The organism is Candidatus Poribacteria bacterium (assembly GCA_026702755.1).
Classification (GTDB): domain Bacteria; phylum Poribacteria; class WGA-4E; order WGA-4E; family WGA-3G; genus WGA-3G.
The window spans coordinates 57,672-227,965 of record JAPPBX010000090.1 but is presented as its reverse complement, the minus strand read 5'-3'; the positions used below and the strand labels follow the sequence as shown (position 1 = coordinate 227,965).

Here is a 170,294-nt window from a genome sequence, read left to right as displayed (position 1 = left end):
ATACCTGTCATCTCTTGATGATTACTGCCTCCTTGATAACTCTGATAAATATCAGACTAATAGTTTCTTCCTTGACTTAAGAACGCCTATCTGATATATTGTGTTGCAGTTATCAAATATATGATACCATAACTTTTATTTCTAAACTAATTAAATTTCGATGCCAACGCACGCATTCGATTTTCATAAAGAGGATACATAATGGCGAGGAAGAAACGCACCACCCGACAAAAAGAAGTCCAAGACTACCGACACGACACCGCTACCCGAAAAAACAATCCACCCGCCGGCATCGCTGCACAAGGACAAATCAAAGAAACACCGAAACAGGAATACGCATATAATCCGCATCTACCGCCCAATCTCCGATCCGACCCAAACGGAGACGCAGACAAACTCCCGGAACTCCTACAAATAGCACAGCAACGAGCACTCTCTGCGGAAGAAGCCAAAACCCTCGCCGACGCACTCCGACACCACAATCCATGGCTGGAATGGGCAGGCAAACAAGAGACCAAATCCTTCACCGTCGATCCGGTTGCACTGCATATCCACGAACGCGTGAGTGCCAAAGCCATCTTGAAGGTTGCAGAACGCCAAAACGTCCAACGTGAACTCTTCGCCGATCCACAACAGGATTACAGCAAGGCGGTTGATTTTTACCAGCACGATGTGGATTGGGCGAACCGTCTCATCCTCGGCGATAGCCTCACCGTGATGAGTTCCCTCGCGCACCGAGAAGACCTCGCTGGTAAAGTACAAATGATCTATATCGATCCACCCTACGGCATCAAGTTCGCCTCCAACTTCCAACCCACCGTCTTTCAGCGCGATGTAAAGGACAGAGAGCAAGATCTGACCCGCGAACGAGAACAGATTAGAGCCTATCGCGATACATGGACGCTCGGTGTCCATTCCTACCTCGCCTATCTACGCGACCGACTGATTGTTGCCAAAGATCTATTGACAGATAGCGGAAGCATCTTTGTGCAGATTAGTGATGAAAATATCCACCGCGTGCGATGCATTATGGATGAAGTTTTTGGATGTGAAAATTTCTTTAGTCTTATCACTTTTAAGAAAACGTTACCACTTGGGAGTTCTGGAATGGCTGGTATTTCTGATTATTTAATTTGGTATGCCAAAGACAAGGAAAACATTAAATATAAAGAGCTGTTTGAGGAAAAACCAATTGGAGAAAATACGGGGTACACTTGGATAGAGTTTCCAGACGGTAGTCGCCGAAAAATGTCATCCGACGAACGAAGAGATTCTCGCTTGCTACCTTTGGAGGGCCGCGTTTTCTTTACAAGTGCACTTGCATCGTCTGGCTATACTGCAACTTGCATGTACGACTTTGAGTTTGAAAATCGTCTTTTTAAGTGTGGCAAAAAAAGTTGGCGAACACATGAAGAAGGGATGCAACGTGTAATTGCTGGAAACCGCATAATGGCAAGTGGAGCGTTGCCTAATTTCATTCAGTATCATGATGATTTTCCAGTTCAACGGCTGCACAATTTGTGGAATGATACTCACGGGGCAGCAGATATGAAGTACACTGTGCAAACTTCTACCAAGGTTATCCAACGGTGCCTCCTCATGACTACTGACCCTGGTGATCTTGTTCTTGATCCCACTTGTGGAAGTGGCACGACCGCGTATGTCGCCGAGAGTTGGGGTAGACGTTGGATAACTATTGATACGAGTCGTGTTGCGATCGCTTTAGCGAGGCAACGTCTCTTGACAACGAGTTTTGAATATTACAAGCTCAAGAACGATCAGAAAGGCATTGCGGGCGGTTTCATCAACAAAACCGTGTCCCATATCATGCTAAAGAGCATTGCCCAAAACACCGCGCTTAATCCCATTTTCGCGAAACATGAACCGATTCTCAAAAAGAAGTTGAATTTGCTAAATCATGCTTTAGCAGCAGTTACACCACCAATCCGCTCAAAATTACTCGCCAAACTCGTGGATAAGGAAAATCGCGAAGGAAAAAGATCTATCATAGAGGCAGATAAACGACGTTGGCAACTTCCTGAAACGGCTTGGCAGGAGTGGGAAGTTCCGTATGATACCGACCCCGATTGGCCCGAAGCACTGCAGGAGGCACTCACCGATTACCGTAAAGCATGGCGTGCAAAGATGGACGAAGTGAACGCCTGCATCGCTGCATCCTCCGAAGGCGAGGAGTTAGTCGATCAGTCGGAGGTGGATAGAAAACGGACACGCGTCAGCGGTCCCTTCACCGTTGAGGCAGTGCAACCCCCAGAAGAACCTCTTGATGTAGAGTCACCCATCGGTGGCGAACCCGAAGAGGTTTCAGACACGTTTGATGCAGAGACAGATGGAAACAACACCGTTAACGCCGAGGCATACCTCGACCAAATGATTCGTCTACTCCAAAATGACGGCGTACAGTTCCCTAACAACCAAACACTAAAATTCGCCACACTCGACCCAATTGAAGGGGACATCCTCCACGCTGAAGGAGATTGGGAAGAGGCTGTAGGAGCAACCTCTGATCACGATACGCCCGCTGTTGCTGTCGTATTCGGTCCACAACACGGTCCCGTAACGGCGATGCAAGTTGAAGATTGCCTGCCGATTGCGTCACGCCGCGGGTACACTGAATTAGTCTTTGCAGGTTTCAGTTTTGATGGTGCCGCGCAAGCCATCATCCAAGAAGATCCGAACCCACGAGTCCGTATTCATATTGCGCATATCAACCCCGATGTCGCAATGGGAGACCTACTCAAAGAAACGCCTTCTACACAACTGTTCACCGTGTTTGGCATGCCACGCACAACCCTTGAGGAAGTAGCCAATGGAGAATATATCGTCAAGATGGAGGGGGTGGACATCTATAATCCGGTAGACAATACAGTGAGTTCTGCAGGCGCGGATAAGGTCGCAGCGTGGTTCGTCGATTCCGATTATGACGGTCGTACCTTCTGCATCACGCAAGCCTTCTTTCCCGACAAATCTGCATGGAGCAAAATCGCCCGCGCCCTCAAAGGTGTCATTGACGAAGATCGGTTTGAACAATTCAGCGGCACAGCGTCCTTCCCGTTCCCTGCTGGAGAACACGCCTGCGTCGCCGTCAAAGTCATAGACCCACGCGGCAACGAAGTCATGCGCGTGCATAATTTGGGAGCGCAGCGGTATTAAAGGTAGTAGGCACGCGCCGCGTGTTGTCGGCTAATGAGTAAGAACGTGCGATAAATCGCACTATTACGAACAGGACTGTGATCTTCGCGACGGGGTGATATGTGTTAGTTGTCTGAATCGCGGATTGACGCGGATGACCCGGATGAACGCGGATTGTAAGAGGCGTTCGTTATCATCAAGATTTTAGCTCCATCGGGGCGACATTTGTATCGCTCTTTTGCTAAAAATCGTCTAAAGTTCAGTATTGTTCAAGAACAGACAAAAAATGAAAAGAAATATAGCCTGCCTCTTATTGGCGGCAGTATCCATAATCATACTTCCTCTGTTGTTTGCACAACAAGATCAAAATTCACAAGGGCCGGACCCAGAAATTGCGGCACTCAAAAAGCGAATCTTGGAACTTGAAAATAAACTCCAGACCGTAGAAAATATTGAGAAGATGGAACTCGCAGCAAAACTCGCTGATGCGCAGGCGAGACTCGCTAATGCTGAGTTTGGTAAACTTGAAAGGGATTTGAGGGATTCTAATCATAAATGGTTAACAGGATGGATATTATTCTTTTTAGCCATTATAGCTGCTGTTGGAAGAGCTTTATGGCTGCAGTTTAAATCCAAGTCCGATCAATTGATAGCAGATGAGGTAGAAAAGAACCTTGACGGATTTAAGGGGGCCATGGCTCAGGTAAACACACTCCAAAATCAACTCACGGAGGCTTCGGCTCAGGTAAACACACTCCAAAATCAAATAAGGGTATTAGAAAGGGAACATGCAGCCTCTGTGTTAGAGAATTTTATGAATACTACCTTCGATGGTTTCGCTCCTCAATCAATTGAGGCACTTGGAGAAGAAATTCTCTTACAAGTGTTTGGCGATGAAAAATATCGTTTGCCAATTAGAGCGAAGGCAGTGGAAGTTTTGGCTGCTAGGAAATCTCCACGATTAGTTTCTCCTGTGTTGGAGTTCTTGAATTCAATCGTTGACTCAGATTTTGATTGGCAAACATCCATTGATGGAGAACGTTTGCCGTTTCGTTTTTTGAATTCCGTTGGACAAATCCACACGAACGAGGCTCATCAAGGGCTCAAAAAATTCCTCAACCGTTTACTAACGGAAAATCCAAAACATAAGGATTTGTTCCTAACTTGGACCGCCTATTATCTTATTTATATTGATGTTAAATTGGGAATGGATGACTCGGTTTCTATCATTAAAAAAGTTATACTTAATTTGGATAACTCACAACAATTGCCTCATGTTGTGGGCGGATTGGTTGAGTATTTCAATACATTCAACGAACCAGAAGGTATAAAAGAAATCTTGACGAACGATTTAACAGATGGAATGCCTGACGTAGAAACCCAATGCTTAGAATTATTACAAAACCACGACCCCGATTTTGTAAAAGAATGGCAGGTGCGAAAGACAGCTGCTGACTCAGAAAACGAGGCATCTTCATGAACCAAAACCGACCCGACATCCCAATCCAACCCGTAGAGCAACCCATCCTGTGCAGTCCCTACGAAAAACCGAACGCCCACTGGATTTACGACACCCAAACAGGCGAAGCAGTCAAACAATCCGGACGACGCGACGCTGGCTACTGGTACAAAATCCAACGCACAGGCAGCCAGCAGCTTCAATTCTTCCGAGAAGAAGAATGGGACGATCTCCCGTTAGTCAATGCACTACGTGCAGATGTCGAACGCTGGCGCGAGACGAATTACCGAAACGCCACACCCGTAACCCGTGAACTCCTCCGACATTGGGCACGCGATGATCTTTTGCGAAGACTCTTTTTTTGCCAACGCGAAGCAGTCGAGACAATCATCTATCTTGCCGAAATTCGTCAAGGTGGAAAGCGGATCGGATTCACCCCACAATTCACTGATGAAAACCTCACTGAGTTGGTGGATACACCTAACGAACCCGATATTCCAGATTTAATTCGTTACGGTTGCAAAATGGCGACCGGTAGCGGCAAAACCGTCGTTATGGCAATGCTTATTGCTTGGGCGTTTTGCAATCGTGGTAGAGTCCCCTCCGACGAACGTTTTCCGCACGCATCACTCGTCGTCTGTCCGAACCTCACCATCAAAAAACGGCTGCAGGTGCTGCGTCCCGAAGATACGGATAACTACTACGACGAATTTGAACTCATCCCGACAAAACTCCGTCCGTTGCTCAATAGTGGAAAGGTACTGGTCACGAACTGGCATCAATTCTCACCGGAATCCCCGCATAGCGAAGGCGGTCAGACCTACACCATTGTTGATAAGGGAGAGGAAACACCTGATGCTTTCGCCAAACGCGTCTTAGGTGAACTCTATGACCGCGCCCCGATTATGGTCCTCAACGATGAAGGACATCACGCCTATCGTCCCGCACCTGTTGAGGAAAAACTCTCTGCCGATGAAAAGAAGGAGCGCGAAGAAGCCACCGTCTGGGTCAGCGGCTTAGACACATTCAACCAAGCATGCGGTGTGAAATTCTGTGTAGATCTTTCCGCCACGCCGTTCTACATTCAAGGCAGTGGACACTTAGAAGGCAAACCTTTCCCGTGGCTCGTCAGCGATTTCGGTTTGGTGGACGCAATTGAGAGCGGTATCACCAAGATTCCTCGACTACCTGTCAGCGATACCACCGGCAGACCCGAACCGAAGTTTTTCCGATTATGGAAGACGATTAATGACGATCTTTCTGCTGCGGACACATCACCCAGTAGGCGACGCAGAACACCGAATCCTGAAGCCATCTATCGCGAGGCGGAGCCTGCTCTTATCACGCTCGCCAGCCAGTGGAAGGAACGCTTTGAATACATCCAAGAGGCATCGGATGCACAGGAGAAGACACCACCTGTTTTAATCATTGTTTGTCCCGATACCAATATTGCAGAGTATTTTTACCGAAAAATTTCCGGTGAAAGTGAGGCGGAAGTCGTTAATGATGAGAATACCAGTGGACGGCGAAAGAAAAAGCAAACAAAGACAGTCTACGAACAGGGCGCGATCTTTCCTGAACTGCTCTCAAACAGCGAAAGCGTTACACGAACGCTACGCATTGATAGCAAAATGTTGGCGGAAGCAGAGAGCGAAGATCCGAATAAAAACCGAAGCGAAGCTGCCGAAGACTTAAGACAAATCGTCGCGACAATCGGCAAACGCGGACAGTCGGGTGAACAGATCCGATGCGTCGTCTCTGTCGCCATGCTCAACGAAGGGTGGGACGCAAACAACGTCACGCATATCCTCGGACTTCGCGCCTTTAGCAGCCAACTACTCTGTGAACAAGTTGTCGGGCGCGGGTTGCGTCGTATGAACTACACACCCGATCCAGAAACCGGTCTACTCACCGAGGAATACGTTGATGTCTACGGCATCCCGTTTTCGGTTATCCCCTTCAGAGGCAGAGCCACGAATGCCCGCACACCTGACGACAAACCGAAAAATCACGTTCGAGCCTTACCAGAACGCGAACATCTTGAAATCAGGTTTCCTGTTGTTGAAGGATATGCCTTTGCCCTTCAAAAGAACGAGATTAAGGCTGACATTGCGTCCACGGAGCCGCTCAGCATCCAACCTGAAATTAACCCTACCGCTTTATATGTCAAAGCTGCTGTCGGCTATGAAACCGGTACCCCTTCCGCATCAGGTCCCGGAGGTGCGACGCTACAAGACCGAGAAGGATATTATCAAACAACACATCTGCAAGCCATTGAATTTGAGATTGCACATCGAATCGTCCACAAGTTAGTAGGCGATAGCCAAACTGCACCGGATCCGAACAGCAACCCGAAACTCCGATTGCTTTCTCGACACCGTCTCTTTCCGCAAGTCTTCGGGGTTGTTGATGCTTATGTCAAAACGAAGGTAGATTTCCGTGGGTGTAATCCGTGCGAACTCGGGCAGGAAAAATATGTTACGCGCATCGTAGAGCGACTCATGACAGCGATCCAACCTGATGAGACAAAAGGCGAAATCCCGCTCCTACCAATCCTAAACCGCTACGCACCCATCGGCACGTCTGCGGATGTTGATTTCCTCACGCCGCGTCCCTGCACCGAAACACAAAAGAGTCATGTGAATCAGGTCGTACTGGATACCGGCACATGGGAACGTGCAGCCAAGTTTCGATTGGAGCAATCCGAAGTTGTAGCGTGTTATGTACGCAACGACCACCTCGGACTTGGAATTCCCTACGAACACGACGGCATATCTCACCTTTACGAACCGGACTTTATTGTCAGACTCACAAACGGTGTCCACGTCGTTTTGGAGATTAAAGGTTTTGAGCCGGATCAGGTTCACGCCAAACACGCTGCTGCCAAACGGTGGGTCTCCGCAGTCAATAACTGGGGTAAATTGAAGAAATGGGATTTCCTTGTTTGTAGAGATCCACAACTATTGGGGCAGGAATTGACTAAAATGCTTTGACATAAACCGCTGAATGTGCTACGGTACTTAAAATTGTCCTTTCGTCGAAAAAACAGTTACCCAAATTAGAATTTAAGGAAAACTATATGGCACGTTCAAAACAGTCCGACCTGTCATTAATGGAGCTTTATAAACACGTAAAAAAACAGCATGAAGATGCTATACTACTGTGCCGCGTCGGCGATTTCTATGAAGCCTTTTTTGAGGACGCAGAACTAATTGCACGCCTGCTTGAGATCGCCTTGACAGCGAGAAGCCATAAAAACCAAAAGTCCCCGCCGCCACCAATGGCAGGTATCCCACACCACGCACTTGATTCCTATCTCTACAAACTGGTCAAAGCCGGACATAAAGTCGCCATTTTAGAGCAGACCGAGGACGCACAACTCGCACGAGACGAGAATCGACTCGTTAAACGCGATGTCGTCCGAATCGTTACACCCGGTACTGTGACCGATCCGAAGGTGCTTGAGCATAAGGTGAACAACTACATCATCTCAATTTATCTTGACAAAGGCACCTACGGTGTTGCTGTTGCCGATCTCTCTACAGGCGAATTTCAGGTGACCGAACTCACGGATCCCTCACGCCTCTGGGCAGAGATCCATCGATTTTCTCCGAAAGAGTGCCTCTTTGCTGAGACCTTTGAAGATGAAGATATGTTTGACCGCCTCAAAACTGAGCTCAAAGCGACGCTTAATGACTTACCCGACTGGCGATTTGAATTGGATACCGCTCGAACGGAACTCCTCCAACATTTCCAAACGATTTCATTGGACGGATTCGGATGTGAACATCTGCCCACTGCTATCGCTGCGGCGGGTGCACTCATCTATTACCTCAACGAGACACAGAAACAGGAAGTCGAACACATCGTCTCGCTTCACACCTACACGCTCTCGGATTTTATGGTGCTGGATGCCGATACACAACGTAACCTTGAATTGACAGCCTCTATCCGCGACGGCTCTACAAAAGGCACACTCCTTGAAGTATTGGATCAGACGGTAACTGCGATGGGAGGCAGGAAGATGCGTCAGTGCCTCTTGCAACCCTTACTTGATGAAAAAGAGATTGAGGAACGCCTCGGTGCGGTTGACGAACTCAAGACGCAAATCAACCTGCAGGAGGAATTGCGGGAGGCACTTGGGCAGATGTACGATGTTGAGCGACTCATTTCGCGTATCAGTCTCGGCTCTGTGAACGGACGTGACTTACACTCACTCAAGGACTCGCTCCACCTGATTCCCGGGGTCAAGGTACAACTGCAAAACTGCAGTAGCACGATGTTGGTATCTCTCAATGACACTTTGAACCCGCTTCCAGAGTTAGTCGAGTTGATTGAACGTGGGATTCATCCGAACCCACCCGCAACGATTCGCGAAGGTGGTGTTATCTGTGATGGTTACAGCGAAGAACTTGATGAGCTTCGGCAGATTGTGGGTGAAGGAAAGGATTGGATCGCGGCTATGGAAGCAGAGGAGCGTAAACGCAGCGGTATTCAATCCTTGAAGATCGGATTCAATCAGGTCTTCGGCTATTACATTGATGTGACGAAACCGAATCTGAGTATGGTGCCTGACGATTATATCCGTAAACAGACGTTGCGGAATTCTGAACGATTCATCACGCCTGAACTCAAGGAACAGGAGGCAAAAGTCCTCAACGCCGAGGATCGGATAGAGACTTTGGAATATGAACTTTTCTGTCAGATTCGGGATGAGGTATCGAAATGGACGGAAGCGATCCAGAAAATCGCAGCGGCACTCGCTATGGTTGATGTCCTCGCCAATTTTGCATACATTGCATCGAAATACAACTATGTGAAGCCTACTGTGGCAGCGGTGGACGAGATCGTTATTCGTGATGGCAGACACCCGGTTGTCGAGCAGCTGTTCACGCAAGAGGGTTTTGTTCCGAACGATACGCTTCTGAATTGCGATGACGAACAATTGCATATCATCACGGGACCGAATATGAGCGGTAAAAGCACCTATTTGCGGCAAACGGCACTCATCGTCTTGATGGCACAGGTTGGCTGTTTCGTGCCTGCCGCCGCCGCGAAAATCGGCTTGGTGGATCGCATTTTCACACGCGTCGGTGCCTCAGACAACCTCGTGATGGGACAGAGTACTTTCCTCGTTGAGATGAACGAAACGGCGAATATCCTTAACAATGCAACACGCAACAGCCTCGTTATCTTTGATGAAGTCGGGCGCGGGACCAGCACGTTTGATGGACTTAGCATCGCGTGGGCGGTTTCGGAGTATCTCCTTGATGAAAAACGGATGGGTGCGAAGACGCTCTTCGCAACACACTATCACGAGTTGGTGGAACTCGCCAGCAAATACAAACGCGCAAAGAACTACAATGTCGCTGTCCATGAAGATGGGCAGAAGGTGACGTTTCTCCGAAAAGTTGTCCCCGGTGGCGCAGACCAAAGTTACGGTATCCATGTTGCTCGCCTTGCGGGGCTACCCCAAACCGTGATTGCACGCGCGCAGCAAATACTCGAAGTGCTTGAACAACACAACCTCAGTGTTGAAGCGGACGGGGCAACCGGACAACAGCCGAAAGCGCATCCAACAATGCCGAAACCGCGCCGTCGCGTCTCACGGAAAACGATGCAGAGTGATTCACTTCAGATGGCACTCTTTACACCGAAGACGCACCCGCTTGTTGAAGAGATCCGACGCTTGGAACTCACGCAGGTTACACCCTTAGATGCTGTGAATATTCTCTATGATCTGAAGGCGAAGGCGGAAGAATCTTGAGGGTTAGGCGGCAGCGATACAGTCACCTTCTAACGCACCGAGTGTAACGCGCTGGATCTGATTGATCGCACTTTCTGGTGCATCTATGAGGACGCGGAGGTAATTGTCTGTAAAACCGGCGAGGTGGTTGTTTTCGCCTTCCCTGCTTGCTTCGATGAGCACATCTTTCTGTTTTCCAAGCATCCGTTGTCGAAACGCGGTATTGAGACGTGCGCCGAGCGCAATCATCGCTTGGCTGCGTGCCGCGGAGACGTGCGGGGACACCTGATCTGGATAGGTCGCTGCAGGTGTGCCTTTTCGAGGGGAATAACGGAATACATGCAATTGACTGAATCCAATATCTTCAACGAATTGACATGATTCCTCAAAGTGTTCGTCCGTTTCACCGGGGAACCCGACCATAATGTCAGTCGTAATTCCGACATCATCGCTAAAGACACGTCGTAGGTTCTCAACGAGGTGCGCGAATTGTGTTGTGGTATAACGCCGCCGCATTTGTTGCAATACATCATCGGAACCGGCTTGGAGCGGTAGATGGAAGTGGGGCATGCATTTCGGGAGTGCTGCCATCCGCTCACCGAGGGTATCTGGGAAATACATCGGTTCGATTGAACTGAAACGGATGCGTTCGATGCCTTCGATGTCGTGGATGTGTTCTAAAATATCTGCGATGTCCTTTTCTCTACCGGTATCCTGTCCGTAGGCACCCAGATGTACACCGGTGATGACGACCTCTTTGATACCGCTGTCAGCGATACGGTGTGCTTCATCGGCGATGTCGTTAAGCGGACGGCTTGTCATCCTGCCTCGCACATAAGGGATAATGCAGTAGGTACAGAATGCACTGCATCCGTCTTGCACCTTAATGAGCGCGCGCGTACGTTTACCAGCCTCGCTTACCCCTTTGCTAAAGCGTGCGTGTTCACGGATAGCGTCGTGTTGGACCGGTTCTATGTCGAGGAGCGAATTTGGCGTGTGCGTCATCTCTTCTGTCGGAGATGATGTTTCGGCGTTTACTATGTCTAAGTAGTCCTGAAAGTCAACCTTCTCTCGGTTACCGAAAACGACTGTCACGCCCGGTATTTTTTCAATTGCCTCGCGGTCGCTTTCAGCATAGCAGCCTGTGACGAGCACTTTTGCGTTCGGATGCTGACGAATTGCTCTCCGAATCACTTGCCGTGCCTTCTGATCGGCGGTGTTTGTTACGGTGCATGTATTGATGAGGTAAAGATCAGTCTGTTGCTGCTGAGTCTCATCATCAAGGACGGTATATCCATTACGTCGAAGGGTCTCGCGCATAGATTGCGTATCGTATTGATTGACCTTACAGCCCATCGTGATCAGTTTTGCATTTTTCATATTTTTAATTATGGGTATTTCTGCTCATCTTTTTGACGATGTGAAAAAATGTGCTCTCGCTGGCGAGGTTTGATGAAGATTAAATAAATATTTCGGTAATTGTTACAGATCGCGAGCACAGCTCGCTCCTACCAAGAGACTGTTGATGCATTACCGAATTAAATTCTTAAACTTCATTAACCTCGCCTATTTCAAATATTATACTCAGTTTTCACCTGAATTGCAAAGGAATCTCTTTTTGTAGGAGCGAGCTGTGCTCGCGACTTCCATTAGCGTATGAAAAAGGAGATTGGGAGAATAGGCGGGCACAAAGACCCGCCTCATGGAGAGGTCTACGATAACTCAACGGCTTTGCCGGTACGTGCACATTCGTAGATAGCCATGTTGAGCGCGACAGAGCGTCTGCCCTCATAGCCATCGACTGCTGGTGATGCGCCATCGTTGATGACACGGAGCGCGTCCTCAATCACACTGCCCGGATAAGGCGGGAGTTCAATGTCGGGTTCATCATCATCGACGAACTGCCACATCTCCGGTCCGAGACCGACGATGCCTTTTTCGCCGTGGATGTGGATCATTGAGACGCTACTACCGGGGAATGTTGTCGTCGTCAGAACGTGTCCCAGCGCACCGTTTTCAAATTCGAGGATCGCCGAGGTCATGTCCTCAGTCTCGCAATTTTCGTGATCGTAGACATCGAAATGGGCACCGATGACGCGTTTGACGGGACCCATGAACCATAGCATCAGATCGATGTAATGTACGCCTTGGTTCATGATAGAACCGCCGCCGTCAAGTTCCCATGTGCCGTGCCAACCGACGTAGTAACTATCTGGACGTTTCCATTTCATACGGAGTTCACACAGCAATGGTCTACCGAGACCACCTGTTTCCAGTACGTGCTGGATTCGGCGATTGTGTGTGCCGTAGCGTTCTCCGAAATCAACAAGCAATTTGACATTGTTGTCTTCGCATGTTTTAATAAGGGAGTTGCAATTTTCAACGCTGACATCCATCGGTTTTGTGGTGATAACATGTTTGCCGCGGCGTGCCGCTTCTTCTCCAAATTTTCCGTGGAGACCGCTTGGGGTCATAATCATTCCCACGTCGATGTCGTCGCGATCGAACATCTCAAGCGCATCCTCGTGGCTTTCGCAGCCGAAACGTTCTTCAGCTGTTTTGCGTCGTTCTTCGACGAGATCCGCCACAGCGACGAGTTCAGCACCGTCCGTTTCGTGAATCACGTTGGAGCGGTTCATGCCCATACCTAAACCGACAACGCCAAAACGTAGAGTATTAGCCATTAGAAATTCTCCTTTTTTATAAGTTGTCAGAGGAATAGCCTTCAGCCCTCAGCAGTCAGCCATCAGCAAGAGGGTGTAACTTTATCAGAAAACCTCTTAACTGAAAGCCGATGGCTGACTGCCGATAGCCAATATGCTGATGACCATTATAGCATATACATAGACGATGCGTTACAAAAAATTGACACTACCCACAATTAGTTTTACTATTTTCCTATTTGTCCTACACGCCGTGTCGCAACCTGGGGATCCACAAAAAACTAAGCTCCGTTTCACCGATATAACAACGGAACTCGGTATTGAATTTCGGCATACCAATGGCGAGCGTGGCGAAAAATACTTTATTGAACCGATCGGAAGTGGTGTCGCACTCTTCGATTTTGACAATGACGGGGATTTGGATCTCTACTGCGTCAACGGCAGCACCTTGCCAAAGATTGACACGCCAATGCCCCCAACAAACGTCTTGTATCGCAATGATGGGGGTGTTTTCACCGATGTAACGAGTGAAGTGTCTGTCGGTGATACGGGTTACGGTCTGGGGTGCTGCGTTGGGGATTACAACAACGACGGTTTCACCGATCTCTATGTAACGAACTACGGCGCAAATGTGCTTTATCGAAACAATGGGGATGGCACTTTTACGGATGTTGCTGACATTGCCGGGATTGCTGGCGATCAATTCAGTAGCGGTTGCGCTTTTGTAGACACTGATGCTGATGGCTATTTGGATCTCTATGTCGTCAACTACGTCCAGTTCGATCCGGCTACAAATCCGGAGTGCACTCGACTGGGAGTTCGGACGTATTGCACACCAGAGGCGTTACTGGGGGCGGCGGATGTGCTCTACCGTAACAATGGCGATGGCACTTTTACAGACATCTCAGAGAAAACAGGAATAGGTGCGACGAGTGGAAAAGGTTTAGGGGTTGTTTGCGGTGATATAGATAACGATGGCGATGTGGACATCTTTGTTGCGAACGATACGACCCCAAATTTTCTCTACCGCAACGAACGCGACAACCTTAAAATGACGGAGGACGCGCTTTTCGCTGGCGTTGCGCTCAGTGAGGAAGGACGTGCCTATAGCGGGATGGGTGCGAATCTTGGTGATTTTGACAACGACGGCTATCTCGATATCGTGATTACAAATTTTCAGGATCAGACGAATAGCCTCTATCACAATGCACAGAGCGGGTTTTTTAACGAGGTGAGTTTCGCCAAAGGAATCGGTGAGAGGAGTCTTCCGTATTTGGCGTGGGGTGTTGATTTCATCGATTTTAACAATGACGGTTGGTTAGATCTGTTTGTTGCCAATGGGCACTTGGATGACAATATCGCAGAGATGGATCCGATTGGGACATACCCACAGCCGAACCAACTTTTTCTCAATAACCGAGGCATCAATTTTTCGGAGATGCCTGACGCGACGATAGCACAGCGAAAGGTAAGTCGAGGCACCGCATTTGGTGATATAGATAACGATGGCGATGTGGATGTTGTTGTCTCCAATCTCAAAGATTCGCCGACCGTTCTGCGAAACGACGGTGGTAATACCTCTTGGTGGTTGAGCGTCAAACTCATCGGTACGCATTGCAATCGAGATGCGATTGGCGCACGAGTAACGGTCGTATCTGGAGACTTGACCCAGATTCGTGAGGTCAAAAGCGGCTCAGGTTACATCAGTCAGAACGATCTCCGTTTGCATTTCGGGTTAGCGGACGCAGCGCGAGTTGATACGCTAACAGTGCGATGGCTCTGTGGCAAAGTCCAAACCTTACGCGACGTTGAAACGAATCAGACACTTGTTATTTCGGAAAAATAGTGTGTTCCTATGGTGTCGCGTAATCGTCTGGATTATCCTTCCGCCAATTCGGGAGATACCCTTCCGTATGCCCGAAACCGTAAGATGGACCAATTTGGTTCACGCTTGACCAGGGCCACGCTTGCCCACCGATGAGACGGAATTCATCACCTTTGCCACATAGCCAATAGAGCATGTGTGCCACGTACCGCGCGACGCCGTGCCCGCCATACTCCGCCATCTGGAAATCAAAATCTGGTTCTTGCTTCCAATCCCGTGTTGGTGGCACTGTTCGCCAGTAGCTATATTTCAGCATGTGACGTAGCCCTTCTGCAGTGGATTCACCGCGCCGATGGAGGATGCTCTGCGAATGAATAACGAAAGAACCGGCGGGTCCTTCGCTGGAGACACCTTTCTCAGCTATGTCTCGACTTGTAGAACGGATGTGTGAACCCGGTAGGATGTCCGTCGGACCCATTTCCAAGGGTGTATCCTGTGGGAAGTAGAAGACCTCAACAAAGTTCGTTTCGGGTCCAAAGACATGATCGGCATCGTGGTGCCATCCCTGCGCGGGCATTGGGCATTCAACACGATGATTACTCACCAGCACAGGCAACCCGACGTTCTTACCGAGTAATGAGCGCAATGCACCAGCGAGTTCCCGATTCAGCAGCACATGCTCGATATACCAATCCTCTAACATAATGGAACTCGGTTCATGTGTATCCCGCATGCGTTCTAAATCGGCGTGTGTTATACCCTGCGGAATAAAGCACGGATTTATCGGTAAGTCGCCGTTGAGATAATCACACGTGCGCTGGTTAATCTCATCAGGTACAACGCCTTGGAGCTGCAGGTAGCCGTCTCGGCAATACTGCAGCACTTGTGTGTCGGTGAGTGTCGGTTCACAGTCAAAGGTGCGATTTACTTCATCGTATTTCATTGTTGGTTCCTTAGGTTCCCTGAGTTAGCGTTAGAAACTCCAGTTTTCTCTTTACATGAATCCTTGCTCAAGGTGCTCAGCGATATTCGGTTCTTCGGGAGGTTTTGGGAAAAAGAAAATAGCGATGGGACGCTTGTACTTGTCTGCTAATTTTTCGAGTTGAATATAAGTTGGAGCGCGTTCCCCTGATTCCCAATCGTTGATGATTGAGGCATCTTTTTTCAAAGCCGTGGCAATCGATTCCACGGTGTAACCGGAACGCTCGCGCGCCCATTTGAGGATGTCGGAGTTAATCCCATTAATATGTTCAGCCATAACAGTAATCTCAATAGTTAAACAGTTTCCTTGAATTGAATAGCACTACCTGTTAACGAAACCATGTTTATATATGATAACATTAATGAAGTATCTGGGTCAAATGAACAGTATGTGTCATTTTTCCATTCTAAAAACGCCGATTCTGAAGCCGTAACGCTTGTAAAACGCGACGGCATCCTCGTTGTGGGCGAGTACATCTAATCTGACTTTCTTATCTGTCCATACGTTCTCGTACAGCCAATCAAGCAACTGCGTCGCGATACCTTTTCGTCGATGTGCTCTGTCTACATACAACTGACGCATATAGTAGTGTCCACCCTCATCTCTGTATAGACAATACGCGATAATATGTCCGTTTTCTCTCACTATATAGCAGATATAGTCAGTTGCCAACCACGCTTTCATCCGTTCGGTAAGTTCATCTATGTTCATCGGGTTGGGGTGCTGCTCGTCCTCAATGAGGTGCTGATTCAGTTCGGCAAGTCTTTCAGCATCGGTGAGTTCGGCTCTAACGATTTTCATTGCAATTGACCTGATTACGTCAACGTCACATTCTCCTGTTTTACGAGATCCTTTATTTCCCATTCTGCCCCGTAAGCCGCCAACGCTTTCGTCTCTGGGGAAAGTCTTTCCATCACTTCTGGTGGGAAGGATTCTCGGATACCCCGCTCGTCCTGAAAAAACTGTGTCTTATACCGTAAGATTAGGAATCTTCGATCGCGATCTGTCGGTTTCCACACCAGCACACCGTGTGTCAACATTTCGGTGATAATCACAACATCTCCGGTTTTCGGTGTCACATTGACGATAGCCGGATGGAGCGGAGCGTCTGGATTGTCAGGTTCAGGGAAAAACAGGTTTTCCGGACGCTTAAAATTGCGTTTATGGGACCCCGGCAAAACGATCAAACCGCCGTCCCCCGGATAGACATCCGTGAAATAGAAGAAAGCAACAATATCGTTGGTGAAGATTTGACCATTTTTGATGTCATACCGCCGGGTCCAACGAAAACCTTCACCCGCACAATGCAGCGGTGTCATCTCCTGCCGTTCGTGCGTATTCACAACAAGCGACCCACGATTGAAACGCGGTTTGTTGAAAGTCAATTCTTTGATGATGGGCCAGGTAACAGGGTGTAGTGTCAACGCTTCAAGCGATTTATCCGCTGAAAACCCATTTGAAAAACCTTCACCGCCTCGACTAATTCCAGGGGGCAATTCATCTGGTGATGATTGGACAAGCCGTTCTATTGCTGCTTGTGTATTGCTGAGTTCTTTCGGTGTCAGGACGTTCTCTAAATGCAAATAGCCGCGTAGGTCAAAAAGGTATTTCTGTTTTGGGGTCATGTCCTTTCCTCAAGGGAGATAAGGTTGATTTTCTCTTCCCAAACATGATATAAAGATTTGTTTTAAATATCAAGATAATTTATAATATTAGAAACTATCCGAAGGTTTCTTGCTGGTGGTGAAAAGTCAAGCGGATAAACGACAAGGACGGTTCTTTTAAACCTGTTATAAAATACCTTAACGGAGGGGTTTAAGTTGGGAAACCAAACTATTCTTAACAAAGAGTTTATCAAGCAGACCCTTGTGGACAATCGAAAAGCACTACGGAAATATGGGGTCAAACGGATCGGTTTGTTCGGATCTTACGTGCGAGGAACAGCAACCGCCGCAAGCGACATCGATTTTCTCGTTGAACTCGAAAGGCTTACTTTTCGGGATTACATGGGGTTGGCTCTTTTTCTTGAGGATCTGTTTGAGAAAGACGTTGACCTCCTTACACCTACCTCCATCAAACCAGGTTACAAACCTTATATTGAAAAAGAGATAGAGTATGTCACGGAACTATGACTTATACCTCCAAGACATAGTGACAGCAGCCGATCGTATTACCTCCTACGTTGAAGATGTTACTCGCGGTCAATTTGAAATGGATCAGATTTATATGGTTCATTCCCAAGGTTTCAGGATAATCTTTGAGCTTTCGTGAGAGGCGGAGGTTTCAAATGCCTGCTGTATCTCACTCATCGGATAGATGTTGCTGATGAGTAGATCGAGGAGGGTTGAACCTTCAATGACCTTCATCAACCCAGGGAATTGGTTGAGGTTATAGTGCCATGCCCCAGCGAGGCGTAATCCCTTGCCGATGAGATCCGGGCTAACATGGATAACGGTGTCATTTCTGCCGCTTTGACCGACGAACGCGATCGTGCCGCGCCGACGTGTCGCATCGATGCAAAGTCGATGTGCCTGGACGTTTCCAGAACAATCAAGCGCGAAATCGACACCGCGACCATCTGTCGTGAGATCACGGATCTGGTCTACTGCATCTTCATCTGTTGGATTGATAACCGCTTCAACGCCCATCTGTTTTGCGCGTTCAACGCGCCACGGGATCAGTTCCGCTGCAATGACTTTCGCACCGCGAAACCGAGCGTTAGTAATCGCGCCAAAACCCACGGGACCGATGCCGGTGATAAGCACAGTATGCGTCGCATTAACGCCCATCTCGTCGAAAGCACGGTACGAGGGTCCCAATGCACAACATGCAAGCGAGGCATGTTCGTAGGAGACGTTGTCTGGTATTTTCGGGAGCAACCAAGATGGTTTCAGTATATACTGTGCCATTGTCGCACTCCCATAACCGGATCCGACGAATTCCTCAAAGTTGTAATTGTTTTCGCAGTGAATGTAGTCGCCGTCGGTGCAAAGCACGCATTTTCCACATGGATATTGCGGCATCACGACGACGCGATCGCCGATTTCCACTTTTCCGGGTTGTGCGATGTCAACGACTTCGCCTGCTGCCTCGTGCCCCATCCGATCCGTTTTACTTCCGTGCTCAAAGGCGTGATATTCGGTACACATCGGTGAGGCATGGATTTTCACGACGACCCAGTCCTCTTTCGGAGTCGGATCTGGTACTTCGACGAGTCCGGCTTGATGCTCACCTAAAATTGCTGCGACCTTCATAGCTGCTCCTTATGTTTTTTGCTAAAGATGTAGGGGTATTCTGATTAAACCTTCGCGTATTTTAGCATAGGTTGCTCTATAAAGCAAATTGTGGAGTTTTGCTATCCAGAGCCGTTCAGTTCCCTTGTGGTTTTGGTTTTCGCTCAAGACTTCTTCGCTGTAGGATTCTCACTGTGAAGCATTCCCAGTCGCGACACCATGTCAGTGGTTCGACGACAGAAACCTGTTTCTTTGCTAAACGCTCTTTGCTGATTGCTGACTGCTGATTGCTGATAGTTCAAAAGTTGCTTGACAAAATTGGTGAAAATCTGTTTAATAATAGAGGTGGATACGAGCAATTACAGTAAGTATTGACTCGAAAGTTACGCCAAAAATGCTGTGTTTGCGGCATATTAGAATCTAATCTATTTTGTAAAAGGATAATCAAATGAAGATAGAACAAAGACTTGAAGAATTAGGTGTGGAACTACCAGAACCCGCGATTCCGGTAGCGAATTACGTCACGACCGTACAGACTGGGAATCTTGTATTTACGTCAGGACACGGACCCGGAACAGGTGAGGGGGCAATCTATAAAAGCCAACTCGGTACGGATGCGACGATTGAAGAAGGTTATGCCTCGGCGCGTCAGGTGGCGATTTGTTTATTGAGTACCCTCAAACACGCGCTTGGTGATTTGGATAGAATCAAGCGTGTCGTTAAGGTAATTGGGTTCGTCAATTCGGCACCCGACTTTACTGACCAACCCGCGGTGGTCAACGGTGCGTCCGACTTTTTGGTAGAGGTATTCGGTGATAAGGGGAGACATGCCCGCTCTGCGGTCGGTATGGTCCAGTTACCGGGTGGTATCCCTGTTGAAGTCGAAATGGTTGTTGAGATTGACGATTAACCACTTGAGAAAAGAAGGATACAATGGCAGTTCAAATTGTTAAACCTCGGATACGCGGGTTCATCTGTACGAATGCCCATCCTGTTGGGTGTCAGGCAAATATCCTGAGCCAGATTGATGAGATTAAGGAGGGCATTCCTTACAAAGAAACAGGTATGAATGCCCTTGTTATCGGAGCATCGACGGGTTACGGACTCGCCTCTCGCATCGCTTTAACTTATGCTTACGGTGCCAAGACGCTTGGGCTTCTCTACGAGCGACCCCCTGATGACAGACGTACCGCATCAGCAGGGTACTATAACACCGCTGCTTTCCATCAACAGGCGACAGCTGACGGATTTTTCGCAGACAGCCTCAATGGAGATGCATTTTCAAATGAGATGAAAGTGGAAACCATTAACCGACTCAAAGCGAACTTCGGCAAAATAGATATCCTCGTCTATAGTATTGCCGCACCCCGTCGAATACACCCAAACACCGGGGTCTCACATCAATCCGAACTCAAACCCATCGGCGCGCCCTATACGGGAAAAACTGTTGATTTGAGTCAGGAGGTAATCACTCCTGTTACGATTGATCCCGCAAGTGAACAGGAGATTGATGACACAATCGCCGTGATGGGTGGTGAAGACTTGGAGATGTGGATTGAGGCATTGGCGGACGCTGAGCTGCTCGCGCCAGAGGTCACAGTTGTTGCCTATACCTATATCGGGAGCTCCTTGACTTGGCCCATCTACCGAGACGGGACTATCGGTAGAGCAAAGGACGATCTCAAGGCGCGAGTAGACGCGCTTGACGAGCAACTCGCGGATCAATTCGGTGGCAACGCCTATATCTCTGTTAACAAAGCCGTTGTTACGCAAGCCTCCGCGGCGATCCCCGTCGTGCCACTCTATATCAGTATCCTCTATGATATTATGAACGCCAAGGGCATCAATGAGGCACCGATTGGACAGATGCGACGACTTTTCTCAGAGCATCTCGGACCCGGTTTACAGCCACAACTCGACAGTGAACGCTACATTCGTCTTGATGACCGCGAGTTGCAGCCTGAGGTGACTAATGCAGTGACTGAGCGTTGGGGGCAAATTAACACCGACAATTTCCATGAACTCTCCGACTACGCAGGCTACAGACGACGCTTCCGAAACCTCTTCGGATTTGAAGTTGAAGGTGTAGATTACGATGAAGCGGTGGAAACGGAATTAACATTTTAGGAATAACAGGAAATAGAGAGCAAATAAACCTGAATGCGGGATGTACAACCGAGAGAATTGCAATTCTACCGCACATCAAACGGTCATGAACCTTTTGCTGAGTGGTTTAACACAATCCGAGACACGCAGACGCGAACCAGAATTCAAAGGAGACTTGTGAGGCTTGAAGCTGGCAATTTTGGTGACTGTCATGTTGTTGGGAATGGAGTTTTTGAACTGCGGCTTCACTTTGGTGCAGGCTATCGCATCTATTTCAGTAATCCCGATAACATACGCGTCCTTGTGCTCTGCGGCGGAGACAAGTCAACACAGGCACGGGATATTGAACGTGCAAAAAACTATTGGCTTGAATACAAGGAGACAGGATCATGAGAAAATTGAGAACCCTGCACGAGTTTCTAATGGAGCGATTTGCTGCTGACAGAGAGGAAGCAATTGGATATCTTGACGTGGCACTTGAGGAATACCAAGAGGATGGCGACACTCTATTTTTTCTGTTAGGGCTCCAGCATGTTATTGAAGCACGGGGCGGGGTTTCGGAGGTTGCTAAAAGAATCGGTATTGCGCCGCAAGTCCTCTCGGACGTGCTCTCAAGCGAAAAGGCACCGCGTCTGGATACGCTCAATACTATTCTTCAGGGGCTTGGGTGTCGCCTGTCAATTCAACCGCTAAAGGATGCGAATTCCAGTGCAGACAAGAATTACTCGGTCGCACCAAGAGAAAGTGCAGATCCGCACCCTGAAGCCATTACCGAGCGCGGTGATTTGCGCTAACTGTTTATACCTATTACCGATTGATACGATGATTTGATGAACTAAAACCCGAAATCGGTTTTTGAAACCTGATTTTGTAAATTTTTAACAAACAAGGGTGTTCAGTTATCAGTTAAGAGTCTCCTTTTGAAAACCTTCCCTGGCTTGGCGTACTCCAGGAAAAGGTGAATTGTTAAATAGAGACCTCTTAACTGACAACCGACGACTGAAAACTGATAACTATTCTAAGGAGAAACGTATGGCACAACCAATTCAGGTTACGGTCTGGAATGAATTTAGGCACGAGAAGACAAACGAGACCATTCGCGGCATCTATCCGAAAGGCATCCACGCCGCAATTGCTGATGGGCTGGACAAATCCGGCGGCTTTAAAATCCGGAGCGCAACTTTAGATGAACCCGAACACGGCTTGACTGACGATGTTCTCTCAAGCACAGATGTTTTAATCTGGTGGGGACACGCTGCACACGGTGCAGTTGAAGATGCTATTGCTGACAAAGTTCGCGCACGTGTGTTAGATGGCATGGGACTTATTGTCCTGCACTCCGCACACTACTCTAAACCCTTTACCCGTTTGATGGGCACGTCGTGTAGTCTCAAGTGGCGTGAAGCAGGCGAAAAGGAACGCCTCTGGGTCATTGAGCACGGGCACCCGATTGTTGAGGGTTTAGGTGAATACTTTGAAATTGAGCACGCCGAAATGTATGGCGAGCCGTTTGATATTCCTGAACCGGACACACTTGTTTTCGTCAGTTGGTTCCCCGGCGGTGAAGTCTTCCGAAGTGGCTGCTGTTATTATCGCGGGAGAGGAAAAATCTTCTATTTCCGTCCGGGTCATGAGACATATCCGATCTATTACGATGAGAACGTTCGGCATGTGATCGCGAATGCTTCACGGTGGGCAGCACCGGGCAATGCACCGACCCCTGTCTTCGGGAATGCACAACCCTTAGAACCATTAGAATAAAGCATATTACGTAGCGGTGAGCGGGCTTTTTGAAGCCCGCTCCTTGTTATTAGGAAATCTTTTATGCAAACAGAAGAGACACAAACGACTGAACCTGTTGATATTCCACCCGTCACCGGCCCTTATGCTGAACCGTGGTCGCTGAAAAAAATCATCGCTCTGGCATCGGTGTTTGGACCCGCGGCGATTGTTGCGTCGGTGAGTATCGGGGCAGGTGAAACGATTGTCGTCGTCCGAGCAGGATCGTGGGCAGGGTATAACTTGCTCTGGCTTGTGCTCCTCAGCTGCGTCGTCAAAGGCGTTTTTGTTACCTATCTACTCGGACGCTATACAGCAGTCAGCGGTGAATACATCGGAAATCGGCTCGCGAAGCTGCCTGGACCGCGGGGCTGGCTCCTCATTGCGATTGTCATCTTTGAGATGGTAGGCGCGCCTTTAGCATGGGTACCGATCGCTAAACCGTGTGGTGCCCTGCTCCATTTTCTGTTCAAAGATACGCTATCTTCAGGTATCGCACAACCTGTTTGGGAAAATCTAATCACGTCCTGTTTCATCACGCTTGCACTCCTTTTCGGTTTACGTATCTCCTTTGAAAGACTGGAAAAGCAGCAACTCATTATCTGCCTGATTCTTGTTGTTGGGACGATTATTGGCACATTGATCGTGCGTCCAGACTTTGGTAAGGCACTCGTAGGGAGTCTCCGTTTTGGATATTTGCCTGAATTTCCTGAATGGGCACCGGAGGATGCTGTTGAGAATCCTTTATTGACAATGGCGACAGCGTTCGGTTATGTCGGCGGGTCTGTGATGGGATACGTCGTTTACGCAAATTGGGTGAGCATGCATCGCTGGGGCATGACATCGCATCAGAACATAGGTGCTATCCGCCAACGCGCTGCAACTCGTGATAAAATTGACTATCTCCCTGAGCAATCTGAACGGGTGAGCCAACTGCGAAAAATCCTCGCCCCGCTGCGATGGGATGTCGGTATGGGGGCGATCGTGCTGTTCATCGTGACGGGTGCTTTCATGATTTCGGGTGCCGCTGTTCTATATGGGATGCAAAGCACTTTTGAAGGATGGAGCCTCCTTACCGATCAAGCGAGCGTCTGGAAAAATATTCATGCGTCTCTCGTGTGGGTATACTATATCTGTATCATCGTCGCGCTGTGGGGAACGCTACAGGCACTTCCAGAGATTTATGCACGGGTGATGCAAGAGTTCTTCCAAGCAATCTGGCCCCAACGCGAATGGAGTTACGATACACTTCGCAGATGGGTCTGTCTCTATATTTTCCTTACGACGATGGTGCTCATCTGGTTGAACATTCCGTTCGACATCCTGACACAGATCGCTGGTTTTATTTTGGCGAATTTTTCAATCGCATTGATGATGCTTGCAGCACTGTATCTGAACGCGAAGTTACCGGCTGCTTATCGGACACGGCCGTTCATGTTCGTCGGTGCCCTGATTTCTGCAGCTGTGCTTATTACCTTTGCGGGAATTAGCGGCTGGGGATTATTCGTCAAAATCGCTAAACTTTTCGTCTAATGATTCTGATTAAGATTGACACCTTACCCTTGAAACTATAGAATACCGTCAACGACTCTAATCTTTAAAAGGAGATGAAACCATGGCAGATATGAAGGATAAACTTGCACAACTGCAGCAGGACGGTTTCGTTTTAATAAACGGTGCCTTGTCACCAGAAGAGACGGAGCATATCCGTCAGCGCATTAACTACGCACGGGAACAGGGTTGGGAGGAAGGTTTAAACGCTGTCGGAAATATGTGGTTTGACACCTTGCTCGACCGTGAGCCGGATACATACGAATCGCTTGTCGGGCATTCGAGTGTCCGTCCTTACCTTGAAGGATTGATGGGTAAACAGTGTCAACTGCGGAGCCTACGGGCGCACATCAACCCCGGTCCCTATCTCCAAGAGTGGCACATGGATTTCTACGGCTATTGGCAGGAGCAGCGGTATGTTGAGGAACATCCGTTTGCGATGGCACCTGTTGGGATTAACACAACGTACTATTTTCAGGATAACGCCCCCGGTGAAGGGCATCTTAAGTTTATCAAAGGTGGACATTTGTCAGAACCACCGCATCTCTATCCGTTGGATCGCCCTAAATTTGAGGAGTGGTGTGATGCACAAGAACACGTGATCCTGTATCCGAAGGCGGGTGATTGTGTCGTGTTCATCAACCATATCCCACATCAAGGGGCAAAAGAGCGGGACGATATGGAACGGAGCAATGTCGTGTGTCATTATCAGGTGACCCCGATGTATGAAGGCGTTTGGCACGTCTCTCGACCGCGAGGGTATCAAGGGACGTTCCCTTTTGCTTAGAGATATTATAGGCGTTTCAAGGGCGGGTGTTCTTCACATCCGCCCGTATTGCTTAATGAACTGGACCCTATACGAATTGGAGGACACTCATGCGTAAATTTGTAATTTGCCTGTGTGCTGTGTATCTGGTAGGGAGTTTCCAAAGTGTTAGCACAGCCGAAGAATTGGAAGGTTTAGTCGTCTATTTTGCTTTTGAGGAGGGGGCGGGTAAGACTGTCAAAGATCTCTCTGGTAACAAACAGGATGGGAAATTAGAGGGCGATACGTCGTGGACGGATGGTAAATTCGGGAAAGCGGTTAATTTCGGCGGCAAGGATGGGATTGTTCGGGTAGAACATTCTGACGCGTTTGAATTTACCGATGGGATTACGATTGCCGCTTGGATTAAGCCGACTTTGAAAGCGGGGCCCGGTACATGGCAACTTATTGCGGCGAAGGGACCTGATGTGCAAGAATTTTTCGAGGTGCTGCTCCATCCGGACGGTTTTATATGGATGGGATGGAAGTTGACAGGTGGACGTAATGTCCCCGCACAGAGTCCTCGTGATGTTGTTAAAGATAAATGGCAGCATGTTGCCGTTTCCTTTCAGAGCGGGAAATGGTGGACGATCTATCTTGATGGTGAAGTATTGATAGATTACCCTAAGACCGGTGATAAACTGGTGCCGATTGATGCCCCGCTTATGCTTGGCACTGAGGAACCCCCGGCTCTCAATCGCTACTATAACGGTATTATTGATGAATTCGCTCTCTTTAATCGTGGTCTTTCACAAGATGAGATTAAAGAGATTCAGGGTAATATCCAAGAGATTTTGGCTGTTGAACCGGATGCAAAATTGCCAACGACGTGGGGGCTTCTCAAGCAGAGATATGAGGGACGTAATAAGTCAAATTGACAGGTAAAATCTTGCCTCTTTCATGACTATGCCAATTTGGCAGACATTCAGTGGGAATTTCCACTATTTCAAGCGATTACTATTGGCACAGATATTGCATACTGTTGAGTAAACCGAGAGATATTGCCGGGCTGTTTTCTGAGGCGTAGATGTACTGACGGCGATGCACTCAAAGAATCTCTTTATAGTAAAGCCCGAAAGTACATGGACGCTTGAGAAAACAAAATGCCTCTCCTTCGCTGGCGAGGTTTGTAAATTCGCCCTTTCACAATGTCCAAATAATTATAGGCTTATAATCAATAGGCGCATTGTTACCGCGATGTGCCTACCTTAAACTATTCATACAGAGGAGAAATTGGAAATGAGTAAAGTCATTGGAATTGATTTAGGTACAACAAATTCATGCGTAGCCGTTTTAGAGAGCGGCGATGCCAAAGTAATTGAGAACGCCGAGGGAAACCGGACAACCCCTTCGATTGTTGGTTTTACCAGCGACGGTGAACGTCCCGTTGGACAAGTTGCCAAAAGACAAGCTATCACGAATCCACAAAATACAATCTTTTCGATTAAAAGGTTCATGGGACGAAAATATAACGAGATTGGTGACGATGCCTCGCGCGTCCCTTATGAATTAAAAGCCGATAAAGATGGCGATGTCGCTGTAAATATTGATGGCAAGGATTATTCACCGCCCGAAATCTCCGCTATGGTTTTACGGAAAATGAAGGAGACTGCCGAGGGGTATCTCGGAGAGGAAGTCACGAAGGCGGTTGTCACCGTGCCTGCCTACTTTAACGATGCTCAACGTCAGGCGACAGCAGATGCAGGCAAAATCGCTGGGTTAGAGGTTGAACGGATTATCAACGAACCTACGGCTGCATCCCTTGCTTATGGGCTACAGAGTGAAGGCGACAAGAAGATTGCTGTCTATGATCTTGGCGGTGGTACGTTTGATATTTCTATTCTCGAAATCGGGGATGGGGTCTTTGAAGTGAAAAGTACCAACGGCGATACGCATCTCGGCGGGGACGATTTCGACCAAGCTGTTATTGACTGGATGGCACAGGAATTCCTCAGTAGCCAAGGCATTGATCTGCGCAACGATCAGATGGCGTTGCAACGCTTAAAAGAAGCAGCAGAAACCGCAAAATGTGAACTTTCCAGTACGCTACAAGCAGAAATCAACCTGCCGTTCATCACTGTTGATGCCGCTGGTCCGAAACACCTTAACTTGACGCTCACCCGCGCGAAACTGGAGCAGATTACGGACGACCTCGTCCAACGTTCGCTGGACCCGTGCCGACAGGCACTTGCCGATGCAGAAATGCAACCTTCTGACATTGATGAAGTCATCCTTGTAGGTGGACAGACACGTATGCCGAAAGTCCAAGAAGCCGTGCAGCAGCTCTTCGGCAAAGAGCCACACAAAGGGGTCAATCCGGATGAAGTTGTCGCCATCGGTGCCGCAATTCAAGGGGGTGTCCTTGCAGGCGATGAGGAAGTCAAAGATATTCTTTTATTAGATGTCACGCCTCTCTCACTTGGGATTGAAACGCTCGGTGGGATGTTCACGCGGTTGATTGACAGGAACACAACGATTCCGACCAAAAAATCGAATACCTTCACGACGCCGGAGAACAATCAGACCTCGGTGGATGTGCATGTCCTTCAAGGCGAACGGGAACAGGCGGTTTACAACAAAACGATCGGACGTTTCCGCTTGAGCGAATTGCCACCCGCACCGAGAGGTGTACCGCAAATCGAAGTAGCGTTTGATATTGACGCAAACGGTATCCTCAATGTGGCTGCCAAAGATACCGCGACCGGCAAGGAGCAGAAGATTACCATTACTGCATCCTCTGGGCTCTCCGATGCCGAGATCGATCAGATGGTGAAAGATGCGGAAGCGCATGCCGAGGAGGATAAGCAGAAACGTGAAGAAGTTGAGGCTCGCAACCGTGCCGATTCGATGGTTTACGAAACAGAGAAAAACCTGGGCGAGTTCGGCGACAAGGTAGATGATGCCTCCAAGGAGAAAGTGAACGCTGCTGTTGCGCGTGTCAAGCAGGCGTTAGAGGCGGACAACCATGCAGAAATTCAATCCTCAACGGAGGAGTTGACGCAGGTCTGGCATGAGGTCTCTGCACAGATGTATCAGCAAACAGCGGACGCAGATCCCGGTGCTGCTACAGAAGATCCATCCGCTGCTGATGCGACAACTGACACTCCTGAAAGTGATGTCGTTGACGCTGAATATGAAGTCGTTGATGAGGATGAAAAGAAAGAAAGAAGTTAGATGGTATTGCTAAATTGTAATCCTGTTGGTACCACATAGGAGATTTTATCAATGGCTTACAGTGAGTTCACCTTAGAGTCGGTGCTGCCAGCGTTCCAACTCGAAAAGGTTGACACCGCGGGACTTTTTTCCGAAGTAGAAATAGTCGAACCGAGTGACCATCTCACAACCGCGTTGGCAAGGAAAGCACCTTTAGCCACAACTATAGGAACAGAGAAAGCAAAATCAGAAATGATTGTCGCCGATGTCCTTGTGGAGCTCCGGGAGCACTTTGAGCAGCGCATTAGTCTTTTTTCTGGCATTGACTTCAATGTTGATGCTGAAAATGGTTTGACTGGCGTATGCGATTTCTTAGTCAGTCTATCACCAGGGCAATCTTTCTTGGAGGCACCTGTCATTATTCTTGTTGAAGCAAAGAAGGACGACCTACTGATTGGTTTGGGACAGTGTGTCTCTGAAATGGTTGCTGCCCAACGCTTTAATGCCGAAAAGGAGAACGACATCCGCTGTATCTATGGGGCAACTACCTCCGGAACAGATTGGAAATTCCTTAAATTAGAGGCGAAGCAACTTTACATTGATATGACAATTTACACAATTGAGCGGTGCGACAGAATCCTTGGCATCCTTTCCAGTATGGTGGCACAGAAAGCGTAAGGTTAAGACAGCGAGATGTAATTTATCTGAGGGTGATGCATAACTCAAATCGCGTTATGCATCACCCTCGCTTCGTTCCGTTCTCTTTTGATTGTGGATTGTGCTTTTTGGGTAATCTTGCTTGTTTGTGGGTTGGGTTGAACGAGACGTGAAACCCAACGTTCCACTGCTTAGTATCCCAACAACGCAATCCCTTCCCGATACGTTTGTGCCGAGTGCTGTAAGGACCCGAGTTCGTCGTCCGTTAATTCGATTTCGAGAATCTCTTCTACACCGTTTCCACCCAGTTTAATCGGAACCCCGATATAGAGGTCGTCGATACCGTATTGTCCGGTGAGGTGTGCAGAGCAGGGGAGCAGTCGTTTCTTATCCAGAATGATCGCCTCTGCCATCTGTGCCAATGAGGAACCGGCGGCATAGTATCCACTCGTTTTTAGGAGGTTGACGATTTCAGCACCACCATCGCGTGTCCGTTGTGCCATCGCTTCAATACGATCTTCCGGAATGAGCTGCGGAATAGGAATGCCATTGACGGTGGTGTAGCGCGGGAGCGGAACCATCGTGTCGCCGTGTCCACCGAGGACGAGCGCATGGATGTCTTCTACAGATACACCAAGTTCAAGTGAGATAAAATAACGGAACCGTGCCGAATCCAACACACCTGCCTGACCGACAACACGGTGTGATGGGAACCCTGAAACCTTCCATGCGTGGTAGGTCATGATGTCCAACGGGTTCGTAAGCATCATGATGATACAGTCTGGCGACTCTTTCACAACGTTTTCTGTGACGCTTCCGACGATATTGGCGTTCGTTTGCAACAGATCTTCGCGTGTCATCCCCGGTTTACGTGGGGAGCCTGATGTAATAATTACTAAGTCCGAGCCTGCGGTTGCAGCGTAATCCAGATCTCCGTCAACTGCGGCATCAAACAGTTCCACGGGACCCATTTGTGCCATGTCTAATGCTTTGCCTTGTGGGACTCCGTCAACGATGTCTATCATGACGACATCCCCAAGTTGTTTTTGTGCGATCAGGAACGCCGCTGTTGCGCCAACATTCCCTGCACCGATAACACTGATTTTTTTTCTTGCCACTTCTTCCTCCAATTCATTCTACCATTTTTAAGAATATGTATTAGGACTTACACAGATGGGGTTGAGATGTGTAAGTCAACAATAATAATTATACCCAGAAATCCCAAAATAATCAAGTCTACAATAATTTTCAGCGTCGTCAGTTATCAGTAGGCGAGGAACCCGGGAACTTCATCAAACAGAGTCGCATTAGGGAAAATACGCTGAAAAGTCTGACTACCTACCAAGAATTGGGGATGACGACTTAGGTTTGCACAAAAATTGGGTTAAAATAAAAAAATTGTTGTGTTTTATTTTTATTTTTGCTATAATATTTCTCGGCATCCGTAAAATCCTTTAGAGGTGGTTGGGCGAGAGATCCAGTCTCCCCAACCGCGGCACTGCCAATGTGAGGTTGTCAGTGCGGGTTTAAGTATACCATATATCGCTTGATATGTCTGGTATTTTAACCAGCATCGTAATGATTACTTGATTTTTGCTTGATTTTTTCGGCAAAATCTCGTATAGTTGCGAGTGGACGTTGGAGACGGATTGCCGGGGTAGATCCCTCTACCTCCCGTCTCCACCCAACTGGCAATTGGGTATACGTCTGAAAATACGACGTCCAAATTCCACGATTTTTTTGATTGGCTGATGGTTGTGCCTTCAAATATCGTACTCGCGCGCTGCGCGCGGGTTCTGTTGGCGATGCGCTTGACATCGGCACGTGAAAGGATTTTTTATTTTTGATGCTTATCGATGAATTTGATCTCCATGAACGCATGCCTGAGCTTTTGCTATTTCGATTTAACTTGAACATCCCAGCCTTCGTCCAGACAGCCGTGCGCGAGGAGATGACTCGTGATGAGATTTTAGCCGGACTGCATATCATCACCAATACACCCTGCGCAACTGAGAAGATGTGGCGGATAGCAATCATCGCACAAAACACGGAACTCACCCGCAATGAGCTCCTCGTCTGGCTCCATATCTCTTATGGCGGATTAACGGACCCAAAGCACCTCAACCGGAAGTTACGCATCCCTCCACACATCGCGGAAGAGGCACTCGCTACGCTGGCAGAGAAAGGGATTATTCGGGAAGGGAGAATGGTTTGATGGATTCATGTGGCAGAGCCATTCAGTTTCCCGTTTTGCCTGGCTTCCTCGCTGCGCTGACGCGGTTGCAAACCCCACCTACTGACAACAATCAAAGACCTTAAAAGCCCGAGGTTTAACACACCTCGGGCTTTTTGTGGTTAATCGGGTACTGCCTTTATTTCTGGAGATTCTAAGAAGGTTTTCCTTAGCAAATATATGCAGTTAAGGCGGGGACGACATTTACCGGAAAGTTGCATATACGGCTATGATCGACATACTCATTTTTTCCATCATGCACGTTTTCTCCGTAAAAAAAGGTCTCTTTAAGAAATAGGTAGGTGATGGTTTAGATTTAACTGTTGATGTATTTTTTTCGGATAACAGTGCTATTGTCGTTGCCAAAGCCATTCAGTCCATCTTCCAGCCTTCCATCCGTCTCCGCATCTTTAGAAGGTAAAGAAATCCCTTTCTTCCATAATCTTTTATTTTTCTGAACCTTTTAGCGATAACGCATCCTCTATGCCCGAATCCAAACCGGTTATCGCTTAATGGACAACGATATAGTAACGACTGAAAGCTTAATTCGGAGGCTCCAAGCAGAGGATGATGAACCCCTGAGTGAGTTAATGAGACGCTACAATCCGCGTATATGGCCGTTGATTTTGGCGGAATCTCGGAACTACCAAGATGCTCAAGATATACTCAACAGTACTTGGGTTTCAGTCTGGGAGAATGTCAACAGACTGCGGGATGTGAACAGTTTCGGCGGATGGGTGCGTCAGATCGCTTACAATCAATGTAGGCGGTATTACAACAACGCGTACCATTCGCAAGGCGAGCGTCCTTACGAAAATGGGACGTTGGCATGGCACATCAATAGGAGTGCTGAGATTCTCTGTCGTGAAGAAGAATTGAAGGCAGAGGCTATTGAAACCGTGCGAAACCTGCCGAGCAAGCCTGAATATATCCGCGAGGTTGCTATACTGTTTTATCTGCACGACATGCCCCTAAAGGCTATTGCGGAGGAACTTGAGCTGCCGCTCGGCACGGTCAAGCGCAAACTTCATGAGGCACGTGGGCTTCTCCGAAGGGAATTCGGCGTGGAATAAGTGAAAGTGGTAATTGGTTGGATTGTGTTTTGGCTTATTTTTTCTGATGCCTGACTTGTTCATTGGGCACAACTTTCCAATCAAGGAGAAAGAGAATGTATAAACATTTACGATTGACGGCACTGATTATGCTGATCGCACTGATGCTTACACCGACTTCGATTTTGGCGGATCAGGTATCATCTCCTTTTCGGTGTTCTGAGTGTGGAGGGGAACCGCACATAGATCCGGCAGCTTGTATCAAATACGTACACGCCTCAGATTGTCCGTGTGCAGATTGTGTAGAAAAGCGTGAATCTAGTAGTTCTGGAGGATCGGCTTTGTGGGAAGGAACGAAGCACTTATTAAGTAAGATTCCAGTGGTAAATGATCTTGTCCCTGCACTAACGCTTCTCTTTAATCCAGATGTTAATAGAGAACAGGGAGAAATCATTCGAGAGTCAGGCGGTTATATGGGTAATACCTATAACGGTATGGCAGAACAATCTCAATGAGTGTAATTATCTTCCTGCGGGAGGCATTGCCTCCCGCTCTCATAACTTATCTCATAAATTTAATCAGCATGCAGATGTAGACGAAATCAACAAAGCCAAATAGTTTATAGGATGATCCTTCTACTGCCTTATCAAATGTTGTGAGTTTTCTATCTAACTGAAGAATTCACCGGAAACATGGCTTGTATCGGCACAAGCAGGACCTATCTTGCATCATGCCTTGAGGACGATTCTTTTGTCTGGTGCCACTGTTTGAACCTCCTATTCCAGCACCGTTATATCCACTGTGTGAAAAAGAAAATAGTATCTATTAGAAGTTTTCTTCGCTCTTGTCCTATCTCTACGGTGTGTGGATAGAAATTAAGCATTATCAGGGCTTGAGTTTTTTATTCTTTTATGCCATAAGAAACGCTATCAAGCACACAGCAATGAAGATCAGAAATAATGCCCCTATATTGCTCCAAACGGTGTTCCGGAAGTTTGCCCATTGAAAAGACCACGAAATCCCACACCAAGCCAAGAAAAGGGCACCAAAACATCGTAAGTCCTTGGCAGGACCTCCCTTTCTCAAAATTATCCCAATGAATAGTAATAGCAGACCGGCATCAAACACTCGTTCTAATAAGCGTTTATTCTCACTCCAAATCCGAAATTTCACTTTATCCTCCAAAAATAACTGATACGGTGTCCTGGCTCTGAACACACTTGGTAGATGACTTGTATGACTGTTTGGAACTAATTCCAACAAACAATGCTCTAACTTTCCAGTTTATAAACCGGAAGTCGATTGGTCTGGTTTACCTCTTATAGTAAAATCCAAAAATATGTTTACAGTTCGCCAGAGAACAACACCCCACCGTCGCTGGCGAGGATTGTATCCTCGCCCTTGTGTTGGTGTATAAGTAATTACGGATTTTACTATAATAAAGCAGTGAGGATAAAATTTTACAAAAAGGTTCAGAAAAATGTAACCTTCTCACATCGGATAAGCTGAATCTTCTACCACCCCTTCTTGCGTTCTGCTGGAATTGAGAGGGTGGAGGGTGTACACTAATCTACTAACTTGATTTCGCCCCAACGCGAAGCCAATTTGCCACGTGCCTCTACGGGATAAGGCAGACTTTCCGATTTTACGAAGACATCGTCAACAGCGATCTCAACCTCTTGGTCGGCTGTCAGATAGATGCTCCACCACGGGAATTCGCCTAAGTCAGCATTAGAGGGGATGTCCTCTTTTTTCCATTCTGTCTTTTCACCCGGATCGACGGTGACTGCCATCTCATGTTTCGCATCATTCCACTCCAAACGGAACGTTCTGAGCATATTGGTATTTTCGGGGATGTCTTCGTAGGCAAACGCTTTCCAACCGCCACCTCCGAGCAGTCCAACAGAACCCGAACCGAACACACCCTTGGGGCCCCAACCGTGTTGGTGGCTCGGTGACATCCCGAAAACCCAGTTTGGATTCTTCCAGTTCGGTTCTTCGTTAGTGCACAGCACCCCGAACCATCCACCGGCTTCAGAGAGCTCAGCAACCTTCACAGTGAACTGGATACCGAGGATGTCGCGCGGATCCCATCCGAAAACGAGTTTGAATCCTGGATCGCGTCCACCGGGACTTTTGACTTTCATCCGAAATACGCCATCTTCAATGCCCATTTCTAAACGTTTTTCTGGGACAAAACGCACCCATTTCGTACCAAGGTCCGGTATCTGTCCGGGTGTTTCATCAATGGCATCTAAATCGCCCTCAAAATCGTCGTAAGGTTTCCACTCAGGTGCGGCAAAGGCACTCGATAGGGTAAGTACTGCCAGCAGGCAAATAAACAATATAGTTTTCATGGGGATGCTCCTAAATGTGCGCCGGGGCGCGCATAGCAAAGACCAAGATTATGTCCTGCCCGTAAAGCTGTTAAACTTTGAAGCGATTCAAAATTTGTGTTAATCCCTCTGGTATCTCACCGCGCTTCATTCTTATTTCAAGGTGCGCGCTCGCGAGATACTCCCCTTTTTCCCGTGTGTCGGCACCAACGATTGGCTTCGCTACGATTTGCATATCTTCAGAGAGCTCTAACGTAAAATTCAGGACGACAAAATCTGACAACCACGCTGTGAGAATCTGGCGGACTTCTTGAGCGATAGGCGATGTTTCGGATTCCAGATCGGTGTCTTCTTTAAGGATGAACCGGATTGCTGCAATCGTCCAATCTTGTATGAGGGTACGAGCGGTTTCGGTTTGTAGGGTCACCCCAAAATCGTCCACAGCGCGGGGTTTTGCTGCGTCGCAAGCTATCAGTCCAGTTTTGAGCCGTTTGAGCAACGCAACGATTTGCATGTCCGTGCCTGCCTTTTTCGCGCGACCTATTACAAATTCGAGGTGTTCGGCTGTGACCCTAAATTCGAGGTATTGCGGTGGCGGGGCGTACTTCTTACCTTTCCGTTTTTCTTCTGCTTCGATCTCTTTTAGGTGTTCAAAGAGTTCCTGTACATCCTTGAATTGCGCACTATATTCTTCCTTGATGCGGTAGCATTCTTCAAGAATAGGATCGGGTTTCATAAGTTTACCTCAATTAGTTCTGCAGGTGTGCAAATAATCGCGGGTCGAAAATCGTTGTCATCACAGACCTGTTCGATATGTCGCCGCTGATGCACATTGATAATGTGTTTATAGTTCCATGTAGCAAGGTATTCAATATTATGAACCGCTGCAATCGCTATATGCGTCGCATCTGTTTCAGCGTTTCGTGGGACTGCTCCGGTATCCAGTAGATTTTGCGTAAGGTTTGAAATTGCGTCTGACATTGGCAATCTGGTTATATCTGATATAAGGTTAAGTCGATGTTGAACGGCTTCTGCATCGCCGCGCCTAATTTCGGAAATAACTGTGGGTGAAATTACCAATTCAAATCTGTCAGCATGTTCATGCCAAAACTGTCGAGTCGTTTGTTGCCGAGCAGCTATCGTGGCATTTCGGCTGAGGCGCGCGGCTAAATAACTAACGACTGTGGTTTCAATATAGACCTTCGGTTTCCTGTCCGTGAATAGCATCTTAAAGTTGGTTTTCTGTTAATCTCCGTTAAATAAAAGATATAGATATGTTACCCTAACTATGGGAGGAATGTCAAATTTTACTAAAAAATTGTATAGTGAGGAAGGCAAAAGGTGTGATGTTAAGGCACGAAATTTGCCTTGTTGATTGAGAAGATATGGTTGGGCGAGGCATGTTACCTCGCCCTAAAAGATTATAGATTAGGCGTGCCGGGGTCCCATTGCATAAGCAGGATTTTCACCGAGATTCTCAATGAGCCAACCGCGCAGAGGCACGTCGTCTTCGGAGGGGACGTAGCGTCCGTTGTTTCTGGTGGCTGCCCCCAGCAGCTGCCGACGAATCGCATCACAGCGTTCATAAAGCGGTTCGACTGTCATCTCGTCTTTGGGACGGATCCAGCGGTAGCCGTAGCCGTAGAAGAGTGCCTTCCGTGTAATTTCGGAGCGATTTGGACTGCGTGAGTGCCAGAGTCGTCTATCGAACAGCACAGCGGTTCCGGGTTCTACACAGACCGGCATCGCATCGTCGGGGACATCGTCTGCGGTCGCTTCGCGCGGGTCGCGGCTGATCTCATATTCCGGAACGGCCATATCTGATTTTAGATGGCTGCCCGGACGAATGTAAAAGTTGCCACGTCCCGGTTCAGAAACGTCTGTGAGGAAATATGCCACTTTCATGGACAAACGTGGACGTGGATGCGTTTCGAGCTCAATGTTGACACGTCCGCTGTCTTGATGCCATTCCAGCCATCCTTCACCCTCTTCGGCATCCGGCGATGCTGGCGGTTTGACGTGCATGTGGGCATGGTAGAGGTAGATATTCCATCCTAAGATGCCCCAAATTTTGGGCAACGTCGTCGGTAGATCGACGAGGTTTAAGAGTGCGTCATCGGTGCCTAAGAAATCCGACCAACCCCACTGCGAGCCGGGCGTTGCTCTGCCGTTTGCGAGTGCTTTGGTGTACAAGGTGTCTACAGCGTATATCAACTGTTCACGCATCTCCGCGGAGAGGGCGTTCGGAATGTAGAGGTAACCTTGTTCTTCAAAATGGGTTCGTTCTTCTTCTGTGATGAGGTGGGCAAGGTACTTCTCAGGTGCGGCTTCCATGCCCTTATGAAGAAGTTCTTTCATAGTAATTCTCCTTAGTTGCGCTGTTGCCTTTTTTGGATAGCCAGACGTGAAAACCCCTCCCACAAGGGTTAACGGACGAACTCATCAAGGAATTCACGTGAACGGCGCAGACCGTCCGATTCCGCTTCCCATGTTCGCCAATAACGGTAATCTTCAAGTTCCACGCTGACGATACCATCGAAACCTTCGTCTTCTAAGCGTTGGACGACTCTCAGCCAGTCCACGATGCCGTCGCCGGGAATGGTATAACGCCACCAATCCTCACCGAAACCTTTTGCACTTTGGAAACTCGGTCCCAAATTACCGTGCAGGTAGAGTGCCTCTTCGTCGAAAGCGGTGTCTTTGCCGTGGACGTGTTTGACATACGGTGCGAATTCGTTCAGCGCACGTAGGTAGTCAATTCCTATTCTGACGAGGTGCGATGGATCGTAGTTAAGTCCCAAACCTGGAGAGTCGCATTCAGCGAACATAGCGCGCCACATCTCCGGTGTACAGCCGAGGGCGGGATAAGCAGGACCCGGACCTGGCCATCCCTCTACCGCGATCGTCACGCCTTTAGAGGCGGCGAATTCGGCTATGGGTGGGATGGTATCCTTCCAAATATCAAAGTTTTTTGCTCTACCGAGGCTCGCATCTTCTGGCACAAAGACACAGAACATGATGTGAACGTCGTTGTCAGCAGCCGCTTGGATAGCGGCTTTTGCTGCGGTAGCACCGGCTCTCTGTTTAGATTTTTTGGCACTGAGTAGATCGCCAGTACCGGGGAGATCCGCAGAGCCAATCGCAAGTCCCGCGTCTCTCGCGGTTTGGACGATTTCAGGGGTGACTTCTCCAATGTCAACGGCATCAAACCCGTTGTCTGCACACCACTTGCAAAAGTCTGCGAAGGGCAATTGACGGGCTGTGCCGGGAATACGTAAACCAATCTTCATAGTGTTCCTTCAATATGTTATCGGGAAAAGATTTCTGAAAAAAGCATTTCTGCTGATGTACACCAAGTACGGGTAAATTGTTACTGAACTCTCTTAACTGAAAACTGACAACTGACAACCGACAGCCATTAAAATCCCATCAAACCGCAGCACCGTCGGCAAACCGGCATCGGTCCATCATTACTTACGGACTGTCGGAATTTCATCGCCTTCTGATTATTCCACATATCGACAACCTTGTCCGTTTTAATATTGCCGATGATGTAATCGTGGTAATCGCGGCAGAGGCTAACATCGCCGTTACTATCAATTTCCATCGTCATGTAAATGCTGACACACTGGTTGTATCCGAAGGTTTGGTTGTGATCTGTGTAATAGCGTTGGATTTCGCCTTTTGTATTAAGTCTCGGCATCATGACAGGGGGGCAGCGTTGCTGCTCATTAGAGAGGTTTTCCATTTCCTCAAAGCGATCTAAGATGACACCGTGATCAAAGTCTTTCCAAGTACCTATCCAACCATAGTGGGTTTGCGGTTTGAATCCGAAACGTTTTTCAAAGTCTTCTGTGTGTTCCTGCGCGGATTGAGAATCTATCCACCATGTCAGGTAGAAGATTTGCGCGTCTGCGTATTGGCTGGTGAACTTATAGAGATCTACGACCTCATTTATGTTATACATTGTGACGCAGCTAAGCGGGATAATGTAAGGGAATGCAAGGTTCCGCTTCTCTTTTTCTGCACTTAGTGTTTCCAGAGCGGCTTTGACATCCTTAAAGTTGTCGTAGTTTTCAGATACGCCGGGGCGTTGTGTGTTGTGAATTTCCTCGTTCGGACCATCAACACTCAGGTAGATGATTTTGCAGGTTTCTAAGATGTCGTCTGCGCGTCTTGCGATGTTGGTTGCGTTGCTAACGAGCGATATCGGCATCCCCCGCTCTTTGATGTAGTGCATCAATTCGATAATCCCAGGGTAAAGCATCGGTTCACCACCCCAGATATACCAAACCGGGGACCACCCTTCGTCAACAATCTGGTCGACGAGGTTCTTATAGATTTCGACAGGGACTTCTCGTTGTTTGAGGTCTTTGAGGGATTCCCCGAGAAGGTAGCCGTTATCACCCCATTGTCCGCAGGAGTGGCAACGGAGATTACACATGTCGGTAATGCGGAGGCTTACCAATTGAATCGCGTCGCCTTTGCCGTGCTTCGCACCGAGTGGGTGTCGCCAGTTGAAGCTCTCCTTGGCAAGTTGATAACGCATGAACTTGCGCGAAGTCCCCCAATCCTCCGATATAGCGGTAGCAAGTTCGTTAACAAGAAATCTTGATGAGATTCGACTTCGTAGTGCCATCAATTCTCCTTTTATGAGTTGTCAGTTGTCAGTTCGGTTTTTCTGCAAAAACCTTTCAGTTATCAGTTAAAGAGATATGCTCGATAAGGCACTATCCACAAGAGATTAACTGAAAACTGACCGCTGACTACCGATAACTGACTTAGGATTCGTCTTCTGGTTGGACCAATGTTAGTGCCGCAGAATTCATGCAGTAACGCTTGCCTGTTGGCGGTGGTCCATCATCGAAAACGTGTCCGAGGTGCGCGTCACATCGACTACAGACGACTTCGGTACGCGGCATGAAAAAAATGCTGCGATCCGATTTCATCTCAATGGATTCGGAAGATACAGCGTCCCAAAAACTGGGCCACCCTGTTCCTGAGTCGTACTTGGTTTCGGAACTAAAGAGCGGGCTTCCACAACAGATACAGTGATAAGTGCCTTGCTCTTTGGAATCGTGGTATTGCCCTGTAAAAGCGCGTTCTGTCCCTTTCTTCCGAGTTACTTTAAATTCTTCCGGGGTTAGTTGTTCTTGCCATTCTTTGTCCGATTTCGTAACTTTTTCTTTTTCCATTTTCGCTCCTTTCATGACCGTCGTGGATTTCCCTATGAATACTATACCACATTGTGGAAAAAAAGCAAATTGGTATTTCCTTAATCACTGTTTTTCTCTTTCGGCTTTACTGCTCCTAAAACTCGACATTTTGTCGCGGACAGGATTTCGTAACGCACACCACCCCATGTAATTTTGCGTTGGAATACGGCATATACCGCATTGAGACCCGCGAGGAATATACCGACTGAAGCGACGTAGGAGGAGATACTAATTGCCTGCCGTACTTTTGGCATGTTTTGGAGCCAGCGCGGTAAGTTTTTGGAATAGAGCCGATAGCTGATTGCTTCGAGAAAAATGATAAAAATAATCGGTAGTAATTCTCTTCTATGGAATAGCAGCGGAATTGATCCGAACATGAAGAGACCTTTTGGCAGACACACAACGAGACTTGCGAGCCATTGCTTCCAAAGCCCCATGTGAAGCGTCATAATCATCTGACGGTTTGTGAATTCGACGATTTGGTGCCATGTACGATTGGCGGTGCGTGTGATGGCTATACAGTCCGGGACAAAGTGCACCTTGTGCTTAACATCTCTCATCGCAAGCGTGGTATTGAGGTCTTCTATTGTTGCCTCTTCCCAACGTTGAAGGATGTGTGCCTTCTCAAGCATCTCGCGTCGGAACGCATTAGAGCCGCCCCATACCATTGAGAACGGATGATCGCCTTGAAAACTCATCTGAAAATTGACCCAGATGGATTCCACAAGGGATGCGATGTTCCATGTCTGTGGGAAATAGAACCGTCCACCGACGGTTGTCCCGATCTCTTGTTCTTGGAGTGGGTTAACAAGAAGTGTTAACCAATCCTCTCGAACAGCGACATCCGCATCTACAAAGGCAATGACTTCAATATCGTCTGGAAGTGTTTCTATGGCGGTGAGGAGGTTCTGTACCTTTTGTGAACGTGGAAGATTGTTTTCAACGATGTTGGGTGCGAGCAACACATGCGCGTGTGGATCTGCCTCAGCAATTTCACACAGATGGGGGTAAGAGACATCATGTCCTACATCTACTTTTTGGTGTGTGACGAAGAAGATTTCATACTCACCCGCATAATCTTGATGCAAAAGTCCTCTCGCGTGTTCCGCTGTGTCGGCATCCCATCCGTAGTGAGGCGCGATGATTGCGACTTTTGGTGTATAAGCAGGGCGCTCAGCACGACGTTCGCGCCGCGCGTACCGAAAAGACCGACTGATAATGAGCAGTTCAATAATAAAGAAAAAGTAAGCGGTTGCGATAATATACGTCTGCATAACGTTCAACCGTTGCTTCGCATGCTGCTTGCTACGGAGATCCCTGTTCCGACGTACGAAGCAGCGCGAGCGTTGTTTTTAGTTTTGGAACGAGTTCTGCATTGAGCAGAAAAATTAAGTTCGGTTCATGTTGGAGCCGCGCGTAAAAACGTCCGGACGCGTCTGACCTACCGACTTGCAAAGTATACACTTTCTGGTTTCTTAATTCAATAGTAAGTTGGACCTGCAGGGAATTGAAGCCTGTAGTGGTATCAGTAAGTGTAGATTCACTCCCTACATAAGCGTCTGCCCTCAAATCGTCGAGTTCGTAGATGATGGCGTTAACTTCTGCATTGTTCGCATTTTCTTTCACTGGTGCGGTGAGTCGCCAGTTTGTGCCAAGACGTTGACAGGTCAGCGATTCTTCCGCGTGCAACAACGTGAGTCGGATTGCATCGTCAATGTGGAAGTTGAGCACCTGTTTATCCCGCAGCCACGCTGCCCCTAATGCGATCTTATCAATTAGGAAACGTTTGACACGAGCAACTTGGGCAGTGTGTTCGGCTTTAACGTAGACGGTGCCGTCCTCCGCATGGTCTCCGATGAGCAGCACTGCAGGCTTTTCCTCACCACGTTGTGTGAATGCAACTTTAATTGATGGTGCTGCTAACCCGTAGGATGTGAGGCTTTTAACTGGCTCGTCAACGAATGCAGAAGCCTCAAGGGAGTCTACACCGAAAAGCAGATCGTCTACCGCCTTCGCGTCTGTCTTTATTTTGCCTGTCGGAGTTTCTAATTCCCATATATTGTCATAGTTTTTTATGCCGACAGTTTTTTCATCGTCCTGTTGGTTTCTTTTGGAAATTACAAAGCCGATTGTATCCGTCCGTTGAAAATCAATAACCCGTTTATCTCGCAGATCAAAAGCAGATTTGTTGAGAAGTGTATAGATGTCGTCGCTAACGGTGTAGATAGCATCTTGGTGAACGGATTTGACATAAACGCGTTCCTGTGTTCCGTCCTCTGATAGGACTACTGAACCGACGTGAAGCGCGTAGGTTTTATCTCCATCTGTAAGTTCTATCTGGAGGCGCGGCGTATCCAAACCGGAGTTCTCTAACCGGGCAGGAACGTTAGCCTCTACTGTGTCTGCTTCAAAGGTTGACACTTGCAATGCACGCAATTCTGAAAGCACGGTCTCAATTTCTTCGACATCCGCCTTTGCTTCAATCGGGTGCGTGACGAACCACGTGTTCCCTCGCTTCTCGCAATTAACGGTGCTGGGTTGAGAGGTCAATCCTTTGGCTCTGCGTTCAATTTGAATGTTAGACACCGTTTCCGTGCTGAACTTAATAACTGAACGGCTGCGAAGGTCAGTGGGAGATTTCGTCAGGTCGTCAAGCGCACTGGATTCGATCAGAAAAATGTGTGCTTCGGACTTTTCTTTGACATAGACAGAAAAGTTAATCGCTTTCTTACCGATAAGAAATGTTGCCGCGGGTGATGTTCCTGCTGTCCAAAGCGAAAGCGTTATGCTCGGTGTATCCAACCCATACTGTGTGAGTCCTGTTACCTCAAGTTTCTGCTTGACGCGTTTGTTGAGGATATCATCTAACATTTGGTTCACTTTTTCGCCGTCTGCATCCGCATAAAACGGGTTTTCTAACTGCCAATCGTCCGTTGCGTCTTTTACCAATTTCAGGTCTTGGTATGCTGCATCCGCAAACGAGATTTCCACCTGCTGAACATTTTCTCTTGCTATGCCGTAGACCTGATGGATCCGCTGTTTTTCATTCGGCGTTTCATCTGCCGATTCCTGAAAAAACAGGAAGTACGCACCGCCAATGCCTGCAAGGAGAACAATGATGATGAGGGTCGTGCGGAAGTTCACGCGTTCTCTCCTTTGCGGCGCTGCCACCAGACAATTAGCCCGGCAATAAAGACAATTGAAGGCATTAGGAAGACTGAAGTTATTTGCACCAAACGTCCGTCTTGCACGTGCATCTGCCGCAGCGTTTGTCCTTGTAAGTCGATAGGACGGATCCCAATGAGATCCTCCTCCAGTGTGAGCCAATTAATTATAGATAGAAATAGGTCTCTGGCTGGTGCTCGGAAAAGAGCGTTTGCTGCGAAATCTGAATCCCCAAAAACGACAATGCGGGTGGGACCACCTGTAGTTTTGTCCGAGTTGTTTTCGTCGGCTTTCTGCTCAATAGCGACAGAAATGGACACAGGAGGCGGTGTGTCTACACCGGTTGTATAGGTGGAGTCTTCGCCGAATGTGCCGTCACTGATACGTTGTGTTTCTCCCCAACTGTCTTGTGTGCCACCGACGGTCTTCATAAGGGATTTAACACTGAGACTCGCGGGTCTGTCTTCTATGGGTGTCACAGAACGCGTATACGGAAACACTACGGGTTCTCGCATGGGACGTGTGATCTCGTGCAATTCGGGACCTGGAACCGGTGCCTTCGGTCCGAACAATGGAAAAAATTGGGTCTTGTCGATGACGAGGTCGTTTCCGATCGTGATACCCCATCGTCTCATAAGTCGGACGAGTCCTCTATTGACATCTTCCGCTGAGATTACCGATGGGTCGAGCATCAGGAACAGTTTCCCGTTGCGCCGCAAATATTTCGACACTATGTTGATTTCATGAGAGGACAAAGCGGTTTTTGGACCCGCAATGACAAGTGCCTCACAATCCGCCGGGATATCTGGTTCTATCAAGAGCGAGAGCGGGACGGCATCGTAATTCTGATTCTCTAACTCTGTCCGCACGGTACTGTATCCGTTATCAAATAAATCATCAAGTCCGTGTTCTTCATGACCGACAAGGAAGTAAATCTTCTTGGTTTCGTCGCGGATGAGTTTGAGAATTGCACTCGTGAATTTCTGTTCCTCAACGCTGGTTACCTTCTCCAGCCGCTCACCACTCTCAAAAATTGTTGTGCCGTCCCACAGGATATTATACTTGTTGCTGAGTTGGATGTCAATTTCAGGATCTTTGAATGAGACCGTGAGATATTCGGTTTCGCGCTGATACAATTCCAGCATATCTTTGACGCGGGCTGCTTGTGAGTTACTGTCTTTAAAGAACGCTATTACATGGATTTCTTTCTCAAGGTTTTTGAGAACGGTCTGCGTCTGCTCCGAGAGCGTGTAAAGTTGGAACTTCGTTAAGTCTACCTTTTTATCGAACCGATTTATAACAATGGCGTTGACAAAAACCGCTATGCCGATAACCCCAACGATACTCAAGGCAACGTTCGCACCGTAACGCGCTTGGCGACTGACAAAGAAATTCATGAAGTCGGCAAATTGCAAGCGAGCAAAAACAGCCAATGAGACAAGTGCAAGAAGCAGGCAAATCCAGAAAATGGGGAATGCTTGGAAAATCCAACTGGCGATGGTGATGAAACTGAAAATTAATGTGAGAAAACCGAAGAGCGGACCCGTGATCCCTTTGTTAGTTTCCATGTTCTACCTCCATTTTGATGATTCGATGGACTTGAACGTCGCAAACAGGCAGACACCTGTGAAACTGAGGTAGTAGACAACATCTTTCAAAAGGATGACACCACGGGCAAAGTCGTGGTAGTGTTCGGATAGCGATAGGTAGCTCAGGAATTGGACTATGGATCCACCGCGGGCTGAGAGCGCGCCGACCACCCATAACGTTATGAGGATGCCGAAACTCGTCAATGCTGCGACGAGTTGGTTCTTGCACATTGATGACATCAGCATCCCTAATGCCAGAAGCGAAGAACTAATTAGAAAAATACCAAGATAGCCGCTTAGCAGGAGACCCTTGTCGAGATAACCGAAACGTTGCGTCAGTAGTGGGAACAGGAATGTCAGACTGAGCATGATAAGCACCAGTGTACAACTCGCGAAAAATTTGCCGAGAACGACTTGTCCATCTGTAATTGGGGAGGTGAGGAGGAGTTCAATTGTTCCGGATTTCCGTTCTTCTGCAAAGAGTCTCATCGTCAACACTGGCGTAAAAAAGATCAAGATGATAGCCATATTGCCGAAAAGTGTCCCCATCACGAATCCGCCTGTACCGCCACTGTTGCTTGCAGTAATGAGCATGATGGAAAAAAGGAACCCTGAAATCGCTGTGAAGACAAAGCAGACGAAATAGGCGATCGGTGAGACGAAATATGTATAAAGTTCTTTTGTGCAAACGGCAAGCACATTTCTCATTTTTTTACTTTTCCTTGCAGTATGGTACAAATCTCTTTCTGTCACGCTTAGTGTTTAATTGAAAATTGCGTCCGAACTTTCCCCACAAAGAACGGACCGAGCGATTCAATGTATTTGGTCGTCTGCTCCGTTTGCCGCATATCCTGTATCAAACGCGATAGCGGGTATAATTCAGGACCGACTAAACCGATAACAAATTCATTGTCGTTTGTATCTAATCCGAAACAAGCGAGACGGATATCGCTGGCATATCCTCCCGCGGCATAACTGCGACCGAGCATAGCATGTTCACCTAAAATTCTTCCGCGCTCACGGTGTTCAAGGCGATAGAATTCGGGTTTTCGGCGCAACGGATACCAAATTGCCCATGGAAAGTCAGGGTTGAGAACATTTTGGCGCGGTTTATTGAGAAGCCATTCTTCCAAATTAGGCTCTCTGCCGCTTGAATAGGTTCGACCCGTCATGGTCATCTCTGAACGATACAAAAGGTCAGGAACCTCTTGTGCTTTTAGGAGTAAGGTTCGCGACGCTGGCATTAGCATCGCTGGGTCTTCGGCAATAAAAAGCACACCGCTCCCTGTTGGATGGTTCAGATCATCGTATACGACTGCGTCTAAACTTCCTTTTTCAAGTGTCTCGGTGATGAATCTGGGGTCTAAGCATCCTTCAAAAACGTGGAGTTGGAAGAACAAACGTTGGTCGCTAATCTGTGGTTCTCCGTCAATAGGCGCACCGATTTCTCGTAGGTCTACCGGTTCTGGTCGTGGTTGTCTTTTTCGTTCGGTGTTCATAATTTTTTATAATGGCTTTCGGATTTATGGTTTTAACCATCAACGCGTCTACAGATAATTTTGATACGGCACGCGTTGATGGTTAAGGTTATTTCTCCCGACGGCTGATTGCTATTCTCCACCTTTTGTGGTATAGGAGTCCCGTATCCACTCTTCAAGTACCTGATCTGGGTTTTCCAGAACCGACTTTGGAAAGGTGAATGTAGATTGCCCCGTGTTCTGTTTGATGAGGTTCAACCCGTGCTGGTAGCTTTCTAACAGCTGATCGCAGACCTGTTGGACTGTTTGTCCGTCTGCAATCGCGCGTTCACAGATGAGTGCCGTTGCTTCGTCATCGAACTGGATGTGCAATTGGTGTTCGGCGTAGAACTGTGCCTCATATCGGCGAATTTGCTCGCACATCACGGAATTACGGTTGTAATCGGTATCTTCGATTATCCGTTTGAGTTCAACATCGGGATCATCGACAACCTCGGCGGTAACGACGAATTCCGTGACCCCGGTAGAGGGAAGCTCAAATTTATAATTGCGCAGTACCTTTTCGCAAACCGTCATCAAGGCGCGCGCCCCGGTCTTTTGTTCAATCGCTTTTTCGGCGATTCGCTGTAAACCGCTGTCCGAAAACAGTGCCGTGATGCCATAAGCGCGGAAGGCGTTCTCATATTGGCGGATGATGGAGCCTTCGGAGTGCTTCAGAATGTAGAATAGGTCATCTACTCTAAGTTCCGTACAGACGACATGCACGGGGAGTCGTCCGATGAACTCAGGTTCAAAACCGAAGTCGATGAAGTCTTTCGGTGTGACATCCTCAAAATACTGTGCCGTCTCATCAGTTTGGCTGGTAATCTCGGCATTGAAGCCGATTTTACTTTGATGCATACGTTTCTTGATAATATCTGCCATACCGGTGAACGCGCCGCTGATAATAAAGAGGATGTGCCGCGTATTGATGACCTCTTTATCGACCTTACCACTTTTCTGGAATTCCATGGCGGCACGCATCTGCGAGGCGACATCGTTTCCTGCGCGCAGGTCAACTTCGGTCTCCTCCATCAATTTGAGAAGCCCGATCTGCACACCGCGACCGCTTACATCACGTCCGATGATATTTGGGGGTGTCGCGATTTTGTCCGCTTCGTCAAGGTAGATGATGCCGTACTGTGCCAATTCGAGGTTGTCTTCGGCTTGCGTTACCAATTCTCGGATTAAGTCGTCTACATTCGCACCGACGTAACCCGTCTCGCTGAATCGGGTCGCATCCGCTTTGACGAACGGCACGCCGATGAGTTTGGCAATGTGTCGGATGAGATACGTCTTGCCGACACCGGTTGGTCCGAGCATAACAATGTTCTGCTTGGAGTAGTCTGCATCCGCAGCGGTTGGGTCTTCGTGGCACTCCCGGACGTGGTTATAGTGGTCACAGACGGCGATCGCGAGTGCCTTCTTTGCATCGTCCTGTTTAATCACGTATCGGTCGAGGTATTGCTTAATCTCTTTCGGTTTGAGATCAAACTTCAGATCGAAGGTCTTTTTCGGCTCCGGTCCTTCGTCCTCTTCTTGTGTTTCGGGTGTGGCTTCACTGGCGGTCGCGTTAATCAAGCGGACGCTACCACCATACTTCTGTTGTACGAATTCTTGGAATTCCTTTTCGATTTCTTCAGGTGTAGGTATTTTCCTGTTTGTGCTCATAACTTTTTAATGTTCCTCGCGGTAGTTTTTATCTTCACGCCTTGTGCCCAATTAGGAGGATGCTCCTGTGAGTTCATGACGAACAATCTCAGTACCGGCTACCATCGTTTTAAGTTTGGCGGCGGCTGCCCATCGCGCTGTCTGGCTGAAACCGCAATCCGGTGTAATCGCAAGTTTTTCGGGACGCACATGCTTGAGTGCTTCGCGCAGCAACGCTGCAACGTCCTCTGGTGTCTCCACGTAGTAATTTTTGACATCGATAAGCCCTGCGGCGAGTTCTTTATCGTTCGGGAATTCGCTCCACAATGCGATTTCTGCCATTTCTCGGTTTGCAAACTCCAGTGCAAGTTGATCGAAAGCTGCGTCTAAAATGTGTGGGAAGAGCGGACGGTATGAACGTTTACCGACGGCTCTGCCGCGGTAGTTACCGAAACAGATATGCAGTCCAATCTTTGCAGAGATACCTTCAACCGTGTGATTGAAAAGTTTGACAAACTCTTCGGGCCGGTCGGGGTAAACGGCGTAAGAGGGTTCGTCTAACTGGATAAATTCCGTACCTGCTGCGACGAGTTGACGGAGTTCTGTATTGATAATCTCGGCACAAGCGTAAGCAACTTCAAGTCGCTCTTTATAGATACCACCTGTCTGAATTCGTCCGGAGAGGGTGAACGGACCGGGGCATGTTACCTTGAGCGGTTTCGTTGTTTCGTTTTTCGCAAATTCAAATTCTGCGAGGATACCGAGTCCATCAGGTGCTGCGAGTGGAACAGAGGGCAGCCATTTGCCTCGCTGATCGTGTCCATCCGGCCCCTGTGTTCTGGGAGCCGGAAGTTGTTCTAATCCGGGGAACCGTTCATAGAAACCGAGCACGAAGTCTTGGCGGCGCATCTCACCCTCTGTAACAATGTCAACGCCAGCGCGCTCCTGATCGGCGATGGCAGTTCGGACTGCGTCGTCAAGGGTTTCGTTGATGTCGGTTTCGCCGAGTTCTCCGCGTCCGATTGCCTCCAGTGTCACACACAGCCAACTCGGCGGGGCGTAACTTCCGATCGTACTTGTAGGTATCAAAATGTCCGTATCTTGCATCAGACTCCTCTGTTTCTTACCTAATAGGTTAGCGAGTTCAATTTGCTGTAGTTTCCTTGTCTGTCTGTTCGTGGTTTTCCGTGTCAGTGATGCGATTTCCGTTGCTGTTGGACTGTTGAGCGGCTTTCTTCGCTTGACGTGAAGCTGCCTCGCTTTGCAAGTAGGCAATATAGCGACCTATATCATGATCGAATTTCTCAGAGATCATGCGGCGAACACGACGGGTGTCTTCAACAATGGGGGAATCTTTAATCATTGGGTTCTCCTATTAACTGGTTTGGTGTAGTAATTACTGGGACGTACAACCCTAACGCTGTGTTCACAATCCGAATATGTTGAAATTTGTTTGGGTTTGCTAAATGTCTGCAATTCCATGTCAATAAGTAATCACATTTGTGGTATGAAGCAAGAGCTAAGTGCAGGGCATCTCCCAAAATATCTTGTGGCATCAGCTTTCGCGTAACGTAAACGTTAATAATGTCATAGACCTCGTCGACAGACTCAACACGTTGTATATCCTCTACTAAAGCAACGGTATCTTGTGAGTAAGGGTAGTTCGGATTGGCTAATTCGTTAATGACTGCTTCGCTAACTACTACATCATACCCACTTTTGATTTGATCCCACCAAAGACGGGACCAATGACGTTGTGAAGCCGAGACAATATCTTTTCTCTCCTCAAAGTATGCACCAATAACTGAGGTTTCAACGTAAACTTTTGAAGACATACTTCCCTTGCCCTAACCTCCAACGTTTGCATAGAAGAACGGCGGCATTGTTAAGGCGACTACATCGTCATCACCGGAGATTTCGCGTGCCATTGCGAGCGCGTCGTCTAAGTTTTTTGCCCAATCAACACCCAACCGCTGTGCGACTCTCGGCTCCTTCGGACCGACGAGAATCACCTTCGCCAGATATTTCAACGGATATGTTGCCCAATACCAGACAGTAAACGGATGAAAGCCGTGATGCGCGAATTTGTTCCGATAGCAGTCGATGAGATACTCGTCTTTCGCGTATTTCTCCTGAAACTTCTGCTGCATCTCAAAGGGTTCCGTCGTTTCGGCGAGGACTTCATCGTAAAACTGCTTGTAGGCGACGTGATACTCTTCGTGGAAAATCTCATACGTCGGGTTCATGATGATAACAACGCCGTCCTTTTTGATGATGGGTTTGTTGTAGAACCAATTGAAGACGTAGCCTAAGATGTCGCTCACCACCAGAACGGGATTGATACGCGCGTCGACAGCATAAGGACTCATATCAGGGAGTCCGAAGACTAAAGTACTGAACTGGCGCGGGATGTCTATTGCCAACTGATCTTTCATTGATTTCAACGTTCTTGCATGAACAGCATCGATGTCGCCTGCGTTAATCTGTATGGGTTCATAGTCCGTCCGCACACTCTTGAGAATTGCGTAACGCAGTGATTCGGGCAGAAGTGATAAAGTCGCCGGTGTAAAGGCTTTTATGACGCGCTCTGCCACGTTACAGTCGCGGTTCGGTTTCCCGACGTAGCGAAGATGAAATGGATAGATCGCACCGTTCATCGCCGCTTCGAGTACCAAGATAGGGGTCTCTTTCTGAATGAGACGACTCATCCGCTCGATACAGGCATGCATGTGTGAACCTTCCGGTTGCATCACGTGTGGACTTTCCGATGTCATGTGTGGTGAGTGGTGAGGTGCGATGGAGTTATACGTCCCAAGACCCACGGCGACAGATTTATGTCCACCGTTGAGTGGGATCTGTATCGTATCTACATAAATTACCAGATCGGCTTCGAGCACGGCTTTATCCGTCTCAACGATTTCGTCCTTTTCTGTGTGCCCTACATAAACAATCTGCTCTGCATCCTCCGCATCGAAGTTTCGGAGTTGGTCTGGATAGAACTCGTCCATAATGTTTTTGCCGAGCATATAAGCGAGTTCGTGTTCCTTCATCTTTCGGTGCAGTGCGACAGCGCATATCAGTTCGATGTTCTTCTTCTCCACACCGGAACCGTAAAGCATCCTCAGGAGTGTCTCAATCATAATCTGCCGCATATCAGGTTTTTTCGTGGCTGGAAAGGGTTGGCAGTTGTCGTCGAACAGGATAAGCACTTTTGAGTTACCATTGACGAGTTCGCTCAGCGGTGGCATCTCAAGTGGATTTTCAAAGGCGTGCTGCGTGTGTTCGCTTAGTGCGTCGCGCTTGATGCCGGGCAGCGGAGGGTTCGCGTAGTAAACCTCTGAATTGTCCGGTAGTTTTGCGTTGATGAGATGATTTCCAAAATAGGTGAAATACTTCATTTAAACGGGATAACTCGCTTCATAAGATGATTTCAATTGATGTCTTTACGGCTTGCAATCGCCAATTTATTTTAGCACAATTTATGGGAATATGCAAATTTTTTATCAGATTTAAGCATTCATACTGTAGTTGGTACGAGCAAGTTTTATGCCAACCTAAACTGCATCAAGACTGATATTTTTGGCAAAAATTGCACCGAATAGGGCAAGGTTCATGCTGAGTTGCACAGAATGGTGCAGTTTCGGGGCTTTCGCTGTTTGACGAGGTTTTTGGGTTATTTATTGTAGGTAAGGCGTGAATTTTGGAGGCAGAAGTCAATCTTGAAGAATGGTTTTAACGGGTATGATGGATGACTGCTAAACAGACGAGGGTTGATAATATCTGGGTTCTCAAACAAGTTCAAACCCTCTGGATTCCAAGTAAGGATAAACATGCCGATTTCGATAGACACACGATACTTGTGTAATTTCATCGTAACTGGAATCAATAGCGAGAATTTTCAAAAATGTTCCCAATTTAATGCTGTGTTTTTTATCTGAAAAGTGTTCTTATTTTGCAGATTAGAGAGTTCCTTGGCGGGCACGTTCAATCAAAAGTCTTATCATTCGCTGCTCTACCTCAATTAACGTACGTCCTATACGCGTTCGCGCCCTGACTTCGTTAATGGCACGCTTTTTACTGAATACGCCCAGCCCCAAGATACCTACGTCAAATTTGGGGCGCTGTCGAATACGTTCCGCAACTAATTCAGATTGTTGCTCAGGGGTCAATTGGATAAACGAAAACTGAGCGGGTTCTTCGTCTACCACTTCTCGTAAAGAGAGCCATTGCCCGTCGGGAGCCATAGCCACCGGACGGCTCCAATGGTCTTCGCGGGTCATTGGTACGTTATTTTCCATGATTATCTCCTTAAAAATGGTTCAGGTCTTTTTAGAGAAGTTGGTGCCTAAATATTAGGGAAGGATCACCCGATAAACTTAGGTCTTGCGACTCAATACCAAGTGTCAGCCACAAGATGGGTTAACTATGTAGGCATTATATAACAAAAACAGGTAAAAGTCAAGAAAAATACGGAGGTATCTGCCCTATATCAACCGGGTAGTAGACGATAGCCGATGCCGGTCATCAGTCCAACGATAATCCAGATACCACCGATGAAACACTCGCCTAACACAACGCCTAAAACGAGCGGACGGAGTTTACGGTACTGGGCAACGCCACCGAACTTCAGAACAGTGTATTTGAGGAGCCAACCGATGAAGAATGAACCCCAAAAACAATAGGTTGCGTAGCTTGTCATTAGGAGAGAGCCGATCGGGTGCAGTTTCCACCAGAGATAGTGGTGGCGCATCCAGAGCATCCCGAACATCGTGCCACCGCCGAAGAGGAACGAACCGATCCGTTCCAGTTCAATACCGGTCGGGTTTTGGAGGATACTTGTGAGGCGATTGAATGGGGTGGTTGTGGAGATCATGTAGGTCCAGTGTTGTAGGTTCACCGCGCCGTGCGTGTACGCGAGGTCTAAAGAGGAATAGTAGGAGACCCCCATTGCCAAGACGATTGCGATGCCCATGGCGAGTAGAAACGGCCGTTGTCTGAGACGTAACGGTTCCGCGAGTTTGAAGTTGTTCATCACGCCCGGCATCAGGATTTCCCGCATATCGAACATCAAGACGCGTTCATAAGCGACTAAAGTCCAACTTGAGGCGTTCACGCGGGAACTGCCGAACAACGTAATCAGGAATTCGCCGGGCAGGAAGGAGTAGATGATAAACAATAGTCCGCCATTCGCGACCATCCACGTTCCGACTGTCGTTATACCGAGGAAGATTCCGAGCATGACGAGTGCCACCCATACACTCATCCCCGCCATACTGCATATCAGGGTCAGCAGTAAGGTCCCGACAATCAATCCACCTACTGCCCAAATGTAAGGGAGAGGTTCGTTGGTATCACCGCTTGCTCGTTTACCAAAAATTGTGGCGAACGCCCTTCCGAAATGGCGTTTGCCGATGAAGAGAATAAATCCGATAAAAACGAGCAGTGCACCCATCTGTTGATTTTGGTGGAAGGTCCACTGATTCACTTTCGAGCCTGTCGCATAGATAAGGACTGTCTCCATCTTTCCAAGCATGAAAAAGAACCAGAAGCTAAACGAAATTTCGAGGGTGAGCAGATAAACGATGGCGATAATCGACGGATAGATAAACAGATGCACGGTGGGCCACCACTGCAAAGCGGACAGCGGTTTTTCGGTGAAGTATCGGGCAATCGCAAAATCGAGAGGTGGGTTCGGGATAGCTGGGAAGTAGAGGTGCAATCCCCTCAAGCCGTGCAGTATCACCGGGATCGCAAAACCGCACCACATCAGCGGCGATTTGAAGAACCTATTCAGCAGCGCACCCCCTGACGGTGATTGAAACATCTCCTGTGGCAGTTGAACGATCGGGAAAGTGAAGCGTTCATGTTCCACCCACTGCTTTCGGAGGAGGACTGTCCAGCAGATGGTGACGAAATAGAAGATCAGAACAAACGCGCTCCAGCCGATAATCGGTTTCAACCATGCCCGCCACGGGATCGAATCACCGTCTGGTAGTTTTTCATAGAAATAGAAAACGGCTTTCGGGTCTTTCACGACCATCCAATCTGGAAGGTGCTGATGAAAAAGGGTAACCCATTCGTTTTCTGGGGTCGCGAAATAGTGTGGGCTGACAGCGAGTGGAACGAGGTATCGCATCAATCCTGAAGAGGGGATGCCAGATGCGACCAACATCATCCCCCAGATAATCAGGAGTTCGCCGCCTTGCAACTCGGTACCGGGTTTCAGTTTTTTCAGGAGCACATTGACACTGAGGACGAAAACCAGCATGACGAAGACAATGGCGATGGGCAGATGGTTTCCCGCAAGGTAGGTGCCGCCGACGTGGAAATCGTTGTAGGGGGTGACGAGGCATTGGCATATCACTGCTGCCATACCGATGAGGACACTCCGCGCCGTAAGTCCAGTATGAGTAAGATGGGCGGTTTGAACGGGATTCTGAGAGTGAGACGCGGCAGGAGGTGTCATAACAGGCGTGTGTCAGTCAATTGCTTAGGGGTACTTATGCCAAAGTAGAAAATTAACAATAAAAATTTTGTTCCCTACATATTGATATTTTTTCGCATATAGCGTATAGTAAAATGAATCTACCCAAAATATAATTCAGGACTTCAAACAAACAACGATTTGATATATTATGAACAAGGATAAAACAATAATACATGATGAACTTCGTCCAGAGTATGATCTGAAAAACTTGCGAGTGCGGAAGTTTGGTCCTGGGCGTAAGCAGTTCGGTAACTTTGTCAAGTTAGAACCTGATGTCGCCGCAGTGTTTCCAGACGATGTTACTGTTAACAAAGCCCTGCGATGTCTGATCCAAGACTCCGAGGAAAACACAAATACGCATTCTTGCCGCTTACCAACGAAGATTTTAGACCCAGGGTCTAAACAGCATGATACTTCTATTGTCAAATTAGAACCCGACATTGTTGCGGTGTTTCCAGACGCTGCATCTGTTAACAAAGCCTTACGATATCTGATCCGAGACTCCAAAGAAAACAGTGAAGGATTTTTCCCTATCCAGCAGCCGAAAACTAAATAGCCTTATCAACCTACCTCTCAACACTGCCAAAAACGTTACACACCTCCTCAGAGATTATAGCACCTTCTTGATTGAAGGCTCTCTCTTATCAGATTACCCTAATATTTTCAGAACCGTAAATCAAATGCGGTTTTCACCGTGACGGTCTTGCCGGTGTTCAGGGCGGTCTGGATGGCACGTTTATAATCTCTGAGCGGAAAAAGTGTGCTTACCAGCGGACGCAAATGGGTTTCCATCTTTTGAAGGAGGCGCATACCGAGTGTGAAGGTATGAATTTCTTCCTCGTTATGCGTTTCGAGCCCGTACGTATAGGCACCTGTTACGCGCAATTGCTTATACCAAATTGAGGTCCAGTCAACGTTTTTGGGGATTCCCGGCATACCGACTAAGATAACTTCGCCACCCGCACGGGTGAAACGGAGCGCGTCATCTATCGTGACGCTGGACCCGATGCAGTCAAAAGTAACGTCCACACCACCGGTTAATACCTGTTGTCCCAACTCCGGTTGGTACGATTCCGCACCCGTTAGCTCAGAGAACGCCGCGTATCGATCGCTGTTCGGTGATAGCACGTCATCTGCACCGAGTTCACGCGCCAATTGCTGTTGATGCGGGTATTTGGCGAAGATGATAATTCGATTTCGGTGACCGAGTGTCCGAAGTGCCGCGACGGTGAGCAACCCGATGGTACCGCCACCAATTACACAGATCGAAGCGTCGGGATCACAAATCCCTCCTACCGAACTTTTTGTTTTCAGGACCCCGTGTAGCGCGCAGGCGAAGGGTTCGAGGAGGACAGCGGCTTCGTCCGAAATATCGTCAGGGACGAGATGGAGTTGTGATTGATGTGCGAGAACGGACTGACTCCACCCGCCACCCGTATCGCGACAGTAGCCTGTCTGAACGCCTTCGGAGATGTCTCCTTTTGTGATATTTTCGCAGTTAGCGAAGCGCAAGTTTTGGCATTGATAACACGGCGGCGAAATGCCTCTCACCTTGCATGAAAGCGCGGGTTCAATCACCACGCGTGCACCAACGGAAAAGCCGTCCACAGCATCCCCGATCTCCGTAATATCGCCGACGATTTCATGTCCTAACACAAAAGGCGTTGATGTGAACGGCGAGAAATAGGGGCTCCCTTTCGCAGTAATTGTCGCCAAATCGGAGCCACAGATACCGCTGAGTCTGGGCTTGACTTTGATCCATTCAGGTGTCGGCAGTTGTGGCTCTGGTATATCAACGAGATGCACACAAGAGACGGGCGACGTATAAAGACTTCGCCACCGTTTCCCAAGGTAGCGCATTGCCAGATAACGTGGGATGCTTTTGGTGTATTGGATGGCTTCCACTGTGCTATCTTGCCTCTGTTATACCGAAGTATCCGGCAGATCATCGCCTTCGCGGATTGCCTTTTTACCCATTGCTTTCTCAATTACCTCAAGTAGGGCTTCTTTGCGTGTTTGAAAAAAATCTTTGAAATTATCAGCACGAAGCGTCCTTGGACAGATAAGATGAGAATTGAGTATTTCGTCCATCTTGGAGGTTTCTATCGCTGCCCCTTTTTGTATTCTTCGCAAATACTCTGAAGGAGCGCGTCCACCTATCATACGATTTGTACGTGCCGAGAGTGCTGTTTTATTAATAATACTATTATAGTCATTAGATTCGACACCTTGTTTATCGCACCATTTTTTGGGAAATATGTGGTGGATGTCAATCTTGTCATCAAAGAAGATCTTTTCATCAATAGGGACTCCCGTACGAAAATCGCTGCATTTTGTTGTGTCTCTGTCGTGCATAATCAACGCGTGGATTCCCTTATACGCGGCACCATTACGGGTTCGGAGTTCGGATAATCTGTCTTCTCTGAAGTTTGCTTCGCGAATCGTCCGTGGTTCTTTTCCTGTTTCTTTCACCCACTCTGTCACTTCAGAAAGATCACTGGCAAATCGAGTGTCAGTAGCAGCACCGTACATCTCACCTAACACACCGCACCAATACCAACGAGCTATTTTGCGATGAGTTCCTTCTGTTTCTCCTATATTACCTAGGTCAGTTAGAATAGCGGCGAGAGGGACAAGTTGAGCTGAATATGGAACATCTTTTGCATCGAAAATTTTTTGTCTATGCAAAAAGCGGGCTGCCTTCATAAATCCATTCTCGACTTGATCTGCCCAATCTTCATAACTCCTTCGATCCAATTCTAGAATGTCCTTGCGTTTACAACTAATTGCGGGGTTCTGATTTTTTGTCACAATTAATGTAAGTGCTTGTAGGAAATTGACATCCTCAAGTTTTCCTAGGACTTTATATTCTCTTAGACGTTTTTGTCTAAGTTTCCAATCATCGCGTAACCGGAAGCTTTCTGCCGCGAGGGACGCTGTGAGAAGTTCAAAAACGTTGAGCTGAACTCCTTGCTGATTTACCTTTTCAAAGATCAAACAAACAGCTTCTTTTGGAGTGTCTTTATCAAGGGTAATGGTTGGTACTTGATATTGTTCAAAAGACTTGATAACTTCGTTGTTGAATTTTTGGTACAATGCCCATTTGTCTTGTGCCAACTCCCAATACTCAAGATAACCCTGCATCCACGGATCTGTATCGAAAATTCGACTTACAGGAAAAAGGTTTTGTTGATATTCTTTATTTGAATCCGATAGATCAAGAATAACCTCTCCACGGAACCCTTTCACTATGCGGTTTTTCGGGACAGAAATGACTGCTCCTTCCCAATCGATTATGTCAGCGACACACTGTTTCATGTCTAAATAATACCACCGTTGAACCTTTTTCTTTTTGGGATCCAATGTATTGACTGCGTGCCCAGATATTAGAGATTGAAATAAGGCTGTCAGTCGTTGTTGTCCGTCCAAAATTAAGATGTCAGGGGTTACTCCATCAATCTCAGGTTTAGTTCCCGCAATGCGGCGTTTCTCAAAACGAACTGAACCTCCATTCTTGAGCATCATTATCGCACCGACAGGGAATGATTGTGATATACTAGCGATAAGGCTTAGGATGTGTTCATCATCCCATCTCCAGTTGCGCTGGAAATCGGGTAGTTGTATTTGTCCAGTCTCAATGTCTTCAAGTATATTCTGGAGAGAGCGTTTGTCACTATTGAAAGTACTCATGTTTTCTATCCTGTTAGTAAGTATGAACCGACTTAGTATCGTTATGCTGTAGGCGGGACAAGGAAATCCCACCTACAAACAAATTACCTACGCGTTCGCTTCAGACTGATAGTACTCCATCAAAATCTCAGCAACTTCAGGGCGTGAAATTTCTGGTGGGAGTGGTTCGCCAGCGGCGAGCATCTCACGCATTTTTGTCCCAGAGATCTCGAAATAATCGTCTGCATCGTGCGGGTAGTCGCGCATCATGATGATTTCATTGCGCTTTTTGCTCCATACGGTGAAATCACCACGGAAGATACCGATTTCGAGTGCGTCTTCAGGAATTGTGTCGAAAATCTCCTGTGCATCGAATGCGCCGTAGTAGTCGCCTGCGCCTGCGTGGTCGCGTCCGACGATGAAGTGCGACGCACCGCAATTCTGGCGGAAGACGGCATGGAGGAGTGCCTCTCTCGGTCCAGCATAGAGCATATCGAACCCGTAACCGGTGATAGAGACAGTGTTTTCGGGGAAATAGTGTTCCACCATCGTACGGATGCAAGCATCACGAACACCAGCGGGAATGTCCCCAGGCTTTAGCTTACCGAGAAGCATGTGAATTAGAATACCATCGGCATTGACTGCCTCTTGTGCGATTTTGCAGAGTCCCTCATGGGCACGGTGCATCGGATTCCGCGTCTGGAAAGCGACGACGGTGTTCCATCCGCGCGCAGCGATATCTTCACGAATCTCGACGGCTGTGCGGAAGGTGTCCGGGAAGTCTTCGCGGAAGTAGGAATAGTTCAGCACTTCGATAGGACCGGAGAGGACGTTATCTCCGACCTCTGCAAAAGCAGGGACACCGGGATGTTCCGGGTCGGTCGTTCCGAAGGTCTTTTCGATGAGGAGTTGCTTCTGTTCTGTTGAAAGTGTCTCGATTGCCGAAACCTTCATAACAGCGAGTGGTGGATTCCCGTGAACGTTCGGATCGCGTAGGGCAATTCTATCGGTATTCTTTACTGCATCCGTGAGTTGTTCCGACGGAACGATGTTCATCACAGGGACGGGCCAAAAGAGTCCGTTTGGCAGTTTCATATCTACAGCGACGCTTATCGCTTCAGCGATGTTCATGTAGCCCGTAAGTGGTGTAAAGTACCCTGACGCGAGCATGACGGCTGATGCAGCGGCACCTGAAGATAGCAGTACCGACGGGAGTTGCTCCGCCTCTTTGGTTAGTTCAGCGCGTTCTGCATCATCCGAAACGTAAAGCGGGGTTAAGGTTTCGGCTCCATGTGGTTTAATCATTTTTTTCTAACATCTCCTTGCTCATTTTTCTTTGTTATCGAAAAATGGTTTTTTTAACGATAGTCCTTGTCAAAAAATGGAAAGTCTATTGATTGTAAGACTTTTGTTAAGAATAGCGTTAATTATCTTCAAAAAACTCACCCTTAATCAGGAATCGGTTTTGAATAGAGAATCCCAACCCATTACTGGGAAGGGGAAGCAAAACCGAGTAACCTTAATAGTTGTAGAACTTACGCAATTTTTTTATAAATCCCAACATATTACGTGCAGCTGGCGAGGTTACAAACCTCGCCAGCGAAGGGCTGCGTAAGTTCTGAGTTTAAGGGATTTGTTCGACCGTGCAGCCGTTCCAAATCCAAAAGTGATCTTTCTTGTTCCATTCAGCGTCAGTCTTTACCCGATCTTTGGGGGTGAAAATGACTTGGGTGAGGTAACCATCGGTAACTTCGACGGTATAGGTGTGCTGATGCACTTCAACTTCTTTTGTTACAGTGAGTCCTTTGAGCACTGGTGTTCCGTTTGCTAATAGGTTGACTGTATGCTTAGCATTGCCTGCTGCTGAGAAGGTGTTGGTTACACGATAGTTTCCGTTAGGCAAATCAAGTTTGAAAGCAGCGTCCTCCTTACTCCAAACAGCATCCTGCGCGAGTTCTGTCTTACTTCTGTTCCCGCGGTATGCTTCATGGGGCGCGAGCGTATCCCATCCGAATTTACCGCTTTCGTATACTGTGTTGGGTCCAATGGCGTGATGGTTCGACGCGATTTCAGCGTTGTCAGGTTGCATGTCAAACCGGATGACAAGATTTCCTTCTTCGGTCTTATCCCAGAGTTCGAGCATCGGTCCTGGGGCGCGCTTTTTTCTATAGATTTGAAGGTGTTCTGTTTCGTGGATAATTTCGTAATTGGCGGTTTCCCTGCGGAATGCCTCTGTATCCGGCGGGTACCACGCGACGAAATAGTCTATAGTAGCGTTCGCGTTTTTGCGGTTTACAGGGAAGTAGTAATAAGCTGCCTCATAATTTTCGAGGTGTCCCACGTCATCGGCGTAGACACCGTAAAAGGCTGTAGAGTGTACAAAGGGTGTCACGTATTTGATTTGATTCTTGAGCTCCCATTTCTTTGAACCCGAATTGTAATGTTCAAACTGAGCGACCGATTTGTGCCAACCTGTACTGCGGTGTCTAAAATTTGTATGCGATTCTATCAAGTGTGTGCCCGATAGAAGTTCGGCAATTTCTGGAGAAATGCGTCCGTGGTCATAAGCAGTCCTGCCGCAGTGAACTAAACTGAAAAGGATGAGGCAAGTTGTGATAACGTAGCGCGGGAGTTTACCCATATTCGGAATTAGCCATGCTGTCACCATCAACAGAATATAAAGATGGATCCTGTCATTGATCCAACCACCAGGTCCATAACTCCACGGTGCCCTGATGAACATATAGGTAAACAGAAATGCGATGAGTAAGAAAACATCCGTCTGTTTCACCCATGCCTTTCGGTAAATTCGATAGCCGATGGAAATAACAATTGCTATTGCTAACACCGCGAGGAGAAAACGGTTGACAGGAACATGCCAGTCGGTGAAATAGACGATTGATTTAACGCCCAAAAAGTAATCCCAAATCCACTCCATGCCGCGATGGTTTCCTTGTGGATGTCGTTTTATACTCTGTAGGTAGTACTCTATCAGGATAAAATACATCGGTACCATGTAGAGAAGAAAGCGAAAAAGAGGCTTGAGGCTAACGACGAACTTTTGACACACCGCAATGAACCCTTCACCGCGTGCTCGCCACGCTTCGGCTATCGCCGGTGCCCCTGACAAGCATCCGCCTGCTATGGAGATACCCAACATGACGAGACCGTAAGAGGCAATGTGCGACAGATAAGTCAGCAGTAATAACACATAAAGCCCAATGAGATGCTTTACTTGGATGTTATCCTTATGCTTCCACCAGAATCCGAAACTAAAGAAGAAAAACGAAATGCTCAATTGGAAGTTGTAGAAACCCATGTAAAGCAGATAATTGAGGGCAAACGGAAAACCGAGCCAAGCGTACACAAATTTCTCATTTTGACCTTTGTGGACAGCACTGAGGAAATAGAGGAAAGCGAACGGGACCATGCCTATCGCGATTGTGAGAAAGACCTTCTCCGCGATAACGGGTGGAAATATGTAGAGGAGTGCTGCGAGTAAAATATGGGATAACCAGTTCGGGAAAACGGTAATATTCAACTCCCACGCATCCCGCATTTTGTAATTCTCGTGTTTCCCATATTCCTTCAGCACTAAACCGTTATAGACGTGGCTAACACCGTCTTGCGAAGGGAAATAGGCAAAGATCCAGACGGGGAGGATGTGTAATACCAACAACACCACAAACAGATGTTTCCATGACAAGTTTCTCCAATTAAACATATTTTCCCTCCCATACAGGGAAGTACTCCCTAAGTCTACAAGTTATCTTTAAAGTAAAGGCAGTGCTGCGTCAATGGACACCGTTCGCATAACGGCTTTCGGGCATCACAAATTTGTCTACCGAAATAAATCAGGTTTATATGGAATGGATACGCCTTTCCCTCCGGCACAATCGGTGGTAACAGTTGATGTGCCTTTTCCGCGCTGCAATTCGGTGGAATCAGTCCGAGACGTTTGGAGATGCGCAGGATGTGTGTATCAACTGGGAAGACCTCCCGGCCGCACGCGAAGGAGAGTGTAACGGAAGCCGTTTTGATACCGATGCCTTTGTGTTGACACAGGAATTCTAATGCTTCCTCCGTTTCCATATTGTGCATGAATTCCAATGAGAGTTCGCCGTGTTCGGCTTGGAGCCATGTGAGGAAATTTTTGATAGTGTTGCTTTTCTGTTCTCCCAGTCCGACGACCCTTATCGCTGCCTCTACCGCCTTAACATCGGCGTGTAGCACATCCTCCCATGTCGGGAAGCGTTCTTTGAGCCGAGTATAGCCTTTGTCGCGGCTGACATCTGTCGTATTCTGCGACAGGATTGTTAGGATGAGACTTTCCAGCACATCTTCTGCCCCGTCGCGAGTCGGCACACCGAATAACACCTCAAGTGCGTCTGATATAATTTCTGCTTTCTGCTGTAGTTCCAATTGTTTTCTTCCAAGGTGTCGCGTTTTTAATATTATACCATAAACAGAAAAAATAGCAACGCCTTTTTATACCTCGTGTCCGTTGTTGGTTTAAAAGAGGAAGCGATACATCGGTTGGTCGAGTGCTACGGCGAGGAGGCTCCAGAACGAACCAATCACGAACTCACCGAGCACAATGCCGAGGAAAAATGGAACGGCTTTTCGATGTAAATGGAGTCCGCCGTACTTCAACACGAGCCACTTGAGCAACCATCCGACAAAAATTGAACCTACCATTGGATTAATCGCCCAACTCCCAGAGATCGCGTAACCGACGGGGTGTAGATTCCACCAGATGAATCGCATCCGCATTGCGGCGAGCAATAACGTCAGGACGAATCCGAACGATGCGAAACCGATTGCTGGCACATCCGGAGGTGCGGCGTAGGTGAGCCATGTCTCCAACCTATTAAAGGATTCGCGTCCGAATCCGGCGAAACCGCCTTCTGCATAATACATGGACAAATATGCCCAAAACGAACCGAGCGCGCCCAGCGCGGAAGCCAACATCATGAGGACGGCAAACTTGCGCAGTGGGATGTTGGCACCTTCAGCCAGTTTAAAGCCTTCAAGTTGGTGTGGCATTGCATGTGAACGGTGTGCGCGATTTAGGCAGTAAAGATAGGCGAACCCCGTTAAGTTCACTGAACCCAATCGGCGGATACCTAACAACCTTGGCAACATTTCATCGGGTCCGATGAAATGCAAATCGTGCACCGGCGAACCGAGCTCCGCACGCAGACGTGTAATCGCCATTGCAATCGCGAACCAGATCGCGAAGTAGACGATGATGATCCAAAAACTCATCCCCATCTTCAGGCAAAATCCGACGATGAACACCGCTCCGCTAAGGAAACCGAGAACAATCAGGCGATATGAAATCGGTTCACCTGATTTTGGGGAGATGAGTTGGTGGACGATTCCTTTCAGATAGCGTCTGCTCATCCAGATAGCGACGACGCAAAGTCCTAAGTATGCACCGTGTGATTGTTCTGCTTCGTAGGGGAAGCGCGGCAGTCCACGCCACCCTGCAATAACCCCTAACAGGCGTTCTGCTCGCCATATCAACCAGAATGCCCAGCATGAGAAGGAGAGGTCTAAAGGTATAAAGAACGAAAGCCCAACACCGAAGGGGAAAACACCGAGTGGACTCCAACCGATACCGCTCCATGGACGCTCTGTGAAAATCCTACGCAAATCGTACAATTTTCCACCGAGGCTTGGAACGGCAGGAAACAGGAAGTTTAACCCGTTGATAATGTCAATTGTGACACCGATTGAAAGCCCAAGCCACATCCACGGCGAGCGGAAGAAGTTACGGCTGCGGGTCGTCATCTCGAACGGCAGTTGAATGATGGGGTAACTGAGTCGTTCCGATTCAACCCACTGCTTCCGAAAGATTAGACTGAGGCAGAGCATCACGAGGTGGACAGCGACTAAGAAAAGCGTCCACCAAAAGATTGCCGGTAGCCACGCGGTTAAGTAACGCGATTCGTAGATACTCGCAAATCCGTTGTAATACCCTTCAAGCACGCGCTTATCGCTAACTGCTAACCATTGTGGAACGTGCAGATGGAACAGGTTTGCCCAGTCGTTTTCTGGGGTTGCAAACCAGTGTGCATGCCCGATAATCGGCATGAGCACGAGGAATCGATCCACACCTGCAAGCCCGGCACCTACTGAGATGCAGGTGTAGATGACGAGCAATTCAGCGCGGTTGAGCGCAAATGCGTGATGCAACCGACGCAAGAGAAGCCCGATACCTAATAAGATTAAAATGGTGATAACGGCATTGTAGAAAAGCGAAACCTGCGTTGGACTCCCACCGCCACGCATGATAGAGGCAGACACCCACCAACAGTTGGCAGGCACTAACACACAGATAAGGAAAATAGTGAATGGCCGAATTTTGAGATCTTTGGTCGGAACGTTGTTCACCCTCTTTCAAGAAATAGCGTTACTATTTTACACCTTTTTTCGGTTTCAGACAACCTGTTTTTTTGTTTGCTACTGGGTAAACTATGGGTATACTCTGTGAACCTGCTGAACACTGTCATCGATTAAGTTGTTTACTGACAACAAATGTGGTATAATCGAATAAAAGTAAAGGTGAAGCTGCAGCAGAAATTGCTAACACGGATTTTTGGTGCTATTTAGTAAAACTTACCACTCACGGAAATCTCCGTATCATGACAAAGGTCTCAAAAGCCGATGCCTCTGAACAAATCTAAAAAAATCATTTTTATTTCTCTAATCGTTCTTATTGGGGTTATCATTTTGCTATCCATTATCTATCACCAGCGCGCGTTGTGGGAACCGGAACAGCATCTTATCACACTACTCCCGAAATCTCCAATCTGTTATCTGACGCTCAAGGAGTTGAAAGGTTTGGTGGAAACTTTCAATCGTAGTGAATTCGGAAAACAGACGGCTAAGATGCCGATTCTCGCTGAAATTAAAAAGGAGCGATGGTGGAAGGAGCTGGTCTATCAGAAGCAGTTGTGGGAATACGAGATGGGTGCTGAACTTGACCTCAAGACGATCACCGGCTATTTTGGGGAGGAAACTATTCTCGCTATCTATCAGCGTGAGGGTGAGTTTTCCTTTCTGCTCATTAGTGCAATGGGAGGCAAGGAGAAACTGAGCATTGAGGCGATTACGGCGACGGATGCAATCAATCCAAAATACGAACGCATCCAAACCGATTACGGCGACTTCACGATTAATACCATTATAGGGTATCCACGCGCCTTTAGTTATACCTTCATCGGGAAAATTGGCATGTTAAGCCTCGATCCGCTGCTATTAGTAGAGACGCTTGACATCTATACCGGTCTTTCCAGCGGAAAAACTGCACCAGAGAAGCAAGGATTTCTCGCCGAACACCCAATGGCGGCGGATATACAGGAAGGTTATCTTAAGGACAAAAGTACTGGGTATGCGGATGTGCAGAGGTTGGGACATCTGTTAGAGAATGTGGATGCTCATGTGTTGGTTAAGCAAATTTATGGATTGCTTGGGGATATGCAGTTCTGGACGTTCCGCAACCGATATGAAGATGGTGTGATTCTTTCACGACATCAGCTCCGCACGGAAGCAAACCCGAACCCGCGCGCCGTTCCAGTTAGAGAAAACACGAAACCATTCCTTACGTTTCCAGAGCGAACCGCCTTTGCTACGACACTTCCCGTTCCAAATCAGATGAAGGAACTCTTTGGTGATGTAGGTCTTTCCCAAGTTTTGGGCACCGACTTAACTGTCCTGTTAGTTGCCCCTGAAGCCAGTCAAGCATCGGTAATGCCTTCATTGATTTTGGCTGCTCATGCCAAGGCTCCCGATGCATTAAACGCTGTTTTGGGAATCGTGAGGGACGGAAAGATTTCTGTTGTAGGTAAACCGCTTGAATTCCTTGAACCGCAGGATTACAAAGGTATCGCACTGCAACCCGTGCAACTCCGCCTCAATTTTCTATTGGCAATTACAGGCGGCTATGCAATCGTCGATAATTATTTCGTCTTCAGTACAACGCTTGCTGGGTTAAAATCTGTGATTGATACGACTATGGGTAACACACCCGCTTTGAACGACCTAACATTCAACGTAGATACGAATGGTGTTCAGGCATTTATTCAGCCGGATCTGCTTGTGCCAGAATTGAAACGCTTCCTCCCTATCGCAACAACGCTTGCCTCTCTTTCAGGACAGAAATTGGATACCATAGTAACGCAGCATATCACAGAGAACCTATTTCCGTTAGAGTCTCTCGGTCCGATTTCTGCTGAAGTAAATTTTGATGAGCACGGCGTGAATACGGAGGTTAGGATTGTTTTGGAAAAGTGAAGATGTGTTAGCAGGATATCCGAAGGCTTTTGTGGTATTCTTATAACAGACAATATAAAAAGATATAGGAGGTTTTACGATGGAAAAAGAGATGCTCGAAACTATTACCCAACGTTTGGATAGATTAGAGAAAACCGTCGCAGAGATGAATCAGAAACTCTCCGCGCTTGTTGAAAAACCGGTGCCGGATGTTCCAATGGGTCCCGAGGCAAGAGCAAAGATGAGGGGAGCTGAGGCACTCAAAAACAGCAAGCGAGATGCACATATTACCGAGGAAATCTTGGACAAACTATTTGAACAAATGGGGATTCCGCCTGATTTTGATCCCGGTTCTATTGAAGAACTTCATGAAAGTATGAGACAACACGGTATTCGTGCTGAGGACAATGAGTTTAGCCGCGCAATTATCGCAGAACGGGAGAAATAATCTTGTACTATTTCTATTTCGATGTGAGTGCGCTTGTTAAAAGGTATACTCGCGAATCCGGTAGCGATAAAATGCTTTTTCTTTTTCGCAATGTCCCTTTGGCACATTTATCGTGCTTGACAATTGGCGCGATGGAAGTCTTTTGGATCTGTGTCCGCAAACGAAACGATGGTCGCATCACAAGTCATCAATTTGAAAGGGCTGTTACCCACTTAAGACATGAGGTGATCAATAGTCAATCAGACTTTTAAACAATTTCAACGCCAGATTCGGTTATCTGGGACGTAATGCGTTTGATTGAAACGCATTCTCTCAATAGTGTCGATGCAATAGTGTTGTGCTCCGCGTTGGAAATAGCAGCAGAACTTCGCGACACGGGAAATACGTTGGTACTCGTCGCATCAGATCAGCGACTTCTCAGAGCTGCCCACGCTGAGGGATTACAAACCTTCAACCCGGAAATAGATTCACAACAGATACTCACAGATTGGATAGATTAATATATGAAAACAAAGATTGGTATCGGCATCATAAGTTTTGCGCATGGGCACGCGAACGCATACTGCAGCCAGATGCAAACGTTTGACGATGTTGAACTCGTTGCGTGTTGGGACGATAACGCTGAACGCGGCGAAGCCGCCGCGACACAATACGGCATGCATTACTCACCGCATCTCGAAGATGTTGTCAACCACCCCGATATTCACGCCGTTATTGTGACGTGTGAAACGAATCGGCACGCGGAGATGGTGGCGGCAGCAGCGTCCGAGGGGAAGCACATCCTCTGCCAAAAACCGATGGCACTCACGTTAGAAGATTGCGATCGGATTGCTGAGGTCGTCGAGAAAACGGGTGTGAAATTTATGATGGGTTATCAGATGCGGCGCGATCCGGCAAACATCGCGATGAAAGAACTGATTGATAGCGGTGTTTTGGGTAAAGTTGGGGTGCTACGTCGTCGGCACTGTATCAACGCCTTATTTAGCGAAGCCTTTGTGACGGGACCCAGTCGTTGGCATATCGATCCAGAGAAGAACATGGGGATGTTCATGGACGATGCCTCTCACGCAACCGATTTTATCCACTGGATGCTCGGTAAACCGACGAGCGTTATTGCCGAGATTGATAACATTTTGACGGATGTCGCACCCGATGACACGGGGTTGGCGGTCTATCGGTTTGCGGGTGGAGAGATGGCGATTCTACTGAACACATCTGTGACACTCGCTGGTGAGAATACAACTGAAATCTACGGCGATGAAGGTGTGGTAATTCAGAACTATGGCGACGCACCTTCGTGCAATATCCCTCGTCCGGCAGATGCAGTTGCGCTGAAGTTGTATACACGAGACGAACCCTCATGGAAAGACCTTGGTATCCCTATTCCAGATGGCCACGGGGAACGAATTGGCGGTGTACCGCGCCCATTTATCGACTGCCTGAAGAACGGGACAGAACCTGATGTCACAGTGGAGGATGGACGCGTTTCGGTGGAGATGATTTTGGGAGCATATCGCTCTGCCCAGGAGGGACGACGTATCACGTTTCCGCTCTAAAATATCGCTTCATTTTTGTGCTTCACGGGCTGTTTCGGCGCATGATGCTGAGGATCTGGCCCGTCATGCCGCTGGTGGGTGGTTGCGTCGCAAGGAAAAGCGCGGAGGCGACCACTTGTTCCGGTTCCTTCCACGGATCGCTTTGCGCTCTGAAGGTTCCCGAATTCTCCCACGCAGGTTTTGAAAGTTCTGTTTTCACCGGGCCAGGGATAAGAACGTTGGCGATAATACCGTCCTCCCAAACCTCTTCAGCGATTGATTGTGTCAACCCGTGCAGTGCCGCTTTAGAGGCGCAATAGACGCTGAGGTTTGAACGTCCAACCTGTCCCATACCGGAACCGACGTTGATGATGTTCCCACTTCCCTGTTGCTGCATGATTGGCAACGCCGCACGACAACAATGCACAACGCCCATGACATTGATTTGCCACCCCTGTTCCCACTCTTCATCTGTGCTCTCCAGAAACGGACCTCTTGGGTTGATACCTGCGTTGTTGACAAGGATATCTATTCGACTGAACTTGTCAACGGTTTGCTGAATAAGGTTTTCCACTTCTGTCCGGACTCGTAAGTCGGTTGGCACGGTAAGGACTTCTCCGCCTTGTTCGGTTATTTCGGCGGCAACTTCGTCAAGTTGTGCGGTGCTTCGCGCTGCAATAACAACCCGCGCACCTTCCGCGGCATAGGCAACGGCGATGGCTCTGCCGATGCCTCGTCCCCCACCGGTGACAATAGCGACTTTATCTTTGAGTTGCATGATTAATTCCTTTTGAGAAATTTATGATATATGTGCCGAGAAATCGCACTTACGAGTTTTTTGGAATGTGTTAAGCTGAGTGTGAACGGTGCCATATATTCATCAGATGTGCCAGTTGCCCGCGACTTGCCTTGATTTTTCGTTCTAAGTCTTTGGCGAGTGTCGTAAGCAGGTCTGTTCCGGCCTCTTTCGCGTTTTCGACCTGTTGCTTAAGTTGATAGCTCCGTCCCGTTTTAACTCGATTTATCTCTAATCGCAATTGACTGGCTGCGCGGTTAAGGCTTCGCAGTTCTGCTTGTAGTGCTGCGCGTTTTTCAACGACCGTTTTTTCGGAGACATGTAACGCTGTTTCGCCGAGGCTCAACCGCTCTAAGATTTCGATGTCTTGTTCATTATAGGCTCGGTTAATCAGCGGCATTAATTGTTCTCGTCGTTCCTCTTTCTTCGAGTCTACAGCCTTGTCGGGATGATACCGCTTGGCGAGTTTACGGTAGAGGTCTTGGAGATGTTTCGCTTTGGTGTCAGGAAGTTTCTCCGCTTGAGGTGTTGGTTCTGATTCCTCTATTTCCTTGTATGCGTCAACACGTGCGCGGCTCGTTCTAAAACACGATTCTACCCGTGCTTCTATCTCCTCCTCACTCACGTTTTCCCGACGTAACTGTAGTCGGAGGCGATACTCTTTCATTTCGAGTTCGACTTTATCAAGTTCAAGATAGTGACGACTGATATGGGCATTATAGCGTCGTTCAAACAGGTTGACTTCTGACTTGAGTGTCTCAATTGCTATTGTGAGTTCCTCTACCTGCGCCTGTGTCGCTTCAATAGCCTTCAGTAGCCGCGCTGTTTCCTTTTCATCATTGGTATTGATGTGAACTAAGGCAGCAGGTTTCATAGGAATTTTCCATAGCGTGGTAAAAACGTTTTGTTCTCTAAACAGGTGCGTGCTTTAAAAGTATTCCCGCAAGGATCTGGACCGATGCGCGGTCAAAAACCGCGCCCAGTAAGTCAGTTTGGAAACTACTTTTTTCGGTAGGTAATACGTCCCCGCGTGAGATCGTAGGGGGATAGCTCCACAGTTACCTTATCACCCGGCAAAATTTTGATAAAGAACTTTCGCATTCTACCGGAGATATGTGCGAGAATCTGATGCTTATTGTCCAATTCTACACGGAACATCGCATTGGGTAAGGGTTCCACGACAGTGCCTTCAACCTCTATTTTATCGTTTTTAGAGGGCGTTTGCTCTTGGTCTTCGACTTGGATTTCCGTATCAAGGTTAGCATCAGCCTCCCGACGCTTTTTGGGTTTCGACTTCTTTTTCGAGCGACCGGGGTTGCCATATCGCTGCTGCGGCTTTCGTTTATTTCCTGAAGGTCTCCGATTCACGGTATAAATCTCCTTTTCTATAGGTGTAATGGGTGGATGCTTCGCACTACAGCATACGGTAAAGCATCCACGGATTGGCGCACTTAGGAAGTCCGCCTACTTATTCATCTTCAAAACTAAAACGTTTCCCCGCTTCAACAACAAGTTCTTGAAAATAGTCCGCGGCAAGTTGCAGTTGCGTTTCGGCATCTGCTTTGTCGGTACTTGTTGAAACGAGGTCAACCGGCATTGTGCTTCCGTCCGCTTTACGGAGAGAGACATACGCCTTTAGATAGACATCCGGGTGGCGTTCCATCACCTTCTGCATCAGTGGTGAAACTTCGGCTTCAAACATACTTACATAGACACGCGTTGTGGTAATCTCTGCACGGTAGCGTTCAGCAATCAAGGGTTGAATGTGGGTTTCAAAAACCGCTTTCATCTCGCGCGGTGGACCGGGCATCATCATGAGCGTCGATTCCTTATGTTCAACGCTGACGCAGGGTGCCCATCCTGCTGGATTCTGCAAAACGGTAGCACTTTCCGGTACAGTCGCCATTTTTGTGAGTGCCTCGCTGAGTGCGTCGTTCTCGGACATCTCGCGGCGTTTCCGAAATTCGGCGATGGTCTCTTCGCTCACCACAATTTTTGTGCCGATAAGGGAAGCAACCACCTCGACCGTCATATCGTCGGGGGTCGGTCCGAGACCGCCTGTTGTGAGAATAAGCGATGTTTCCCGTTCTACTGCCGAATCGAGTGCCTCGTACATCTCATCGGCGTTATCGCGTAGCATCGTGACGCGTCGTAATTCACCACCGATCTGAAGAATTTGCTGTGCAATCCAGTGGGCGTTGGTATCCTGAATCTGCCCAAGGACTAACTCTGTCCCGATCGAAAACAGTTCAATTGCCACTCTATTCCCCTTTTTTGTAGGACTTACGCAGCTTCCTCGCTGGCGAGGTTTCAAACCTCGCCAGCGACGTGTAGTATTATAGGACCTGTTTGAGAAATTCAAATGCGCCGACACCGTGGAAACTATGCCCTGCCTCAAATACCTCAAGTCCTAATTTGTCCTCTGCATCAAAGCATTTGTAAATTGCTTTTGCCTCGTTAACAGCAAAGCGCGTGGCTTCAATGGGAAAAATCGTATCTTCCGTGCCAGATTCAACGAACATCGCACGTGGCGCAATTAATCCCGCAATGTCGTACATCTCGGCATATTGTAGCACATTTGGTATGTAGTTGTCTATACAATGGCTGAGGCTCAAGATGCTATCCCGAAATGTGTTGAAATAACCGCTTACGACTGCCGCTTTGACGCGTTCATCAATTGCAGCGGTGAAGAAGGTTGTCGTGCCGCCGCCAGAGATGCCCATTATGCCGAGGCGGTTCATATCGACCTCAGGGCGCGTTGCCAAATAATCAAAGGCGCGCATCGCATCGTAAACCCTCCAACCTACCATCGTGTGTCCTAACAGAAGTGCGGCACCCGCACTCGGTTGGCATGAAGAGTTTCCACCGCCTTTTTGATGCGCAGCGGCATCGCGTCGGTGTCCAAACCCGAACTGTTCAATGGCGAGTACAGTATATCCGTTTGCCACGCATTGGAGTGCAAAGTCGTTCTGATAGCCACCATATTCTGCGCGCATGGTGCCATCTTCCTCAATTCCAACGATGTCATCCACGCCGCGTCCGTGACCTGCTAAGCAGAGGATCGTCGGATTTGGGGTTGAAGCATCGAGACCCTTCGGGGAAAGGAAGTACCCGAAAATAGCAGCGTGTGGACGACTCTGAAACTGCACCGTCTCACGAAAATAGGTTGGAAATTCACAAGCGTCCAGAACTTCCGATTGTAGGTCGCAGGTTTCCTGCGGAAAACCACCAACTAATTCGATGAGTTTTGCCCGCAGTTCGCGCTGCCATACCTCTATTTCTGACACACTCGTCGCCTGAAATGCGAGTTGGCGAGGTGTCTCGGCATAGAGTTGGTGCGAAAATGCTAAAGTATCTCGTTCCTGTTCGTAGTACATCATCTCACCTTCAAAAGTTATTCCGTATTACGTATTCAACAGGTTTAAAACGAACCCAGTTGCCATCTTTGGATAGAAGTAAGTGGATTTCTGTGGCATTGTCGAACCTGCCATAGCCACCTCCAAGACCTGTTCAACCGGCGTTGGATTCATCAGGAGCGCGACGCGGTCCGATCCACCTTTCACGTGCGCAACGGCATCGTCCGCGTAAGCGGTGTAACTGAGATGCTCCGCTGCGGTTTCAATCTGAAATAGATCTTTAATAAGCACTTCTTGAACGAGCGTTACGTCTAATTGCTTCGGTGTTGTTGCGTATGGAATCAGCAGACGGTAGGTATCGTCTGGTGTGTACATGCCAACCGCAGCTGATTTCCCTTTCAGCGCTTCTAATTTAGCCATGAGAGCTGCTTGCGTGTCAACTTCATGGACCTCGAACACTTGCGGCAGTTTCGCGATAACGCGTGCTATCTGATCCTCACTGAAGTTGTGCAACAGCCGATGAATCGCCAAGACAGCCAAACCCGGTGATTCCATTCTGACGAGGTTCATCATCATATAACCGTAGCCAGATGACCCGGTATGAGCCATTTCATCTTGGAAAGCGAGAGCGGTTTCATAACGATGGTGTCCATCGGCAATCAGGAGCGGTTTTGAAGCGAAAAGGGTTTGGATCTCACGGTTCCGTTCTGGATCATCTAAACACCATAATTGATGTGTGCTGCCAAAGGTTTCTGGAGAGTCAATTTCGGGTGAATGTTCATCGGTGAAACTTTCCATTATCTGTTCGATGTCCCCATTCGGATCAGCGTAAAGGAGGAAGATGGGACTGAGGTTGGCGTGGCACTCCCGCATAAGGTTGAGTCGATCGGCTTTCGGTCCTGCGTGTGTTCTTTCGTGTGGTAGGATCACTCGGTTTTCAAAAGGTTCCAGTTTCACGAGTCCTATTAAGGCACGACGGGTATAGTTTTTTCCGTCTGGGGCATTAAAGGATTGATCATAGATATAATAACGGGGTGTTGCGTCACGGACAAGGGTGCCGTCTGAAATCCATCGGTTCATAAGCACAGCGGCACGGGTGTACTGATTCGCACCGTCGGTGTCGTCTTTATGGGGTTGACTTAGAATTAAGCGAATGATATTGGCAGGATGGTGTGCCTCTAAAGCGAGCCGCTCTTCGGGTTTAATAACATCATAAGGTGGTGCTATGACATTCTCAATCTTTTCCACCTTGGCTGTGTTATAGCGTAAGCCGCGAAACGGAATAACTGTCGTTTCCATAGAACTCCGTGGGTTAATCCCAAAGTCTTGTGCTGAAGTAACGTTCGCCCAAATCATTGAAGACTGTGACGATAACGCCTTCCTGAATTTGTTGGGCGACTTTGTATGCGCCGTAGAGATAACCGCCGGAAGATTGCCCGACGAACCAACCCTGTTGTGCGAGGCGACTGCACATTTCGTAAGCATTTTCAATCGTCGTCGGGATGCGACAATCAATCACTGATTCGTCCAGAATTGCTGGCACAATAGCGTCTGGGTCCCCGAGCGGTTTGAGTCCCTCAATACCGGGAAACACCTCTGGTGAAATTGAACAGACTTGGATGTCTGGATTGTAGTTTTTGAGTCGTCTACCGACACCGGTAACGGTGCCACCAGTCCCTACGCCTGCGACGAAGTGTGTAACTTTTCCGCCAGTTTGGTTCCAGATTTCGACACCGGTGGTTTCATAATGTGCCAACCAGTTGTTTTCATTGTCGTATTGGGAGTTGAAAAAATAGCGGTCAGGTTGTGCTTCATAGCGTCGATCAACTTCCCGTAGTGCCTCATCGTAACCGAGGAGAGCGTCGGTGTGGATGATGGTTGCTCCGTGTGATTGGATACGTTTTATTCGTTCTTCGCTGGCGTTGTCTGGAATCACGAGTTCAACTTTGTAGCCAAGGGCTGCGCCTATCATGGCATAGGCGATTGCAGCGTTGCCGGAACTGGAGTCGAGGATAACCTTTTCGTGTGTGAGTTCTCCCGACGCGATCGCCTCCGTGAGTATTCTTAAGACCGGTCGGTCCTTAATCGAACCTCCGGGGTTATAGGTTTCCAACTTCGCATAGATGTCAACGTTCGGCAACTCATCAGCAAAGATATCTATTTTCGCGAGCGGTGTCTGTCCTATTACTTGAAGCAGTGGATATTCTGAAAGATTCACCTTTTTAGGCTTTCGCTTGCTCATGTAGCGTTATTTGTCCTACCTTTTATACTGTTTTTTGGCATTTGCAGATTTTATGAGGCGTTCGTAAAGTAAGCGTTCCATATAAGTTTTCGCTGCATCGCCTGTTAATTGTCCGTTGAGAATGGGTTTCACTTCAAATTCGGCTAATCGCACGGTTGGGTTAAGACCGTGCAGGGGTGGCAACCAGTCCCGAAATGTATCAAAGAAAGCGCGCTGCGCTGCGCGACCATTTGTGTACGGGAAGTCTGCTGTCCGCCGTCGAAACCGATCCGGACCTTTTGCGAGTGCTGCCGTGTGGTGCTGTTGGCAGAACTGGCGATATTTCTGTGGTTCATAACCCAGCCGAATGTTCTCTGAATAAAATCGAAAGGTCTGCTCCCGATATTGCGTAAAGTGTTGAAGTTCATCAAATTCAAAGATAAAGTGGTACGGTTCTGGAAAATAGGCATCAGGTGTCAGATAACCGTCGGTTTTTGCTGTTGTATTTTCCCATACGCCTTCTAATTCTATGTAGAGTGCCATCACAGCGTCGTAATATTCACCAAAATCTTCATGTCGTGGTTTATTGCGGAGCCAGTCAAACTCAGCACGGCGTTCCGCTGCTATTCCAAAGACCTCTTCTACCAGTGCGATGATGCCTACCTCTAACCGCATAGAGACCCCTTGAGGCTTTAGTATCTGGTGCCTTTTGCTTGCAAGACGATTCTTAATTTTACACCGGGTCCATGTCCAAATTTTTCAAAGCGTCCCCGTTTGTTGTGTTAATCAGACTCGCTAAGTAGTCTCGGTCGCGTTGGAGTGCCTCCAATTTGTTGTCGCCATGAACGAATTCTACCTCTAAGTATCCGTCATATCCCGCGGCAGTGAGTATCTCAACGATTCGGGCGTAATCCACCACGCCGTCCGCAATAGGACATCCTTTACCACTCTCGTCGAAATTTTGCGCATGGACGTTTGCGATATGTTCGGCGAGTTTTTCAGCGGCGGTGTGTGGCTCATCGGCATCCGAGCGCGCGAGGGGTTGATAATAGGTTTTCAGCGCGGGCAATCTAACGCCTTCAATCGTCTCCAAGATGCTGTCTACACTGTCGGTGAATTGGTTGTTGTGCATTTCCAAGCCAAGTCGGATACTGCGAAAATTTGCCCACTGTGCGATGCTCACCAATCGAAACTGAATCAAGCGTTTATCCGATGGCGCAATTGATCTGGAGGGACCGCCGCCTGACCAGATCCGGACGAGGTCGGTACCTAATTCATGTGCAATTTTAAAGGCTTCCTCAAAGTGCTTCTGGTGGAGAGGCATCAACGGGTCTACATAGGAACCGAACGCTGAAATCGCTAATCCCTTCCGGTGTGCCATGTCCTTAACGTTTCTGACATAGCTTTCATCGTAGTCCTCTGGTAGATGCGGTGGCTTTCCCCACAGTTCGATACCATCAAAGCCGTGATCCGCCGCTATATCAATAACCTCTTCCAAAGGTTTTTCCTGAAAGGCGATGGTGCATAAACCTAATTTCATTGTTTTCCCCTATCATCTATTATTCTATAAATAGAATATCATAGGTTTATAACGGATTGCAAGAAAAGTTACTATTTGCGCCGACCTACGACTTTGAAGCCGAGTACTTCTATCCTATTTTCATGCACAGACTTGACTTAGTTTAGCAAATCTGTTATCCTTGTCAAGAGTTTTTTGTGAATCAACGGGTGTGTATGAAGAAAACAGTGCAGCGAAGTGTTAAATTTCTCACTGCAATTGGCTTCGTGTTCGTGTCCACCGTGCTTTCGGGGTGTACGACAGATAAGCAGAAACCGATTGAATTAAGCGTATTCGCCGCCATCAGTTTGACGGACGCGCTTGGTGAAATTGGGACAGCGTTTACAGCGGAAAGTGGGATTAAGGTCTATTACAATTTTGAAGCCTCTACGACGTTGCAACGCCAACTCGAAAAGGGCGCGTCAGCGGATGTCTTCATCTCAGCGAGTCCTCGCCAAGTCGTTGCCTTGGAAACGAGTGGGCTGCTTGAAGCCGAAAGTCGCCACGATTTATTAGCCAATCGGTTAGTGCTTGTTGCTGATAAAACCGCGGAAATTTCTGTGGAAACGCCTGATGACCTTGCCGTGCCTGAGATTTCGAGAATTGCTATCGGGCATCCAAATATAGTACCTGCTGGCACTTACGCGAAAGAAGCCTTGACTCACTTTGGATTGTGGGAGACCCTACACCCAAAGTTGATTTTCGGTATGGATGTGCGTGCAACGCTCGCTTATGTCACTGCTGGAAATGTGGATATTGCCATTGTATATAAAACGGATACGACACTGACTGAGAATATAAAGGTGCTTTATCAGTTACCGCCTGACGCGTATACACCGATCGTCTACCCGGCTGTTGTTATGCAGAGTAGCCCCCGAAAGCAATTGGCGCGTAAATTTATTACGTATCTACATTCTATGAAGAGCGGTGAAATTTTTGAAAAGCACGGCTTTGCCTTTCTGGTACGAAAATGAGGATAACCCCCGCCGAAATTGCCGCCCTCTCTTTATCTATTAAAGTTGCGCTGTTCAGTCTTGTTATAATGTTTCCACCCGGGCTATTGGTGGGTTGGCTACTTGCGAAACGGACGTTCCCGGGTAAGGCGTTCCTGAATACACTTGTGATGTGTCCGTTGGTACTCCCACCGATCGTCAGCGGATATGTACTGCTTATTCTATTCGGCAGGCACGGATTCATCGGTGGATTTATCTATCAAGTTTTCGGTATAGAGATCGTTTTTTCGCAGGTGGCTGTTATCATTGCGGTCTCAATTATCTCATTTCCGTTGTTAGTGCGTGGTATCGTGACGGGGATGGAATCTGTCCCGCTGGAGCTTGAAAACGCAGCACGGACGCTTGGGGCATCACCACTGAAGGTATTTTGGACGATAACGTTCCCGCTCGCGTATCGCGGAATTGTTGGGGGAACGATCCTCGGTTTTTCCAAAAGTCTTGGTGAGTTTGGTGCCACTATCATGGTGGCAGGAAACATTCCGGGCAAAACCCAAACGATGGCGTTAGCGATTTTCAGTGCTGTACATCTCGGAGAAGATGCTTCCGTCTATCGATTGGTGTTTATTTCAACCGTTGTTGCCTTCATAGCACTCTGGTTGACGGAACGTTTCACGCTCCGTTAAACATAATAGAACTTACGCAGCATCCTTTGCTGGCGAGGTTTAAAACCTCGCCAGCGGCGTGCATAATGTATTGATCTCGATTTGAAAAAAAGGAGAAAAACAGTGGGTTTGGAAATGTGGATATTTTTAGGCTTAATCGCTTGTGGTGCGCTCGTCTGGTATCTATACCGACGTTCACAAAAAAACGCAGATAAAAACAAAAAAGATCAAACTGACAATACGGATACTGTTGATCATGCTGATGGAGGCTATGAGGATATGCTTTTGACTGGCTTGATACTCAGTGAGGTATATGATGATGACGATCCACCTAAAGATGCGGGTTCTGATGGATTTGACAGCGTGGATGACGGTGGTGGATTCGACGGTGGCGGATTTGATGGCGGCGGATTTGAGTAAGAGGGTTCACTGTGGCAGATAGCACCGAAATCAGACTCGATTTTCGCAAAAGCCTCGGTAGTTTCACGTTAGATGTCAATTGCACGCTGGAAACGAAGGTTTCGGCGTTTTTGGGTGTATCTGGGAGTGGTAAAAGCACGCTTCTCAATTGCGTTAGCGGCACGTTGACACCGGATGAGGGTGAGATCGCTTTTGGAGACGAGATCCTTTACGCGTCTGCCTCTAAAATTAATCTGCCACCTGAAAAGCGGCGGTTCGGCTATGTTTTTCAGGAGGGGTACCTTTTTCCACATCTCACGGTTGCGCAGAACATCCGATATGGGCAACCGAATTCGCGAGAATCATCGGCTGCGATAGAAGTACTTGAAATTACCGAATTGCTTCAGCGGTATCCGAATGAACTCTCTGGGGGTCAACGTCAACGGGTTGCGATCGCGCGCGCACTCGCTATGGAGCCGCGAATGCTTCTGATGGATGAACCCCTTGCTTCGCTTGATAGTGCACTGAAAAATCGGATTATACCGTATCTGCACCACGTTAAAGAAACCTTTGCGATCCCTATCCTTTACGTTACCCATGTTTTTTCCGAGGCAATGGCACTCGCTGACGAAGCCTTCCTGCTCGCTGATGGTGAAATTATGGCGAGAGGCGCACCGCACCGATTGTTAACTGCGCCTTCCGCAATGCCCATCGCACAATTGACTGGGGTCGAAAATATTCTGTTCCTTCCTGTGACGGCTTCAGACAAGCCTCGCGGTTTGACTTCGTTGGAAATCGGAAGTCAATCCCTGATGATACCTTATATTGATATTGAGGTCGGCGAAGTCGTTCCAGTTGCTATCCGTGCTGAGGATATTATTATCTCGCTTGAGCCGAATCTCTCGATTAGTGCCCGTAACGTATTACCGGGAAAAATTCGGAATCTTGATATCAAGAACGAAAGAACATGGGTATCTATTCTCGTTGAACGGCATCACCTTGTCGTGAAAATCACACACGAAGCGCGGGAACAGTTGCAATTGACGGAGGGGTTAGCGGTTTACTGTGTCATTAAGGCAAGTGCTATCAATCTGATGTGGGATTAGCCTGAAGTCTCTCCCAAAGCGCATCCACCTGCATACAGAGCTCTTCAAGCGTCCCTTCATTCTCTATAACAACATCCGCATACTTGACTTTTTCTGAGACTGGCATCTGTGAATCAATCCGTGCCTGAACCTCGGTTTCCGTGAGGGGTCTCCCTTGCGCGACACTGCGTTCTAATGTGCGTCGCAGCTGCGCCTCCGGTGATGCCGTCACGACGACTATCAGATCAACGGTGTCATAAGCACCGGCTTCGATAAGGAGCGGCGCGTCGAGTAGCACGACGCACGTCGGGTCTTCCGTGACGAGTTGGCGTGCCTGCCCGCGTGAACGTTCGATAATCAACGGATGCAGGATACTGTTCAATCGTTCTCGGGCGGCTTTATCCTTGAAAACAATTGCCCCCAGTTTTTTCCTGCTGACATCTCCAGATGCGTCCAGAATCTCCTGTCCAAATGCCTTGGTAAGTTCATTGATAACAGGACTGTCCGCCTTGAGGAGTTGGTGTCCGATTTCGTCTGCATTGATCGGAATCGCGCCCTTTTCAGCGAGCAAATCTGAGACGGTCGTTTTTCCGCAGGCAATCCCGCCTGTAATCCCGACGATGGTGCCGCGTGCGTGGTGTGTCGTTTCTGTTTTCATGCTTTTGAGTGTATATCAGATACTGAAATTTGTCAAAGTCTCCTTTGTAGGAGGGATCTCCGAATCCCAATTCTCCAATTACAATTGACACCAGCGACTTCCTCTGCTATGCTGTTAACACACTATGTCTATTTTCATTCGCAAACAAGGGGAAAGTTTTTCATGGGCAGATTAGAGGGCAAAGTCGCAATCGTAACGGGTGCTGCCAGAGGGCACGCGGAAGCAGTCGCGCGGAGATTCGCAAAGGAAGGCGCAGCGGTTTCCATCTGTGATGTTATTCCTGTGCAAGCGTTAGAGGCAAAGGTCGGTTCAGAGATTAGAGCCGCTGGTGGAGATGTCATCTGTTTTGAGACCGATGTTTCGCAAGAAGCACCCGTCGATGAGATGGTCGCTGCCACCATCGAGAAATTCGGCACCGTCGATATCCTCGCCAATGTTGTCGGCATTGCTGGACCAACGAAGGATGTCTGGGACATGTCTTTGGAGGAATGGCGGCGCACACTTGAGGTTAACCTCGATTCGTTGTTTATCTGTTCTAAAGCCGTCCTACCGGAGATGATCCGAAAGGAATACGGAAAAATCATAAACTTCAGTTCTGGAACAGGCAAACAGCCGCTTTCGCATAGGGCACCTTATGCGACTTCTAAGATGGGAGTTATCGGTTTCACGCGCACACTCGCTGCCGATGTCGGACGTTACAATATCACCGTCAACGCCATCTGTCCGGGTTGGCACTTGGAGAGAAGCCTGGAACTCGCGAGGGGCAGAGCGGAGTACATGAACAAACCTTTTGATGAAGACGCGTTGCGTGAGCGATATAAACAGACGAACCCGAAGAGCGTCATCGCCGGGAGATGGTGCTCGGATGAGGGCTATAGCGATAAAGGTTCAGGATCTGAGGATGCTGCTGCGTTGGCAGTGTTCCTCGCCTCAGATGATTCCGCTAACATGACGGGGCAGGATATCAACACCGGTGGTACGGTGATGTGGTAGTTATAGATAATTGCCTTTGGATGCAGTATAATGAATAGCGGGCGTGTTAAGCACAAGGAGGGAGAAATGAGAACATTTGGAACCCGAGGCACTGTGCGGCCGGACCAGCACTATGTTGTTGCCCGCACAGCAGAGGTTAAAGACTTCATCAACCGCATTAAAGAGGGACGGTACATCGTTCTTTTTGCGCCGCGCCAAACTGGAAAGACAACCTTCTTTCGATGGGCACTCGCTACGCTCACAGCCGAGGATCCAACCTACTTTCCCATTCAAATAGATTTTCAAATACAGCGTAACACTTCTGCTGCCACTTTTTATGAGCGGCTTTACCAAATGATGCGTTGGCAGATCCAGTTTGTTTTTCAAGAACGCGGCGAGGTTCCTTCCACAGCACTAACACAATTTTTAGAGAGCACACAACTGACAGATGCTTTTTCAATGGTGACGTTCTTTGAACGACTTGGAAATTTGCTTGGTAAGCAGCGGGTCGTTCTCCTCATTGATGAGTTTGATGGCATTCCTCAAAGCCTTGTGAGTGATTTTCTTTATACACTTCGTCACATATACCTGTCTGATATGTTTCTATGCCCGCACAGTGTCGGTATCGTCGGTGTCAAAAGTATAATGCAGCTTGATTATGACCGATCCATCTCACCCTTTAATATCCAAGATGAACTTCATTTGCCCAATTTCACCCTTGAGCAGGTAGGTGAGCTCTTCGGACAGTATACCCAAGAAGTCGGACAAGCCTTCGTTCCTGAGGTCGTGAAATCTATTCACACACAGACCGCCGGGCAACCCTTTCTTGTAAACCGCACCGCACAAATTCTCACTGAGGAACTCGACATTCCCAAAACGAACACCATTACGATGGCACACTTTGTAAAAGCTTATGAACAACTGCTTGGGGAAGATAATACCAACCTGACACACCTCGTGACAAATATCCGCAGGGATCGCCGCTTTGAAACGCTCCTCATGGACATCATGTCGTACGAGGAGGGGGTACGCTTCAATCCACGTGATCCGCTCATCAGTGAACTCGCCACTTATGGGGTTATCGTCAAAGGCACAGATGGAAAATGTGAGATTATTAACCCGATTTATCTGCATTGCATCATAGAAGCGTTCACGCCAACCGTGAACGGATTAGAACGAGACTACTTCGCGGAAGACAATAGCAACGGATTCCACAGTTACCTCACCCCCGGAGGACAACTTGAGATCGACCGCCTCCTTGATAACTTTCGAGATTTTATCACACGCGTAGGTTTCAAGATTCTACAGGTTCCAGAAACTCCACAAGAATATGTAGGTAGACACCTCCTCCTTACCTACCTCGACTCGTTTGTCAAGGCAGTGGGAGGGGTCATGTCTTTTGAAGTCGGAACAGGCGCGGGTAAGATGGATCTCCTTATCCTTCACAAGCAGCAGAAATACATTGTTGAAACAAAGATTTGGAGAGGCAACGTCCGTTATGAGGCAGGGAAGAAACAACTCGCTACTTATCTCAAAACGGAAGGAGTCAGCGAGGGGTACTACGTCGTCTTTGATCATCGCAGGAAGCCAGAACGGGGCGTACAGACGGAAGTTGTGGACGGCGTGCAGATTCGAAGTTATGTCATTCCTGTGGTGCAGGAAACCTCTTCTGCTAATTGATACCTATGGATTGAAACCCAACACGGTACTTCTTTAGTCTTGTCGGGTTTACTTGCTTGGGTATTTTTTCAGTATGTTTGTAGAAAACACACCACCACAATCTTTAGCCCCAGCGGGGCGGCATGTGTATTAATTCCATCTATTCAATTGACATCTATTTGCCAGATATGCTATAATAATGTTAAGCAGAATTGATATTGCAATTGAAACCATTAATTTACGAAAGGAAGTCTCTGCATTTCTTTTTTACTCGTATAAGAGAACCTATGAACCGACAACCCACCAACAGTGAAGACACCATCACCACCCTATTCGTCGAAATCCTGATGCCGATGAGTGCCACATGGCGCATTTATGAGCAGACGACAAAACCACTCCTCGAAAATCAGAGGAAACCCGATGTGATCATCCGTACAGTTGAGCGATATCCGATGGCAGTTGAGGTGAAAATCGACTACAAACGCGGTCCCAATGAAACAGGTGAAAAACAGGCAAGCGAACATTACTTGGGCAAGACCCTCCGCACAACAGGCGAAACAATTGCCAGCGCAATAGTGATCCGCCTTCCACAGAGATTCCGCACGATGCCACGCGACGAAATCCGCGAAAATTTAGAAGCGTCATACGATTTCGCTTATGCACTGCTCAGTGTTGACGAACCTCACAGATTTCCCAAAAAAGGATGGCTTCACGGCAGCATTGCCGACATCGCAACTGCTATCCGCATCGGGTCAACACCCATCACGAAGATTGAGCAAGCCGCCGAGGTGTTGGAAAACGGCATTCACCGTGCCGCTGTCATTGTCAATAGCGCGATTCAAGACCGACCGCATATCGGTGAAAGGATAGGAGAACTCCTTGTCCAGGAACCCGGCGAACAGACAACACAAATGGCGATGCTGATTATCAGCAACGCTCTTGTGTTCCAAAGTTCCCTTGCCCGCACACCAGATTTAGAAGCAGTCCCGTCGCTCAGTGAACTCACCGCCGATTACGGACAACTCAATTCAGACGAAGTACTCCGCGCGTGGCGAGAAATTAAAAAGGTTAACTATGCCCCGATTTTTAACGTCGCTTACAATCTCGTTCAGACGCTCGCAGCCGACGACAAACTCGTCGGCGAGATTTTAAGTGTCCTGCGAGATACCGCCCGTGAATTAGAGAGGATGGGACTTGCGCAAGAACATGAACTCGCTGGAATTGTGTTCCAGAAACTCATTGACAATCGGAAAATCCTCAAGGCGAATTATACCCGTCCCGAATCCTCTGCACTTCTCTGTGCCCTCGTGTTACCGGAACTCAAGGGAGATCCAAAAAAACTAAAAATCGCGGACTTCGCTTGCGGTACCGGTTCACTCCTCAACGGTGTTTATCAACGCCTGCTGATGCTTTACGAGCAGGCAGGCGGTGAAGGAAAAACCATCCATCAGTACATGATGGAGAATAATCTCGTTGGGTGTGACATCTTACCGAACGCAGCACACCTGACCGCCTCTATCATTGCTAGCACCTATCCTGATGTCCGCATCGGTGGCACGCGTATCCACACAATGCCTTACGGCACCCCGCGTGCAGATGGACTTTACGCTATCGGTGCCCTTAACCTCCTCAGTGATCCTGCGGGGACACTGCCGTTGGCATTAGATACAACAGAAACCGCCGCTGGACACGGATCTGAAGCGACTGACCTTAGGGATGCATTCAGACATGGCGAATTTGACATCGTTATCCAGAATCCACCGTATACCCGAACAGGTGATAATAACGCAAATGTACCAAAGAGCATTTTCGGTGACAAGAAGGCAGCGGCAGCAATGCGAGATTCGCTCAGAGCTCAGAAATGTCAGCTCACAGGCAATAACACAGGGCTGGGGGCACACTTCGTCGACCTCGCCGACAGGATGCTAAAGCGAAACGGCAAGATGGCATTTGTGCTACCCGCAACGGCTATCACTGGCAGTAGTTGGTACAAGGTACGGAAGTTATGGACAGAAGAATATCGCGATGTGCTTGTCGTCACGATCGCGGATGCGAGCATCGAGAAAAGCGCGTTCTCGGCAGATACGGGGATGGCAGAGTGTCTCGTTGTCGCAACAAAAGGCGTAGGTAAGAACACAGGGCACGGAACGTTCGTCTGTCTGACGCGCTCTCCTGAGGGTGAATTGGAGGCATTGGAAGTCGCAAAGCAGATTCGTGAGAAACCTAAGACCATCCGCCATCTTGGAGACAGCCTGGCCGGGGGGGATCCCCTCATGATAGGCGATGCGAGTATAGGGCAGGTTATCTCAGCACCGCTTGTCCTGAGCGATACGGGTTGGGCTGTTTCCCGCGTGAAAGATATGGTTGCCGTTCAAGCTGCATACCATCTCGCGAACGGATACATACGGCTTCCACGTCAGAGAGACGCTATTGAATTTCCATGTTGTCCCGCGTCAGAAATTGGGACACTCGGGGCAGGCCCAAAGGACATATACGGTGGCGGTGGTAGAGGAGCGTTTGATGTAGAAAAAGGTTGTCCGGACACCGCACAGTATCCAGCCTTATGGCATGTGCTTTCGGATTCCCAACGAACGATGCTTGTCGCCCCAGATTCTCACGCGCGCCCGCGCCCAAATTCGGACGAAAAAGTTCAGCGAATTTTGAAATTGAATAGTCGAACGCACTATAATATGGAATTGCAGTTTAATGCGAATTCGTTAGCAGTGATGTTCACGGAAGAAAAGGCACTCGGCATTGCCTTAATCCCTAACGTTTGCTTCACGGACGAAAAATACGAGTATGCGTGGACGTTGTGGTGCAATTCAACTTTTGGCTTGCTTACGCATTGGATGCATAGCGGTACACAACAGCAGGGGCGCGGGAAAATGAGTCGTGCTGCCTTTGATGCGATGCCGACTTTGGATGTCCGCAGGCTCTCCGCTGATGGATTGGTGAACGCGGAACAGATTTTTAACGCGTTGAAGGACAGAGAGCTGCGCGCTTTTCATCAGATGGATACAGATCCAACGCGTCATAAGTTGGATCGGTTGTTGTTATCAGAGGTACTTGGCATTACGGAGGCGGAGCGTCCTGATGTACATGAAGGGCTTGCACTGCTTCGGAAAATGCTATCCCAAGAGCCGAGCATTCACGGTGGGAAGAAGTCGGAGGTTTAGGTGAATGCGAAACAATTTTGTCGCGGCGAGATGTTTGGGACCAGCAGATCCATCAGAAATCAAAGCCTTTTGGTCTTTTATCGTGAAAATTTTACTATCCTTTTTATTCCTTACAGAGTCTATATGCATAAGTAACCGATTTGATGTTTACTTTATGCAAAGGAGATCAGAAAGATGAATCAGTCAGGCTTGTCTTTAGAAGACAGTATAACCTTAGACAAGTTAGGTCAATACTTAAAAGCATCAGAGTCACTTGCGAAGTCCTCCTTGTCCAAACAGTATTGTGAGGAAGCGACAAAGTGTCTGGACCAAGTATTAAAAAGTGGTTTGAAACAAGCCATAAACGGCTTAGAATCTGCCGTAGAAGACGCAGAGGCTTACATCAAACTAACGGAAAATTACCTAGACTCAGACATAGTAAAACAATATTTAGTCGCATCCGAAGCCCTTATATATTCAAATGAGTGGGAGGAAAGGAACAAGCTAGGACTCGAATACTGTCTAAACTATTCGGAAGAACTGCTTGAGACTCATCTTTACCTATATAGAACTCTTAAGGACGATCTAGGGATAGATGAGATGAAACAATCTGTCTATAAAGTAAAGGTTCTCATGGAATCTGAGGATATGAAAATCCTGAAGCAAATTATAGACAATCAAGATACAATCCAATCCAAACTAACACTCGATCAAATAATGAGATGGTATGAACGTATCAACGAATGGGGAACTAGGATTGATGAAGTTTGGCAGCAACTGGCAGAACTTATGAATTCATTATCTGGATTGCAGTAGGCACTTCAGGGCAGAAATGTTAGATTAGGCAATATTTCTTCTATCAGCTTTCTTAGCAGTGAAAATTATGTAGTCGAGGGATTCTGCCTTCAATTTTTTCGGCAAGCATTCATCAAGAAGAATCCGCATAAGCCTATATGGAAAGTCCCTTCCGCGCTAATTTTAACGTCTGTACCACTTGCTCACGACTGACAGATGGAAAATCCTCCAGAAAATCATCAAGGCTTTCTCCGGTCTCCAAATAGTCAATCAGGTTTTTTATTGGAACGCGGGTGTTTTTGAATACCGGCGTGCCGCTCATAATTTCAGCATCGCAAGTAATAAGTTTGTCTATTGTGAGCCTCGTTCTCTCTTCAGATTTCATCTGTCATGACCTCCTTGGCAACCGCTGGTGCGAGGGCAGGCAGTCTCAATATGATTCTTTTAAGAGTATACCATTAGGTTTGTTAGATGTCAAGTTTTAGGTGAGGAATTGAGACTGGAAGGTCGCTTCTACAGCAAAGAGGTGATTAGCGAAAAGTCAAAATTATGATGGAACTGAATGACTTAGAGTGACTAAAAATTACCGCTTGACATTTTCCCCGATTTCTGCTAAGATGGAGCGTGCGACACAAAAAATGGAAGGAGCAAAATAAGTGGCACAAGACACAATTCGAGTCGGTATTATCGGCGCAGGTGGCAACACAACATCACGACATATTCCAGGACTGCAAGCAATCGAAGGCGTTGAGATCGTAGGTGTCTGCAATCGGAGTCAGGAATCCTCACAACGGGTGGCAGACCAGTTCGGCATCCCGAAAACCTACGGCAATTGGCAGGATGCCATCGCTGACCCTGATACCAATGCAATCGTCATTGGGACATGGCCCTATATGCACTGCCGCGCGACCGTCGCAGCACTTGAGGCGGATAAGCACGTGATGTGCGAGGCACGGATGGCGATGAACGCCGGAGAAGCACATAGGATGCGAGAAGTATCGCGTCAGAAAACACATCTCATCGCGCAGATTGTCCCGTCGCCGATGACGCTGCGGGTGGATAACACCATAAAACGCCTCATCGCTGAGGGCTATATCGGGGACGTACTCGCCGTGGAAGCACGCGCAGGTGGTGCATTTTTGGACAGCGAAGCACCGCTCCAGTGGCGACAAGATTTTGACCTCAGCGGTCTGAATATTATGAGCATGGGGATCTGGTACGAGGCATTGATACGTTGGATAGGAGAGGCGACGCGGATTATGGCGATGGGTAAGACCTTCGTCAAAATGCGTCCGGATGCTAACGGTGTGATGCGTTCTGTGCGGATTCCTGAACATATTGATGTCGTTGGGGATCTGGCGTGCGGCGCACAACTCCATATACAAGTTTCTAACGTTGCCGGATTAGCAGGCGCGCCGGAGGTTTATATCTTCGGTAGCAACGGGACTTTGCGTTTTTCCGGGAATAAACTCTACGGTGGTCAGAAAGACGACACTGAATTGACAGAGATCGACATTCCTGCGTCAGAGGCTGGTGCGTGGCGAGTCGAGGAAGAGTTTGTGAACGCGATCCGTGGTGGAGAGGTTATCACGCACACCGACTTTGAGACGGGTGTGAAATACATGGAGTTTACGGAGGCGGTCACGCGGAGTATGCAATCGGGAACAGCGATTACTTTGCCGCTTCATATTTCGTAGAACTTATGCAGCCTCCTCGCTGGCGAGGTTTCAAACCTCGCCAGCGGCGGTATGGAACTTTGTTCATTACAGCGGCGTGTACCTATCCCTTTAAAAGGAGAAACACTTGACACTCGGAGAGCTTTTTAATCTTTGTCAAGACATTGAACTGCGGCAAGCGAAACTCTATGCTTCCCTTTCGCTGCGTTTGGGGAGTGTTGATGAACGGATCGCGCGGTTTTGGGAACAGATGAGTACAGAGGAGTGGCAGCACCACATCCTCGTGGATTTCGGGCGGTCTTTGTGTGTTGATGCCTTCGGAATTGATTCACCTGTGACAGAGTTATCGGATCTCCCAGTTCAACAAATTACGGACGCGCTGGATGCCCACGAACAGAAAGTCGACAGTGGGGACATTTCACTTGATGAAGCGTTCCATATTGCGATCGCAATTGAGGGTAGCGAGGCGGATACTATCTATATGCACCTGCTTTCTATCATGAGAAAGGCGATTGAGCAGAGCGATCAACCGTATCTGATGGATCGGATTGTGCAAGTGGAGAAGGATATGGTATCGCATGTAGATGGGTTGGTTAAGGCGACACAAAAGTTTGCGAAGGATGCTGACCTGATTCGGAAGGCACATCGTTTAAAGGCGGAGCACAGTTAGCAAAACTATGAGTGTTGGGCGTTGCACAGGAGATTTCCTGCTTGTGCGCACGCGACCTGCTCTAACTGTACAGTCGTGTGGCTGATGCCGAAGTGTGTTTGCAATTCGGTGTTGATCTGTTCAAGGATCCGGTCAGGAGCTAAGGTTGTATTTTCATCGACGACGACATGTGCACTCAGCGCAGAGTAGTTGGAACACAACGACCAGATGTGCATGTCGTGGACATCTTTGACTGCATCTAAACTGCAAAGATGGGTCGCGACGGTGTGTGCGTCTGCGTTCCGTGGCGAGTTTTCCAGCAGAATATGCACGGCTTCTCTCGTCACATTCACCGCCCCAAAAAGAATAATCCCGCCAATCAGGAAACTAAGCAACGCATCAATCGGGTACCATCCTGTCCAGAAGATAATCGCACCGCCGATGACAACAGCAACGGAGGAGAGCGTATCGCCTATGACATGAAGCATCGCGCTCCGAACATTGAGGTTTCCATGACTCTCACCATGCAGCTTCCATAAGATGAGAAGATTCCCCAGAAAACCGAGACACGCCACAACAAACATTCCTGTTACTTTTATCTCTGTCGGTGATGTATAACGTTGATATGCTGCGTAGAAAATCCAGCCGGAGATGCCGATGAGTGTCACGCCGTTGACAAACGCAGCGAAAACTTCTGCGCGGTGATACCCATAAGTCCGCGATGAGGTGGCCGGACGTGTTGAGAGATAAATTGCGAGCCAACTAATCAACAGCGAGAACACATCCGACATGACATGTGCCGCATCGCTTAGCAGTGCGAGACTGCCCGACCAGATACCGCCGATGAGTTCACCGAGGAAGACACAGAACGTGACAAGTACAGCAAACTTAAATTTCTTCTGAAGATGTGTTTGGTGGCTATGCCCGTGCCCATCGTCGTTATGGTGGTGATGGTCGTGCCTGTGATTGTGCACAGCGTCTCCGTGTAAAAGTAGTAGGCACACTCCGTTGTGCCGAAACTGTAAAAGTAGTAAGCACACGCCATTGTGCCGAAACTAAAAAGGTAACCGAGCTGAGGTGTGGAACCTCGCCCTATAATACGGGTTCGCTCGGTTCTAATCGGTGGATTTGCTCTTCGATTCGCTACTCGTATCCGTCTTCTTTTCTTTTTTTTCGCCTTTATCCGATGAAGTGGTTTTGTCTGATGACTCGTTTTTATCCTTCTTCGCCGATTCTTTGTAGCCTTCGCTTCGATAGTCTGTCGTGTAGAACCCAGAGCCTTTGAAGATCAAGCCTGCGCCTGCGCCGATGAGCCGTTTCACTTTGCCGTTACACTCCGGACACTCCTCAAGTGCGGGGGCAGTAATGCCCTGAAACTGCTCAAATCGGTTGTCGCAGACGAGACATTTATACTCATAAGTGGGCATGTAAAATTATCCTCCATTTTAACATATTTTGCGAAAAGGCATCGCTATAGAAATGCTATCTCTCCAAACCGTGATACGCTGTTGCAATAAAAAGTTTGTTGATAAAAAGAACGTGTTCTGATAAATTTTAATCGTTACGTGTGCAAAAGTCAAGTAATTTTGTAATTGGAGTTTTTATGTTTCGTCTGCCTATTGATTCTGAAAGCTTTCCACTCGGTAAAGGACCGATGGTAATGCTAATTCTATTTCTTATTTCTACCCTTTTCATCTTCGGACGTTCCGAGGAGGAAGGTGAGAATCTTGAATTTTGGATTTTTGCGAACACCCATTATGAGGAATACCAAGCGCGCGTCCCTATTTTTGAGGCACAGAATCCTGGGGTTAACGTCCAACTTATCAATTTCGGTGGCACAATGCACGATAAACTCCTCGCCGCCATGTTGTCCAATTTCGGTGCCCCTGATCTCGTTGAGGTGGAGATTACATCCATCGGTCGATTCCTCAAGGGAGCGATTGACGAAGTTGGTTTTGTCGATCTCCGCCCGCGTTTGGAAAGCGAAGGCTGGATGGAGAAATTAGTCGTCAGCCGATTCACCCCTTGGTCCTACCGAGGCAAGATTTTTGGTATCCCACACGACTTACACCCCGTTGTACTGCTTTATCGAGATGACCTTTTTAAAGCTGCAGGCGTTGAGATGACGGAGGTTGAAACGTGGGATGATTTCATCGCCGCTGGGAAAAAAGCGACTCGTGACCTTGATGGCGATGGTGAGGTTGACCAGTACGCAATCGTGTTAGATCGGCGCACGGAGAGCGACTATTTCAGTCTACTCCTTCAACAGGGCGGCGGATTTTTCGACGAAGAGGGCAACGTCATTATCGACAGTGAACTCGCGATTGAGACGTTGGAGTTTTTTACGGCGTTGTTCAACGAACATAAGATTGCCACCCCTGTATATGGAACGTGGCACGGTGATCCGAGTAATTTCGCCGCCATGCAGGATGGCAAGATTCTCTCTATTCTGGCACCAGATTGGTACGTGGGCATTCTCAAAAGTCAGGTCCCGCAGATGTCCGGTAAATGGAAGGCGATCGGTATGCCCGCGTGGTCCCCCGGTGGTAGACGAACCACAACACGCGGTGGCACGATGATCGGGATGACCAAGCAGTGCGAAAACCCGGATCTCGCGTGGGAAGTTCTCAAGTTTACCTATTTTGATAGACCCGGTCTCGTCAACCGATATGAGACAACGCGGATTATTCCGCCTCTCAAATCGGCGTGGGATGCGCCTATCTTCAAAGAACCGGATGTCTACTTGGGTGGACAACCGCTTGGGGAATTGTTCATCCAGTTAGCACCCGATTTACCGCCACGTTATCAGAATCCGTATTGGTCGGAAGGAGCAGATTTACTCAACGATGCCATCTTCGCGGCTGTTACAGAAAAACAGACACCGAGAGAAGCCTTGACCGATCTTGCTGAGAAGGTGCGCGCCCTTATTGCGAAGGATACAGGCAGATGGGGAGAGATGTAATTTTCTTGCCCTGTGCGCTTTAAAGAAAGCTTTTATGGATAGGAAACGTACAACAAACCCGTTTTGGAATCAACAACAGAAAATAGCACCCTATCTCTTTATTGCCCCGTTTTACCTGCTCTTCGTCATTTTTATGGGGTATCCGCTCGTTTCGTCGCTCGTTATGAGCCTGTATGAGATGCGCGGTTTCCAGAGCCGAATATTTGTCGGCATTGGTAATTTCACGGACCTGTTTCGCGACCCAATTTTTTGGAAATCCCTTCGGAACACCGCCTATTTCGCAGTGGGCACGCTCACTCTCCAATTGCCGATCGCCTTACTCTTAGCGATTTTGCTCAACTCCAAGTTCGTCAGAGGGAAAAATTTCCTACGTCTCGCCTTTTTCGCACCCGTTCTGGTCGCTGGTGTCTTCGTTGCGATTATCTTCAACCTCGTCTACGATCAGCGAGCAGGCTTGGTGAACCAAGAATTTGTCCTCTTTGGCAAAGAGATCGGTTGGCTGAACGAGGAGAACTATGTGATGCCAGCGGTTATTTTGACAGGCGTTTGGCAGTGGGCAGGGTTCAATATGATCTATTTTTTAGCCGGTTTACAGGGCATCCGACAGGAGTTATATGAAGCAGCAGCAGTCGACGGTGCCAACTGGTGGCAGGCGTTTATCCACGTCACGCTTCCTTCATTGCGACCGGTGATCGCCTTCGTTTTCGTCGTTTCGATGATCGGTTCGCTCCAACTCTTTGATCTACCTTTCATTTTGACAAACGGTGGTGAACCGGCGGATGCAGGTTCAACGATCGTCATGTATCTTTACAAAAACGGGTTTCAGTTTATGCGCCTCGGCTATGCAGCGACAATCGGCTGGGTCCTCTTTTTCATTATTGCAGTTATCTCAATCGTCCAATTGAAATTGCTCGGCATTTTCCGAGACGAATAGTAGTAGGCACACTCCGTTGTGCCGTCAACCAAGTAGTAGGCACACGCCGTTGTGCCGTCAACCACGGAAGGGAAAGACTTTGTATATACTACCCGCAATAGATCTTCGGGGTGGAAAATGTGTAAATTTGGTCCAGGGTATTGCCTCACAAGAGACGGTCTTCTCGGACGCACCTATAGAAATGGCATTACAGTGGCAAGCCGAAGGTGCGGAATACTTGCATCTCGTGGATCTGGATGGCGCATTTCAGAGTGAATCGGCGAACCTCCATATTGTCAGCGAGATTGTCTCTGCGCTTGATATTCCTGTCCAGCTCGGTGGTGGTATCCGCAGTATGGAGCGGTTGGAAGCGGTTTTGGGATTAGGTGTGGACCGCGCGATTTTAGGCACGGTTGCGCTCAAACAGCCGGATCTGGTGAAACAAGCGTGTGCCGAATACGGTGCGCGTATCGCAGTGGGTATTGATGCCAAAGACGGAATGGTCGCGACAGAAGGGTGGTTGGAGGTCTCTCAAAAGTCTGCTGTTGAATTTGCTGTGGAGATGGCAGAAGTGCAAACGCTTATTTACACCGACATCAAGAGCGATGGAATGCTCAAGGGACCGAATGTTGACGCGACTACTGATATTATCAATGCTGTATCTGCGGATGTGATTGCTTCGGGCGGAGTTACATCGCTTACTGATGTAACCGCTTTGAAAGACATCGGTGCCAGTGGTGCGATTATAGGGCGCGCGCTCTATACCGGTGACCTCACACTTTGTGACGCAATCGTTGCCGCCCGTTAGAAATCACGCCATGCCAGTCACAACACCGAATCCGATTCGTACGCCCATCTTCTTCACCTCAAATCGGGTACCGACCTCCATCACCAAAGGTAAATCGAGTGTGAGTGCTACATGGGCATAAGCACCCGGTGTAATAAGGGAGAGTTCTGGCGGAAGTTTTAGGTGCGCCGGTATATCAACACCCCATAGGTAAATGTCAGGTCTGTCATTTTCGATAAGTGGGATGTGTGTGCCGCTTTCTTCGTGTGTAAGTAGATAAATAATCGCAGTGAATTCGGAATGCGATTTAATCGTCTTCGGTGTGCAAAGCACCTGCCCAACGGACAACCAGTCGGGTTCAGATTCGACGCATACTTCATCCTCCCTTGTGCTGAGAACCCGTGTCTTGATCCTATCACCCTTACCCACAATATCTACCGCTTGCCCAACAGCGAGTTGCCCCTGTACAATGTCCCCACGCACGGATACACTCTCGTCCGTTTCTTCAGTGATTTCGTAAATAGGCATGATGAGCGGTAAACGTGCGGTATCCGCGGGTGTGGGCATTGCACGGTTCATCGCGAAGATAAGATCAACAATCGGTTGCCATTGTGCGGAGGTGATTTTGTTGCCCTTGTATTCTAATGCCTTGCGGGCATCACCAACGATTATCGGTGCGGTTTCCGCATCCCATCCACACGCACTCAGCAGTTCGTTCATTTCCTCTTGGCAGATGTCTAAAAGTTCATCGTCTTTTGAAATATCGTCTGTGTTGAGGAAGGAGAGCACTGTTGGAAAATGCATCTGGCTTGCGAGTCGGAGATGTGCCTCAGCGTCGGGTGTGACCCCTTCGACTGCATTCACGACCCAAATTGCGCCCTGAATTGGCGGTGAGCCGCTGACAAGCATTTTGACGACATCAAGGTGTGTTTCGCAGTCAATTTGTGTATAGAGTTTACCGCTGGTTTCATAAACGATTGCCCGGTAGGCGATGCCAACGCCTTCTCGGATTGGGTGACTGATTGGGGGTTGTGCTTCAAAATCGCTGTCTCCGTTTGTGTGAATCGCTCCGATTCTCGCGACGACTTTCGCGATTGCTGCTGTCAATGTTGTTTTACCGTGTCCGTCCGCGCCGAGCGTGCAGATAGGCAGTCCGCGGTGTCCAATTTCTTTTTTCTCCGTCATATTTTCTCTCCTGATGGGCATAATTTCTTTACTACAGTTTCCTCTTCATTGTAGCACAAAGTTCGGAATTGTGCAATGTGGAAAAACTTGCCAAACAGCCCAATGCGTGATAGACTATTAACGCTTGAAGTTAACACAATTTGTGTGTTTGTGTTGTAATATTACATCGGACTTATATGATAAAGGGGTTTAGATTAACAAGCAAAACAGACAAGGGGACATCTGGATGAAATTTGCGGAAAAAGTATTAGCGTTGGTAGGATGCTTTGCATTAGGAGTTTTCCTATCTTGTGCTTCAAGCGTCAAACACCAAACGACGCGAAGCGAAAAAGTCTCAGCGCGACCGGATCTTGATCAAATTGCGAAAATTGGTAAAGCAGCCACCGTACAAATAGGGAGTTTAAGTGTTGAAGGATCACCATCATCAGGCAGTGGATTCTTCATCGGGCAAGATATAATTGCCACCAACGTTCACGTTATCAACCAGAAGTCCTTTGATGGTGCTGTCAGCATTGCTAAATTGGTGAACAAACCGACATGGTACACTATTGAAGGGGTCATGGCGAGTGATCCGAAACGGGATTTGGTTATCTTAAAGGTTGCAAAGATGGTCGGTGAAGACGCAGACGTTCTTTCACTCGGCGATAGTGGGATAGTGGAGAAGGATGATAGAATTATAGTCATTGGCAACCCGGTTCAGGATGGTAAATTCTTGCAAGGCGATGTTTCAGTAGGTCGAATTAGTCGTACCACTCCCAATTTCCTTGACTTCAGAGCGAGGAACAATCGTGAAGGATATAGTGGTGGACCCGTCTTAAATGTTCATGGAGATGTGATAGGCATTACATTCCAAGGGTATAGAGTTGGTGCCGGCTACGCGATTCCTTCAAATTATCTCCGAGAATTACTTAAAGACATACCGACGCAAGTAAAACCTATAGAAAAATGGCGTGAGGAACCTCTCATCCGCTACTATAGTGCGGTGGATGCGGCGGGTCGCGGCGAATTTAAGAATGCTATCAAAGTCTATGATGCGGTTATCCGTCTCGCACCAGATTTTGCTGATGCCTATATCAGCCGTGGAGATGCAAGAAAAAAGTTAGGTAATTTTGAGGGGGCTATCAAAGACTATAATACCGCTATTCGCCTGGGTGAAGATTATACTTATGTCTACTCTAGTCGCGGTATTGCAAAGTCTAACTTAGAAGATGAGGAGGGTGCCATTAAAGATTATAACATGGCGATCCGTCTTGATCCAGCCCATATTGGGCCCTACGTCAATCGTGGTGTTGCGAAATCTGCTTTAGAAGATAAGAAGGGCGCGATTGAAGACTATAATACGGCTATTCGCCTAAAACCAGAGAATGATCTTCTGGCTTCAGCTTATGTCAATCGTGGTGTTGCGAAATCTGCTTTAGAAGATAAGAAGGGCGCGATTGAAGACTATAATACGGCTATTCGCCTAAAACCAGAGAATGATCTTCTGGCTTCAGCTTATGTCAATCGTGGTGTTGCGAAATCTGCTTTAGAAGATAAGAAGGGCGCGATTGAAGACTATAATACGGCTATTCGCCTAAAACCGAAGGACGATCCTCTAGCTTTAGCGTATGTTAATCGCGGAAACACGAAGTTTGATTTGGGTGATAATAGAGGTGCGATTGAAGACTGCAACGCGGCGATTCGCTTGAAACCAGGGGATACTGTTCTTGCTATGGCTTATAACATTCAAGGTAAAGTAAAATCGGCTCAGGGTAACAATATAGATAGCATTGTGGACTATAGTAAGGCTATCCAGTTGGAACCGAATCATGCTAAATTTTACTACGATCGAGGTGTCGCAAATGCTGCCCTGGAGCGTACTTCGGAGGCAAAAACAGACCTCAAAACTGCCTTGAAACTCTTACAACAGCCAAAAAGCACCTCAAGGTCGACTCGCAAGGAAATAGACTCCGAAAATGTGAAGATCCGTCTGAGTATAGATCCAAGTCTCAAAGCTGACATTGAAAAAGCACTTCGCGACTTGGAGTAGCATTGTCAAAACGCTGGAGATAGAAAATGTGGAACCAAAAAATCTATCATCGGAGCGAACTCGCATCTGTTCTGCAGCAACTGAAAACTGAAGGTAAGACCGTTGTCACGACCAACGGTTGTTTTGATGTGCTACACCTGGGACATCTCCGGTATCTGCAGGCGGCGCGCCAGCTTGGAGATATGCTTGTGGTAGCGGTCAACAGTGATAGTTCGGTGCGGCAGCTCAAGGGCGAAAACCGTCCGCTTGTGCCTGAAGCAGAACGCGCAGAGATGCTGGCAGGGTTGGCATGTGTCGATTACGTCGTCATCTTTCCAGAATTAACACCCATTGATTTGCTTTCTGAGCTTAAGCCCAGCATTCACGTTAAAGGGGGAGACTATAAACTGGAGCAACTCATTGAAAAGGATGTCGTTGAGGCAAACGGCGGTAAGGTTGTCGTCGGTTTGAACGTCCCCGGTAAATCCACAACCAATCTCATCCAAGTGATTTGTGAACGATATAAAGACACACAGTCACCGTCGTCCGTTGGGTAGAGCGGTGAATGACCAAGAAACCTCAAGTCTATCAAGAAAGTACCGCTTTTCAATGGTCTATTCATAGAAACAGACATAGCAAAACCCAACAATCTAACTGAGGAGGCAATCATAGCCCAATGCAAGTAAACCATTCATTACGTCCCACCGATCTGAAGCCTCAAATTGAAAGACTTTTTGAATACTCAGGTCAAAAAATTTTAGCCATTGAGGACACATGGCTCCCTGAAAAAGGCACCCCCGTTTTTACCGTCGCTGGGACCTACACAACACGCGGCTGGACGGAATGGACACAAGGGTTCCAATTCGGCTCTGCGATCCTCCAATTTGATGCTACTGGCGATGAGCAATTCCTTGAAATCGGTAGGCAGAACACGATTGAAAAGATGGCACCGCACGTGACACACATCGGTGTGCATGACCACGGTTTCAATAATGTTTCGACTTATGGCAACCTCCGCCGTTTGATGCGGGACGGTGTGATTCCGTGGAACGATGGCGAGATGCATTTCTATGAACTCGCACTGAAAGCCTCCGCTGCCGTACAAGCGAGTCGCTGGACGCAAATTAAAGACGGGACGGGATATATTGCCTCTTTCAACGGACCGCATTCGCTTTTTTCAGACACGATTCGTTCGCTACGGGTTTTAGGACTTGGACATACACTCGGCGCAGTGCTGATGGGTGAAGGCGATGTTGCTATTCCGCTATTGGAACGTCTGCTTCAACATTCGCAGACGACAGCGAACTATAACGTCTACTACGGCGAAGGACGCGATGCTTATGACATACGGGGACGGGTGGTGCATGAATCTATCTTCAATACGAACGATGGGAACTACCGTTGTCCGAGCACACAGCAGGGCTATTCACCGTTTACAACGTGGACACGTGGACTTGCATGGATTGTTACAGGTTACGCCGAGCAGCTGGAGTTTTTTGATACGTTATCTGCCGAGGAACTTGAACCTTACGGCGGATATGATTTGGCAACAGCGCATATACGCAAGGCAGCGGAAGCCACCGCCGATTTCTATATTGAAAACACAGCACAAGATGGGATCCCGTACTGGGATACTGGCGCACCTGGTCTGGTTGAACTCGGTGATTATTTGGCAGCACCTGCCGACCCATATAACGATCTTGAACCTGTAGATAGTTCCGCCGCTGCAATTGCGGCACAAGGATTGATTCGACTTGGTAACTATCTCAGAAAACACGGTGAGTCTGAAGCTGGAGATTCCTATTACCAAGCCGGTTTAACCGTAGCCAAAACTCTCTTTGCCGAACCGTATCTCTCGGAATCCGATACACATCAAGGGTTGCTGTTGCATTCGGTATATCACCGTCCGAATGGATGGGATTATGTGCCAGAGGGCAGGAAGGTCCCGTGTGGTGAGGCTTCGATGTGGGGCGATTATCACGCCCGCGAACTTGCAGTCTTATTATGGCGGGAGATAAACGAAAAACCGTATTTGACGTTTTTCTAATGTGTATGTGGTAGGCGCGCTTTGCAAGCGCGCCGATTGGAGTAATTAGACAGCAACCTGCTCAACCTGTCCTGTTTCTAATGAACGGTTCGCAGCGAGTGTAACGGCAAGACTCTTCGCAGCATCGGCGTAGGGCGAGAGCACCAATCCTTGATCGTTTGCGTCAACCGCATTGATGAGCTGCTCAACCTGTCGGAAATAACCGGCTTCTGTACCGGTATAGTCAATCCCTTCACCGCCAATCTGTCCACGCAATCCGAGGTCATGCGTGAGCTTGAGATAGAGGTCATCGCCGACTAATTCAGTTGCGAAATTGTCGTGTGCGCGAGCGACACACGTGCTGGTAATACTGCCTACCGCACCGCTTTCAAACTGCATGTTACAGACGGTACACTCCTCAAAATCAGCAATCCCGTCAGAAACGCCTTTGATACCGTAGGCGTGAACACTCACCACATCACCGAGGAAATAGCGAATCAAATCAAAAACATGGGTCGTCTGCTCGACCATCTGTCCGCGCGATACTTCGTATTTTCCCCACCACGGGTGGTTTGTCCCCATCCGTGTGAGAAACCGTCCAATCCCCATAGTGAGTTTCTGATCTCCGACTAACTCCTTCGCTTTTGCTGTAATGTCGCTATATCGTGCCATGTAACCGACTTGGTTGATGACACCGGCGGCAGCAATCGCATCACGAGCATGTTGGGCGGTTTCTAAGTCTTGTGCAACGGGTTTGGCAACGAAAACCGCCGCACCCGCCGCTGCTGCATCGGCAACCTGGGTCGTGTGTGCGCCCGGTGGGATACAGGTAAACACGACATCCGGTTTCTCTTTCTGTAGCATTTCGCTGTGATCAGTGTATGCTGTGGCGTTTTCCTCAGCGGCGACCGCTGCCGCGCGTTCTGCATTTATATCACAGACAGCAGCGATGGGACGTTCAAGTTGATTGAGACTTCGGCGGTAATTGCCAGCGATGCCCCCAACGCCAATGAAAGCAATTTTCAAATTCTGTTGATTCACTTGATTTTTCTCCTTGATTTCCAATGAGTTGATACGTCAACGGTAGATACTCAGATGAGTTCTCGAATCTTATCTCGAAAGTAACAAAAACTGGGTGATGCGTTTTGGTCTACGTTCATATATGGAGTGATTTTCTGTGCCCATGTTGATTTCTCCCTACCAACTGTCTGCCATCCTCTCTTTTTTAACCTACTTGAACCACCTCTAAATACTGCATCAGCCAGAAGTTCCCATGTTCCACAAATGGAGTCATTTTGATAACCATTCAGGATATTGTCCTTGGCTCTCGGATAAGCTGCCTTGATTGCTGGAATATCGCCCAGCAGCCAAGCTTCACCCTCTTCTATAGCAATACAAAACCGAGTCTTTGGTCTGGGGTTACAAGCATTTAGAACAGTGAAGAGTTGTCGGCGAAACGTTCTCAAGCAGTTATTATCCAAGTCGCACACCACAATTACGACTTTGGTAGGATCATTGGCATAATTTTTTCCGTACGCCCTAAGCTGCATGGGAAGTTGATTGAGCAAAAGGTTTGTATTCGCATTAGTAGGATTGGTGAGGTTTTTGGGAATGTGCCCGATTCCTTGATAGGGACGGACCTTGAACTTGTGTTGATTACTGATAATCTTTGGTATCAGAATATCAAGAGCTTTCTTTCCAGATTGGTCTTCAACAAGTATTTCAAAGTGCATTCTTTTACCTTGGGTCAAGATAGTCGCTGTACCAGAGTCCACCCAAAGGAAGTCCTTCTTCAACAAGGTCGTTCACGAGCGGGTCTTCGCTTGCCCGACGGATTTTGGAAAACCCATCTTCACCCTTTTCCAGTATCCAAACCTCTTTCGGTTCTAAGGCATTGACAAAATATGGTTGGTGTGTCGTAATGAAGACCTGTGAGCCTCCTTTGTGTCCTGTGGCATGCTCACGAAATTCGGTGGCGAGCGTCTCCAAAAGTTTGTGATATAAGCCGTTTTCCGGTTCCTCAATACAAATAAAAGGAGGCGGTGTTGGGTCTTCAAGCATTAGTAGATAAGCGAATACTTTGAGTGTTCCGTCAGACATTTGTTGTGCATAAAAGGGATCTTGAAATCCTTTGTTGTTGAACCTAAGTAATAGTCTGCCGTCACTGGTTTTTTCAGTGTCAATTCGGTCTATTCCGGGTATTTTATCGGCGATTTTTTTTAGAATAGCCTGAAAACGCTGCTTATGTTCACGTTCCATGAATTGCACGACGTTACCGAGGTTGTCACCGTGGGTATTGAGGTGTTCTTGAGGACCCGCAAGTGGCAAACTACGCGCAGCATCAGGCGTGAAATAACTGAGATACCATCCCTCGATGAACCGACGAAAAGCGGATATTCTTGGATGTTGTTTCAATGCTCCAATTGTGGCAATACCGAGTTTACGCGGGTCACTTAAGTCAATAGTCTCTGTTTCACCAGCTTCCTCTGTTTTTATGAATTCCCAAAATGCTTGAAATGATTGTAAGTCCTTAATTGGTTGATCAATTTGGTATCCTGCTTGACTTCCTTTCCATACTACACCGCTGCCATTATTCAGTATTAAAAAAGAGAAGGGCCAACCACTTTTCTGACCCGTTCGCCTTTGTCGAAAATGTTCTTGCAGTACATAAGGCCGTCCGAATTCATCTACTTCAATAGCAACTTGATATGTAATGGGTCTGGCGTTTCCGTGTTCTCTGTAGTACACGTCAAATTCAATCGGATCTGTTGCACCTTGTGTCCGCATTTTCTCGAAACCACCTCGCCCGCGGGCATCGCAAGCTTCCTCAACATTATTGAACTTGAGCGCATCAGCAAGGAAACCGAAGGCATCGAATAATGCACTCTTACCGACCCCATTTTTTCCGATTACCGCTGTCATTGGCGTGAGGGCTTCTTCTTTTTTTCTATCCCATAGGCGACCCAGTGTTACATCTTTAAGAACTCCAAAATTTCTTACTCTGAAGCCTTCTAATGTTGCCATTTTGCAATCTCCATTTTCATTTCTGCGGATATCAAAACAACTCACCCTGCATTATAGCAACTCTTGTGCTATTTGAGAAGTGGAAATTTTTTCAGTTGTGATGTGAGTTCTAATCGTCTGCTGTAACTGCTGCACCTAATAATTCTTCTTCTGAAACGGAACGGAAACGTCCTTCTGGGTCTTTCAAGACGAGTCTACGAAGGTCCGTTGTGATGGCATATAATCCCGGCATCACGAACAGCGTCATCAATGTTGCAACGGCGAGTCCGAAAATGATCGTATACGCCATCGGCATCCATATAGGCGACTTGCCGCCTAACCCGATTGCCATCGGAATGAGTCCGAAAATCGTCGTCACTGTGGTGAGAACAATTGGACGTAATCGGAGACTACTGCCTTTCAGAATAGCGTACCACTTGTTATATCCCTTTTCTCGGTACTTGTTAATGAAGTCGATAAGAACAATTGAATCGTTCACCACAATCCCAGCGAGTGCAACGATACCAAACATAGCGACGATGCTAAGGGTCGCATGGGAAAGTAGGAGTCCAACCATCGCACCGATCATACCGAATGGAACAGCAAACATAATAATAATCGGTTGTATAAACGATTTGAATTGTGCACCCAATACGACATAGATGAGCAACAGCCCAACAATGAACAACTTCCACAACTCGGAAAAGGATTCTGTAATTTCATCAAAAACCCCTCGAAAATCGAGTTGGTATCCCGGATACAAAGATTCTATATCAGCAAATGCGCTGATGAGCGATTGACTCACTTTAAAGGCAGTCGTCTTTTCTCTATCTACCGAGGCATAAACTGTGATTGCTCGTTCCCCATCGAAGCGATGGATATCTGCGTACCCCTTTTCTTCCCTTATATCTGCAACGTCCTTAAGGGGAACAGCGGCACCAGTGGGTGTCGCAACCAAGAGATTGCTAAGTGCTGCGAGATTCCTAAGCCTGTCTTCCTCATATTTGACGATAACATCAATCGCCTCGTCTGCTTCTCGATAGGTGGTTGCCTTGGCACCCTCAATACCCGTTTGAACGGTTTGTGCGACCTGAAACGTGGTTAATCCATATTGACGCGCTTTCTCCTGATTTAAGTAGATGCGCAGTTCAGATTTTCCAATGCTGAAATCATCTTGGATATCGTAAACGCCATCTATCTGAGATAGGGCTGTCTTAAGAACGCCAGCGATTTCAGTCAGATTCTCAAATCTCGGTCCTTTTACTTTGACGCTCACATCTGCTACTTGTGGTGCACCCCCATCTTGTGTGACGAAACTCAGCCGCTCAATTCCACTAATGGTTGTGGTTTTCGTGCGTAGTTCTGCGATGATCTCATCCACACCACGGGTGCGTTTTTGCTTTGGTGTGAGCTCGACGATTACCTCTCCTAAATTTGAGCCGTAGGTAACACTTCTTCTTATCAAACCTGACATAAATGTATGTAAACCGACATTGCTGACGACCGCGTCAACTTCAGTTGATGGAAGTCCTTTAGCCATCTCTTCAATTTGGACAATTACTTCTGTTGTTTCCTGTATTCCGTAGGAAGGTGGCATCTCAGCTTTGACATAAAATTGTGGGAACTCTTCACCAGGGAAGAGTTCCCTGTCAAGAACAAAAAATGCTCCGATGCATGCAACCAATCCGAAGAAGAGGACACTCCCTACAAACGCATATCGGTGTCGAATGGTTATTTTCAGGATTCTAACATATCGGTTCCGAATTAATTCAAAAAACATAGCAAACCACACGAAAAAGCTGACAATGCGGACACCGAAGGTGAAACCCCTCGGGGACCCGGTTCGGAGATTTTCAAGCCTGCTGCGTCCTGTGCGAATTTTGGCTTTTCCCCATTCAGCGACGTGTGCTGGTAAAATTACGAAGACTTCAAAAAGAGATGCTATCAAAACCAGAATCGCCATAACCGGCACGATCCGCATAAACTGTCCAGTAACACCAGACATAAACATCAACGGTCCAAAAGCACAGATGGTCGTCAAACTTGCTGCTACAACGGGCCAGCCGACTTCTTCCGCACCACGAATGGCGGCAACTTTCGGTGATTCACCTGCCTCAATATGCCGGTAGATGTTCTCTATGACGACAATGGCATCATCAACAACAATCCCGACGACTAAAATAAGCCCAAATAGGGAGACACCGCTGAGCGTATAACCAGCAATGGACATAAACCAGAATGTTGCCATGAACGCCACCGGTATGCCGAGTGCCGCAAATAGGGCATTCCGCCATCCAATAAAGAGAAGGAGCATTAGCACAACAAGCACCAAACCGAAAAAGGCATTTGTTTCAAGAATTCCCAATCGTTCTTTGAGAACAACGGAATAGTCATTAACAACTGTCAACTCAGCACCGTCAGGGAGATCCGTTCTCCGATTGTCGACTAATTCTCGAAGTTTAGTAACTAATGCAATTGTGTTTCCCTCAGTCTTCTTTTGCACACTCAGGCTAATCGAAGGTTGTCCCTCAATTCGCGATAGCGTTCGCACCTCCTCGTAGGTGTCAGAAATCGTCGCAACATCTTTCAGACGGAGAAGCGTACCTATCGGTTGAACAGTGATAAGAGTTTCGCCGATAGTGTCCAAATCGGTGAATTCTCCCATCGTTCGGATCATGAATTCTGTGCCTCCGAGTTCCATTGTGCCGGCGGGGAGATTCAAGTTGTTTGTTCCCAGCGCGGTAATGACTGCTGAAATTGGGAGTCGATATGCCTTCAATCGATCCGGATTCACCTCAATCCATATTTCCCTCTCACGGAGACCTGCCATTCGGACAGAGGCGATGTTTTTGATGTCCGAGATTTCGTCTTTGAGATTTTCAGCAATATCCCGCATCTGCGTTTCCGCAATATTTCCACCTACAACAATCGTCAAAATAGGAAAACCAAATGAGATATCAAATTCTTGGACCCTCGGATCCTCTAAAATCTCCTCTGGCAGCTCATTTACCTGCTCAACAGTGGTGCGTAGGCTTTCAAGTTCCTTGTCAAAATCCCGGTCGCTTATCTCCTCAAAATCGACAAAGATAACAGAACGTCCCTCTGAAGAGGTAGAAAACAATAGGTCAACTTTGTTGACGTTCTCCTCAATTGCGTCTTCAATAGGAGCAGTGACAAGTTTTTCAACTTCTTCTGGAGAGGCACCCGGATAGAGTGTTGGCACAACTGCGCTCTGGACTGAGACTTCTGGGGTGAGTTCCCGCGGTAGGTTTATCCATGCGTACAACCCAAAAACGATGATTATAATCATTAACATGTTCGCTAAAACAGGGTTGTTTACGGATATCTTGGGGATGGACATGGTGATCGAATTTTACTGTGTGGGATTAAAATTGCGTGTTGATTTGTGGATGTTTTGTCTGCACGGATAAAAAGTGTATAAGGCGAGGTCAGCACACCTCGCCTTGTCATTCTATTTAATCATCAGCCGGGACTGCTTCACCCAACAAGTCTTCGTCTGAAACAGCTCGGAAACGTTCTTCCGGGTTTTTCAGGACGAGACCTCGTATGTCTGTTGTGATGGCATAAAGGGCTGGCATGACAAACAGCGTCATCGTGGTTGCGAGCGCAAGCCCGAAGATGATTGTATACGCCATCGGCATCCAGATAGGCGATTTACCACCAAGACCGATTGCCATCGGCATGAGTCCAATAATTGTTGTGAGTGAAGTGAGGACAATCGGGCGTAATCGGACGTACCCGCCTTTCAGAATGGCATACCACTTATTGTAACCGCGTTCGCGGTATTTGTTGATAAAGTCGATAAGCACAATTGAATCATTCACCACAATACCGGAGAGTGCAACGATACCAAACATGGCAACCATACTAAGCGTCGCATTAGCAAGAAGTAACCCAACCATCGCCCCTATCATTCCGAACGGAACAGCGAGCATAATGATAATCGGTTGTATAAAGGATTTGAATTGTGCACCCAATACGACATAGATGAGTAACAGCCCAACAATGAACAACTTCCACAACTCAGAAAAGGACTCTATAATCTCATCGAAAAGCCCTCTAAAATCGAGTTGGTATCCGGGGTACAGGGATTCGACATCAGCAAATTTACTGATGAGTGTTTGAGTTGCATCAAAGGGTGTCGTTTTTGCCCTATCTACGGAAGCATAAACCGTAATCGCCCGTTCACCGTCAAATCGGCGGATGTCAGAGTATCCTTTCTCCTCCGTGATATCGGCGACATCCTTGAGCGGGACAATCGCACCTGTGGGTGTTGCAATCAACAAGTTATTCAGTGCAGCAAGGTTGCCGAGCGTATCTTCCTCGTATTTGACGATGACATCAATCGCTTCGTCTGCTTCGCGATAAGTTGTCGCTTTGGCACCCTCAATAGCGGTCCGCACTGTTTGCGCAATCTGGAATGTAGTTAATCCGTATTGATGTGTCTTTTCCGGTTTCAGGTAGATGCGAAGTTCGGATTTACCCGTGCGAAAGTCATCTCGAATGTCGTAGACACCGTCCATCTGCGAGAGTGAGGCTTTAAGGGTATCAGCCAGTGCCGTCAGTTGTTCAAATCTGGCTCCTTTTACCTTGACTTCAACATCTTCCCCTTGCGGCGGTCCGCCTTCCTGTGTGATGAAGTTCAGTTCCTCAATTCCACTAATGGTTGTGGTTTTCGTCCGCAGTTCTGCGATGATGTCATCTACACCTCGAGTACGTTGCTGTTTTGGTGTGAGTTCAACAATAACCTCACCGAAATTGGATCCATAGGTAATGCCTTCCATCAAACCCCCAGTCGGCGTGTGTAATCCGATGTTACTGACGATAGCAGCGACTTCACTGGATGGAAGTGTTTTGGCAGCTGCTTCGAGGTGTGCTACGACTTCTGTTGTTTCTTGCATCCCATAAGAAGGCGGCATTTCGGCTTTGACATAGAATTGTGGGAAATCTTCACCGGGGAAGAGCTCCCTATCGAGGACTAAAAATGCGCCCACGCACGCGATCAAACCGATAAAGAAGACACTTCCTACAAAGGCATATCGATGTCGAATCGTTATCTTCAAAATTCTAACATATCGGCTCCTGATAAAGTCAAAAAACAGGCCGAACCCTGCGAAAAAGCCGGTGATGTAAGCACTTAGGGCAAAGGCATCCCGAGATCGGGTGCGGAGATTTTCAAGTCTACTCCGTCCTGTCTGCGTTCTCGCTTTTCCCCACTCGGAAACGTGCGCCGGTAAAATCACGAACACTTCAAAGAGAGAGGCAATCAGCACGAGGATCGCCATGATTGGAACGACTCGCATAAACTGTCCAGGAACACCGGACATAAACATCAATGGACCGAATGCACAGATAGTCGTTAAGCTGGCGGCTAAGACGGGCCAGCCGACTTCTTCCGCACCACGAATAGCAGCGACTTTCGGGGGTGCCCCTCTCTCAATGTGTCGGTAAATGTTCTCTATGACAACAATAGCATCGTCAACAACAATCCCGACGACTAAAATCAGTCCGAACAGGGAGACACCGCTGAGTGTATAGCCACCCACAGACATAAACCAGAAGGTTGCCATAAACGCCACCGGTATGCCGAGTGCTGCGAACACGGCATTCCGCCAACCGATAAAGAGGAAGAGCATGAATACGACGAGCACCAAACCGAAAAACGCATTTGTTTCAAGAATCCCCAACCGCTCCTTGAGAATAACCGAGTAATCGTTGACAGCTGTCAATTCGGCACCTTCAGGGAGATCGGCTCTCCATTTTTCAACTAATTCTCGAAGTTGGGCAACTAACGCGATCGTGTTTCCCTCGGTCTTTTTTTGTACGCTCAGACTAATAGAGGGTTCCGCATTAATCCGGGATAGGGTTCTCGCTTCTTCGTAGGTGTCCGAAACAGTAGCGACATCTTTCAGCCGGAGCGGCGTACCTGTCGGTTGAACGGAGATGATAGTCTCACCGATCGTGTCTGGAGTGGCGAATTCACCCATCGTCCGGACCATGAATTCTGTATTGCCGAGTTCCATGGTACCCGCTGGGAGGTTCAAATTGCTTGCACCGACTGCAGTAATAACCATCGCAATCGGAATCTGATAGGCTTTCAACCGATCCGGATTCACCTCAATCCAAATTTCTCTTTCGCGGAGGCCTGCTATCCGGACGGACGCGATGTTTTTGATGTCCAAGATTTCGTCTTTGAGATTTTCGGCGATGTCGCGCATCTGGGATTCCGAAATTTTCCCGCCTACAGCAATCGTTAGCATGGGAAAGCCGGAGGAAACATCAAGTTCTTCAACTTGCGGATCCTCTAAAATCTCTTCTGGGAGCTCATTCACCTGCTCTACAGCAGTGCGGAGGTTTTCAATTTCCTTGTCGTAATCCCGATCGCTCATTTCTTCAAAGTCGACGGAGATGACGGATCTGCCTTCAGAAGAGGTAGAGAACAACAAATTGATTTTGCTAACGTTTTCCTCGATAGCGTCTTCAATGGGGGCGGTGACAAGTTTTTCAACTTCTTCTGGAGAGGCTCCCGGATAGAGTGTTGTCACCGTTGCACTCTGTAAGGCGATTTCTGGTGTGAGTTCCCGTGGTAGGTTTATCCATGCATACAACCCGAATGCAATGATTATGATCATTAACATGTTTGCTAAGACCGGGTTATTTACGGATATTTTGGGGATGGACATGGTGCTAACATTTCTCCTTGTTCTCTAATTTTTTCTTCCCTGCGTGACCTTAAGCCTTTGTCTTTTGGTGCTCTTCGGTTCTGTTTAAGACGTATTATAGGGGCGGTGCTTGCACCACCCCGTTTTAAATCTGCTTTCTCTTAGCAGAAAAACACATTCTAATAAAGGTTATTGACTTGCTTTGAGGATCCCCCATGTTGTCGCTAATTTGCCATTTGGCGCAACTGACAAGGGTTCAATCCCTTCGCCTTCAATGGAGAGTGTATCGACCATAAATGTAACTGTTTGACCGCCCCAACTGTTCATGAAACCGACACCGACGCGCTCTACGTCAAACTTGTGGTTCCACGTTTTGTTCCCAGACAGCGTCCAGTCATCTTTTTCACTTTCGCGGTAGTAGCCAGAGAACAGATCGCCCTCTTTGACAATCTTGAGGTGAATGGGAACATCGAAGCCGGTTTGGAAGTGTCCCTTGTCTTGCCAATTGGCTTCAACCATACTACCGATGAGTGTTTTTTGCGGTTGGTTGGCTTCGCCGCCAAATAGCAAACAGGCGTAGTTCAAGTCGTCATCACTGTAAAGGAAAATACCAATCCACGAATCCGCTGGTTTATCCGGTTCGGTGGTAAAAATCCCGCTCACCGTAATGTTTTTCGCTGCGCTTTTCGGGATTTCCCGTTCAACCATCGGTTTGTCAGGCGTGGTATGTCCCCATCCGCCCTTCGGATTGGTCATCTGTAGGAAGCCATCTTTGACTTCAAACGTTGTAACTTTGTCGCGATAATCGCGAAATTCCCATTCTTCAACGAGTTCGTTGCCATCAAACGGATCCGTCCATACACCGGCAGAACCTGTCCCGATGAGACACATCAGGAATCCGCATACGAGAATCGTGATTCGCATAGCAATCCTCCTTTTGGTTTAAGTCATTATAGCATATAGCGTAATGTTATAGTTAACAAAAAATAAAAAGGACTCAATAGCGGTATTATTGTAGGTTAGCGGTTTGCTTTAAGGGTTGCCCATGTTGTTGCCAACTTGCTTGTTGGTTCAACGTCTAACCCACCAAGTGCCTTTGCTAATCCATGTTCCACGATAATTGTGAGATCGTCTTCGCTGAGAACAGTGTTGAAAATGGCGGCTTCGTCAATAATACCGACGAAGTATGAACCGCCACCCCATTTACCAATCTCGACAGGATTGCCAGTAACAGCGGTTTTTCCGGGACGTGTGCTCACCCCTGCTTTTTTACCATTTACGTACACGGCGAGTTGCTCAGCCTTCTCGTTGATGTCGTAAGTCGCTGCGAAGTGAATCCATTTTTTTTCATCAGGAACATTCGCCGAGGCTCTCGGTTCCCAACTTCCACCGGGCTTGACAAACGCTGACATTTTATTCCCTTCCTGTGGCGGATCAATCCTCAAGAGATATTCGTTACTTTTAGCAATGAGTTGTCGCCAAGTGGAAATATCTGTGGCAAAAAACCATGCCATCATCGTGAGTTCTTCACCGAGTTGTAGTTCCGGTGTAGAGTCAATGGACACCCATTGTGCGCCATCAAACTCAAGTGCTTTTCCAATTTTTCCGTCTTTCCACTTGGCACCGTTGATTGTGCCATCGTGCTCTTTTCCTGAAGCATCTTTGGTTGTTTTACCTGCACCTTCATCAAAAAGCCACACACCAACGGCTGTTTCCGGATCGATTTCAGCAGAACAGATATGTGATAGTGTCCAAGTGATCAAACAAGCAATTCCTAAAATCAATATCGATTTTCGCATTTTTGTCTCCTACACTCACTGTGTCTTTGAAAAATTCCTCAATAATCAAACTTTGGTAAATTGTGTTCAATCTCATAATTATAACACGCTGCGGATAGCTATAACAAATAAAAAATCTGGAAACATTCCTAAATTTCTAATTGGACATTCAATCAGAATTGTGGTACACTAAGTACAAGAGTAATCAAAAATCGCCATGAAAAAGGAATAGACTATGGACCAAAAAGAACAACTCATTGCTGATCTTACTGCGCTCCTCGGTGCTCGAAATGTTTTAACCGATGCAACTGCACTCTCGGTATATGAATGTGATGCTGCACCCTCTTTTAAAGCGATGCCGGATGTCGTTGTCTTCGCAGATACGGCGCAGCAGGTGTCGGATATCGTAAAGTTAGCGAATAAATACGAGACACCGTTTATTGCCCGCGGTGGTGGCACCGGCTTAAGTGGTGGTATGCTCTCTGTTCAGGGTGGTATTATCATCGCCCTCAATCGGATGGATCGCATTTTAGAAGTAGATCTTGAAAACGAACGGGCAGTGGTTGAGCCTGGGGTCGTTAATTTGTTGTTGACACAGGCGGTGCAAAGTCAAGGCTATCACTACGCACCGGATCCCTCAAGCCAGAAGGCATGTACGATAGGCGGAAATATCGCCGAAAATTCGGGGGGACCGCATACTCTGAAATATGGTGTTACGTCTGATCATGTGCTTGGGTTGGAAGTTGTTCTGCCGGATGGTGAAATCGTAGAATTCGGAAGCACTGTTGAAGAAACACCCGGCTACGATTTACGTGGTGTCCTGATCGGTTCCGAAGGCACATTCGGGATAGTAACGAAGGCGATCGTCCGTCTCACCCGAAATCCGCAAGCATACCAGACAGCACTTGCCGTCTTTGAAACGATGGATGATGCCTCAAACGCCGTTTCAACGATTATCGGTGAAGGTATTATTCCGGCTGCACTCGAAATGATGGACAGTCTTGTCATCCGTGCTTTGGAGGAAGCCTTCCAATTCGGTTTTCCGCTTGATGCCGATGCTATTTTGATTGTTGAGCTTGATGGTATTGAGGCAGGCATGCAGAACCAGACCGATCAGATTCTGGAAATCTTCAAACAGCACAACGCTCGGAAGGTCGATTACGCCAAAGATGAGGCGGAACGGCAGCAACTCTGGAAAGCGCGGAAAAGCGCGTTTGGATCATTTGGACGGCTTGCACCGAACTATATCACTCAAGATGGTGTTGTGCCGAGGACGACGCTGCCGAAGGTCTTACGGCGCATCTCTGAAATCTCCGAAAAATATCAGATACCGATCGCAAATGTGTTCCACGCCGGTGATGGCAATATCCATCCCATTGTTCTGTTTAACGAGCGCGACGCGGATCAGTGTGAACGCGTGGAGCATGTGAACATGGAGATTCTGTCTGTGTGTGCTGAGGTCGGTGGCACAATCACTGGAGAGCACGGCATCGGTGTTGAAAAGATGGATTATATGCCCCTCATTTTCAGTCCTGCGGATTTGCAGGTGATGGCGACAGTCAAAGAGATTTTTAATCCCACAGGACTCTGCAACCCCGGAAAAATTTTCCCAACTGCCGAATCTTACGCGAAATTGGGTTTACAACCCGAATCAGTGAGGAACTTCTAAATGAAAACCTTTTCTAAAGATGATGTTATCAACACTATCCGAGATTTACTGCAAGATGTCACTGAAGTTGAATCTGTTGAACATGTCAGTGGGAATGAATTCTCGGTTCGCATTATTATTACAAAAGCAGACAAGATGCCTGTCATTCCTACGCACAGTTATGAGCGATTTATTGACACTTTTGGTTCTGCGTTAGGAAATAAATTTGATACTGATGGTAGCATCTCAAGTACCGGGGACAGAATGGAATACCTTGATAGTAAGTCAGGAGAGTACTGGACGAGACGAATCAACCTCAGTCTTGACCAGATTAATGTGGAGGGATAGCGGAGTGATAGAGGCAAATGTAATTGTTGCTTTACTTGCAGCAGGAGTACCAGTATTACTCGCTATAGTAGGTGGCATAATATGGATTGTTCGAGAGTTTGGAAGACTTAGTTCACGTTTGTCTCTACTTGAGCGGAGTGTAAAACGTTTGGAAGATTCACCTGTTTACCAGACACCTTTCCAATTGGAACAGGGCGAAAACATAGAGGGATTTGAAATACGGATTCTCACCAAGTAATCTGAAACATAACTGTTTACTATCGTGAGGAAGAAAGAGAAGTACATGGAGAATTCGCGTGCCTTGCACGATGAACTTAAACATATAGTAGGAGAGTCTGGGATCCTGCCAGAGGCACAGATTCCCGCTTACACTTTTGATGGATATGTTCCGAAAGCAGTCGTCTTGCCGGGATCCATCCAAGAGATACAAGATGTTCTCCGATTTGCGGCAAAACAGGACTTATCGGTTATGCCTGCTGGTGCTGGCACGAAACTTGACATCGGGAATCTACCACAAAAGGTAGATGTGGTACTCGCGACAACGCGACTCAATAGCGTCATCGAATATGAACCGGCGGATTTAACTGTAACTGTGGAGGCGGGTATTCCTTTAGCCGTTCTTCAAACTGAATTAGCGAAATATCGACAGTTTCTCTCATTGAATCCACCTTATGCAGCCCGAAGCACCATCGGTGGAATTGTTGCAACAAATGTGAGCGGTTCTTTCCGTTTACGACATGGGACCGCCCGAAATCAGGTTTTGGGATTGAAGGTTGTCCATGCAAACGGCACCGTTGCCAAAAGCGGTGGGAAAGTGGTGAAAAATGTCGCGGGTTACGATCTCAACAAGCTTTATATCGGTGCTTTTGGAACGCTCGGTATTATCACCGAAGTGGCTCTCAAATTGTCCCCGATACCTGCACGGCAAGCAATCCTCACCGCAGACTTTCAAAGTGTTCAAGACGCTGCTGACACGGGCTTAAACATTGTAGGTTCGCAGATATTGCCGCTGTTTGTAAATCTATTTGCTAACGCAGATCCAAGGCTTAGCGATGCCACTGCAGCTAAAAATGAACCGGTACTGACAGTTGGGTTCGGTGGCGATGCCGAGACCGTAGCGTGGCAATTGACACACTGCCAAGAAGTTATGGAACAAAATGGCGCGATCGGTGTGACTATTGTAGAAGACGAATCGCAACACCAGCTTCAAGAGGCTATTCAGGAATTCCCTGCAGACAGCAGAAGTATTGAGGTAGTGATTGCCAAGTTAAATCTGAAGCGTACCGATATCGCCGAATTTGCTGCGCAAGTTGGAGACGCGGATTGGGCGCGTCATGTTCAAATGATGGCGTTGCTTGGGAGTGGTGTGTTATATCTCACCCTTCCTATAATGTCTAACACAGATTTTCAACAACTTGCGGATGCACTCACGCAGCTGCGTCAATCGGCAATGAAGGCGCAGGGGAACCTTATAATAGAAACCGCACCGTCTGAACTCAAACAACATATTGACGTTTGGGGTTCCGTCGGAGGCACGCTTAGTTTAATGAAACAGGTTAAAGCCAAATTCGATCCGGATGGTTTGTTGAATCCAGGACGTTTTATTTCGAGTATTTAGTTTTGTTGTTAAGCAGAGGATCACGTCGTGTTTTTTGCTTTTTGTTGAAGGATTTATAAATGCTCACCCCGAAACATCGGGCAGCTGATGGATTGCCCGTTTTATTAAGATGTAGGATACACTTTGTGAGCCTATGTTGCGCTGTTGTCAAGCAAGTTTCGGCTTGCGAGCTGCGCCAAAAAGGGGGTATAACATGCAAGAGAAAAAATGGAGGATTCTGTGGATTGACAACCAGATATCTGATGTAGAGCAATCTAATGCTCAACTTGAAAACACATATAATGAGGAACAGACGTATATAACACCCAAACCCTACATTCGCTTCTTGGAGTTCAAAGGGTACAATGTTTCTTTAGTGGACACTGGGGCTGAAGGCGTTTCTTTACTCCAAGAAGAGACATATCACGCAGTTTTATTAAATTATGATGCACCGACGCAAGAGGAAAATCTGCTTTCGCGTGTTCGGAGTGTGAACGCGCATATCCCTATTATTCTTCTAACGCACGAGAGTGGGCAGGAGGTAATGGAGCAAGGAAGCCTTTACGATGTTGACGATATTTTCGTAATCTCAACAAGTGATCAGGAGGAAACTTCGCACAAGCAGTTATCGACATCACTCACCTTCCTGCTTGAGAAGCGAGCAATCCGTGAAGCATATACGCCGCAAGCGTACAGCCGGAGTTTTAGTGGAACACAGGTTTTAGGTGAGATGACGCAGGACTGGGACGCTGCCGATGATTGGGAAACATGGATTGATACCTATGTGCGTCTTGTGGAATGGGATCTGCGGCTTGATACACTTGATAACGTTGACGAACTTAAGTCTATCCATGAAATAGAGAAGCGAGAGGCAAATGCAGCTTTTGCTAACTATATCCAAGACAACTATCACGGTTGGCTTGTAGGTGAAGCGTCCCCGACTTTATCTGTAGATGTCGTTTACAAATATGTCATCCCTGAAATTCAGGCAGGAAAGCAGGTGCTGTTTGTTGTTATGGATTGTATGCGGTTGGATCATTGGTTGAAAATTGAGCCGTTGCTCTACCCGCTTTTCAACATAACGACTGATTACTATTATTCTATCTTGCCCACAGCGACCCGTTATGCACGAAACGCTATTTTTAGTGGGTTGTTTCCGCTTGAGTTCGCAGAAAGGCATCCGGATCTATACGCTGAACCCGATCAAGCACACACAAGCATCAACCGCTATGAGAAAGCACTCATGCGCTTGCAATTTGAGCGGCATGGGATACCTCTGAAGCCACCCCTGCATTACTTCAAAATTTTTGATACACGAGGGGAGATGCAATACCTACATTGGTTAAGTGTCACAGATCGAATTAGTTTGACAGCACTTGTTGTTGATTTTCTGGATATGTTGACACACACACGGCATGAGGTGGATTTACTTCAACAGCTTGTTCCAGATGAAACCGCATTCCGGGCACTCGTACAGGCGTGGTTTCAGCATTCGCATCTGTATAAGGTATTCAGAATCGCTGCTGACCGCGGTATGACCGTCATCTTAACGTCTGACCACGGTTCGCTGCTCTGTCAAAATGCAGCGAAAGTTTCGAGCCAAGCTGAACTCACCACGGGACTTCGGTTTAAAGAGGGGAAAGGCATTTCATGCGCACCTGAAGCCGGATGGCTCATAAAGGATCCTGTCGCATACCGTCTACCCGGTGAAGAAGCTGGCAAAAGTTATATTCTCGCCAAAGAGGATTACTATTTCGTTTATGACAGGCAGTTCAATATGTATAAGGAAATATTTCAAGGCAGTTTCCAACACGGCGGCATTTCACTTGAAGAGATGATCCTACCCTGTGTGGTGCTTGAACCGAGGTAGTTGAGGAGAACTAACGTATGTTAAGAACCAACAAACTTCGTAAATATTTGCTCTGGTGTGTGGTGACTCTTGTTCCGATGATTTTTCTAGTTCATGTCCAAGCACAGTTCGCAGATTTTGGACTTGATGAAAAACTGTCTACTGAGAAACTCACTGCAAAAGGATACCTCTCTGTTGACAAGGTGCAACCCGGAAGCCAATTTCAAATGGCTGTCGTTGTTGAGATTGCCGAAGGATGGCATGTCAACGCGAATCCCGCTGGCGAAGGGCTTATCGCGACCGAGGTCATTTTCCCCGATACGCCACATCTCACTGTCGGTGAGATGGTATATCCCGTTGGCGAAGTATTGGAACTTGGCTCCATTGGAGAGGCACCCGTCTATCACGATACCATCACCATCGGTATCCAAGCCGATTTAAGTCAAGACGCGCCAATTGAACCGATCACGATGGATTTGGAACTGAGATATCAAGCATGTAACGAGGAACAGTGTCTGTTACCTGAAGTTCTGGCTTTTGAGGTTCCTATTGAAGTTGTTGGTATAGAGGACACCGTTCAGCGAGTTAATGAAGCGGTTTTTGCCAATATTCAATTTGGGGCACTACCGGATGCTGATAGCGACGAAGGAACCCTTGCGCGTGCGCTCTCTGGTGGACAGGTCTGGCTTGCGTTTTTGCTTGTGTTTGCTGGTGGTATTTTGACCAGTTTAACCCCGTGTGTTTATCCGCTCATACCGATCACCGTTTCCGTTTTCGGTGCGAATGAATCTGCTGGTTTTCTCAAATCTTTCCTGCTCTCTATTGTGTATGTCCTTGGCATCGTCGTTACCTATTCGATTTTAGGTGTGGCGGTTGCATCGACAGGCGCAGTTTTCGGTCAAATAATGGCGAACCCGTGGGTTGTTGGCTTCATCAGTCTAATTCTTGTGAGTTTGGGATTGTCTATGTTCGGTGTTTTTGAGATTCGATTGCCATACTCGGTGCAAAATCGTCTCAACACCGTTGGAGGGACCGGATTTGCCGGGGCATTCGCTATGGGAACAGTCGCAGGTGTGATTGCGGCACCTTGCACAGGACCAGCATTAGCGGTCGTCCTAACTTATATTGCAACGACGGGCAGCCTCTTCCTCGGATTCTGGCTCATGTTCACTTATGCTCTCGGAATGGGGTTACTTTTTATCGGTATTGGCACGTTCTCCGGGTTACTCTCTGCGCTGCCGCGTTCAGGCGGATGGATGTATGTTTTGGAGAACATCTTCGGCATTGCGATTATTACGATGGCACTCTACTTTCTTAAAGACGTGTTCCCACTGTTGCAGAGTTTCCTGCAAAATTCGCTACCGTTCTTCGCTATTGCGGGTGGTTTAGTGCTGATTGGCGTGTGGCTTGGCAAGTTGACGGAACGTTTCAGTGGTATCTCTCCACAGATGAAATTCCGAAAGGCATGCGGTCTTTTGTTAGCGGTGCTCGGTGCTTATATGTTTGTCGGTGGTATCCAGCAGCCTGCTGGACCCCATCTTGATTGGGTGTACGACGAAGCCGAGGGATTTGAAATCGCCAAGCGGGAGGACAAACTCGTAATGCTCGATTTTTATGCCTCTTGGTGTGCTGCTTGTAAGGAGCTGGACCATCTGACGTATGCAGATCCTGCTGTTGCCGCGAGACTCGCTGATTATGTCAATGTCAAACTCGATTTCACGCGCACCTCCGAAACGACGAAAGCACTCACCGAGAAGTACCAGATACCGGGATTGCCAGTTGTCATTTTCTTGAATGCCGATGGTGTTACTCTTAAGCGGTTCACCGGTTTCGTTGATGCGGAGAAGATGCTCGGTATTCTTGACGAAATTGAGAGTCGCGCACAGTAGCGCGTCGTTTTGATTGTGGATTAAAACTTATGTTCCATCGTCTTGTGCACTATATCAAGACAAGGGAGTGAACATGTCATTTAACACGAAATCCCTATTTTCCTTACGCAGTTGGCTTTTTTATGCGGAAGTACTTGTAGTCATCGGTTTTATTGTGCTTGCGTTTTTCTATATCCAGCGGGGCAGTGCGGAATCCGGATCACCACCGGTGTCGCAGGTAGGTGGCTTTGTTGAGAAAGCAGACACACTCTTTGCCCAACAGGATCTCGTTGATGCCGCGCTTTTTTATTGGCAGGCATTGCAAGCATTAGAAGATGATGCGGAAGCACAAAAGCACTTGATAAATGGAGCCTCGAAAACAGGGGCAGAAATCCGTTTGCATGCCAATCTTCGCATCGCTGCAATTTATTCACAAAGTGGTTGGCTGAAAGATGCAAAGGCGCGTTTGGAACACGCATCACGCGTTCAACCTGACCATCCTGATGTCCGTCTTTTACGTGGAAAACTGCTTCGCGATGACTATTTACTCAGCGAAGCCGCAGAGGAGTTCCTCGCAGTCGTTAAAAAAGATCCGAGCAATGCCGAAGCACACTATCTCCTTGGTGTCCTCTATCAGGGAAGTAAGCAGTTTGAGCAGGCAGAGGAACACTACAAAAAAGCGATTGAAAACGATCCTGAGTTGCGAGTCGTGCTCTCCGAAAAAGCACCTATCGGTATCCTTGCACGTCTGCAGCTATCCAGAACATACTCCAAAATGCTTCAGAAATATCGGTTTTTAGACCGAGAATACACGATTGAAGATTTTACTGAGGTTACCCGACTTGAATCGGAGGCAATTCTCGTATTGGAACAAGCACTTGAAAAGCGTCCTGGGATGGATGAAGTCATTACCGATCTCGTCGGACTGCTTTTTGCACGCGCGTCTGCACTTGAGCGAGAGGATATCGAAACGCGTCAATATGCGGATGCCCTGCAAGTCTACGAACGCATCGTGGAACTTGATCCTCAAGAGGTTCGCGCGTGGGAACGGATGGGGGAAATTTATGCGAGTTTCCTCGGTGATAAAGAAGCTGCGTTGGAAGTGTATCGGAAAGTCTATGAAATTGAACCGCACCCGACGGTCTTGGCAAATATCAAGTCGCTTGAAGAAGATATCGCTGCTGAGTCAGAATTGGGGGAGTGATGAAAAAAGAAATGGAATCCAATGTTCCTAATGTTGAAATCTACGAAGAAAGTTCTAAAATCTATGGAATAAATTCAAACGCTGTGGACGATGATGGCGTTTCAATAATCTGTTGATTTTTCTTTTAACCTTGCTTGGGAGCGGCGTTGTTAAACTACGGACTTTTTGGCTGTTCTTTTCATAAGATGCTTTAGCAAGTTCAAGTGTGAAGGGCAAATATTCCAACCAACGATGCAACTTTCGACCTACCCTCTTTGGCAAACGCGGAACAGTCATTGCGATGCTATCACTCACCTGTTTAGTTTGCGTTGAAGTGCGCTCGGTTAGATTCTCAATAGTATCTCTGATTTCTTGGCGATGTTTGTACAGGAGTTTAGCAACTTCAAGTGCCAGAGGCAGAAATGCTAAGAATCCAGGCATCAATCTTTGAACACTCTGCGGTAAACGAGGAAATATAAACTTTAATGCGTTTAGTAGTGGAGGCATCAATCTTTGAACACTCTGCGGTAAAAGAGGGAGTATATCCTTTAATGCGTTTAGTAGTGCGGTATAATTCATCGACATGATCCCACAATTTTCAGACGAATGGGGTAAGCGTAAGAAACGGATCCGGGGTTGTCAATTTGTTAATATCGGGCGGATAGAAGAGCCGATGAGAGGATTTGAACCTCCGACCTACTGATTACGAATCAGTTGCTCTTCCACTGAGCTACACCGGCTTGGCAAATTGAAATGCCGAGAGGCAGAATCGAACTGCCGACACAAGGATTTTCAGTCCTCTGCTCTACCGACTGAGCTATCTCGGCATCAGGTATATAATAATACCATAAAACAGAAACGTTGTCAAGTTTTTTGAGAAATATTTTTTGGATGCATCTGTAGAAAAGTGAAGGGCACGCAAGGTGGCGTGCCCTTCACTGTACTGTAAAAAAAATGTCTCTGTTCCTACAGTGGAACTGCAATGTTTCGGGTTGGCTACTACAGCACTTTTAAGATTCCAAACGCATCGGATTTATCAGACAAATATGTCTTTCTTCATTGGTCGGTTTAAAGGCTACAGGAGCTACTGCGCCTGTAAACTCTATCGCGATTGATTCCGTTTCGATGTGTGCCAGTGTCTCTATCAGTAAGCGGGCATCAATCCCCAACCGGACGCGTCCAGTGCTCGACTCTACAGGAAGCGTCTCGTGTGCCTCTCCTAATTCTGGGGTCCTCGCTGAAATCTGAATCTGTTCAGTATCAATCTCCAAACAGACGGCAAAGGTCTTTGGATTTGATAACAATGCGACTCGGCGTGCCGCGTGCAGAATCTGTTCTTTAGGAACAACCGCCTTGTCCACTGTCGAATCAGGGATGAGCTTCTGATATGGCGGGTAATCCCCTTCTACAAGCCGTGTCGTTAAGGTAGCGTTCTCATCGGCGAAGAGAATCTGATTTTCAAAAATTGAGACCTGCACTTCATCGGATTCAGCAAAAGTGCGTTCAATCTCTTTAACGGCTTTGAGTGGAACGATGAAGCTCTCTACATTCTCCGGTGTCTGAAACGGTTCACAGCAAGCGAGTGCGAGTCTTATCGCATCAGTGGCGACGACTTCTGTTCGGTCAGGAAGAAAATTAAAACACAGACCATTTAGGAAGTAGCGCACATCCTCTGTCGCAGCCGCGAATTCGGTTCTGCGGAGGACAGCGCGCAGCGTTTCTCCCTCGATTGTTAGTGAATGTCCATCAACAGAAGGCAATTGGGGAAATTCTTCGTCCGGGAGTCCGATAATCTTGTAAACGCCATCGCCGCACGTAATCTCGACGCGGTCGTTTGCTGTCGTTGCGAGGTGTATTGTTTTATCTACGGGCAATTCCTTGACGATGTCTGCCAGCTTCTTAGCGGAGACAGTGATTGCGCCGTCTTCTTGAATGACACCTTCCACCTTCATCTTAATCCCGACTTCTAAATCCGTGGCGACACACTCAATTTTCCCATCTGCGGCTTGGATGAGGACATTTGAAAGAATGGGTAAAGTCGTACGTCCGCTCGCGACACCTTGTAAGACTTGTAGGGAATACAGGAGGTCATCTTTTTCAAAAGTTAATTCCATTTCCAGTCTCCTTAATAAGCATTTTTACAATTATAACAAAGAAAGCGTTTTAAAGTCAAGTATTTTTTTAGCGTATGTTAAGTAAATTTTGGGTGATGATTTGGATTTTCTGTACGAATTGAGATAGGACGTTGCTGCGACTAAAGGTTAAGCGGCTGGTATTGAAAATCTGTTCTGTTTTGTGAGGATGATTTGTAGGTGTTACCTCACTATTGAGGGCTTCATGTTTGAAATGCGAAGAGACTTCGGTCTGAAAGGAGAATAATCTCCCTCAGACCGAAGCTGACCGGAAAAAGGGACATCTCAGTCAATATATTGCTTGACTCAGAAAACCCTATTTCCGGCCCCTCTATGCGCGTATTCTTAACTACAAACGAGCCACAAAAAAGTTGCACTTTTTTATTCGTTCCAAATACCGATTTCGCGGTAGAAACGGATAGCACCCGGATGGAAAGGCGTGCCTGTATCTTTGACAACGTTTTTCGGATTAATCGCTTTGCCAGCACCGTGCCGTTTGACGACCTCTGCTCGGTGTGTATATAAGGTTTTCGTAAATTCGTAAACCATATTTTCATCTACGTTCTCGGCGGTGATGAGATGCATTGCGCCTACGTTCATACTGGCGAACGGCTCCGTCTGTCCTTTGTAGGTGTTCGCAGGGATAGTTATCGCATTAAAGAAGGGATAATCTTCAAAGAGAGACTGTTTCGCTGTTTCGTCGAGCGGAATAAAAAAGATGTTTTGGGATGTGCTGGCTTGCGTGACGGCTGGTGTTGGGATTGCTCCACCCATGAATGCCGCAGCAGCGGAACCGTCAGCTAATAGATCTACCGCACCGATGTAGTGGCTGTTGATCGGTGTGAAGTCTTCGTAGGTGATACCATGTGCTGCCAGTATCGGTTTCAGGAAATACTCAAAGCCTGCGCCTGCCGGTCCGACGACAATCCGTTTTCCAGCAAAGTCTTGAATCGTACGGATGCCTGAAGACTGTGATGTAATAAACAAACCAACATTTGGAGCAAGCGTCATGACGGTACGGATGGTGTATTCGGTTTCCCACGCACCCTCGCCGCGCACAGCGAAATAAGAGATTGCAGCGTTGGCGAGTGCGAATTCCAGTTCACCGCTTACAATGCGACGGATGTTCTCTTGTGTGCCTTTGGTGGCTTCGGCAGTGACTTCCCAATCTGCTTCCGGTGCGTTACCAGCGACGACCTCAGCGATTGCGGAACCGACGACGAAAAATGCTCCTCCAGCAGGAGCTGTGCCGACGCTGACGAAGCGGCGTTTTGAGGTGCTATCGTTCACCAACTTGGCAGTTGTATCACTTTTTTCGCCTTGGGCGGTGTCGCGTTTCGAGGCGTTATCGCACCCTACGGCAAATATCACACAGATGATTGATAGATAGAACAGGATTGATTTCATGAAATTCTCCTCTGGATATGATGCGTATTCCGACTAACTGAGCGGCACTTCAGGTGGAAGTGGACACATTTCTGCCATCGCTGGGAAAATGTGCGTTACGTCTTTCCTAAACACATCCCCACTCAAAATATCGACGATACCTCCCTGATGCTCTGGGTATTCTGACAAGAACCGCGCGAAACTGAATTCCTTTGTGTAAAAAGCGTAAACAAGTTTCCGAAATGCCTCCATTCCCTCCACAAACGCGGGCCCGAAACTCCCGAGTTGTGCTTCGGAAAAATCATTTTTTTCAAAGGCTTCGATGATGACATCTGCTGCCATCTCACCGGATTTGAATGCCAAGAACAGCCCGGTCGAGTAGACGGGATCTAAGAATCCGAATGCATCGCCGACTAATACCCAATTATCGCCTGCGATACGACTGGCACGGTAGGAAAAATCTTTTGTGGTCTGGATCGGGAAAAGCTGCTTCGCACCTTCGAGTCTTTGTTTCAATGGAGCGCATTTCTCAAGTTCTTCGGTGAAGATTTTCTGAGTATTGAGTTTGCCATTAGCATCTCTTCGGTTTTGAAGGAGGTAGTCTAACGCACCGACGACCCCGATACTCGTTCGATTATAGGGAAGTGGGATCGACCAGAACCAAGAGTCTTTGTCTTCGGTGTGTAGGATGAGTGTCGCCCCCTCGTCGAGGCCTTCGTCTCTATGTCCATCTTCATAGTGTGTGAAGAGCGATGCCATTTTGAGGTTTGCTTCTGTCGTATTCAGGTTCAGCTGCCTTCCAATAAGAGACCGCTGTCCAGTAGAATCGACGATGACGGTTGCCTGAAGCGTCTCATGCGTGCCGTTTGGATTCTGCGTCACAACGCCGGTTGCTGTGTTTCCCTCAAAAAGGACCTCTCGCACGCTGATTCCTTGATGAATTTCTACGCCTTTCTCTTTGGCATTATCCAAGAGCATCTCGTCAAACTCGCTCCGTAAGACCTGCCACGTGACAGCACTTTCATGCGGATTGGTTTGAAAAAAGTAGAATGGACTGGAGGCTTTGCCACTGCGTGAATAGAACTGCACACTGTATTTCTGTGGGAAATGGCTTTCTCGTAGTTTTTCGAGCATACCGAGCCGTTTGAAGGTCCAGTATGTGGCAGGAATCAACGACTCACCGATTTTGAATTTCGGTTCGGCTTCCCGTTCAAGCAGAAGCACGCGGTATCCTTGTTCGGCAACAAGTGTCGCAACAGTACTCCCGGCGGGTCCGCCTCCGATAACGATGGTGTCGTAAGTGTGGTGTGTGTTCATTTATGTTTCTCTGTACGAATTGTACTTTTGAGTTTCAATGTTTGGATAATTGAGCAGCATTGTCAATGTCGATCAGATGTCCAGTATCCTATTATATTTTCCTTAGAGCCCGACACGGTTTACTATCCAACGGACCAATCCTCGCACCTTTGCCTCTCCTACTTTCAACCAATTACGGGCATCTTTTATTTCTGTCAGAAGTTCTTGAGCAGGTTGGTAGTTAGGATCGAGCGTTAATGCCTCTTTTGCCGAGGTTTCTGCTGCAGTAAGATTGCCTTGTCTGAAGTAATCACGTCCCTGCTTTAAATAGGCGTGCACTATATTCTTTTGCAGTTTTAGAGTGTTCTGATCATTATCATCAAGCCTTAAAGCCTCTAATACTGTTTCACTTGCGTCTTGTAGATTTTCCATTTCAAAGTAAGTGTCAGCAAGGTTGTAGTATGATCTTTGATAATCTGGTTTGATTGCGATTGCACGCTTTAGTAAGTCTACTGCTGTAGCGGTCTCACCAATTTCGCGGTAAACGAAACTGAAATCGCTATAGGTTACATGAGATCTTTCATCAATGGCTATTGCTTTCTGATAAGCTGTTATCGCGTCGTCGTATTTTTTCATCTTCCGATAAAGGATGCCGAGATTGTGATGAGCTTCCTTGTATTTATCGTCAATGCGTATTGCTTGTTGGTAGGATTTTAGTGCTTTGGTGAACGCGTTTTTCTTCCGATAGTCATCGCCGTGCTCTTTGTGTTTCTGTTTTATCTTTTGTAATAGTTCCTTTGCAAGTTCACAGTTTGAATCAATCTGTTTTTGAAATTTAAAAATTGCTTGAGTGTATTCCTCAGGGTTAAAGTAAATCTTGCCATTGTTGTAATATCTCATCTTTATATCCGCCAAAAGTTTCCGGGCAGGTGGATATTCATCCCTGAGTCTTAAGGTTTCTTCTGCTGCGCTTTTCGCTTCCTCCAGCTTGCCTTCTTCAAAGTTTACCTTGCCGAGTTTATAGTGTGTCGAGTGTGCCGCAGTAAAAATGAATTCTAAATTCCATTCACTATTGTCCAAGAAATTGCGATCAGACCGATAATGCTTTATAGCCTCCAAAAGTTTTTGCGAATCAGGATCATTATTTTCCGAAAGACTTAGAACTTTTTTGGCTGCAGTTTCCGCTCTATCCAAGAATTTATGAATTGCTTCTTCGTTGGAACTTTTAGATTCACCTCTCGCTTCTATAGTATCCTCATAATATGATGGCCAACCCATGACAAAATTCTCCTTTATTCTTTATACTGAACTTTGGACAATTTTAAAATAGGCAAAGTTTTGACCGGGCACCTCTTTTGTAGCATAGACTGTTAACCTATAGCATTGCGGTAGAGACCGTTCAGCAAACCGTACCTCTCATTTGCGAGATTCTGTTATTTTTCGACAAGTCCTGACAGATGTGAAACTCGTAGAAAAACCTCGCAATCTTTGAAAATTCAACCTAAATCTGATATGAATTGTCCAAACTTTAGTAATTCATAATATTGTCCAAACTATAGTTGGTTTAGAGTATGGTCTAAATTTCCGATGGCAGTACAACGCTTCCATAAAAATGGATTTTGCGTAAGTCCTGGGGGACCTATTGTGTGCGTAACAGCTTCTCGTTGGAATGGGTTTAGTCCATCTAAAAGTTTTGACATCTTAGTTTCGTTTGGATTTATTTCGGAAATAGGAAATTCGCTACTCAATCTGCAGCTTTCTCGTCATCCGATTTCGCAGCTTCTGGTTTCTCATCCGGTGGATCCACAAATTTATATTTGCCAGACTTCCGGTATTCTTCCTCTAATTTCCGATAGTACTCCCCGAGCTTGTGGGCATCGTGGTCAAACCTTGCTGAGATTTCCCGTCGAATTCTGCGAATTTCGTCAATTTCATAGTCTGCCATTTTAGTCGTCAACTCCTAAATAATTGAGGGGTGTCGCCAATTCCGGTGTCGGTAAGTCAAGTTCTTGGTTTATCTGCCGGATGCGATAAATTTTGTTAAGGTTCGCAATATGTTTATAATTCCACGTTAGAAGAGCATCTACATTATAAAACGAGGCAAGGGCCACATGATGTGCGTCACCAAACATATCTTGAGGCATTATCAATCTATCAATGTAGGTTTGTGCAATCTGGTCAATCTCTGTGGTGACAGACAGCATTTCAAGGTCTTTAACCAAGTTAATTCTGTCTTGCGTTTTCTCACTCGTTCCATCGCTGAGTTCGTTAATAACAACGATACTTGAAACGAGGGTAAATTGGTCCGCGTACTGGACCCACCATTTCTGGGTCCAACTCTGCATAGCACGGGATTCAAGATCCCTGCGCAATGTATAATAAAAACTCGGAATTGACGTTTCAATGTAGACGGTATATTGTTTCTCGTTATGTAACAATTATAGTCTCCAAGGATTTACGTGTCAAGGTAAACCAATTTGATATTCAATTAACAAGAAATTCACCCTATTTTTCGCTGTGCTGGACGCTCATCGGTGAACCTATTTGACTTAAGTTCATATCTCGGTAATGTTCCGAGTGGCACCGCTTTCACAGTAGCACGTAAGCCTAACTCGTCTCGAATCGCAGCGGCGACAGCGGTGGCGGTGTCAGCAGGTTGTGGGTTCGTCGATTCAATCTGGATTTCGAGTTCATCGAATGTCTCTGTTCCGTAAACACGTCCAGCGAACTCTTGGACATCCGGGAACTTAAGGATAATGTTTTCAAGCGTGGCAGGATATACGTTCAGACCGCGGATGATGAGGACGTTATCTAAGCGTCCGATAACACCACCGTCAAGGACACGACTCTCCATACCACATTCACACGGTGCTGGTTTGAGCTTAACGTGATCTCCTGTCCGATAGCGGATAACCGGCATACCGATACGCCCTAAATTGGTAATCACTAACTCGCCTTCGTCTGCCGGATTATCGGTTTCGGGATCAAGTACTTCGCAGATAAACTCGTTTTCATTGAGGTGGACTCCCGCCTGTGGTTTGCACATAACACCCCATGCACCGACCTCCGTTGCGCCTGCATGATCGTAGGCACGCGCGCCCCAACGCGTTTCAATACGTTGTTTTGTTGCTGGTAGACTTGCCCCCGGCTCACCGGCGTGAATTGTTACCCGGATTGAGGCTTCTTCACACAAGTTGATGCCGTCCTGTTCGGCGACTTCGGCGAGTCGCAATGCATAAGTCGGTGTCGCGATGAGCACTGTCGCATCGTTGCTGAGGATGGCGCGTATCCGCTGATCGGAGGTCATACCGCCGTTGGGGATTATGAGCGCACCGAGTTGCTGCGCACCGTGATAAGCACTCCAGAAACCGATAAAGGGACCGAATGAGAAAGCGATCATAAGCCGGTCTGCTGAGGTCACACCGGCAGCATTGTAAATTTCGCCCCAACATTTTCCCCACCAGTCCCACGATTCTGCTGTGTCCAACCATCGCAACGGCGCGCCTGTCGTACCTGAGGTGCGATGGAGGCAGGTATATTGCTCCAGTGGAAAGGTCAAGTTCGTGCCGTAAGGTGGATGCGACACTTGATCCGCGCTAAGTTCTTCCTTTGTGGTAAAGGGCAGCTGCCGGTAATCCTCCAGCGTTTGTAGGTCGTTTGGATGTGTAATTCCTGCTTCGGTGAGTTTTCGTTTGTAGAAGGTGTTTGTCTCCAATATCGGAGCAAGCATCTCTCGGAGACGATGTAATTGTGTTTTTGTAACCATGTTTTAAATTTAGCTGGGGGATTTAGGAACTTGAGATGCGAAAAGAAGTGCTGCACGTACACCTTCCTCAGTCAGGCGTGGGTGTGCCTCAAGTAACTGCTCAATCGTCTCGCCCGCGGAAAGTTTTTCTAAAATCAATTCGACAGAGATGCGAGTACCTGCGATAACGGGTTTGCCCATCATAATTGACGGGTTAGATACGATGAGTTTAGGATCCATATTTTTTCACCTTCCATAATAGAAAATATATTCATTGAATCAGATTGCTTAGGTATATCGTGTGTTTTGGTATTCGGAGGCATAGAACGCTGGGAGCAGGCTATCGACTTGGAGCAATCCGCGCTGGGTCAACTGGATTTCATCTGATGCGGCGTTGATACGCAACATACCGTCGTTTTGCAGTTTTTCGTAGGGTTCGGCGAAAATCTCAAGGATATCAGCATTGAACTTCACCTGGAAATAGGAAGGGCTGATTTTTCCAAGTTTGAGTTGCAATATCATCTCTCGCGTCAACCGTTCCGCTTCCGTAGGTTTCAGCGCACGGTAAATCGGAAGTTTACCTTCCTCAAGGTTGCCGAGGTAATCTCCCCATGAAGGTGCGTTCTGAAAGTGGATTCCGCTGAGGTGCGAAAAGGAGGCAACGCCTGTGCCTATCATGTCGCTGCCCTGCCACACCGCGTCGCGGTAGACAAACTGGCAATTCTTATCTTTCTTAAGCACCGTATACGCGCTGGATTGCGTGTAACCTGCTTGTGTGAACTGCTCAAAGGCGTATTGGTGCCATTCGCGTTTCAGTTTCCAATCTGCCACTGGAAGCGTATCGCCGCCGAGAATGTCCTTAGAGTAGACAGTATTGAACGGCAATTCAAGCTGATAGACGGTAACGCTGTCTGGATCAAGTTCTATCGTCTTTTCGACGGTTTCTCGCCAACTCTCCCACGTTTCGCCTATCATGCCTGAGATAAGATCAATGTTGACTTGGTCAAACGCCAACGTCTTTATCCACGGCACGATACGATAGACCTCTTTGGAAAGATGTGCTCTACCGTTTTCAGCGAGGATTTCATCGTTCAGGTTTTCAACACCGAGGCTCAGTCGGGTTACACCGATTCCTTTGATAGCCTCTACTTTTTTTTCCGTCAAGGTGCCGGGTTCACACTCGAAGGCGACCTCCTCAGCAGTGTCCCACGGCATCACCTGTTTCACTCTATCGACGAGAGTCGTCAGGTGTTTCACACTGATATAGGACGGTGTGCCGCCACCGAAATAGACGAATCTCAGAGGTCTATCCGAAATTGCGGGTTGTGCACTATAAATTTCGACCTCTTTGGCGAGGGCATTCAGGTACGTATCAATTTCCGAGCTGTTCTTGTCGGTGTAGACGCGAAAATAGCAGAACTTGCACCGCTTACGGCAAAAAGGGATGTGGAGGTAAAGTCCCAACGTTGCATCTGGGCGCGGCGGTTCAACGAGTGCTTGGTGCACCGCTGGTACATCGGACTCGCCCCAAGTGGAATACGGGGGGTAGTTAGAGACGAATACACTCCCTACGGTTGTGTCCTTTGAATCTATGCCTGCTGTTGCAGGTTCCGGTTTTGTTTCAGGCATTATTTGCGCTCCTTTACCTTGCGCGGGCATTGACATCTTCGCGATCCTGTGACACGAGATGTGATCTGTAACATTCGTATAAGTTCACGTTAATTATAACATGAAACGATGAATCGTGCCAATTCTATGTTGACAGGTCGTGTGAGTGGACGTTATAATTAATACAAATGGGTTAACTCGTGGGAGGCACGCACAGTGGGCAAAAGCACGATTGGTAATTCAGATGCTATTATCAGCGAGCGGCTGAATAAGCTGTTTGTTGCTCAAGCTGCCAGACCACTCACATTAGACGACATCAAACCCTCACGATTAACGCCATTCCAGCGCGCACTGCTCGTCACCGATGGAACTGTCACACATCTTATTGAGGCATATACGTTTTCTCCGGTGGAAGTCGTTCCGCTACGAGAAACAGAGCAAGCCTTGGGTATTGAGTACGCTTGGTTGGAACTTCCGATAGGCGATCCGGTTGTTACGCGGGAAGTCGTGCTGCAAACACCTACCACTGATACGCGAGCACCGAAGATCCACGCCTACGCAATTTCTCATCTTATCTATGAACGTTTACCAAACAGCGTTGTAGAGGGATTGAAATCAAGGGCCGGAGGATTGGGCGCACTTTTGCAAAGAACTATATGGGAAACGCGCCGCGACTTATTATGGTGGGGTGTTGAGCGAGCCGTAGGTTTGCCGGATGCTATTGGGCATCTCGAATCAAAGCCGTTTCTCAGCCGCACCTATAGGGTCGTAGCGAAGAAAGACCCACTGATGTTCATTACTGAAAAGTTTCCTCTTGACGAATCCTCCCTTGAAGACTAATCTATCCAAAACAATACAGGATCCCGTCCTCGGTTCCGATGTAAATTTTACCATTGGAGACGCTGGGGGATGCGACGATAGAGGAGCCTGTTGCGAATTCCCACACCAATTCCCCAGTCTTAATATCTAAACCAATAATTAACCCGCGAGTTGTTCCGAGGAAAACGCGCGTGCCGACGATGACAGCGGAAGACTCAATGCGGGATTTGGCGGTGTACGTCCATAGCGACTCGCCAGTTTTTGGTGAGAGCGCATGCACCATTTTATCGCGTCCGCCAATAATAACGCTATCTTCAGTGAGGGCGGCTGAGGCAAAGAATGGAAATCTGCGTTTCGGATGCCGATACCGCCATTTAATTTCTCCAGTTCCCAATGCGACGCTCAGTATTTCAGTGCCATACGTGCCGCAGTAAACGTGATCTTGTGAAATCGCAGCACTCGCACCGACATACGCGCCGAGTTCTACCTGTTGCGTTTGTGTGCCGTCGTCGATGTTGAGGACGCGAAGATAACTATCGCATCCTGTGACAATCACGAAATTCTTCGCCTGCCCAGAATCGCTGTCAACCTGTGTCCAGACACCGGGGGTGCCATGGACGTAACCTTCCGTCTCAAATTTCCAAACCAATTCTCCGTTCTCTCGGTTGAGGCAGTAGAGGAATCCGTCATACGAACCGAATAGCACGCGATCACCAGCAAAATTCGCCGATGATATAATTTCACCCTCCGTACGAAACTGCCATTTCATTTTGTGAGTGTTGATATCTACCGCATGGAAGACACCATCGCCGTCACCGAAATAGGCGACTCCATTGTGGATAGCAGCGGACGCTTTTATTGAACTATTCGTCTGATAGGTCCACTGTTTTTCACCTGTTCGCGCGTCGAGCGCATAGAAAATGCCATCTAACGCGCCGATGTAGACGGTACCGTTGACGACTGCAGCCGTGGATTCAATCATATCTCCTGCCTGAAAAGTCCAGAGCAATTGCGGATTTTCAGGGAGTTGGGAATCGGCGACACCGGTGAGTTGTGGATTACCACGGAAACTGGTCCAGTTGCCAAGGGTTACCTGTGAAGCGAAGAGCAGCAGCACAAGAGTGAGGAAGGTAGAAGACACACTCCGTTGTGCCGTAGCCTTTGACTTTTTAAGATATGTACGATTCTGCTTACCTACTTGTTTGTCAATAAACCTGTTCATAAAGTGCCATAAAATCTCTGACATTCAAAGGGCGCGGGTTGAACTGCGCTGTCCACTGTGTTGCCGCTTCCTTTGCCAATGTCGGTATGTCTGTTGTTCCTATCGTGTATTGGACAGGGTAATCCCGAAGTCTGTTCGGTAAATTGCCGATCTGCTTTAGTGTTGTAATTCTGTCCGCTAAATCTCCGTCCGGGTACAGTTCACGATAGGCTTCTCCTGACACAGTGCTGTTGAGTCGGATGACGTGTGGTAGCATCAACGCAACAGCGACACCGTGGATAATATCGTATCTCGCTGTCAAGGGGTTAGCACACGCATGCGCGGCACCGAGCATCGAATTTTCGATTGCGAGTCCCGCCAGATAAGCACCGAATAACATCTTGCTTCGGGCTGTGGAATTGTTGGGTTCAAGGCACGCCTCAAAGTGAGCGTTTAGCAACTCCCATGCGTGTCGTGAGAACATTTGTGACATCGGGTTGTGTCTGGTTGAGACGAAGCTTTCAACAGCGTGCGCGATAGCGTCTATCCCTGTGATTGCTGCGATTGGTCTCGGCAAGGTTTTCGTAAGTGTTGCATCCAAGATGACAGTGCCGAATCGCGCCTTTTTATCGCCGCACGCCATTTTGCTATGGGTGTCCGCCTGTGCAATGAGCGCGAAGGACTGTGCTTCGCTGCCGGTGCCAATGGTCGTCGGAATGCCGATGGAGGGGAGCATCGGTTGGGTTGCTTTGTTGGTGCCCCAGTAGTCTTCCATTTTGCCGCCATTTGTGAGCAGGAAGTTTGCCCCTTTCGCACAATCCATTGAGCTGCCACCACCGAGTCCGATGATTAGGTCTATCGGCGCGTTAGTTTTCGCGAACGCTACCGCAGCGTCAACGTCTTCTGTCGTCGGGTTGGACGTAACATCGGGAAAAACGTAAGCGGCGATCCTTTCGCTTTGCAGGGCTGAGACGGCTCTCGCGAGGATGCCCACCTTTTCGATACCCCGATCTGTCGTGACGAGAACGCGGCTCCCTCCGAGTGAGCGCGTCAGTTCACCGAGTCTCTCAATCGTGTTATCACCGAAGATAACCTGTTGTTTCAGTTCGCAGTCAAAAGCTTCCATGGACGAAATCAGAATATAATAGAGCGCGTTTGTAAATTTTAGTTTTTTGCAAGTGAAGGTTCTAACCTCGCCTTTTTCAAGGCGTGCCAGCAAAAGATTATATGTATAAGCTCCTGTAACAGGATACCAGATTCTAAGACGGAAAGTCAAGGGAAAGGACAGTTAGGAGTCGCGAGCACAACTCGCTCCTACAGCGGAATAGCAGTTGGGGTTGGAGATCACCTAAAATAATGTAAGGCGAGGTTATGTTAAATAGACAGGGCGCACAGGTCATCGCTGTGCCAGCGAACGGTGCGATCATCAATCTTCACTGCACCCCGTTTCAGATACCCGTCAATTGATTTGCCGTCAAGAACTCGGACTTCAAACTCGTAAGGTGGATCAATTTTCAACGGGGCAATCTCAGAGATATTTCTGCAAGCCACCGCGGCAGTCTCTCGAATCAATTCTCGCGACCGTTGCGGTGATAGATGTAGCGCGAGTTCCTGTCCGAGTCCCTGTTTGGTTTCAACACCATAAATGCCGGGAATAAGTTGTTTTGCTTCTGCAACTGCTTTATCGTCGCCGGAGATGAAAACCGTTGGAACATCGAAAGTGCCTGCGAGTGCTGCACGGCATCCGAATTCTCCGATCATTTCACCGTTGAGTTTGTAGTATTCAATTGATAACGAGGAATATGTATGGCTCAACGGGGCGTTTGGCGTGCCTGCCATGGCGTGCTGTCCTAAGAAGAAGAGTACGTCATAGGTTGCGTCAAGATAGTAAGGGGGACGAATGGGACCCCGCGCAATTAGTTTCGCCTTGGGATGAAATTCGGCTACATCAATCCCGCCAGTCCCGTGTCCATCCCAGACGACGATTTCTGCGTCCGAATCCACATCAAGAATGCCATCAACAGCAGCATTTACCTCTTGTGTCAGCAATTTCATGGCTGTCTGTTTCTGGGGACCCTCTTCACGGGTTTGACTGAAACGGGATACCATCGCGACACCTTCTAAGTCGGTTAGAATGTAAATCTTCATGGTCGGGGTCCTCCCAAATTAGGCAGCCAATCAGCTTTGAGAAGTTGCGACTTCAGACTGCCACTTGAGTCGTTGAACGAACCGAAGGAACATATTCACGGATTGAAGACGTTTGTTAGCACTGTCTGTCCTACAACGCATCAGGGTGTAAATCAGTCCTATGACACGGTCCATGTTTCGCCATCGTTGAGGAGTGCCTCAAGGTCACCGTCGCCCATGCGTTCTTTGGCAGTGCGGACTTGGTTTGTCATCAGATCCTCGTAGCAGGGGTGACGAACACTGCGAAAGATACCCATCGGATGTGGCATGTCAGGTGTGTCGCTCATCCCCGAGAGGAAGTTTGCTAAGGTAGTATCCTCGGCGTATTGGTCGTGGACGATGAGGTCATCAATGGTGTGCTCGCCGTCTGTGAGGTCAACGACTTCAGGCTGGAAACCGTTAAGTCGGATACCCTTATCACTTTCCGCACCGAAAACGAGAGGTTCGCCGTGTTCCAGACGCACCGTATTGTCGGCTTTAAGCTCTTTTTCTCTGTATAGTTTGAAGGTATCGTCGTTATAGATGTGGCAGTTTTGATAGATTTCGATGAAAGAGGTGCCTTTATGTTCAAAGGCGGCCTTAAGCATGGGACGCAGGTGTCCTGAATCTATGTCAACAGAACGTGCCACGAACGTAGCACCCGAAGCCAGTGCAAGACTGATAGGATTAAAAGGGGTGTCCAATGAGCCGAGTGGATTGGACTGATACATTTGGTGGCCTCGTTCAGATGTCGGTGAATATTGTCCCTTTGTGAGCCCGTAGACCCGGTTGTTGAACAGCAGCACGTTGATGTCGAAATTCCGGCGCATCAAGTGGATGAAGTGGTTGCCCCCAATTGAAAGTGCATCGCCGTCACCCGTGATAACCCATACAGAGAGGTCAGGGTTCGCCATTTTCACGCCAGAGGCGATGGTAGGTGCTCTACCATGAATGGTGTGAAAACCGTAGGTGTTCATGTAGTATGGGAATCGGCTTGAACACCCGATGCCAGAAATAAAGACGATGTTTTCCTTTGGGATGCCGAGTTCAGGCATGATGTGTTGTGTCTGGGTAAGAATTGAATAGTCGCCGCAACCCGGGCACCAGCGTGTGTCTTGATCGGATTTAAAATCCGCTCTTGTGAGAGTCGGTGCCCCGGCGGGGATGCGAGAAGTTCTTTTCCTTTTCATAGTGTGTTACCCCTTTGGCGTTTGAGGCTAAAGATGTCCTATTTCTTTAAGTATTTCGTCAATTTTGGCATGCAACTCAAAAACGTGGAAGGGTTGTCCTTGCACCTTGTTAAGTCCGACTGCATTGATGAGATAGGTGCTACGAATGAGTTGGAGGAGCTGACCGCTGTTGAGTTCGGGAATTAAAATCTTTTTGAATCTCTGTAGAATGTCGTCTAAGTCATTTGGGAAAGGATTGAGATGCCGGAGATGCACGTGTCCTATCGGGAGTCCTTCAGCAACGCAGTTTTCCACTACGGTTCGGATTGCGCCGTAGGTGCCACCCCAACCCAGCAGGAGAATTTCGCCTTCCTGTGCTCCAAAGATCTCGGTAGGTGGAATGTCATCCGCGATGCGAGCAACCTTTTCTGCTCGGATTTCCACCATTTTCTCGTGGTTTTCGGCATCGTAACTGACGTGTCCCGTCACATCTGATTTCTCTAAACCACCGATGCGGTGCTCTAAGCCGGAGGTACCGGGTTTTGCCCACGGACGCGCCAAAGTCTTCGGATCGCGTAGATAAGGTTCAAATCCATTATTGGTATCTGCGCTCACTGCAAAGTTAGCTCTAATTTCTGGTAATTCAGAGAGTTGAGGGATTTTCCACGGTTCAGCTCCCATCCCGATGTAGAGATCGGAGAGAAAGATCACCGGTGTCCTATATTTCACGGCGATACGGCAGGCTTCATAGACCGCCTCAAAACAGTCATAAGGACGAGACGAGGCAATGATCGGAACGGGCGATTCGCCGTTCCTGCCATAAAACATTTGCAACAAGTCCGATTGTTCTGTTTTTGTTGGCATTCCCGTTGAAGGACCTGCACGCTGAATGTTACATATCACGATTGGGAGTTCGGCAATCATGGCGAGATTAATCGCCTCCGATTTGAGTGCGAGCCCCGGACCACTACTACCGGTAACGCCGAGCGCACCACTAAAGGCAGCACCGATTGCAACTCCAACGGCGGCGATTTCATCTTCCATCTGCATTGTGACGACCCCGAAATTTCGGTACTGGGCGAGTCCGTGGAGAATATCACTCGCAGGCGTTATCGGGTAACTGCCGTACACAAGCGGTAAACCGGATTGATGTGAAGCTGCGACAAGTCCCAGCACTGTTGCCATATTGCCCTCAATATTTCGGTAAGTGCCCGGTTCAAAAACAGCTGGCTTGACATCATAGGAGACAGCAAACTGTTCAGTGGCTTCGCAATAGGTATTTCCTGCGCGGAGTGCAAGGATGTTTGATTCAATGTACTCAGGTTTTTTAGCGAACTTCACCTTGATCCACTTCATCGTGTATTCCATCGGACGATTGTAGAACCAAAGGATCATACCGAGTGCGAAAAAGTTTTTACACCGATCAATTTCTCCTGTCGTCAAGTCCGTTGTTTCGAGTGCTTTTCGGGTGAGCTGCGTGAGTTCAACTTGGAAAACTTGATATTTTGTAAGTGCATCGTCTTCAAGTGGATTACTTTCATACCCCGCGAGGCGTAGATTGCGGTCTGCAAAATTATCAACATTTACAATGAGGATACCGTTGGGTTTAAGTTTATTGAGGTGAACCTTTAAGGCAGCGGGGTTCATTGCGACGAGGACATCGCAAAGATCTCCAGGGGTGTGAATCTGTTCGCTTGAGAAATGGAGTTGGAACCCGGACACCCCTGCTAACGATCCTGCGGGTGCGCGAATCTCGGCGGGGTAATCGGGGAGTGTAGCGACATCGTTACCAATGAGGGCGGTGGTTTCTGTCATTTGCGTGCCAATGGTCTGTGACCCATCGCCGGAGTCGCCAGCAAATAGAATTGTCGCTTCCTCAATTTGCTCTACTGGCTTACGCATTACAATCGTTTCCTTTTTTCTATGATAGGTGTACGCTTGAGAGGCGCGCCTTCGGGATATTCAAACATAGGGTTCGCGCTCGGAAACCGCACCTGAAAAATATAAGATTTAAAAAAACATCTACGCTCCCTCGCGGGCTTTAAAGGCATCCCGAACGGGTTTCGGAGGTAGCGTTAAGACCTCTTGCGGAAATTCCTCTACGAGATAGGAGATGACATCACGAATGGATACCATGCCGAGGGGACGATTCTCGGTATCAACAATAGGAACGTGGCGATAGCCACCGCTCGCCATATAAAGAATGGCGGTATTCAGTGAGTCTTCTGGTTGCGCTGTCTGTGGATCTGCTATCATGAATTCTTCAACGCCGATGTGGTCCAAGTCTCCAACTTGCTTGTTGAGAATTTTGTTTAGCACGTCTCGCTCACTAAAAATCCCGCGGAGCCTGCCATTCTCCACAACAGGTGCTGCACCGATTTTGTGTGCTAAGAGCAGATCAATTGCTTCGTTTGTGCTATAGTTGATGTCAATGGTGACAATAGGACGCATCAGATCTTTAAGCGAAATCTGAATTTCTTGCGCGCGCCATGCCTTTAACGCAGCATCTTCGTCCATCTGCTCTAACTCTTCATCAATTGCCAAGTCGTACAGCACGGTTACGCCTCCTACTCCTGATTTTCTATGAATATAGCGATATGTTCGAGAATATCGCGGGTTGAAATTATGCCGATGGGATATGCTTCTTCTTGGTCATCCCAGACGCAGAGGGGGACATGCCGAAAGTGCCCGAGGTGCATCAAGTTTAATGCGAAGGCAATCGGATCACTGGCGCGTAGTGTTTCAGGGTCTGGTGTCATTACCTGTTCAACCTTAAATTCCGTAGGTGCGGCGCGCTGACCGCTCACATGTTGGAGTAGATCTCGCTCCGTGATGATTCCAACTAATTGTTCGTCTTCATCAACGACGAGCACACATCCTCGCCCTTCCTCTTGCATCATATCAATGACAACGGAAACAGGGGAGCCGACTTGCACGGTGGCAGGTTGTTTGTAATCTAAAGTGCTGATAGGTAAAGACAGCGTTCTCGCGTCCATCGCATCTATTCCTTATAGTGTAACGTTAGAAAATAGATTTCAGTTTCTTATTCTCTTTGCTTAAAAAGGATACCACATTTTTTGACGATTTGCAAAAATATTTTCAGCGAAAAATTCCACCTGAATTTTGTAGCTTCAGTCCCGGTTTATCCAGCGTCTACACCGTCAATGTGACGGCACGCGAAGTCGGTGAACCCCAACCCGGAACAACGATGGTCCATCTGCCCGCAGGTCCACCTGCTACTATGAGCAGCAAATCTTCCGCTGAGTATTGCTGTGTAGTGTCAGCGATGTACTGTCGGATATCGGCTCTGTTGAATCCATCTTCTGAAATTGTTTTTGCATGCTCAACGCCTACGACGAGAAGCGTCTCTCCGCTGCTGTTCCCCGGAGCGGCAATATTCTGGGCGATTGTGTTGAGGATGCCTTCTGCGGTGTTATTACCGTGATCGTTGACGGTTTGAGGACCAGCGGCGGCGAAAACGGTGATAGTGTTATCATCCGCTTGAAACCCGCGTTCGGTATGCAAGGGTTCCCAAGGACTCGCTTCCTCTTTTTCAGCGATGCAGCAGGTGTATTTTCCGGCGTGCCCGAATGCCGCGCGGTCGAGTTCACCGGGTAACGCCCCACCGATATTGGTGCAAACAAGCCTCAGCGTGCGACCGATGGTTGCATTTGCACGCCACCCTTGCCCAAAGAGATTGAATCCGTCGTTGATTTCTAATTGTTTTCGGATGGGCCCGTTCACGATGAGCATCGGTCCAACGTGTGAAGTCGTGACTTGGACACCGTGGAGATTGAACTGTTCGGAGGTCATCGCTTCTACTGCGGTGAGAATAAGCGGCAGATACGCCGGTTTACATCCTGCCATAACAGCGTTGATTGCAACTTTCTCAACTGTGGCTCTGCCCCATTTGGGTGGGACTGCTGCAATGAGTTCATCTGGATCCCGATCTGTTGCACTGAGCATCCGTTCAACGCGTTCTGGTGTCGGTGGAACGACGGGGAGTCCATCTGTCCATCCATTTTCATAGCAGACTTCGATGAGGTCGTCAGTTTCGTCAATTTCAAGTTGTGTGGAGTGCCATTCTTGCGCCATGTGTGTTTCCTTTCGCTGCAATTGGTTTTGATATGCGTGTTAAGATATGTTATCATATTAGCATAGATTTTTTAGGTTTACAAGATGCTATTTTTCAGAGTCATCAGTTTTTGGTTGTCAGTTCTCGGCTGGGTAAGTAGATGCTTTTCTGACACCTGATAACTGACAACTATACTAAAGGAATAAAAGTGGGAACTCTTAAATTTCAAGACATCATTGCCGCGAGAAAGGTCGTGGCGCGATTTTTAAAACAGACACCCTTAATTCATTATCCAGAATTATCCGAGCGACTTGGATTTCAGGCATACATCAAACACGAAAACCATCATCCAACGGGAAGTTTTAAGGTGCGCGGTGGATTGAATTTCATGCACCATCTACCACAAGCGCAGCGTGAAAAGGGCGTGCTTACGGCAACCCGTGGCAATCATGGGCAGTCGATCGCCTATGCAGCATCGCAGTTTGGCGTTAAAGCCACTGTTGTTGTCCCGTACGGAAATAACCCAGAAAAGAATAGTGCAATGCGGGCGTTTGGCGCGGAGCTCATTGAACACGGGAACGATTTTGATGAGGCACTTGCGTTGTGTGAAACACTCCAAGCAGAGCGCGGACTTTATTACGTTCATCCGTGTATGGAGCCGGGACTCTTCCACGGTGTCGGCACCTATTCGCTTGAGATTTTTGAAAGCCTTCCGAATGTGGACGCTATCATTGTGCCAATCGGGGGCGGAAGTGGTTGCTGCGGGGCTATCACCGTTGCGAAGGCAGTTAATCCGAAGGTCAAGGTTATCGGTGTACAAGCGGAGAATGCTCCTGCTATCTACCGCTCTTGGAAGACCGGACAACGCGTAGAAACCGATTCCTGCGATACGATTGCGGACGGTATTGCGACCCGGGTGCCGTTCTCGCTTCCGTTTTCCATTATTAAAAAGGGCATTCACGATATGGTATTGCTCAGCGAGGAAGAACTTAAGGAAGGCATCCGTTTGGCATTGCGATGGACGCACAACCTTGCAGAAGGGGCAGGCGCGTCGCCAATAGCAGCTGCACACAAACTCACCGATACATTGGCGGGAAAACATGTTGTGATGGTGATGAGCGGTGGGAATCTGGACACCGAAACACTCAAAAAAGTACTTGGCTACCAGTTGTGAATCACGTAGACCGGAGCAGAACCATCTGCCAATTGGATGGTTGCCGATTCTGTGTCGTCTATAAATTCGTTGCGAAGGGCATTTGTTAGGGCGGGGTGGATGTGTAGCGACGCAAGATCCCATCGTAAATTCTCGCTACTTTCCACAATAACGTTGTCGGCTTCTGCTATGAGCGAGACGCGTTGTAGGTTCCTGTTTTTTCGGGGTAAGCGCACTGCCGATAGGACATAGTAGATTGTTTGTTTTGGGTCACGCATTTCAGCACTGTAAGGCTCACCTGTGGACACTCGATAATGTCCAAAGCGCATCAGTTTTAGATTGCCAAGAAATTGGTCGGTCTCGTATGCTTCTGGACGAGGTAAACCTCCGTAAATAATGATGTGTCGGCAGTTGCCCTGTTCCAGCGCGTAAGCTACAGCGAGTTGTCCATCGGTGTAATCTTTGTCTGTCTGTCCAATCCAATCCTGAACGGTATGTTTTGCTTTTGTTTCCACCTTTTCAATTGAGTCCATATCACCAATGAGAACATCCGGTACAAGAGGCGTGTTTCCTCGTTGATTTAATTCGTCGAAAATCCTGATGCCTCCATCAGCGCAGATAATCGGAAAACGGTTCTTCAGCGCATTTTCGATTTCTTGACGGTAAAAATCGAGGTGCCGTATATCATAGTAACCGTTGAGGAAAATAAGTGCTGATTTCATTTTTTAATTTTCCTTGCGGTCAATATTGTACGACGAAATCAGTTGGCAAGGGTGATAGGAACGTTTGACGCGCTTTAGATTTTCCAACCCTGAATCGTCCATCGCGTTAATCCACTTGTAGGAACCCATTAATTCCTTACAGAATTCGCGGTAGATAAACTGCGCCAGCCCTTTTATTTCGAGATCTGTGATCTCAAACAAAATGCAGAACATATCCGCGTTAAGTGGATATCCGAAGGTATAACCTTTCATTTCCCCATCAATATGAACAACCCTACCCAAAAGCCCGAGTGCTTCCGCATGCGCGATCGCGATTCGGTGTGCTGATTGAGAATCCTCAAGCATCGCGCGATAGACTTCGTCTTCACATTTTGCTGTGCGTGCTGTGTGCCACGCGTCATAGAGTGCAAGGCACGCACCACTGTCGGCGGTGCCGTACAGGCTGAACGTCGCCGACGGATGCCGCTCGGTAAAAGCGTTATAGGCGTTCCGCTTGCTCTTGAAGCGATTCCCACTTAACGCACTGAGTGTTGCTGTCTCATAGAGGTATTCGGTTTCCTTCAAAGTGCCACGAAATCTGTTCTTTTGAAAAAAAGTGAGCATCTCTTCTGGAACGTTTTCTATCCGGGCGATGTGTGGATTTCGATTCGATGCTAACATGAACTGATACGCTTCGCGGATGACGTTTAGGTAGTCTCGGTTTTCGGTTTTGTACGGCATGGGCAGGATCGGCATGAAATAATCGTCCCCCTGCTTTGCGAAAATGCACAGATAGTCCGTTAGCAGTGTCCAGTAAAACTGAAAATGCTCCCGCCATACGTAGAGCGGCGTAAAGGCGTAACTTGAAAGGCGTGTGCATGTCCGATGTGCGTATGTGTCGAAAATTGATTTATCTTTAAGTGTTAGCGAGTGAAGTTGCATCTGTCAATTGTGATAGAGTGTGGACAATCTTCACGGTGTCTTGGTAATCACCGATGAGGCTCCAGTTGGCGGCGATCTGCGCGGTGACCGTTTCGGATTCGACATAATCAATAACGTGGCGGATGTGCCGCTGGAAGGCTTCCGTTTCGAGATGTGCTTCACCGAACGGACAGAGGGTATCCACACCAAGTACAACTTCGTTCCCATCTTCGCTGAACATGAGGGCGAACGGGTAGAGTTGGCAGTCGAGCGGGCGCATCGGATAGATGGTACAGTGACTCGTCTCTGGCTCAAAAAAGGGGCAGATATAGAAATCTTTGTGGGGTTTTAGTTGGATTTGGGCACTTTTCCCATCTGCTTGTAGACGAAACAGCGCAGGATCTGCACCGTGTGCTATAACTTCTTCCATTTCAGCTTCGGTGAAGATAGGTGCGAGGGGGCTGTCCGCTTCCAAAAATCGGCAGCAGACATCACACGAGAAGCAGACCTCGCTGGGGATGATTTGGTAGAGTTTGGCGTTTGCTGCACTGGATGTCTCTCTCATCTGGACTATAGATATAAGGTTTTCGCGGCTTGATTATGCGTTCAAAATCTTTCCTATCGCCGCAACCACGGTGTGGATGTCTCCGTCGGTCAACCCTGGATGGAGGGGTAAACTCACGACGCGTTCATAAGCTGCCTCTGCGTACGGGAAATCACCGACACGGTAGCCGTATTTCTCCTGATAAAACTCAAAGAGGTGTAACGGGATGTAGTGGACACTGCATTCAACGTTCGCCTCGCTTAAGGATGCCACAAATTCGTCGCGTTTGCCGTTCTGGAGTTGGATAATGTAGAGGTGCCACGAATGTTCGCGAGGATTATCCGGTATCACAGGTGTGCTTATTTGTGGAAATTTCGCCAGTTCCGTTTTATAAATCTGCGCGAAATTTCGGCGGCGTTCATGCTGTTTATTGAGTTTCATCAATTGGCACAACCCCATCGCTGCTTGAATATCGGTCATGTTGTATTTATAGCCTTCAGTGGTGATGTCGTACCGCCAGATGTCGCGCTGCGATTGACGTGACCAAGCGTCTTTGTCGATACCGTGGAGCCGCATTGTTCGGAGTGGTTCAGCAAATGCGTCGTTATTGGTGGTAATCATACCCCCTTCGCCTGTCGTTAGATTTTTATTCGCATAGAAACTGAAGGCGGACAGATCACCGATATTGCCGATGGATTGCCCCTTGTATTCGGTTGGAATCGCGTGGGCTGCGTCATCGATAAGAACGAGATTGTGGTTTTGGCAGATGTCCTGTATCGCATCCATATCGCATGCAATACCTGCGATATGGACGGGGAGAATCGCCTTAGTGCGTGGGGTTACCGCCTGCTCGATCTTGGAGATGTCAATATTCAACGTATCCGGGTTGATGTCCACAAACACAGGCTTCGCACCGACGTATCGGATTGCCTCAGCGGTCGCAGTGAAGGTATAAGGCGTTGTGATGACCTCGTCGCCGCTACCGATACCGGCGACAACGAGACTCAAATGCAACGCAGCCGTGCAAGAACTGACGGCGATAGCATGCTTGGCACCGAGGTATTCGGCGAAAGAACGTTCAAACTCGCGGACTCTGTTGCCTGTGCTGATCCACTTGGAGGCGAGCACTTGGCTAACGGCTTCAATTTCAGTATCATCAATCCAAGGACGACTAAACGGTACAAACGGTTTTTTTGCCATCTTTTTAATTTTCCTTGCGGTTCGGTAAGGTTCGTCTAAAGTTTCAGGATCGCCTCCGTATATGCGCCTTCCACTACGTTTCAGGCTTCGCGTTTTTTTTAATTTTCCTCAGTTCGTTGCAGGATGTGGATCATTGCTTCAAGAGCAAGCGTGTAACTATGCGTTCCGAACCCACCGATGACACCAACAGCAACCGCTGATATATAAGAATGATGCCGAAATTCTTCGCGGGCGTAAATGTTAGAGAGATGAATCTCGATAACAGGTCGGGCGACAGTAGAGAGTGCATCTCGGATGGCAACACTGGTATGTGTGTAAGCAGCAGGATTAATCAGGATGCCATCTGCCCAGTCGATATGGTCCCCGATGATGGAGACGAGTTCGCCTTCATGATTGGATTGAAAGATTTTGAGAACAATCGGGTGCGGTGATGCTGCTGCGTACCGGTCAAGTGTAGCGTTGATGTCGGGTAACGTTTGGTGTCCGTAAATCTCCGGCTGGCGTTTTCCCAACAGATGTAGATTCGGTCCGTGTAGGACGAGGATGTTCATGCGCATGGTTCCTTTTTCGTGATGTATTACCTTATCACCATAAGCAGTATATAATCAATCAGAAAAACTCGCAAGACTTTTATAGTGCTACCGGACCAATTGAAGTTTTATCGGATAGATCGATCTGCTGTTCGCTTCATTTTCTCCCGCTTTTGTCGATCCGAGTGCCAAGAACGCGCGCACCATAAACAATCGTTAGAAATATTATGAGAGAGGAGAGAATACGGAAGTATTCCTCATATCTGCGCCATCTAAATCTCCAGAATCTAAGGGAAAAGAATTCGTCAGTGAAAGCATGCCACGCGAAGAAGAGAATACCGCCGGAAAGACACACCACTGTAAAAACGAATCGTAAGTGTCGCTCTGTCTCTTTGAGGCTGCACCAGAGCAGCGCAGCACACCAAATCATCATAACAGCAAGGCTAATCTCCATTGTTTTCCTCTCATCTTGTCCAAATGACAAGTAAAACGATGCATCTGGACACTAACCGAATAGCAGGGAAGTAGTTTCGCAGCGATGTTGAGATGGTTGGAAATTGTCCTACCGTAGATTGTGGGAGATTGACGCTGTGGATAGGTTCTACTCGTCAATAGCGTGCCCGAATTTTTGACGAAACTCGTCATGAACCATCTGCTCATAACCGGTCGTTTTCGTTATTGGGATGTCGATGGGCATCATTCCCGTCCGTGAGGATTCGTATAACGCGATGCACATCTCCACGTCTTTCCGCCCACCGATGCCGTACTCCGGTGGTTCTCCTGTGAGTGCCGCCTTCGCAATGGTCATAATCTCCTCAGCAGTTCCCACATTCCAATCGTCTATTGCGTACGCCCTAAAGGGATTTTCATAAACGATCTGTGGATCTGTATGCACGACGATTCTGGAAAGGACATCAACCCCGTCAACCTTGTGTCGTTCCGTTTCGATGGGAATATCTTTCATTTCACCGTTGACGAGGGCACGCAGCGGAAAGTCGGCAGTCCAGAAATCAACGTCTGTTATCACACCTTTCGTTCCCATAATCTGTCTGTACTTAATCGTTTCTTCCCCGACTTGAGAGGTTTCATAGACACCAACGGCACCACTTTCAAATTCAATAAGCGCGTGCCCCCAATCTTCGTAAACCCTGTCGGGACCCGGAACGAACTGCTTGGTAATTCCAGTGATTCTTTTCGGTTCGCTTTGGGCATAAAATCGAATCTGGGACATCCGGTGAACGCCCATGTCAATGCAAACACCGGAATGCGAAGTAAATGTTGAGATGGGCGACGCTATGCCGCGCGGTTTTCCTACACCGTGCACGAACTCCCTGCGTCCGAAGGGTTCGATAAAGTGAACTCGCATAATATCGCCAAGCACACCTTCCTGAATCAGCTTTATGATGATTCTGTCCCCTGGCATCCGAAAATAGTTCTCGGCGACTTCAAAGTGCACACCGTTTTTTCTGCAGCTATCTATTATCACATCACAACAGGCGAGGGTCGGTGCCATCGGTTTTTCAACGATGGGGTGCATCTTGTGTTCAGCGACCATCTTCGCGATCGGATGGTGTGTATAGTCGCCGGTGCTGATGTCTACAACGTCAATGTCGCTGTGCTTTTTCAACATCTGCTGAACATCCGTATAATAGGATAGACCGTACGTCTCACCGGCTTCGCGAGCGATGTCCGCATCAGCATCGCACACAGCGACGTAATCCAAATCCCCTCTTTTCGTCAATTCAGCGATTGTGGGAAGGTGCCAGCGTTTTGCAACCCAGCCACAACCTACTGACGCGATCTTGGCTTTCCGCATTCATTTATCTCCTTGGATTCCTTGGCATAGAAGTCAATGAACGACCCCTACTTCTGAGAGCCAAGCGTCCAGCACTTGCATGTTACCGAGCGTGTCGTCCCAAGACATTGCTGGTGCCTGTCGGTCCGGGATGTGCGCAGCGACGGTATCGGCTTCATAAGTAAATAGATCCCTATCAACGGGTATCGTCACTTCAGTCGTTTCCCGACTTTGGGCCGATTGAACGATCAGCTGCGTTGCGGGGAAGGTTGTATCGAGCGGCAGCGGTTCCCGCGCACCACGGCAAGGCGATGACGGCAGCCACGGGTTCGGGATTGTTAGTGTCCCCTCTGTACCGTAGATGGTGACGTTACTGCCATAGTTGCATTCAACGGCGCAAATGATCTCAGCGATAATATCGTTCTCAAATTTCAGGGTCGCTGCTGCGATCTGGTCAACACCTGTGGGACCGATTTTTCCGTTCCCTTTTACAGAGATAGGATTCAGAAATAGTTTGTTTGCTGCTGCACCTGCAACTTTTCGTGCCATTGAGGCGGTATAACACCCGATGTCAAGGATACCACCGCCCCCCATTTCACGGTTATAGATGCGACTTTGTGGATTGAAACCTGAGCGGTAGCCGAAAGTTGCTCGAATGACCTGGACCTCGCCGATGGTGCCATCTTGTATCAGTTCAACCATTTTTGCTATCTGTGGATGGCACCGGGACATAAAGGCTTCCATGAAAAATACGTCATTTTCGCGTGCTGCATCTACCATAGCAGCAGCTTCGGCGTGATTCATACTGACCGGTTTCTCGACGAGAAGATGTTTTCCTGCTTCCGCGCACTTTATCGCCCACTCCGCGTGAAGTGGATGAATCGTGGCAATGTAGACAGCATCAATATCATCATCCGTCAACAGATCAGCGTAATCGTTGTATTGGCGGGGAATATCGAAATCGTTGACAAGTCTGTCCATACGAGATTGGGTGCGACTCGCAACAGCGAGAATCTGTCCGCTGTCTGTGAAACGCATTCCATTACAAAAAACATAAGCGATACCGCCTGCGCCCATAACGCCCCAATTTAACATTATGTTATCTCCTCCTAACTTGATTGTCCTATCCCTTTGCTGCTTCTGCACGCTTACTTGATAGCGGGTGCATGATACCGGCACCGGGGGGCCAAACACCTGGATCCGCCTTAATCCAGTCACACAATTTCTGGGCGTACGGTGTCAAGGTCTCCCAGATTTCGTGGGGCATAATCCTACTGAAACCGTGTTGTGTGCGCCACGGCGCAGCGTACTCGACGTTTGGTAGGGCACGAATTTCTTTTGAGAGGTTCGGGGTTGCGCCGTGCCATGCCCGATTATCTCGGAACACACCAGAACCCGCTGTTGCACCGACGAGCGTTGAATGTTTCATCCAATCGGGTTCGTCACCCGGAGGTGGGGGATTCTGCTGCAGTGTATGTGTCCCTGGAATCTGACGGATCGGACCATTTTCCCACGTTAGATCGCACATGATGAAGTTAATCGTGACAGTAGGTGGGGTCATCTCCATAATCAGTTTCTGTGAGGGGACATCAAGGTTCCCGTTATCATCTCTATGGAGTTGAGCACCGAGTAATTCGGCTTGCTTGATACGCGCTTCGGAAAGGTGTTGTGGGTCCCTACCATCGGAATGCAAGTGTTGATACTCTATCGCGCCGGGGAGGCAGAGGTCGCCACCTGAACCCCAGACCCGATAATCTGAAGAGCCGAAAATTTCTGCGACGATTGGCGTGGTCGTCGGCAAGTCAATCATGCTTGCCCAAGCAGAGTGGTGCAGCATCTGCCTTGAAGCGGAAGAGGTGCCGTAACTATAGCGGTGTGGCAGCCGTCCGGTTTCGGCTGTGTATTTTCTGTTCCCGGGTCCCGGTATGGAGAGAATATCGCGCAGTGCTTCAGCACACCCTTCTCTCCAGCGCGCGAGTTCCTCAGGATTGAGAAGGTCTTTGACGACGGCAAAACCATCACGATGGAAAATTCGAGCGATCTTCTTGGTTTCGTGGGGTTCGCAGATTTCAAGTCCGCGAATACCGTTGTGTTCGCGCAGTTTTTCGCGTAGGGTTTCGACCCCTGGATCGTCGTAGACCCGACGCTTGGGCGAGTTCGGATCTGCTACGCCGAATCCTCTATTGCCGGGGGGCGGGTTTCCGTCAGCATCAACAGTTTCATTGACGGGTGTGTGCTCGTCCCATCCGACCCGCGTTTCGCCGTAGACTTCCATCTCTTCGAGTTCTGGGGTTAAGGTTCGTTTGTTGTCTTTCATGAGACTAACTCCTTGTTTCCCGCGATGGTATCATTGGGAAATCTATGTTCTTATCCGAAAAATATTGGATTTCGTTGTAGACAACGAGCATGAGAACAATCGAGTTTAGAGTAGGTTTTAATTTAGCACACGCCGCTTTTTTGGACAACGATTAATTTGTTTGAAAAAAGACTCAAGGTTTGTTATGATAGTGCGTATTAAATCCTTGGAATAATCTTTAACAGGTAGTAAGCGTACACAAAACATGAGAATTCTGCACACCGCCGATTGGCACATCGGACAACGCCTCCACGAACGTTCCCGGCTTGATGAACACGAGCAATTCCTCGACTGGCTTCTTAACACAATCCAAGAGCATAACGTTGAGCTCCTCCTCGTTTCAGGCGATATTTTTGACACCTCCCTTCCGTCAGCAGAAGCAACAAACCTCTATTACGGGTTCCTCTACCGCCTTTTTAATAAAACGGATACTTATACAGTGATTACCGCTGGCAATCACGACTCCGCTCGGCACCTGGAAGCTCCACGTGAATTCCTCAAAATGGGTAGAATCCACGTCGTCGGTCTCGCAAATGAGGTTGCTGACTGCGTCGTTGCCCTTCCGCCTGACAATCCTCGGATTGCTATTGCGGCTGTTCCATATCTTTCCGAAAGCGATCTCCGACACCTTTCGTATGAAGCGGAGGCGGATAGGAACGAACGGTATCGGGAATGGCTTAAGGCGTTCTATGCGGATTGCGTTGCTGCCATGCCAGCAGAACTCCCGAAAATTTTGATGGGACACCTCTTCGTTCAAGGTGGAAAAATAGGGGATTCCGAACGAAATGTACAGATCGGTGGCGCGACCGCTACCCACGCAAGCGATTTCCCTGAGAATGTGAGTTATGTCGCTCTCGGACACCTCCATAGACCACAGACGATCAACGGTACCGATTATCCAATCCGTTATTCCGGTTCACCAATTCCGCTAAGGTTCAACGAAACGGGTTATCGCAAAAAGGTGTATCTGTTAGAGTTGTCTGATGAAGGCACACTGAAACAAGATAAGGGAATTGAAATTGATATCTTCAAAGAGTTGTGCACTATCACAGGTGACGAAGATTCGGTTTTATCAGAAGCAAAGAAAGGAAAGTGGGATGGAAAGTATATACAGGTTAAACTGAAATTAGATGCACCAAGGGTCGGCATCAGCGATGAAATTCGGAAGCAATTCGGAGACCGTGGCGGTGAGGTTTTGAGCGTTGAGCTTGAACTGCCAGAAATGGCGCAGGGACCGACGATCCCCGTTGAAGACATGAAACGTCCGAAAGAAATCTTTGCACAGTTTCACAGAGCAAAATTCGAAGGTGAACCACCGGATGAGACCTTGGCGCAAACATTCAGTGAATTAGTCCAACTTGTTGAGGAATTTGAATGAAAATATGCAAATTGAAACTTAAAAATCTAAATAGTTTTCGGGACCCAGTTGCAATTGATTTTGAAAATCCGCCGTTGGATGACGCGTCTCTTGTAGCGATTACCGGTCCAACAGGTGCTGGAAAGACAACGCTGTTGGATGCTATTTGTGTCGCCCTTTATGGAAAGACACCAAGGTTGAGTGGAACTACAAATCAACATCCAAGACACCTTATCAGCCACGGTGAAACGGAGGGCTTTGCTGAAATACATTTTGAGGCAAACAATACCCGTTACCATGCGACGTGGTCCATTAGGCGCAACCGCTCTCCGCAATCACAATTGTTTAATGATTCCGACGAGTTAATCACCACCAATGTTGCTCAAGAGGTAGAATCTATCTTAGGGCTTGATTTTGGTGCTTTCAAACGCTCTGTTATGTTAGCGCAAGGCGAATTCGCGGCGTTTTTAAAGGCAAGCAAAGAAGAGCGACGGGCGATTTTGGAAGCAACCATAGACAGCTATGACTATGATTTACTCAAACAGACGCTAAACGACAAAGTTAGCCAGCTTGAAGCGGTGCATGAGGAAGTCAACGAAAGAGGCAATCGAATTCGGGTATCTTCACATGAGATAGACGCAGCTAGAGAGAGACTTGTTAGTTTGCAAAGGCAATCTGAAGTATTAGATGCGAATAGGCAACGAATTCGGGCAAGATTAGAACTTGCAAATGCAGAGGTTGAACTCCGTTCGGCAGCAGCAGATAGAACTGCTGCAAAGGAACAAGTTGAAACCAATCAAACCGTTTTTGACGAGGTGCAGGCATCGTACGCCGCTGCATCCACTGAGCGAGATCGGAGGATGCGGAACTACGCTGAAGCGAGACCAAATATAGGACGAGCGGAAGATCGGTTTGCGGAAGTGGATAAGCGAACTTCAGATTTGACGAATTTGACAGAGCAGATTAACACATTGGAGAACCAATTAAGCGACGGACGGACTGAGCAAGAACAGTTAAACGAACAGATTGAAAATGCACAGCGTTTTTTGAACGAAAATTCGCTTCCATCAGATCGGCAACAACGTCTTAACCGAGCCACCGGTTTTCTGGCACAACTTGATGCACTACAAAATCAGTTAGAGGATAGATCGGTCAGTAGGGATGATTGTGTCGAAAGAGTATCGTCTTTGGAAAACAGATTAGAGACGTTATTCAGGAATCGTGAAGAACGCCTCGCGGAACAAGCAGAAGCGGTAACTGCATTGGGAAACGCCGAAGCTGAATTGGACAATTTACAGACAGATGGAACTCGTGAAGATTGGAATACCCGCAGACAGCAGGCACTCCAGGCACAACCCATCGCTCAGAGATATGAAACAGCAAACAGTAACTTAGCGAACTCCGAAGACCGTTTGCATGAATTGAATGTGGCGAATACAGAATTAGATACGATACTTGCACAGATCGAAAATGAATTGACAAGCCAAGCGGAGGTGTGCCAGCGGGAGGAAGATGCAGTTCAACGTTGTGAAGATGCACGAGAATCAGCACTTTTAGCAAATCCAATCAATCAACTTCGGCAACGGCTTCAACCGGGAGAACCCTGCTCGGTGTGTGGTGCAACAGATCATCCCTGTGTTGATGTCGTGGAACCTGAAGCTGAGAATTTGCTGCAAGATGCTGAAACTGCATTAACAAATGCCAGAGATGTCGCACAGTCCGCACAAAATCGGATTCGGGATTTACAAACGAGACAGGCGAGAACTGAACAAAATAGCCGCAATACTGCTGAACAAATTATGGAATGCGCTACCGAAATAGAAACACTGCAAGACGAGACAACGCAGCTTCTCACAGAGTGGCGAGAGATCTATCCAGATGCAGATGTTTCATCTGCCTGGACAGCCGAGCAGGTTGACGACGCGGATACTGCTATCGCAGCTCTTGAAACCGCCAGGCAAGTCCACACACAAGCAACGCATAATTGCGAAACAGCAACACAACGACTTGAAACCTGTGACAACGACATCGCTCGCGACACCGAATCTCTGAATGAAACTGAAATGCAGTTGAGCGAACTCAGCGATGCCGTTGAAGATTTACAAGCGGGTATCGCATCTACAGAGTCGCGTTTTTGGGAGTTGCTACCTGACGCTTTTCATGGTGTTGCACCACAAGAGGCTGTAGATGAGTTTAACAATATGATCGAAGCGATTGGGATCCGTGAAGACGAACGTCGGAATGCAGAGGCACGACTTCAGGTGCTTAATACGGAAATCACGGCAGACGAAGGCAACCTTGAAAACCTGAGAGAACGCCGCGAAGTATTGCAAACCGAAATAGATGCATATCGGGCCGAGGGGGAAGCGTTTTTGGAGGCAGCTCGCGAAATAACTGGTGGTTTGGAAACAGAAGACGAGATTAACGTCGCTATTGAGGCGTTAGAAGCTGACATGCAGACCAAAGAGGTGGAGCGCGATAATGCTGATCGTCAATTGCAGGAGAGCCAAAACCTGCTAACAGAAACGCAAATTGCTCACGAGATTTGCGAAGTGCGGTGTGGTGAATGTGCTGAAAGATTTGAAACGGCATGCCAAGCTTATTTTAATAGATTAGAGAACGCAGAATTTAACTGGTCAGAAGCACACGATGCAGCATTGTCGGAGGTATTAGTGGATATTGAAACCCAAGCCGAAGAAATTGAAGTGCAGTTCCAAGAGGCGCAGCAAAAAGTTGGTGAACAACGGCAAATAGTAAACAATTTGCAAAATGCGCTTCAGGAACGTGAAAATCTTGAGGCTGAGGCACAAGAGGCTAAACAAGAATGGAAACGCTGGCGGAGGTTACAGAAGACAATTCCCGCTAATGACTTACGTGATTTCGCGCTGGAGATTATGTTCAGGCAAATGGTCAGTTTAGCAAATGAACAACTCAAATATCTCACCTCAGAGCGGTACCAACTTGAAGTCGAAACTATCGGTGACTTATCTGTTGTTGATCGCTGGAATGCGAATGAAAAACGTCCCGTTGAGACACTCTCCGGTGGAGAATCGTTTCTGACGAGCCTCGCTTTGGCACTCGCGCTCTCTGAACTCAGTCGTGGGCGGGCACAACTCAATTCGTTGTTCCTTGACGAGGGATTTGGCACGCTTGATACCGAGACGCTCGACATTGCTATCGCTGCACTTGAAGGACTCCGCATGCAGGGACGGAACATCTTCCTCATCAGCCATATTCAGGAATTAACGAGACGCTTACCTGTCAAAATTCAAGTTAATAAAAAAGGAAACGGCAGTTCATCTGTTAAAATTCAAGGTTAACCTAACAAAATTGGAGGCTTTACATGCAATTTGGTTTCATGTCGTCTGTCTGTCCGCCGCTAACATTGGCGGAACTCATTGACAAAGCGAAACAGTATGACTATAAACACTTGGAACTTCGCGTCGAGTGGGATCACGGACACGGTGTCGAACTGGATTCTACACCACAACAACTCAGCGACGCGCGCGCCCAATTTGTCGATAGCGGGATTGATCTCTCCTGCATCGCAACGGGTGTCCGGTTCATTGATCCAGACGCGAGCAAACGTGCCGAGCAAGTTGAACTCCTCAAGCGTTACATTGATCTTGCAGCAACCATGGGCGCAGCGAATATCCGTATCTTTGGGGATAGGGTACCAGAGACTCCAGTTGAAGTATCCCAAACTTTGGATTGGGAAGCGGATGGCATTCGTGAATGTGATGGATTGGCAGGCGACGCAGGCGTTGCACTCTGTTTAGAGACACACGGCAACCTCATCGGCAGCTACGTTGCGGAGACACTGCATCGCGCTGAAGCACAGAACACTTTTGTGAATTGGCACGCAGCGCATCATGTCCGGCACGGAGAACCCATCAATGTGGCGTATGTCCATCTGCGTGGCAAAGTCCGACACGCACATGTCAACTTCGGGGACGACGGACCACTACCCGATACAGAAAGAGATTCGCTCACGCTCCTTGCTGAAGACGGATATAACGGATTTATCTCCATAGAGGTTATCAACCCACCGGATTCCGATGCGGTGCTGAAGCGACACGCTGAACTCTATAGCACTTTGTAGTGCTTTATCAAGTTTCAAATTGAAGTCCATCAGGTTCGTAGTACGGCAATTCACGTTCTCCCGTTTGGGACGTGCGATGAATCGCACGACTACGAACCTACCTAACACTAAGAATAGAGCGTCGCTACTAAGTGTCGCCTACCACCACAATTCCGAAATTCGCAGAGATAGATGCCTTGCCATATACCTAAATTGAGGCGATGGTCAGTAATCGGGACGGAGACGGTAAAGCCGACAAGCGACGCTTTGATATGTGCTGGCATATCGTCATCGCCTTCTATTGTGTGTTTATAAAATGGTTCACGCTCTTTGACGAGCTGATCGAAACTGTTAGCAAAATCCTCGCGGACCGTCGGATCGTCGTTTTCGTTGATGGTCAATCCTGCGGACGTGTGCTTAATGAAGAGATGTAGGATACCTTCTTTCGGCAATTCACCGAGCGATTTCATAATCTCATCTGTAACCAGATGAAAGCCGCGCGGGTATTCAGGTAAGGTTATTTCGATTTGTTGAATCACTTTTTACTATACTCCAAGTCTGCTGATTATACGGTTTATTATACCTTGTTTATTCAATTTTTCAAGAAAATTGTTTGACAATTAACTTTTTTATGGGATATAATAGAGCATATTTGAAACTATTACATAATAAGGAGTTACACTATGGAGCTGGTTCATACTATTGAAGTCCAAGAACAGGGATTTGACGAGATTTACACGGTCCATGCTGAGCAAAACGGTGATGGATGGATTGGGTGGATACAAGAACTTCCCGAGGTAAATTGTGAAAGAAAAACGAAAGAGGAATTGTTGAAAGTGTTGGAAATTGAACTTCACGAGTGCTTGGCAATATATAAGGTGGAAGCGGAAATGTGGGATAAGCAATTTGAAGAAGACGCTAAGGCTGGAAAATTTAAACGATTCGCGAAAGAGGCACTCACTGATTTTCGAGCAGGTAAATGCGAAGATATATAAAACACGTAAAAACGCAACGTTTTCGGAAACATTATCGGGACCTTCCTCACCATGTTCAGCGGCTCGCTGACAAAAGTTTTGAATTGCTAAAACAAAATCCACAGCATCCATCTTTAGCATTGAAAAAGGTGCGTATCTATTGGTCGGCGAGGGTCGGTCCTAAATATCGTACGCTCGCTTCTGAAAGAGAGGGCACTTTCTTCTGGTTTTGGATTGGAACACACGATGAATACATGCGACTGATATGATAGTTGATAGGGCTGTACATCTTTTTGAGCCGTTCCAGACTTGATAGAAAGGAATTTTTATGGACATTATCTGTGCTTCTATTTGTTATCGAGGTTATGCCGAAGATGAAGTTGCTGCAACCTTAGAATACGCACCACAGATCGGCTATCGACTGATGGAAATTCATGGACCGCTTATATGGAGCGTAGATGCCGCACACGCGTTTGATATAGACGCTATGAAGGCGAAGATTGACGCATCTGGCATGAAATGTGCCGGACTCTATCCACCTGGGTGGGGTGGACAGGACAATGCCGATGTTGATGTACGTGCGGAGGCAATCGCAAGGTGTGTTGAAATCGCTGAAGGACTCGGCGCGACACATCTAACAACAAGCGGTGCACAACGTAGAACAGAACCCGGGGCATTGGACAGGGTTACTGCTTGTGTCCGCGAGGTGTTGCAGCGTATGCCAACAGAGAGTCAAATCAAGTTGACGCTTGAACCGCACCACGGGAATGTGCTTGAGCAAGCGGAGGATTTCCAAACAGTGTTAGATGCTATTCCTGATGAGCGGGTGGGAGTCTGCATAGATACAGGACATTTCCATTCGTCCGGCGTGGACACACTTGCCGCGATTCGTCAATTCGGTTCCCGCATCTATGCGATACATCTCAAGGACCATCTCGGCTCCGTATCTGTCGGCATTGGACGTGGGGAACTTAGGCTCAAACAGATCATCGAAACGCTCCAAGAGATAGACTACCAAGGCGACCTGACATTAGAATTGGAAGTCGAAGATCCAGAAAATCTGCCGCGCTATACTGAGGAAGCGTATTTCTATCTGAGCGGAATGCTCGGTTTACCGCTATAGTTCCCACGTTTTAATGAAATCTGCAACACCGAAATTGGCAGGCATTTCATTGAAATAGTAATGCATCGGACCGGATTGGAAACCCGGTAAATACAGCTCTTCGTCGGTCTTGAGAAGCGCGTCGAGTAGCTTAAAACGTTCCCATAGGGTGGTTGCTTCTTCCTTAGTAAACCGTTCGGCGAAGGGGGGTCCCCAATTGAGGGTAATAGCGTGGAAACCTTTGCCACGATTCTGGAGGTCATCGGGAATGTCTGCGAGTTCGCAACCGTGCATCAGTGCGACAAAACAGGCAGCTTTGCACAAAAAGACGGTTGAGAGCATCTTCCCTTTTTCGCCTCGATCTGGATGCAGTTGTTCAAGTGCAGCGTCGTAGGCATCGGCACTCTTTTCGATAGATGCCCGCAGTGCCTTTTCAGTACTCACTTGCATTTGATTGCTGCGTTCGTTCCATCGATCAAACTTTTCTTGTACGGACGGTGAAACATAATCTACGTAATCAAGTGATGGATAGTGCGTGAAGTTTGAAAACCCACCGTGAATCGTGCGCCGCATCTTGCGGCTGTAGTTGCTTCCCCAGTGCAAAATCGGTAGAATGTAGACGACACCGTCGCCTGCGTTCAGATGTGTTTGAACCGCGCCCGGTAACGGCACCTTCGGATCCGCCAGCAATAGTTCATTTTCCGCTTCAGTATTGACGCGTAGGTGGCTACCGGGAAGTACCCACAACACACTGTCGTCGTAGAGTGAGAGATTCCACTGAACATAACGTGGTCTCGTCTCTACAATATCGTCGATATAGCCTTGTAATGGAGCGGTATCAATAGGGTGATGGTCTCGGTGCCAAGTGGCGGGCCCGCAGTCTTTGACTGGACTACACATGAGCATCATCTCGGTGACACCTGCGTCCTCCTCGCCGAGCAGCTCACTGCTGACCCCTTGCATGTTTTCATGTGCCCAAATCTCAACAGCACTCGCTGTCTTTTCATCCACAAGCCCGGCAAGCGGTTCACGTCCGAGGAGTAGGCGGGGTTGGGGTGAAGTCTCCCATACGCCACCGGGTGGATCTTGTGGCGAGCGTTCTCTCGCCCAGATTTCTCGCTGACGCGATACCAGCAGTTCATAACTTTCCCGAAGTGCGTCCAGTTCTTCAGGTGGAATTACCTCGCGGAAAACGAGGTAGCCTTCTTCCATGAATTGAGTCAGGTTGACTTGCATGATTGCCTCCGATTGCGCGTTTATGAGCGCACACGTTACCCACGTCCGACATAGAGTTGACCGACCGGCAGGACTGTCGCATCTAACATATTGATATGCGGCGGGAGCGTCGCCATCAGAACGGCGGCTTGCGCGAGTTCGTCAACGTCCATCATCGGTTCAACCGGTGGCTGCGACTGATTATGATGGCGTTCTACGTAGGTATTACCGGGTTTCAAACAACTCGCTGTAATGCCGTGCGGTCTACCTTCGAGTGCTGTTACCTGCGTCAATCCCCAAATCCCGAATTTAGTGGCACTGTAAGGTGCTGTCCGAGGACGCACTCGATGTGAAGAAATACTACCGACGTTGATGATGCGTCCACCTTCACCTTGTGCCTTCATAATTGCGAATGCCTCGCGTGTGCAGATAAACGGTGCGCGGAGGTTCACACCGACGACCCAATCCCAATCCTCTGTTGAGAGTTCGTCTATAGGACCGGCATTAAACGCCCCGGCATTGTTTACGAGGATGTCCAAACGACCGTACTCGTCCATCGATTTTTCAAAGAGTGCTTTAATCTGTGCTTCGTCAGTTACATCGGTCGGAACAGCCAACACTTTTGTGCCGTTTGCACGTAATTCGTTTGCCGTCTGCTCAAGGAGTTCGGCGTTCCTTGCGGCGATCGTCAGACTCGCGCCTTCAGCGGCAAGCCCTCTCGCAATTCCTTTACCGATACCGCGGTTTCCACCCGTTACAATCGCAAATTTTCCATCTAATTGTCCCATTATCGATTCTCCTTATTTTTATCAAACATTTCTGTTAATAGGGATTCTGTTCTAACTGCTTGCACCGTTCCACCTGCAAGTCGCATCGCCGATATATGTCCATACAAAAACGCCAAATCTTCAGCCGTATCTATGTCATACCATGGCGGTAGGAGTCCCACCGTTGCCTTTAGCGAACGGATACGCGCCAGCGTTTGTCGAAAAACGTTTGCTGTACTCCATGCGATGTCTTCAAATAGGGATGGCACTGTCATTGCCACGTTCACTGCAGAAAAGCCGATCAGGTAATAACCACCATCTGTACTCGGTCCGACAGCGATGTCTCGCGAGTCAAGCAGTGTAAGTGCTTGTGAGATATATGAAATTGGTAACGTCGGACTGTCAGATCCAACGAGTAGGATTTTCGTATAGCCGTATTTTTCTGCCCACTGCGTTGCTGAAGTAAGTCGTTCCCCAAGACCCGCTCCACTCTGTGGTATATAGATGGCACCGTCTCCAATTAACGCTTGTAAATCCGCCTGTGCCTCTGGGGGCGTATACGTGATAACAAGGTCCACCTCGGAGAGTGTGGTGAGAGTCTCGCACCAATCTGTGAGAAACGCTGTGTATAATGCTGCCGCTTGTTCCGCCGAGATGGACGGGACGAGCCGCGTCTTGACTTGGTTCGGCACTGGATTCTTAGCGAAAACAATAACGCAGGTCTTCACCGGTAAATTCCTTGTTCTTGCGGTTTTATTCTAATAATGGGCAGAATAGACACGCTGCTTCTATAGATGGAGTGCTTGACGTAGACGCGATAGCAATCTCCCAGCAAAATGTTTTTGCGGTGGATTTTCTGGTTCCTCCAGTGTCTCAATATAGAGTTCTACCATGTTTTCAAAAGCGTCGCGCAATTCTTCGTCGGTATCACCGTGAAAACCTGATATTGCATCAATATTGACAATATGACCGACAAAGCATTCATCTTCGTCGCTATAGATAATTTTCGCGGTATAGTCTTTGTACGTCATTGTCTTCATGGTGTGATTCCTACCTGTTCTAAAAATTCTCTCGCTTTTCGGACGTGATATCGCTTTGCCTCTTTTTGAGGGTGGGGTCGATGAAAAAGGGCATCTTCATCTTTCAGTTTAAAAGTCACAATTGATCCGCGTCCTTCCTTTTTTGTAGCCCCAAGTGCCATGAAAAGGGCTTCAATACGCCGCCATTGCAACGTAGCGGGGACTTGTGTGCTAAAAATAGCCTCCAATGTCCTTTGATGTTTTTTGTTTAAGCGTACGTTCATTACGATTTTTAACTTTAACACATACTTGTTGAAGTATCAACTGAAAAATGTCAGTCCGCTCAAAGAACAGGATACGATAATGTGGAGCCGGATGGGTTAAAGAAGTCGCTCTGTCTCTATTATCGTGTTAATACCAAACCCGGTACACAGGTATCTCAAAAACCGCACCCACTAAACTCCAAAACGTTCCTGTCAGAAAGTCACCCAAAATCACGCCAACGAAAAATGGGGCTGCCTTCCGATAGATGCGCAACCCACCGAATTTGAGTAGAACCGCCTTGATAATCCAACCGACACAGACCGCGCTCCAAACCCAAACCATTCCTGCCGATAAACCGAGCGCATAGCCCGCTGGATGAAAAGGAAACCAGATAAACTGTCTTCTCAGAAACATTAATCCCAACGTAAACAACGAAGCAAACGCAGTGAAGCTCAATCCTGTGCTATCCGTGGCGTGTGGCTGTTGCAACCACGGCAGAAGCATCCGTTCAAAGGTTTCAAAACCGATACCAATAATGTATCCCTCCGTCCGAACCGCGCCGTGTTGATATATGAGATGCAAGTACGCCCAAAACGAAATGGGGGTAGCAACCAACAGAGCGACAATCATAGCAATCGCCATCTTTTTCTGTGAAATCGGCGCGCGTTCCGCGATTTTGAAGCCTTCCAACTGACTCGGCATCGGGTGCGAGACGTTATCCCGAACATACGGATATAAAAAAGAAAGAAGTGTTAAATTCGATGCACCGATCCGTCGAACACCTAAAGCTGAGACGAGCATCAATTGGGGGTGCGTCCAAATGACTTCATGATATGGCACACCGACCGCTGCACGCGCATAAGTTATGGCGATAGACATCAGAAAGTAAAGACAGAGAAAAGCGATGAGAATCCCAATGGACATACCCGCCTGCTGAAAAATAAAGACGAGAACCGTAGTACCTATCAAGATACCGAGCAGAGCAGTACGGTATTGAAAGGGTTCGTTTGTTGGGGTGGCAGACTTCAAAGCCATCGTAAGCACCGTCTTGAGATGTGGACGGCTTACCCATAGGATGAGGATCCCAAGCGTCAACCATGCCCCAATCCCCTGCTGATTGTAATAGGGGAACCCCGGTAGCGATTTCCAACCGCCGATGCTTCCTAAAATCAACTGAAATTTTGTGAACAGGAAAAAGAACCAGACCGAAAATGAAAGTTCGAGCGGTACAAAGAAGGTCAAACCGATGACCCACGGATAGAAGAAAAGTGGAAGCCAACCAATCGCACTCCACGGTTTCGCCGTGAAGATTTTCGCGCCGAAGTCGGGAATTTTGAGTGGCACACCGGGCACAAAAGGATACAGATAGTGTAATCCATTGAGCAATTCTACCGTCGCGCAGATGCCGAACCCAAGCCACAGCAACCTTCTTGAGAAAAAGCGCGGCGTGGTCATCTCTATTGGGAGTTGGGCAATCGGATAACTTAACCGTTCCCGTTCACTCCATTGCAAACGCTGAATGCTGTTGAAGCACATCAGAATGAAGAAGAGAACAAACGTAACAAACGACCAAAGCAGAATGGGACCGATCCATGCTGACAGGTGTTTTGTTGTGTATAAACTCGAATTGCCTTCAAAGAAACCGGTGAGCACGCTTTTATCTTGGGTTGTGAACCACGACGGAATATACCGATGAAAAAGTGCAGCGTATTCGTTTTCAAAGGTGGCGAACCAGAACGGATGCGCGAGGATTCCCAAGATAAAGTCCATCGGGTTGTGTCCAGAGACGACACAGAGTATCACCAACATCTGATAGACTAAAAGCAGTTGGGCGCGGCTCAAAGCGAGCTGTGGACGGAATCGCTTTAGCAGTGTGTTGAGCAGCACACCGAAAAAGAGATTGACGATTGGGGTGATAAACAGGGAGGCATAGGCGGGGTTCAGGGAGTGGTGGATACCGCTGACCAACGCAATCCAATACGCGTTGATGAGGATCAGGACCACACCGATGGCGAGCGGAAGCAGGAGCGAAGTCGTTTCAGTTCCGATTTGAGGTTGATGTCTTTTGTCTGACATAGCTGCCTTCCGCACCAAGTACCACCTTAGGCTGAATAGTATTGGTATAAGCAGCGTCTTGACTTAGTTCGCCAGAAACTTGTCTTCCTGTTAAAATGCCTTTTCATCGGTGTGTCTATAGGTGAAAGGCTTGACGGAGACGCGCCAGAAATCTCCACGCGAAGTGCTTTTGGGGCGGATTCTCAGGTCGCCCTTTGACTTCAAGATAGTGGTCTAATACGCCTTCAAAAGCATCCTGCAGTTCCGCGTCGGTATCACCGTGAAAAGAGACGATATCATCACCAATATCAACAACATGACCGACGAAGAAACTGTCTTCTTCACTATAGATAATTTCGGCTGTATAGCCTTTATAAGTCATTGTTTTCATAGCGTTATTCCTGCCCGTTTTAAAAAATCTCGAGCGTCTCGTATCTGGTATCGGTTCGCCTCTTTCCGAGGATGCGGTCGGTGAAGCGTGACAGTTTTCCCATTCAATTCAAAAGTCACGGAAGATCCTCTTCTCTCGTCTTTTGTGGCACCAAGTGCCATGAAAAGGGCTTCAATTCGCCGCCATGGCAACGTCGCTGGAATCTGTGTGCTAAAAATAGCCTCTAATGTCCTTTGATGCTTTTTGTTTAATCTTACATTCATTCCTGTAACATTGGATATGCTTTGGCTTCTCTATATAATACCTTAGGGTACAACATCCATTGGATTCCAGAGACGAGCAGTTTCTACGCCACGAGACCATTAGGTTTTGTCAAATCTTCTATATCAGCAAGGTTCCAGACGTGAATAATCTCAACCTTCTTTAACTATTAACTTTACCATGTACGACTTGAAGTGTCAACCTAAAAATTTTGGTTTACTGAAAGGAAAAAGTGAGTTGGTGAAAGGAATCAATCCATTGCTGTTTTCTGAAAATCCGCGAAACCCGTGTAATCCGCGAGAATCCGTGATTCAGACAAAAACACATCACAACAAACGCTCCTGAAAATTTTATCATCCTGCAAATTCTGATTCAGACAATTGACAAAATTCTTACACATCCTACCGATCTTCAATCATCTCACGGACGGGTGAATTCGCTGGCTCCACTGGTTCAGGACGCTGATCCAACCACCACGCAAAGACAACAACGAGACACGCAAGCACAATCGCACCCAGTGCCATCGGGATACCTGTTGATTCTCCCTCGCTTGCATCAATCTGGTATTTCGCGACAACCGCCGATGCCACAGTAATAACCGCCAGTATGAGATTGACAGTCCATGGGACCTGAAAAAGCACAGCGATCACTGAAACCACAGCGACAGTGAGACTCAATTGGGCAAGCGGATGGTAAGGTGTCGCATCGAATTCCTCAGCAGCACCGGATTGGTGTGGCACGGGAGTTGGCGCGCCCTCTTGATACGTCATTTCGATGAGCCGGATGAATTCGGCGAGTAATTTTCCCTCTTGGATCCACTCGAAGAGGTCAGGGTATTCGTGGCGTAGGAGGATGACAAACTCTTGACGTTGGGCACTAAAGTCTGTGAACTCTTCCCAATCGTTCTCTGCCACAGTGACGTAGGGTTCAGGACCGACGCGGATCTCATATCCCTGTCCAGCGATATAGACAACACTGCCGATACCTTCACGTTCTGCCATTATGAGTTCTGACGAGTCCTCTGGCGCAGTCTGTTGGTTTGTATCGTCCTGGACAACAGCCATATCCCGTTGCTTGAGTGCCGCCGCGCTCTCTTCAGATCGCATCGCCATTTCATTATCCGTGACGGCGACACCGATACGACTCACCAGTTCCATGGCTTCTACCTCATGTTCTGGTGCCACGAGGAGCACTGTTTGGCGTTCTTCTTTCAGTTCGATGGGTCGGCACCGAATTTGTTGCGCGTTCAAGGTGGTCTGAACCAGCTGCGCTTCCCATTGATCACTGGTGCGGTGGATTTCTACCCATTCGTTGGTATCACCGATAGCCTCACCAAATAGTTGGGATACCTGTCGGACTTGCCCCTGACTTGCTTGGGCACCCTGCGGTGGACTGATTGTTTTTTCTCTCATAATAACTCCTTTGAGCCGTGAAGAAATCTCTTAATACGTTTAGGGCTTACGCCAAATCCATTCATTTGCTTGCCGAATTGGAGGGCTGGAAGATTGGAAGCGTGGGAACGTCCCTCCATCCTTTCATCACTCAATATTCATTTTGTGGGTCTATCCTGATGCTGTTAATAATTCTGTGTAGACGGCTTCCGTCAAAGCGGTATTCTTTTCGCTGCTAAAGATTTGCACAGCGCGATCGCGGGCGGCTTTTCCCATTGCAGTCAGTCGTTCTTGATCGGCGGCGAGGGTTGCGATAGCGTCAGCAATTGCCGATGCATCTTCGGGTGGCACTAAAATCCCTGTTTCGGGTGTGACGAGTTCTTTGCTGCCACCCAACGGAGTCGCAATAACGGGTTTACCGACTGCCATCGCCTCAATGATAGTGCGCGGACACGCCTCTGGAATAATAGATGGGACCAGCACAATGTCAAGTAGGCTTGTTACAACCCGCGTATCTGACAAAAATCCGGTGAAAATAACGGAGTCCTCAACGCCTAAATCTGCGACTTCTTGTTTTAGTTCTTCCATATAATCGACATCTTTTTGAAAATAAGGACCGCCGATAATCAGCAATCTGATTGGTATTTTTCCCTTGAGTTCTGCCATCGCGCGGATTAAGAAGTGGATCCCTTTTTCCGGTGTAATCCGAGTCACGACACCGGCAAGTAGTGAAGCATCAGAGGCATCGTGAAAGAGTTCGGTACGAAGGGTTTCTATCTCTTCTCGCGATGCCTGAAATGCGTCTAAATCGACACCGTTGTAGATTAAGGTCTGCTTCGCCTCGGAAGCGAAGTTCCACCGGGTCGCTTCCGATACCAGAATCACCCGATGCAGAAGCCTTTCACAGAGGCGGTCCAGAATACCGTAGGAGGTCGCATAACGTTTGTGCATCAGGATCGGGATGCGATTTATCCTTGCCACAATGCTTCCAAGCAGTGCTACCGACAAAGAATTTGCATGGATGAGGTCAATCGAGTGCTGCTTTACCGTCCGATGGAGTTGACGAATAACCTGAAGTTGACGGAAATCTTCAAGCAGGTCGCCCAGGGTAAACCGTCTCACCTTATCGGTTTTATTGTGTGCGGCGGGGAGAGACAGTGGAACAACACTCGCCGCTGTCTTTTCGACTTCCGCTGCAAATGGACTATCCCCAAGGCACCCAACAAAGGGTGTAAAGCGATCTTTGTCGAGTAGGTTTAGCAGGAGCAGCAGGCTTCGTTGCCCACCACCAATGCCTGAACCGCTATCGAGATATAGGATGTTGGATTTCAATGTGTCGGATGTTTTCATCTTCAGGACTGTATGATATTGGCTCACTAATTTCTTCACCGTGTGAGGCGTTTCCGTCTGCAAGCGTTATGTGTATCCTGATGCAGGTATCTGGCAAAGCATCTGCCATCCGCTCTGCCCATTCAATGATGCAAATCCCGTCGCCTTCCACATATTCACTGAGTCCGAGTTCAGCGATCTCTTCACTGTTTTCAAGCCGATACAGATCGATGTGGTAGATTGGCACCTTCCCTTTATATTCGTTAATCAGGATGTAGGAGGGACTACTGACGACCTCATCCGGTGCAATGCCGATGCCGCGCGCAATGCCTTGTGTCAAGCAGGTTTTGCCGGTGCCGAGGTCGCCGATGAGAGCGATGACATCCCCCTGTTTGAGCGTCTTACCGAGTTTTTCGCCGAGTGCTTGTGTCTCTTTAGGGTTCTCTGTTTTAAAAATTTCGTTTCTGTTTTTCATCTGATTTTTGTACTGTCGTTTCTGTTTTTTATCAAATCAAGGGATTCAAGTCCCAGCTGCACACCTTAAAATGTCTTCTTGTGTCAAATTATCGTTGAGAAATTCGCCTGTAATTTCGCCTTCATGTAACACCAAAACCCTATCGCTCATGCCCAAGATTTCTGGGAGTTCGGAGGATACAAACACGATGGCGACACCCTCTTCCGCGAGTTTTGCCATCAGCGCGTGGATTTCTGCTTTCGCACCCACATCAATGCCGCGGGTCGGTTCGTCAAGAAACAGCACTTTCGGGTGTGTCATCAACCATTTACCTAATACAACTTTCTGCTGATTTCCACCGCTGAGATGATTCACCGGAACATTCAGCGAAGTCGTCTTAATCTGCAGGGAATCCACATAGTGTTCGCTTTTTTGAAACGCCGTGTTTTGGTCAATTAACCCATAAGATGTAATATCTGACGCTAAACCGAGACTCGCAAGCGTCATGTTGCGGACGACATCCACATCTAAAAGTAATCCGTAGCGTTTCCGATCCTCACTGACGAGTGCCATCCCGTGTTGTATCGCTTCCCACGGCGAATGAATCTGAACAGCACTTCCGTCTATAATGATTTCTCCGTTCCATTTGCTGTCATAAGCACCGAAGATAGTGCTAATCAATTCTGTTCTTCCAGCACCCATCAAGCCTGCGATGCCGAGGATTTCACCGCGCTGCACCTCGAAACTGATGTCTTTAAGGCGCGGGGGTTCTGGCGGATAAGTGCTTAAGTTTTTTACCCGAAGTGCTATCTCTTCTTGGCTCGCTCCATTTTCAGCAGTAGGGTTTGTTCTTCGTTTCGGAAAGAGTGCTGTTAACTCTCGCCCGACCATTTGAGAGATGAGTGCTTCTTCGGTACATTCAGGTGATTCAACGGATTGTGTCGCGACCGTTTTACCATCTCGTAGCACTGTCACCCGATCAGCGATTTGAAAGATCTCCTTGAGTTTATGAGTGATATAGATACAGGCGACACCTTTCTCTCGGAGTTGGGTCAGAATCTGGCGAAGGATCTCCACTTCGCTTTCGGTCAAAGCGGCTGTCGGTTCGTCCAATACGAGTAACAGAGCATTACCAGACTGCAAGCTGTGCCGCTGCTGTATATGGGCTTGCAAGCTGCGCCGCTGCTGTATATGGGCTTGCAAGCTGCGCCGCTGCTGTATATGGGCTTGCAAGCTGCGCCGCTGCTGTATATGGGCTTGCAAGCTGCGCCCTAAAGCCTTCGCGATTTCTACGAGTTGTTGTTGTCCGATACCGAGTTCGTGGACAGGTTTATGGAGTGGAATCGTCAATCCAAACTGTGAAAGGAGTTCGCCTGCTTCATGATAGAGGCGATGCCTGTCAATAGTTCCGAATTGACAAGGTTCCTTACCGAGATAGATATTCTCCGCGACCGTCATCTCTGGAATGAGTGCCAGTTCTTGATGAATAATCGCGATCCCGGCACGTTCTGCGTCGCGCACGGTGTGGAATTGCTGTTCGCTCCCATTGATGTACAGTTGCCCTTCATAGGTTCCGGACGGATAAACGCCACCGAGAATCTTAATCAGCGTCGATTTACCTGCGCCGTTTTCTCCACACAGCGCATGGATTTCACCCGGACGCACCTCGAAAGAAACGTTATCAAGGGCACGCACCCCGGGAAAGTCTTTGGTAATTGCCTGCATCTGGAGAAGTGGGGCTGTCACTGTTTGTCAATGCTCCGATACTCGGTTTTTTGCTATTATAGCAGAATTCAGGATCGAAATCAAGTTTATGGAACGATGTTTAAATATGTTTTACAAATTTAATTTGACATAATCAAATCAGAATCATTATGATTTTCATATAGAAACTGTTTTGTTGACAACATAAGACTTACACAATTTACTGACGAGTACCCACGACCTGCACGCCGCTGGCGAGGTTTTAAACCTCGCCAGCAAAGGACGCTGCGTAAATCCTAACTAATTTGATACCGATATTACCTCTGTGAAAGGATCCTTACATGAAACTTTTTACGTCTTTAGTTACCTGCCTTGCTATTACGATCTTTGGTGGGTGTGCAAAATCTCCCCTGAGAACCCGCAGCATCGAATCTGCTACCCTCACTGATATTGTCACCGATGTTGCAAAGCACGGAGCCGGCTCAAAATACAAAGGACAGAAGGTTACAATTACAGCTGCTGGCAGAATTTATCCGAGTGCTGATGGAGATCCTCCAACCTTAGAATTGTTTACGCATCACAATAAAGTACATTTTTTTATCACGGATTCAGACGCTAAGTCTGTGCACAATCACTATTATACAAACTACATGGAAAGTGATCTGGCACATATTCGGAGTTATACAACCTACACCTTCACATCTCATATAAAAGATATTTCCGAAGACACAACTATACACGGAGATCATTTCTTTATCATCCGGTCTGATGTCCCCGAACACACCGGGAAAGCGGATATTGAGGTTATTGACACGACGCTTGAACAGATTGTGGCTGGTGGTCAAAGATATGCTGGCGAAACAGTGCGCCTTCAAGCGACCGTTGCACTTGATAGATTAAATGAGCTGCTGGGCATTCGAGATGATGTGGACCCGGAATTGGTAAAGGTTTATTCAGGGGCAATGACACTTGCCACAAACAGTAGAAATGTGACATTTTGGGTTATAGATGATGTTGCAGCAGACAGTTCCTTTCCTTCAAACCTTCAAAAATACAAGAATCATCAAACATATACGTTCACACTCTACATTGAAAGGATCGTGACAGAGGGAAAACAGGTTGAGATCACTACAGGCATTGCCGACGATTAATGTAGACGAATTATTGACTTGAAAAATTGGGTATAGGATGGTATCATACACCCCATATCGTGCGTTGCGTATCTTGAAGATAAAACAAACTATGAACTAACAAAATCGCATTTTTTCTTTGATATATATCTAAAAATATGTTATACTAATTATATGTTTAGAAATCTGATGTATTTAGAAATCGGAGGATGTTATGGCTGAAGAAAAAAAGGACGAAATGGTACCGGTTACGGCTGAATACGAAGTCGTTGATCAGGTGGACGATCAGGCTATCATTGAATTGATGACTGGACAGACAATTCAGGATTATGTCTATTCCTTTAAACAAGGCGGACGCACCGTTGAGGGATTGACCTTAGCGGGCATTAACGAAGCCGCAAACCGCCGCGGCGGTATCCAGATTGAAGAGATAGATTATGAGGAACGCGAACATTCTTGGATTGCGACTGCCAAAGCTGTTGATACAATCACGGGTTCGTCTCGCTATGGCGCGTATGAACAATCGAAGTTGGCTGGGAACCGTCCCGATCCGTTCGCTTTCACCAAAGCAATTCACAAAGCACAACGTAACGCAATTAAACAGTTAATACCTGTGCCGGTTATCCGTGAGGTGCTGAATTTCTATCTGCACCGAAAAGCAGGGAGCGGTAATGCAACACAACAACCACTGCCACAACAGAGTGATGGAAATATCGCTAACGCACAGAAGGCTGCCTTCGCGATTGCAAACAATCTGGAAGGACCTCTTGGAGAGAAGGGCATTACTAAGGCAGACCTCTGGAATTACATCAAACGTAAATACAGTGTGGAATCCCGGAACGATATGAGTGAAATGCAATGGACCCAACTTTCCGCTGAACTAAAAGCAGCGGAAACAGCACCAAAGTTGCTGGATGAATTGTGCGAGCGAATTAAGCAATTAACGGCAGCTGCACAGGAAAGTGACGTTCCGGCATCTGAGGAATCCGCGAATCAGGAAACTGTACCTTCCAGTGACGGTCAGGCAGAAACCGCACAAACGCAAGACTCCCCCTTTTAGTTTCTACTTTATAAACTAACAACAAACTCCGCTGTTGGCACGGTTTCAGACCACACCAGCAGCGGAGCAATTTTTATGATAATTGAACAATACTCTCAAACTATTTATGAGACGCGCTGTAGATACTCTCGGCTCCGCAAGGCATCCTGTAGCGAATGCGCAGTCGGTGTGTTCTCGAGGAGCAGATCGCCGGTATAGTGCCGTGTTTTCAGATGTTCCGCGATCGCACGGAAGTCAACGAACCCATTGCTCACTTCTGAGAGAACCCCGTCCTCCGTTTTCTGCTTGAAGTGTACCGACGTGAGATCCTCCATTTTAACGGTACCCCAGAATTCGTCCGGTGAATTCACGGTTGTCCTATCAGCGCGATATGTATTCGTCTCGTCGTACGTGAGTTTAGCACCGCCCGCGACTGCTAACTTTAAGGTTAGTGTGGCGGTTTGTCGGGCATTTTCTACGGCGAAAATCATTGGGTAGTCCGGTAAGAGTGCTTTGTAACGCTTTAGGTTCGCAATAGCAGCGGATTCGTCGATGTCTCCTTCGCTGTCGAGATCGACAAGGCGGAGGCGAGGTCGCGTTGGACAGAGTAGATATGCCAGTTTCTTCGCACTAATGATCTGTTGCGTGTCTGCTTCTGTGTCGTTTGGTGCCGAAAGCCAAGGGTGAGACATTGCATAACTCAAGGTGAGTCCAGATGCTTTTTCGGCGAAGCGTGCGCCCTCTTCAAAAAGCGTGGAGTGCTTCGTTTCGTAAGACTGACCGGTCCAGACAGCATCACAGATGGTTTTGAATTCGGCATCGGTATATTCAAGCATTGCAGATTCCAGTTGTTGAACGAGTTCGCCGAATGCAGAATTGCGGAGGTAATCGCCTTCGCGTACTTCCATATCCTTGAACCCGTTTGCGCCGAATTCCACCATCAGTTCATCGAAGCGTGCCCCTTTTTCTACCTCTTGGGACCAGATATTGGTTACAATTCCGAGTTTCTCAAACATTTTGACATCCTTTGCGTCTTAAAGTATGATATATACCTAAGATTATCATATATTTCTAAGGAGTTTTGATAATACCTATGGCAGAAAATAAAAAATTTACCGATGAACTCAGACTCACTGCTGCACCGATTTGGGAAGCCGATCTTAAACACCCGTTTGTTCGCGGTATTGCTGATGGAAGTCTCCCCACGGAGAAGTTCAAGTTCTACCTTATTCAGGATTATCTCTTCCTATTGGACTATAGTCGTGTGTTTGCACACGGTGTTATCAAGGCTCACGATGAAGCCACGATGGCGATGTTTGCGGAGCTTCTCAACGCGACGCTGAATACCGAAATGGATTTGCATCGTGGATATTGCGAGAAATTTGGTATCTCTGCCGCTGAGATGGAAGCCGCACCGATTGCACCTACAACGCATGCTTACACCCGACATCTGCTCAATGTGGCGGAAGTCGGTACTTTGGCGGATCTCGTTGCGGGTGTTTTGCCCTGTCAGTGGGGCTATGCTGAGATCGGTACAACGCTTGCCGGACAAGGTGGCTCACCGGAACCGCTCTATCAGGAGTGGATTGATATGTATGCCTCCCCGGAGTTCCTCTCACTCGGCGAGTGGTTACGCGATCTACTCAACAATCTCGTAGTGGCGTATAGTCCTTCCGAAAAAGAACGGATTAAAAACTACTTCTTGATGAGTAGCCGTTATGAATACCTCTTTTGGGAGATGGCTTACACACAAGAAGCGTGAAAAATTTAGTCTGATAGCGGCACGGCAACATGGAATACGCTCCCTTGCCCTAAAACGCTGTCCAGCCATATCCTCCCGTTATGACGGAGTACAATGTGTTTAGCGATCGCGAGTCCTAAGCCGGTTCCTCCCATTTCCTGCGCGCGTCCTTTGTCCACTCGGTAAAATCGCTCAAACACGCGAGACTGGGATTCCATTGGGATACCGATGCCTGTATCTCTTACGTGCACGATAACTTCTTTCATGCTCATGTTGAGTCCGTCAAATACGTCGCTTAGGTCAGTTTCTGCCGAGACCGTGATGGTGCCGCCATCTGGTGTATATTTAATCGCATTATCAATCAGATTTACAAAAATCTGCATGAAAAGTTGCTGATCTACGTTGACCTCTGGAAGTTCATCAGGAATCTCCCATTTTAAAGCCAGTCCCGATTCCTCTAATAGCGGTTCAAACACGTCTAAGATTGGTTCGTAGAAGGTATTGA

General features: G+C 47.8%; 153 protein-coding genes, 2 tRNA genes and 1 pseudogene (1 of these 156 only partly in view). 58 read left to right on the top strand and 98 right to left on the bottom strand.

Going from position 1 to position 170,294, the window contains the following annotated elements; all coding sequences use genetic code 11:
• The first annotated feature begins 201 nt into the window (after positions 1–201).
• The 4 genes from OXH39_18080 (at position 202) to mutS (ending at position 10,376) form a co-directional block, all read left to right on the top strand.
• Complete coding sequence (locus OXH39_18080) at positions 202–3,171, top strand: site-specific DNA-methyltransferase (GenBank protein ID MCY3552374.1); 2,970 nt, start codon at positions 202–204, stop codon at positions 3,169–3,171.
• Positions 3,172–3,436: 265 nt separating this feature from the next.
• Positions 3,437–4,630, top strand: a complete 1,194-nt coding sequence (locus tag OXH39_18075) for a hypothetical protein (protein ID MCY3552373.1) — start codon at positions 3,437–3,439, stop codon at positions 4,628–4,630.
• Positions 4,627–7,602 carry a DEAD/DEAH box helicase family protein gene (locus tag OXH39_18070; GenBank protein MCY3552372.1) on the top strand — a complete coding sequence of 992 codons (2,976 nt, stop codon included), beginning with the start codon at positions 4,627–4,629 and terminating at the stop codon, positions 7,600–7,602. The genes OXH39_18075 and OXH39_18070 overlap by 4 nt, the downstream gene beginning before the upstream one ends.
• 86 nt (positions 7,603–7,688) lie before the next feature.
• Positions 7,689–10,376, top strand: a complete 2,688-nt coding sequence (mutS, locus tag OXH39_18065) for a DNA mismatch repair protein MutS (protein MCY3552371.1) — start codon at positions 7,689–7,691, stop codon at positions 10,374–10,376.
• Between the two features lie 3 nt (positions 10,377–10,379).
• On the opposite strand, the gene mtaB is transcribed toward mutS, so the two are convergent.
• On the bottom strand, positions 10,380–11,735 hold the full coding sequence (gene mtaB / locus OXH39_18060; protein MCY3552370.1) for a tRNA (N(6)-L-threonylcarbamoyladenosine(37)-C(2))-methylthiotransferase MtaB: 1,356 nt from the start codon (positions 11,733–11,735) through the stop codon (positions 10,380–10,382).
• A 332-nt stretch (positions 11,736–12,067) separates the two neighbouring features.
• Positions 12,068–13,039 (bottom strand): Gfo/Idh/MocA family oxidoreductase, encoded by a 972-nt coding sequence (locus OXH39_18055; protein ID MCY3552369.1) that lies wholly within the window; start codon positions 13,037–13,039, stop codon positions 12,068–12,070.
• Positions 13,040–13,205: 166 nt separating this feature from the next.
• On the opposite strand from OXH39_18055, the gene OXH39_18050 reads away from it, so the two are divergent.
• Complete coding sequence (locus tag OXH39_18050; GenBank protein ID MCY3552368.1) at positions 13,206–14,864, top strand: CRTAC1 family protein; 1,659 nt, start codon at positions 13,206–13,208, stop codon at positions 14,862–14,864.
• A 7-nt stretch (positions 14,865–14,871) separates the two neighbouring features.
• On the opposite strand, the gene OXH39_18045 is transcribed toward OXH39_18050, so the two are convergent.
• From OXH39_18045 to OXH39_18030, 4 genes are all read right to left on the bottom strand, one after another.
• Positions 14,872–15,786 carry a phytanoyl-CoA dioxygenase family protein gene (locus tag OXH39_18045; protein ID MCY3552367.1) on the bottom strand — a complete coding sequence of 305 codons (915 nt, stop codon included), beginning with the start codon at positions 15,784–15,786 and terminating at the stop codon, positions 14,872–14,874.
• A 51-nt stretch (positions 15,787–15,837) separates the two neighbouring features.
• Positions 15,838–16,101, bottom strand: coding sequence for a helix-turn-helix transcriptional regulator (locus OXH39_18040; protein ID MCY3552366.1), 264 nt, complete (start codon positions 16,099–16,101; stop codon positions 15,838–15,840).
• Positions 16,102–16,218: 117 nt separating this feature from the next.
• Complete coding sequence (locus OXH39_18035; GenBank protein MCY3552365.1) at positions 16,219–16,626, bottom strand: GNAT family N-acetyltransferase; 408 nt, start codon at positions 16,624–16,626, stop codon at positions 16,219–16,221.
• 14 nt (positions 16,627–16,640) lie between these two features.
• Positions 16,641–17,450, bottom strand: coding sequence for a phytanoyl-CoA dioxygenase family protein (locus OXH39_18030; protein MCY3552364.1), 810 nt, complete (start codon positions 17,448–17,450; stop codon positions 16,641–16,643).
• 195 nt (positions 17,451–17,645) lie between these two features.
• Here OXH39_18030 and OXH39_18025 point away from each other — a divergent pair, with 195 nt between their 5' ends.
• On the top strand, positions 17,646–17,957 hold the full coding sequence (locus OXH39_18025) for a nucleotidyltransferase family protein (protein MCY3552363.1): 312 nt from the start codon (positions 17,646–17,648) through the stop codon (positions 17,955–17,957).
• Between the two features lie 99 nt (positions 17,958–18,056).
• Here the strand turns inward: OXH39_18025 and OXH39_18020 are convergent, their stop codons facing one another.
• A complete protein-coding gene (locus OXH39_18020) occupies positions 18,057–19,079 on the bottom strand; it encodes a zinc-binding dehydrogenase (protein ID MCY3552362.1) in 1,023 nt (340 codons plus the stop codon).
• Positions 19,080–19,506: 427 nt separating this feature from the next.
• On the opposite strand from OXH39_18020, the gene OXH39_18015 reads away from it, so the two are divergent.
• The 10 genes from OXH39_18015 (at position 19,507) to OXH39_17970 (ending at position 29,130) form a co-directional block, all read left to right on the top strand.
• Positions 19,507–19,968: a RidA family protein gene (locus OXH39_18015; protein ID MCY3552361.1), complete on the top strand. Its 462-nt coding sequence runs from the start codon at positions 19,507–19,509 to the stop codon at positions 19,966–19,968.
• A gap of 23 nt (positions 19,969–19,991) precedes the next feature.
• Entirely contained in the window at positions 19,992–21,185 is a 1,194-nt protein-coding gene (locus tag OXH39_18010) for a trans-2-enoyl-CoA reductase family protein (protein MCY3552360.1), read from the top strand.
• A gap of 33 nt (positions 21,186–21,218) precedes the next feature.
• Positions 21,219–21,557, top strand: coding sequence for a type II toxin-antitoxin system RelE/ParE family toxin (locus OXH39_18005; protein ID MCY3552359.1), 339 nt, complete (start codon positions 21,219–21,221; stop codon positions 21,555–21,557).
• Positions 21,554–21,958: a helix-turn-helix domain-containing protein gene (locus OXH39_18000; protein ID MCY3552358.1), complete on the top strand. Its 405-nt coding sequence runs from the start codon at positions 21,554–21,556 to the stop codon at positions 21,956–21,958. The genes OXH39_18005 and OXH39_18000 overlap by 4 nt, the downstream gene beginning before the upstream one ends.
• Positions 21,959–22,196: 238 nt before the next feature.
• On the top strand, positions 22,197–22,925 hold the full coding sequence (locus OXH39_17995) for a ThuA domain-containing protein (GenBank protein MCY3552357.1): 729 nt from the start codon (positions 22,197–22,199) through the stop codon (positions 22,923–22,925).
• 63 nt (positions 22,926–22,988) lie between these two features.
• Entirely contained in the window at positions 22,989–24,476 is a 1,488-nt protein-coding gene (locus OXH39_17990; protein MCY3552356.1) for an Nramp family divalent metal transporter, read from the top strand.
• 82 nt (positions 24,477–24,558) lie between these two features.
• On the top strand, positions 24,559–25,281 hold the full coding sequence (locus tag OXH39_17985) for a phytanoyl-CoA dioxygenase family protein (protein ID MCY3552355.1): 723 nt from the start codon (positions 24,559–24,561) through the stop codon (positions 25,279–25,281).
• Positions 25,282–25,370: 89 nt separating this feature from the next.
• Positions 25,371–26,177 (top strand): LamG domain-containing protein, encoded by an 807-nt coding sequence (locus OXH39_17980; GenBank protein MCY3552354.1) that lies wholly within the window; start codon positions 25,371–25,373, stop codon positions 26,175–26,177.
• A gap of 361 nt (positions 26,178–26,538) precedes the next feature.
• The gene (dnaK, locus tag OXH39_17975; GenBank protein MCY3552353.1) at positions 26,539–28,473 is read left to right on the top strand and encodes a molecular chaperone DnaK; all 1,935 of its coding nucleotides are present in this window, start codon (positions 26,539–26,541) and stop codon (positions 28,471–28,473) included.
• 51 nt (positions 28,474–28,524) lie between these two features.
• Positions 28,525–29,130 (top strand): hypothetical protein, encoded by a 606-nt coding sequence (locus OXH39_17970; GenBank protein ID MCY3552352.1) that lies wholly within the window; start codon positions 28,525–28,527, stop codon positions 29,128–29,130.
• Positions 29,131–29,300: 170 nt separating this feature from the next.
• Here the strand turns inward: OXH39_17970 and mdh are convergent, their stop codons facing one another.
• Positions 29,301–30,227, bottom strand: a complete 927-nt coding sequence (gene mdh, locus OXH39_17965; GenBank protein MCY3552351.1) for a malate dehydrogenase — start codon at positions 30,225–30,227, stop codon at positions 29,301–29,303.
• A 728-nt stretch (positions 30,228–30,955) separates the two neighbouring features.
• Between mdh and OXH39_17960 the strand changes: the two genes are divergently transcribed.
• From OXH39_17960 to OXH39_17950, 3 genes are all read left to right on the top strand, one after another.
• Positions 30,956–31,324 carry a hypothetical protein gene (locus OXH39_17960; protein MCY3552350.1) on the top strand — a complete coding sequence of 123 codons (369 nt, stop codon included), beginning with the start codon at positions 30,956–30,958 and terminating at the stop codon, positions 31,322–31,324.
• Between the two features lie 530 nt (positions 31,325–31,854).
• Positions 31,855–32,415, top strand: coding sequence for a sigma-70 family RNA polymerase sigma factor (locus OXH39_17955; GenBank protein ID MCY3552349.1), 561 nt, complete (start codon positions 31,855–31,857; stop codon positions 32,413–32,415).
• 95 nt (positions 32,416–32,510) lie between these two features.
• Positions 32,511–32,909, top strand: coding sequence for a hypothetical protein (locus OXH39_17950; GenBank protein MCY3552348.1), 399 nt, complete (start codon positions 32,511–32,513; stop codon positions 32,907–32,909).
• 1,050 nt (positions 32,910–33,959) lie between these two features.
• Here the strand turns inward: OXH39_17950 and OXH39_17945 are convergent.
• The 19 genes from OXH39_17945 to OXH39_17855 form a co-directional block, all read right to left on the bottom strand.
• Positions 33,960–34,751: a hypothetical protein gene (locus tag OXH39_17945; GenBank protein MCY3552347.1), complete on the bottom strand. Its 792-nt coding sequence runs from the start codon at positions 34,749–34,751 to the stop codon at positions 33,960–33,962.
• Between the two features lie 70 nt (positions 34,752–34,821).
• A complete protein-coding gene (locus OXH39_17940; protein MCY3552346.1) occupies positions 34,822–35,466 on the bottom strand; it encodes a hypothetical protein in 645 nt (214 codons plus the stop codon).
• Positions 35,463–35,957: a type II toxin-antitoxin system VapC family toxin gene (locus OXH39_17935; protein MCY3552345.1), complete on the bottom strand. Its 495-nt coding sequence runs from the start codon at positions 35,955–35,957 to the stop codon at positions 35,463–35,465. Before OXH39_17935 ends, OXH39_17940 begins: the two co-directional genes overlap by 4 nt.
• A gap of 201 nt (positions 35,958–36,158) precedes the next feature.
• Positions 36,159–37,088 (bottom strand): phytanoyl-CoA dioxygenase family protein, encoded by a 930-nt coding sequence (locus OXH39_17930; GenBank protein MCY3552344.1) that lies wholly within the window; start codon positions 37,086–37,088, stop codon positions 36,159–36,161.
• Between the two features lie 68 nt (positions 37,089–37,156).
• On the bottom strand, positions 37,157–38,020 hold the full coding sequence (locus OXH39_17925; protein MCY3552343.1) for a sugar phosphate isomerase/epimerase: 864 nt from the start codon (positions 38,018–38,020) through the stop codon (positions 37,157–37,159).
• Between the two features lie 128 nt (positions 38,021–38,148).
• The gene (locus tag OXH39_17920; GenBank protein MCY3552342.1) at positions 38,149–39,369 is read right to left on the bottom strand and encodes a radical SAM protein; all 1,221 of its coding nucleotides are present in this window, start codon (positions 39,367–39,369) and stop codon (positions 38,149–38,151) included.
• 142 nt (positions 39,370–39,511) lie between these two features.
• Positions 39,512–39,925, bottom strand: a complete 414-nt coding sequence (gene msrB / locus OXH39_17915; GenBank protein ID MCY3552341.1) for a peptide-methionine (R)-S-oxide reductase MsrB — start codon at positions 39,923–39,925, stop codon at positions 39,512–39,514.
• Positions 39,926–40,005: 80 nt separating this feature from the next.
• Positions 40,006–41,220: a glycosyltransferase family 2 protein gene (locus OXH39_17910; protein MCY3552340.1), complete on the bottom strand. Its 1,215-nt coding sequence runs from the start codon at positions 41,218–41,220 to the stop codon at positions 40,006–40,008.
• A gap of 31 nt (positions 41,221–41,251) precedes the next feature.
• Positions 41,252–43,090: a DUF4340 domain-containing protein gene (locus OXH39_17905; protein MCY3552339.1), complete on the bottom strand. Its 1,839-nt coding sequence runs from the start codon at positions 43,088–43,090 to the stop codon at positions 41,252–41,254.
• Complete coding sequence (locus OXH39_17900) at positions 43,087–44,679, bottom strand: GldG family protein (GenBank protein MCY3552338.1); 1,593 nt, start codon at positions 44,677–44,679, stop codon at positions 43,087–43,089. Before OXH39_17900 ends, OXH39_17905 begins: the two co-directional genes overlap by 4 nt.
• 3 nt (positions 44,680–44,682) lie before the next feature.
• Entirely contained in the window at positions 44,683–45,408 is a 726-nt protein-coding gene (locus tag OXH39_17895; protein ID MCY3552337.1) for an ABC transporter permease, read from the bottom strand.
• A 47-nt stretch (positions 45,409–45,455) separates the two neighbouring features.
• Positions 45,456–46,199 carry a chlorite dismutase family protein gene (locus OXH39_17890; GenBank protein MCY3552336.1) on the bottom strand — a complete coding sequence of 248 codons (744 nt, stop codon included), beginning with the start codon at positions 46,197–46,199 and terminating at the stop codon, positions 45,456–45,458.
• A gap of 111 nt (positions 46,200–46,310) precedes the next feature.
• The gene (locus OXH39_17885; protein MCY3552335.1) at positions 46,311–47,888 is read right to left on the bottom strand and encodes an AAA family ATPase; all 1,578 of its coding nucleotides are present in this window, start codon (positions 47,886–47,888) and stop codon (positions 46,311–46,313) included.
• Positions 47,889–47,939: 51 nt separating this feature from the next.
• Positions 47,940–48,974 (bottom strand): methionine synthase, encoded by a 1,035-nt coding sequence (locus OXH39_17880; GenBank protein MCY3552334.1) that lies wholly within the window; start codon positions 48,972–48,974, stop codon positions 47,940–47,942.
• 37 nt (positions 48,975–49,011) lie between these two features.
• On the bottom strand, positions 49,012–49,230 hold the full coding sequence (locus OXH39_17875; GenBank protein MCY3552333.1) for a hypothetical protein: 219 nt from the start codon (positions 49,228–49,230) through the stop codon (positions 49,012–49,014).
• Positions 49,223–49,702, bottom strand: a complete 480-nt coding sequence (locus OXH39_17870) for a type II toxin-antitoxin system VapC family toxin (GenBank protein MCY3552332.1) — start codon at positions 49,700–49,702, stop codon at positions 49,223–49,225. The genes OXH39_17875 and OXH39_17870 overlap by 8 nt, the downstream gene beginning before the upstream one ends.
• 12 nt (positions 49,703–49,714) lie before the next feature.
• Positions 49,715–51,265 carry a lactate racemase domain-containing protein gene (locus OXH39_17865; GenBank protein ID MCY3552331.1) on the bottom strand — a complete coding sequence of 517 codons (1,551 nt, stop codon included), beginning with the start codon at positions 51,263–51,265 and terminating at the stop codon, positions 49,715–49,717.
• Positions 51,266–51,826: 561 nt separating this feature from the next.
• The gene (locus OXH39_17860) at positions 51,827–52,165 is read right to left on the bottom strand and encodes a hypothetical protein (GenBank protein MCY3552330.1); all 339 of its coding nucleotides are present in this window, start codon (positions 52,163–52,165) and stop codon (positions 51,827–51,829) included.
• Between the two features lie 191 nt (positions 52,166–52,356).
• The gene (locus OXH39_17855) at positions 52,357–54,240 is read right to left on the bottom strand and encodes a hypothetical protein (protein ID MCY3552329.1); all 1,884 of its coding nucleotides are present in this window, start codon (positions 54,238–54,240) and stop codon (positions 52,357–52,359) included.
• Positions 54,241–54,502: 262 nt separating this feature from the next.
• Here OXH39_17855 and OXH39_17850 point away from each other — a divergent pair.
• A pseudogene (locus tag OXH39_17850) lies at positions 54,503–54,703 on the top strand (hypothetical protein).
• A 314-nt stretch (positions 54,704–55,017) separates the two neighbouring features.
• Here the strand turns inward: OXH39_17850 and OXH39_17845 are convergent.
• From OXH39_17845 to OXH39_17820, 6 genes are all read right to left on the bottom strand, one after another.
• Positions 55,018–56,259, bottom strand: coding sequence for a zinc-binding dehydrogenase (locus OXH39_17845; protein MCY3552328.1), 1,242 nt, complete (start codon positions 56,257–56,259; stop codon positions 55,018–55,020).
• An 18-nt stretch (positions 56,260–56,277) separates the two neighbouring features.
• Positions 56,278–58,044 (bottom strand): DUF262 domain-containing protein, encoded by a 1,767-nt coding sequence (locus OXH39_17840; GenBank protein ID MCY3552327.1) that lies wholly within the window; start codon positions 58,042–58,044, stop codon positions 56,278–56,280.
• 87 nt (positions 58,045–58,131) lie between these two features.
• On the bottom strand, positions 58,132–59,328 hold the full coding sequence (gene sat, locus OXH39_17835; protein MCY3552326.1) for a sulfate adenylyltransferase: 1,197 nt from the start codon (positions 59,326–59,328) through the stop codon (positions 58,132–58,134).
• 319 nt (positions 59,329–59,647) lie between these two features.
• Entirely contained in the window at positions 59,648–61,747 is a 2,100-nt protein-coding gene (locus tag OXH39_17830) for a hypothetical protein (protein MCY3552325.1), read from the bottom strand.
• Between the two features lie 35 nt (positions 61,748–61,782).
• A complete protein-coding gene (locus tag OXH39_17825) occupies positions 61,783–62,445 on the bottom strand; it encodes an endonuclease III (GenBank protein MCY3552324.1) in 663 nt (220 codons plus the stop codon).
• A 90-nt stretch (positions 62,446–62,535) separates the two neighbouring features.
• Positions 62,536–64,422, bottom strand: coding sequence for a hypothetical protein (locus tag OXH39_17820; protein MCY3552323.1), 1,887 nt, complete (start codon positions 64,420–64,422; stop codon positions 62,536–62,538).
• Positions 64,423–64,761: 339 nt separating this feature from the next.
• On the opposite strand from OXH39_17820, the gene OXH39_17815 reads away from it, so the two are divergent.
• From OXH39_17815 to OXH39_17800, 4 genes are all read left to right on the top strand, one after another.
• Positions 64,762–66,324 carry a hypothetical protein gene (locus OXH39_17815; protein ID MCY3552322.1) on the top strand — a complete coding sequence of 521 codons (1,563 nt, stop codon included), beginning with the start codon at positions 64,762–64,764 and terminating at the stop codon, positions 66,322–66,324.
• A gap of 79 nt (positions 66,325–66,403) precedes the next feature.
• Positions 66,404–66,751 carry a hypothetical protein gene (locus tag OXH39_17810; protein MCY3552321.1) on the top strand — a complete coding sequence of 116 codons (348 nt, stop codon included), beginning with the start codon at positions 66,404–66,406 and terminating at the stop codon, positions 66,749–66,751.
• A gap of 287 nt (positions 66,752–67,038) precedes the next feature.
• Positions 67,039–67,251 (top strand): hypothetical protein, encoded by a 213-nt coding sequence (locus OXH39_17805; GenBank protein ID MCY3552320.1) that lies wholly within the window; start codon positions 67,039–67,041, stop codon positions 67,249–67,251.
• 3 nt (positions 67,252–67,254) lie between these two features.
• Entirely contained in the window at positions 67,255–68,307 is a 1,053-nt protein-coding gene (locus OXH39_17800) for a Gfo/Idh/MocA family oxidoreductase (protein MCY3552319.1), read from the top strand.
• 22 nt (positions 68,308–68,329) lie between these two features.
• On the opposite strand, the gene OXH39_17795 is transcribed toward OXH39_17800, so the two are convergent.
• The 9 genes from OXH39_17795 to OXH39_17755 all read right to left on the bottom strand — a co-directional run bounded on the left by OXH39_17795 (position 68,330) and on the right by OXH39_17755 (position 76,199).
• Positions 68,330–69,064, bottom strand: coding sequence for an SDR family NAD(P)-dependent oxidoreductase (locus tag OXH39_17795; GenBank protein MCY3552318.1), 735 nt, complete (start codon positions 69,062–69,064; stop codon positions 68,330–68,332).
• Positions 69,065–69,134: 70 nt separating this feature from the next.
• Positions 69,135–69,956 (bottom strand): hypothetical protein, encoded by an 822-nt coding sequence (locus tag OXH39_17790; GenBank protein MCY3552317.1) that lies wholly within the window; start codon positions 69,954–69,956, stop codon positions 69,135–69,137.
• A 125-nt stretch (positions 69,957–70,081) separates the two neighbouring features.
• Positions 70,082–70,327: a translation initiation factor IF-1 gene (gene infA / locus OXH39_17785; protein ID MCY3552316.1), complete on the bottom strand. Its 246-nt coding sequence runs from the start codon at positions 70,325–70,327 to the stop codon at positions 70,082–70,084.
• A 223-nt stretch (positions 70,328–70,550) separates the two neighbouring features.
• Positions 70,551–71,342, bottom strand: a complete 792-nt coding sequence (locus tag OXH39_17780; protein ID MCY3552315.1) for a molybdopterin-binding protein — start codon at positions 71,340–71,342, stop codon at positions 70,551–70,553.
• A 76-nt stretch (positions 71,343–71,418) separates the two neighbouring features.
• Positions 71,419–72,462: a prolyl oligopeptidase family serine peptidase gene (locus OXH39_17775; protein ID MCY3552314.1), complete on the bottom strand. Its 1,044-nt coding sequence runs from the start codon at positions 72,460–72,462 to the stop codon at positions 71,419–71,421.
• A gap of 24 nt (positions 72,463–72,486) precedes the next feature.
• Complete coding sequence (locus OXH39_17770; protein MCY3552313.1) at positions 72,487–73,737, bottom strand: DUF1015 domain-containing protein; 1,251 nt, start codon at positions 73,735–73,737, stop codon at positions 72,487–72,489.
• A 13-nt stretch (positions 73,738–73,750) separates the two neighbouring features.
• Positions 73,751–74,680: a cysteine synthase family protein gene (locus tag OXH39_17765; GenBank protein MCY3552312.1), complete on the bottom strand. Its 930-nt coding sequence runs from the start codon at positions 74,678–74,680 to the stop codon at positions 73,751–73,753.
• Between the two features lie 15 nt (positions 74,681–74,695).
• Entirely contained in the window at positions 74,696–75,334 is a 639-nt protein-coding gene (locus OXH39_17760; protein MCY3552311.1) for a hypothetical protein, read from the bottom strand.
• A gap of 58 nt (positions 75,335–75,392) precedes the next feature.
• Positions 75,393–76,199 carry a sugar phosphate isomerase/epimerase gene (locus tag OXH39_17755; protein ID MCY3552310.1) on the bottom strand — a complete coding sequence of 269 codons (807 nt, stop codon included), beginning with the start codon at positions 76,197–76,199 and terminating at the stop codon, positions 75,393–75,395.
• Positions 76,200–76,393: 194 nt separating this feature from the next.
• Here OXH39_17755 and modA point away from each other — a divergent pair, with 194 nt between their 5' ends.
• The 4 genes from modA to modC all read left to right on the top strand — a co-directional run bounded on the left by modA (position 76,394) and on the right by modC (position 79,337).
• Complete coding sequence (gene modA / locus OXH39_17750; GenBank protein MCY3552309.1) at positions 76,394–77,191, top strand: molybdate ABC transporter substrate-binding protein; 798 nt, start codon at positions 76,394–76,396, stop codon at positions 77,189–77,191.
• Positions 77,188–77,853, top strand: a complete 666-nt coding sequence (gene modB / locus OXH39_17745) for a molybdate ABC transporter permease subunit (protein ID MCY3552308.1) — start codon at positions 77,188–77,190, stop codon at positions 77,851–77,853. Before modA ends, modB begins: the two co-directional genes overlap by 4 nt.
• 102 nt (positions 77,854–77,955) lie before the next feature.
• Positions 77,956–78,252, top strand: a complete 297-nt coding sequence (locus OXH39_17740; GenBank protein ID MCY3552307.1) for a hypothetical protein — start codon at positions 77,956–77,958, stop codon at positions 78,250–78,252.
• An 11-nt stretch (positions 78,253–78,263) separates the two neighbouring features.
• Positions 78,264–79,337: a molybdenum ABC transporter ATP-binding protein gene (modC, locus tag OXH39_17735; protein ID MCY3552306.1), complete on the top strand. Its 1,074-nt coding sequence runs from the start codon at positions 78,264–78,266 to the stop codon at positions 79,335–79,337.
• On the opposite strand, the gene coaE is transcribed toward modC, so the two are convergent.
• Positions 79,318–79,974, bottom strand: coding sequence for a dephospho-CoA kinase (gene coaE, locus OXH39_17730; GenBank protein MCY3552305.1), 657 nt, complete (start codon positions 79,972–79,974; stop codon positions 79,318–79,320). The genes modC and coaE overlap by 20 nt on opposite strands.
• Before the next feature lie 162 nt (positions 79,975–80,136).
• Here coaE and OXH39_17725 point away from each other — a divergent pair, with 162 nt between their 5' ends.
• The 4 genes from OXH39_17725 (at position 80,137) to OXH39_17710 (ending at position 86,576) form a co-directional block, all read left to right on the top strand.
• Entirely contained in the window at positions 80,137–80,967 is an 831-nt protein-coding gene (locus tag OXH39_17725) for an SDR family NAD(P)-dependent oxidoreductase (protein MCY3552304.1), read from the top strand.
• Positions 80,968–81,033: 66 nt separating this feature from the next.
• Positions 81,034–82,626: an AAA-like domain-containing protein gene (locus tag OXH39_17720; GenBank protein MCY3552303.1), complete on the top strand. Its 1,593-nt coding sequence runs from the start codon at positions 81,034–81,036 to the stop codon at positions 82,624–82,626.
• Between the two features lie 266 nt (positions 82,627–82,892).
• A complete protein-coding gene (locus tag OXH39_17715) occupies positions 82,893–85,781 on the top strand; it encodes a hypothetical protein (protein MCY3552302.1) in 2,889 nt (962 codons plus the stop codon).
• A 174-nt stretch (positions 85,782–85,955) separates the two neighbouring features.
• Positions 85,956–86,576 (top strand): hypothetical protein, encoded by a 621-nt coding sequence (locus tag OXH39_17710; protein MCY3552301.1) that lies wholly within the window; start codon positions 85,956–85,958, stop codon positions 86,574–86,576.
• A gap of 133 nt (positions 86,577–86,709) precedes the next feature.
• Here OXH39_17710 and OXH39_17705 read toward each other — a convergent pair whose 3' ends face one another.
• Positions 86,710–86,940, bottom strand: coding sequence for a DUF433 domain-containing protein (locus OXH39_17705; GenBank protein ID MCY3552300.1), 231 nt, complete (start codon positions 86,938–86,940; stop codon positions 86,710–86,712).
• A 271-nt stretch (positions 86,941–87,211) separates the two neighbouring features.
• Here OXH39_17705 and OXH39_17700 point away from each other — a divergent pair, with 271 nt between their 5' ends.
• Positions 87,212–88,252, top strand: a complete 1,041-nt coding sequence (locus OXH39_17700; GenBank protein MCY3552299.1) for a Gfo/Idh/MocA family oxidoreductase — start codon at positions 87,212–87,214, stop codon at positions 88,250–88,252.
• Between the two features lie 106 nt (positions 88,253–88,358).
• Positions 88,359–88,901: a hypothetical protein gene (locus OXH39_17695; GenBank protein ID MCY3552298.1), complete on the top strand. Its 543-nt coding sequence runs from the start codon at positions 88,359–88,361 to the stop codon at positions 88,899–88,901.
• Between the two features lie 5 nt (positions 88,902–88,906).
• Here the strand turns inward: OXH39_17695 and OXH39_17690 are convergent, their stop codons facing one another.
• Both OXH39_17690 and OXH39_17685 read right to left on the bottom strand, forming a co-directional pair.
• The gene (locus tag OXH39_17690) at positions 88,907–89,854 is read right to left on the bottom strand and encodes a cation diffusion facilitator family transporter (GenBank protein MCY3552297.1); all 948 of its coding nucleotides are present in this window, start codon (positions 89,852–89,854) and stop codon (positions 88,907–88,909) included.
• Positions 89,855–89,995: 141 nt separating this feature from the next.
• Complete coding sequence (locus OXH39_17685) at positions 89,996–90,307, bottom strand: zinc ribbon domain-containing protein (GenBank protein ID MCY3552296.1); 312 nt, start codon at positions 90,305–90,307, stop codon at positions 89,996–89,998.
• Between the two features lie 176 nt (positions 90,308–90,483).
• On the opposite strand from OXH39_17685, the gene OXH39_17680 reads away from it, so the two are divergent.
• The 3 genes from OXH39_17680 to hisA all read left to right on the top strand — a co-directional run bounded on the left by OXH39_17680 (position 90,484) and on the right by hisA (position 93,563).
• Entirely contained in the window at positions 90,484–91,842 is a 1,359-nt protein-coding gene (locus OXH39_17680; GenBank protein MCY3552295.1) for a sugar ABC transporter substrate-binding protein, read from the top strand.
• Positions 91,843–91,876: 34 nt separating this feature from the next.
• Positions 91,877–92,776, top strand: a complete 900-nt coding sequence (locus OXH39_17675) for a sugar ABC transporter permease (protein ID MCY3552294.1) — start codon at positions 91,877–91,879, stop codon at positions 92,774–92,776.
• Between the two features lie 79 nt (positions 92,777–92,855).
• The gene (gene hisA, locus OXH39_17670) at positions 92,856–93,563 is read left to right on the top strand and encodes a 1-(5-phosphoribosyl)-5-[(5-phosphoribosylamino)methylideneamino]imidazole-4-carboxamide isomerase (protein MCY3552293.1); all 708 of its coding nucleotides are present in this window, start codon (positions 92,856–92,858) and stop codon (positions 93,561–93,563) included.
• Between the two features lie 3 nt (positions 93,564–93,566).
• On the opposite strand, the gene OXH39_17665 is transcribed toward hisA, so the two are convergent.
• Complete coding sequence (locus OXH39_17665; protein MCY3552292.1) at positions 93,567–94,727, bottom strand: GTP-binding protein; 1,161 nt, start codon at positions 94,725–94,727, stop codon at positions 93,567–93,569.
• 226 nt (positions 94,728–94,953) lie between these two features.
• Here OXH39_17665 and OXH39_17660 point away from each other — a divergent pair, with 226 nt between their 5' ends.
• The 3 genes from OXH39_17660 (at position 94,954) to OXH39_17650 (ending at position 98,782) form a co-directional block, all read left to right on the top strand.
• Positions 94,954–96,756: a tetratricopeptide repeat protein gene (locus tag OXH39_17660; protein ID MCY3552291.1), complete on the top strand. Its 1,803-nt coding sequence runs from the start codon at positions 94,954–94,956 to the stop codon at positions 96,754–96,756.
• 26 nt (positions 96,757–96,782) lie between these two features.
• Positions 96,783–97,292, top strand: a complete 510-nt coding sequence (gene rfaE2, locus OXH39_17655) for a D-glycero-beta-D-manno-heptose 1-phosphate adenylyltransferase (GenBank protein MCY3552290.1) — start codon at positions 96,783–96,785, stop codon at positions 97,290–97,292.
• Positions 97,293–97,411: 119 nt separating this feature from the next.
• A complete protein-coding gene (locus OXH39_17650; GenBank protein MCY3552289.1) occupies positions 97,412–98,782 on the top strand; it encodes a glycosyl hydrolase in 1,371 nt (456 codons plus the stop codon).
• 45 nt (positions 98,783–98,827) lie between these two features.
• On the opposite strand, the gene OXH39_17645 is transcribed toward OXH39_17650, so the two are convergent.
• The 7 genes from OXH39_17645 to OXH39_17615 all read right to left on the bottom strand — a co-directional run bounded on the left by OXH39_17645 (position 98,828) and on the right by OXH39_17615 (position 110,246).
• Positions 98,828–99,802 carry a Gfo/Idh/MocA family oxidoreductase gene (locus tag OXH39_17645; protein MCY3552288.1) on the bottom strand — a complete coding sequence of 325 codons (975 nt, stop codon included), beginning with the start codon at positions 99,800–99,802 and terminating at the stop codon, positions 98,828–98,830.
• A 50-nt stretch (positions 99,803–99,852) separates the two neighbouring features.
• Entirely contained in the window at positions 99,853–100,494 is a 642-nt protein-coding gene (locus tag OXH39_17640; GenBank protein MCY3552287.1) for a DUF4276 family protein, read from the bottom strand.
• A gap of 4 nt (positions 100,495–100,498) precedes the next feature.
• Entirely contained in the window at positions 100,499–101,785 is a 1,287-nt protein-coding gene (locus OXH39_17635; GenBank protein ID MCY3552286.1) for an AAA family ATPase, read from the bottom strand.
• Between the two features lie 109 nt (positions 101,786–101,894).
• Positions 101,895–105,125 carry an efflux RND transporter permease subunit gene (locus OXH39_17630; protein ID MCY3552285.1) on the bottom strand — a complete coding sequence of 1,077 codons (3,231 nt, stop codon included), beginning with the start codon at positions 105,123–105,125 and terminating at the stop codon, positions 101,895–101,897.
• 115 nt (positions 105,126–105,240) lie between these two features.
• Positions 105,241–108,468, bottom strand: coding sequence for an efflux RND transporter permease subunit (locus OXH39_17625; GenBank protein ID MCY3552284.1), 3,228 nt, complete (start codon positions 108,466–108,468; stop codon positions 105,241–105,243).
• 168 nt (positions 108,469–108,636) lie between these two features.
• Complete coding sequence (locus OXH39_17620) at positions 108,637–109,371, bottom strand: hypothetical protein (GenBank protein MCY3552283.1); 735 nt, start codon at positions 109,369–109,371, stop codon at positions 108,637–108,639.
• Positions 109,372–109,466: 95 nt separating this feature from the next.
• Entirely contained in the window at positions 109,467–110,246 is a 780-nt protein-coding gene (locus OXH39_17615; GenBank protein ID MCY3552282.1) for a LamG domain-containing protein, read from the bottom strand.
• A gap of 214 nt (positions 110,247–110,460) precedes the next feature.
• Here OXH39_17615 and OXH39_17610 point away from each other — a divergent pair, with 214 nt between their 5' ends.
• The 7 genes from OXH39_17610 to OXH39_17580 all read left to right on the top strand — a co-directional run bounded on the left by OXH39_17610 (position 110,461) and on the right by OXH39_17580 (position 118,739).
• Complete coding sequence (locus OXH39_17610; GenBank protein ID MCY3552281.1) at positions 110,461–111,894, top strand: FAD-binding protein; 1,434 nt, start codon at positions 110,461–110,463, stop codon at positions 111,892–111,894.
• On the top strand, positions 111,895–112,221 hold the full coding sequence (locus OXH39_17605) for a hypothetical protein (GenBank protein ID MCY3552280.1): 327 nt from the start codon (positions 111,895–111,897) through the stop codon (positions 112,219–112,221).
• Between the two features lie 4 nt (positions 112,222–112,225).
• Positions 112,226–112,459 (top strand): hypothetical protein, encoded by a 234-nt coding sequence (locus tag OXH39_17600; GenBank protein MCY3552279.1) that lies wholly within the window; start codon positions 112,226–112,228, stop codon positions 112,457–112,459.
• Between the two features lie 45 nt (positions 112,460–112,504).
• The gene (locus OXH39_17595; protein MCY3552278.1) at positions 112,505–113,839 is read left to right on the top strand and encodes an FAD-binding oxidoreductase; all 1,335 of its coding nucleotides are present in this window, start codon (positions 112,505–112,507) and stop codon (positions 113,837–113,839) included.
• A 193-nt stretch (positions 113,840–114,032) separates the two neighbouring features.
• Positions 114,033–115,688: a bifunctional response regulator/alkaline phosphatase family protein gene (locus OXH39_17590; GenBank protein MCY3552277.1), complete on the top strand. Its 1,656-nt coding sequence runs from the start codon at positions 114,033–114,035 to the stop codon at positions 115,686–115,688.
• Positions 115,689–115,765: 77 nt separating this feature from the next.
• Entirely contained in the window at positions 115,766–117,556 is a 1,791-nt protein-coding gene (locus tag OXH39_17585) for a thioredoxin family protein (protein ID MCY3552276.1), read from the top strand.
• Positions 117,557–117,629: 73 nt separating this feature from the next.
• A complete protein-coding gene (locus OXH39_17580) occupies positions 117,630–118,739 on the top strand; it encodes a tetratricopeptide repeat protein (protein ID MCY3552275.1) in 1,110 nt (369 codons plus the stop codon).
• 54 nt (positions 118,740–118,793) lie between these two features.
• Here OXH39_17580 and OXH39_17575 read toward each other — a convergent pair whose 3' ends face one another.
• The 12 genes from OXH39_17575 to OXH39_17520 all read right to left on the bottom strand — a co-directional run bounded on the left by OXH39_17575 (position 118,794) and on the right by OXH39_17520 (position 128,906).
• On the bottom strand, positions 118,794–119,297 hold the full coding sequence (locus tag OXH39_17575) for a hypothetical protein (protein MCY3552274.1): 504 nt from the start codon (positions 119,295–119,297) through the stop codon (positions 118,794–118,796).
• An 89-nt stretch (positions 119,298–119,386) separates the two neighbouring features.
• Positions 119,387–119,458, bottom strand: a tRNA-Thr gene (locus OXH39_17570).
• A gap of 14 nt (positions 119,459–119,472) precedes the next feature.
• Positions 119,473–119,545 (bottom strand) — tRNA-Phe (locus OXH39_17565).
• A 183-nt stretch (positions 119,546–119,728) separates the two neighbouring features.
• Positions 119,729–120,832: a DNA polymerase III subunit beta gene (gene dnaN, locus OXH39_17560; protein ID MCY3552273.1), complete on the bottom strand. Its 1,104-nt coding sequence runs from the start codon at positions 120,830–120,832 to the stop codon at positions 119,729–119,731.
• Positions 120,833–121,231: 399 nt separating this feature from the next.
• On the bottom strand, positions 121,232–122,257 hold the full coding sequence (locus OXH39_17555) for a TAXI family TRAP transporter solute-binding subunit (GenBank protein MCY3552272.1): 1,026 nt from the start codon (positions 122,255–122,257) through the stop codon (positions 121,232–121,234).
• 33 nt (positions 122,258–122,290) lie between these two features.
• Positions 122,291–123,553 (bottom strand): NAD(P)/FAD-dependent oxidoreductase, encoded by a 1,263-nt coding sequence (locus tag OXH39_17550; GenBank protein MCY3552271.1) that lies wholly within the window; start codon positions 123,551–123,553, stop codon positions 122,291–122,293.
• Between the two features lie 102 nt (positions 123,554–123,655).
• Positions 123,656–124,810, bottom strand: a complete 1,155-nt coding sequence (locus OXH39_17545; protein ID MCY3552270.1) for a tetratricopeptide repeat protein — start codon at positions 124,808–124,810, stop codon at positions 123,656–123,658.
• Positions 124,811–125,276: 466 nt separating this feature from the next.
• A complete protein-coding gene (locus tag OXH39_17540) occupies positions 125,277–125,477 on the bottom strand; it encodes a hypothetical protein (GenBank protein ID MCY3552269.1) in 201 nt (66 codons plus the stop codon).
• Position 125,478: 1 nt separating this feature from the next.
• Entirely contained in the window at positions 125,479–125,970 is a 492-nt protein-coding gene (locus tag OXH39_17535; GenBank protein ID MCY3552268.1) for a type II toxin-antitoxin system VapC family toxin, read from the bottom strand.
• Between the two features lie 62 nt (positions 125,971–126,032).
• On the bottom strand, positions 126,033–127,298 hold the full coding sequence (locus OXH39_17530) for a phenylacetate--CoA ligase family protein (GenBank protein MCY3552267.1): 1,266 nt from the start codon (positions 127,296–127,298) through the stop codon (positions 126,033–126,035).
• 9 nt (positions 127,299–127,307) lie between these two features.
• Entirely contained in the window at positions 127,308–127,517 is a 210-nt protein-coding gene (locus OXH39_17525) for a DUF433 domain-containing protein (GenBank protein ID MCY3552266.1), read from the bottom strand.
• Between the two features lie 48 nt (positions 127,518–127,565).
• Positions 127,566–128,906 carry a coproporphyrinogen-III oxidase family protein gene (locus OXH39_17520; GenBank protein MCY3552265.1) on the bottom strand — a complete coding sequence of 447 codons (1,341 nt, stop codon included), beginning with the start codon at positions 128,904–128,906 and terminating at the stop codon, positions 127,566–127,568.
• Positions 128,907–129,101: 195 nt separating this feature from the next.
• On the opposite strand from OXH39_17520, the gene OXH39_17515 reads away from it, so the two are divergent.
• A complete protein-coding gene (locus tag OXH39_17515) occupies positions 129,102–129,725 on the top strand; it encodes a chorismate pyruvate-lyase family protein (protein MCY3552264.1) in 624 nt (207 codons plus the stop codon).
• A 1-nt stretch (position 129,726) separates the two neighbouring features.
• On the opposite strand, the gene OXH39_17510 is transcribed toward OXH39_17515, so the two are convergent.
• From OXH39_17510 to OXH39_17475, 8 genes are all read right to left on the bottom strand, one after another.
• On the bottom strand, positions 129,727–130,926 hold the full coding sequence (locus tag OXH39_17510; GenBank protein ID MCY3552263.1) for a PQQ-binding-like beta-propeller repeat protein: 1,200 nt from the start codon (positions 130,924–130,926) through the stop codon (positions 129,727–129,729).
• Positions 130,910–132,031 carry an iron-containing alcohol dehydrogenase gene (locus OXH39_17505; protein ID MCY3552262.1) on the bottom strand — a complete coding sequence of 374 codons (1,122 nt, stop codon included), beginning with the start codon at positions 132,029–132,031 and terminating at the stop codon, positions 130,910–130,912. Before OXH39_17505 ends, OXH39_17510 begins: the two co-directional genes overlap by 17 nt.
• Before the next feature lie 248 nt (positions 132,032–132,279).
• Positions 132,280–133,053 carry a M55 family metallopeptidase gene (locus OXH39_17500; protein MCY3552261.1) on the bottom strand — a complete coding sequence of 258 codons (774 nt, stop codon included), beginning with the start codon at positions 133,051–133,053 and terminating at the stop codon, positions 132,280–132,282.
• A gap of 158 nt (positions 133,054–133,211) precedes the next feature.
• Entirely contained in the window at positions 133,212–134,261 is a 1,050-nt protein-coding gene (locus OXH39_17495) for a 2-oxoacid:ferredoxin oxidoreductase subunit beta (protein MCY3552260.1), read from the bottom strand.
• A gap of 27 nt (positions 134,262–134,288) precedes the next feature.
• The gene (locus tag OXH39_17490) at positions 134,289–136,142 is read right to left on the bottom strand and encodes a 2-oxoacid:acceptor oxidoreductase subunit alpha (protein MCY3552259.1); all 1,854 of its coding nucleotides are present in this window, start codon (positions 136,140–136,142) and stop codon (positions 134,289–134,291) included.
• A 120-nt stretch (positions 136,143–136,262) separates the two neighbouring features.
• On the bottom strand, positions 136,263–136,796 hold the full coding sequence (locus OXH39_17485; GenBank protein MCY3552258.1) for a CBS domain-containing protein: 534 nt from the start codon (positions 136,794–136,796) through the stop codon (positions 136,263–136,265).
• 11 nt (positions 136,797–136,807) lie between these two features.
• On the bottom strand, positions 136,808–137,236 hold the full coding sequence (locus OXH39_17480; protein ID MCY3552257.1) for a CBS domain-containing protein: 429 nt from the start codon (positions 137,234–137,236) through the stop codon (positions 136,808–136,810).
• A 157-nt stretch (positions 137,237–137,393) separates the two neighbouring features.
• Positions 137,394–138,335 (bottom strand): hypothetical protein, encoded by a 942-nt coding sequence (locus OXH39_17475; GenBank protein MCY3552256.1) that lies wholly within the window; start codon positions 138,333–138,335, stop codon positions 137,394–137,396.
• A 188-nt stretch (positions 138,336–138,523) separates the two neighbouring features.
• Here OXH39_17475 and OXH39_17470 point away from each other — a divergent pair, with 188 nt between their 5' ends.
• A complete protein-coding gene (locus tag OXH39_17470) occupies positions 138,524–139,489 on the top strand; it encodes a threonine dehydratase (protein MCY3552255.1) in 966 nt (321 codons plus the stop codon).
• On the opposite strand, the gene OXH39_17465 is transcribed toward OXH39_17470, so the two are convergent.
• From OXH39_17465 to OXH39_17425, 9 genes are all read right to left on the bottom strand, one after another.
• Complete coding sequence (locus OXH39_17465) at positions 139,477–140,190, bottom strand: thiamine pyrophosphokinase (GenBank protein MCY3552254.1); 714 nt, start codon at positions 140,188–140,190, stop codon at positions 139,477–139,479. The two genes, OXH39_17470 and OXH39_17465, sit on opposite strands and share 13 nt — an antisense overlap.
• Positions 140,191–140,193: 3 nt before the next feature.
• A complete protein-coding gene (locus OXH39_17460; protein MCY3552253.1) occupies positions 140,194–141,111 on the bottom strand; it encodes a phosphatidylglycerol lysyltransferase domain-containing protein in 918 nt (305 codons plus the stop codon).
• Complete coding sequence (locus OXH39_17455) at positions 141,086–141,655, bottom strand: YkgJ family cysteine cluster protein (protein MCY3552252.1); 570 nt, start codon at positions 141,653–141,655, stop codon at positions 141,086–141,088. Before OXH39_17455 ends, OXH39_17460 begins: the two co-directional genes overlap by 26 nt.
• 33 nt (positions 141,656–141,688) lie before the next feature.
• Entirely contained in the window at positions 141,689–142,834 is a 1,146-nt protein-coding gene (locus OXH39_17450) for a DegT/DnrJ/EryC1/StrS family aminotransferase (protein MCY3552251.1), read from the bottom strand.
• Positions 142,835–142,932: 98 nt separating this feature from the next.
• Positions 142,933–143,385, bottom strand: coding sequence for a type II 3-dehydroquinate dehydratase (gene aroQ / locus OXH39_17445; protein MCY3552250.1), 453 nt, complete (start codon positions 143,383–143,385; stop codon positions 142,933–142,935).
• A gap of 136 nt (positions 143,386–143,521) precedes the next feature.
• The gene (locus OXH39_17440; GenBank protein MCY3552249.1) at positions 143,522–143,818 is read right to left on the bottom strand and encodes a hypothetical protein; all 297 of its coding nucleotides are present in this window, start codon (positions 143,816–143,818) and stop codon (positions 143,522–143,524) included.
• 147 nt (positions 143,819–143,965) lie between these two features.
• The gene (locus tag OXH39_17435; GenBank protein MCY3552248.1) at positions 143,966–145,180 is read right to left on the bottom strand and encodes a Gfo/Idh/MocA family oxidoreductase; all 1,215 of its coding nucleotides are present in this window, start codon (positions 145,178–145,180) and stop codon (positions 143,966–143,968) included.
• A gap of 33 nt (positions 145,181–145,213) precedes the next feature.
• On the bottom strand, positions 145,214–146,254 hold the full coding sequence (locus tag OXH39_17430) for a Gfo/Idh/MocA family oxidoreductase (protein MCY3552247.1): 1,041 nt from the start codon (positions 146,252–146,254) through the stop codon (positions 145,214–145,216).
• Between the two features lie 28 nt (positions 146,255–146,282).
• On the bottom strand, positions 146,283–147,476 hold the full coding sequence (locus OXH39_17425) for a phytanoyl-CoA dioxygenase family protein (GenBank protein ID MCY3552246.1): 1,194 nt from the start codon (positions 147,474–147,476) through the stop codon (positions 146,283–146,285).
• A gap of 244 nt (positions 147,477–147,720) precedes the next feature.
• Here OXH39_17425 and sbcD point away from each other — a divergent pair, with 244 nt between their 5' ends.
• Genes sbcD through OXH39_17410 form a run of 3 tightly spaced genes read left to right on the top strand, consistent with a single transcriptional unit; the run spans position 147,721 to position 152,974 of the window.
• The gene (gene sbcD / locus OXH39_17420) at positions 147,721–148,893 is read left to right on the top strand and encodes an exonuclease subunit SbcD (GenBank protein ID MCY3552245.1); all 1,173 of its coding nucleotides are present in this window, start codon (positions 147,721–147,723) and stop codon (positions 148,891–148,893) included.
• On the top strand, positions 148,890–152,192 hold the full coding sequence (locus OXH39_17415) for an AAA family ATPase (protein ID MCY3552244.1): 3,303 nt from the start codon (positions 148,890–148,892) through the stop codon (positions 152,190–152,192). Before sbcD ends, OXH39_17415 begins: the two co-directional genes overlap by 4 nt.
• Positions 152,193–152,215: 23 nt before the next feature.
• Complete coding sequence (locus OXH39_17410) at positions 152,216–152,974, top strand: sugar phosphate isomerase/epimerase (GenBank protein ID MCY3552243.1); 759 nt, start codon at positions 152,216–152,218, stop codon at positions 152,972–152,974.
• A gap of 107 nt (positions 152,975–153,081) precedes the next feature.
• On the opposite strand, the gene OXH39_17405 is transcribed toward OXH39_17410, so the two are convergent.
• A complete protein-coding gene (locus OXH39_17405; GenBank protein ID MCY3552242.1) occupies positions 153,082–153,492 on the bottom strand; it encodes a secondary thiamine-phosphate synthase enzyme YjbQ in 411 nt (136 codons plus the stop codon).
• A gap of 144 nt (positions 153,493–153,636) precedes the next feature.
• Here OXH39_17405 and OXH39_17400 point away from each other — a divergent pair, with 144 nt between their 5' ends.
• From OXH39_17400 to OXH39_17390, 3 genes are read left to right on the top strand one after another with little or no spacing between them, the layout of a single operon-like run.
• On the top strand, positions 153,637–153,948 hold the full coding sequence (locus tag OXH39_17400; GenBank protein ID MCY3552241.1) for a hypothetical protein: 312 nt from the start codon (positions 153,637–153,639) through the stop codon (positions 153,946–153,948).
• Positions 153,933–154,196 carry a hypothetical protein gene (locus tag OXH39_17395; protein MCY3552240.1) on the top strand — a complete coding sequence of 88 codons (264 nt, stop codon included), beginning with the start codon at positions 153,933–153,935 and terminating at the stop codon, positions 154,194–154,196. The genes OXH39_17400 and OXH39_17395 overlap by 16 nt, the downstream gene beginning before the upstream one ends.
• A gap of 59 nt (positions 154,197–154,255) precedes the next feature.
• Positions 154,256–155,050 carry a sugar phosphate isomerase/epimerase gene (locus OXH39_17390; GenBank protein ID MCY3552239.1) on the top strand — a complete coding sequence of 265 codons (795 nt, stop codon included), beginning with the start codon at positions 154,256–154,258 and terminating at the stop codon, positions 155,048–155,050.
• Here OXH39_17390 and OXH39_17385 read toward each other — a convergent pair.
• The 12 genes from OXH39_17385 to OXH39_17330 all read right to left on the bottom strand — a co-directional run bounded on the left by OXH39_17385 (position 155,045) and on the right by OXH39_17330 (position 165,921).
• Positions 155,045–156,265: a phytanoyl-CoA dioxygenase family protein gene (locus OXH39_17385; GenBank protein ID MCY3552238.1), complete on the bottom strand. Its 1,221-nt coding sequence runs from the start codon at positions 156,263–156,265 to the stop codon at positions 155,045–155,047. The two genes, OXH39_17390 and OXH39_17385, sit on opposite strands and share 6 nt — an antisense overlap.
• A gap of 35 nt (positions 156,266–156,300) precedes the next feature.
• Positions 156,301–157,032, bottom strand: a complete 732-nt coding sequence (locus OXH39_17380) for an SDR family NAD(P)-dependent oxidoreductase (protein ID MCY3552237.1) — start codon at positions 157,030–157,032, stop codon at positions 156,301–156,303.
• Positions 157,032–157,739: a TIGR04282 family arsenosugar biosynthesis glycosyltransferase gene (locus OXH39_17375; protein ID MCY3552236.1), complete on the bottom strand. Its 708-nt coding sequence runs from the start codon at positions 157,737–157,739 to the stop codon at positions 157,032–157,034. Before OXH39_17375 ends, OXH39_17380 begins: the two co-directional genes overlap by 1 nt.
• A gap of 60 nt (positions 157,740–157,799) precedes the next feature.
• A complete protein-coding gene (locus tag OXH39_17370) occupies positions 157,800–158,051 on the bottom strand; it encodes a toxin-antitoxin system HicB family antitoxin (GenBank protein ID MCY3552235.1) in 252 nt (83 codons plus the stop codon).
• Positions 158,048–158,314, bottom strand: a complete 267-nt coding sequence (locus OXH39_17365) for a type II toxin-antitoxin system HicA family toxin (GenBank protein MCY3552234.1) — start codon at positions 158,312–158,314, stop codon at positions 158,048–158,050. The genes OXH39_17370 and OXH39_17365 overlap by 4 nt, the downstream gene beginning before the upstream one ends.
• Positions 158,315–158,441: 127 nt before the next feature.
• Positions 158,442–160,370 (bottom strand): hypothetical protein, encoded by a 1,929-nt coding sequence (locus OXH39_17360; protein ID MCY3552233.1) that lies wholly within the window; start codon positions 160,368–160,370, stop codon positions 158,442–158,444.
• A 115-nt stretch (positions 160,371–160,485) separates the two neighbouring features.
• Positions 160,486–160,740: a toxin-antitoxin system HicB family antitoxin gene (locus OXH39_17355; protein ID MCY3552232.1), complete on the bottom strand. Its 255-nt coding sequence runs from the start codon at positions 160,738–160,740 to the stop codon at positions 160,486–160,488.
• The gene (locus OXH39_17350) at positions 160,737–161,003 is read right to left on the bottom strand and encodes a type II toxin-antitoxin system HicA family toxin (GenBank protein ID MCY3552231.1); all 267 of its coding nucleotides are present in this window, start codon (positions 161,001–161,003) and stop codon (positions 160,737–160,739) included. The genes OXH39_17355 and OXH39_17350 overlap by 4 nt, the downstream gene beginning before the upstream one ends.
• 399 nt (positions 161,004–161,402) lie before the next feature.
• Positions 161,403–162,413, bottom strand: a complete 1,011-nt coding sequence (locus OXH39_17345; GenBank protein MCY3552230.1) for a hypothetical protein — start codon at positions 162,411–162,413, stop codon at positions 161,403–161,405.
• Between the two features lie 150 nt (positions 162,414–162,563).
• Positions 162,564–163,742 (bottom strand): glycosyltransferase family 4 protein, encoded by a 1,179-nt coding sequence (locus OXH39_17340; protein MCY3552229.1) that lies wholly within the window; start codon positions 163,740–163,742, stop codon positions 162,564–162,566.
• Entirely contained in the window at positions 163,696–164,196 is a 501-nt protein-coding gene (gene tsaE, locus OXH39_17335) for a tRNA (adenosine(37)-N6)-threonylcarbamoyltransferase complex ATPase subunit type 1 TsaE (GenBank protein ID MCY3552228.1), read from the bottom strand. The genes OXH39_17340 and tsaE overlap by 47 nt, the downstream gene beginning before the upstream one ends.
• A 45-nt stretch (positions 164,197–164,241) precedes the next feature.
• Positions 164,242–165,921, bottom strand: coding sequence for an ATP-binding cassette domain-containing protein (locus OXH39_17330; GenBank protein MCY3552227.1), 1,680 nt, complete (start codon positions 165,919–165,921; stop codon positions 164,242–164,244).
• A gap of 299 nt (positions 165,922–166,220) precedes the next feature.
• On the opposite strand from OXH39_17330, the gene OXH39_17325 reads away from it, so the two are divergent.
• Both OXH39_17325 and OXH39_17320 read left to right on the top strand, forming a co-directional pair.
• The gene (locus OXH39_17325; GenBank protein MCY3552226.1) at positions 166,221–167,030 is read left to right on the top strand and encodes a hypothetical protein; all 810 of its coding nucleotides are present in this window, start codon (positions 166,221–166,223) and stop codon (positions 167,028–167,030) included.
• A gap of 193 nt (positions 167,031–167,223) precedes the next feature.
• Positions 167,224–168,069: a hypothetical protein gene (locus OXH39_17320; protein MCY3552225.1), complete on the top strand. Its 846-nt coding sequence runs from the start codon at positions 167,224–167,226 to the stop codon at positions 168,067–168,069.
• 104 nt (positions 168,070–168,173) lie between these two features.
• Here OXH39_17320 and OXH39_17315 read toward each other — a convergent pair whose 3' ends face one another.
• Positions 168,174–169,064 carry a hypothetical protein gene (locus tag OXH39_17315; protein ID MCY3552224.1) on the bottom strand — a complete coding sequence of 297 codons (891 nt, stop codon included), beginning with the start codon at positions 169,062–169,064 and terminating at the stop codon, positions 168,174–168,176.
• Between the two features lie 77 nt (positions 169,065–169,141).
• Between OXH39_17315 and tenA the strand changes: the two genes are divergently transcribed.
• The gene (gene tenA, locus OXH39_17310; protein ID MCY3552223.1) at positions 169,142–169,810 is read left to right on the top strand and encodes a thiaminase II; all 669 of its coding nucleotides are present in this window, start codon (positions 169,142–169,144) and stop codon (positions 169,808–169,810) included.
• Between the two features lie 5 nt (positions 169,811–169,815).
• Here the strand turns inward: tenA and OXH39_17305 are convergent, their stop codons facing one another.
• Positions 169,816–170,294 carry the 3' end of an ATP-binding protein gene (locus tag OXH39_17305; protein MCY3552222.1) on the bottom strand. It continues 1,351 nt past the right edge of the window, so 479 of the gene's 1,830 nt are visible here — the last part of the coding sequence; its start codon lies beyond the right edge, outside the window — the gene reads right to left on this strand; the stop codon is at positions 169,816–169,818.

Bases quoted from the DNA above. Each gene is read 5' to 3' on its own strand.
- OXH39_18080 (MCY3552374.1), top strand. From the start codon at position 202: ATGGCGAGGAAGAAACGCACCACCCGACAAAAAGAAGTCCAAGACTAC.
- OXH39_18075 (MCY3552373.1), top strand. From the start codon at position 3,437: ATGAAAAGAAATATAGCCTGCCTCTTATTGGCGGCAGTATCCATAATC.
- OXH39_18070 (MCY3552372.1), top strand. From the start codon at position 4,627: ATGAACCAAAACCGACCCGACATCCCAATCCAACCCGTAGAGCAACCC.
- mutS (MCY3552371.1), top strand. From the start codon at position 7,689: ATGGCACGTTCAAAACAGTCCGACCTGTCATTAATGGAGCTTTATAAA.
- mtaB (MCY3552370.1), bottom strand. From the start codon at position 11,735: ATGAAAAATGCAAAACTGATCACGATGGGCTGTAAGGTCAATCAATAC.
- OXH39_18055 (MCY3552369.1), bottom strand. From the start codon at position 13,039: ATGGCTAATACTCTACGTTTTGGCGTTGTCGGTTTAGGTATGGGCATG.
- OXH39_18050 (MCY3552368.1), top strand. From the start codon at position 13,206: ATGCGTTACAAAAAATTGACACTACCCACAATTAGTTTTACTATTTTC.
- OXH39_18045 (MCY3552367.1), bottom strand. From the start codon at position 15,786: ATGAAATACGATGAAGTAAATCGCACCTTTGACTGTGAACCGACACTC.
- OXH39_18040 (MCY3552366.1), bottom strand. From the start codon at position 16,101: ATGGCTGAACATATTAATGGGATTAACTCCGACATCCTCAAATGGGCG.
- OXH39_18035 (MCY3552365.1), bottom strand. From the start codon at position 16,626: ATGAAAATCGTTAGAGCCGAACTCACCGATGCTGAAAGACTTGCCGAA.
- OXH39_18030 (MCY3552364.1), bottom strand. From the start codon at position 17,450: ATGACCCCAAAACAGAAATACCTTTTTGACCTACGCGGCTATTTGCAT.
- OXH39_18020 (MCY3552362.1), bottom strand. From the start codon at position 19,079: ATGAAGGTCGCAGCAATTTTAGGTGAGCATCAAGCCGGACTCGTCGAA.
- OXH39_18015 (MCY3552361.1), top strand. From the start codon at position 19,507: ATGAAGATAGAACAAAGACTTGAAGAATTAGGTGTGGAACTACCAGAA.
- OXH39_18010 (MCY3552360.1), top strand. From the start codon at position 19,992: ATGGCAGTTCAAATTGTTAAACCTCGGATACGCGGGTTCATCTGTACG.
- OXH39_18005 (MCY3552359.1), top strand. From the start codon at position 21,219: ATGCGGGATGTACAACCGAGAGAATTGCAATTCTACCGCACATCAAAC.
- OXH39_18000 (MCY3552358.1), top strand. From the start codon at position 21,554: ATGAGAAAATTGAGAACCCTGCACGAGTTTCTAATGGAGCGATTTGCT.
- OXH39_17995 (MCY3552357.1), top strand. From the start codon at position 22,197: ATGGCACAACCAATTCAGGTTACGGTCTGGAATGAATTTAGGCACGAG.
- OXH39_17990 (MCY3552356.1), top strand. From the start codon at position 22,989: ATGCAAACAGAAGAGACACAAACGACTGAACCTGTTGATATTCCACCC.
- OXH39_17985 (MCY3552355.1), top strand. From the start codon at position 24,559: ATGGCAGATATGAAGGATAAACTTGCACAACTGCAGCAGGACGGTTTC.
- OXH39_17980 (MCY3552354.1), top strand. From the start codon at position 25,371: ATGCGTAAATTTGTAATTTGCCTGTGTGCTGTGTATCTGGTAGGGAGT.
- dnaK (MCY3552353.1), top strand. From the start codon at position 26,539: ATGAGTAAAGTCATTGGAATTGATTTAGGTACAACAAATTCATGCGTA.
- OXH39_17970 (MCY3552352.1), top strand. From the start codon at position 28,525: ATGGCTTACAGTGAGTTCACCTTAGAGTCGGTGCTGCCAGCGTTCCAA.
- OXH39_17960 (MCY3552350.1), top strand. From the start codon at position 30,956: ATGCTTATCGATGAATTTGATCTCCATGAACGCATGCCTGAGCTTTTG.
- OXH39_17955 (MCY3552349.1), top strand. From the start codon at position 31,855: ATGGACAACGATATAGTAACGACTGAAAGCTTAATTCGGAGGCTCCAA.
- OXH39_17950 (MCY3552348.1), top strand. From the start codon at position 32,511: ATGTATAAACATTTACGATTGACGGCACTGATTATGCTGATCGCACTG.
- OXH39_17945 (MCY3552347.1), bottom strand. From the start codon at position 34,751: ATGAAAACTATATTGTTTATTTGCCTGCTGGCAGTACTTACCCTATCG.
- OXH39_17940 (MCY3552346.1), bottom strand. From the start codon at position 35,466: ATGAAACCCGATCCTATTCTTGAAGAATGCTACCGCATCAAGGAAGAA.
- OXH39_17935 (MCY3552345.1), bottom strand. From the start codon at position 35,957: ATGCTATTCACGGACAGGAAACCGAAGGTCTATATTGAAACCACAGTC.
- OXH39_17930 (MCY3552344.1), bottom strand. From the start codon at position 37,088: ATGAAAGAACTTCTTCATAAGGGCATGGAAGCCGCACCTGAGAAGTAC.
- OXH39_17925 (MCY3552343.1), bottom strand. From the start codon at position 38,020: ATGAAGATTGGTTTACGTATTCCCGGCACAGCCCGTCAATTGCCCTTC.
- OXH39_17920 (MCY3552342.1), bottom strand. From the start codon at position 39,369: ATGGCACTACGAAGTCGAATCTCATCAAGATTTCTTGTTAACGAACTT.
- msrB (MCY3552341.1), bottom strand. From the start codon at position 39,925: ATGGAAAAAGAAAAAGTTACGAAATCGGACAAAGAATGGCAAGAACAA.
- OXH39_17910 (MCY3552340.1), bottom strand. From the start codon at position 41,220: ATGCAGACGTATATTATCGCAACCGCTTACTTTTTCTTTATTATTGAA.
- OXH39_17900 (MCY3552338.1), bottom strand. From the start codon at position 44,679: ATGGAAACTAACAAAGGGATCACGGGTCCGCTCTTCGGTTTTCTCACA.
- OXH39_17895 (MCY3552337.1), bottom strand. From the start codon at position 45,408: ATGAGAAATGTGCTTGCCGTTTGCACAAAAGAACTTTATACATATTTC.
- OXH39_17890 (MCY3552336.1), bottom strand. From the start codon at position 46,199: ATGAACACCGAACGAAAAAGACAACCACGACCAGAACCGGTAGACCTA.
- OXH39_17885 (MCY3552335.1), bottom strand. From the start codon at position 47,888: ATGAGCACAAACAGGAAAATACCTACACCTGAAGAAATCGAAAAGGAA.
- OXH39_17880 (MCY3552334.1), bottom strand. From the start codon at position 48,974: ATGCAAGATACGGACATTTTGATACCTACAAGTACGATCGGAAGTTAC.
- OXH39_17875 (MCY3552333.1), bottom strand. From the start codon at position 49,230: ATGATTAAAGATTCCCCCATTGTTGAAGACACCCGTCGTGTTCGCCGC.
- OXH39_17870 (MCY3552332.1), bottom strand. From the start codon at position 49,702: ATGTCTTCAAAAGTTTACGTTGAAACCTCAGTTATTGGTGCATACTTT.
- OXH39_17865 (MCY3552331.1), bottom strand. From the start codon at position 51,265: ATGAAGTATTTCACCTATTTTGGAAATCATCTCATCAACGCAAAACTA.
- OXH39_17860 (MCY3552330.1), bottom strand. From the start codon at position 52,165: ATGGAAAATAACGTACCAATGACCCGCGAAGACCATTGGAGCCGTCCG.
- OXH39_17855 (MCY3552329.1), bottom strand. From the start codon at position 54,240: ATGGCAGCAGTGATATGCCAATGCCTCGTCACCCCCTACAACGATTTC.
- OXH39_17840 (MCY3552327.1), bottom strand. From the start codon at position 58,044: ATGAGTACTTTCAATAGTGACAAACGCTCTCTCCAGAATATACTTGAA.
- sat (MCY3552326.1), bottom strand. From the start codon at position 59,328: ATGATTAAACCACATGGAGCCGAAACCTTAACCCCGCTTTACGTTTCG.
- OXH39_17830 (MCY3552325.1), bottom strand. From the start codon at position 61,747: ATGTTTAATTGGAGAAACTTGTCATGGAAACATCTGTTTGTGGTGTTG.
- OXH39_17810 (MCY3552321.1), top strand. From the start codon at position 66,404: ATGGAAAAAGAGATGCTCGAAACTATTACCCAACGTTTGGATAGATTA.
- OXH39_17805 (MCY3552320.1), top strand. From the start codon at position 67,039: ATGCGTTTGATTGAAACGCATTCTCTCAATAGTGTCGATGCAATAGTG.
- OXH39_17800 (MCY3552319.1), top strand. From the start codon at position 67,255: ATGAAAACAAAGATTGGTATCGGCATCATAAGTTTTGCGCATGGGCAC.
- OXH39_17795 (MCY3552318.1), bottom strand. From the start codon at position 69,064: ATGCAACTCAAAGATAAAGTCGCTATTGTCACCGGTGGGGGACGAGGC.
- OXH39_17790 (MCY3552317.1), bottom strand. From the start codon at position 69,956: ATGAAACCTGCTGCCTTAGTTCACATCAATACCAATGATGAAAAGGAA.
- OXH39_17775 (MCY3552314.1), bottom strand. From the start codon at position 72,462: ATGATGTACTACGAACAGGAACGAGATACTTTAGCATTTTCGCACCAA.
- OXH39_17770 (MCY3552313.1), bottom strand. From the start codon at position 73,737: ATGGAAACGACAGTTATTCCGTTTCGCGGCTTACGCTATAACACAGCC.
- OXH39_17765 (MCY3552312.1), bottom strand. From the start codon at position 74,680: ATGAGCAAGCGAAAGCCTAAAAAGGTGAATCTTTCAGAATATCCACTG.
- OXH39_17760 (MCY3552311.1), bottom strand. From the start codon at position 75,334: ATGCGGTTAGAGGTAGGCATCATCGCACTGGTAGAAGAGGTCTTTGGA.
- OXH39_17755 (MCY3552310.1), bottom strand. From the start codon at position 76,199: ATGAAATTAGGTTTATGCACCATCGCCTTTCAGGAAAAACCTTTGGAA.
- modA (MCY3552309.1), top strand. From the start codon at position 76,394: ATGAAGAAAACAGTGCAGCGAAGTGTTAAATTTCTCACTGCAATTGGC.
- modB (MCY3552308.1), top strand. From the start codon at position 77,188: ATGAGGATAACCCCCGCCGAAATTGCCGCCCTCTCTTTATCTATTAAA.
- coaE (MCY3552305.1), bottom strand. From the start codon at position 79,974: ATGAAAACAGAAACGACACACCACGCACGCGGCACCATCGTCGGGATT.
- OXH39_17725 (MCY3552304.1), top strand. From the start codon at position 80,137: ATGGGCAGATTAGAGGGCAAAGTCGCAATCGTAACGGGTGCTGCCAGA.
- OXH39_17720 (MCY3552303.1), top strand. From the start codon at position 81,034: ATGAGAACATTTGGAACCCGAGGCACTGTGCGGCCGGACCAGCACTAT.
- OXH39_17715 (MCY3552302.1), top strand. From the start codon at position 82,893: ATGAACCGACAACCCACCAACAGTGAAGACACCATCACCACCCTATTC.
- OXH39_17710 (MCY3552301.1), top strand. From the start codon at position 85,956: ATGAATCAGTCAGGCTTGTCTTTAGAAGACAGTATAACCTTAGACAAG.
- OXH39_17705 (MCY3552300.1), bottom strand. From the start codon at position 86,940: ATGAAATCTGAAGAGAGAACGAGGCTCACAATAGACAAACTTATTACT.
- OXH39_17685 (MCY3552296.1), bottom strand. From the start codon at position 90,307: ATGCCCACTTATGAGTATAAATGTCTCGTCTGCGACAACCGATTTGAG.
- OXH39_17680 (MCY3552295.1), top strand. From the start codon at position 90,484: ATGTTTCGTCTGCCTATTGATTCTGAAAGCTTTCCACTCGGTAAAGGA.
- OXH39_17675 (MCY3552294.1), top strand. From the start codon at position 91,877: ATGGATAGGAAACGTACAACAAACCCGTTTTGGAATCAACAACAGAAA.
- OXH39_17665 (MCY3552292.1), bottom strand. From the start codon at position 94,727: ATGACGGAGAAAAAAGAAATTGGACACCGCGGACTGCCTATCTGCACG.
- OXH39_17660 (MCY3552291.1), top strand. From the start codon at position 94,954: ATGAAATTTGCGGAAAAAGTATTAGCGTTGGTAGGATGCTTTGCATTA.
- rfaE2 (MCY3552290.1), top strand. From the start codon at position 96,783: ATGTGGAACCAAAAAATCTATCATCGGAGCGAACTCGCATCTGTTCTG.
- OXH39_17650 (MCY3552289.1), top strand. From the start codon at position 97,412: ATGCAAGTAAACCATTCATTACGTCCCACCGATCTGAAGCCTCAAATT.
- OXH39_17640 (MCY3552287.1), bottom strand. From the start codon at position 100,494: ATGCACTTTGAAATACTTGTTGAAGACCAATCTGGAAAGAAAGCTCTT.
- OXH39_17635 (MCY3552286.1), bottom strand. From the start codon at position 101,785: ATGGCAACATTAGAAGGCTTCAGAGTAAGAAATTTTGGAGTTCTTAAA.
- OXH39_17630 (MCY3552285.1), bottom strand. From the start codon at position 105,125: ATGTCCATCCCCAAGATATCCGTAAACAACCCTGTTTTAGCGAACATG.
- OXH39_17625 (MCY3552284.1), bottom strand. From the start codon at position 108,468: ATGTCCATCCCCAAAATATCCGTAAATAACCCGGTCTTAGCAAACATG.
- OXH39_17620 (MCY3552283.1), bottom strand. From the start codon at position 109,371: ATGCGAATCACGATTCTCGTATGCGGATTCCTGATGTGTCTCATCGGG.
- OXH39_17615 (MCY3552282.1), bottom strand. From the start codon at position 110,246: ATGCGAAAATCGATATTGATTTTAGGAATTGCTTGTTTGATCACTTGG.
- OXH39_17610 (MCY3552281.1), top strand. From the start codon at position 110,461: ATGGACCAAAAAGAACAACTCATTGCTGATCTTACTGCGCTCCTCGGT.
- OXH39_17605 (MCY3552280.1), top strand. From the start codon at position 111,895: ATGAAAACCTTTTCTAAAGATGATGTTATCAACACTATCCGAGATTTA.
- OXH39_17595 (MCY3552278.1), top strand. From the start codon at position 112,505: ATGGAGAATTCGCGTGCCTTGCACGATGAACTTAAACATATAGTAGGA.
- OXH39_17590 (MCY3552277.1), top strand. From the start codon at position 114,033: ATGCAAGAGAAAAAATGGAGGATTCTGTGGATTGACAACCAGATATCT.
- OXH39_17585 (MCY3552276.1), top strand. From the start codon at position 115,766: ATGATTTTTCTAGTTCATGTCCAAGCACAGTTCGCAGATTTTGGACTT.
- OXH39_17580 (MCY3552275.1), top strand. From the start codon at position 117,630: ATGTCATTTAACACGAAATCCCTATTTTCCTTACGCAGTTGGCTTTTT.
- OXH39_17575 (MCY3552274.1), bottom strand. From the start codon at position 119,297: ATGAATTATACCGCACTACTAAACGCATTAAAGGATATACTCCCTCTT.
- dnaN (MCY3552273.1), bottom strand. From the start codon at position 120,832: ATGGAATTAACTTTTGAAAAAGATGACCTCCTGTATTCCCTACAAGTC.
- OXH39_17555 (MCY3552272.1), bottom strand. From the start codon at position 122,257: ATGAAATCAATCCTGTTCTATCTATCAATCATCTGTGTGATATTTGCC.
- OXH39_17550 (MCY3552271.1), bottom strand. From the start codon at position 123,553: ATGAACACACACCACACTTACGACACCATCGTTATCGGAGGCGGACCC.
- OXH39_17545 (MCY3552270.1), bottom strand. From the start codon at position 124,810: ATGGGTTGGCCATCATATTATGAGGATACTATAGAAGCGAGAGGTGAA.
- OXH39_17540 (MCY3552269.1), bottom strand. From the start codon at position 125,477: ATGGCAGACTATGAAATTGACGAAATTCGCAGAATTCGACGGGAAATC.
- OXH39_17530 (MCY3552267.1), bottom strand. From the start codon at position 127,298: ATGGTTACAAAAACACAATTACATCGTCTCCGAGAGATGCTTGCTCCG.
- OXH39_17525 (MCY3552266.1), bottom strand. From the start codon at position 127,517: ATGGATCCTAAACTCATCGTATCTAACCCGTCAATTATGATGGGCAAA.
- OXH39_17520 (MCY3552265.1), bottom strand. From the start codon at position 128,906: ATGCCTGAAACAAAACCGGAACCTGCAACAGCAGGCATAGATTCAAAG.
- OXH39_17510 (MCY3552263.1), bottom strand. From the start codon at position 130,926: ATGAACAGGTTTATTGACAAACAAGTAGGTAAGCAGAATCGTACATAT.
- OXH39_17505 (MCY3552262.1), bottom strand. From the start codon at position 132,031: ATGGAAGCTTTTGACTGCGAACTGAAACAACAGGTTATCTTCGGTGAT.
- OXH39_17500 (MCY3552261.1), bottom strand. From the start codon at position 133,053: ATGAAGATTTACATTCTAACCGACTTAGAAGGTGTCGCGATGGTATCC.
- OXH39_17495 (MCY3552260.1), bottom strand. From the start codon at position 134,261: ATGAAAAGGAAAAGAACTTCTCGCATCCCCGCCGGGGCACCGACTCTC.
- OXH39_17490 (MCY3552259.1), bottom strand. From the start codon at position 136,142: ATGCGTAAGCCAGTAGAGCAAATTGAGGAAGCGACAATTCTATTTGCT.
- OXH39_17480 (MCY3552257.1), bottom strand. From the start codon at position 137,236: ATGGACGCGAGAACGCTGTCTTTACCTATCAGCACTTTAGATTACAAA.
- OXH39_17475 (MCY3552256.1), bottom strand. From the start codon at position 138,335: ATGGCGCAAGAATGGCACTCCACACAACTTGAAATTGACGAAACTGAC.
- OXH39_17465 (MCY3552254.1), bottom strand. From the start codon at position 140,190: ATGAAATCAGCACTTATTTTCCTCAACGGTTACTATGATATACGGCAC.
- OXH39_17460 (MCY3552253.1), bottom strand. From the start codon at position 141,111: ATGCAACTTCACTCGCTAACACTTAAAGATAAATCAATTTTCGACACA.
- OXH39_17455 (MCY3552252.1), bottom strand. From the start codon at position 141,655: ATGAGAGAGACATCCAGTGCAGCAAACGCCAAACTCTACCAAATCATC.
- OXH39_17450 (MCY3552251.1), bottom strand. From the start codon at position 142,834: ATGGCAAAAAAACCGTTTGTACCGTTTAGTCGTCCTTGGATTGATGAT.
- aroQ (MCY3552250.1), bottom strand. From the start codon at position 143,385: ATGAACATCCTCGTCCTACACGGACCGAATCTACATCTGTTGGGAAAA.
- OXH39_17440 (MCY3552249.1), bottom strand. From the start codon at position 143,818: ATGGAGATTAGCCTTGCTGTTATGATGATTTGGTGTGCTGCGCTGCTC.
- OXH39_17435 (MCY3552248.1), bottom strand. From the start codon at position 145,180: ATGCGGAAAGCCAAGATCGCGTCAGTAGGTTGTGGCTGGGTTGCAAAA.
- OXH39_17430 (MCY3552247.1), bottom strand. From the start codon at position 146,254: ATGTTAAATTGGGGCGTTATGGGCGCAGGCGGTATCGCTTATGTTTTT.
- OXH39_17425 (MCY3552246.1), bottom strand. From the start codon at position 147,476: ATGAAAGACAACAAACGAACCTTAACCCCAGAACTCGAAGAGATGGAA.
- sbcD (MCY3552245.1), top strand. From the start codon at position 147,721: ATGAGAATTCTGCACACCGCCGATTGGCACATCGGACAACGCCTCCAC.
- OXH39_17415 (MCY3552244.1), top strand. From the start codon at position 148,890: ATGAAAATATGCAAATTGAAACTTAAAAATCTAAATAGTTTTCGGGAC.
- OXH39_17410 (MCY3552243.1), top strand. From the start codon at position 152,216: ATGCAATTTGGTTTCATGTCGTCTGTCTGTCCGCCGCTAACATTGGCG.
- OXH39_17400 (MCY3552241.1), top strand. From the start codon at position 153,637: ATGGAGCTGGTTCATACTATTGAAGTCCAAGAACAGGGATTTGACGAG.
- OXH39_17395 (MCY3552240.1), top strand. From the start codon at position 153,933: ATGCGAAGATATATAAAACACGTAAAAACGCAACGTTTTCGGAAACAT.
- OXH39_17390 (MCY3552239.1), top strand. From the start codon at position 154,256: ATGGACATTATCTGTGCTTCTATTTGTTATCGAGGTTATGCCGAAGAT.
- OXH39_17385 (MCY3552238.1), bottom strand. From the start codon at position 156,265: ATGCAAGTCAACCTGACTCAATTCATGGAAGAAGGCTACCTCGTTTTC.
- OXH39_17380 (MCY3552237.1), bottom strand. From the start codon at position 157,032: ATGGGACAATTAGATGGAAAATTTGCGATTGTAACGGGTGGAAACCGC.
- OXH39_17370 (MCY3552235.1), bottom strand. From the start codon at position 158,051: ATGAAGACAATGACGTACAAAGACTATACCGCGAAAATTATCTATAGC.
- OXH39_17365 (MCY3552234.1), bottom strand. From the start codon at position 158,314: ATGAACGTACGCTTAAACAAAAAACATCAAAGGACATTGGAGGCTATT.
- OXH39_17360 (MCY3552233.1), bottom strand. From the start codon at position 160,370: ATGTCAGACAAAAGACATCAACCTCAAATCGGAACTGAAACGACTTCG.
- OXH39_17355 (MCY3552232.1), bottom strand. From the start codon at position 160,740: ATGAAAACAATGACTTATAAAGGCTATACAGCCGAAATTATCTATAGT.
- OXH39_17350 (MCY3552231.1), bottom strand. From the start codon at position 161,003: ATGAATGTAAGATTAAACAAAAAGCATCAAAGGACATTAGAGGCTATT.
- OXH39_17345 (MCY3552230.1), bottom strand. From the start codon at position 162,413: ATGAGAGAAAAAACAATCAGTCCACCGCAGGGTGCCCAAGCAAGTCAG.
- OXH39_17340 (MCY3552229.1), bottom strand. From the start codon at position 163,742: ATGAAAACATCCGACACATTGAAATCCAACATCCTATATCTCGATAGC.
- tsaE (MCY3552228.1), bottom strand. From the start codon at position 164,196: ATGAAAAACAGAAACGAAATTTTTAAAACAGAGAACCCTAAAGAGACA.
- OXH39_17325 (MCY3552226.1), top strand. From the start codon at position 166,221: ATGAAACTTTTTACGTCTTTAGTTACCTGCCTTGCTATTACGATCTTT.
- OXH39_17320 (MCY3552225.1), top strand. From the start codon at position 167,224: ATGGCTGAAGAAAAAAAGGACGAAATGGTACCGGTTACGGCTGAATAC.
- OXH39_17315 (MCY3552224.1), bottom strand. From the start codon at position 169,064: ATGTTTGAGAAACTCGGAATTGTAACCAATATCTGGTCCCAAGAGGTA.
- tenA (MCY3552223.1), top strand. From the start codon at position 169,142: ATGGCAGAAAATAAAAAATTTACCGATGAACTCAGACTCACTGCTGCA.